Origin of the sequence: Reichenbachiella sp. (genome assembly GCF_039944555.1) — a bacterium.
In the GTDB taxonomy this organism is placed as follows: Bacteria; Bacteroidota; Bacteroidia; order Cytophagales; family Cyclobacteriaceae; genus Reichenbachiella.
The window spans coordinates 576,716-807,401 of record NZ_JBDUYN010000007.1 but is presented as its reverse complement, the minus strand read 5'-3'; the positions used below and the strand labels follow the sequence as shown (position 1 = coordinate 807,401).

The window sequence follows — 230,686 nt, the reverse complement described above, 5'->3', positions numbered from 1 at the left end:
TCGTGTGGCCATGCAATATCACAACAGGTTGACCACTAGGGCCGTTTTTAACCTCAATTTCTTTAAAATCACATTTTTCGCTCCAGCCGGTTCCCATGGCTTTCATGAAAGCTTCCTTGGCTGCAAATCGTGCTGCAAAGCTTTCTTCACTATGTTTCCTCGATCGACAATAGCTCATCTCTTCCTCGGTAAATACCAGGCTCACAAATGCTTCCTTGGTTAGTTTAGACGCGAGTCGCTCTATTTCGACAATATCTGTACCTATGCCATAAATATTCATGGAGCCAATTGTTGAACTTGACCAACAATAAATATAGAGTCCTCTTGGTATGCAATTTCTTTGGTCAATGATTTTCGGTAGGCGAGTAGTGCAGCTTTCGTTTGTCCCATGGCGACATAGTAATTACCTAGTAGTCGGTAGGTTTCATAATACTCGGGATTTGACGCCGCAAATGTTTGAAGTGTGACGTCGTCTATGATGAGCTCTTTTTCTGTGGCCTCAGCAAGTTGACGCTTAAGTTGTTTGAATTTTTCAAATGTTTTATAGTCTGGAGAACTAAAAAAAGCGTCCGGCGCAATGGTTAGCGAGTCAATTGAAGCTGAACCAGAGTGGTTCGGGCTCGCCCAACGATTAAAATCATCCAGATCATACGCGTCATAACCGTTGATTTGATAAGGGTAATTGGATACCCAAACTTGCTTTTCATAATTTTTGAAAATGACAGAATGATGGGCAATAAGCTGATTAATGAGTTCAGGATTGGACGTGCCGATATTTCGATCATTCAGAGCTTTCTGATCTCTGAGAATGCCGGCCATATCCTCAACCCCTGATAGCTCTCTACGACTTAGAAGTTGCTTGGTGCGCTCATATCGATCTGTGCTTTCAGAACTACTCATATGCTCCAAATTAATGGTTTCAGCATTTAATTTTGGGCTTTGACAGTGATTAGTAGCGATGAGTGTTGTGTCCGATGGCCAATATACGTCCATTTGGTTTGGGGTTTTTTCTATGATGGCCATTCGGCCATCTGCAGCAGACGAGATTGTAAATGACTCAGATACGAAGGAAGTATACTTTGCAGCAATGGAAATGGCTTCATCGATGCTCGCGGCATATTGCAAAATGTCCCGAGCAATAATGGATACTGGTGTGCCTGCTTGTTCAGGAATTTCAGATTTAAGGGAATTCAGCGTAATGCCCAGTCCCTTTTCGTTCATGCCAGAGACTACACCGCAAAAACCTCCCCAGCCGACCGACAGAAATTTGTAACCCTCGTCTGGGTTGATAAGCATAACGAGCTTATTTTTTGCGAACTCGTCGCCAACGTAGAAATCGAAATTTCGACCCAAAATCATGAAAGAGGAGTCACTTTTGGACCATTGCCCAACAGCAGTACAACCCACAAGTCTCATGTTTTGCACGGCATGTCCAATATCGTGAGCTGCGTGATAATTGATGAGTCGATTATATTTTGGACCGATATAATCATAATCGTCAGAAAAGAAGCGAGCGATTCCAGCGATTTCTTCACGGTATTCCTGCGGGATATGTTGATCCAGATCACGGTTAAACCAGGCTATACCTAAAGTGAGTAGTCTTCTGTAGAATGCATTTGGAATCTGCTTTTTTAATTCACCCACAAATGCCTCTTCCTGCTGAATGATCAACTCGCGATGGAGTTTGCCGATGATCTGTCCACGTTCCTGGGCGTTCCCCTCTATATAACTTTCCCAATTGCCTCCTTTATTTTTCCTTAGCCAATTGGGTCCCAGGCGGAAATAATTCTCTTCAACAACCACTCGTTCCTCAGTAGTAAGAGATTTTTCATCAATCAGAGGTGAATCATAGATCACACGAGCGTAAAACCATGCAATAAGCACGCTTAGGAGTATGAAAATGATAAGGGGTATGAGATATTTTAGTTTCAAAATGATTCTCGTCACAGTATCCTGCGAAATTGGAAGAAAATTTCGACTATCAATAATGGTTTACATAATTTTCCGGTCACTATAATATGATTAAGTCCTCACATACATTATTTAATGAAAAATATATTGATTTTGCTGATTACCCTACTTCCGTTGTCAGCATTGGCCCAATTTCCTACTGAGCAATATAAAACAGACACAGTCACTTGGTATGGAATCGATTATACTCAATGTTATATGGTCGGAGCCGAAGGATTTACAAATCGTAAAAGAATTGTACAGACCTATTTTGATGCGTGGAATGAGTTTGTAAACACTGAACCGCATAAGTATGATATTCCCAGATACTTAATAAAACCTGATATCATAATAGATTTAAGTCTTGTGCATGAGAAAAATGTGAAACTAAACCCGCACGGTATTGTCAAGTCTGATGTTCATAAACTGACACAGACTGATGTAACGGCGTTATTGGCTAAGTATGATTTCCATGAAGTGGGGCTAGGTGTAATGCTTTTTGCTGAATACTATTCAAAACACGATTTAGAGGCTTCGTATTTTTTTGTGGTATTTGATGCTCAGACAAAAAAAATAATAAGATCCAGACGGTATATTCAGGAGCCAGCTGGCTTTGGATTTAGAAACTTTTGGGCTAAAACGTTTTATGGCTCGCTGAAGTGGATGAACAAGGATATTCGTAAATGGCTTAGACAGCGTGGATAAAAATTCCGAGATGAAAAAGATTTTAGTGATAGGAGCGGGACCAGCTGGATGTGTTTCAGCTTGTTACCTGAAAAACAAAGGTTATGATGTCACAATCATAGAAAAATCAAAATTCCCTCGATTCGTCATCGGAGAAAGCCTGTTGCCCATCAGCATGGAGCATTTTGAGGAAGTAGGATTATTGCCCGTATTGGAATCTGCTGGTTTTGAAGTTAAATCCGGAGCCTTATTTATAAGAGGAAAAGAAGAAATCGATATTTCCTTCTCAGAATATTTTACTAAAGGCTGGACTTGGACCTGGCAGGTACCTAGAGATGAATTTGATCATATTTTGGCTCAAGAAGCTGAACGAAAGGGAGTTAAGATTCATTATGAAACTACCATTGAAGACTTAAGATTCCTGGATTCCGTAGTTAAAGGTACTTTTTGCAAAGGGGAGAATCATTTCACTGAAGACTATGAATACGTAATTGATTCCAGTGGAAATGCTGGTGTACTGTCCTCAATGCTTTCAATCAAAAAAGTTTCTTCTAAATCAGGACGAAGATCCTTATTTACACAAGTTAAGGAACTGAACCGTGACCAATTTCCTAGAGCAAACCGTATCACATTTGATGTGCTTGCCCAGGATTTGTGGTTCTGGGTCATTCCGTTTTCTAATGGCAATACCTCATTAGGTTTTGTTGGAGGTGAACAATGGTTTGAAGGTAGTACAGATCCTAATGAACAGTTTAGGGGCATGCTTCAGAAGTCTGAAAATTTCAAATCTCGCTTTGAGGAACTGGAATATTTATTTCCAGTACGTGGAGTGGAAGATTATACCTGTCAAGCGGAACAGCTTTTTGGAGACCGGTTTGTACTAGCCGGCAACACGACAGGATTTATTGATCCGGTCTTTTCTTCAGGAGTGGCAATGGCGACCTCGTCCGGACTCCTTGCAGCGAAGCTGATACATCGCACCCTCTCAGGAGAATCCGTAAATTGGGATCAAGAGTATACCGGTTATATGAAAGAGGCTGCAGGAGTGTTTGCTGCATTCGTGAATACATGGTATTCGGGCCACCTTCATGATGTTTTCTTCTATCCTAAAATTCAGATGCCAATAAAAAAGCAATTGACCTCTGTTCTTGCCGGATATGTGTGGGATAAGAAAAATCCGTTTGTAGTTAAAAAGGAAAAGCTGATCGAGACCTTGTCAAAAGTAATTGCATTGGATACTGAGACTGTAGAAGGGACTTCTTGAAGTAACTATCCATGCTTCTTCAATACCACCAAGGTATTGGAAGACTTTTTGGATTGTGAAATTACCTCGCAGGACATTCCATGTTCTTCAGCCCAGCGGAAGATAAATTCCAGATTAAAAAAATTGAGCTTACCAGATGTTTTATTGAATTTCAATATTCTGGTAGACCATTTCTCAGATTTCTCCGTCCAATCATGTTTTTCTTTATGGCCTGACATGCCATCACGAATCAAGAGAATACCCTTGTCCCGCAAGCCATTTAGGCAGTTTTGAAGAACAGTCAGCTGATTTTGATCTGATAGGTAATGAAGTACGTCAGCTAAGATAATGGCGTCTGCTTCTACCGGTTTGACGGTTGTAATGTCTTGAGACTCAAAGTGAATTCGTTCATTGTTCAAATAGCTATTAGCTGCCAGAGTAATTTTGTCCTCGTCGTAGTCAATACCAATTACTTCCCGTTCTGGGGCACGAAGAAGCAAAAAATGACTTAAATAGCCCATCCCGCAACCGAGATCATAAATTTTCTTAGTTCCTCTGCCTATCAGTTGATTGTATTGCTCATAGTTTTTGATTTCATACTTCCATTTGATCCTAAAATACCAATCTGAAACCGGCCCCTTATAGCGAAAACTACCAAGAATAGGGCTATAGGCATGCGCTGCCATGTCTGGCTCAGAGAGCCGATCCTGATAGGCCTGTTTATATGCCTTGGATACCAACTTGGTCATGCTTCGATAATCTTCACCATAACTGGTGTCATTCCATTTGATTCTGGGCAAGACTGTGAGATCGTTGAACCCGCTTTTTAAATAAAAGTCGTATTTGGGTAAGGTATATCCAAAACCATGCAGCATGATTGGTGTGATATCTACTTTAAGTTCTTTGGCCAGATAAAAGGCGCCTTTATGAAATCTACCAATCTTCCCTTCTTCAGTTCTGGTACCTTCTGGGAATATGCCAATAGAATAGCCCTGAGCCAAAAGCTCCTTTATCTTATCCTTATTTTTTTCCGCTCCCTCAAATGCAGGTAGAAAATCTGCATACCTAACGATTGGACCAAAAAGAGGAGAGTGATAGACCCAGTCATTGACCATCAGTACCAGTTTGGGATGCAATCTTAACAAAGTCAGAATATCTATAAATGTCGAATGATTTGCAATGAGTATAGAGGGCTTATCAAAATCAAGACGGTCTAAATGAAAATCTCTCATTTTGACCGTTACAATCGTAGCCAATTGAATTTGCGCAATTTTTTGTATGACAAGATGTGTCCAGTATTTTTTATTAGATGCAGCTACCATCGGTGTCCATCGAATCAGCGTACAGATCACAGTGCTAATCAGGCTGCCTATGGCAAACCCTGCGAAATTTGTTCCGCCAATTAGCATACCAAGTATGGTCATAGGTGGCTTGCCTTTTTCGATTCTGGCTGTTATGAAAAATCTAAAAAGCAGGGGTTGGATAAAAAATGAGACAAATACTATGATTATGATGCCGAGTACACTCAGGGTGGCAATGGAGCGTAAAGCGGGATGTTTGGCAAAAATCAGTACACCGGTACCTACGATTGTAGAGAGGGCCGACAGGAGAATACCTGCTTTGTAATGTCCAAGTACACGCTTTCCCGATTTGTACTTCTCTTGCAAACCGTCCGTAATAAAAATGCTAAAATCATCGCCTAATCCGAATATGAATGTGGCGATAATCACATTGATGAAGTTGAACTTAATATCAAGTAAGGAGGACAAGCCTAAAATCCATATCCAGCTAATGAGCATTGGAATAAACGAGATTAACGTCAGTTCAACACTGCCATATACTACGAACATGGCCACAAAAACGGCTAAACTGGCAAATAGCAATAGATAATTAAAATCTGCCTTTACCGATTTTATCAACTGACCAATGATGTTCTTTTCGTCCAGGACCTGAACTCCATTTATAGTGGCCAGCGCGGATTTCACTTCATTTAGTTGTTTTAAATCACAGACGATGCTTGTCATTAGACCTGTATCGTTATCATGCTGTAACCTCATTCTCTGTAGTGACTGGCTTTGTTCAACCAATGGACTCTTCGCCTGAGTCCGATGATCTTTTTCAAGCAAATTGAAAAAAGACCGAAAGGCTTGCTGGTTAAATCCGAGATCAGATCCTATGTTGGATAACCTGAATTTGGTTGTGTCTGAATGAATTCGCCAAAAGCTATTCCAAGCTTGAATCCTACTCTTTTGTTCTGATTCCGGAATTAGAAATGGCGCCAGAGAGAATTGCTGGTGGATCGACCCGATAGCCGCTAGACTGTCGAGGACCTTTTTTAAGTTAAAGTTTACACGAATAGTAATACTTTCACTTGTGTCACTGACCAAAATGCCAATTCTTTTCTCTCGGTCAGGATCAATATTTTGAATCAGCATTTCCCGCTCTTTCAACACCTTAGGGTGATGGTTAAGTTTCGAAAGATCGTCTTCAAATTTCACATCAAGTGCGAAATAAGAAAACAAAAGTGTCATTAAACTAATGAACCACAACATGGTGGAAGAGGTGCCGGAATCTTCGATTTTAATCGTATCCATCCATCGGTCAAGTCGACCGGTACGATCAAAATTAATTGAGGTTTGAAGGGGTCTAAGTAAATAGGGCAATGCAGTCAAGACGAAAAACAAGGTGCCGGACAAGCTGAGTGCCGTCAACAGACCAAAGTCATGTAGGGTTTGAGACTGGGCAAATAAAAGAGATAAAAATGCAAGTATAGTAGTAAATGCACTCGTGGATAGTGGAAGTAGTATTTGGTTGCGGGCTTCTAAGGCATCCTTGGTCTGTTTGAATTGGGAGAAGTAATGAAAGCTGTAATCGGCTACGATGCCAAAAACAACGGCACTAGCACCAAGAGCTAAGCCAGAAAGTTCGCCCTGAATTAAATAAATACAGCCAATAGCAAAAAGAACCCCGAAAATTCCAGGTATTAAAAACAACAAAAGTATTGAGAAGGCTCGGTAATAATAAATCAATAACCCAATAATAAAGAGTATGGCAATAGACAGCGTAATGGCGATGTCTTTTTTGATTTGACTGGCATTTGCCTCAGCAATAAGAAAAGTACCAAAGTAGGAAAGTGAATGTTTTGGATTTGCGAGATTCCATTTTTCTGAGACCAACCCGAGTTGGGCAGCCATTTTCGCATTCTGTTGGCTATCAGATATCGAGTGTTTTAGTTCGCCGTAAATGTAAAGCTGTTTTGCATCTCTGGATAAGAACAAACCTTGTGTATTAGCAAATTTTTGCTGCTCGATTTTACCACTTAGCTTCTCAAGTGCCATCGGTAAAAGATGCAAGGGATCTGCGATGAGCCATTTTTTTATGCCAAATCCCTCAGGAGAAACAAGTAGATGTTTATTTGAAATCAATGTTTGCTCGATCGCAGCTTCCGACAGGAGTTGCTCAATTTTCTGATAATCATTTTCCTCAAGATAAAGTGGTAGATTTTCATAGATATGGGTTGCCACATCTTCCGGGTCCAGATCACTTCGATATATGAGATTAACGATGGACTGATCAGTTTCTTCATTAAGAATTGCAATCAATGAGTCGGCATATAACTCAAGATCTTCGGGCGTGTCATTTGGTAGACAAGTGATGGCAAAAGCAATCGATTGTTTGTTGCTATTGATCCAGGAATTGACGTCAGTATTGTCAAGACTGCTCGGTAGCGTTTGATTCAGGTTTTCTCCTATTTTTATTTGAAATAAACTGAATACGCCACCACCAGTGAGAATCAGAACTAAAAGAATAAAAAGCGAACGAGCTATAAATTTCATCAATTAAACAGGTACAAGCAATATCTGAGGCAATATTAATCGATCTTCGTATATATCGATGGCATATCTCTCAATCTAAAATGAGATTATAATTAATTTTGAGAATGTGTCATAACTCGTTTACTTTGACACGTTTTTTTACTGCAGGATTTAACATTTCACTTTGAACATGCTTTCTCTTCCTCAAATCGAGGATATATTTTCATACCAATCGACTTACCAGCTTTCTAAAGAGCAAGAGGCGAGAGTCAAGCGATCCTTTGAATTTCTTATAGAGTTCTCACAAGGGAAAGTTATATACGGGATCAATACTGGGTTTGGCCCAATGGCGCAATATCGGATCAGTGATGAGGAGATGGAACAACTCCAGTACAACCTGATTCACAGTCACAGCAACGGCTCAGGAGAATATGTAGATCCGGTATACGTGAGGCTGGCAATGATCTGCCGGCTCAATACATTGGCTTTAGGATATTCGGGAGTTAGCCCGGAATATGTTCAGACCTTAAATGCCTTTATACAGAATGATATCATTCCTTGTGTGCCTGAACATGGTGGTGTCGGAGCAAGTGGAGATTTGATTCAGTTGGCGCATATGGCTCAGACCATTATTGGTTTTGGCAAGGTGCATTATCAGGGTGAAATTAGAGAAACGGCAGAAGTTCTCGAGGCCTTGAAAATCAAACCATCTCCTCTGAAACTAAGGGATGGGCTTGCTGCTATTAACGGGACTTCCTTTATGAGTGGAATTGCCGCCATTAATTTGGTGCTGTCTAGGCGTTTGATTAGTTGGGCTATTCATGTTTCCTCTATTATGAATGAACTCACGGCTTCCTATGATGATTCATTTTCAATCGAACTGAATCAGGCCAAAATGCACCCTGGACAAAGGCAGGTAGCCAGCCTGATGCGAGAGCTATTGGCCGATGGGAATGTCTTGAAGCAAAGAAATGAACACCTTTTCAATGGAGATCAGATCAAAGGTCAGGAGTATTTTTCCGAAAAGGTACAGGAATACTATTCTCTTAGATGTGTTCCACAGGTCATCGGTCCTGTACTTGATGGATGGAACCATGCCAAAGAAGTAGTCGAAAACGAAATCAACTCAGCCAATGATAATCCAATCATATGTGTAGATTCTCATAATGTTTACCACGGAGGAAACTTCCATGGAGATTATGTCGCGTATGAAATGGACAAGCTCAAAATTGGTGTAACCAAATTGACCATGCTGCTCGAACGTCAGTTGAACTTTTTGATGAATGCACGTTTGAACCAGATCTTCCCTCCATTCTTGAATACCCGCAAACTAGGGTTCAACTTTGGTTTGCAAGGCATGCAATTTACTGCCGTATCCACCACAGCAGAAAATCAGACCCTTTCCAATCCTATGTCGGTACATAGCATTCCAAATAATGGCGATAATCAAGATATAGTAAGTATGGGTACCAATGCCGCTCTTATGACTAAGAAGGTAATTGACAATGGCTTTGAGGTACTGGCCGTTCAGATGGTAGCCGTAGCACAAGCTTTAGATATTGGTGAAAAAGTTGATTCTATGTCCACCGCAACTCGTACTTTCCTCTCATTTGTGAGAAAAGAGGTTCCGATGCTCAATGACGATGTTTCCTTGAGTAAAGAATTGAAAGAGCTAAAAAATAAATTGATCCACAAAGAAAAGAAATTATTTTGAAAAAATGTGCGTTAGTTACCGGTGCCTCCCGTGGTTTGGGAAAAGCAGTGGCTATGAGTCTCGCAAAAGATTTGGAGTTGCACGTACTGATCAATTATGCCTCAAATAAAGGAGCAGCGGAAGATACCTTGTCGCAAATAGAGGCCAATGGAGGAACCGGAGAGTTGCTTCCTTTCGATGTCGCAAGTCATGAAGAGGTTCGGCAAGCCATAGAACAGTGGCTAAAGGATCATCCAGAGGACAGGCTTGAGGTCTTGGTAAACAATGCGGGAGTTACCAGAGACAATCTAATGGTATTTATGGAAGAAGAACAATTTGATGAAGTAATCAATACAAGTCTCAAAGGTATGTACAACGTCACCCGTCATGTAGTACAGCATATGGTGCGAAAAAGATACGGTCGAATTATCAATATGGCTTCCTTGTCTGGTTTGAAAGGTGTGCCTGGGCAGGTCAATTATTCGGCAGCCAAAGGAGGCATGATAGCCGCGACCAAGGCACTGGCTCAGGAGGTGGCCAAGAGAAAAATTACCGTAAATGCAGTAGCACCAGGATTTATCACCTCGGACATGACCAAAGACTTAGATGAAGATCAGTTGAAAAAATTCGTTCCAATGAATAGATTTGGAGAAGCAGAAGAAGTAGCTGACTTGGTTAGTTTTCTGGCATCGTCAAAGGCGGCCTATATCACAGGAGAGGTGATCAATATTAATGGCGGTTTGTATTCTTAAAGCAGAAAGTAATGAGAGTTGTAATCACAGGTATTGGCGGATATTCTTGCATCGGGAGTAATGTTGACGAGATTACTGCATCTCTCCGGGCAGGAAAAAGTGGTATAGGATTGGACCACGAAAGAAGAGCATTTGGTTATAGGTCCTGCCTGACAGGAATTATCCAAGAGCCGGATTTGAAGGCGCAAATCAAAAGAAGAGATCGTGTAGGCTTGTCAGAGGAGGCCAAATATGCCTATGTGGCTACTGTGGAAGCCATGGCCATGGCTGGAGTTGATGTCGACTTTTTTGAACAAAACAGGGCAGGAATTATCTATGGAAATGATTCTTCGGCTAAGGCCGTCACAGAAGCTGTAGATATTATTCGAGCCAAAAAAGACACCATGATGGTAGGGTCCGGATCTATTTTCCAATCCATGAACAGTACCGTCACCATGAATTTGGCCACCATACTTAAACTCACAGGGATCAACTATACAATCAGCGCTGCTTGCGCTTCAGGGTCACACGCAGTTGGTATGGGCTTTCATCTCATTAAATCCGGTTTGGAAGAAATGATCATTTGCGGAGGTGCGCAGGAAGTAAATCCCTATGCCTTTGGAAGTTTTGACGGTCTGGGCGTATTCTCAATGAAAGAGGACGCACCGGCGAAATCCTCTAGACCGTTTGATCGCGACCGCGATGGGTTGGTTACGAGCGGAGGAGGTGCTACGCTGATTTTAGAGACTTTGGAATCCGCGCAAAGGCGAGGAGCCAATATCTTGGCTGAAGTAGTAGGCTATGGATTTTCATCCAATGGCAATCACATTTCTAACCCAAGTACTGAGAGTCAAATAATCTCCATAAATAGAGCCTTAGAAATGGCCGAATTAAAGGCTTCACAAGTTGACTACGTAAATGCCCATGCGACTTCTACTCCAAAAGGAGATGAATTTGAAGCCAAGGCCATATATGAAATATTCGGCAGCAAGACGCCCGTGAGCTCGACTAAATCAATGACAGGACACGAATGCTGGATGGCGGGAGCCAGCGAACTGGTTTATAGCATTTTGATGATGCAGCAAGGTTTTATTGCACCCAATATCAATTTTGAAAATCCTGATCAGTTCTCCCAAAATCTTAATATTATTGCAGAATCATTGGAAACTGAATTGACAACAGTTTTGTCGAATTCGTTCGGTTTTGGTGGTACCAATTCATCAATAATATTAAAGAAATATGAATAAGCAGGAAGTTGTAGAGGTTGTGAATGGATTCCTGATTGAGGAGTTCGAGATAGACGAAGAAGTGCTACAGCCGGATGCCATACTCAGAGAGGCGTTGGATTTGGATAGTTTAGATTATGTCGATCTGGTGGTTGTCATCGAAGATAATTTTGGCTTCAAAGTAACTGGAGAAGATTTCGTTGATATCAAAACATTGGATGATTTTTATAATTTTATCTGCAGTAAGGCTCAGCCGGTCTGATGGCAACCTGGGACGGTAAAACAAAAGGCACGCTCCTGGGCTATCAAATATTTGTGTGGATGGTCCAGACGTTCGGCTTAAACATATCTTATCTTTTTCTAAAGACCGTAGCCTTTTACTATTATATTTTTGCACGTCGCAACAAACGGGTGCTCCAGTATTTTTATGAAACGAGATTGGGCAATTCCAGAACTGATGCCAATAAGCTCATTAAAAAAAACTTCTACTTACTGGCACAGAGCATTCTTGATAAAATAGCTTTTGCCACCGGTCAGGAAAAAAAATTTACTTTTTCTAACGAAGGCGAAGATCGACTTGTCGCATTAGCCAATGAGAAAAAAGGAGGAGTACTGGTTTCTGCACATTTTGGAAATTGGGACATTGCAGGTCAAATACTGAAAAATTGTGATGCGATAGTAAATGTCGTTATGTACGACAACGAGCATGAAGACATCAAAGAGTTTTTAGAAAAGAAAAGTGGAGTCAAATATCATGTCATCGCGCAAAAAGAAGACATGTCGCACCTATTTAAAATCTACCAGGCCGTAAAAAGAGGAGAGCTGATTTGTATGCATGGTGATCGATTTATAAACAAGGAGCAAACCATAAAGCTGGACTTTTTAGGTGCAAAGGCTTCGTTTCCATCTGGACCGTTCAAAATGATAAAAAAGCTCCGGGTACCTTACGCTTTTGTATTTGCCACCAAAACGGATGATAGACATTATCACTTCACCTCTACAGTTCCCAAACTTCCGGAAGAAGAACCGAATCAAATCGCGCAATCTTTCGCCAATGTCCTGGAAGAGAAAGTAAAGGTGAACCCAGAACAATGGTTTAATTATTACGATTTTCACAAGCACCCATGATAGACCAATTACTCGACCGGCCAATTACTGACTTTATTCCACAAAGGGAGCCTATGGTGATGATCGATAAAATCATCACCTGTGAAGGCAATACCATTACAACCAGTTTTCTGGTTAAGTCGGATAATCAATTTCTGTCGGGCAATAGATTCAGTGAGTCGGGAATGTTGGAAAACATTGCACAAACGGCTGCAGCAAAAGTTGGTTATGAATGCCTGAAAAACAACGAACCCGTGCCATTGGGCTTTATCGGGTCAATTAATAAAGTCGGTGTTGTAGATTATGCTCTTGTGGAACAGGTGATAACCACAGAAGTGATTATCCAGAGAGAAGTGCTCAACGTCACCATCATAAAAGGCACGTGCATGCTTGGGGATAAGGATCTTGCGACTTGCGAGATGAAAATTATTTTAGATTTGGGGTAATGAAGCAGTTCGTCGAAGATAGTGTAGAAGTAAGAGTGCGATTCTCTGAATCAGATGCCATGGGAGTGATCTGGCATGGTAATTACCTAAAGTTTTTTGAAGATGGTCGTGAAAAATTGGGTGAGCATTTTGGTATGTCTTATCTCGATATTTCAAAGGCTGGATATGTAGTCCCTATAGTGAATGTAGAAGTTAAGTATTTGGCGCCTGTGACCTTTGGTCAAAAAATTAAGGTAATTTGCCATTTGGTAGATGCTAAGGCGGCCAAAATCATTCATGAATATGAAATTTGGAATTTGGCAACCAACCAAATTAGCTGCAAAGGTCGCACCGAGCAGGTATTCCTAAACCAGGATACGAAGTCCTTGCAGCTCAACTATCCTGAATTTTACGAAAAATGGAAGAAGAATCTTCCATGGAAACAAAAGTGATTTATATAGGAGCCGAAAATATTGTATCGCCCTTAGGAAATACGACAGAGGACAATTTTGAAGAAATTCGAAAAGGCAAATCAGCTTTGTCCCTACACAGCGAAGATGGTTTTTCGTGCCCCTATGGAAAAATACTGAATTATGATTTACTCCCGGAGCTGACAAAATTGGAGTCACTGATGGTTCACTCCATACAATCGTCACTTGCTCAACTCAACCGTGATTTAGAGGACAGCCGAACGTTGCTTATACTAAGTACGACAAAGGGAGATATAGAACATCTTGCTAAAGGAGATGTGGAAAAATCAAAACCGACTCATCTTCTTGAGCAAGTGAAAAGTCATCTCGCACTCAAATGCAGCCATACCACTATCAGCAATGCCTGTATATCGGGTGTCCTAGCCTGTATTCATGGGCACGATTTAATCAAGCAGGGAGCCTACGATCATGTCGTCGTCGTTGGAGCAGATCTTGTTAGCGAATTCACCTATAGAGGGTTTGAATCATTTTTTGCCTTAAGCGAATTGCCATGTCGACCTTTTGATCAGGATAGAACTGGCCTTTCTCTTGGGGAAGGAGTGGCTACAGTAGTAATGTCCAAGGACAATAGAGTATATCTGAAAAAGCCGCTGGCATTTCTTGGAGGAGCAAGCGCAAACGATGCGAATCACATTTCTGGTCCATCCCGTGAGGGTGAAGGACTCTTCAGGGCGATCACTGAAGCCATGAAGCAAGCAGGAACTAAAAGTGATCAAATTGACTTTGTCAATGCGCATGGCACAGCAACCAGATACAACGATGATATGGAGTCCATCGCTTTTCATAGGGCAGGTCTGGAGTTGAAAGCTGTCAACAGTTTTAAAGGATATTACGGTCATACCTTAGGTGCTGCCGGAGTCTTAGAGCTTGTACTCTCCATGCAGAGCATGCAAAATGATACACTGATTAAAAGTTTGGGTTTTGAAAATGAAGGAACTGCAAAACCACTCAATGTGATAGCAGACAATGAAAGCAAGAAAATACGTACTGTACTCAAAACCGCTTCTGGCTTTGGTGGTTGCAATGCAGCTGCCATACTACAAAAGATATGACGAACTTCGAAATTACATATCAGTTATCTATTGACCCGAACGGTATCGTACGGAATGGCACGCCATACGACTTTAAGTTGAATCCCGATACTTATGCTTGGATGGCAGAATTGTATAGGCATTTAAAGATTGAGTACCCAAAATTTCACAAGATGGATCATTTGTGTAAGCTGGCGTTCTTGGGCGTCGAATTACTTAAAGAATCCGTTGATTGTACTTCGTTTGATAAGGACCGGGTAGCCTTGGTTTTTGAAAATAGTTATGCCAGTTTAGATACAGATCAAAAGCATCAGAAGAATGTACAATCTCAAAAGACAAGCCCCGCCGTTTTCGTATATACTTTGCCTAATATTTTGATGGGAGAAATCGCCATCCGTAACCAATGGTATGGAGAGAATTTATTTGTTTTGAATGATGAATTTGATGTGGAGGGATGGAAACAGACTGCAACGACTTTGCTCAAGGCAAATAAGGCAGATGTGATCATAGGCGGATGGGCGGAAGTGTTGGATCAGCACTTTGACCTACGTTTACATATGATTCAAAGAAGATAATTGACTAAAATGCAAATATGGAATTAATAGAAGAATTGAAGGAAAAGCTAATCGAACAGCTCAACCTGGAAGAAATGAAGCCTGCTGACATCGCCAACGATGCACCGTTATTTGGTGAAGGGTTGGGGTTAGATTCAATAGACGCCCTTGAGATTATTGTACTACTCGATAGCCACTATGGTATCAATGTTTCCAACCCGGAAGAAGGCAAAGAAATTTTTTATTCTGTTGAAACCTTAGCGAACTTTATCACAAAGCATCGGTCCTAATGAAGGTTTTCATCACAGCAACAGGTGTCAATTCTGCCATCGGCACTAATGTAAATGAGTGCCTGCTGGCTCTTACCCAAGAGCGATCCGGCCTGGGTAGCTGTGATATTTTCGACTATAAATCCTTACATGTAGGACGAGTCAATCAATCTAATGACGAGCTTCGTGAACGAATAGGGTTACCAAATGAAAACTGGCCTCGCACCGCATTATTAGGCTTACTGGCGGCGCAAGAGGCATTCAAAGGAAACTCAGATTCATCAGTTCGAAAAGGATTTATTAATGGTACCACTACCGGAGGAATGGACTTGACCGAACAGCACTATGGTCGACCAGAAGAGGCTAGGAAAGCTGACGGATGGAAAGTGGTTGCTACCCATGATTTGGGTGTTGTTACTGCATTAATCGCCCAACAATTGAGTTCATTCGACTATATAAACACCATTTCGACCGCGTGCTCTTCTTCTGCCAATAGCATTATGCTTGGTGCCAGAATGATCCGTAATGGGAGTTTAGATCAAGTGCTAGCGGGCGGATGTGATGCGTTGACTTCATTTACCATCAATGGTTTTAAATCACTTATGATATATGCCAACGATGTTTGTCGTCCATTTGATCAACATCGTCTCGGTCTTAATTTGGGCGAAGGAGCGGGTTATTTGTTGCTTGAGAATGAAAAAAGTTTGGCCTCTTCTGGCAATACGGCTCTTGCTGAGCTGACGGGGTGGGCCAATACCAATGATGCCTTTCATCAAACCGGTACATCTGAGGAGGGAACTGGTGCAAAATTGGCGATGATCAGGGCGCTTGAAAAAAGTGGACTGGCAGCCGAGAAAATAGATTATCTCAACGCACACGGTACCGCTACAAACAACAACGATAAATCTGAAATGGCTGCTATAGATGCTGTTTTTGATCATGTGGATTTTAGCTCTACCAAGGGGTTTACAGGTCATGCACTGGGCGCTTCAGGAGGAATTGAAGCTGTGTTCTCAATGCTCAGTCTGCAGTATCAGCAAGCTTGGGTCAACAAGAACCTCAATGAGTCTTTGAATGAAGGAAAAATCGATCCATTGGGAAGTGATTTACCGAAAAAAATAAATCACGTCATGTCCAATTCCTTTGGATTTGGTGGCAATAGCACATCCCTTATTTTTACAAAAAATTAACTTTGATGTACATTCAGGCAGCCAGTTCAATTACCACATTGGATACCTTTTCTACGACAGGGTTTTGGGAGCAATTACTTTCCAATGGCCATACCCAGGATAGCCTTTTAGAGCCTGAGTATAAACAATACATACCAGCAGGACTACTCAGGCGAACACCGAAAATCAACAGAATGGCTTTGGCGTGTCTTGAAAAATGCCTAAACACATATCCTGCAGTTCTGGATGGTATTGTGATCGGCACTGGATTGGGTTGTTTGCAAGACACTCAGAAATTTTTGGAACAAATCGCAACAGCCAGGGAAGGCCAGTTGCTTTCGCCCACCGCCTTTATTCAATCGGGTCATAACGCCATTGCGGGTCAAATAGCGCTCAATAAAAAAATCCATGATTACAACATGACTCATGTACAACGCGGACTATCCTTCGAATATGCCTTGAAGGATGCCCTGCTATGTCTGGAAGAAGGCCATCAGGAGATATTTGTGGGTGCCGTGGATGAAAAGACTGAGCTACTCAGTGAACTAGCAGCTAAATTTGGGATTGACGAACAAGAAGGAAGTCTTTCAGAAGGCGGGTCGTTTTTTATAGTGAATCAAAAGCCATCGGCAGTAAAGATTTTGGATGTGCAAATCTGTGGATCGGATTGGAAAGAGGCATTGGACCAAACCTTAAAGGAACTTGGGCTGGAGTCGAGAGATCTTGATCACGCTTTTGTAGGGTACAACGGGCATAAGGATGATAATGTCAATTTGGACTGTCCATCTGCCACATATACAGAAGTTTGCGGAAGATACTTCAGCAGTTCTGCATTCGGTTTGCACGCAGCTTACGACTTTTTGAGCACAAAGGCCGGTGCAAAGCATGCTTTGGTTGTCAACCGTGCTGATCAGAACCAAACGAGCTTGATGCTCTTGTGTCGTGAGTAAGTATCAAAAAACAAACTGGATTTTTGCCATTCTGGGCTTGTTTTGTACCTGGCAAATGTATTTCAATCTGATGTACGGCCTCTGGCTTTTAATTGGAGTAATCATAACATATGGAGTACTGATGTTTTGGTTTTCTATGAATATGCAGGCCAACTTTTTTGTAACCACAATTAGCCATTTGCCGGACGGTAAAGTGATGCTAACGTTTGATGATGGACCTCATCCGGTCCACACGCCTGAGATTCTTGATATTCTGAAAGAAGGAAATGCGAAAGCTCTGTTCTTTATAATCGGGAAAGAAGCAGAGAAATACCCGGAAATTGTACGTCGTATTCAAAACGAAGGTCACTTGATCGGAGGGCATAGCTATGAACATACCCTCACCTTTGGATTAAAAGGGTCATGTAGCGTGCATGAAGATATAATGAAAGGGCAAAATCTGCTGTCAGAATTGACCGGGCAAGAGGTGAAGTTCTTTAGGCCACCCTTTGGAGTTACCAATCCGCAGGTGGCAAATTGTGTGAAAAATGAAGAATTGCACACGATCGGCTGGAGTGTGAGATCCTTTGATACCGCCACAGTCGAAGCCGCTCGGATAATAAAAAGGGTAGGTGAAAGAGTCGAAGCCGGTAGCATTGTTTTGCTGCACGACAGGCTTTCTCAAACAGTAAAGGCCTTACCCGGAATATTGAAAGCTGTAACGAGAAAAAAATTGGCACTCGATGTGCAGTACTTAGAAGATTTAACAAAACAAATATGAGAAACAGCAGTTTCATTTTAACTCTTCTGATCGTAAGCATGAGTACGAATAAAGGTCTTGCACAGAACACTATTGACCGGGAATTTATTTCGGCGATCAAAGAAGCGAAGACCAGAATTCAATCCATCTCTTGTCAATTTGAGCAAACGGTGGTAATGAGCGTCTTGTCAGATAAGCAGAAGTCTTCAGGAAATTTTTACTTCAGAAGTCCGGCGCAATTAAAGTGGGAACAGTTAATCCCTGATAATTATACCCTGGTCATTAATGGTGATCAATCCTACAAGATGGATGGTGTAGAGAAGAAAAACTTACCTGCAGGGGCCGCGCAGCTCGTTGGTTTCAGGAGATTTATCATTGGGACCTTAGACGGTTCAATATTTGATTCCAATCATTTTGATACAGACATTGCAAAGGCCGAGTTGAATTGGGAGATCAGTATGCTGCCAGTGAAAAAAGTGCTATCCAAAAGATTCGATAAAATTCAGCTTACCTTTGATCAAAAGGAAATGCTGTTACAGCAAATGACCTTTTTTGAGCCGGGTGGTGACCAAAGAATCATCCGATTTGAAAATCACAAAATCAATACTTTGACTGACGATACAAATTTTCAGTAAGTTATGGACAAGGCAAATTTTAGTCGTTTGATAGCATTAAATAAGGCGGAATCAAACGAGGAGCAACATACTTTTAATATTAAAATCAATCCGGAGCACTCGATATTTGAGGGGCACTTTCCCGAGCGCGCGATTCTTCCCGGTGTGGTGATGGTAGAGATTTTCAAACGTGCGGTTGAAAGTGTTGTAGGGAAGCCTGTACGCATGCAAGAATCCAAAAGTCTTAAATTTTTGAAGATGGTTGAGCCCGCAGAAACAACCAAGTTGCAATTGTCGTTGAAGGTTGTCACAGATGGCAATGGTTTCAGTGCACGAGGCGAACTGCACAATGAAGCAGGTGTTTATTTTAAAGAAATGGCCTCTTTCGTTGAAGACTGAATCAAAAACATCTAATGATATGAGCTGCTGTGTTGTAGTTCCTACCTACAATAATGCGGCAACACTGACAATGGTTTTAAGAGGTGTTGAGGCTCATACGAAAGACATCATTGTTGTCAATGATGGTTCAACAGACCAGACCAATGAGGTGCTGAACGAGTTTGGTCATCTTGACCAAATTGGCTTTTCAGAAAATCAAGGCAAGGGACAAGCGCTCCGAAGTGCCTTTACCAGAGCCATCGAATTGGGATATAATTATGCGATCACCATTGACTCTGACGGTCAGCACAGCACAGATGATCTTCCTTTAATGTTCGAAGCCATCAGGTCAAACCCTGGGAAGTTGATCATGGGTTCCAGAACCATGAAAGCGGAGGGCATTCCAAAAAAGAGCAGCTTCGGTAATCAGTTTTCGAACTTTTGGTTTTGGGCAGAAACGGGCCTTCGACTTTCTGATACACAGACAGGTTTCAGGGCCTATCCATTGAATTCAATCAAAGGAATGAAATGGTTTACCAAGCGATTCGAGTTCGAAATAGAAGCCATCGTGAGGTTGGCCTGGCGCAATGTGAAGTTTGTGGAGCAGCCGATCTCAGTTGCCTATGAAGAAGATCGGGTGAGTCATTTTAGGCCATTTCAGGATTTTGCCCGCATCAGTGTTTTAAATACTGTTTTGTTCACCTCGGCATTGCTGTTTTTCTTACCCAGACTTTGGATATGGAATTTTTCTTTTTCCGGTTTTTGGCATCAAATCAAAAATGAATTTACCTCAGGAAGTCACAGCCCAATTAAGTTAGCCGCTTCGGTTGGCCTCGGATTGTTCTTCGGTATTTTCCCCATTTGGGGATTTCAAATGGCAGCAGCTTTTGCATTGGCGAGTATAATGAGGCTCAACCGCGTTGTGGTGCTATTGAGCTCAAACATCAGCATTCCACCATTTCTTCCATTTGTTATTTACTTCAGTTTTCAATTGGGTAGTGTATTTTTTACAAAACCAGTTGAATTTTTAAATCTTGACAGCATTGATTTATCCACCATTCATATTCATCTGAGTCAATATCTTGTAGGCGCCGTTTTACTGTCAATTTTAACTGGAGTATTCGGGTTTTTTGTGGTGCTTTCGACGCTTAAATTTTTCAACTTCAGGAAACGAAAAAGCCTGTAACTTAAAAGCTACTGGCATCTAATAAGATATTATTCAAAGTTTACTCTTCGGAGGAGGCCTTGAGTCTTTCCTTTGCTATCTTCTTTTTAGACTTACCGAGAGGCCCAAGGAAATGCTTGGGGTTTTCATCGAGATGGAGCAATAGACGATCCAGATCCTCAATGGTCTTGTAGAGATTGTTGTAAAGCGAATCCTCTTTTATCACCTTGCTCAAGGTACCATTGCCCTCATTGATGCTCTTAAGAAGTACGGTCAGTTCACTAAGCGTTTCATCCAACGAAACAACAGCACTGTCCAAAGGGAGTCCTTTGATCATATTCATCGTTGAGTCCGCATTTGCCAGAATTGGGTTTAGTTGATTGACTCTTTCCGTGATGGTTGGCAAGAGTGTATTCAAATTATCAAAGGTTTGCTTGATCTTCGGGTTGTTTTGTCGCACCAAGATGTTAACACTTTTCATCGTAATATTGGCGTTGTCAAGTGTTGTAAGTAGCCTTTCGCCTGCGCCTTCCATCCCAAGTAGAATTTCATTGATCCTTCTGATCGTCACGGTCAGGTTAGCTGTTATAGGCTGTGCACTTTCGAATAGGGCCTGCAAGCCTTTATCGATTTTCGAAATTAAGGTGTCTCCGGACTCAATAGGTCTTGATAAATCTCCAATGTTGAGAAGAATAGCTTTGCTTCCAAGGAAATCGCTATTCACCAATTCTGCCACTGTCGAATCACCTAGAACTACATTTTCATCTACGTCCAGTTCAACAATGATTTGATTATCTCTTTCCTGAAGTATACCGATGGTGCTCACACGCCCAACGGCATAACCATTCACTATCACAGGATTTGACACATTCAATCCATCAATATTTTGATAGAGGACATAGTACTTATTGGTGGGGGAGAAAAAAACTTTTCCCTTTAAGTAGTTAAATCCGAGATAGAGAATGGCTCCTGAAATGATGGCGAATAAGCCTACTTTTACTTCTTTACTCACGTTTAGGTATTAATTTTTAGATTCTATTTCGGTTTTATAATCTCTAACGGCTCGATATATTCCGGAGGCAATGTAAGTTTGTTGTAATTTATCATTTAATTCTTTTTCTTCCTTTAAATTACTCAAGTATCCCGTTTCTATTAATATACTTGGCATTGAGCAACTCCATAAAACATAGAAACCTGCTTGCTTGACTCCCCGACTTTTTCTTCCCACTCTATTTTGAAATTGTTCTTCCACTTTGCTTGCTAGTTGTATACTACGTTCTTGGAAAGCTGTTTGAGTAAGAGAAAAAAGTATGTAGGACTCCGGAGACTGAGGGTCAAATCCTTCATAGATTTCTTCGTAATTTTCCTCTAGTAGAATGACGGAATTTTCTCTTTTCGCAACCTCGAAGTTCTTTTCAGCAACATGCAAACCCATAACATAGGTCTCCGTACCATGTACTGAAGTACTCCAGGGTGCATTGTTGCAGTGAATGGAAATAAAGAGATCAGCATCATTTTTGTTTGCCAAATCGGATCGTTCAAATAACTGAGGGTAACTGTCATTTGTCCGAGTATATAAGACTTCTACATCTGGCATATACTTATTAATTATTTTACCGGTCTCCAGCGCTATATTCAAAGCAACGTCCTTTTCTCTAGAAAATGATCCAGAAGTGCCTGGATCTTTACCTCCATGACCGGCGTCAATTACGATTTTTTTTACTGCAACATCCTTTACTCCAGTGTTGTTAAAGGAGCTCAGAATCAATAAAATTGAAAAAAATGATGTCGCAAAAATATTTTTCATCCAGATACGCTAGTTTAAATTATAATGGCAATATTTTTGTACAAAAATGTAAATTTTTACTCGTAACTGAAAACCCCTGGTGCGCATAATCAAGTACGTAGTCATTTTAATTTTTCTCTTTTCTGCAAGGTTTTCAGCTTTTAGTCAAGTTTTACCACTAGATACTGCTCAAATACTTCAGCAGCTACCACAATTGATCGATTCTCTTGGTATTCGAGACTCCCTGGTGAACCATCCGGAGTATGTGCCAATTATTGTGGACTCAGCTCAACAGATTCTGGGTAAAAACCCTGATTTGCTGGATAGTCTTACAGAAACCATGCCAGCGACTAAACCTCGCAGACCAAAGGGTGATATAGAAACTACCATTGATTACAAGGCAAGAGATTCCATCTTTTTTGATCTCAATAATCAGATGATGTATTTGTATGGCGAATCAACAATTGATTATGGGGATATCAGCCTTTCGGCTGAGCGAATTTCCTTAGACTGGATTGAAAACTCGATTCAAGCCAATTATGTACTTGATTCTGCTGGGAAGAAGATAGGTAAGCCAGTATTTACTGAAAAAAGAGATGTATACGAGACTGACGACATAAAATATAACTTCAAGTCGAAAAGAGCTTTGATCAAGGGAGTAATTACCGAACAGGATGGTGCATTTATGCATGGAGAAAAGGTAAAAAAGAACGAAAAAAACGAAATGTTCATACGTGGAGCTAAGTATACTACCTGTGACCATGCTTATCCCCATTTCTATATCAAATCCTCCAAACTCAAAGTAATTCCCAACAATAAGGTGGTGTCTGGACCTTTCAACCTCTACTTTGGGGAGATACCAACGCCAATAGGGTTTCCGTTTGGCATGTTTCCTCAACCAAAAGAAAAGGCATCTGGTATTATATTCCCATCCTATGGAGAAGATCAGGCCAGGGGTTTTTTCCTACGAAACGGAGGGTACTATTTTGATATCAATGACTATGTAGATCTAAAACTGACAGGAGACATTTTTACCAACGGAAGTTATGGGTTGCAAAGTGTATCTACTTATCGAAAACGGTATGCTTTTTCAGGCAATTTCAACCTGAGATATAACAAAACTAACAGCACGCAATTCGAGGATGATTCCTTTTCGAAAGACTTTTGGCTCAACTGGTCACACAGCCCTCAGTCTGTAGGTACATCAAGGTTTTCTGCGTCGGTGTCGGCGGGTACTTCCACCTATACAGCAAATGCTAACAATGTAGGACAAGACTTTCAGCAAAGTGTGAATGCTCAATTCAACTCAAATATCTCTTATTCGAAAACCTTTCAGGGTACACCGTTCAACCTGAGCCTGAATGCCAGACATAGCCAGAATATCAGTACGGAAACCGTGAATGTTACGCTGCCCGAGTTGAGTTTCAACATGAATCGTATTTATCCTTTCAAGAATATTGGCAATCTCAAAAATGGAGTTTTAGGTAAACTTGGGTTCTCATATAATTTGGTTGCTAAAAATGAATTGTCTAATGCTGCCGTTACCAATCCTAGCTTTACAGTGGTCAATAGAAGCGCATTGGACGATAGCCTGATCGGTTTTAGTACAGACAATTTGTCTACGCTCTTTGATCGAGCCAAATTAGGTGCCCGACATACGATACCTATTGCCACATCATTCAATGTGCTTAAGTATCTTACGGTAAGTCCTAGTTTTAATTACACGGAAGTGTGGTACCCTAAGGAACTGGAATACACCTACGATGATCAACTCAATGGTGTAAGAGTTGATACGCTGAGGCAATTTTCTAGAGCAGGATGGTACAGCTCAGGGGCTTCGATGTCCACTCGCTTTTACGGCATGTACAATTTTGGCGGAGGTAAGGTCAAGGCGATACGACATGTGATTACACCTAGCATTGGCTTTAGTTACAGCCCAGACTTCGGAGACCCTTCTAAAGGTACCTATAGTGAGGTAGTTGTTGACGAGGCTGGAAATACGCAGTTGCTCTCCAAATATCAAGGCTTTGCTTATGGAGGGCCAACACTGGGCGAAAGTGCAAGTCTTTCATTTTCCATGAATCACAACATAGAAATGAAAGTCAAGGCAAAAAATGACTCAATTGAAGAGTACAAGAAGGTGAAAATATTTGACAACTTATCCATGTCTTCCGGTTACAATTTCTTAGCTGATTCATTCAATTTGAGTAATATCAACGTGAATGCCCGAACCAGTTTGTTCAATCGTATGGTGAGTCTGAATATGAGTGGGACCATAGATCCTTACGTGTACGTACTCGACAGTATTGGGTCAAATGATCAAGTGTATCAGCGAAGAATCAATCGACTAGCCTGGAACAATGGAGAGGGTTTGGGTAGGTTGACTCGTGGTAATATAGCCGTAGGCCTAAACCTTAAGCCCAAAGGAAGTCAGTCGAAAGACGGTGGTCAGAGCGGGGGTACGGGTATGAACCCCAATCATGTCAATAACTCCGATCCTGATAATCCGTTCCTTCCGGGATTGGAAGAGAACCAATTGGCTGGCAATGTCAATCAGTTTATCTCCAGAGATCCCAATCAATATGTACCGTTTGATGTGCCATGGGCGTTGAATGTGAATTACTCCTTCAATTACAGCAAGAACGGGTTCAACGATGCTGTTATCACGCAGACGCTAAATTTTAATGGAAATTTGAGTATTACCGACAAGACCCGAATTGGATTTAATTCCGGGTATGATCTTGAAAATAAGGAATTTACAGTTACCCGACTAAATGTAGGCCGAGATTTGCACTGTTGGACATTGAATTTTAATTGGGTTCCTTTCGGCCCACGCCAATCTTATTTTGTTGAAATACGTGTAAACTCTCAGTTACTTAAAGATTTGAAACTGGACAAAAAGAGCCGTTCTACTTACACCAGTTTTTAACCTTATCACTTTTTACAATTCCGTTATAGAGAACAGATATGAACTTGTCGTAGTTTGTATACTATTCGGGTTAGTTTTGCGTGCCTACTATGAACAACAAACACTCAATTTTTACGCTCCAGTTCGGTTTACTGTGCCTTAGTGGATTTCTTTTCTTTGGTAGTTTCAACATGATAGTACCGGAGTTGCCATCTTACCTGGATAGCCTCGGAGGAGGAGAGTACAAAGGATTAATTATTGCTTTATTTACCGTTACTGCAGGCTTGTCACGCCCGTTTAGCGGAAAACTAGCAGATAAAGTCGGTCGAATCCCGGTAATGGTCGTAGGTGCCTTAGTAAGTGGTATAGCCGCATTGATTTATCCTTTTGTGACTGGTATTATCGGTTTTTTTGCACTTCGCTTTTTTCATGGCTTTTCTACGGGTTTCAAGCCCACCGGTACATCAGCTTATGTAGCAGATATCGTTCCCGCTGCGCGTAGGGGAGAGGCCATGGGTATCCTGGGATTTTTTAGCAGTCTGGGTATGGCGGCGGGTCCGGCCATCGGATCATTTATCGCAGCTAATATGTCGCTGCAGGTGATGTTTTATAGTTCTTCCGGATTTGCCATAATGTCTGTAATGATACTCCTGGGAATGAAAGAATCTTTGAAGAATCGAGAAAAACTATCGGCCAGTCATTTTTATGTAAAGCCAAATGAAGTTTTCGAACCTAATGTGATCTCACCTTCACTGATGATGATGTTGTCTGTCTTTTCATTTGGTGCTATTCTTACCACCATTCCTGATTTGAGCGATCAACTGGAGTTTAGTAATCGTGGTATATTTTTTACCGTTTTCACTATTGCTTCTCTTTTGGTGAGAATTGTAGCAGGCAAGGCTTCAGATAAGTATGGGAGAATACCGGTATTGAAAATAGGAAGTATGATATTATTCGCAGCCATGCTGCTTCTAGCAAATACAGATAATCAGACCATGTTCATCATCAGTGGAGCAGCTTTCGGGTTTGGGGTCGGTATTTGTTCTCCAACGATTTTTGCATGGACCATTGATTTGAGCAACGAAGCTCATCGTGGCAGAGGAATTGCTACTATGTACATTGCTTTGGAAATTGGAATAGGCATGGGAGCCTTTTTAGCCGGTTGGATTTACAATAATGATCTGAACAACATCTCTTTGGTTTATTATATTTCTGCTGCTACAGTTTTGTTTGGTTTGGTCTATTTATATTCGAAACCAGTGAAAAAACTGGCCTTGGCCAGCAAAGTAGAATAATACTATGCAAGACGAGAAAACAGCTAAGATTTTGAAATTTGTATTTGTAGGGATCGCTATAGCGGAACTGATTAGCCATGCATTTGGCTGGACGTTTTTAAACGAGTTCACCAAGCCTTTGCTTATGCCGGTGTTATTGGTTTACCTGCGCAAGGGCATGAAAGTGCCGGTCAACCTATCATTTATTTTAGCGGTTTTTGCGTTGGTGTTTTCCTGGTTTGGAGATGTAGCACTGATGTATGTCTACAAAAGCGATATTTATTTTCTCATCGGCTTAGGTGGCTTTGCGGTAGCACAGGCCCTCTATTTCTTTTCTTTTAAGCATGCGAAAGACCAGGAAGGTGACGATAATTTCTCTCCATTCCAGCATGTGCTGAACGTGCTTCCGTTTGCAGTATTTGCCATTGGCCTGCTATGGACCCTTTGGCCAACTCTAGGAGATCTGAAGTTGCCAGTCACTGTGTATGCTTCTTTGATCTCAATGATGGCGCTAGGTGCCGTTTATAGAAATGGAAGAACCAACACAGAAAGCTTCAATCAGGTCGTTTTCGGAGCCATTCTTTTTATCCTTTCCGATTCACTGATTGCTATCAATAAGTTTTATGCACCTATGGAAAATGCTTCCATCTGGATCATGGGCACCTATATCCTTGCCCAGTGGAATATCATCAATGGGTTGCAGAAGCATTATAATCAGTAGTTCATCTTTTGCCTTTTATTGTGTCAACGTCCAGATATGGTACGTACCTCTGAACTTACTTAATATCTATTAAAGTATCGGTTTTACATTTCAGATTCAAGTGACTCTGATAAGGCATGTACTATATCTCTTGATTTGCTTCGTTATTCTGAAATGTATTTTTTAGTAACTCAAAAAAGCTCTTTTGTTTTTTATGTGCAATCAAGAAATAATTCCTTTCCGGATATAACACGGATTGCCATATGAGTTTCAGTGTTCCATTCTTAAGAAATTCTTTGGCATTTTCCAGTAAGGTGACACAAATCCCTTCTGTTTTGGTCAGTTCTTGAAGCATGAAGTATTCATTAGGAATGGTATAGTTAGTAAACACTTTAGGCCTTCTTTTATTGAAGCAGTGCAGCCAGAATAATTTTATGAATGGGTTTGTAGACATATGCGAGAACCAGATTTGTTGCTCTAACCAATGCTGAGTTTTGCGTAAATCTTCATTCTTTATGTGTTGATCGAGTTCAGTTGTATCGACATCGGGATGTCCAACAATTACCAACGGAGAACTTAACATCTTGTGCGAAAGTGTATCAAAGGTCTCTACTTCTTGATGAATGATTGCAGCGTCAATTTCTTGTTGATTCACAAGATCAAATAGTTCCTCATTTCTTTCTTCAAATCGAATACTTAAGTGTTTGAAGCTGGTAAGTTTGTTGGTAAGGAAACTGTTATACAAATGTTCACTAATTCCCAGGACATATAGTTTCTCTTCTTTTTTGACCCTCTGACTGTACATTGATTCCACTTCTTCCAAGGTGTCCAGGGATTCAATGATAAGGTTGTTTAGGAATTTGGCGTTCTCTGTAGCTTCTACCCCCTTGGACTTTCTTAAGAACAGTTTATGACCAACATAGGCCTCAAGCATACTCATTTGATTACTTACGGCTGGTTGACTCATAAACAACTCTTCTGCTGCTTTAGAGTAATTGCCATGCTTATAGACGGCTTTAAAGGTTCGATACCATTCGAGACTGACCATAGATATCAATTTATTTATATCATGAGGTAAAATAAGCTATTTCATTTGATATCACCAATTCCCTAATGTTGTGTTGTGAATTTTAAAATATAGTCAAATGAAAAGAATAGCATTAGTAACAGGAGCTAATAAGGGGCTAGGCCTCGAAACTGCTCGACAACTCGCAAAAGAAGGTACAACCGTATTGATGTCTTCCAGAAACAAGGAAAGAGGCACCGAGGCTTTTCAAAAATTAAAAGAGGAAGGACTGGATGTTGAAATTGTCCAACTTGAGGTAACCAATGAAGCTGAAGTAGACGCCCTGGTTAAGCATATTGATAGCACCTATGGTAAACTGGATGTATTGGTCAACAACGCGGGTATTATGCATGGAGGAGAACCTACAGGAGTAAACACCGCGGAAATTGTGAAAGCCGAAGTACTTAAAGAAACGTTTGATGTGAACTTCTTTAGTTTGGTCAGTCTTACACAAAAAATGTTGCCTCTACTCAAGAAAAGCGACTCAGGAAGGATTATCAATGTTTCTAGCATTTTAGGATCGAACACAGTACAAAGTGATGAAACCTCGCCTTGGAGTGGTATTAAACCTTTCGCTTACAACGCCTCCAAGACTGCACTAAATTCATTTACCGTACATCTGGCGGCAGCTTTGAAGGATACAAACATCAAAGTGAATTCGGCACATCCAGGGTGGGTGAAGACAGAATTAGGAGGAAAGAATGCTCCATTAGAAGCACCGGAAGGTGCAAAGACTTCGGTGAATTTATCGTACGCCGACTTCACAGGAAAATTTGTCCACAATGGAGAAGAAATAGCCTGGTAGAATTTTCAACGCCTTTAGCTAACCAGCTTATGGCCTTATTTAAAATAAACTAATTAGTAGTACAAAATTTATAGTTATGAAAAAAGTAATATTTCTATTCGCAGTAACGACACTTATTAATTTTCAAGTGGCGTTTGCAGAAAATATCTTAGTGGTCATGTCTGATGTTTCAGAAATGAAATTGAAAAATGGATACGACTACAAGACGGGTTTTTATTTGAACGAACTGATGGAACCAATCAAGATTTTTATGGACGCTGGCCATACACTGACTTTTGCTACACCTACTGGTTTGGCACCAACATTGGATCCTGTATCAGATACCCCGGATCATTTTCTGGATACGAGCCAAGAAACATATAACGTACACAAGGCTTTGTTTAATCGGTTGATGCTAACCGATAGAGAGCATAGCCCGGTAATAAGTTTTGCTCGTGTTGATCAAATGGGTATTGAAAATTTTGATGCTGTATTTGTGCCTGGTGGTCACGCTCCTTTAGGCGACTTAGTGTCAAATGAGTTATTAAGCAAGTTCTTGAATCATTTTCATTCCGAATCTAAGCCAACTGGCTTAGTATGTCATGGTCCGGTCGCGTTGCTATCTTCTTTACCAAATAGCAAGGAGTTTGAGGCTGAGATGAAAGCAGGGAAAAAAGCTAAGCCAACCAAAGGTTGGATTTATGAAGGTTATAAGATGACTGTATTCAGTAATTCTGAAGAAACTATTGCTACTAAGTATTATCTGGGTGGTGACGAGTTGTTCTACTGGCCAGAAAATGCAATTACTTATGCAGGAGGTGATTATTCGAAGGATGGAACAGATTGGGCTCCACATATAGTTGTAGATCGAGAACTAGTGACCGGTCAGAATAATAAATCGTCTGCTGGGGTTGGAAAAGCTGTAATCAAGCTTCTAAATTATTAAAACAAGTAATTGAAAGGGGTAATTCCCTTTGGATAGTCAAACCAGAATCCAGCATTATAATCTCGAACCAGAGAGCTGGATTCTGGTTTAAACTTTCAATCTCTTGTACAATGAAAGCAAATGCAATAGTCATTTTAATGCTTTTAACTTTGCTGCATGTGAGGGCTCAGCAGGCTAATCAATTTCATTCATGGTGGATTTTTTGTCGACTCCTTAGCATTTATTGATGGCCCTTTGATGTTTTTTGAGCACTCCTTATGTTTTCCTTACTACACCGATGAACTGTTCCGAGAATAAGATTGCGATTCCTAGATATCAGGTGATTCAGGAAGATGGTTCCCTGACGAATGCATTGTAAACGATCTCTTCCAATTGGGAATTGATGTCTTGATTGTGTGGTGAAAGCAGTATTTGTCGCAATTGAATAACAATGAGGTCATTGACCGGATCAATCCAAAACACTGTGCTAAATGCGCCTCCCCAACTGTAAGTTCCGTCCGGTCTATTGGGATGTCCTTCGGCCACATCAAAGCCAAATCCAAATCTGGCAGGACCCCAAGGGTAAGAGATGGTGTCGATTTGATCCTGATGCATGGACTGGGCGGTGGCTGGCTTTAAAATTTGCGCTTCTCCAAGCCTCCCGTCATTTAGCATGGCTTGACAAAATAGAAAATAGTCACGGGCGGTGCCGGTCATTCCACTGCCTCCAGAATGATAAGTTTTAGCTCCTTCAGTTGGATAATTTGGGATGTAAAAGGGCTTGTAATCAGGCATATTCATGAACTCACCGTCTGCGTTTGCGACAAATGCCTGAGTTAAATTACTCGACAGTGAATCATGGAAATAAAAATCAAAGGTTTCCATCCCGAGTGGCCGGGTAATATTTTCGCGGATATAATCGTCGAGTTCCATACCAGAGGCCACCTCGACAACTCTTCCCAATACATCAGTATTTAAGCCGTACATCCATTTCGCACCTGGCTCATGTATAAGTGGAAGATTGCCTATTTTCCCCATGGTTTGTTCGGTGGTCCAGGGTTGATGCGTGCTCAGGTCCGGAATGTCGTTTTTAGCCAGGATTGCACCATTGATTTTGGGGTCCATAAACCCATAAGGAACACCGGCAGTATGAGTAAGTAATTGCCTTACGGTTGGTACTGTATGGGATGGTGCGCTCGTCCATGTGGTATCTGCTGGATTAAACTCGGTGAGAATACTAGTTTCATTGAAGGAGGGGATGTACTTTCCAACGGGATCATCCAAGCTCATTTTTTCATTTTCTATCAACTGCATGGCCGCTACGGAGACCAATGGTTTGGTCATGGATGCCATCCGAAACAAGTGCTCTTTGCGGTAAGCTTCGGTTCTGGAAGAGTCGGACCATCCTACTTCAGATTCGTAGATGATTTTACCATCCTTAGCAACCAAGGTTACCGCTCCCGGATACTTTTTACCATCCACGAACTCCAATACCATACTTTCGATATTGGCCAGGCTATCTGCATACATGCCCACTTCTGCGGGGCTGGCAAACTTATATTTTTCGGGTTTGGTGTTTTCTGGTTCGGAGGTGCAAGACATTGCGAACAGCGCCAGTATGATGTTGTAATGTAATTTCATGGGCAGTCTCAGGGTGAATAGTTTCCTAAGATAGCCAATTTTATGAACTGGTGACTTTTGTTTGTTGCTGTGTCGGGCGAGAGTTTAATCTAAGGGCAAGAAGAAGTACACTTGTCGAATAGATTAGAGAGAATTGAATACTTGAAGTAGTCCTGTGTCTGTAGCAGTTATGGAATTGAAAGTCAATCTGAAAGTTTTTCGTATGAGTGCTCTCTTGCAATTAGGTCATTGATGTGTTCTAAATGATATGCACTATGTACGTGCTAGTAATTATCTATTATTCTCTGATCATGGTGTAAAGAGATGGGTTGGGTTTTAGACCCTCCACAGGCGGAACCCCGAGTTCCTTACTCATTTTCTCAGAGGCATCTAGAAAGGCTTGAGGAGTCTCCCATATAGCCACGTTTACCAACTGGAATCTAGCGTCATCTTTTAAGGACTGATGTAGTTTTGTAGAAACATATCCTTGTTGAACTTTTAGAAAATCACGACAAGCTTCCCAATATTTTATTGATTCTTCTAGCTTCCCAGCTGGTACTTCAAAAGAATTTATGAGTGTAGTATGCTCTAGTTTTATCGCTTCCATGGTTGATTTATTTTCGGTTTTCAAGTCAGTACTGTTTTTATTATTACAAGCTGTTGCTAATATGAAAGAAAAGACCATAAGGTTATTTCTTGAAATCATTGAGATGTTTTTCATATGAAAAAATATTTAGAGTTTGATAAGATTTTCTCAGTATTACATTTTAGACTATCGATACCCCCTTTTAGAGGACTTGCATTTCATTTTAAGTAATTCGCTTAATGACGTTCGTTTTGTGTTTAATATTAAACCTGACTACTCCTGCAATGTGCATGGCAGCAAGGAACATCATAAGGACCGATAAAGTATTATGAATTTTTAAAGGTACTATTTCACTTCTTGGTCGAATGAGTTCAGGTAGCATGGGAGTAGCTGTTGTCGCTTTGATATATCCCCCGGAAAGCAGACTAGCTAAACCTGAGACCCCAATAATCAACAGTAAAACATAAAAAGAGCGCTGTACCGTTATGGCAATAAGGTCGTTAAATTTTGACCCGGTACTTAAATGTTCCGGACGCTTAGTAGTAAAAAACAAAACACTCCTGATAATGGTTAGAATAAAGATCAATACCCCTAAAATCCCATGTATTATGATTAGCCACAGCTTCTCTTCCGGGTCCAATCCAGACATGTATTTACCGAGTGGGAATAAGACTAAAATTAAGATAACTGAAATCCAATGAATAGCTATTACGGCTTGGCTATACTTTTGTGATAAATCATTTTTTCTCATCGCGTTATGGATTATCTATATGCTGTATTTGTTATAACATATATTGATTATAACAATAATTGTCATGACAAATATATGAATAAAAAAACTATCTCTCCAAATTGGCTATAATTCTTTTTGCTATATCATTATATAATTCCACTTCTTTTGAATCAATATTTTTGGTAGCCTTACGAAGTACTTCTTTTGCCAATGGCTCAATTAGATCTCGACCTTTTCGACCTTGATCTGTGATATAGATTTTCCAGATTCTGCGATCGCTTGGATTTGCTCTTCTTTCTACGAAGCCCTTATCTTCAAGCTTATCAATCATGCGGGTAATATTAGCAGTGTCCTTAAATGAAATTTTGGCTAATTCATTTTGTGTAAGTCCTTGATGCTCATTTAATCTATTTAAGATAGCCCACTGTTCTGGGGTTATATTGATTTTATTCTTTTTTATGGCCTCTAGTATTTCTCTTTTCAATAAAAGGCCTACGATATGGTTTAGATATCCTGCTGATTGGTCTAGAAAGGACTTCATAAGTTTGCCATTATTTTATTGTTTGAAAATTAACCAAAGGTAATTAATCAATAGGTAGCAATGCGAAATTCACAATAATTGATGAGTCTTTAGTAGGAACAGAGGAGCGCCTGCACCTTCGGCTTATGAGCAAAAAAAAGCCTCAACTTTCGCTGAGGCTTTCAAATTATTTTAATTGCTGTTCAACTTTTATCAAGTTGCACAGAACTCTTTCAATCTTTGGTTCTTAGATGGCTCTCTCAATTTCTGAAGTGCCTTCTCTCTGATCTGTCTTACACGCTCTCTGGTCAACCCCATGATATCACCGATTTCTTCAAGGGTGAATGGGTTATCAGATCCGATACCGAAGCTCATTCTTACTACTTCTCTTTCTCTAGCAGTCAAAGTAGATAGCGCTCTAATGGTTTCTACTTTCAATGAATCATTGAAAACCATCTGACCATCTGTAGGAACTGTTGTTTTGTTTTCCAGTACATCCAAAAGCGAACCTGACTCATCCTCACCAAAAGGAGCGTCCATAGACATTTGCTTCACTTCAGCACCCAGAGTGTTTCTTACTTCACTAGGTTTCATGTCCAGGATTTCAGCCAATTCCTCTTCGGTCGGCTCTCTCTCGTACTTTTGCTCCAGTTCAGCGTAAGCTCTTCTGATTTGGTTAATCGCACCAGACTTGTTCATCGGCAATCTTACAATACGAGACTGCTCGGCCAATGCCTGCATAATCGACTGACGAATCCACCAAACGGCATAAGAGATAAACTTAAATCCTTTGGTTTCATCAAATTTCTTTGCAGCCTTGATCAGACCGAGGTTACCTTCATTGATCAAATCATTCAAAGGCAAACTTCTGTTTTGATACTGCTTAGCTACAGATACCACGAATCTCAAATTCGCTTTTACTAATTTTTCAAGTGCTAGATCATCTCCCTGTTTGATTCTTTGTGCTAACTCAACCTCCTCGTCGGGAGTAATCATCGGCACACTACTAACTTCGGTAAAATACTTTTCAAGGGTATGACTTTCACGTCTGTTAGTAATTGATTGTGTGATCTTAAGCTGTCTCATATGATATATTTTTCCTTTTTATTAGGGTTCATTACCTACTGGATGTAACGAACCCGCAAATTTAATATTTTATACGGTTTTATTCTAATAAGAGATTAACAATTCTCATATAAAAATCATTCCTTATGCATAAACTTTAATACCTACCTATGGGCGCTGATTGGAGTGGTTGGTTCTCAAAGTACAAAACATTGATGAAATATCCTACAGAAATTGGATTTTATAAGGATTATACTTGCTATTAGCCTAAAAAAATGGTAATATAAGAATTCGTCTTTTTTCAACCAATAAACCAAATCAACTATGGTAATGAACTTTAAGGGAGCCCGTGTAGAGCAAGATCAAGGAGTCAAATATGAGACCATTGCAGACTACATGGCGAAGGATTTGATCACTTTTAGCCCCGATCAGGAAATTGCAGAAGCCATTGATATCATGCTAAAGAAAAAAATATCAGGTGGTCCCGTACTTAATGAAAAGCGCGAACTAGTAGGTATGCTGTCTGAAAAGGATTGTTTGAAAGTGTTAGTCCAGTCTTCTTATCATAATATTCCAAGCGGAAAAGGTAAAGTCGAGGACTACATGTCGAGTAATGTAAAGACATTGGAAATGGACATGGATGTGGTGGCCTGCGCCAACGAGTTTTTAACTACTTACTTTAGAAGATTCCCAGTGACGGAGAACGGTATTCTTAAAGGACAAATTAGTAGAAGAGATATCATGCGCGCTGCACAAAAAATCAAAGCTACTACCTGGTAATTATTTTAACCTTCCTGGATTATCAGATAGGAAGGCTTTCCAACTCTTTGCAGATGTCTGTGGCTTGCCACCCTGATAGTGGTGGCACAAGGCTACGGCCAAAGCATCAGATGCGTCCAACAGTTTAGGTATTTCTTTTAACTTCAAGATTGATTGCAGCATGGCCGCTACCTGCTCTTTTGAAGCGTTGCCATTTCCCGTGACTGATTGCTTAACTTTTTTTGGTGCGTATTCAGTAATCGGAATCTCCCTGGTCAAGGCGGCGGCCATGGCCACACCCTGTGCCCGACCCAGCTTAAGCATGGATTGTACATTTTTTCCATAAAAAGGAGCTTCTAAGGCTACTTCATCCGGTTCGAACTCCTCGATGATATGTGAAACCCTTTCAAAGATTTTTTTTAGCTTCAGTTCGTGCGAGCTGTATTTGCTAAGATGGATTACGCCTAGTTGCAAAACAGATAGTTTGCTTCCCTCAACCAAAATAACCCCATAACCCATTACCGTAGTACCGGGGTCTAATCCTAAAATGATTTTTTCTTTAGTTTTATTCATGGAGTTCGATAGCATTGCAAGATAGAAATATTACCTTTTAAGAAACGGCAAGAATATTCGTTATTTATTTAACTATGATAAAATCGCTTACCAAAAGAATTGATACCAAATGGATAAAAATAGCCTGGTTGGCCTGGACATGGGTTTTGCCTGTGATCATTTTGAGCGCTGTTTTATTCAAGCTGATCAGCACTCCCGGAAAGCTGCATCTGTTCATAGGAGTGGAAGGGGTAGATTGGATTTGGCTCTTGATCTGCATGGCGCTACTTCCAATGAATATAGGCCTGGAGGCTTATAAATGGAAAGCTATACTGAAACCCATCCAGGCAAAATCTATTTGGAACAGTGCGAAAATCATTCTATCTGGCCGAAGTCTTAATGTCATTAGCCCGTTTGGCATTGGCGATATATTCGCAAAGTATATGGGAACTACTCCTGCTCAAAGAAAACAAACAGTAGGTGGAGTGATAATCGATAGATTTTCACAACTGGTACCCACTCTGACCATGGGGGTCGTTTCGGTCATTTATTTGATTGATAAAGGCTTCTCTATTCCGCTGGAACCACTTTTACTCGCCGCTGGCATCGCTGGAGCCTTAGTCGCCTTAACTCTCGCTTTAGTTTGGATATATAGAGAGAAGATCAAAGGTTATGTCTTGTTGGTTGGCTCAGGAAGCCCACTTTCATTTTTTCATATTTTTGGATCGGCATTTCTACGCTACGGCGTTTTTACGCTTCAGTTTCTGTGTGTTTTTTGGTGGTTGGGTAGTGAGTTGCCAATGGCCGTGTTGATTTTAGGAATTGGCTGGATTTTTTTAATCAAAACTGTAGTTCCCAATATGTCCGTACTTGGAGATTTGGTAAAAAGGGAGTTGTCTGCGGCGCTTTTCTTTAGTTTCTTCACCGATGACCTGGGAGCTGTTATGTTAGCCAGTTTCGTGGTTTGGATAGTAAATATTGTTATGCCCGCGGTAGCCGGCTTAGGTTTCGTTTCCGAAATGAAAAAAACGTTTTGATCTACCTGTCAGCTGCGATCGTTACAGTATTGTATGCGCTGTTTATATTGCTGCTACTATGGAATTGGTATAAAATTCCAGCTGTTAATAAAGAATTACAAGCAAATGATTTTGCCTCAGTGCTTGTACCGGTCAGAAATGAATCTGAAAGTATTGAAAACCTAATTCTTTCTATCCAAAGAGGAAATATCAAATCAGACAACTTCGAGCTTATTGTGATCGACGATCATTCTACAGATGGTACGATTGCAGTTGTCGAATCTTTACAAAGTCATTATGATAATCTCCTGTTGACTATACTTCCTGATGGACAAGAAGGAAAAAAAGCTGCAATAACCCATGGTGTACAGATGGCCAAAGGTGATCTGATTGTGTGCACGGATGGTGACAGCGAGGTACACCGGGATTGGCTAAATGTGCATAGGAACGCATTTGAGAAAGGTGCTAAGCTTTCATTTGGCCCGGTAAGGTTGATAAACCTTGGTAAATCAAGGTTTATTGATCTGCTAAATCTGGAGTTGGCTGGATTGGTATCAATGGGTGGAGCTACGCTGGCAGCAGGTCAGCCTACAATGATTAACGGCTGTAATTATTCTTTTTCTAAGGAGGTATTTGAAGAGGTGGAAGGTTTTAGAGGTAATGAAAAAATAGCTACGGGCGATGATGAGTTTTTGTTAAGAAAGATATTTAAGAAATACCCTAAGAATATAGACTTCTTAAAAACCAAAAAGGCTTTGGTGAATAGCCGGCCACCACAGAATTTTTTGGACTTCTATAATCAAAGAAGACGCTGGGCCTCCAAATGGCGCTTTCATAAAGATGTGTTCTCACGACTGATCCCGCTTTTTATCTTTCTAAGTTATGCCCTTTGGGGTTGGGTTTTCATCCAGTCCGTGGTGGATGGGACATTTTATGGGATTATGATTTTAGGTTTCAAGTGTCTGATTGATTATTGTTACCTATCAATTGCGAGTCAATTACAAATGCGCAAGGTTTCCTTGCTGAATTTAGGACTCCTTCAAATTATTTATCCTTTTTATGTTGTATTCTTTGGGGTAGCTTCTAATTTTGGGAAATACAGCTGGAGAGAAAGAGCCTACAAAATCTGACCTCACCTTTAAACTATCTGGCATGAGCGATCTCGAATTTGACATATTGGACGAATTGTATTTTTTGATTCACTTCGATGATCTTAGAGAAGCGCTTGGATTATCAGATGATGATTTGAAACCCATTTTATCAAAAATGGTAAGAAAGAAATGGCTGCGGTGTTATACTGAACCGGACATCGAATTGGACGCCGAAAGCATTGATATAGAAATTAATTTTAGGAAGTATTACTACCTCGCATCGAAAGAGGGGCTCAAAGCACACACCAGCTGAATGGGACAAACAAAGACCATAGAATCAAATCTGAAGGAACTAGAATTGAACGCTCTTCTGGAAGTAACTGAGGCGATCAATAACAATTTGCCTGAGGAGTCCTTGTATAAAATCTATCATTTCACCTTGTTGGCTAATCTTAAGGTAAAAAAGTTAGCCCTTTTTGTGATAACAGAGGAAGAGTGGAACTGTAAAGTATTCTTCGGTGTAGACGAAGAGGTGATTAAGAGTATTCCGGTTGATCAATTCGAAGGAGAAGAAAAGACCAAAACTTTGGGTGATACAGAGTGTGAGGAGTTTGATCATGTGATTCCAGTTATGCATAAAAGCCAGCTGCTTGCCTTGGTCTTTGTAGGAGATATCGCTGAGATAGAAGGTGGTATATCAGGAAAACCAGCGACTACATTTTTGGAGGCACTGACCAATATTATTTTGGTTGCCATTGAAAACAAGAAGCTTGCTCGTCAGCAATTGGAACAAGAGGCATTTAAAAAGGAATTGGAAATTGCAAAGCAGGTACAAAACTATTTGTTCCCGAAAAACTTACCAGCCTCAGACAATTTCGAAGTGTCGGCCTTCTATCAACCCCATCACAATGTGGGTGGGGACTACTATGATTACATAAAAATTGATGATGATAAGTTCCTGCTCTGCATAGCAGATGTCTCAGGAAAGGGTGTTCCGGCGGCTTTGATGATGTCGAATTTCCAGGCATCATTAAGAACTTTGGTTCGCCAAACTGTTGATTTAGAGACTATTGTTTCGGAGTTGAATTATCAAATTAAATTCAGTGGAAACGGAGAGATCTTCATCACTTTTTTCGCTGCCGTTTATAATACTAAAACCAAACGATTCAAATATGTCAACTGCGGCCATAATCCTCCATTTTTTCGGGCCAATGGTGGAAAAATTGTAGATCTGAGATTGGGAACTACCGTTCTTGGTATGTTTGCCCCTCTGCCTTTTATTGATATAGGAATATTAAACGATATCCATCAGTTTGATTTGTTTTGTTATACTGATGGATTGAATGAGGCGATTAATAGAGCTGAGGAAGAGTTTGGTGAGGAGAAGATTCAGGCCACGGTTCATAAATTCGCGGATTCGACTCCTAAAAAATTGAATGAAGCCATGATGGATTCAGTTGACCGTTTCAGGGAAGAACAGGAGTATCGCGACGACGTCACCATTCTTTCAGCTAAGTATAAATCATAAATCTTGGGTTTCTATTTTCATAGAATACCGTCCTTTATCAAGACCTCATTTTCTAATCATATTTGGGACAGGCCCTGTTCGGAAAAGAAAATTTATCTCACTTTCGACGATGGACCCACACCTGAAGGTGCTGATTTTATCCTTGATGTTCTAACCGAAAGGAAGGCACTGGCTACTTTTTTCTGCCTTGGAGAACAAGTAAGCAAATATCCCGAACTTGTTAAAAAAATCGATGAGCAGGGCCACCTTTTGGCCAATCATGGCTATAGACATCTCGATGGATGGACAGTTTCGAAAAAAGTATATTTAGACAATAAGAACAAAGGTGACTTGGAATTGAGTCAGGTGATTGAAGGGGAGCAAAGGCTATTCAGAGCTCCCTATGGCCATTTTAGAAAAGGAGAAAGTACGGTTATGTGGTCATTGATGAGTGGTGATTTTGACAATAACTTGTCAAAAGAAAAATGCTTGTCTCTTCTGACCTCAATGACACGATCAGGAGATATAATAGTTTTCCATGACAATAAGATTTCATTTGAGAAAATGAAATGGGTGCTGCCTCGATATTTGGAATACTGCGTTCGCAAAGGGTTTCAATTCGACTTGATAACCAGGAACAAATGATGATCTTTTTTGCAACCTTTATAGTTCTGGCCTGGCTTCTATCGCTGCTTGCCCTCGTTTTAATTAGACCTAAAACAAAGAGTAAATCTTTACCGAAGGAACTTCCATTTGTATCCATTCTTATTTCATTGAGAAATGAGGAAAACAATGTCCGGCTGCTTTATGAAAACCTCGTTCAACTGAGTTACTCCCAGTCTAACTTTGAAATTATTCTTGGCGATGATGATTCCTCAGACCAAACGCTCGAATTGCTGGAAAAATATAAGCCAGGCAATGCCTCGGTATATGCCTTCTCAGAAAGCGAAACAAGCAACCTGAATAAACAGAAGGTATTGTCTTCCTTAAGTAAAATGGCCAGGGGAGAATATTTGATTTTCACTGACGCGGATATGAAATTTTCACCCGATTGGATTCAGGGAATGTTGGCCCAATGCAGTCATGACAATGGGTTGATGGTCGGGCTGACTCGGGTTTCTGGAGAAAGGTGGTTGGATCGCATGCAAAACGTAGATTGGTTATTCAATGAGCAGATCATAGCCTGGTTTGCAAACATTGGTGTTGCTTTAACCGCTTGGGGAAACAATATGCTTATTTCTAAACATACATATGATCTCGTAGGGGGGCACGAAGGACTCAATGGGACTATCGTAGAGGATGTTGACCTACTTCGACGAGTACAAGAAAACAAAGGCCGTTTAATTGTAAATCAAGACCCTACAGCAGTTGGCACCACCCAGCCGATACATAATATTCGAGATCTTTTGCATCAACGAAAGAGGTGGATGAAAGGCTTGGTGGGGATAAATCCGATTTTCTGGATGGCTGCATTTATCAAAGCTTTATTTTGGCCATGTATTATTTATTTGTGCATACTCAATCCACTCTGGTTGTTGGGTATTGGTGTCACACTTATTGCTAAATTGGTTATAATTAAACGGGCCTTTATCACAACAAAGAATAATCATTCAATAGCTGATCTTCTCACATTCGAAATCTATGATTTCTTTTTTTATTTGATCACATTTGCGCACTACCTGCTTCCGGTTAAAGTAGTCTGGAAGGGTAGGGATTATTAGCGGCCTTTTGATGACAATTTTATTATGCAATTAGTTGAGACCCATGCGCACATATATCTGGACCAATTCGAAAAAGATCTTGATGAGGTAATCGAAAGATCTAAAGAGCTAGGGGTAGAAAAAATTTTTATGCCTAATATCGATAGCGAGTCCATTGATGCCATGCTCGAACTCGAACACCGTTATCCGGGATATTGTATCCCAATGATGGGTTTGCATCCCTGTTCAGTCAATAAGAATTTTGAAAAAGAACTCTATGTTGTTGAAGATTGGCTCAATAAGAGAGACTTTGTCGCAGTTGGCGAGATGGGAACGGATTTGTATTGGGATAAGACATTTTTTGAACAGCAAAAGGAGGCTTTTAATATTCAATCCAAATGGGCAATTGACAAAAATCTGCCAATAGTCATTCATTGTAGAGAGTCAATAGATGAAACCATTGAACTTGTTTCTGATTTGAAATCAGAGAATTTCCGTGGTATTTTTCATTGTTTTTCAGGTACCTTGGAGCAAGCTAGTCAAATCGTTGAATTAGGTTTTTTGCTAGGTATTGGGGGAGTAGCCACTTTTAAAAATGGCGGGCTAGAGCCAGTGCTTGAAGCAATAGGCTTGGATCATTTGGTATTGGAGACAGATAGTCCTTATCTTGCGCCAGTTCCACATCGAGGCAAAAGAAATGAACCCGCTTACCTTGATCTGGTAGCCCAAAAAATTGCTTCAGTTAAGCAAATAACCAAAAATGAGGTAGCTCAGGCTACAAGTGAAAACGCACAGCGCATTTTCAATTAAACAACACGAATGGCCCAAACTAGTAAATTTAAAATAGTCAATATTGCCACGACTTCTGAAGAATCCAAGTCGTCTATACTCCTCATTTACACCGGGGGTACCTTCGGAATGGTTTATGATGATGAGGGTTCATTGGCTCCTTTCAACTTTAGCCTCGTACTGGAGAAAATACCTGAATTACATAAGTTAGATTTGAAACTGACGGTGATATCCTTTCCAGAACCAGTGGATTCATCCAATATCAATGTTGAACAATGGAAGGACATGGCTTCCATATTAAAGGACAACTATCACCAGTATGATGGGTTTGTGATACTACACGGCACCGATACGATGGCATATTCTGCTTCTGCTATTAGTTTTATGCTGAAGGGAGTAAATAAGCCAATCATCTTCACTGGTGCACAAATTCCGATTGGTGCAACACGGTCAGATGCACGTGAAAACTTGATTACGGCATTAGAAATTGCCTCAGAACGTCATGGTGATCAGGCCATGGTAACAGAGGTTTGTTTGTATTTCAATTATTACCTTTTGAAAGGTAATCGGGCGCAAAAAATAAGGAGTAGCAACTTTGCCGCATTCGAGTCAGAGAATTATCCCTATCTTGCTGAGTCTGGAGTCGAAATCGTATATAACGAGTCTTTTTTGAAGAAATATAAAGATGAAGAACTGAAGTACAGTTCTGATTTGGACCCAAACGTTGCCATACTTAAAATATTTCCAAACATATCTCCAGCAGTGGTGAAAGGAATGCTTAATATCGAGGGATTGAAAGGAGTGATTTTGGAATCCTATGGCTCTGGCAACACAATGAACTATGACTGGTTCAATAACCTTTTGGAGGAGGCTGTCAATAAAGGAATAGTCATTTTAAATGTCTCACAGTGTATCGGTGGTAGTGTGATTCAAGGTAGATATGAGACGAGTAAGAAATTGACTGAAATTGGAGTGATTAGCGGACTTGATATTACAACCGAAGCTGCGGTTGCCAAAATGATGCATTTATTGGGTAGTGAAAAGTCAATTGATCAAGTGAAAAAGAAACTTAGTGTTCCAATTAGGGGCGAAATGACCATTTAATTGACGATGTCCAAAATAATATAGAACAATTTGCAAATAGTGTATTTTTATAATTTATTTGTCGCTTGGAGAAAACTAAAAAAGTTATAGAGAGGTGGCCGAGTGGCTTAAGGTGCTCGCTTGGAAAGCGAGTGTGTCTCAAAAGGACACCGGGGGTTCGAATCCCTTCCTCTCTGCACTGAATTAGTATTTAGATTGAAAAGAATAACTTTTAAACCTTTATTAAAGATTTACTAAAAATTAGACTATGAAAAGATTAGTAATTTTATTGATGTTGACTGGTGTGTTTACTATGAGCCACCTGCAGACAATGGCACAAGATGAAGCGGCTACTGAAGAAGTAGCATCTGATTCTACCGAAATGGCTGCTGACGATAGCACAGCCGTAGAGGAGTATGCAGAAGAAGAGTACGTAGAAGAAGAGTACGTAGAAGAAGAAGTAGCTGCAGCTGACTACGAAGAAGTAGCGGTAGACGAGCCGAGTTTTCATCAAGTCGTAAAAGATCAGTTCATCCAGGGTGGATGGCAGTTCATGGGCATCGTTTTGTTGTGTCTAATTTTAGGATTGGCTGTTGCTATCGAAAGAATCATTACTTTGAATCTTGCAACAACTAACACTAAGAAATTGTTAGAGCAAGTAGAAGGCGCATTGAATTCAGGTGGTGTTGAGGCTGCAAAAGATGTTTGCAGAAACACGCAAGGACCAGTCGCTTCCATTTTTGTTCAAGGTTTGATGAGAATGTCAGAAGGAGTTGAGATGGTTGAAAAATCTATCATTGCTTATGGTTCTGTAGAAATGGGCAAATTGGAAAAAGGAATGGTTTGGATTTCACTATTCATTTCATTGGCTCCAATGCTTGGTTTCATGGGTACTGTAATTGGTATGATTGATGCATTTGATGCAATTGCTGAAGCTGGTGACGTATCTCCTGCCTTGGTTGCTGGTGGTATTAAAGTGGCACTTTTGACTACTGTTGGTGGTTTGATCGTTGCTGTAATACTTCAGTTGTTCTACAACTACCTTGTTTCTAAAATTGATTCACTAGTTAACTCTATGGAGGATGCTTCTATTTCTTTAGTAGATATCTTGGTTAAGCATTCTGCTAAATAAGATTTTCACTTAAAAAGAAAGAGATATGGATTCTATAGATATAGCATTATATGTATCATATACATTGACGATCCTGGCAGGATTAGCTGCGATTGTCTTTCCGATAATAAATTCAGTGAGTGATCCAAAATCTTTGACTAAAGCGGGAGCCGGTGTTGGCGCTTTAGTTGTGGTTTTTATTCTCTCATGGGCAATTTCTGGTTCTGAGGTTACGGCGTCTGCTTTGGAAAATGGCATGGACGAAGGCCTTTCGAAATTCGTAGGAGGCCTTTTAACAATGATGTATATTTTGATCATTGGAGCCTTAGGTGGTATAGTTTATACAGAAGTTTCAAAAGCAGTAAAATAAGATTATGGCGAAAGGTAAAAATAGACCTGCGGCCGAGGTTAACTCGGGTTCGATGGCAGATATTGCCTTTCTTTTGTTGATTTTCTTCTTGGTCACTACCACGATAGCAAACGACAAAGGAATAGCAATGCTTTTGCCTCCGAAGCCGGATCCTAACGAGCCGCCACCAGAGGTAAAAACTAATGACAGAAACATCTTTAAAATATTGGCCAACTCGAATGACCAACTTTTGGTTGAAGACGAACCAATGAGAGATGTAACTAAGCTAAGACCAATGATCAAGGATTTTGTTTTGAACTTTGGTAAACCTTCAGCAGACGGTAGGTTATTATATAATCAACTTCCAGCAACGCTTAGAAGTCATGTAAATAGTAAAGGTAGAAGTGCTAGCTCATCCGATGAACCAGGTAAGGCCATTGTGTCTTTCAAGGCTGATAGAGGAACAAGCTATGAATTGTACGTAAGAGTGTTAGATGAAGTAAACGCGGCTTACAATGAGGTTTATGGTGAGCGAGTGGGTATTACTGCTGAAGAGTTTTTGCAATTGGATAAGAAGGATCCTGAGCAAAAAGAAATGTATCTCAAAGCAAGAGCTGGTATTCCTAGAGCGATATCCATTGCAGAACCAAACAAAATAGGAGGTTGATATGGCAAAGTTTAAGAAAAGTTCAGGAACCTCTCAGGAAATCCCAACGGCTGCATTACCAGATATTATCTTCATGTTGTTGTTCTTCTTTATGGTGACAACAGTATTGAGAGAGACGACTATCATGGTTGAGCAGAAACTTCCTAAATCTACTCAATTGAGTAAGTTGGAAAGAAAATCGTTGGTGAGCTATGTGTACATTGGAAAACCTAAAAGAACAGCAGTTTATGGTGTTCAACCTAAAATTCAAGTCAATGATGTATTTATTGAAGTGAAAGATGTGGTTAGGTTTGTAAACCAAGAGAAGGATAAATTGAGTGAAGTAGAAAGAGATCAGATCACAATGTCTATGAAAGTAGATATTGATGCCAAAATGGGTATAGTAACTGATGTTCAGCAAGAGTTTAAAGAAGCTAATGCAAGAAAAGTACTTTACAGTTCTTCTAAAAGGGTTGATTAATTACTAATCTTTAATAATATATAAAGGTCTCGATTTTTCGAGGCCTTTTTTTATGACTATGCAGCAAAACAAAAAAGTTCAAAATGCCTGGTGTCTCTACGATTGGGCTAATTCAGCGTATTTATTAGTCATCACCTCAACACTTTTTCCAATATATTTTAATGGTGTTACCCGAGGAGCTTTCCAATCGGAAACCGTTCGTTTCTTTGGAATCGAAATAATCAATTCAGTCCTCTATTCATATGCAGTTGCCACAGCCTTCTTAATCGTGGCCTTTATATCACCATGGCTTTCGGGAATGGCAGATTATGGAGGAAAGAAGAAATTATTTCTAAGGCTCTTCACCTATTTGGGTTCAGCATCTACGGCAGGTCTCTTTTGGTTTCATGGGGAGAATGTGGAATATGGAATTATTTGTTCTGTTTTAGCTGGAGTCGGCTACTCGGGAAGTCTTGTCTTTTACAATTCATACTTACCCGAAATTACTACAGAGGACAACTATGATAAATTGAGCGCTAAAGGTTACGCCTACGGTTATGTGGGTAGTGTACTCCTCCTATTAGTTAGTTTTGTTCTCATTCAATATCATCAGACACTTGGACTTAATGCAGAAACAGCAGCAGTCCGTCTCTCTTTTGTTTTAGTGGGCCTGTGGTGGTTTGGATTTGCTCAGTACAGTTTTTATTACCTTCCGGATAATAAGGATCGACAGAAAAAAAATGAAAGTTTGTTTTTGAAAGGTGTACTGGAGTTAAAGACAGTGTTCCACTCTCTTAGAGAATTGAAAATGATGAAAGCCTATCTCTTCGCATTTTTCTTTTATAGTGCAGGAGTTCAAACTGTTATGCATCTGGCTGCCATTTTTGGAGAGAAGGAGCTGAGGTTGGAGGCTTCGAAACTGATTATTACAGTTACCATTATTCAGCTGGTTGCTATTGCGGGTGCCTATCTTTTCGCTGCAATCTCAAAGCATTACAACAATGGAATTTCAATTTTGTCGATGCTGATTATTTGGATTGGTGTTTGCGGATATGCCTATACACTTCAAACAGAGTTTCAATTTTATGGACTGGCTGTAGTGGTAGGATTGGTTATGGGCGGAATCCAATCTATGTCTAGATCTACGTTTTCCAAACTAATACCTCAAAATTCAATTGATAACACTTCCTACTTTAGTTTTTATGACGTTGTGGAAAAGCTTTCAATTGTAGCGGGTACTTTCTCCTTTGGACTTATTGAGCAACTCACAGGTTCAATGAGAAACAGTACTATCGCCTTGATGTTGTTTTTTATAGTGGGTGTTGGCCTATTGTTGTATTCAAGAATTCATAAAGTTAATCAAACCTCATATGCTTAACTGAATCACCTGAATTGTACAATTCCAGAAGTGCATCAATCCCTATTTGGATGTGTTTGTCTACAAAGTTGCCTGTTACCTTTTTGTCTGAGGCATCTGTTTTGACACCAGCTGGTGTCATTGGGTTGTCGGACACCAGAAGAAGCGCCCCTCTGGGGATTTCATTAATAAAACCTACGGTAAATATTGTAGCGGTTTCCATGTCAATACCCATGGCACGAATTTGTCTTAAATACTTTTTGAATTTTCTATCGTGCTCCCAAACGCGACGGTTTGTGGTATAGACTGTTCCGGTCCAATAGTCTAGTTCGTGCTTTTTGATCATAGAGGATACCGCTCGCTGCAACCTAAAAGAAGGGAGTGCTGGTATTTCGATTGGAAGATAATCATTCGATGTACCCTCACCGCGTATAGCAGCGATTGGCAAGATTAAATCTCCTAGTTGTGTTTTTTTCTTTAGTCCGCCGCATTTACCAAGAAAGAGAACTGCTTTGGGATTGATTGCAGATAATAGATCCATGACCGTTGCCGCCATGGCACTGCCCATACCGAAATTGATAATAGTAATGTTGTCGGCCGTAGCAGACTGCATGGGTTTGTCTTTCCCTTCAACTGTTACGCTGAACTTTTCGGCAAAAATTTCCACATAATTGGCAAAATTGGTTAGCAGGATATATTCAGCAAAATCTTCCAACTCAACACCAGTATATCTCGGCAGCCAGTTATCTACAATTTCCTTTTTAGTTTTCATATTTGGTTATGCTTTTGGGTTTTATACGTATGTACCTATCGGGTATGGCCAGCTTCTTCTCATTTCGTAAATGACAAGGTAGGTTTAAAAGTAACTGAATTGTTGTAATATTGAAAAATAAATATCTGAACAATAATGGAAGAATTGAATCTTCCCAAGTTTCGATTCAAGGTGCGGGAAACGCAAAAAGGAAGAGATATTTGGGATGAGTTTAGAAAGAAATACGTGGCCCTTACACCTGAGGAATGGGTACGCCAACATTTTGTTAAATTTTTAAATGAAAACCTGAAATACCCAAAGTCTTTACTCAAAATGGAATTCGAAGTCAGGTATAATAGATTGAAGAAACGGCCGGATATTGTAGCTTACAACAGTCTTGGCGAGCCCTTTTTGATAGTAGAGTGTAAGGCGCCCGGAATTAGAATTTCGAACGACACTTTTCAGCAAGTCGCTGTGTATAATCAAACGCTGAGAGCTCGTTATCTGGTAGTTACCAACGGGCTGGAGCATTTTTGTTGTGAACAGAATTTAAAAACCGGAACCTTCCAATTTCTTGAGAAGATTCCGGTCTATAAGGACTAGATGTATTGGTCTAGTGGTGTAAATGGAAGATCAAAAGCATCAGATACAGCCTTATACACTACATCTCCTTTAATAACGTTTAATCCTAGTCTCAATTCATTATTCTCCTTGCAAGCAGTTTTCCAGCCCTTATTTGCCAGTTGAATGGCATAAGGCAAAGTAGCATTTGTAAGAGCTAACGTGGAGGTGTATGGCACAGCACCAGGCATGTTCGCAACGCTGTAGTGAACAACATCGTCGATGATGTAGGTGGGCTCTTGGTGTGTAGTAGGCTTGGTAGTCTCAAAACATCCTCCTTGATCTACAGCCACATCAACCAATACAGTTCCTGGCCTCATGTCTTTGAGCATATCACGCGTGATAAGCTTTGGTGCCTTGGCTCCCGGTATAAGGACAGCTCCAATGATAAGGTCATGATCCTTGATCATCTCTCTGATATTGTATTCACTTGACATTAATGTCTTAACATTGGCAGGCATGACATCATCAAGGTATCTCAATCTAGGCAGACTCAAGTCGAGTATAGTAACATCAGCACCCATGCCAGCTGCCATTTTAGCTGCTTCAGTTCCTACAATACCACCGCCGAGGATCATTACTTTGGCGGGACGAACACCTGGAACTCCGCCTAATAATATACCACGACCCTTTAATGGCTTTTCAAGATATTTAGCGCCCTGTTGAATGGACATTCTTCCCGCGACCTCTGACATTGGAACGAGTAAGGGGAGTGACCTATCAGCCTTTTCAACAGTTTCATAAGCCAGACATACCGCTTTGCTTTCTATCATGGCCTTAGTGAGTGGCTCGTGTGACGCAAAATGGAAATAAGTGAATACCAATTGATCTTCTTTAATCAACTTGTACTCAGCCTCAATTGGTTCCTTTACTTTAACGATCATTTCGGCTTTGCCGTAAACGTCTTCAATGGTGGGTAAGAGCTCGGCTCCTACACTTTTGTATTCATCATCGGCAAACCCGCTTCCCTCGCCGGCTGTTGCTTGTACGAATACTTGATGTCCGTGTCTTTTTAATTCTTTTACTCCTGAAGGTGTAAGAGCTACACGGTTTTCGTTGTTTTTGATTTCTTTGGGTACCCCGATAATCATGGCATAAATTGTTTAACTACAATAAAATATACAACAATAATTGTTACTAATAATTTACAAAACCTAATTGAGATTCGGAAGATAATTTCACAATCCTAGGAAGGTTTAAAAATATAAATTTCAAAAAACTAACATCATTTATGATTATATCTGAAAAATGAATGATAACCAAATAAAATTCTGTTTAACGTTTTTTTATTGTCTCAAATATAATATTATTTTGTAATCTTCATAAAAATATTTGAATGATGTGGTGGCTTTGTTAAATTTGTAGAGTTGGATTCTTTTATAATCGTCCTAAAAATCTTATCTTGAAATGGTGAAAGTCTCAGAAAAAACTACCGATACAATGTCCTCAAAAAAGGAAATCTTGAACGATTACAAGCTTGCCGTAGAAAGTAGGGAGAATAGCTACATTGGAAGAAAGGAGGTTTTTATGGGAAAGGCCAAATTCGGAATTTTTGGTGACGGAAAAGAGCTGCCTCAAATTGCAATGGCCAAGGTCTTCCGTAATGGAGACTTTCGATCAGGTTACTACCGTGATCAGACCTTTATGATGGCTATTGGAGAATTGACTTCACAACAATTCTTCGCTCAATTGTATGCGCACACATCTGTGGAGGATGAGCCGGCATCAGCAGGAAGAATGATGAATGGGCATTTCGGAACCAGATTGATTGATGACAATGGGGAGTGGAAGGACTTGACCAAAATGAAAAATTCCAGCTCGGATATCTCTAATACAGGTGGTCAAATGCCGAGACTTTTGGGATTGGCCTATGCATCCAAATTATACCGAAACAATCCGGCACTTAAGAAGTTTAAACAATTTTCAGTAAATGGAAATGAAGTTGCCTTTGGCACAATTGGAAATGCTTCAACCTCCGAAGGTCATTTCTTTGAAGCGATGAACGCAGCAGGCGTTTTACAAGTGCCTATGGTCATGGCAGTTTGGGATGATGAGTACGGAATATCTGTTCCGAAGGAATTCCACACTACTAAAGGAAGTATTTCAAAGGCCTTATCAGGACTTCAAAGAACGGCTGAAGAAAAGGGATTTGAAATATTAACCACGAGGGGCTGGGATTATGTTGATTTGTGTAAAACCTTTAAAAAAGCTGAACAAATTGCGAGAAATGAACATGTGCCTGTTTTGGTTCATGTGGAAGAAGTAACACAACCTCAAGGTCACTCTACATCAGGTTCACACGAACGTTACAAATCGAAGGAGCGTTTAGAATGGGAGGCGAAGTTCGATTGCCTCAAAAAGATGCGAGAATGGATTTTAGAAGAAAATTTGGCTACTAGCAAAGAACTTGACCTTATCGAAGATGAGGCAAAAAAAATAGCTAAAACCGCTAGAATCAATGCTTGGAAATCTTATACACAGGCTATTGAAACGGATACAGCCTCTTTGATCAGCATGATAGAGTCAGTAGGGGAGCAAAGTGCTGAAAAAACAAAGCTGCTGTCAATCGCAAAGAATTTAAAGGAGGGATTAAATATTAATAAACTGGAATTGACCAAAGGTGCGAAGAAGGCATTGAGGCTAACCAGACAAGAGCCTTCTCGTAGCCGTGATATGCTAGCTCACTGGCTTGGAAATAATAGTGAAAAGAGGCATGGAGAGTATTCCTCTCACCTCTATAGCGAATCTAAATTCTCATCGCTCAACATAGGAACGGAGCCTGCTAAGTATTCAGACCAATCCAAAATGGTTGATGGCAGGGAGGTTCTTCAGGCTTGTTTCAATGACGCCTTAAGTAGAAATCCTTTGGTATTTGCGTTGGGTGAAGATGTTGGGAAAATTGGCGATGTAAATCAAGGTTTTGCCGGTTTACAAGATAAGTATGGCGCCTTGCGGGTGACTGATACTGGAATAAGAGAAACTACAATTATTGGTCAGGGAATAGGTGCTGCTTTGAGAGGACTGAGGCCTATAGCCGAAATTCAGTACCTGGATTATTTATTGTACGCGGTTCAGACGTTATCTGATGATCTGGCAACTTTGCAATATAGAACTAAAGGGGGGCAAAAGGCACCACTGATTATACGTTCTCGTGGTCATAGATTAGAAGGTGTATGGCATTCTGGTTCTCCTATGGGTATGATCATCAATGCGCTTAGGGGTATTTATGTTCTCGTTCCAAGAAATATGACTCAGGCTACTGGTATGTACAATACCTTGCTTGAATCTGATGATGCTGCCTTGATGATAGAATGCCTAAACGGATACCGTTTAAAGGAAAGAATGCCTGATAATGTTGGTGAATTTAAGGTGCCGTTGGGAATTCCGGAAGTGATTCGAGAGGGAGGAGACGTTACGATCGTCACTTATGGGTCGATGTGTAGGATTGTGATGGATGCTGCGGTTGAACTGGCTGGTTATGGGATTGAAGTGGAAGTCATTGATGTTCAAACGTTGCTTCCTTTCGATAGACATCAAAGTATTATTTCTTCTATTAAGAAAACAAATCGTTTGATTGTGGCGGATGAGGATGTTCCCGGAGGCGCATCGGCATACATCTTACAAAAGCTAGTAGTGGAGCAAGAATGTTTTAGATACTTGGATAGTCAGCCAATTACCATTGCGGCTAATGAGCACCGCCCTGCTTATGGTTCTGATGGTGACTACTATTCGAAGCCAAGTGTTGAGACAGTTTTCGACAAGGTATATGAAATGATGAACGAAAGCGACCCAAGGACATTTCCTGAGATTTATTAACTCTAAGTAACTTACCTAATAAGCTGGTCTAGTGTGATATCTCCTGTTTCGGCGACATTACTTCCATGTAATCCTCGATCAATAATTTGGAATCTGATATTGAAAGTATCCTTCCGAAGTACCGTTCTGAATCCGGTGGATACCATTGAGTATCTTATGGTGCCTTCCAGTGGTCCAGAGCTGCTAACAGTTTCGAAGTCAAGAACCGGAAATCTTCCGTCAAAAGAGATGCCACATCCGTATTGACTGGTTAAGTATCTCCAGTCTATTTCCTCATATTCTTCTATACCTCGCTTTCTAAAAAACTTAATAATTATATTGCTCTTATAAGGGTTTCTTTGAATGTACACTGTATCTTTTTGAAATACTTCAAGATCGATGTCTCCAAAACTAACACCTGGCGGAATGTATCTGTCCTTTTCCTCATTGATATAGAGAGTGTCATAATCCCCGCAATCAAATGATGGTCTATTATCTGTTTCGCTAAACAATGATCTTGTAGGTTGAAAGGGATCTGGTACGAATAGATAGAATGGCAGTTCTACATCCTCTTGGCCAAATGTCACTATCCTATTGTTATTATCTACTACAAAATTGAAATCATGAAATGGAGGAAATGTCTCATCACCCTCAACCCCCAAATCGCCGTCACCATCCTGAAAATCAAAAGACAATATTAATGAATCAGGATTGCCATTCTCTAGCAGTTCAACGAACTGAATGTTGTTGAATTGAATTTCAGGAATAATTGGAAATGGGTCAGGTTCCTGACAAGAGAAGAAGATAGCTGGTGATGCTACGAGAATAGGTAAAAAACTATGTGACGAAATTTTATTCCAATATTTAGATATTCCCTTCATCCAATTAAAATTACATTTGCTAAAAATACTTATAATAATACAATTGAGCCTTCGCAACCCCTTACTATTTTTAACTTATGAAGCTTTTAAATAGTTTCAAAAAAAAATGTTTTGAAGTTAATTCAGCAACATTTGATGCATTGGCGTTGGAATTATTCCAACATCAGGCTAAGTCATGCCAATTATATCGAAAGTACATCAACCACCTGGGTATAGATGTTAAAGAAGTAACGGATATTTCTCAAATTCCTTGTCTTCCAATTGACTTTTTCAAGCATCATGAAGTGCAGACAGGAAGTTGGGAGCGGTGGGAGTATTTTCTTAGCAGCGGAACTACTTCGAACTCTCGAAGTAAGCACCTGATCGAAGATTCGATTTTTTATCTTAACAATTCCAAATTGATCTTTGAGAGATTATTTAGACCACTCAATGAGAATGTTTTTTTCGCACTTTTACCTTCCTATCAGGAGCAAGGAAATTCTTCGTTGGTGAAGATGGTTGATTTTTTTATTAAAGAATCTGGGTCAGTAGAGGCTGGTGGTTTTTATTTGAACAGACAGGAAGAACTAATTCATGCTATCAAAAAACAGCTTGAAGTTTCCAATAAATCAGTAATACTATTTAGTGTAGGGTATGCCTTACTTGATTTGTGTCAACATGTCGAAGACCTTGAGATTAAGCTGGACGGCCTAACCATAATTGAAACAGGAGGAATGAAGGGTAGGAGAAAAGATATGATAAAAAAGGAGTTTTATTCGATTTTGAAAAATAAACTAGGTGAGGTCATAATCCATTCTGAGTACGGCATGACAGAGCTCTTATCTCAGGCGTACTCATTCAACGAACGTACCTATAAACTTCCAAGTCAGATGAAGGTGTTAATTCGCGATCCTGAGGATCCATTCAACTACTTTTCTCATAACCGAGTAGGAGGGATAAATGTGATTGACCTAGCCAATGTTCACTCATGTGCCTTTATAGAAACACGAGATCTAGGCGCAATTCCAGCAGTTGGGGAGTTTGAAATATTGGGTCGACTGGATAATTCTGATATTAGGGGATGCAATTTGATGATAATTTAATCGTTCATCGAATAAGCCATCTATAATTTCAGAGAAAAACAATATTTCACGGAAAGTGTAATATTTTTTATATATTTATATTCTAAAATTGAAGCAGGTAATTGATAATAAGAAAAGATGAAAGTAAAAATACTTATAGTAGCCCTTGTAGTTTTTGCAATGAGTGCATGTACTCAAAGAACATGTCCTACTTATGCAAAAGCAGAGTTGAATTCGACAGAATTATCTAAGTAAAAAGTATTAAAATATTTTATGCGGATAACATTAATTTGAATCCGCATATTTTTTTACATCCATACTAGTAATAGTCCCATCACTCATGATGACTAGACGCTCGACCACGTTTCTTAACTCCCTTATGTTTCCGGTCCACTTGCCTTTTTGGAGCTGTTGAAGAGCTTCTTTCTCGATTTCTTTCTTGCTCGATCCGTAAGCACCTGCAATATCAGCTAAGAATTTATCTACTAGTAAAGGTATGTCCTCTGCTCTTTCGTTTAGTGGAGGAACTTTAATGACAATAACACTTAATCTGTGATACAAGTCTTCGCGAAATCTTTTGGCTTGTATCTCTTCCTTTAAGTTTTTATTAGTGGCTGCCAAAACGCGAACATTTACTTTTATTTCCTTTTCACCACCAACACGAGTGATTTTGTTTTCTTGTAATGCGCGAAGTACCTTGGCTTGAGCTGAAAGGCTCATATCGCCGATTTCATCAAGAAAAAGAGTGCCCATATCAGCCTGTTCAAATTTTCCAATTCGCTGCTTTACAGCTGATGTAAAGGATCCCTTTTCATGTCCGAATAATTCACTTTCTATCAATTCTGAAGGGATAGCGGCACAGTTGACTTCAATTAATGGTCTCTTATTTCTTGTGCTAAGTTTGTGTATGGCATTAGCTACCAGCTCTTTGCCACTGCCATTATCTCCTGTGATCAATACGCGAGCATCTGTTCCAGCTACTTTTTCAATAGTCGCTTTGACCTCTTGAATTGGTTTGGACTCACCGATGATTTCAAGTGATTTGGATACCTTCTTTTTTAGCACCTTGGTTTCCTGAATGAGGTTGGACTTATCCAGTGCATTTTTTATTGTTAGCAAAAGTCGATTGAGATCCGGCGGCTTCTGTATAAAGTCGTATGCACCTTTTTTTGTAGCTTCTACAGCCGTATCTATCGTGGCATGAGCCGAAATCATTATAAACTGTGGTGTGTGGTCGAGTTGCCCGGCGTTCTCGAGTACCTCCAGGCCATCCATTTCGGGCATTTTTACATCGCAGAGGACCACATCGAAGTCCTTTTCTTTCAATTTTTCAAGGCCAATTTTCCCATTTTCAGCCTCTTCAATTTCGTACTTTTCGTACTCAAGTATCTCGCGTAGTGTATGACGAATACTTTTTTCGTCATCAATAATTAAAATTTTTGTCATATTGATAATAAAAATATAGGCCTATAAGCCGGGTTCTGTACCCCGAACTATCGGGGTCCTTATCATTTATCTGGTCTTAACATCGCTGTTAAGATCTATCAATCTACCCATTCTGCATTCTGATGTTAATCTGAGATTAACGAACCAGATCGAAACGAGCCACTTCTTGCAGAACCTATTTGATCTTTCAACTCGTAAGGTTTACCATGCCTTTGATATCACTATCAAAGCGGTGAGCTCTTACCTCACCATTTCACCCTTACCCATTGGTTACCCAAAAGGCGGTTTTTTTTCTGTTGCACTTGCTTCTTTTGACTTTGCCAAAAGACTTCCCGTTAAGAAGTACGATGCTCTATGTTGCCCGGACTTTCCTTTCCAATTGCTATCGGAACGATAAGGCGGCCTATGCAGCAAAACTAATAAATATTGCAATAGAGATTTTTAAGAAAAGCTATTAAAAAATATCCTGTCCAGTGATATTCATTTCCCATTTATCTGCAAGTTGAGCAACTTCCTGAATCGATCGTTTTAGAAGTTCATCTGAAACAATATCTGCTGGAGAACGAGACTCTACTTTTAAAAAGCCATTGACAATGGTGAACTTGCTAAAGGTGGATTTGTGATTCTCTTCGAGTAGTTCTTTGAATTGAATGCTGTCCTCGGCAACACAGACCTTTGAAGATATTGATATGAGGTTATTCTCTGTATCAATTTCACCTACAACCGCTTGTTGTCTCTCCTCATCAAGGGGTACTACTATGACAAATCTTTGGTCATCATATTGTGAGAAATTGCCTTTTATTTCTTCGGCGTAAGACTTCATGAAATTGTTCAATTCCATTGATAAGTGTTTTTGGTAAGCTTATCTAAAAGTACACATAATAAAGGGTTAGAGAAAATTCGAATCAAGAATATTTTTAGATTTCTTCATTCTGAGAAACGTCTTCGTTTGCAGTTTTTCTTTGAGATACGTTCTTTTTTCTGTTGTCTGAAAGAATCTGGTTGAGCTGATCAAAGCTTTTGATATATTGTAGACTGAATCCTGTCTCAAAATTACTTTCTCCTAATTGTTGATCAATTGCATCAAGGTCAGATCGACTATACATTTTGACTCTAAATCTGCCATCTTCGGTAAGCAAATATTCCACTGTCCAGTCACCAATAATACTTGAAACATCTCCGTTTGTCTCCTGACTTGGGAGACCACCACCACGTGTTACCCTAAGTCGCCCATCCAGAAATGTATACGATAATCTAAGTTGAAACGTATTGAAGGCATCATCTGATAAGCCTGCAAGATCCACGTCCACTTCCAGGTTCTCATCCACTTGAGTGGCCCAATAGCTGAGTTGATTTGAAACAAATTCGCTTAAACTATTACTAATGGTCTGACCATTGACTTGGAAGCTGTTTTCTTGAGAGAATTTTCGAAGTACAATAAGACTAAATACTTGTCTATTCATTTCTTGTTCATTATTTCTGAGACTGGCTTTGAAGGCTGTTACCACTTCGTCCAAGGTTACTGAACTGTTTGGGAGCTGATTATTCTGAGGGTATTCTTCAATGTTGATTCCAAATTTGATTTCCGGAGTCAGCAAGTTGCCTTTTAGTTTTAGGTCTACAATGGATGGATATTTTTTTCTCGTTTCTGGAGAATTGATATCATCCGGATCCAGAAACTTAACCATTAATGGTGCCAGCGAAGCTAGTTGGCGATAAGATGCTGAAATATTCAAATTTGCTCCATAGGGATCACCATACCAGGAAATTGTACTTCCGTTTTTAATATCAAATTCCTTGTTGATGATATTATAGAGTGTAAAATTGTATCCGCCACGTTCAATGGTATAGTCACCGAACATTGTAAAATCTCCATCAGTATTGATTTGAAGTTCAATATTTCCGTTACCTCGCCCTCTAATAATATCACCGGCCTGTACATCAAAAATTAGTTCTACATAAGCCTCTGGAGTGAATTCTAAATCAAAATCCAGCTCGATACCTTTGATTTTTAGCTTTTCCTCATTGTGAACTTCTTCGATAATTTTTTGAACACTTTGCTCATCCTTTAGATCGACGAATTCTATATATTCCTTTTGCTCGATCCGAGAGTCGGAAGATTCGCTGAGTGGAATTGAAATACGGGTACCTTTCGCTGTTTGTGCCTCGGCAGTAATTTGAATATTATTTAGTGCACCAAGAAACTCAATCTTTCCTGTACCATAAGCTACACCATAGTAGGCGTCATTATCAGTAGCGGTGGTGTTTAATAGTTTAAAATTCTCGAACTGACCCTGAAAATCGAGGACAGGATTTTTAAACCCATCATGAAATATACCGCCATAGAGATGAGCTGTATTTTGTTCGTCATCTTTTAAGATCAGGTGCTGCGTACTAATCTCATTTTCTTCGAAGGTAAGATTGCCATTAAATTCGTACTTTGTATTCAGGTAGTTTACTAGAACTTTGCCATTGGTGATATTTCCTTTCCCCTTCAAAATTGGGTAGTTCACATTTCCTTGAATGGAAAATTGACCTGATGCGAAACCATCAAGCTCAGTAAAGTTTTTTCTTAAAAAAGGCTCTGCAATTTTAAGGTTGGCACTATCGAATTTTGCTTTTAGATCAAGTTGGTCAAATTCATTTTTAGGATAATAAAGACCTGTGATTTCAATTTTCTTTTTACTGTTTTGAACTAAATCGAGATTCAAGGCCAGTCTACTATTGGTATTGTCCCATTTAGAAATACCAAAAACATTTCCAATTAGAAAATCTTCGACTTTCAATGCACGTGTGACAAGATTACCCTCAATTAAGTCATCACCTTGTTGTCTCTTGATTTTAATTCGCCCATCGATTATGCCCTCAACTTTACGAGTAAGGAGAGACTGTGCGTTTTGAATGTTAAATTCCTTTAAATCTATATAGAGCATTTTTGATGGTGTTTCTGAATACATTCCGGAGATTTCCAAATTTTCAGAACCATTTGATGCCTTTACATTCGAAAATGCCCAATCTCCATTGGAATAAACAATTTTGTTGCCATCCTCCCAATCCCACTTCTTACCTAATATTTGGATGTTTGATTTGCCGAAATGGAGTTGTGTGGAATCATCAAAAAAGAGAACAGAGGTTTCTAGTGCTAGCCGATTCGAAAGTTTAGGTTGTTCAATGTTCAACGATACAGACATGCTATCTTCGAACCAGATAACATCAACATACGTTTTTTCTGTTTCATATTTCTCTGACCAGAATTGATGATTTGATGAAACCAGAGTGGATGCGAGTGTACTTTTATTGAAGTACTCCTTTGAAATATTAATGTCTAAATAGTTTTTGGTCCAAGTCACATTTGATACTTGCAAAGAGTCAATACCTCCATACAGGTTTAGTCTTGAAACGCTGTCCTGAATAAATGAGCCGTGGAGTTTTATCTCCTTTGACATGTTAAAAGACGGATAAAACGGTTGGATAAATTTGTTTAAATCCCAGAAATTTAAGTCAATCTTCACGTCATACTTTTCAAGGTCATTGTTTGATTTACTCAGATAATAGGCTTGTAAATTTTCTTTATCGTTTTGAATGTTGAGTTTTATTTCTTGATAAAATTCTTTGATCGTTCTAAGGAATACGCTGTTCCGAAATTTACCTGTCATTTTGGTGGATAACCCGTCAGTTTCAAGCTGAATGAGTCGAGTTTGGCCAATTAAAGATGATAAAAGCTTTATTGAATCTACTTCAAGTGCCTTTCCCTCATACCCAATATAATTATCATAAAGGGATACATAACCTATTAAATCATCGGTTCTAAGCCCCTTCATATTTACATCTAGACGACAGGCTACCTTAATATCACTTTTACTTAAACCTAGCGGTAGTAGATTAGCTGTGTTAAGTAATGCATTAATGTTGAATTTGTTTTTATTCTCGCTTAGGTCTATCTCGACTTTACCATCGAATTTTAGATTTGGATCATCTACCGCTAATTCTCCCCCAAAGAAACCCAACTTGAATTCGCCGTTGGTTGATAATTTGGTATATGTATAATTTTGTATCGAAAGAGAATCTACTTTTGCGTCAAGATTGAAATCAGCGTTGTCGATTCGAAGTCCATTCCCCTCTATCGTACCGGACAAAGTAATATGCTTTAATTTGTCCTGATTGTGAAATATGCTTCTAAGATCAAAGTGGTTTAGATTAAGGGCCCCAGTGTACCAAGCTTTATTATCTTCTTTTATTTTAAAATTAATATCAGTATTAATTTTACCTACGGACGAGACGATTTCACTATTGGCAACAAAGTCGGATAAGAACCCTAAAAAGTGGCCTTTAAAATTTGCCTTTCCAATATTTGAAACTTGTTGACGATATTTCTCGGAGATCAAGTCGGAAATATCTTCTGGGTCTACCACTGATTTTTTAATATCAAGACTTATGAAAGTTTCTTTGATAACGGGCAGACCAAACAATTCCACGTTCCCGGCCAAATAGGAACTCTTGCCCATTTTCATATCAAATCTCTTCAATTTCAGTCTTTTAACCGATCCTGATAATACTCCAGATAATGAGACCTTTTTGTCAACTTGTGCTAGTGATGCGTTAAAAAGAGACAGCTCTTTGGTGCTGATAAGTGAATGATCGAGATTGGCATAGAATGTAACACTATCTACAAAGTGTTTGAAGTTTGAAGGGTGATTATATTTAAACACTATAGAGTCAGTAATTAGGCTTTGATCGGTTTTTAGACCCAATTGAGAGAAAATCAAATTCTTTTTTGTGAAGGAAAAATTACTAACAAGGCTTTTAATATTGAGTTGGTTTTTAGGGTCAATGGACGTAAGATGGTCAATGCTCATTCCAATGCTATCATTGACAAATGCAAAATCTGAGACCGTAGCCTGAATCGAGTCAAAAACAAAATGCCGATAATCCTTGCCCTTATGGATAGAATCAAACGTCATGTCATTGTATGAGAAAAAACCATCATGCATAATGATTTGATCTATTGAGATTGACGTTTTTTTCTCTCTGTTTTTTCTGTTCTTTTGGAAGATGTCTTTCAAGTCTGTAAGGAACTTGGAAATATTTACTTCAGTGGAATCACTATCCTTTATTACGTGAACAAAAGGTCTATTAAGTTCTAGTTTATCAGCATTCAATTTTCGATTAACCAGAAAATCATAGAGTTTGAAATTGACCTTTACTTTTTCAACAAATATTAAGGTGCTGTCATTTTGATGATTGTAGAGTCTCAAATCTCTAACTATCATATGATCGAACCAGGTAAGGTTGGCATGTCCAATTTGAATATTAAATCCTGTATTTTCTGAAATCAGACTCGAAACTTTATTTAATATTTTAGTTTGTACTTTGGGGATTTGGAGAATGGAAAAGAATAAGATTCCAAGCGTGACCAATAGGACTGGCATCCATAAAAATAGCCTAGACAACCATCTTCTTAAATTTGATTCTTTTTGGGGATTTTCCTTCATCAAACAACTGCTCCACAAAAGTAATGATGATTATTTAAGTAATAATCATAGGTAATTACGGAACTTTGAATGATGGTACAAAAAATATGCCCAGTTTTGTGCTTTTGGTATTTTTGTGAGTTCAATCAAAATAGGTATTTAATGTGAAAAATGTAATTCTGGCTATAGAATCTTCCTGTGACGAGACTTCGGCATCTATTTGTATAGACGGCAAGGTGGTGAACAATGTCATTGCTACGCAGGAAATTCATAGTAAATATGGAGGAGTCGTACCTGAATTGGCTTCGCGTGCTCATCAGCAGGCAATTGCTCCTGTTGTGAAAGAAGCTATGGCTGATGCTGATATTGAAATGAGTGATTTGAGCGCCATAGGATTTACTCAGGGACCAGGACTTTTGGGTGCGCTTTTAGTGGGTGGAGCATTTGCAAAATCAATGGCTCTCGCATTAGACATTCCCTTGATAGGAGTACATCATATGAAGGCACATATTTTGGCACATTTTATTGAAGACCCCAAACCAAATTTCCCCTTTTTGTGCCTAACGGTAAGTGGAGGGCATACACAAATCGTTAGAGTTGACAATTTCCTTGATATGAAAGTACTCGGTCAGACAACAGATGATGCCGTTGGCGAGGCATTTGACAAGTGTGCTAAATTGATGGGATTGCCATATCCCGGAGGACCAATGATTGACAGATTGGCTGAAGATGGTGATGAAAATAGATTTACTTTCAATGAAACCAACATGGCGGGTTTGGACTATTCATTCAGTGGGATTAAAACCGGCTTTATGAATTTCCTGAATAAAGAAAGAATGAAAAACCCAGACTTCGTTGACGAGAATAAAAATGACATATCAGCAAGTATTCAGCGGCATCTGATAGATATGCTACTTGAGAAGTTAAGGATGGCTGCGGATCAACAAGGAATATCTCAAATTGCAATTGCCGGTGGGGTATCAGCAAACAGCGGACTTAGAGATAAGCTCAAAAGTCTTTCGATAGAAGAAGGTTGGGATATATTTATTCCTGCGTTCGAATATTGTACGGATAATGCAGGCATGATTGCAATAACAGCTTACTATCAGTGGTTGGCAGGAGATATGGCTGAAATGTCCGCGGCACCTATGCCTCGGATGAAATTTTGAGAATCGTTACTCATTTTCGAGCTCATAGTAGAATTATTAAAAATTTAAAATTTAATTTGGCAATATAACGATGAACAAAAGTAGATTTTCAAATCAGGTAAATATTCGCAACAAAAAGGCGAGCTATGAATTTGAGTTTATAGACAAGTATGTTGCTGGTTTGGTCTTAAAGGGAACAGAGATAAAATCTATAAAAGAAGGCAAGGCCAGTTTGCAAGAGGCTTATTGTTATATTTCAAAAGGTGAAATGTTTATAAAAAGTATGCACATTGCAGTGTACGAGCAGGGGACCTTCAATAATCATGAGCCTTTAAGAGAACGAAAACTACTATTGAATAGAACTGAGTTGGACAAGATTGAATCAAAAAGTCAGGAAAAAGGGCTGACTATTATCCCAACCCGCTTATTCATAAATGACCGAGGATATGCCAAATTAGAACTGGCGCTAGCTAAAGGAAAGAAAATCCATGACAAACGAGACAGCATCAAAGAGAAAGATGTAAAAAGAGAGCTAGAACGAAACAGATATTAGAATGAACGATGGGTCTAAGGGAATCTGCAGAATGAGTGTGGTTCCCATGAGAGCAACTTCAAAAAATGGCTCGGTGCTGTTGTCAGAGTTGTTGTTTGGAGAACACTATACTGTACTTGACGAAAAGAATGATAAAATACAAATTCAGTTGTATTTTGATGATTCTACCGGTTGGATTCGTAGTGATCAGCACACTCCAATCAGCGAAGAGTATTTTCAGCAAGTTAATCTTTCAGATTACAAAGTATGCATCGACCTGAGTGGAACAATCTATTTTCAAAAGAAGCATGTACATATTCTATTTGGAAGTGTTCTTCCTATTACCACCAATGAACTGTTTAAATTGGAAGAACAAGTGGCCTTCAACGGTGAGTCTAAAAGCCTGTCTCAGAAACGAGAATTCGAATACATGAGAGAATTGATGAAAAAATACCTGCATGCGCCATATTTATCAGGGGGTAAAACACCTTTTGGAGTGGATGAGGGTGGATTTATTCAGCAAGTATTTAAAGTATGTGGCTACAGATTATCGCGAACTATTGAAGGTCAAAAGAGTAGCGGCCATGAAATTTTGGACCTGGATGCCATTGCTCCAGGTGATCTAATTTTTCCTAAGTCTCATAAGGATAGTGGATTCATTTTTTTAGGCGGTGATGAGTATGCTGGAATTTATAATGGTAGTGTAGCAATTGTTGGATCCGATGAAATTGGAGAAAAAGAATTTATTGCACGCAGAGTACTGCTAAAAAACCTGATTATCGATTAGGGATAAATTGGATCTCATCGATTTCTTTTCACATTTAATTATTTATTGGCTATTTTCATTGCGTGGAATGATCAAAGTAACTGCCCATTCTACAAAAAATTGAATTATGTCAGGAAAAGTACTTGTGTTAAATCAGGATTATAGCCCTCTAGCAGTATGTACAGTACAACGCGCTTTTCTACTGGTATTTTTGGATAAGGCGGAGTTGCTAGAATCTGATGTGAATGCAAAATTAAGGACGGTTTCAAAAAGCTATCCGACCCCTGCTGTCATCAAAATAAAGGCTTACATTCACGTACCTTATCGTGGTGTAGTTCTCACAAGACAGAATATTTTCAAAAGAGATAATGGATGTTGTCAGTACTGTGGAGTTGATAGAGATCTAACTTTGGATCATCTTGTGCCCAGGTCAAAAGGGGGTAAGTCAACCTGGAACAATTTGGTGACGGCATGCAAGGCTTGCAACGCAAAAAAGGGAAATTATTCGCTGGAAGAAGCAGGTCTTGTCTTAAAGAGACCGCCTTTCAAACCGTCCTATATCATGTTTCTAAGAAATAATCTTGGCTCGATGAAAAAGGAATGGGTTCCCTATCTTAATACACCCGCTGTAGCTTAACTCAAGACGTTATTCGAATCTTAGCGAAATGCCTGTCTCATTTTAATCCCAAATTTCCTGTGATAAAATCTTGACATAAATTGATCTTTTATGGCAGTAAAAGAGCAATTTATGCAAAATACTAATTCTCTAAAGGCGCTATTCTGCTAGCATTTGAGCCATTGCCGATTCTACCTTTTCAGTAGACGGAATCATAGCGGCTTCCAAAGTAGAATTGAGTGGTATGGCCGGCATATTTTCCGAACCAATTGTTCTTACGGGGCCATCTAAATATTCAAAGCAGTTCTCTTGAATACGAGCTGCTAAACTCTGGGCAAAAGTATTGTTGACAGGTTCTTCTGTAACCACCAGGCATTTCCCGTGCTTCCTTACAGAGCTAAATACGGTAGCTGTATCGAGTGGATACAAGGTTCTGAGGTCAATTATTTCTACTTTTCCTTTAAACTTTTTGGATGCATTTAATGACCAATGTACGCCCATTCCATAGGTAATCACCGTCATGGTTTCCCCATTATCAAATGATTCAGTAGCTGTCTCCTGGGCAATTCTCGCTTTACCGAAAGGAATGATGTAATCTGAATCCGGTTCAACGGTCTTGGCTGCATCAGTGCCTTTCACTTTCGACCAGTAAAGACCTTTATGTTCGAAAATAACCACGGGGTTAGGGTCATAATAGGCGGCTTTCATCAACCCCTTCATATCAGCACCTGTACTAGGATAAGCAATCTTGATACCTCTTATGTTAGCAACTACTGATTCTACACTTGACGAGTGATAAGGTCCCCCGCTGCCATAGGCACCAATAGGAACCCTTAGTATCATGCTTACCGGATACTTACCATTGGTCAGGTAGCACGACCTACTTACTTCTGTGAAGAGCTGGTTTAGCCCTGGCCAGATGTAGTCAGCAAACTGCACTTCCACAATCGGTTTCAGGCCTACAGCGGACATACCTACTGTACTACCAACTATAAAGGCCTCTTGTATCGGTGTATTAAAGACTCTGTCCTTCCCAAATTTTTGGGCCAATGTTGCTGCTTCTCTGAATACCCCACCGAGACGGTGTCCTACGTCTTGCCCGTACAAAAGACACTCATCATGCTGTTCCATAAGTTCCTGGACGGCAAACAGTGCACTATCCACCATTACAGCTTTTTCCTTTCCTTTCGGTGCACGTTCTCCTTTCTCCTCTATAATTGGAGTAGGGGCAAAATCATGCGTAAACAGGTCCTGGGGACTTGGGTCTTCGGCTTTGAGTGCCTTGTCGTAATGATCATCAACAAGCAGACGAGCGTCCTCTTCTCTATTGTCGAGTTCTGATTTTTTGATTCCCAAATCCTCCAACTGTTTCCTAAAGAATGGATATGGGTCGTATTGCATATGCTCATCCAGGTCGTCTCGATACCATTCCTTTCGTACGCCCGAGGTATGATGATTGAGTAGAGGTACCTTGGCATGTACCAATACTGGCTTTCTTTCTTTCCTTACATACCGAATAGCGTCTTCCATGGTTTCATAGCACTTTAGAAAGTTTGTTCCATTCACTTTCATCGCCTTGATACCGGGAAACCCCTTGATGTATTCTGATGCATCTCCAGAGCGAATTTCACTTGCATGCGCCGAAATGTCCCATTCGTTGTCCTGTACCAAGTAAATGATGGGTAGTTGTTTCAATGCTGCCATTTGGAAGGCTTCGGAAACTTCTCCTTCAGTGATACAGGCATCTCCCAGCGAACAGACCACTACCGGAGCTTCCTTATGTTTTTCACCTATCTTTCTATGCTCTTTGTATTGGATGCCCATGGCGATGCCGGTGGTTGGAATCGCTTGCATGCCTGTAGCTGAGGATTGATGTGGGATTTTGGGTTTGTCTTCATCCTTAAGACTTGGGTGCGAATAATAAGTTCTTCCTCCTGAAAATGGGTCGTCCTTTTTGGCCATTAGCTGGAGCATCAAATCATATGGCGTACAGCCTATGGCTAATAAAGTGGCGTCGTCTCTATAATACGCGGACAAGTAATCCTGGGGTAACAACTGCATACCAGTAGCAATTTGTATGGCTTCGTGTCCTCTGGAGGTAGCATGCACATATTTAGACACAACTTTGAAAGTTTCCTCATATTTATCTGCTAGCGTCTTTGCAGTTGCCATGAGTTTGTAAGCTTTTAGGAGTTTTTGCTCACTAATGTTTGTTAGTTTATTATTTACTTTTTTCGTAGTCGCCATTATTGGGTATTTAATGTTTTTTATATCGACCGTCCTCTATTAGGACGAAGAGATTCAATTACTTGTTTTTAAATTTATTAATCGCGTTGCGAGTGAAATCTGACAACACAAGTTTTCCACTCATACCGGCACGTTCATCCAATAAGTTATCCCAGTGCTCGGTGCCTTCCCAGAATATCTTTTTCAGCAATTCCATAGCCTCGGGGTTAGAGGATGCGAGTTTATCCGTAAGCACCTGGATGGCCTCATCCATTTCTTCTACAGTTTCATACACTTCAGTGTAAAGTCCTTTTTCTTTGGCCCATTCTGCACTTTGCCATTCCGTGGCGTTTATGGCCATCTGCGACATTGCAGAAACACCAATTTTGCGCTCAACTGCTGGTCCAACTACAAATGGTCCAATTCCAATGGCCAATTCGCTCAACTTGACCGAAGCAAACTTGGTAGCCAGGCAATAGTCCACCGCACCAGCTAATCCTACACCGCCACCAACAGCTTTGCCTTGCACCCGACCGATTATTAATTTGGGACATTTTCTGGCTGCATTGATAACCTTTGCAAATCCGGAGAAGAATGTCTTGCCTGTTTCGAAATCCTCAATGGCTATCAATTCATCAAAGCTAGCACCGGCACAGAATGCACGATCACCTTCACTTTTAAGGACAACTACTTTCACTTCTTCATTGTTACCTGCACGGGTAATTGTTTCTGCCAATAGATTCAAAATTTCGCCGGGCAGGGAATTGCTTTGCGGATGAAAAAAGGTAATGGTTCCTATGCCTTTGTTGATATCGATATTTACGTTTCCGTTCATTTGTTTTTTTGTGTTAAGTCTGTGGTATTAGGTGTTTGGTTTTAGGCTTTGGTTTGAAGTTTGGATTTATTGTAGTTGATGAAGCCATTTAGAAGTTTTTTACATAATTCAATTTGAGCCTTCAAATTCACTTTATCATCTTCAGATATATAATTCAAATCTAAAGCGACAAACATTTGAGTTTCTAATTCGAATAAAGAACCTCGACTGATGTAGAAAAAATGAAGTTTATCTTTGGTTGTATTTCGTCCGCAACCTTCGGCAATATTGGAAGGTACTGAAACAGCAGCTCTTCTAATTTGATTTGTCAAACCGTATAATTCTTCTTTCGGGAATTCTTTTGATACCCCATAAATCTGTGATACAAGCTTTCTAGCTTCCATCCAAACTTCTAAATTCTCATACGTCAAAAAACCATTCATCATTTACCAAAAACTAAACACTTAAAACTGAAATCTCATTTAGGATTGATCTATTTTTCTAATCATGGTAAGAATAGTGGCGATGGCTATGGTTTCTCCTGTTTCGTCATAGACGTCTACCAAGAACTTCACAATTCCCTTAGCTATATCGTCTTTCTTTTCCTGATCTATTTTTTCTTTGACAGTCAAACGAACGCCAATGGTGGCACCCGCATAGACTGGCTTGGTAAATCTGCATTCTTCCAATCCATAGTTGAGAAGCACCGGGCCTTTCTTGGCTTGAACGAATAATCCGGCTGCGGCTGAAAGAATGAAGTAGCCATGCGCTACTCTTTGTTCAAAAATGGTACCGTCCAAGGAGGTTACATCAGTATGTGCATAAAAATGATCCCAGCTTACATTAGCGAAGTTGACAATATCTCCCTCGGTAACAGTCCGCTTTGCGGTTATGTAAGTTTCACCGACTTCTAGTTCCTCCCAGTGCTTGCTAAATGGGTGTGCAACATCTTCTTTATAGGCGCCACCATATTGGTAGACATTTGTAATCTCCGTGACAGTGGTAGGGTGGCCTTGCACTGCACATCGTTGCATATAATGCATCACCCCTCGTTTACCGCCCATTTCTTCTCCACCTCCAGCACGTCCGGGTCCACCATGGGTTAGCAATGGCATGGGCGATCCATGACCTGTGCTTTCTTTGGCAGAATCCTTGTTTAACGCCAATATTCTACCATGATAGGATGCGGCACCAAGAACATAGTGTTTGGCAATTTTGTCATCTGCGGTAACAATAGAAGAGCAAAGGGAGCCTAATCCTTTTTTGGAAATAGCAACTGCCTCGTCCAGATCTTTGTAAGGCAAGATAGTACTAACAGGTCCGAATGCTTCAACGGTATGTACTTCCTCGCTATTCATTGGGTCTTTGTTGAGCATCAAGGTAGGGGAGATGAAGGCCCCTTTGTTTTTGTCTGCTCCTACTACCTCAAAGTCGTCATTGCCATAGACTACTTCTGACGACTTTTTCAATTCTTCAATTTGTTTCCTAACGGTCTCGACTTGCGTTTGACTGATTAATGCTCCCATCCGTACTCCCTCGGCATCGGGGTCTCCAATTGTAGTTTGAGCCAGGGCTTTGCCTAGCGCTATTTGCACGTCTTCTACCAGCTTTTCAGGGACTATGATTCTCCTGATTGCTGTGCACTTCTGACCACATTTAACGGTAATTTCTTTTCTGACTTCTTTTATGAATAAATCAAACTCAGGGGTTCCAGGTGTAGCATCTTCACCAAGTACGGAAGAGTTGAGCGAATCGGCCTCCATGGTATATGGTACGGAATGCTCCACCAAATTTGGGTGTTGCTTAAGCATGCGACCTGTGGATGCTGAGCCTGTAAAGGTGACTACATCCTGCATACCTACGTGATCCAAAATACCTCTACCGGAACCAGCTATGAGTTGTAAAGCCCCATCAGGTAGAATCTTAGAATCAATAATTTCCTTGACCATCAATTCGGTTAAGAAACAGGTTTGTTCTGCTGGTTTTACTACTGCTGGCATTCCTGCGAGCCAGTTGACTGCCACTTTTTCGAGCATGCCCCAAATTGGAAAGTTGAAGGCATTGATGTGAACTGCCACTCCTTCTTTGGGCACCATAATGTGCTGACCAATAAAGCTGCCTCCTTTGGATAGGGGAGCGGTCTCACCGTCGATGTAATGGGCCTCATTGGGAAACTGTCTTCTGAGGCTGGCATAAGCAAAAAGATTACCGATACCACCTTCGATGTCAATCCATGAATCAACACGTGTCGCTCCAGTGGCCTTGCTCAGCTCATAAAACATCTCCTTTTTTGAATGGAGGTGCATGGCCAAAGCCTTGAGCATCAAACCTCTTTCCTGGAAGGTCATTTTACGAAGTGCTGGATTTCCTACCCTTCGGCCATATTCGAGTATGTCTTTAAAATCCAGGCCTTCTATAGAGTGAGTGAAAATAGGGTCGCCAGTAATGGCATGATGAAGTATCTGGCCATCGCCTGTTCCTGTGGTCCACTGTCCTTGGGTATAGTGTTGTATTTTTTGTGGGTTCATTGAGTTAATGATTCAGTTTTCAATGATTTAATGATTCAGTTTTCAATGATTTAACAATTTAATTTTCAATGAACTAGTGTTTGAGTCATCCCAACATCAATTGCATTAAAGTTTATCAAACCATTGATTCATTAAATCCTTATTTCATTGTTATTTTATTGTCTTCTTCCAGGTTTTAAAATTTACTATTTGTTCTGGTCGGTTTGCTTCAGGTTTAACCAGTGGTTCGCATTCGCGAAGCGTATCCATACATTCCTTGGGCAATTCCTGATAAAGTCTGGTACCATCTGTTTTCCAGGCAATCATTTCGTCAGATACCTCTTTAATAATTTTGGCAGGATTGCCTGCTACCAGGCTTCTCGCTGGAATTTGCATTTCTCCTTTTACAAAAGCGAGTGCCCCAACAATACATTCCCTTCCTATGACCACATTGTCCATCAAAACTGCATTCATTCCGATTAATGAGTTTTCACCGACCTCGGCACCATGAATGACGGCACCATGACCAATGTGTGCCCCTTTGCGAAGGTGAACAGTGGTGCCCGGGAACATGTGAATGGTGCAGTTCTCTTGTACGTTGCATCCGTCTTCGATTATGATCTTCCCCCAATCACCACGAATGGCTGCCGCGGGGCCGATGTACACATCTTTTCCAATGAATACATTGCCTGTCACAGATGCCTGTGGGTGCACAAATGCACTTGGGTCTATTACCGGTTTAAGTCCTTTAAATTCGTAGATCACTTCGTTTTAGTTTGCTGTCCATTATCCATCAATTGACTATCGACTTCTTTAGCAATTCATGTATTTCCAATTTCTTGTTTTACCCTCGGCAATCCATTCGATGGCCTGCGTCATTCTCTTATTTCTTGTTTCCTCTCGTTTCGCCTCCACCAACCATTCGATATAGTCTTTTCTTTGGGCATCGGTAAAGCTTTCAAATACATCCTTGGCTTTTTTGTTTTTATTCAAGGCTTCTATTAAGTAGTCCGGTGTTTCCAAGGTTTTTCTCTTCGGAAAATCAATTTTGATTCCTTGCTCATTTAATAAAACCGCTTGCTTTACATAGTCTTGAATCACCTTTACTTTCACTTCATCTATGGATTTGAAGTGGATCATGCGATTGCCCTTGTCCTCATCTTCGCTTTCAACAAATGCGTTATGTACATCTTCGATCAAAGCACCTTTAAAGAAGTTGAGGCCTACATGTGATTTGAAAGCCACGAACCAACAAACCAATCCCTCAAGGCTAAAGCAGGGAGCACGCCATTTCCAATCTTCTTGTATTCGATCATCAACGGCGTTGACAGTTTTTCGAATCAATTCGAGAACCGGTCTATGCTCACTTGATACAGTTGTCAAATAGGCATCAATTTTTTTACTTGCGTCAGGATTTACTGTTGGTTTTGCCATATTTATGTCCTTTCTAGTATAGCAGCGTAGCCTTGTCCCACTCCGATGCACATGGTTACGAGCGCATATCTTTTGTTGGTTAAATTCAATTCTAATGCCGCGGAATACGCAATTCTTGCACCGGTCATACCTAATGGATGGCCAATTGCAATAGCACCTCCATTTGGATTAATTCTAGGGTCATTATCCTCTAATCCCCATTCGCGAATGCAAGCCAGACTTTGAGCAGCAAATGCCTCGTTCAATTCGACTACATCCATATCAGCCATAGTCAAGCCTGCTTTTTCCAGTGCTTTGAGTGAGGCCTTGACAGGCCCAATACCCATAACCCTGGGCTCCACTCCGACTACCGCAGATGACACCACTCTGGCCATAGGCTTTAATTTGTGGTTTTTCACTGCATCTTCTGAGGCGATTAGTAAAGCGGCCGCCCCGTCATTTAAACCAGAAGCATTTCCTGCAGTTACCGAACCATCCTTTTTGAAGGCCGGACGTAGATTGGATAACGCTTCTAATGTCGTGTTACCTTTGATGAATTCGTCATTCGAAAATATAATCGGGTCCTTTTTCCTTTGAGGGATAGAAACCGAAACGATCTCTTTGGCCAAACGACCCGAAAGTTGGGCCTGATTTGCCTTTTGTTGCGAATGAAATGCAAATGCATCCTGGTCTTCACGGTTAATTTTGTGCTTTTCCACCAGATTCTCGGCAGTCATGCCCATAGAGTCTGTGCCGTACAATTCATCCATTTTAGGGTTAATAAATCTCCAACCAAAACTTGTATCGTACATTTTGGCATCTGTACCAAAAGGTTTAGCCGATTTTGATATCACCCAAGGGCCACGTGTCATGTTTTCAACACCGCCAGAAATGAATATTTCACCGTCACCTGCCTTGATTGCACGATTAGCATGGATGATGGAAGACAGTCCGGAAGAACAAAGCCTGTTCACAGTTTCTCCGGGCACTGAATAGGGGAGGCCTCCAAGTAACGCAGCCATGCGGGCTACGTTTCTATTGTCTTCACCTGCCTGATTGGCACATCCCAATATGCAATCATCAATAAGAGAAGGGTCTAATGACTCATTTCTCTGCATCAATTCTCTGATTACCGTGGCCGCCAAATCATCCGTTCTGACTTCTCCTAATGTTCCACCGAATCTTCCGATAGGGGTTCTTATTCCATCTATGATATAAGCTTCTTTCATTCAATTATATTCTGTTTTACAACGATGTTTTATGGTATTAAAAATTAGTCATTACTCGGGGTATTCCTATTTTGTTCTGGCCTTGCCGATTCACTCCACAAAGTGTCTTTTCTAAATACTGTTCCTTTAAAAAGCGCTACCACATCATTGTCCTGATTGGTAACTGTAATGGTATAAATTCCTAACCGATTGGAAAGATTATCTTCTTTTGCCACGGCAGTCAGCTGATCACCCTCTTTTACCGTTTTGGTATGAGAAATGGAGGTCTCTATGGATACTGCATGCCTGCCCTGTGAGTTTGACGCAAATGCAAATGCGCTATCAGCCAGAGAATAGGTAATTCCACCATGAGCAATACCAAACCCATTCAGCATGTTTCCATTCACTATCATGCTTATCTGTGCAAAACCCACATCAACCTTATCCAAAGTAATTCCGAGCCACTTACTGAAGGTGTCGTTGGAATACATTCGATTCACTATGTTTTCTGCTTCTGCCATTAATAGAATGTCTTTTTGTCTCGGACCATTCTTCTTAGCAATGGGCTGCACCTGTATCTATCTTCCAGGTATTCGTCATATAATTGATCCATTTGCTTCACGCAATTGTCAATTCCAATTTCATCTGCCCACATCAAAAGGCCCGCCGGATAATTTACACCTTTGGTCATGGCTAGATCAATATCTTCTTTGCTGGCAATGTTCCAGAAAAGTGCATCAGCAGCCTCATTGATAAGCATAACCAGTATTCGGTTGAATATTTCAGTTCCAAGTTTTTTGTCGAAGTTGGGTTCCGGTTTTGAGGCTCCTTCTGAATAATCGTAATAACCTTTGCCTGTTTTTCTACCCAAATATCCAGCTTCGGCTAATCGTTTTTGAGTAAATGAAGGTTTGTATCTGGGGTCGTAAAAGAACGATTTGAAGACGGTTTCTGTGACCGTATAGTTAATGTCATTGCCAATAAAATCCATGAGTGTAAATGGACCCATTCGGAAACCGCCAATCTCCGTCATGGCCCAGTCGATGGTGGCTACATCTGCAATTCCTTCTTCTAATATTCTCAATGCTTCTCCATAAAATGGTCTGGCTACCCGATTGACGATGAAACCCGGAGTATCCTTAGTAAGAACTGTGATCTTACCCCAACTGTCAATGGTTTTTCTGGCGTCAGAAAGGACATCGGGGTTGGTCTGGACTGCGGGGATGACTTCTACCAATGGCATTAACGGGGCAGGATTGAAAAAATGAATACCCAGTACTCTTTGTGCATGATCGCAAGCGCTGGCAATGGCAGATACGGACAATGAGGAAGTATTGGATGCTATTACACAACTTTTACTCACGACGGCCTCAAGTTCTCTGAATACTTGCTTTTTGATGTTCAAGTCTTCGATGATGGCCTCAATGATCAATTCACAAGGACTGAATTCTTCCAGATTGTTAGTGAATTTTATCCGATCTAAAACAGCCCCAGCCTCAGACTTAGTCAATTTGCCCTTCTCTACAAGTCTATTGAGGATTTTATTCAGGCTTTGTTGGGCCTTTTGCAACATGGGTTTGCTACTGTCGAGAAGTATTACTTCGTGACCTGCTGTAGCTGCCACTTGAGCTATGCCACTTCCCATTGATCCAGCACCTATTATTCCTACTACTTTCATTTTCCCTTAAACTCTGGTTTTCTTTTTTCCATAAATGCTTGCACACCTTCTTTATAATCGGCTGTTTTTCCAGCCATTGACTGATATTTTTCTTCCTGATCCAATTGATCGTTCAGATTATTGGTTATCCCGGCATTCAACAATTGTTTAGTATAGACCAAACCTTTTGTTGGCATTTTCGAAATGGTGCTAGCAATTTTCATAGAAGCTTCTTCAAACTCTTCAGTGTTGAATACCTTGTATAGCATACCTAGTTTTTCAGCATCCGAAGCTGAAACTTTATCTCCTAACATCATTAACGCGCTGGCCTTTTGAAATCCGATTAGCTTTGGCAAGAAGAAAGTACCGCCGCTGTCTGGGATCAACCCAATTTTGCTAAAGGCTTGAATGAATGAGGCCGATTCCACCGCTACAGTAATATCACAGGCCAAAGCGATATTGGCGCCAGCTCCAGCTGCTACTCCATTTACTGCACAAATCACCGGCTTTTCAATCTCTCGGATTCTTCTTACGATGGGGTTGTAATGCTCTGCCACTATCTTATCTATGAATGGAGCGTCAGAAGCTGTGACTTCTGCTAAGTCCTGACCAGCACAAAAGGCCTTACCATTTCCTGTGAGGTATATGGCTCTAACGTTTTCATCCTGAGCACATTGATCCAATAATTCCTGAAAGCCCAAGGACATTTCTCTGTTGAAACTGTTGAAAACTTCCGGTCGATTGAATCGGATGATAGCTATTCCATCATTGATTTCACACTGAAGAGTTTGGGTCATTGTTGTTTATTACTTTGGGTTTTAAATACATTTAAAATAATCGAACGGTTCCAGGCAGTCTTTGCACTTATAATGTGCTTTGCAGGCAGTGGATCCGAATTCACTAACCAATGCTGTGTTTTTTGAATGACATTTAGGGCATGGTACGGTTTCATCTTCCAGAAACAAAGCACGCTTAGATGTACTTCCTTGTGGAGGAGCAATGCCATATGCTCTTAGTTGTTCTCTTCCATGCGCTGTCAGCCAGTCTGTCGTCCATGCGGGTTGCAATACGGTTTTGACTTCAGCGTCCTTATAGCCCTCCTCGATTAAACAATTCTTGATATCCGATTCGATGGTATTCATCGCTGGACATCCTGAGTAAGTAGGGGTTATGGTTACAATTACGTGATCAGTAATTTCAACCTTTCTAACTACACCCATATCTACAACAGACAGTACAGGGATTTCCGGATCCATCACTGATCTTAATGAATCTAATATTTGATCGGTCGATATGGTTTTGGTACGGGTCATTTTACCATTCAGCGCCAGGGAAGGCCCTTTGTAGATGTTGCATTTCAGCCAAAATATATCCCAAATGCTCTGAGTGCATGCCGTTTTTTCCGCCAGTTTGATTCCAGCTAGAGCCGGGAATGCTCAAAGTAGCTTCTTGTAAATGAAAGGTTATTTCTTTCCTGACAGGTTCGGCAATTTTACCTAAATCAGCTCCGATACCTTGGGTTGACATGTTAGAGTCAAGTTCATCCGCAGTTATACATTCAAAGGCATAGGACCAGTAGTGATCTAGTGCTGCTTGCATTTTTTCATGACTTTCTTCTGTGCCATCTCCTAAACGCAGGATCCACTGGCCACTCCATCTTTTGTGATAAGTCACCTCTTTGATACTCTTTTGAGCAATAGAGGCAATGCTTTCATCTTTGCTAGCTGCGAGTTCATTCAATAAATGAAAATGAAAAACATCGAATAGATATTGTCTCAGGACGGTATATGCGAAGTCGTTATTGGGTTGTTCTACGAGTAGCAAATTTTTGTACTCTCTGTCACTTCTGAGAAAGGCCACTTCATCTTCAGATTTCTCATCTCCCGTTAAATCGGCAGCATACTGATAGTAGTTTCTAGCCTGGCCGATCAAATCAAGCGAAATGTTAGTCACGGCGATGTCCTGCTCAAGTACTGGCCCATGGCCGCACCATTCCGCCAATCGCTGACCAAGAATAAGGCAATTGTCTGCTAATCGCAGCACGTAGTTGTATATTTCTTTTTGTTCTGACATGCTACATGTTTTTTAGCTCATCTGGCAAGTTGTAAAAAGTAGGGTGGCGGTACACCTTGTTTTGAGCTGGTTCAAAAAGCTCTTCTCCCTGATCAGGATCAGAGGCAGTAATTTTACTTGATGGAACTGCCCAAATACTTACGCCTTCATTTCTTCTGGTATACACATCTCTGGCATTTTCAATTGCCATCTCAGCATCAGCAGCATGCAAACTGCCCACGTGTTTGTGATTGATGCCTGATTTACTTCTTATAAATATTTCCCAAAGGGGCCAATTTTTGTTGCTCATGATCTTTCTGGTTAATGTGCTATGCGGCTGATTTTTTCTTTCTTTTTTTAGCGTATGCCAACGCTGCTTCTCTTACCCACGCGCCTTCTTCATAGGCTTTCTTTCTAGTGGCCAATCTTTCTTTGTTGCATGGGCCATTACCTTTCACGACAGCCCAAAATTCTTCCCAATCGATAGGACCAAAATCATAATGGTCGGTTTTTTCATTCCATTTCAAATCCGGATCTGGGATAGAAATTCCCAGGATATCGGCTTGTGGAGCGGTAGCGTCTACGAACTTCTGACGCAGTTCGTCATTGGTAAAACGTTTGATCTTCCAACTCATTGATTGCGCTGTATGCGGCGAATCGGCATCATTGGGTCCAAACATCATAATGGAAGGCCACCACCATCGGTTTAAGGCGTCTTGTGCCATTTCTTTTTGTTCCGGCGTACCATTACATAGTTTAAGCATGATTTCGTAGCCTTGACGCTGATGAAAGCTCTCTTCCTTACAGACTCTGACCATAGCCCGAGCGTAGGGGCCATATGAACATCTGCAGAGCGGTACCTGATTCATAATCGCAGCACCATCAACCAACCAGCCAATAGCTCCCATATCCGCCCAGGTGAGTGTAGGGTAGTTGAATATGCTTGAGTATTTGGCTTTACCAGTATGTAACTGATCAATTAAATCATCACGTTCTACACCTAGTGTTTCACAGGCGCTATAAAGATAGAGACCATGTCCGGCTTCATCCTGAACCTTAGCCAGGGCGGCAACTTTTCGTCTTAGCGAAGGGGCGCGGGTTAGCCAATTGCCTTCTGGCAGCATGCCGACTATCTCTGAATGGGCATGTTGAGAAATCTGCCTGATTAATGTTTTGCGATAGTCTTCGGGCATCCAGTCCTTGGGCTCGATTTTTTCGTCAGCATCAATTTTGCGCTGAAATTCTTTTTCTAAATCTATCGTGTTCATGTTATGGGCCTTTCTATAAATTTACTTAATATCCTATCTATAGTCAATGTTCTAATTTTCGTCAAAACTCAATACCACCTTATCTGTTTTGGGGTGTGCCTGACAACTTAAGACATATCCTCGGTCTATTTCATCTTGTTCCAGTGCATAGTTAACTGCCATATCTACCTCACCCTCGATTAGCTTGGCTTTACATGTGCAACACACACCTCCTTTGCATGCATAGGGAAGGTCAGCACCTTTTTTAGCAGCGGCATCTAGTAATGAATCATTACTGTTGTAATCAAAATCCATTTTCACACCGTCGATCTGAATGGTGACTTTGCATTTTACTTTTTCGTAGGTCTCTTTCTTTTGTCCTGCAGCTGTTCCTAGTTTGCCGACAGGGCTGGTAAAAAGTTCGATATGTACTTTGGACTCATCAACTTTCAATTCTAACAAAGCGGCTTGTATACCAAGCATCATTGGTTCAGGGCCGCAAATAAAAAATTCATCAATTGAATCCAGATCAATAATTGATTTTGAGAAGGCTGTGACTTTTTCTTTGTCTACAAATCCTTCAAACAACGGAAATTCTGTATGTTCTTCACTAAATACATGAAAAATGTTGAGTCTCTCCATGTAAGTATTTTTGAGTCCCTCAATTTCTTCTTTGAATACAATCGAATCTGTTCCGCGATTGGCATAGATTAAAGTGAACTCACTTTGAGGTTCGGTATCCATTACGGACTTCAAAATAGAGATGATCGGAGTGATCCCACTGCCTCCGGCAAAACCTACATAAGTCTTAGTTTGCTCAGCGTTCAGTTCTGTATTGAAACTACCTGATGGGGGCATGACTTCAAGTTCTTCGCCCGCCTTTAGTTGCTCATTGGCATAGGTTGAAAAGGCACCACCTTCTACTTTTTTCACTGCCACTTTCAACCTACCTTCTTTAGGGCTGGTGCATATGGAGTAAGATCTTCGAACGTCCTCTCCGTTAATCATTTTCTTGAGTGTAACATGCTGTCCCTGCTTGTAGTTGAATAGGTCTTTATTTTCTTCAGGGATATCGAACTCCAGAGACACACAGTCATCTGTTTCTTTAATGAGTTTCGATATTTTTAAAGGGTAAAAATGATGCATCTTAATTTTGGATAATGTTGTTAGACTCAATGAAGGACTTAAAGTTGCCTTGCTCAATAAGTTCAAGAATATTTTCTGTCTCGGCCAACCGATCGAGAATGAGATCTTGTTGATTGCCAATCCTTACCGCTTCACTATATGGCGTGTTGGTGAATGAAACCATCGAATACTGGGGAATAAATTTTCCAGGAAAGGTTTCGTATAGTGCCCTTTCAATTTTCTTTCTTTTTAGAAACCATTCCTGACCTACTAAATCTCGCATTTCTATGAAATTTTTTAAGGCGAGATCTGCAATAGCATCAGCATCAGGCTTTCTGGTAGCTTGAAACTCGAGAAACAGTGAATTCCAGTCTTCTCCATGCTTTGTCATCAATTCATCTAAAATTGACACATCTTCGAATCCAGCATTCATACCCTGTCCATAGAACGGTACGATAGCATGTGAAGCGTCACCAATCAGTGCCACTTTATCTTCATAGGTCCAGGGAAAGCACCTTACAATGACCAAGGGCGAGGTTGGATTCTCATTGAACAATTCAATGAGGTTAGGAATCAGCTTGAGTGCATCCGGAAACTTATCCTCAAAGAACCTTCTAATTTCAGTCTCAGAATTGAGCTGTTCAAATGAGTTTCCTCCTTCGTAGGGTAGAAATAGCGTACATGTGAAGCTGCCATCAGGATTTGGTAAGGCAATCAACATGTGACTCCCTCTGGGCCAAATGTGTAGTGCGTGCTTATCCATTTGGAACTGACCATCATTCGAGTCAATACTTAATTCTTTATAGTCATGACTGATATATTCTTGCGAAAAATTGAAGTGCTTTAATTTTTGCATGACTGATCTTACGGCTGAAAAGGCGCCGTCAGTCCCAAAAATCAAATCAGTTGTAACCTCTTTATGATCTCCGTTTGAAATTTCAAAAGTGGCTGAAGGAGTGTCAAGATCAAGATCTAAACATTTATGATTAAAATGAAAATTGACATTGTCAAATTGATCCGCATGATCAATAAGGATTTGATTGAGTCCGGCTCTTGAAATTGAGTAGATGGCTTCGCCTTCTTTGCCATAAGGTTGGAAGGTTAGTGATTCGTTGATGCCGTGCATCATTCTACCATTCATAGCAATTGCTGCCTCACGCACCTTATCACCAGCACCTACCAGATCAAGTGCTTTCCATCCTCTGGTAGAGCAGGCCATATTAATAGATTTACCGGCAGAGATATCAGCTTTTCGGATGTCTGGGCGTCGCTCGAATATATCTACGCTATGACCACGCTTACCGAGTAATGCTGCAAGCAACGAACCCACCAACCCTGCGCCAACGATGGTAACTTTTTTACTCATGATTTCTGTATTCCATTCATTAGCAATCCGATAATCGTATTTTTCACAGACTCAACTTCCATATCTCTGTTGGCATGGTACCAGTGCTGAAGCCATCGGATGGAGGAGAGCATGGTATACAAAGCAATCTTGGGGTCCATGTCAACCAAAGTGCCATCAGAAATCCCTTGTTCTATTATTGTAATAAAATGATTTTCGTAGGTTCTTCTTTTTTCCAGAAACTCGCTCCGTTCTGGCTCAGTCAGGTGACGCCATTCATCATTCATCACGCTCGCCAAAGGAGAGCTCATGGCATTGATTTCTACATGCAGGAATAAGAGATCCTTGATTTTGTTTATTGATGAATCATCTGTAGAGATGATAATATTCATCTTGGTGGTATAGGTCTCGGCCAGCGAAAAACAAATTTTGGAAAGAATTTGTTCTTTCGAGGTTATGTGGTTGTACAGACTAGCTGCTTCCACACCTACTTTCGCGGCGATATCACGCATTGTAGTAGCTGAATACCCTTTTTCTCTAAAAAGGGTGGCAGCCTCCTCAATGATGATCTGCTTTTTACTCTTTTTTGCTTCAGTTTTTGCCATCTCCTTTCAAAACTAACAAATGTTAGTTAATATGAAAAAGAAATTGAAACTATAAGTTAAGAAGATTGTCGGTAATATGACTGTCGCCTACCAGTTCATCCTTTCTTTTAGGTTCATAATGTGTGCCAAATGATGGTTACAATGCCAGGCATACAAGGCGATGTTTTCAAAGAGTTTAATTTGACGACCATTTTGAGGATGTGTAAATGATATTTTCATCTGATCTTCTGTCAGATTGGTTAGCACATTAGTCCATTTTAGGTGAAGAGCCGTAAGGAGCAGCAGCGAGGATTCTATGGCATCATTTTTAGCATCAGGAAGCTCTGCCCATGCTTGCTCGTTGTAGGCTTTGATTGTGGGCTGGTTTTCTGTCAACGTCCATTTGAACCTAATGTAGCTGTTCATATGGCTATCAGCGATGTGATGAACAACCTGGCGAATTGTCCAGCCATCCGGCCGGTAGGACGTATTGAGTTGATCATCCGAAAGGTACTTAACTGTTTCCCTTAGTACTTGTGGAAAGTGGCAGATCGTGTGTATATTATTCTCTGCTTCTGAGGAGGAGAAGGAGGTTGGGAACTTGAATTTCCCAATAGGATATCTGAGGTTTTCTAAATCTTCCGTACTCATTTTTATTTATAAAGTAAATACAGAAGAGCTAGAAGTGCCTTTTTTGACGTTGAGAAGAACTAATAGATTAGATTAGTTTATTGCAAGGTCTAAAACAAATTGGATAATTTCATTGCGATTGACATGTCTCCGTCCACTTTGATTTTTCCCATCATAAAAGCTCCCATGGCATTCATATCACCACTCATGAGCTTATTGAAATTCGATAAGCTTACTCTTACGGTACAGTCGGCGTAGTCATCATTATTGGTGACTACGGTAGGAGAGGTGGTGTCGTCCAGGAAGATGACGCCTTCATCAAATTGAAATTTTATTCTAGAACCGATGGCGCCACTTTTTTTTGCGGCCAGATCCTGGACTTTTGCTGTTGTTCCTTCAAGTGTCATATTAAATGTTGTTTGCTGCTATTAGTTGAATTTCGAATAATTTTGGCCACCATTTGCCTGTTACATAATACTTACCAGATTGTGAGTTGTAGGCGATTCCGTTAAGTACGTCAATTCTCCTTTCGTATTTGGAGTAATCGAAAATACCGGTTAAATCAAGGATGCCCTTTACTTTACCAGACAATGGGTCAACGATATAGATCATTTCTGTTTGCCAGCGAACGGCAAAAATATCTCCATTGACGTACTCAAGTTCATTAAGAAAATCGATAGGGCCATTTTTATCATAAACTTCAATCTGCCTGTATTCACTGAAACTTTCCGGTTCCATAAATCTCAAAACATTCGTACCATCACTCATAATTAATGTATCGGCGTTGGATGTCATACCCCAACCTTCTGTGGGGTAAGAAAATTGTCCAATTTGCTTAAGGGTACTTTTATTAAAGATGAATCCAGTTCCTTGTTTCCATGAAAGCATGTAAAGCTTATCCTCAATCACTCCAATTCCTTCTCCAAAGTATTGTGCGGAAATGTCGACTGATTTAATCACTTCTCCCGTACTCATGTTTACCTTTCTTATGCTGGACTCTCCTTTGTTTCCGGTGCTCTCATAAAGTTCATTGTTGTTAATTAAAAGACCTTCGGTAAAGGCATCCGGGTCATGAACAAAAGTGTTAGTGATTCTGTAAGTGTATCTGTTTGGTTCTATTTCTGAAAGCAGCGTAACGGAGTGCCTCTTTTTTTCAACAGTACCATTACTTAAGTGCACTGAAATCAGCAAACTCTTTTTTCCGGGAGTTTCTTTTTTAGTTTCCCATTGATTGGCATTGTTTGAAACTATCAGACCGTTGTGCGAAAGACGGATCGAATCAATTAACAAGGAGTTATCATCTAGTGAGACCTTAAATTCAATGGTGTCGCCAATGGTGTAATTTGAGCCGTTTCTAGGGCTTTCTATTTTAGAATGGCTTTTTATCCTGGGACTTTTAGAATTATTTTTTTTCTGATTCGAGGAATCACATCCGGTTAGGATAATTAACACAATGGAGTAAATAAATATCAGATATTTTGATGAAATCATACTAGGCATTCTTAAGCACGGCAATTATATGATGATTGCTTTGTTTACAAAAATGAAACATGCATTATTAATATATGTTGCCATTGGATTTGTTAAATTTAGCTTAACCTATTGATTAATTAATTTCTAAACTTATTGAATATGAAACGTATTTTAGTTCCCGTAGATTTTTCAGAGGAATCTATGAATGCAATAAATGCCGCACATTCTCTTGCCGTAGATACAGATTCGGATGTACTTCTTCTTCACATTGTTGAGGATCCGAATATAGAGACGATGAAAGTATCAGGAGAAACTCACTACGACCCAATGGATAATATTTACGTCAAGTTGCTACTGGATAAAACCAGAGAGAAGCTAGAGGCCATCGTCAATGATCCGAAAATGCGTGATTTGACTATCAATTATAAGATTGAAATTGGCAATCCGTTTACCTCGATTGCTGAGAATATTGCAAGCCATGACGCAAGTCTGATATTTATGGGTAGCAAGGGAGCAACAGGACTCCAAGAGGTATTGGTAGGGTCGGTAGCAGACAAAACAGTCAGGTATGCCACCTGTCCTGTAATAGTTGTCAAGGGTGCATGTGAAATAAAAAATGTAAAGGACATCGTCTATGCTACGGATTTAAACGAAGATCATGAACAAATAATGGACGACTTAAAAGAAATGCAAAGTCATTTTGGCGCCAAATTGCATGTATTAAAGGTATTTGATTCTATGTGGACTACAGTTCCCGAAGTAAAGAAAAGAGCTGATGAATTTGTTAATTTCTTTGGGCTTACTGATTGCACGGTCGCAGTCAAATTGTCAAGTGATATGGCAGGTACCATTATGGATTATGCTGCGGAAATTGATGCAGGAATGATTGCCATTGGTACCCACGATAGACATGGTCTGCTACATCTAATAGCCAGCCATGTTTCCAAAAATGTTGTAAATCACGCGCATCGTCCCATATGGACGAAGGCAATCAGATAAATCATTTTCTTGGAAAAGTGATTCTCATCAACTTCGGAATAGTAAGTCCTTGATAGAGTACAGAGCAAACGACTACGGTGTAAGTCATGGTGATAATCACTTCCTTTCCTTCAAATTCTGGAAGGGACAAGGAAAGTGCTATTGGGATTCCGCCTCTTAGTCCTCCCCAGGCCAATACATGAATTGTGTTTTTCTCAAAGCTACGATACGTGCTCATGGCAGCTATTGGAATGCTCACACTGACGTACCTAGCGAACAGCACGATGTTGAATGCGAAGAAACCAGCGGCAAAATAATCTAACTTCCATGGGATAATGAGCATTTCCAAACCAATGAGTACGAAAAGCATAGCATTTAGAGTTTCTTCGATTAGGTGCCAGAATTTGAAGACGTAATCGCCTGCAGCACTTGTTACATGACCACTCTTACCCTCATTACCAATGACAAGTCCCATAATTACAACGGCCTGTTTGGCAGATACATGTGCAAATTCTGCCAGTTGCGTCCCAGCCATGACAAGAGCCAAAGTCATCAATACCTCAACTTCGACTTCATCATTATCTATGTATTTCAATAGCCTGTAGCCTAGGTAGCCCAAAAACAGTCCAATAACTATTCCGCCAGTAATATCTGTTCCAAATACCCAGACAATATCCACAACGCCAAGGAAGTGATCTTCTCCAGCATGCGCCAAATCTAAAAGAGTCAGTGCAATGACAACAGCAAAGCCGTCGTTGAAAAGTGATTCACCTGCAATTCTAGTTTCCAGATTTTTGGACAAGCTATATTTCCTGATGGTTGCAGTGACAGCAATAGGGTCTGTAGGAGAAATCAGCGCCCCAAATACAAGACAATACATATATTCGAGTTCGATGCCGATCCATTCCAGTAAATAATAAACTGCGGATCCTATGACGAAGGTTGAGATAAGTACTCCAAGTAGTGCCAAAATGAGTACTGGAGTACGCTCTTCAGCCAACTTTTTGAAGTCGATCTGCAGTGCTCCGGCAAAGAGCATAAAGCTCAGAACAAGCTGATAAAGGACTTCATGATAGTCATAATCAGCCAGAATTCTTTCAGTACCTAATTTAAACTCAGGTATGATCTGCTCAATTACCAATAGCGCAAAAGAGAGCCCTAAGGCTAAAATAAGCAAGCCTACAGAAGAGGGGAGTTTAAGATAGTAAGTATTGACGTAGATAAAGATGCCCGCTAAGCATATGAATAGGGCTAAAATATCTAAAATGTGCATGTTGTTGTATTAAAATGTCCTGATTTAAAGTGGTGGTCTTTACTTTTCAATACAATATTAATACAAATCCAAATGTATTTTCACCGCTATATTAACTAAAAAAATATAAAAAATTCAATATTTCGTATTAAAAATAGAGCATTGAGTTACCTATCATATTTGAAAAATGCAAATGTGAAAGGTGAATAATTTAGCACTTATAGCTTTTGTTTGAATAATTTTATGTCAAAAGTAAGATCTAATTATTCCTCTCTGCTTATTATTATCAAATGGATTTGCGAACTAAGATATTGACAGCGTTTGATTCGTTAGAAAACATGCGCAACGAATTGGAAAAACGCTTGGAATTATGTGAGGTTGATTGGCTTGCAATTCCAGAGAGTGAAAGTAAGTGGTCGGTGAATCAGGTTTTGACTCATTTATCAGATGCGGAGTATGGAACACTACGATACATCAAAAAGAAAATGCAGGGTATAGACTCACTTGGCAAAAGTGATCTCTTATCACGGATTAGGTCAAAGCTCTTGCATTGGTTACTAAGGTCTCCATATAGGTATAGCATGCCTAAACAATTACCTCAGCCATCTAATGAATTAACATTAGACGAACTCAAAGCACGATTCAATAAAAATAGAATTGAATTTCAAAAGTTACTTCAGACGTTTCCTGAGGAATCATTAGATATACTAATATTCAAACATCCCTTTGCGGGTAGACTTTCTTTGCATCAGACGATTCTCTTTATGGAAGATCATTATCTCCACCATCTAAAACAAATAGATAGGGTACTGAAGTCGGTTGAGAATAGGGGTAATTCGTAGGTTTGGTTCAATCAATGATTGTGTTCTTTTTTAAGGATTGTCTTATACCTATAATAACAAACACCTAAAATCGCAATTGAGAAAAATAACAGAATAGAAACCATAGCTAGTAATTTTTATTTGTATTCAATCCTTAAGATACAGATTATCTCATCTTTATCAAAATTTCTGGGAACCTCTTTGGACTTGTTATTTCTTAGATTGGATAGAATGAATACATTTGTGAAGTGAAGAACAATCTATGGTTCTTTTATAATCTACTTAACTATAAGCCATTTTCCCATGTCAATACAGTCAATAACCAACTCGCTTCTTGCCATTTCTTTTGTAATTATGTGCGCCTGCAGTTCAGAAAAAGAGGAACAAAAAGCATTATTTGATGAAGTAATGTTGTTGCATGACGAAGTAATGCCAAAGATGGGAAGCTTAAGGGCGTTGGCCGGTCAGCTTTCACAAAATGCAGATTCGCTGGCCCTGGATACGTTGTCAGACAATGGAACTCAAGTTAATGAAATGAGAGAATTGTCTAAAAAACTTAAGGATGCCAATGAAGGAATGATGGAATGGATGCGTCAGTTTGAACAAGCTGAAGAAGGGACTCCGCACGGAGAGGTTATACAATACCTAACAGAGCAGCGGCGACAAATTCAGAAGGTAAAAGAGGATATGATCAATTCAGAGGCGGAGGCAAAAAAATATTTATCAGAAGGTAACTAGTTGCAGTCCTTAAGTGCTTCTTCCACTTCTTGAATAGTCACCATCCCATATTCATTGCCCCAAGAATTGCTGATATAAGTCATGAGTTCAGCGATTTCCAATGGAGTTAATCGAGGGTTACTGGGCATTGTCCTATCATAATTTATTCCATTTATTTGAATGGGGCCTTCCAGTCCATGTTTGACTATACAGATAGCTGTTTGTTTCTTGATCTTTAGGAAATCAGTGGTAAGTGGAGGAATAAGCTTGCCCAATCCTGAACCATCGTTTTGATGGCAGTTCAGGCAGCGAGAAAAGTATAGCTGCTCTCCTTGAAACAAGTATTGATTGTATTTAATGGCTTCTTGTCCTGTGTATTGGTTTTTGTCCTGTTTGCAGCTCACAAGTAGACAACTCAAGCTTAAGATTGAAACAACCCGTATGATGATCATTTCTTGTTCGTCAATTCTTGCAGCAAAACATTAATATCCGAAAGGAGAATATCTACCTGCTCTTCTATTGTACCGTCATACACTCCTCGTATTCTTCTTTGATCATCAACCAATAAAAATGCTCCACTATGGATGTATCCTCCCGGAGCTTCAGAATCCTCTCCAGCAGTAACCATGTAGCTTTTTTCGCCTAGGTTGTAGATGGCGTCTTCATCGCCAGTTACAAAGTGCCATTTCGAACTTTTAACCCCCAATGCTTGGGCATATTCATGCAAGACTTGAACATTGTCATGTTTCGGGTCAATAGAATGAGAAAGGATTGCAACGTGCTGATTGTCCTCGAACTTTTCATAAATTCTCAGCATTTGTTTTTTCATTTTGGGGCAAATAGTAGGGCAGGAGGTGAAGAAAAAGTCTGATACATAAATTTGACCTTTGAATGTGTCATTGGTAATCAACACGCTATCCTGGTTGTAAAAGGCAAAATCAGCAATCATATGATCCAAAGTATCGATCACCATTCTGCCTTCGACTTCTTTCTCGACAATTTTTTTCCTTCCCATGACAGGAAGTTCATTCTTGCCATATGGTTGATTGCATGATATGGAAAAAAAAAAGAGGCAAACAACCGTGTAGGCTTGAATTGTAGTTTTAATCATTTCTAAATTTTTTATAAATCTTAATACCGAGCATCAAAAGAATACCAATTAGGATAAGTCCACCTACTCCCCAAACCCAACTGAGCGCACTTTTCAGAACTACTATAAACACAATGGCAAAAAGAAATAGTGTTGCCACCTCGTTCCAAATTCGAAGTTGAGTCGAGTTGTATCTAAAGGTCCCATTCTTCATCTGCAAATGTAATTGGTGACAAAGTAGATGATATAGAAAAAGGCCTACAACAAACATCAGTTTTAGATGAAACCACGCTTGAGTCCAGAAGCTACTTTCAATTGCCAACCAGGTTCCCACGATCATTGTTGTGATTGCTGACGGCCATGAAATAATATTCCATAGCCTTCTTTGCATGAGCAATAATTGCTCAAGAAGAACTGATCTGTCGGGTTCGCTTTTATGCTGGGCTTCGGTAGTGTATATAAACAGCCTAACCATATAGAATAACCCCGCGAACCAGGTGACTACAAAAATGATATGAATGGACTTCAGATATAAGTAAGTCATTGCCTTAGATATGCGGCAAATATAAATGCGCTATCCATAATCTCAACACCTTGTCAGGATTTATGAAAATTTCTCCCATACAAAGCAGTAGTGGTAATTGGCAACTTGGGTGTTAATGTTATTAGTTGGTCAAAATAATAATACCTCGAGGATATGAAGAACAATGGATCAGATATACTTTTAGAATACGGAGAGAGAATTCTTTCTTCCAGTCAAATCACTTACCGAAAGGATGATTATGTTTTTAAGGTAAACGAACCTTCAGATTTGATATACTTTATAGAGAAGGGAAGTGTGAAATTGGCCAAAGAAGACGAATCCGGAGATGAGGTGGTGAAATCAATTCTGAGCGAAGGAAGCATATTTGGAGAAATGGCTTTGGTCGAGGAGCAGAGGAGAACAGAATATGCCCGCGTGCTTTCTAATGATACGATGTTGAGGGTAATGGTAGTTCGAGAATTGCTGGATGCCGCAAAGACAAATCATTCCTTGTTTTCTCGTGTTCTTAGCCTGATGGGAAGAAGGATAGAAAAGCTTGATAAGCGTATTGAGTCTATTACATCCAAAGATTCTCGCACAAGGATAATAGAGTTTCTCAAAGAACTGGCGGCTGAAAGTGGTCAAAAAGTAGGCTTTGAAACCTTGATTCAGAATAATTTCACACACAAGGATATTGCAAACCTGACAGGCACGTCGAGACAAACCGTAACAACAACCTTGAATCAACTCAAGGAGAAGAATATCATAAACTTCGATAGAAGAAGAATATTAATCAGAGATGTGGATTTGCTGGTTTAGCAAACCTATTTCTTTTTAGTCTTCGTAGCTTTTTTAGTGGTTGTTTTTTTCTTCTTGGCAGGTGCGTTCTTCTCAATTATCGCTTGCACTTCATCTAAGCTTAATTCAGCTGCATCGACTGTTTTAGGAAGTTCGATTTTTACTCTTCCTTTTTTAATAACTGACCTTCCCCATCGCGCTTTTTCTACTACAATACCTTCATCTTCCCAGTTGTGGATGACTTTGTCAATTTCTTTTTGAATTTTTTCCTTTATGAGTTCAACTATGTCACCTTCCGTAAGGTGATCAAAGTCATATCTTTTGTTTACATTAATGAACATGTTGTTCCACTTAATAAAAGGTCCAAATCGCCCAACGCCTTTTTGAACCGGAAGCTCTTCATAAAAAGCAACAGGAGCATCTGCTTCTTGCTTTGCTTTTATCAATTCAATTGCACGATCCAAACTTAAAGTCATAGGATCTTCGTCTTTTCCTATAGAGATAAATTTATCGTCATGTTTGATATAAGGACCAAATCTTCCGATCGCTATACTAATAACCTTATCCTCGTATTCGCCAACATCACGTGGCAATTTGAATAATTCAAGCGCATCTTCTAAAGTGATGTTGTCCAAAAACTGACCCTTTCTAAGACTTGCGTATTTTGGTTTTTCGGCCTCTTCATCCTCACTGGTTTCACCCATTTGCACCATAGCACCAAATTTTCCCATTCGGGCAATGATGGGTTTTCCTGTTGCTGGATCATCGCCCAACTCACGTACTTTACCAATCTCAGATCTCTCTACTTGCTCTGTTGTTTCTACAGTCTTATGAAATCCTCCATAAAAGGATTCGATCATGGTATTCCATGTTTTTTGACCATGCGCTATTTCGTCAAACTCCTTTTCTACATTAGCCGTAAAGGAGTAGTCAATCACATTTGGAAAATAGTCTACAAGAAAATCGTTGACGATCATGGCGATGTTAGTAGGGAAAAGTTTGTTTTTTTCCGCACCGGTAATTTCTGTCATGCTATGGGTAGTCACCTGATCATTTTTGAGAATGATCTCAGCATATTTTCTTTCATGTCCGTCACGTGCTTCTTTTACGACATATTCTCTTTTTTGTATGGTTGAAATTGTCGGTGCATATGTAGAAGGCCTTCCAATCCCCATTTCTTCAAGCTTTTTCACCAGACTGGCTTCTGTATACCTGGCGGCGTGTCGACTGAAGCCTTCCCTGGCTTTCATTTCGCCAAGAGCTAATGCCTGACCAATTTCAATTGGGGGTAGCATACCTTTGCTTTCAGATTCTCCGTTTTCATCGTCTGTAGATTCTGTGTAGACCTTTAAGAATCCTTCAAACTTCACCACTTCACCAGTTGCTACCAGATTTTCTTTTCTTGTCGAGATGCCAATGGAAGCTACGGTTTTTTCAATTTCAGCTTCAGCCATTTGTGAGGCTATGGCGCGTTTCCAGATTAATTCATAAAGACGTACTTCGCTGTCGTCATTTCCCGCTGTTCTATGAGAGAAATTGGTCGGACGGATAGCCTCATGTGCTTCTTGGGCTGAGGCGTTCTTGGTTTTATACTTCCTTGTTTTTACGAAATTGTCACCATAGCTGCTGCTAATTTCATTTTTTGCGGCGGTTATTGCCTCGTCAGAAAGATTCAAGGAGTCGGTCCTCATATAAGAAATCTTTCCAGCTTCATATAATTTTTGTGCCACGCTCATAGTTCGGGCTACTGAAAACCCCAACTTCCTACTTGCTTCTTGTTGCAGAGTTGAAGTGGTGAATGGAGGAGCTGGAGATTTTTTGCCAGGTTTCTTCTCTAGATTCCGAATGTCATATGAAGCTCCAACACAATCTTTGATAAATGATTCTGCCTCTTCTTTAGTTTTAAACTTCGAAGGTAGTTCAGCGTTAAGTACTTTCCCTTTTTCCAAAGAAAACTCAGCCGTTATTTTGAAAGAAGAAACAGCTGTATGTCCGTCTATTTCCCTTTCTCTGTCAACAACTAATCGTACGGCCACGGATTGTACACGGCCGGCAGAAAGACCGGTTTTTATTTTTTTCCAAAGAATGGGGGAAAGTTCAAATCCCACTAATCGATCCAAAACTCTCCTTGCCTGTTGGGCATTGACTAAGTCTACATTTAAGGTACGTGGATTATTGATTGCCTTACTAATGGCATTTTTTGTGATTTCGTGGAATACAATCCTTTTTGTTTTGGATTTGTCCAATTTTAATGCTTCCTGTAAATGCCAGGAAATGGCTTCTCCTTCACGGTCATCATCACTTGCTAGGTAGATGGTCTCGGCGCCTTTAGCTAATTTCTTTAAATCTCGTATGACATCTTTTTTATCCTTTGAGATTTCATACGTCGGTTGGAACCCATTTTCTATGTCGATCGCATTGTTGCCTTTTTGCAAATCCCGTACATGACCGTAGCTAGATGCCACTTTGTAGTCCTTACCCAAATACCCCTCGATCGTTTTTGCCTTGGCGGGCGACTCTACAATAACCAAATTCTTAGACATAGAATTCTAAATTAATTCGTGAAAACGCCAAAGATGACTAAAAAAAATTGATTTTAGCAAATACGAAATTTAGATTTCTAAATAAATTGCTCAATTGTAAGAGGTATTACATCACATGAACAAAGAACTTTATCTTGTAAGGCACGCTGAAGCTGATTCAACAAATTTTGATATCAAGGATGTCGAAAGGCCACTAACTTCAGATGGTGAGATCGATGCGTCCAAATTGGGGAAGACAATGGCAGAATTGCTGGGAACGCCAGATTTGATCTTGTCGAGCACAGCTGTCAGAACGAGAACAACTACCGCATTGATCACAGAGCAAGTGGGTTATGACCCCGTGAATATTGATTTTCTGGATGATCTTTATGAGTCATCCACGCGAATCTTGCTTCGAGTGATTAATGAACTTGAAGAAAAAAATAATATCGTCGTCATTGTAGCCCATAATCCGGCAATAACCTATCTGGCAGAATATGTGAGCGGTGCCGTCATAGGCAACGTGTCGCCTGCTGGCTTGGTCCACCTAAAATTTAGTGGGGCATGGGCTGAAATCTCTCAGAATAACATGGACCTGGTAAAATACCACAAACCAATTCGTCCTGTTCAGAATAAATAATTATGTCCATAGCGTCGAATTATGATCCTAATGCCGTCGGCGTAAAAGGCTCCATATTCGGATTGCCTTTTGATGAGGAAGAGTCTAAGGTAGTAATACTACCGGTGCCTTGGGATGCGACTGTATCTTACTCTGCAGGTACCGCTGATGGTCCTCAAGCCATTTTGGATGCGAGTGCTCAGTTAGATTTAGAAGTAGTTGGAAAAAAAGCTCCCTGGAAGCGCGGCATTTGGATGGCTCCGATTGATCAGGGACTTCGAGCCAAAAGCAATCACCTAAGAAAGGATGTTGAATCTTATATTGAGAAGCTCGAACAGGGTAAAGAACATCCGGACAGTAACCAGATCATTGATCAGGTAAATGCCAGTACCAGTGAATTAAAAAACCGTATAGAGGCGCTAGTACAGTCTTATATAAAGATCGGTAAAACGATTGGTTTATTGGGCGGTGATCATAGCTGTCCGCTGGGCTATTTAGAAGCATTGGCACAACGGCATGATGATTTTGGTATATTGCAAATTGATGCACATATGGATCTGCGAGAGGCATATGAAGGGTTTGAACATTCCCATGCTTCAATCATGTATAATGCCCTTAAAATCTCTTCGATCTCCAAACTAATTCAGGTAGGTATCAGGGATTTCAGTGAGGCGGAGGTTGTTTTTGCCAGTACCGATGAGCGCATTGAAGTGTTTTATGATCAGGATTTAAAACAGCAACAATATATGGGGATACCCTGGAAGACATTATGTGATCAAATGATTTCAGCACTTCCACAAAAAGTATATATCAGCTTTGACATCGACGGGCTTAATCCTCATCTCTGCCCTGGCACAGGTACGCCGGTTCCAGGAGGTTTGGAATACAACGAAGCCATTTATTTAATCAATCAAATAAAGGACTCAGGCAGGCAAATTATTGGATTCGATCTTTGTGAAGTAGCACCTCAGACCAATGACAAAGAGTGGAATGCAAATGTAGGTGCAAGAGTTTTGTACGCACTTTGTGGTGTTGTTTAATTCTTAAAAACCTGTACCGGAGCCGTTTCAGAGATGAGATATTTTTTTTGATTACTGGTTAACTCACAAAGACTTCTTGTCCTTCGGACTTCTATCTTACGATACACTTTTTTGTTGAATAGGAACTTGCCGCCGGCTTCTACTTCTTTTAGTAATAGACCACTTTTGTTTTCGTCATGATTGCGCAAGGCAACAAACAGAGATTTATCTGATGTGCTTGTTGCCTTGGGATTTTTCATGTGTTGAGCCAATGGACTAAGCACATCCATGGGGAAAATGTCTTCTCTCAACATTGGCAACATCAATTTCTTAAATTCCAATTTCCATTCTTGTCCATGTGGTGACACATTTCGTTTATGTTTTTCAAAAGTAAAGAGGTGAGCGACTTCATGAATATATGTCACCAGAAAGGCAAATCGATTCAAATCATGATTCACTGATATCGTATGTGATTTTGTTGCAGGATCATACCGGTAGTCTCCATATTTAGATTGCCTCTTACGAGTAATTCTAAAATTAAATCCCAACTCACTCCACAGCGAGTAGCAATAATCCACTGCCTTTTCCGGAAGATGATTTTCAAATAATCGACGATGATTAGCCTTCGACAATCTTATTTCTGTCTAAAGTAAATTTTGATTGGGACACCGCGGAAATCAAAATGAGAACGCAATTTGTTAGTCAAAAAACGTTCGTAGGGCTCTTTGATGTATTGTGGCAAGTTGCAGAAGAAAGCAAAAGATGGCGTTCGTGTGGGCAGCTGGGTTACATATTTAATTTTGATATGCTTGCCTTTGAGTGCTGGAGGTGGATAGTGTTCAATCTCAGCAAGGATAGCATCGTTGAGCTCAGAGGTAGTGATCCTTCTGCTTCTATTCTCAAAGACTTCAATAGCCATTTCAATCGCTTGAAAAATTCTTTGTTTTTGTGTGACCGATGTGAAAATGATTGGTATGTAAGAAAGTGGGTTGCCTAGTTTCTCCAGAATCTCTTTTCTGAATTTATCAACAGTCTTGTTGTCTTTGTTTTCGATCAAGTCCCATTTGTTAACCATGATCATGATCCCCTTCTTGTACTTGTCCGCCAGGGCAATAATGCTCATGTCTTGAGCTTCGAAACCTCGTTCGGCATCGACCATTATCATACAGACATCGCTGTCCTGCAAGGATTGGATAGCTCGAAGCACAGAATAAAATTCAATGTCCTCTTTTACTTTAGCCTTTTTTCTGATTCCAGCCGTGTCTGTCAAAATGAAATCTTTCCCAAATAGCTTATATCTCGTATGTATTGCGTCTCTGGTGGTTCCGGCAATGTCGGTTACAATCGATCGATCCGTACCCAATAACACATTGAGAAAGGAAGACTTGCCTGCATTAGGTCTTCCCAAAATCGAAATTCTAGGAATGCCTTCTTCTGGATTCTCCAAATCACTATCCTCAAAATGTTCAACCACAGCATCCAATAAATCTCCGGTGCCTGAGCCGCTCGTTGACGCGATGACATGTATATCGCTTTCAAGTCCTAGTCCATAAAATTCGGCTGACATCAATGTTAAGTCCGGATTGTCAGCTTTGTTGGCAACGACAAACACAGGCTTCTTTAACTCGCGGAGTATGTTAGCAAAATCTTTATCCATATCCGTCAGGCCATCATGACAATCTACCATAAACAATATGACACTTGCCTCGTCCAAAGCAAGCTTTACCTGATCCCGAATAGCTTCCTCAAAGATGTCATCAGATCCCATCACATATCCACCAGTATCAATTACCGTGAAGTACTTCCCATTCCATTGGCCAAATCCATAATGGCGGTCACGGGTCACGCCGCTTTCGTCATCCATGATCGCTTTTTTTCTTTCCACTAATCGATTGAAAAGTGTTGATTTTCCTACATTAGGACGGCCTGTAATTGCTAATATATTCGACAAAGCGATTTGATTTTTTTGAAGGGGCAAATTTAGACATTATAAGCAACAAGAGGTAAGATTAAAGTTCAAAGTTGAGTACTCAAAATTCAAAATATCAAAGGTCCGTATAGTCAGTCTAAATTTTCATTTTATTGTCCTGATGCTTCCTATCCCCATTTCTCTTTCTAACAATTTTTATCGATTGAGTTAATATTTTAAAATAGCTGTTGATAATTCAACAGAACTCGATTTGAAAAGCCAAAGTCTTTATAGATTTGTCCTCTCGCAATTGTGAAAATTTATGTCAGAAGAAGAGGCAAAAAACGAAATAGCATCGCTCAGCAAGCAGATTAATCATCATAATCAGAGATATTATCAGGACAGTGTTTCTGAGATATCTGATTACGATTTTGATCAGCTATTGGAGCGCCTTATTCAAATTGAAAGTGATTTTCCAGGCCTAAAAAAGTCAGATTCTCCATCTCAACGTGTAGGAGGTGCAATTACAAAGAATTTTGAAACCGTTGTGCATAAATATCCCATGCTTTCTTTGGCCAATACCTATTCAGCCGAAGATCTGAGGGACTTTGATGGACGCGTATGTAAAGGTCTTGAAGACCAAAGTTATGCTTATTTCTGTGAGCTGAAATTTGATGGTGTGGCTATCAGCCTGACATACGACAATGGTCAACTGACACGTGCAGTAACCAGAGGTGATGGAACTAAAGGTGACAACATCACGGCAAACGCAAAAACTATCCGTTCCATACCTTTAAGTTTGAATGATAAGGATTGTCCAGAGAGTTTTGAGGTTCGTGGAGAGGTGTATATGCCCGATGCGGTTTTTGAAGATTTAAATAAACAAAAAATAGCTGATGGGGAAGAACCGCTTGCAAATCCGAGAAACACGGCCTCGGGGACACTAAAAATGCAGGATTCAAGTGTAGTAGCTTCTAGAAAACTAGATTGTTATTTATATAGCCTGATGACGAATCAGAATTTGGTCACCACTCATTCCGATGCTATTGCCGCACTAGAACGATGGGGGTTTAATGTTTCTCCGACTTATCAAAAGTGCAAGAATATTGATGAGGTTCTGAGTTATATAGAAGAGTGGGAAGAAAAAAGAAAAGAACTGTCTGTTGAGACAGATGGCATTGTTATCAAAGTAGATAGCCTCAAGCAGCAAAACGATTTGGGTTTTACAGCGAAAAGTCCTCGTTGGGCGATTGCTTATAAATACAAAGCTGAAAGTGCGGCTACCAGGTTAAACGGTGTGACCTATCAGGTCGGCCGTACGGGAGCAGTTACACCCGTAGCAGAGTTAGAACCTGTTTTGCTAGCTGGCACTACTGTGAAACGTGCATCGTTACACAATGCAAATGAGATTGAAAGACTTGGTGTCCGTATTGGAGACTTGGTACAGGTTGAAAAAGGAGGAGAGATAATTCCTAAAATCACTGGTGTTGAAATTGAATCACGGCCAGCAGACTCTTTGGCATTTCAATACATAGACAAGTGTCCGGAATGTGAAACCACCTTGGTGCGCTTCGAAGGAGAGGCCAATCATTACTGTCCAAACGTGGATGGATGCCCACCTCAGATCAAAGGAAGAATTGAGCACTTTATTCACCGTAAGGCGTTAGATATTGACTCGATGGGGGAGCAGACCATAAAAGTACTGCATGAAAAAGGGTTGCTTAATAATATTTCAGACTTATATGAATTGAGATATGAGGATATTATTGGTATTGAAGGCTTCCAGGACTTGAGTGTTCGAAATCTACTCAAAGGTATTGAAGCATCTAAACAGGCACCTTTTGAGCAGGTACTTTTTGGTATGGGTATTCGGTTTGTAGGTAAAACTGTAGCTGAAAAGTTGGCGATTCACTTCAAAAATATGGATTCGCTTATGACTGCGGATTTCGAATCGCTAATTGCAGTACCAGAGATCGGAGATCGAATTGCTGAGAGTCTTATACTATACTTTTCTAAAGCTGAAAACCAAGAATTGGTAGGCAAGCTTAAATCTGCTGGACTCAACTTTGAAGTAGATGAAAGTAAATACCAGACCAGTAGCGATGCCCTAGCAGGGAAAACATTTGTAATCTCTGGAGTGTTCGAAAAATACGGGCGAGATGAGTTGAAAAATATTATCAAAGACCATGGCGGTAAAGTTGTGAGTTCAATTTCAGCCAAACTTGATTATTTGGTTGCAGGAGATAAAATGGGACCAGCAAAATTGGAAAAGGCCGAAAAACTAAACCTTAATATCATTTCCGAATCACAATTTGAAGAAATGATTAAATGACCCAAGATGATAGGTAAATTTTTAGTGAAAATAAAAACGGCGCTTGCGCTAAAACGCAATGATGCTATACGTGTGTCTGATGCCTATAAAGAAGCCAAAAAAATTGGGCTACTTTATAGCTTGGATGATGGAAGATCTAGTGAAATGCTTGAAAATTTGATTAGCAAGTTTGAGTCAGATCGAAAGGTTGTTAGCACAATGACATTTGTTCCAGTGGCAGCCAAGCTAGAAAATCCAGGTTATGCCTATTTCAATGAAAAGGATTTAAATACAAAAGGTAATTGGTCAAAAGATACTGTTGAGCAGTTTAGGAAAGAACCGTTTGACTTTCTGGTGAGCCTCGACTGGAACCAAAACAAATACACCCAAAATATATTGGCAGGATCAAAGGCCAAATGCCGAGTAGGTAGATACGAAGAAGGAAAAAGTCAATATTTTGAATTGATGATTAGCCCAAGTGATGATAAGTATGAATCGTATTTAGGTGAGGTCTATCACTATTTAACAAATGTAAGAAATGGATAAATTTAAAGGGACAGGAGTGGCTTTGGTTACACCGTTTAACAATGATTTAAGTGTAGATTATGGATCACTTGAGGAGTTGATAAACCACGTAAGTGATGGTGGAATAGATTTCTTGGTGGTCATGGGTACAACAGCAGAATCTCCAACGCTATCAGGTGAAGAAAAATTGGAAATACTTCGGTTTGTGAAGTCAAAAAACAAAAAGAATTTGCCAGTTGTTTATGGATTAGGAGGTAATGATACACGAGGCCTGGTAGCCAAATTCAAAAGCTTTGAAGATGAAGTTGATGCTTTTTTAGTGGTTTGTCCTTATTACAACAAACCCTCTCAGCGTGGGTTGCAGTTGCACTATGAGGCCATAGCGGACGCTGCATCCAAACCAATCATTCTGTATAATGTGCCAAAGAGAACGGCATGCAATATGAATGCAAAGACTGTTGTCGCTCTTGCACAGCATCCAAATATCATCGGTATTAAAGAGGCCTCTGGGAATACGGTTATTCAGGCGGAAGAAATTGCTCGGAAAATGCCAGATGATTTTCTATTAACCTCAGGAGACGATGATTTGATCCTTCCCTTCATTAAGTGTGGTGGACACGGTGTAATTTCAGTGATTGCGAACGCATTACCAAATCAGACTTCTGACTTGGTTAACTCCGCTTTAAAGGGAGATTATACTCAGGCAAAAATAATAGCCAACGATATGGAAGAAATGCTAGGGTTGATATTTTCTGAAGGCAATCCGACCGGAATAAAGGCCTTACTGCAGCAAATCGGAATCGGAAATGGAAAGCTGAGGTTACCCTTGGTGGAGGCAACCAGGGAGCTGGGAAGTAGCATTCATGAGGAGTACAAATTATTGAGCACAAAAAAAGGAGTGATATAATCACTCCTTCTTGTGTCTTTTGGTAATCAGTGGATTAACCTTTGTTCTTGATATCTTGAACCTCGATTCTGATTTCTTGAGCAAGGTTTTTCAAGTCTTGCATTCCTTTTCTTACTCTAGTACCAGCAGCCTGGTTTTTTTTGTCGTAGAACTTTTCGAAATCTCCCTCTAAAGAAGCGATTAGGTCTCTTACTTCATTAAATCTTTTCATATTACTTTACTATTTAAGGTTATTGAATATTAAACAAGAGTTGGCAATTTATATTAAAAAACCATAAATCAATGCCGTAGGCCATGTTTTTTAATATTTTTTTATGCTATGCCAATTGTGCAATTTCTGCATCTCTATATACACCTGCATCAAGTTTTTGTTTGATGACTTCGAATACCTCAATGGTTTCTTTTACATCTTTCAAAGAATGAGCAGCTGTTGGAATGATTCGCAGCATAATAACGTCCTTAGGCACAACAGGATACACAATCATAGAACAGAAAATGCTATAGTTGTTTCTGAGGTCGGTAATCAGATTGGCAGCTTCTTTCCATCCACCATTTAGCAACACAGGAGTTACCGGTGATTGTGTTTTGCCAATATTAAATCCTTTGTCTTTCAGTCCTTGCTGAATAGCATTGACAATGGTCCAAAGGTTTTCTTTTAACTCAGGTCGGGTCTTTAGAAGTTCTAATCTTTTCAATCCTCCAATCACCAATGGCATTGGGAGTGACTTGGCAAAAATTTGCGATCTGACATTATATTTTAAATACTCGATCACGTTTTTGTCACCTGCCACGAAAGCGCCAATACTTGCCATTGATTTGGCGAAAGTAGAGAAGTAAAGATCGATCTGATCTTGAACACCCTGCTCTTCACCAGTTCCAGCGCCAGTTTCTCCCATGGTACCAAAACCATGAGCATCATCCACTAGCACCCTAAAGTCATATTTTTCTTTAAATGCGACAACTCCTTTTAAGTTGCCCATGCTGCCAGACATGCCAAACACACCTTCAGTGATTACAAGCACACCTCCACCATTTTCTTTGGCCAACTTATCAGCACGAATCAATTGCTTTTCAAAGCTGTCCATATCATTGTGCTGGAAAACAAATCTTTTACCAACATGTAGTCTAAGGCCGTCAATGATAGAAGCATGAGACTCCGCGTCATAAACCACAACATCCTTTCTGCCTACAACAGCATCGATGATAGACATAATACCTTGGTAGCCGTAATTGAGGAGCATGCAAGATTCTTTCATTACGAAATCACCCAACTCCTTTTCGAGCTTTTCATGATATTCTGTATTACCAGTCATCATTCTTGCTCCCATTGGGTAGGCTAGTCCCCAATCTTCGGTGGCCTTTGTATCAGCTTCCCTTACCTCTGGCATATTGCCTAATCCCAGATAGTTATTTAAACTCCACGTTAAGACCTCTTTGCCTCTAAATTTCATTCGAGGAGCTATAGGTCCTTCCAACTTAGGGAACATGTAGAAGTTAGTGTTATCCATGTCGGAGTGCTGACCTAGAGGACCTCTATCCTCATTAAATTTTTCAAATAAATCCATTAATTTGCTCTGATTTAATGCAACAATGCTGTTTTTAAAACGAGTGCAAAGTTAACATTTCTGCTAACATATACGCAATATTATTTGATATTCCAGATAGCAATTTCTTTGCCATATTTTGATCTATATTCGCTACCAGATAGAAATTTCGAACAATATTTTAACCCAATGAAGAATATTAAGAAGGTACTTATTGCCAATCGTGGCGAGATTGCTATTCGTGTCATTCGCTCTGCCAAAGAGATGGGAATAGCCACAGTGGCTGTTTTTAGTGAAGTTGATCGTTTAGCTCCACACGTCAAGCTTGCCGATGAAGCTGTATGTATAGGCCCCGCCGCATCAGCAGAATCTTATCTGTTGATGGACAATATTATTAAGGTTTGCAAAGACCTTAAGGTAGATGCAGTGCATCCGGGCTATGGTTTTCTTTCTGAAAATGCAGTTTTCGCAAGACGGTTACAAAATGCAAAGATCATTTTGATCGGACCGTCTCCGGAATCCATGGAGGTGATGGGGGACAAGCTTGCCGCCAAGAAGGCAGTTGCGACCTATAATATTCCAATGGTGCCGGGAATAAATGAAGCCATTGAAGACATTGACGTCGCTAGAAAAGTAGCTGAAGAAATTGGCTATCCTGTGTTGATTAAAGCAAGCGCAGGTGGTGGTGGTAAGGGTATGAGAGTAGTTGAAAGCCCTGAGGGTCTAGAGGAAGGAATGACCAGAGCAATTAGCGAAGCGAAGTCTGCGTTTGGTGATGGTTCTGTTTTTATTGAAAAATTCATCGGATCTCCGCGGCATATAGAAGTACAGGTCTTGGGCGACGAGCATGGTACTATTCTTCACTTATTTGAACGAGAATGTAGCATACAGCGACGTCATCAAAAGGTAATAGAAGAAGCACCATCTTCTATATTTAATGAAGAAAAAAGAAAGGCCATTGGAGAAACGGCCATTAATGTGGCCAGGGCGTGCAACTACGTAGGAGCTGGTACAGTGGAGTTTATTGTTGACGAAAATCATGATTTTTTCTTTCTGGAAATGAATACCAGGTTGCAAGTAGAACATTGTGTAACAGAAGAAATCACTGGTATTGATTTGGTCAAGGAGCAAATCAAAATTGCTCAGGGCGAAAAAATAGGTTTCAGCCAAGAAGATTTGAAGATCAATGGCCATGCCCTCGAAGTACGAATTTATGCGGAAAATCCAAAGAATAATTTCCTTCCTGATATTGGTAAACTAATCACCTATAAAAGACCTCAAGGGCCTGGTATTCGTGTAGATGATGGTTATGAAGAAGGAATGGAAATTCCAATCTATTACGATCCAATGATTGGTAAATTAATTACAAAAGGGAGTAACAGAAAAGAGGCCATTTCCCGAATGACAAGAGCTATCGACGAGTTTCAGATTAATGGTATCGAAACCACATTGTCTTTTTGCCGATTTGCTATCAATCATAAAGCTTTTATCAGCGGCAACTTCGATACCAAATTTGTTGAAAATCATTTCAAACCGGAATTGTTGGATGCAGGAACAATAGAAGAGGAGAAAATTGCCGCAGTTTTGGCGGTTCTGGCTCTGGACGAAACAAAATCAGCCAAGATCAGTTCCAACAAGAGTTCCAAGCAATGGAAAGCTAGAAATAGCTATAGATAACAACACCTAATTTGATAATAAGAACCTAATGGCTGAAATTAAACCGTTTCGAGCGTGGAGGTACAATGAAGTGCTAGGTGAAAATGTAGATGAACTGACCTCACCACTTTTCGACGTAGTATCAGAAAAGTATCGCAAGAAACTATATGAAAATAAATTCAATAGCATTCACATCTCTGTGCCGCAAGAAGGCCCTGATGGCGTATTATTGGACCAGCGGATCGCGAACTGGAAAAAGGACGGCGTTATCGTACAGGACAAAACGCCAGCTATTTACGTTTACTACCAATATTTCAAGCTTCCTGGGGACAATAAAGAACACTGTCGAAAGGGATTTATTTGTAACATCAGACTCTATAACTGGGAAGAAAAAGTTGTTTTGAGACATGAGGATACTATGCCTCACTCCGTGGATGATCGGAAAAAACTTTTGGAGCACACCCAATTGCATGTTAGTCCGACACATGGTTTGTATACTGATGAAAACAAAAATATTGATGTATATCTGGACGAAGCCATGGCCAATCCTATCTACGACTGTGAAGACTATCAGGGTGTTCGTGATGTACTAGGAGTGATTCATGATTATAAGGTCATTGGTGAGATCATTGATTTGCTTAAAGACAAGCAAGTTATTTTGGCAGACGGACACCATAGGTATCAAGGGGCACTGGCATATCTCGAAGAGCAAAGAGTTATAAACCCACATCATTCCAACGATGCACCTTATAATTTTCATACCATGTATCTAACCAATACTGAGTCAGATGACTTACGGATATTTCCAACTCATCGCTTGGTAAAGAAGATTAAAAAATTCAAAGAGGAAGAATTTTTGAACCAATTATCGGCGTATTTTCATATAAGATCGCTCGACAACGAAGAGGATATTAGGCAAGTGATTTCGGGTAAGAAATGGGCATTTGGGCTAATGATAGGTGAAGATGTCTACAAGATTCGGCTGAAGCAGGAGAAGTACTATGAACTGGACTGGGAGATACCGGAAGTACTAAAGCAGTTAGATATTACTATTCTTCATTATTTTATTATGGAGAAAGTATTAGGCATAAAAAAGGAAAAACAGCCGAGCTCGAAGAAAATTCAGTTTGAAAGAAGCATGTCTGCCTGTATCAAGAAGGTACTTGGTGGCAAAGCTCAGGTGGCTATACTTACTCAAGAAGTACAAATGAAAACTGTTAAGGAAGTCTGTTATACTGGGTATACCTTGCCCCAAAAATCAACCTATTTTTACCCAAAAGTGATTTGCGGTTACCTGTTTGGGTCAATAAAAGAGGAGGACAACAATGCAAAAATTGATCGTAGCTTCTAATTCGGCCAGGCGGCAGCAACTTATGCGAGATGCCGGCTTTCAATTTGATGTCCACGTCCTGGACGTAGACGAATCTCTCGATGAGACGATAGCTACAAATGATGCGGCAGAGTTTTTGGCAGAAAAGAAAAACAGAGCTTATCGATCTGTTTTTGCAAACGAAATCATCTTGACGTCGGATACAATTGTAATCGCCAATGACAATATATTAGGAAAGCCAAAAAATGAGGCAGAGGCATATCGAATGATTTCTTCCATGTCTGGTAAATCACATGAAGTGATATCGGGAGTTTGTATTTCCGGCCATGACCGTGAAATTAGTTTTAGTGACATCACCGTCGTGCAATTTGAAAACCTGACTGAAGAGGAGATTAGATATTATATAAAAAACTACCAGCCCTATGATAAAGCTGGTAGCTATGGTATTCAGGAGTGGTTAGGTATGATTGGCATCCAATCAATCCAAGGCTCCTTTTACAATGTCATGGGATTACCTATTCATAAGGTTTATCAAATACTGAGGTCTGATTTTGGTATTTCTCCACTTTAGAATCTAAACAATCGGTCGGCCTCTGCCCACGGAATTCTGGAAAGCATAAGGACCAGGGCAATGGTAAAGAAAATCAATTGTGCTTTGAATTTTGCTGCATCGGTCTCTGCTTTTTTAGCTTTTGCTTTCCCAATTGACGCAGCAGCAATGGCTAGTAGCATCACAAATACATGCTCAACCGCCCAATATCTAAGCGTAGCATTTTTCATGACAGATTCGGCTCCGCCAAAGGCTTGATAAGCGTATGGGCTTACAAAATATAATATCAGGCCCAGTACAAAAGTGAGATGTAGGCATCCCACAAAGGCCGCGGCCAGACCTTTTTCACCTTTACTATAAGGAATCGTTCCTCGAGAACCGATAAATGATTTATAGATATTGACCAGTGCCAGAATTAATATTATCCATCTGAGCCATGAGTGAGAATATAGAAGTATAGAATACATAAATTTTAATTTTTTATGAGAGGGCTAAGGTAATACAGTAAATAAAAAACCCTCGACGATTGTCGGGGGTTTCTTTATCGGTTTAGATAATTTATTATCTTTTGTTGATCTCTGAATACGCTCTTTCCTTTTCTCCCACGTACACTTGCCTTGGGCGGCCAATGGGTTCGTTATTTTCTCTCATTTCTTTCCATTGAGCAATCCAACCAGGCAATCTACCTAAAGCAAACATGACGGTAAACATTTCGGTGGGGATTCCCAAAGCTCTGTATATGATGCCAGAGTAGAAGTCTACATTAGGATAAAGGTTTCTTTCAACAAAATAAGGATCCTTAAGGGCTACTTCCTCAAGTCCTTTCGCAATGTCCAATACTGGGTCAACAACACCTAGTTTCTCCAGAACATCGTCTGCCGCTTTTTTAATGATTTTGGCTCTAGGATCAAAGTTTTTGTATACCCTATGACCAAATCCCATCAATCTGAATGGATCGTTCTTGTCCTTGGCTTTATTCATCCACTTTTCGGTATCACCACCGTCAGCCTTAATATTTTCCAACATTTCAATCACCGCTTGATTAGCGCCACCATGTAGTGGCCCCCATAGCGCATTGATGCCAGCTGAAAGAGAGGCATACAAACTAGCCTGGGAGGAGCCAACTATTCTTACGGTGGAAGTGGAACAGTTTTGCTCGTGGTCGGCATGAAGGATTAAAAGCGTATCAAGTGCCTTGGCCACCACTGGGTCAATTTCATAATTCTCGGTAGGCAAAGCAAACATCATTTTTAAGAAGTTGCTGCAATAATCTAAGCTATTATCAGGATAAACAACTGGTTGCCCTACTTCATTTTTGTAAGCCCATGCCGCGAATGTTGGCATTTTTGCCAATATCCTGATGATGCTCAAGTCTACCGCGTCAGCCGATCGGTTAGGATCTAATGACTCAGGATAGAACGCGGTCAACGAAGTAACCAAAGAAGATAATACCCCCATCGGATGGGCATTAGAAGGAAATCCTTCTAAAATTTTCTTTATATCCTCATGAACGAGTGTGTGATGAGTAATTCCGGTATTGAACTCCTGCTGCGTTTTAGCATCCGGTAGTTCACCATAAATCAACAAATACGCTACCTCCAGAAATGTAGATTTCTCGGCAAGTTCTTCTATTGAATACCCTCTGTACCTCAGTATGCCTTTTTCACCATCCAGGAATGTGATGGCGCTTCTAGTGGCTCCTGTGTTTTTATAGCCTGGATCAAGTGTAATTAGTCCACTTTGAGCCCTGAGTGCACCAATGTTGATGGCTGTTTCATTCTCGGTACCGGTGATTAACGGAAGTTCAATGCTTTTGTCTCCTACTTTTATTTCTGCGGTGTCTTCTGCCATTGATTTATTTTGATTAAGTGAAAGGACTACTAATTAAATTTTACGCGAAATTAATGAATTATTACCTTAATTTAAAGCCTAGTTATTGTTTAATATCAAGGGAAGGCCTTCGTCTCCGCCTCCTATAACTACTACTTTCGAATTTGGTGATTTTGATAGTTCAATTGTAGCTTCAATCCCTCTCATTTTTAGTAATTCATTCGTTAAGCTACTGTTAATAATTTTATTTGCAACGGCTTCTCCTTCGGCGGCAATTCGTTTTCTTTCCGCTTCACTCTTTTCTTTATCCAGTCTGAATTGATAAGCGAGTGCTTCTTGCTCTTGTTGCAATTTGTTTTCAATGGCTTGCTTGATTTGAGCTGGTAAATTGATAGCTCTGATCAATAAGGCTTTCATGATTACATTGTTGCCGTCTTGGCCTAGTACATCTGCTGTCTCGCTTTTGATTGCATCCTCTACCTCTGATCTTTTTGTGGAGTAGATCTCCTCAGCAGTATACCTACCCATTACCTGTCTTACAGATGATCTTACTTCGGGAATAACCAATCGACTGATATAATCTTGTTGAAATGTCTCTTGTATGTAGCCAATTCGCGATGGCATTGGAGTAAATCGTATGGATACATCTACACTTATTGAAAGTCCGTTTTTGTCCAATACGTCCATGCCTTCTTCAACTTTGTTTTCTGATACATCGAAAACATAAACATTGTTCCATGGCGCTTTCACATGAAAACCTGGCCCTATGATGTTTTGTTTGTCTAATCCTTCTCCAAACTTGTAGAACACAACTGCTCTTTCAGCAGGTCCTAACGTGTAAAATAGGCTTGAAGACAGGCCAATGACTACAAATAGACCAAATGCAATAATGACTAAAAAGGGTAAAAATTTTCTATTATCCATCTTGATAAGATTTTTGATTATTAAGGAGCCAAATGTACAATAAAGTATTGGTTAAATCCGGCCTATAGTGGGTTTGATTAGGTTTTTTGTTTTTTCTTCTTGGCGGCAGGAAATAGAATATTATTCAGGATTAGTCTGTAGCCCGGAGAATTTGGGTGCAGATTCAAATCTGTAGGTTCTTCATTGACTAAATGCTGATAATCTTCGGGATCGTGGCCACCGTAAAAGGTCCAGAATCCCTTACCAAAAACACCGTGTATATACTTCGCTTCACCAATCGATTTGGTTTCTCCTAGTAGTACTACGTCGGATTTAACCAAAACTTTTTTGAAGGCTGTAGTTTGTCCCATGAAGCCCTTTATGATGTGTTGGTGGTTTTGCGTGAGCATGGTTGGTATCGGATCCCATTTGGCCGAAAACTGAAATAAAGAAAAGTAGTCATTGTTTTCTGTTAAACCCCGTTGGTTCGGCTGCGTGTCAATATTTGAGAATTCGTAGATGTACGGGTTCCTTTCCAGCATGAAATCTTTAAACGCAAAAGTTTTACTGTAATCCAATTTGGATTGGGCTTGTGGATCAGCTGGATCTCCATCAAACATACTTTCACAAATGTCAACACCTTCTGCCGAAAGTGTGATATCATAAGTGTCGGTAGCTGAGCACATCGCAAATAAGAAACCACCGCTCGCAACATATGACTGAATTTTTTTTACTATCCCTAGTTTAAGGTGAGAGACTTTTGAGTATCCATGCTTCCGGGCCGATTCCTCATATTCTCGCTGTTGTTGTTGATACCATGGATAATGCTGATAGACTCTGAAGAATCTTCCATATTGTCCGGTAAAATCCTCGTGATGCAAATGCAGCCAGTCATACTTTGGTAACTCATCGTACATGAGTTCGTCATCGAACACGACATCATATGGTATTTCGGCGTAGGTGAGAACCAAAGTCACAGCATCGTCCCAAGGTTGCTTACTCTTGGGCGAATAGACAGCTATTTTTGGATATTTTTCCAGTTTCATGGCATCCATATTGGAAGAAGTGCTTGCGATTTCGCTAAGTATACCATTTGCTTGTGCATCAGATATTACTAAATAACTAACCCCTCGTATGATCAATTCATTCTCAAAGTTTTGATAGTACTTGAACATGAATGCTCCACCTTTATAGTTTAGAAGCCAATCAACTTCAATTTCATTTTGAAGTACCCAATAGGCAATGCCATAGGCTTTTAAGTGGTTAGCTTGAGTATTGTCCATGGGCAAGAGGATATGTGAACCTCTCAGGCCGAATGAAACAATAAAGAACAAAAAAATTAATCCCTTCCGCATATGCTTTGTATTTAGTTGCCAATTTACTAACTCCTGTTTTTTTTAACTGAAACTTTTAAATATTAGTTGCTTAGTTGTAATAAATTAGCCCCACGTACGTCTAAGTTTAGAAGAATCTATTCTATGAATCTAATCGAAAATATAAGAGAAGCTGTCAAGTCCATTTTGGCTAATAAACTTCGTACAATTCTTACAGCCGCTATTATCGCTATTGGTATTACCTCTTTGGTGGGAATACTAACGGCGATTGATGGTATTCAAAATTCTATTAACGATAGTTTTTCTAATCTAGGATCAAACACATTCGTTATCGAGGATATTGAAGAGGAACGGGGTAAAAAAGATGGGAAAGCACAGAAAAGTTACCCACCCCTTAGTTTTCAGCAGGTCTCTCAGTTCATTCGAAACTATAACGTTGGTGAGGTAACCGCTCTTTATACAACAGTTACTCGGTATTCAGAGGTGAAATATGGTTCTGAGGTGACAAATCCGAACGTATCAGTTATAGGCGGAGACCTTGACTACCTGTATGTTCAGGGTTATGATATCGAAGAAGGACGAAATATATCTGCATTCGAGCAGCAAAATGGCTCTAATGTTGTTCTTATTGGCCATGAGGTCTTGAATACTTTATTCAAGGAGAACGAACGCAAATTGAATCAGTCTATTTCCTTCCTTGGGACTAAATTTAAAGTAATCGGTGTTTTGGCAAAACAAGGAACCGAAGGTGGTAGAGCTGATCGCGCTGTTGTTGTGCCGCTTGATGTTGCACGTCGATTGGCGAAAAATCGTGCCTTGACCTATAAAATAGGAGTGTCTGTAAAAGACCCAACCAATATGGAACACCTAATGGGTGAGGCTACGGGTTTGATGAAAGCCATTAGGAAAGATGTCCCGGGAAGCGAAAACTCATTTGACATTCAAGAAAAGAAATCATTAGCCGAGCGGTTGGGTGAAATTACTGTCTACTTGCGCATTGGTGGATTTACTATAGGTTTTATTACGTTGTTGGGAGCTTCAATAGGCTTGATGAATATCATGCTTGTTTCGGTTACTGAGAGGACTCGTGAAATTGGTGTGCGCAAAGCTATGGGAGCCACTCCTAAACGTATCAGGCAGCAATTTCTTATTGAGTCAATAGTGATTACTCAAATCGGCGGATTTGGAGGCGTGGTTCTTGGGTTTATTATAGGCAATGTCATTTCAAACGTTTTAGCCGACACTTTTGTAGTTCCATGGCTTTGGATGTTACTTGGTTTTTTTGTTGGTATGGTGGTTGGGTTGTTGTCGGGCTACTTGCCAGCGTATAAGGCGTCAAAGCTAGATCCGATTATTTCCTTACGTTTCGAGTAAAATTGTATTATTTTGGGATTGAGTTTCGTTAAAAGTAAAAATATTGCGAGATTTACTTCAGTTCCCATAATATACAATGAAGCGAAATTTAATTTTTCTTATATTCTTAATCTCTCAGACAGCTTTTAGTCAAGAGCTATTACTGTCTGGTGTATACAAAGGGGAGGGGCTTTATATTCAGAACCCCTATAATGCAGATTCTGGTCAGTTTTGTGTGCAATCCATATACGTCAATGGTAAGAAAACAAGGACAAATTTGTCTTTGACGGCGGTGCGATTGGCATTCAGGGGTGTGGATTTGTATACGCCAGTTTCGGTGAAAATAGTACATGGCGATAGCTGCAAGCCTAGAATTGTAAATCCTGAAGCAGTGCTCTATCATAGCAATTTTAAGTTTGACAGCTTAGTATTGAATGATTCTATTATGCATTGGTATACCAAAGGAGATCGAAGGGATGGTAAGTTTGTAATAGAAAAATTAAGCGGTAATTATTGGGATATTGTTAAAACCATGCGAGCAAAAGGCCGGTTTGATGGCGCTCAATATGTATATTTTCCGGAGCATACTGAAGGAGGTAATAAATATAGAATCAAGTATGAGCTGCCAGAAGGCAGATACCTCTATTCCCTAGAGATGGAGCACTATCATTATCCTGAGGGAGTGACCTTTTCACCAAAAGTTGTTACTGACAAAATGATTTTTTCACGTGAGGCTTCCTATGAAATTTTCAGAGGAGATGAAATTATCCTCAAGGGAAAGGCTAAGGAAATCCCTTTAAGACGATTGGCTCCCGGAGATTACTCTATTGTAATCGAAGGTGAAGAAGATACATTCGTTAAGAAATAGAGTCTAATGATTTAATAACTTAATGAATTAGTTAGCTATCGAAACACTAAATCATTAGATCCTTTAATTATTGAATCATTCAGCCAATGAATCATTGGCCTTTTAATTAATAAGCGCTACTCCAAAGAAGTTACTCAGCACCACCATGATAAACAGGATGCCTAGTAAGGCTGGGCACAAGTATTTAACTGCAAAACTTATGAACAACTTTACTCTTGAGTTTTCATAACCTTCGTACCCAATAGCTAATTCCTCGTGTAAATTCTCTGCCTTCCATACATAACCAGCGAAGGTAACTATTAAGAATCCACCCAATAATAGCATGCAGTCTGCCAAGTGACCCAGGAAGTCCATAAAGGTAACTGAGCTATCGGCACCAATGTAAGTGACAAATGAGGTAAACATGGCACTATATCCATTGCCAACTAGTGAAGGAAGACCAGCTGAAAATATAATTGCAGCTGTAATGACCGTAGCTTTTGGGCGACTAATTTTGTATTCGTCTACAACGTAGGAAACAGGCACTTCCAGAAGTGAAACCGTAGAAGTCAAAGCGGCAAATGACAGTAACAAAAAGAAGAATGCGCCTAGTACTGTACCTAGACCAGCTCCTAATGATTCGAAAACGCTTGGTAAAGCCGCAAAAATCAAACCGGCACCACCCTGAATATTTGACATATCTCCACCGGTGCTATACGCCACTAAAGGAAAAAGCATTAAACCGGCCAGAAATGCAATACCTACATCAAATAAGGTAACTGAGACAGAAGAGGTAATGATATTTTCTTTTTTTGATAAATAACTTCCATAGGTGATAATGGTTCCCATACCTAGAGACAATGAGAAAAATGATTGCCTCAATGCGCCACCTATTGTCTTAAGGTTCAACTCCGAAAACTCAGGTACGAGATAGTATTTCACACCGGTCATAGCATTCGGTAGGGTCAATGAGTAAGCCAATAAAGCCAGAATCATTACAATTAGTGAGGGCATCAATATTTTAGCGCCCTTCTCAATTCCTGAAGACACTCCTCTGGATACCACATAGGCTGTGAAGACCATGAAAATCAATGCATATATACCTGTGGTACTTACATTTGAAACATAAGAGCCAAATTCTTTCCCAACACTGAAATTACCCTGTGCCATTTCGAAGAAATAGCCTAAAGCCCATCCCGCAACCACATTATAGAAGGAAAGAATAACAACGCCACCAATAATCCCCATCTTTCCAATGATATTCCATTTGTTATAGCCCAACGCATTGAAGGCGCCCACTGCATTTTTATTGGTCTTCCGACCAATGGCGATCTCGGTGACCATAACAGGAAAGCATAGCAAAAAACAGAAAATCAGATAAAGTACTACAAAAGCCGCACCACCTCCAGCTTCCACCTCGAATGGAAATTTCCAAATGTTGCCCAATCCTACAGCTGATCCTGCAGCGGCTAAAATAAATCCCAATCGATTGCTAAAGTTTCCTCTTCCTGCCATTTTCTGTTGTTTAATGAGTCATTGACGAAATCATAAAATGATTGCGTTCTGTGACCTGTTGTACGTTATGCGGTTACATCAAAACACGAATATAAGAGAGGAAATGGAATAACCCACATTTTTTTTAACAAAGGCGGATTTACGTGATCTGTGCCTTACACTTTGGCTGTTTGGCCTGAATACTTGAACATTTTCTTTTCCTTGATTAGATGGGTGACCTTGTATGGAACATATTCTTCCCATCCGGACTCACCTTTATTGATCATTTCAAGAACACGGTCTGATATGATATGAAGGTTCTCGGTTTTGGCATTGTCAATGTCCTGAATGAACTTATTGGTTATCAGGTGTTGATAAAGGTATTTAAGATTGTCAGCAGGTTTATAATTTTGGATGGTCTGTATTTCCTTATCACTTTCATTTTTGCTTGGATACACTAATACCTGCTGGTTTGCCGCAAACAATTTACCAAATGCTTCCATTATACCTCCTGGCAGGTCAGTGTAGTATTCTTCTTCGAACAATCTGGCGAGATTGTTGACGCCAAGAATAAATGCAATCTTTCCTTTTCTGGTTATTCTACCTAGATAGACAGCTAATTTATAGTGTTCGTGATAATTTGAAATCAACACGGTCTGACCCAGAGTGTTAAGTAAATCTACTCGATCGAGAAAGTCCTGCTCATCGATATTACCCTCCATGGTCAAATCTTTGAGTGTAATCTCTGCAATCACATCCAAAGGCTCGCCTAGCTGCTTTTTGAACTGACGTACACCTGCAATCATCATGTCAACATTCACATGGGTAATTGGTCTAAATCGGCCTCTCAGTACACAAATATTCTTTTTATATAGGAAAGATGAAGGCTGCTTGACTTTTCCGTTTTGATCGAAGATGGCAACCTTGGTTAAACCGTGCTTGACCAGCTTTAAACTCATTAAGCGATTGTCTATTTTTTCAAAAGCAGGCCCCTCAAGTCTGAACATGTCAATTTCGATTCTATCGCTGCTGAAGTTGTCTACGATTGATGTCATTAGCCGTTCAGGGTCATCGTGGTTATTGAAACAGCCATATATTAAATTGACGCCAATTTTGCCAAGTACTTCTTGTTGCCAAATCATATCAGGATCCTTCAATATCACATGTATGATGCAGTCGTTTGGCGGAGACAAGGGCGAGAGTTCAAATCTTACACCAATCCAACCGTGTCCTTGATTGGTTTTTTGATAGTTGATAGTCTCTACGGTGTTGGCAAAGGCAAAAAACTTGGTTTTTCCTGAGCGATGTGTGAGTCGTTTGGAAAGTAGAGCGTACTCCTTATCGAGCATTTTAAGTAGTTTCTCTTCACAAACGTACCTTTTTGTTTCGCCATAAATGGCATCCGAAAAATTCATGTCATAGGCAGACATGGTTTTGGCAATAGTTCCGGAGGCTCCTCCCGCTTTAAAAAAATTGGAAGCCACTTCCTGACCTGCACCAATTTCGGCAAGCGTTCCATAGATCGACTCATTTAGATTGAGCGAAAGTGCTTTTTCTTTCGTAGTGTGTACGCCTGCTTCCATATTTTCTTTGCTTCAACAAAATTATCCAGAAGGTAGTCTAATTGAAAGGTCGAACCCCTGCAATTTTGCTATTTTTGAATATTATTTCAAATAAATAATGCCTGGGGTCAATTTATTCGCCCTATTACCGTTAAAAATGTACAACTAACAATCAGCAATTGAATTTTTCCATACTACTTAGTGAAACCATTACATTAGATGAGCGAATCATTTGGGCTGGATTTATTTTTTTCGGACTCTTTCTGCTAGGAGTCGTTGCGGCCTATATTGACTCACTTAATTTATTTTATTACCGTAAGGTCAATTTTAGAATTGATGATATAGAAATTACTTACTGGTACAAATGGAAGCTATTTACAAGTAAGGGCTCACCGTTTTTCATTTGGCGAAAAATGAAAATGAAAAATCATGTAACTAATATGGAATCAGAGTATATTCTTGATCCGGTTAGCGAAAAAGGTCATATTCTCTATTTTTATTTCGATCACAACTATGAAACGCACACGGGCATGCTGTTCGATGCCATGGTCGTAAGGGATACTGATATCTCGATGGGGTTTGATGTGTACTCATTAGATTACCTAGGACGTCATTATGTGTATGAAAGGAGGGAGGAAGAAACCGAGTATTTAGGTATGATTGAAAGGGGACAATTCTACGAATCTGAGGGTATGTTTAGAAATGTAGAAAGCAGAGAATTGAATTATTAGGCTAGAAGCCGGCCTGAAGTCAGAAAATAATATAGTGCTTCCAACTCCAGACGCCGAATCTTTAGTTATTCGGCCTTTTTAGTTCACTTCGTAAGCCACAACCTTGTTCCCAAAAAAAGTAGGAACTAGTAATAGATTTTTTGCATTTACGTAACAGATATCTGCAGCATTTTCATTAATGGCTTTGGTATCCAGTAATTGTGTTCTGGTGCCAGAATTATGAACAAAATGAATTTCACCTGACCAACTAGAAACAAGATATCCTTCGGTAAGAGCAACTATTCCATCACCACCTTTGATGGAATCTGAAAGTGCCTCCTTCATTTGTGTATTGATGTCCACTCTGTAAAGGTCACCGCCTCCATAGGAAGCCACCATAATATGACTTCCTTGATGAAGCAATCCATTAGAGCCTTGAAGGGAACTATCACTAAGCCAAAGAGAAATTTCTCCATTTTTAATCTGATGGATGGTATTTTGATTTGAATCCGAAATGAAAACATCACCGTCACTTGAAGTAGCAATGTCATTCAGGAACTGTGCATCCGTTACAGGATACCTTTTTACAATAACACCACTTGGTATATCAATTTCCACTACCTCGTCGATATTGGTCACGAACAGACTGCTATCGACAATACCCATACCTTTCGGCGCAGAAATCTCAGTCACCCAGTTCAGATTAATAACCTCTCCATCTGTGGAAATAATCGAAATGAATCCATCACCATCTTTAGCAGTAGGTGGTACTCCATTGATGTTGGACACGTATAGAACGTCCCTGAGTTCGTCGTAAATAACAGATTCACAGGTTGTTAGTGTAGTGTCTGTTTCCCACGTCTTGACTAGCTTTGGAATTGACGCAGCTTCAGTGGATACAACTGCTTGCTCGTTTTGCTTTGTTGGTTGGCAAGCTATACCAAGTAATAAGGCAGAGGCCACGAGGATATTAGATTTCATAGAAGTTTAAATTATGGTTGTCTGAAACGAATTTAATAAAACTCGGGTACAAAAAAAGCGACTGGAAAAGCCGCTTAATTAAATCTTTAAGAAATTATGGAATTAGTCTGTCACCACAACTTTTTCCATTTTGTCTCCCTGTTCAATTTGTTCAATGATATCCAGGCCTTCCACCACTTTGCCAAAAACCGTATGATTTCTGTCCAGATGGGCGGTGTTTGTTCTGCTGTGACAGATAAAGAATTGAGACCCGCCAGTGTTTCTACCTGCATGAGCCATTGATAATACACCACGGTCATGAAATTGATTGTCGCCATCTAATTCACAATCGATACTATATCCTGGTCCTCCAGCACCTGTGCCATCAGGACATCCTCCCTGGATTACAAAATCAGGAATAACTCTATGGAAAGTTAACCCATTGTAAAAGCCTTTCTTAGCCAGGTCTGTAAAATTTTTAACTGTATTTGGAGCATCGTTTTCGAAAAACTCCAACTTCATAACACCCTTAGCGGTGTGGATTTCTGCGTTCATAGTTTCTAGTAATTAAATCAAAAAGGCAAATCTAAATTCTTTTGGGTAAATGCTGAGTTAAATTGTTAATTTCGAAAATTGGTCGAAATGATCCAAGCACAATGACCCCATTAAACAGTGACTTATGAGTAACAGCCTGAAAATAGATATGCATACGCATATTCTGCCGGAAAAATTACCCGATTTTGCCAAGAAATTCGGCTATGGAGACTTTATCCATTTGGTGCATAAGAGACCACATTATGCTGATATGATGAAGGGTGGAGAATTTTTCAGAGAGATTAACGAAAACTGTTGGAATCCAAAGGTTCGAATCGAAGAGTATGCTCAGTTCAATACCAACTATCAGGTTGTCTGTACCATTCCAGTCATGTTTAGTTATTGGGCGAAGGCCAACGATTGTCTGGAACTTTCTCGTTTTCTCAATGACCATGTTGCACAGTTAGTGTATGATTATCCGCAGCATTACCTTGGGTTGGGTACAATACCTATGCAGTCAGCTAAGCATGCTGTACAAGAGTTAGAACGACTAAAAAATGAATTGGACCTACCCGGTATTCAGATAGGATCCAATATTAATAATAAGAATTTAAGCGAACCGGAATTTCATCCGATCTGGGAAGCATGTGAAGCATTAGATCTCGCTGTTATGATTCATCCCTGGGAAATGATGGGACGTGAGCATATGTCAAAATACTGGCTGCCATGGCTTGTGGGGATGCCTGCTGAGACCTCGCGAGCGGCCTGCTCACTGATCTTTGGAGGTGTATTAGAGAAATTTCCCAAGTTAAGATTCAACTTTTCTCACGCAGGAGGTTCCTTATTAGCTACAATTGGCCGGGTAGAGCATGGTTTCAACTGTCGACCTGACTTGGTGGCTATAGACAACCCAATCAATCCGCGAGAATACCTGGGCGAGTTCTGGGTAGATTGCATCACACATGATCTGCCGTATCTGAAGTACATTATTGAAATGATAGGCTCAGAGAAAATCACCCTTGGTTCTGATTATCCATTTCCATTGGGAGATCTTGAAATTGGTAAATTCATAGAAGACAGCGATTTGTCTCAGACTGACAAGGACAATATTATGTATCAATCAACTCTTGACTGGCTGAAAATTGAAAAGAAGGATTTACTCTAAGCTCTAGTATTTGGTTCAGAGTAATTCTACAAACCGTTGAAGATAGGTAGGTATTGATTTTTATTACCGATAAAACTTCCGTGGAGGCACAATAAAAACAGAAAATTTGGTGTAGGTCGCGTCTTTGGATCTAATATCGATCAATGCATCCTTACTGCTATCTCCGGGATTAGCCAGGTGGTATTGGAGGTTTTTGGTGTAACCTATATCCAAGCCAAACCACAACCAGTCGTGTAACTCATGCTCCCAGGAAAGAGAGAATTGCAAATCTACTTTTCTGAGTGTCAAATCCCTCTGACTATCTTCCAGGGCGTTAGTGAGATTATATCGCCATCCGCGGATGTCTGCGCTTGCTGTTATAAAATTTCTCTCATTAGCCCTGTAGCGTATAGCCGCAGATTTCGGTAAGGTAAGGTCCAATGTCCAACGTGGAGTTAACTGCTTCTCATAGATGAAAAGCGGATAGAAGACCGTGCGTCCCATGACTTGATTGAGGACAAAACCGGTTCCAATTTGAGTCCTAGACGAACGTTGCCAGGTATAGGTGCTGCTGATGAAATATTTAGTCGTGTTCGCGTTCCACTTGATTTGATCGCTTTTTAATTCGGCACCACCAATCAACCTGAGTTGTTGGTTGTCTTTGATATCCCGCTGATAAAAGGTGCGTATCCCTGTACTTGTGAATTTTTTTGCGTTTAAATGAAGGTAGAGGTCATAGTCCGTGGGTTGGTCTTCCAGGTCGAGTGTGAACTGGTGCTGATAGTATTTGAGCTGGATGCCAAACATCCAATTTTCCTTGATCAGGAATGGTATACCTATTTTGGCTTTAATGAGCCGATCTCGTTCTACTTCATTATCGGCTGATCCGAAGCTCTCTGAAGAAGTAGAGGTATCATACTCTCTAAGGGTCTCCATACTAAACTCTGCTATCTTAGGACGATAGGGAGTAATGAGGTTATCAATCTCCTGAGCAAGGCTCGCCGATGACATCATTAATCCAAGCGCGAAATATAGAAATGTTTTCATTAACCGGTTCAATAGCAACTTGTAAAGTAACATTTTCTTTTTAGACCAGTCAGGGTATTTTCGATCAATGGACTGGAATGATCTACGAGTTAATGCCGATACTGAATGATGTGATGCCTGAATCACAAGTGGTGAGGTTATTTCTTTCTCATGATGCTGTGCTACTGGATAGCTTGCCTTATGGTTTAAGTTTCAAATTACAATGATATTTCATTGTTTTCAGCTATAATTATAATCGGTTACAGTATAATATTTTTCAATATTTGAATTATACCACTCATAATTTTGTTATGATGTTTATTGCAATAATTATGGACATTAATCCCCTCAACTATGAAACCAATATTTCTAACTATTTGCACATTGGCAGTCATGTCAATGGCGTGTTCTGATGAAGATGCGATTCCTGTGCCGTCAAATACGAATCCGGATTTTTTGAGCAATCTTGAACCTCATGAAGAAACTGTTGTTAACCTTACTCAGGCTGAGGCCCTTGATCTATGGGCAAACCAAGAGGCCAAATTAGTCTCTGTGATTAAGCCTGAGACGGCTATCAGAAGGTGGTGGAAAGCTTTTTCGTTGACCTTCGAACCAGATGGTGACTATGTATATGCAACGATCGAAGATGATATTATTCCTGCTGCAGGTTCCTGGGCATTTGCTCAGCCAAGTGGCGTAGATGTTGTTTTGTTCAACAAGGATGAAGAAAAGGGTGAGCTATTTGAAAGATTTGCTACCGTTACTTTCAAAACATCTGCCACCGGTCGAATGAGATTTGAAATGAAAATTAACATTAGAGAGTCCAGCCGATACTCACCGGCATTTGTGGGTGAATGGATTTATATTTTTCAATTATGACAACTCTTAAGATTAATGCTGACTTCATAAGATAAGGGGGCATGTTAATCAATAGGGCTTTTGCCCAATAAAGTTACCCGCAGGATTGTATTGACAAACCCAGATATCAAAGCCTTCGCATGTGGCCATTCCACAGCCTACTTCAGTCGTATTAGCCCATACGATTTGTGTATAGTGGCCACAAACTTCACCTTCCGCACAGGTATTATCTGCATAGGTATAATTCGCAATCTCACTTCCCCAGCTGTCTACTGCATCAATAGGTTCAAATGCACCTGCTGTGCCAATCCAGATGTTTTCTCCAAACTCACTGTCTGAATGCTTGAAGTCGCAACTACCTGCCAACTCATCCGCCCATTGCTGAGCCGATGTTTCAAGTTCGTCGGACCAAACCAAATTGCTTATGGATACTGCAGCGCGATAAGTATTGTGTGCGTCAACAAGTTCTTTTATCACGTTTTCATCTAAGCCTGAATCGTCTTCAACAACCGGGTCATCACTGTCAGAGCCACATGAAAAGATGAACAACGTAAATAAAATTGGAAAAATCAGTAATAAGTTTTTCATTTAATAGGGTTTGTACCTTTTGTAATATAGTAAAATCCAAATTTTATTTGGCGGACGACTCGATGGATCCAACGAACTGTCGGCCTTACTACTTCTGAATAAAGACTAAGTTTAATTCCTTGGAGAAGGTAGAAGAGGGTAGAAAGTGCAAAGCCCTTTTTAGTTAAGATGGTATTCCTTTACATTTGCGGAAGGTCTGATTCAAAATTTGAATTCTATTAAATCAATAGCAAAATATAGCGCTCTCGTTATTCTGTTTTTTACTCTAGCTGGAGTATCTCATGCACAGACCATTGATATCAAATTATTCGACAAGAGTAAAGGCAATACGCTTAGTGAAGTAGATAAAAACCTGGCAGAGTATAAAAAGATTCAGAAGGAAAATAAGGCCTTTTTAAAGGAGCAAAGAAAGAAGTACAAAGCACACAAGGATAGCCTGGATGCGCTAAAATCTGAGAGTATTAAAAGTGATTCCGTATCGAGAGCTGAAAAACTTCAAAAACAGTACTTTATTTATACCAACCAGTGGTATGATCAGCCCGAAATCATGTCCTGGGATTCTGCCAGGCAAGAGTCTCAAAGAGAATTGCTAGACTATTCGAAAGAACGATTGGAAGGCAATTACTACTACGACAAGTACATGGGGATGAACAACCAGATCACCGGCTATCATCGCGAACTGAAGGACTTTAAAGACAGCTTAAAGACAGTCGAAGATGACAAGGAGAAACGTGAGTATCTGGTGATACTAAAAAAGCAGGAACTGTCGGGTAAGTATGGAAAGGCCTTAAACGAAAGGGCTAAGAAAGAAGCCCAATCGCGAGCAAAAATCGATTTCCCTACCAATAACCCAGAATTGGAAAAGGTCTTACAATACCAGGATTTGGCTAAAGAAGCTATAAAACCAAACCAATCCAAGGCAAAGGGAGTGAACTACTTCGAAGGAAAAGAAGAAGTACTGGCTAAAGCAATGAACCAGAGTAACGAACTCAAACAAAAATACTCCAAGGTTGTCAATTCCAATGACCTAAGCACGGCCACTAAGAGAAAATCACTCGAAGGCACCAGTTTTTGGGGAAGATTGGTTTTTGGAGGAACCTTTCAGATTCATATCGATAAACAGTCTTCTATCGATCTGAACCCTGAACTTGCCTATAGAATAAATAAGAAATGGGACGTAGGTGTCGGGGGTAATTATCGTGTGAATGCAGCTGTTGAAGACTTGCTCGGAACCATTCAGGATCAAAAGATTTACGGTTATCGGATATTCACAGAATATCAATTGTATAAGTCCTTCTTTGGCCATGTAGAATTTGAATCATTGGCTGCCAGACCTACGGATGTGGATGGTGCTTCTGTCGAATGGAACAATAGTTTGCTGGCCGGTATTGAGCGTCGGTTCAAACTTGGAGACTCTGTTGAGGCTCAGATTTCTCTGCTTTACAACTTCATGCACAAAAGCAACCCTCTATACACCAGTCCCTGGAATATACGGTTTGGGTTTAACCTAAAAGGCAAGGACAAAAAGGCCGAATGATGCGTTGATCCCTTTTATAGGAAATATTGATTTTTAATGGTAGATTAATAGATGCTTTCTTCAACTCTTATTCAAAAATATACTCATCTTTTTAAGATTCTGGACTTTGATCACGACGGCTTAATTCTCAAGCAGGACTTTGAAAGTTTGGGCGAGAATGTTTCCATTTTCAGATGCCTCATGCCTCCACATGAAATTGAGGCTTTCATTACCAAAAGAGGGCAGGACTTTTGGGATCGCTTACAACAATTTCTGAGCAGGCAGCAACCATCCAGGTGTAATCTGGACAATTGGTTGAAATTTATGGAAGCAGTAACCGTCAATGAAGAATTTGGATCGTTTGAAGAGATTGCCAAACAAGCAGCGGAAGATATTTTCTTCATCTATGACAAAGACAAGAACAACTTCTTATCAAAGCAGGAATACATGTGCTTTTTTGTATCACTAAGAGTTGAAATCAAATTCATTGACATCTGCTTTAAGAAACTTGATCTGAATAATGATTTGCAATTGAGTAAAGAAGAGCTGAGTACCGCGATTCAAGAGTTTTTCTTAAGTGAAGACACCAAAAAACCTGGTAATCTGCTATTTGGGAATCCTGAGAACTATCAATTCGAAACCCGAAAATCGCTGTACAGCGATGTCTGATTAAGTACTACACTCCGCAAATTAAGGCCTGCAGTTGAATTTCTAGAGTTACAGACACCATCTATGTAAGATGGCTGACTGATGACATCCCATGCCTAATTCAATCTACAAGAGCAATTACTGAAGCTTTCATGATGTAGTCATTGATACCTCGCGAATAATTCACCCAACAAGGGTGAAATTAAATTATACGTTGCATTTGGTCGATGAATGTAACTGGTATGAATAATTATCAGTGATTTTGTCATTAATAGGGTCTGATTAATCAGCCCATCATAATTAATTACAAAATACTGATAAGCTATCGACGCACCTTATTCATTTGTACCCTGACGGCTAACTCTTGCGAAATTTCAATTATTGACTATGACTGATTTGAAATTTTCAATAGTGAATGCTAAACCTCAACTCATTAGATCTAAACAATAAATTACAATGATTAAACTTTTTAAGAAAAAGAAGAAGAAACTCCAAATCAAATTCGATAAAGACTTTAATTCTACAGTAGTAATCAAAGACCACACGATACTCTTTATCGGTTCAAAAGAAGCGTGTGAGGTATATATTGATAATCACAAAAATGAATAGTTTTAGAAAATTATCAACCTGTATCGAAATTCAAAATTATGATGCGTTTGGTCATCCTTCTCATTAAGAGTTCCTATTCATGAATCGTTAGTAATGGTATCTGGATTTGCATAGCTATTTTCTTAGTTATACTGCCGTGCAAGAGTCGATCCCAAAACCCGTGATGTCTGGGAAACATAGCGAGCATATCCAGTTTATGACTATCTATAAAGTCAAGGATGCCCTCCAAAGGTTCTGACTGGTTGATCCACGCATACGAAACATCTACACTTGAAAGTGAGTCAACCAACTTCATACGTTCGCGGGCTTTCTCTATTATGGATTCCTCATCAGTGTCTGTAGAAATATTGAAAATTTTAAGTTGTGCGCCGGTCATTTTGGCAAATAGGATCAAAATATCCAGCTTATCCATGTCTTTAATGCCATGTAAGTCAGCAGCAAATCCAATCTGCTTGATTTCAAACGCATCGACATTTTCGGGAATTACCAGTACGGGAACCTGAGCAAATCGGATCACATCTGAACTTACGCTTCCTACCAATTTCTCCAGTGTATCATGACTGCCCTTAGTGCCCATCACGATCAGGTCTATGCCATCTTTTTCAATGCAGGTGTAGATGGCATCTTTGGTAGGGGAGACAAACTTACGCGTAGAAAATCCTACACTCTTTAGACCGGGTACTTTGTCGGTGAGTGCATCGAATTGTTCTTCTATCTGATCCTCGTAATCCTGGAGTATGGGTTCTATAATGGTGTTTGCAGCTACTACATCAGCATGCGGATAAGCTGGCATGTGAAAGGCATTTACCACCTCGATACTCGCCAATTGCCCTTTGGCAATTTCAACGGCAATCTTAAGCGCGTTGACAGAGCATGGAGAAAAATCTACAGGTACTAATATTTTCTTGATTCTCATGACTGTTGGTTTTTGATAACAATTCAAACTTACCCTATGAACGGAAAAATTTCATTGATCTGTGTGGGGCGGAAAGATGATTTTAGTCATAAGCGCATGATCGGTAAATTTCTGAAATTAATTAGTCATCTTCAGGATCGCTTCCAATTGAGCACCATGATACATAGCGTGTCCGTAAACATGGATGAGAATCTTGGCGACATCGCAATTTTCACCTACCGAGGAAGTCAGGCCTTGCAAATCCACTTTTCTGTTTAAGGATACCTCTGACTGATTGACTTGTTTTATCAGTGCAATGGCTTCATCGAGTGATGATGAAATCTTTGAAAAAGAATGGACGGCCTTTTCAAATTCTTTATCCAGCGCTCTTGTTTTGTCAGGCTCTTTAAGATCCAAAAAACGATCAAGTTCAGCATTGCTCACCTTGTCAGGAATGAAGTAGAATTCTCTTAATCGGGTGTAATTATCTCTGTAACCAGGAACGTCAAGAATTCTCTGAAGCCAGAATTTCGTTGCTTCAGCTACGTGATAAAGAATCACTGAAGCGTTATTGCCATTTGGGAAAAGTGAATTTTTAAGTGGTATTTTTTGAGAGAGGTCTTGTATTCTTTTGAGTCTCTTCAGGAGTTGGTAGGTGTGTTCGGCCTGTATTTTCATATCCCGATCTGCTCGATTTTCTTAAGACAAAGGGTTTCTGTGAGCTGCCTGAGTTGTTGTATGCAGTCAGTCAATAGCAGGAGTTCTTCCTTGCTGATCCGGTACTCATCCATTTTGTAGCGGGCATCTATGTAGGCGCTGCGCAGTTTTTCAAACAATTGGATTTCCTCCTTCGTGCTTCGCGGAAACACATCAAACTGCCCGTCACAATTCCGCACCCTTAGGTCCAGACGCTCCAGATCGTGCTCCTTGGGCCGGTAGTCGGTATATACGAGTAGGATGGCTGTGTAGAAGCGCTCGGTGACCTGATGAAGCATGAAGGCCGCGTTTAAAAGACTTTCTCTCTTTAATGCATTGGTATAATCTATTAAAAACTCATTGGCACTGGTAAACCACTGGTCAAAATAGCCTTGTGCTTTTTGCTGAGCCTCGGCAGGGGAGAGCTTCTTGGGGTTTTGCAGTTGAAACCGACCGGAATCATACAGGAAGATGCCTTCTTTTTTGATGTCTGAAAGAAGTAGTTGCCCTCGGACAAGGACTGGTTGAGGTGCTTGATCGAATGGAAGATCAGGCTGACGGGGGTTTTTATCAGACTCCTTTCTATCAGCTTTTGCTTGAGTTCGGTTTCTATCTGGATGCTCTGTTTCAGGTCGTCGTGGGTGGTGACCACCAGTAGGTCGTAGTCGCTCTGGTATTCGTATGTGATTCCCTTTTCCACATATCGATCTTCGACGAAGGTACCTTTGGCGTAGCTGCCAAATAAGATTAGCATTTCTACCGCTTTATTTGTGGTCAGCAGATGGGTGATTTGGTCTAGCTCTTTTCGCTTGTGTTGCGGTAGGTTTTCCGGTAGTTTATTCACGACCACAAAGTAAGAAATATTTAGGATTTACGCTGTGGTCAGGGGCAGAAGAATGTGGAAGTTTGAGAAATGACATGGAGCCACATATTTCCATTCCGCTCAAATGTACCAGCTAAGCCTACCTTTTTGTTGCAAGTCCGTCTCCGTAGAATTTTTGGGATCGATTCGGATGCCGGATTGTTGCTCCGTCAGATTTTTAGAAGTGTTCAGAATCTGAATCGATACTCGGTCAGGTTTTTTGCTCCGAAGGAGCTTAATGGGGAAGGGGCATACTGATGACAGACAGGCATCCGCTCTTTCTTAGCAGATGTAGGGAAAAGGTACGGTAGGGAGGAGAAATTGAAATATTCAAATTTATTGATACATTTGAATATAACTGATGAGCTCGATATGAGCTATTTACTAAACTTAACCAACTAACCATGAAAAGTAAATTTTCGTCTTTTGTAATTTTATTTACACTCGTAGGTGCAAGTTGCACCAATACTTCTATAAGCGAGGTCATGTATCTTAATGCTGACTTTGAGAATCAAAATACCAGTACAAATCCGGTGGAGCTATTCGGCGATCCGGTAGGTGATATGATGGAGACGTCAAACGCTGATTTCACCATTGAATCCGGATCTGCTGTAAGTGGTGGACAGAATGGAGGTAAGGCTTTAATATTTGAGTTTCCATTTTCTTCTAATGTTACTCAACCGGCAAGCCATATAGACCTTGTCTTAAATGAGCTTGATGATGATGGCAAGGCTGTCATTGTAGAAATGAAATTGGCAAAGAATTTCTTTTCCAATCCTGGAGGAGTTATAAACCAATCAGCTAAGACCTCGATTATTCAATTTTTATTGAATAATGGAGATTTGATCACAGAAGTAAAATTAGATGGACTTAACGGAAATATTACGGCGTGGCCATCAAAACATCTTGGAAAACTGAATGAAGGGACGCTAAACAGTGTTGAGGCAACCGTACTTAGGTTGATCATTGATCATGAAAATGGAAACTTTAGAGCGGGTATTAACACTACTCCGTTTGGCTCTGCTCTGCCTTTTGCTTCAAGCCCTAACTGCGAGGGGCAGCCCACTTGGTGCTTTAAGTTTGATAGAATCAGATTCCTATATCATTCAGGGCTTGGCGTGGCCGGTAAATTAATTGTTGATGATGTCACAGTAAGATCTTTTCGTAGCAACTCGTCGCCATAAGTGATTGGGTCGTAACCTCAATAGCGCGCGTTTAGCTTTTTCAGCGTAACGCGTGCGATGTATCGGTGAGAGAGAATTTTTATCTTTCAGAATGCCTGAGAAGTATAAGTTTCGTGATCCAGAGGGAGCTGTTGGGTTTTGTGCCGACGGAATAAGTCACACGTTACGCTATCGCTAAACGCGCGCTAGTGGGGGATTTTGTTATACCAACGAAATTAACGAAATTCCAATTATACACATAAGCCAAACTAATGCAAGATAAAATAGGGGTTCTGAGGCAGACACATTTGACAATGTCAATAGTGTGCTTTACCACCATTGCTTTTAGTCTTAGTCCTATCGCCTCCGGTGATCGAGTATTAACAACTTTAAAAGAGATGCGAACCCTTTCTTTCTCATCTGATCTTATAGATTTTTATATAGACGTGAAAGGTTACTCAGACCTTGCAGGATTTTCAGACAATGATACTTTGCTTATTATCAGGCAAGAATTCTTTAGTGAGAATGATAATTTTTCATCAATGTTAGAAAAAATTGATGGCTCATTCTATTTTAGTGCATGCAAGTTAATAGATCGGGATTCAGAATACTTGAAAACCCATTGGTATAATAAAAAGGGGTATAGAGAAAAAATTAATCAATTTAAAGATACAATTGGTTGGGATGGGAGGATAGCCTTTTGTATCGAGCAAAAAGTCCCTGCTTTAATTCTAGAGAAGTTCTTAAAGGATAGTTGCAATGTTTCTGCTGCTCAGTTAGAATTAACACTATCAAAAGAGCAAAGGAGTATTGGTGACTTAACAGCTAATAGTATTATCACATATCTCGGCGATATTTCTACCGGAGAGAAAAACAGCATTCAGCTTTTTGGGATTAGCATTTCAAAGAAACTCTTAATTATTGGGGGTCCGCTAACACTGTTGATACTGGGGTTTTATTTTTATCAACATTTGAGAACCTTAGAATTAAAAGGAGAAACGGGCTTTGCGTTTATCCCGCTTTATAGAGACACTTCAAGTCTAATACTAACCTACTTTTTTCTTTATATTATTCCCATAGCGTCAACTATTCTTTCAATTAGAATGAATTTCAGATTCTTTTTTTATGAAGGAAATTCCACCCTTCTTTTATTGGTTGTTATAATTCTTGCTCAATTTATTTTGGCGATTGAGACCGACGAAGTGTTGAGACATAAGAGATCTCTGGCATAACCTTACATAAAAGATTCATTGAAATGTCAAAATGTATGTATTCTAATCACTCCCCAATAGCGCGCGTTTAGCTTTTTCAGCGTAACGCGTGCGATGTATCGGTGAGAGAGAATTTTTTTATGTTTCAGAATGCCTGAGAAGTATAAGTTTCGTGATCCAGAGGGAACTGTTGGAGTTTGTACCGATGGAATAAGTCACGCGCTACGCTATCGCTAAACGCGCCATCTGGGGAAGAACAAAAGCAATTCTATTCATACCTGACTACCCACTATTTTTTTTTGATTTTTTGCAACCATATATATAACCCTCCGTTATATATAACTGAGAGTAATAATTTAATACTCTATAGTTCATTGAAGTATTGTTAGTTTCAGACATAGACGATTGAGAGAAGAGACTATTTGGTTGAGAGGAAATACACTAAATCCTTTTTAGGATCGAGGTAAGGGCTCTCTATTTTTTTAAACAGTAGAAAATGATCATGGACATTGAAAAAAGAAAAGTCATTCATGATTATTCATCAGAATGTTTGCCGAAAGCAAGTTCAATTCGGCATCATCAATAACCTCTTAGTTTAAATTTGGAATGTAGATTGTGAAATGTGGCATACAACTTTTAGCCATTTTCAAATGGAAAACAAAAATTAGCCATTCATTATCTTCAATCCAATTGCTTCGGCCGAAAGCACCATTCACTTCGGCCACATTAAGTACAATTTAATTTTTCTCACACTGCTGCTGCTAGATTGGCCTTGTTTGGTTGATCTGGTTTTTTTGAAATGCTCTTGAAGGAGCACTTTTAATGTCAATCGACTATCTAACCAAGGGTTGGGTAGTTATTTGGGGTTTGGCTAAAGGCCAAATTTTTACAGAAAACGGTACATCATTTATAGATGATGGTTGTTGTTGGCTCAGGCCAATTATTTGTCTCTTGGTATTAAATCGTCTGAAATTATGAAAAAGAAGAAACAAGCAATATTGGAATTGAACAATGTGTTGTCCAAGTACGACAGCATTCTTAGCACGGATGAAAAGGAGGCTATTTTAGTCGCCAGAGGTCATCTGGAGAGGAAGAATTTTGGGTTGAAGGAGATGAATGAAATCGCTTTCACTTTGTTGAGAATATTAGCAAAATCCGAGGTTCTGGAGCAGGTTGCGAAGATTTTAGGTAATTAAAAAAATGGATGTAAGTAAAGCGGTAAAAAATCTTCGAAAGAAGAAGGGGTTAAACCAAGTGGAGTTAGCTGAAAAAGCCGGGCTCACTCAAGCCTATATTTCTAGGCTTGAAGCGGGCAAAGTAGAACCGACCTTGACAGCTTTAACTAAGATCTGTTCATCTTTAGGCACTTCACTTCGTTTTCTCTTTCTAGTGTCAATGGAGGATATGGATCTCAAAAGTGACAAAAAACAAATGTATGAAGATATAAAGCCGATTTTGGAGAAGCTTATTTCCTAGCGATTTTATTGTCTTCCTACATTAAGTGCTAATATCGTTATTATGAAATACCCAATCACCAATATAGTATTGCCAATCAAACCGATGCTTGATTTTTTCTTACCCTCTTTTCTTTCATAGAATGAGGCTGCTATGCCAGCAGTGTTAAGTCCAAAAGCAACATTTAAAGCCAATGCTGATAATGCCATTTGATTATGTCGAATTCCAAGAGTCTCCGAGAACGGAACAATAACAAAAGCAAGCGCAATAAAGCCAATGCTGATCAGCAGTAGTTTATTAGTTGTAAGAGACATTCGTATGACTATTTTTTCCATCCAAAATATCAATAACCACAGACATTTTATACTTAAATAATTCCAGCTTCGTAGAACATAGCCAGTAGTAATGGAATCGAGATTAACATCGAGATAATCAGAGGCTTCCATATCTTTTTCTTTTGATAATCCTTTTCCGACCCCAAATACTTACCAAAAAAATATTCGGCCAAAATAGCTCCTCCTATTAGATTCAACAAATATGAAATTGATGACTGAGGCCGTTCTGGGATATTAACAACATAAACTGTCAATGCTGTATAGACAATAGAAAGTCCAAGGACGATGTACGCCTCCTTATCCTTATTCAAGGATTTTAGGTTTCTATATAGAAGTACTCCTCCAAAAATTGTTGAAAAGAAGAATGAGAAGCCTTTTATAGCCGTTTTTGAGTAAACCATTGGTTTAACATCAACTGAGATGTTTCCATCTTCTGAAATCGAATTATTATTATCCATATTTTATCGCTTGGTGTCGAATTTAATAAGAAATTACCATGATGCCATCAAGTATCTTACAGTATGATAAAGCCCGAATAGCGCACATTTAACTATCGCTACACGCCATATAGGGCATGCACATCAAGCACGAAGGAGATAAGAGCTCAATCAAGCATTATTGAGGTAAAAAGGAATTGATTTCAGAAACCAGAAATTTAGAATTGTATGATACTAAAAGTTGGATTTGAGGTGTCGATCATAGCACCGCAGCATAACACCGGACATAAAAAAAGCAGTCACATTTCTGTAACTGCTTTCGATTAAGAGCCCCCAGTCGGATTCGAACGGGGACGCCCAGTCCAACGACCGGTCGTTGGTTATTGCTGATTAGACATAAAAAAAAGGCCTTGAATTTCTTCAAGACCTTTACAAGAGCCCCCAGTCGGATTCGAACCAACGACCTACTGATTACAAGTCAGTTGCTCTGGCCAACTGAGCTATGGAGGCTAATATTTTTAATCTCCTTCTCTTTTAAAGGAGTACTTAAGTCAGTTGCTCTGGTCGAAACGTCGAACCGCAACTAAGCTATGGAGGCAATAAATTCTTACAATTTGCTGACCCTTTTGGTCATTTGCGTGTGCAAAAGTAAAGCAGAATTTTTCACTTGCAAGCAACTCAAGAAATTAATTCTTAAGTTTTTTCTAAGCGATTGATTATCAATGTTCCGCGTAGGTAATCAACTTTAATTCTTCTTTGAGTTCCTCCAGTTCTTCTTCTGCCTTTCTGATCTTTTCTTCGAAATCTTTGAGCATGTCGCTGGCCGTTTTAGAATTGGCGAAGAAACCTAAATTGTTCTTCCAGGTAGATACATCCTTCTCCAGGTTTTGAATCTTTCTTTTGATCGAATGCTCCTTGCGCTGCAACTTATGGTCGCCATGAGGTCCTGATTTCATCTTGTTGATACGAACAAGCGATTTCAGTTCTGCCAATTCCTCTTCATCGAAGTCTTTGGCCTGTGCAATGATATTTTGCAAAGCCTCCTGATATCTGTTTTGGATGGACTTGATTGCTTTTTTGGGCACAAACCCAATAGCATTGAAAGCATCCTGCAAGTCGTAGACCTGCTGAGGATGTAAATCTTCGGCACCAATTAGAGCCTCAAGGGAAGCACAGATATCCTCCTTCTTCTTCAGGTTGCCATCGTAAGAAGACTCCATTTCTTTCGAATGGTCACGCTTCTTGTTGAAAAACTCATCGCAGGCTGCTTTGAATTTTTTATAGATCTTTTCACGCTCTTTGCCAGGAACAGGGCCAACTTCTTTCCATTCTCTTTGCAGCGCTTTGTAAGCATTGGCTGTTTCGTTCCAGTCTTCACTGCTTTGCAGCTCGATGGCTTTATCTACCAGTACTTGTTTGAGTTTAAGGTTCTCTTCACGCTGAGAATCCAGGGTTTTGAAGAATGCAGACTTGTTGTGAAAGAACGTTTTAAAATCGCCCCAAAACCTCTTGTTAACAGCTTTGGCCTGGTCTTTTGGCATGGCGCCAACCGATTCCCATTCCTTTTGAACAGCCAACAGCTCTTTGGTCTTACTGTTCCATTCACCAATGCTATCGGACGTGAATGAGGCGTAATCGGCAATTTTGTCTGCCAGTTTTATTTTCTTTTCATAATTCTCACCTAGCTCTTCTTTCAGGTGCGAGATATAGTCTTTGCGTTTGGCATAGACCACATCAGAGGCAGCCTTGAATCGCTGCCAAGTCTCTTCCTGCACTTCTTTGGGTACAGGGCCTATGTGCTTGTAATCCTCATGAAGTTCATTCAATCTTTTGATGGCCTCATTTAGATTTTCGAGTGCATCCAGTGCTTCAGCTTGTTTGCAAAGCTCTTGTTTGGCCTCTAGATTCTTTTTTCTATCGAGTTCCTTGAGCTCAAAGTAGATACTTCTGTGATCGTAGTAACGATCCATGAGCGCATTGTAATTGGCCCAAAGTGTTCGATTGTGCTGGTGGTGTACCGGACCAATCGCCTTCCATTCTTCCTGCAACTTTTTCAAAGCATTGATGCTGGAAGTATTTTCGTCGTCATCCACGAATACTCTGAGTCTTTCGAGCAACTCATTCTTCAGCTCAAGATTTCGCTCTTTCTGCTTTTCTTGCTCTTTGGCATTTTTTGATTTCTTTTCGCGTAGAATTTTAAAATACGCTTCAAACTTGATGGAGAACTCATCCAGCTTGTATTGGAAGTCGTCTTTAGAACCACCGTCAGCTATGAATTTCTCCAAAGCTTCAGCTCTTTCTTTTTGAAAGATCACATCATAACTCTTCTTGATGTTGCCAATATCGAATGTCTTTCTGAACCCATCTTCCTGATTGGAAAAATCGGCCAGGGCCATAGTCAGTTGTTCTTTGGTGTAGCTGGTATAGTCAATTTCCTCGCGTGGTTCTTCTTCCTTTTTCTCAGATTTTTCTTCTGAGGTACTGGCAGCTTCTTTTTTGGTTATTTCCTGAACCTCGGCTTCCGGTTCTTCAGCCGGTAGTTCAGTAGTCTCTGCAGCCGGTTCTTCTGCTTGGGTTGTTTCGTCATCAGTACCGACAGACGCTTCTTCCAAAGTTGAGGTATTTTCTTCCACCGCCTGAGGTTCTTCGGTTGTTGCCTCAGCCGCAGTTTCGACTTCTTCGGCTTCCTGTTCTTCAGCGGGAGCTTCAGTAGCTTCAGTTTCGACCTCTTCGCTTGCCAGTTCTTCAATGGAGGTCTCAATGGCCTCGGTGACGGGTACTTCTTCTGTCGTAGGCAAGGTGTCCTCTGCAGTCAAAGTCTCTTCCTGGTCGGCCTCAGTCTCTTTAGGAATTTCTTCAGAAACTTTCTCTTCCGGAATTGCGGCAGCTTCTGGTGTTACTTGGTTTTCGGTTGAATCGGAGGTGGAATCAAGTGTATTTTCATTCTCATTAGTTAATTCAGGGTTTTCCTGAACAGCCCCCGGATTCGTCGATTTTTCATCTGTTGATCCAGTCATCTCGTTCTCTTTAATCATAAATCTTTTTCTCTACACTATGCAATTTATGCATTTTTTGTGGCATTAGTTCATATTGGGATCACTAGGGTAGTTGGCGAACATTTTGAACTTACCGCCCAAACTTTCCAATACGTCTTTCCATAACAGCTTTTCGTCGACATCAAATACACGATTAGCCGATAGGCCCTTGCATACGATCCAAGACTTGGCAGCTAATTCTTCTTCCAACTGACCAGCAGCCCAGCCGGAATAACCAAGGAAAAACCTGAAGTCGTTTGGGTCGATTCGTTTTAAATCTATGAGAGATAACAATTCATCATAGTCACCCCCCCAATAGATACCGCCACCGACATCTCTTCCGGTACGTATCAGGTCGGGAGCACGATGTATAAAATGTAAGGTGTCTTGCTGCACCGGACCACCTATGAATAGCCTTTCTTTAAAATCCGAAACCTGTTCGATCACATCTTCGAAATAGGCAGATGAGGGTTTATTCAAAACATAGCCAAAAGTCCCGTTCTCGTCATGCTCGCAAAGCAACACCACGGTACGCTCGAAATTGGGATCGGGAAGATAGGGTTCTGAGATCAGGACGTCTCCTCGTTGGGGGTTGAATTTCTGTTTTGAATGAAAGTAATCCATAAGCTATTTGGGTTTAATGTAATCTTGGAGATAGCGGCATGGCTTCCATAATTTTGCCTTCTATCTCATTCATTTCTTTTAGTCTTTTATAAACATCATTTTCGTCAAAATAGATCAAGGCCATTTTTACGAATACTTCGCCATGTTTGGCTTCAGAGGCCCAAAGGTCTTGGTAAAACTCTTTGAGTTTGCCCTTTGGTAAACTTTCATAGACCAGCCTGAAACGCTCTGCTCCTCGATTTTCTACAACAGAGGCCAGTAGCAGCCTGTCCATAAACCTTTCTTCGCGTCCGCTTCTACAGCTTTGTATCAACTGTTTAACATATTTATCCTCTTGTATCTCATGGTTGAGTTGGATGCCTCTTTCTTGCATGATCTCGTAAACAGATCGGAAATGCTCCAATTCTTCTACGGCGGTATCGATCAATTCAGGTAGAATCTCCAGCCTGTCTGGAAATTTTGCCACAAAGCTCATGGCCATCGAAGAGGCTTTACGTTCGCAGTCGGCATGGTCTTGAAGGAAGGAATCGAAATTATTCATTACAGTATCGACCCATTCGGGTGAACTGTCGTAGCAAAGGGGTACTCGTAGCTGCATATTTTAAGATAATGAATTATGTAGTTATTTGGGTTTGAATCTGAGAATTATATATGCATAATTAATGATTTCGGTGATATTTGTAACACATACGAGAAATATTAACATTAAGGATGGCAAAAGAATTTTTACCCGGCATGAGAAAGGATTATGGAAAGGACTCACTGACCAAGGAGAGTGTGCATCCGGATCCCATGATGCAGTTTGAAGAGTGGTTCAAAGCTGCGATGAAGTCTGATGGGGATGAAGCCAATGTGTTGACTTTGTCTACGCTTGGTGAAGATCAGATTCCGGAAGGAAGGATTGTCCTGCTGAAGTTTTATGCCGAAGACGGATTTACGTTCTATACCAACTACAATAGCAATAAAGCGAGGCAGCTTGAAAAACATCCATATGCCTCCATGACCTTCCATTGGAAGTCTCAGGAGCGACAAGTAAGAATTAAAGGCAAGATCAGCAAAGTTGATCCCATCATTTCTGATGAGTACTTTAAAGAAAGACCCTATGGCAGTCGAATAGGAGCATGGGCTTCACCACAGAGTCAGGAAATTCCGAACCGAGAGTTTCTGGATGATCGAGTGGAAGAAATTCAGGACAAATTTGAAAATGAAAGTGAAATTCCCAGACCTGATTTTTGGGGTGGGTATTTGCTGGAGCCAGTCAGGCTGGAATTCTGGCAGGGTCGTCCCAGCCGATTGCATGATCGTATTATTTATGATTTGGTAGATGGCCAGTGGGTGACCAAAAGACTGGCACCTTAAGTTTCTGTTGTGTCCAATATTTACCTGGGGCGATACGCTTATCCACACACTTACCTTACCAAAGGTAATTATGGTACGCCGGATATTATTGTCGTGCTGCCTTGTCACAACGAACCGGATTTACTGACTTCACTAAATGCTTTGGAATTGTGCGATAGGCCTGAAGACCAGGTTGCTGTGATAGTTGTTATTAATGCTTCCGAAAAGAGCACTCCTGAAATCAAGGAGCACAATGAAAAGACCCTAGTCGATTGTCAATTTTGGTTAGGTCAGCAACCGAAAAAATATCAATACCATTTCATCCTGGAAAGTGAGTTGCCTAAGAAACATGCCGGGGTAGGGCTGGCGCGCAAGATCGGAATGGACGAAGCCGTGCGTATCTTTGAAGCGCAAGAGAAGGACGGAGTCATCTTGTGTTTCGATGCGGATAGCACTTGTGAAACTAATCTATTGATTGAAGTAGAGAAGATCTTTATGGATAATCCCAAAACTCCGGGCTGCTCAATCCACTTTGAGCATCCGCTCGAAGGAGACCTGGAGCCGGAGATTTATGAAGGCATTCTCAACTATGAACTTCATTTACGTTACTATGTAGATGGACTGAAGTATGCGGGCTTCCCTTACGCCTTTCAGACCATCGGGTCTAGCATGGCCGTGCGGTCTTCGGCTTATCAAAAGCAGGGTGGCATGAATCGTCGCAAAGCAGGAGAGGACTTCTACTTCCTGCACAAGATCATTCCTTTGGGAAATTTCAAAGAATTGAATACCACCAAAATCATCCCGTCACCCAGGAGATCAGATCGTGTTCCCTTCGGGACAGGTAGGGCAATAGGTGCCTGGTTAGATGAAGGTAAAGTTGAATGTCTAAGTTACAACCATCAGATTTATAAGGATTTAAAACAATTATTCAGTCTGGTAGGCGAAATGTACGAAACGGAGACTGCCGAAACGGTATGGAGCGATCTTCCTGTCACTATTCAGCAGTTCGTCCCACTGGAAGAGTTCATCGCTCAGATTTCCGAATTCAAGACTCAGGCGAATTCACTCACTATTTTTCGAAAACGATTCTACCAATGGTTCGATGGCTTCAAAGTGCTGAAATTTGTGCACTTCGCCCGGGACGAATTCTATCCAAATGTCCCGATAGCTGAAGGCGTGGATTGGTTATTTGAGACCATGGGTATGGATGCCAAAGATTGGGATTTGAGAAGGAAGTTGGTGGAGTTAAGGAGAGTGGATTGCTCTGATAACTAAAGAGCAATTATTATTTACCCGACATCTGAAATCTTTCTCCTCTCATTTAGGTTATATTTAGTATTCACATCCTTTCACCGTTATGAAGAATATAGTTGTCCTGATATTATTGCTGTCCTGCTTCAACATCTCTATTGCTCAGGAGATGGATTTTAAAACCATCAAACTATTGATTGCCAAAGAGGCCACGGTCGTAAAGGAAAATGATAATGTAGTGGAGTACAATTTTAAAGGGATGCCCTTGATACTGATCACGGATGAAAATGCCAATAGGATGAGAATCATGGCCGGTGTAGTTGAACAATCAGTACTCAAAGAAGAGGATTTAGTGACTTTGATGGAAGCCAACTTTGACCGAGCTTTGGATGCCAAATATGCCCTGGCCAACGGGATCTTGTGGTCGGTCTTCGCACATCCTCTGAAACAACTCGAAAATGATCAATTGATTGATGCTTTGTATCAAGTAAGGAATTTAGTAGCGACCTATGGCACCACCTACCAAAGTACCAATTTGCAATATGGGAAGTAGGTACCTAATGGGTACTATGACCTGTGATAGGGTTTGATATGAAGGTGTAGTTGCACCATAGGCATCCCTTCGGGACCAACTACACCTAGCTGGGTATTTTTATTCCTTTATTTCAATCATAGGATTTGGATCGGTTAGCTGAGGAATATCATTAGGCATCTGGGCATAACTCCCTTCTATGGATCCCATGCATTCCTTCCCAGTTATTTTATCGATGAAGTAACGTCCGAATGCCATTTCATTATCGATATGAATTTTATACATAGCCGAATCTTCAACAATACTATTGTTAAAACCTAGTCGCGGCACACCAAAGGCATTGATGACAAAATCAATTTTTACTTGTTCGTCCTTTGTAGGAATGTAAAATCGATCCATTCCCCAAGTATCAAATGGTGAAATATTCTGATTAGTAAGGTCAACTGCAAAATCAAAATTCAAATTTTCATCCTTTCTGTCCAAGGGTGTAAATTGGATCGTTCGTCTGAACTTTACCACTACTTTTTCGGTGTTTGCCCATGCAGTAATTTGATATTCCTTGGCATTAAAAACGAAATCAGGGTATTTGGTCTCCAGTAATTTATTAGCCCGTTCGATTAACGAGTCTTTTTGAAGGTCTTTAAGATTTGGAGTAGTGTTATCCATGTTTTGAGCCAATACAATTGAATCGATCATGAAGACAGCAATGACTAGTATAATCTTTTTCAACTGATGAGAAGATTTAAAAATGGTTAGTTGCTAATGTACTTTTTTTTGGGTGGATAATTCTTTACATGCCTTAATTAGAAGTCCCAGTCTCTTATGTAGGTTTGTCGCTCACTGTAAGTGAGCTCCAGAGGGGTATGATATGAAGTTGTAGTTGCACCATAGGCATCCCTTCGGGACTAACTACACCTGGTTGGGGAGAGCGTAGATTTAGAACGCCAACTTATTTAGTCGACACTAAAAGCTCTCTTACATCCACGTCGAGCGGTATTACTTTTTTTCTATTAAAATATTCCTTTAATTACTGGGAATAATTCAAAACTCAGTCAACCACTGCTCAAACCAACTCATGGGTAATCCACGTACTACGCTCTGGCTTACGCTATTTTGCGTATGCTTCTCTCTTACTGCTTTGGCTCAAGGGCCGAGCTACCAACCACCTGCAGAAAAAGAAAAAATTACAAGTACAGGTGCATGGTTTGGTTTCTATACCAAGTATCATTTTAACGATAAGTGGGCGTATTATGGCGAGTACCATATCCGCCGTAGAAATGGTTTCGACGATATGGCTCAAATCTATTTGCGATTCGGTGTCACCTATAGTCTGGCCAAATATGCAGATCTAACCGTTGGCGTGGTGAATCCTTACTATTGGGCACCAGATCAGGACGACCCAAACCTGGACAAAGTGGTTCCTCAGTTTAGGACCTGGGAGCAGCTGGTTTTTGGTACTCCTTTCGATCATATCAAAATGTATCATCAGATCAGATTGGAACAGAGGTACAAACGTGATTATGAAAAGGGATCTGATTTTAAACTCACGCACCGATTTAGATATAAACTAACCCTCTACGTGCCGCTCAATAAGCCGGCATTTGAGAATCACACCTTGTTTTTAAGTTTGTACAACGAAATCTTCATACAAGCTGGCAAGACAGTGGTTTACAATCACCTCGAGGACAATAGGGCGTTTGCCGGCTTAGGCTATAATCTCAGCGAGCAGGTTCAGGTTCAAGCCGGATACATGTACACCTTCAGACATTATAAGGAACCGCATACGTATGAGCATCGAAGTATCTTTCGTTTAAGTTTCTATCACCATTTAGATTTCCACTTAGACGAACACAGGGAGAAACGAGACATGCCGATTCATTGATTGTGGGTTAAGGCTAGTTGGAGAAAACACCAAAGTGGGGCAGGTGCATTTAAAATCAGATCCCTGTCAGGCTTACTCTTCATCAGACAGCTGAGGTTTCAAGACAGTCCATACTTATCCAGGCACAACCCTGACAGGGCTTAAAGGCTGTTTAAATTTTAAATGCGTTTGCCCTGCAAACAGGGGTGAATATTTATAGAATGACGATGACTTATGTATCTTCGCGCGCTTATAGATAGATCCGAATGCCATGAATATTTACGAACAGATTGTATCCGAAATTCGCTCGGCGACCCGTATCATTATTACTTCTCATAAATCGCCAGATGGAGATTCTATCGGTAGTTCGTTGGGATTGTTGAGATTTATCGAAAAGTTAGGACATTCGGCTGTGGTTTGTCACCCGGATGCTGCCCCTGATTTTTTAGAGTGGGTGGGTCTTAGCCCCATTTTATTAATGACGGATCAGCCAGAGGAAGTGACGGCAGCCTTTGAGCAGGCCGATCTAATTTTCTGTTTGGATTATAATGATACAGATCGTATCGGACCAGATATGCAAGCCTTGTTGGAGGCCGCCACTTGTAAGAAAGTGATGATCGATCACCATCTCAACCCGCAAGACTTTCCAACATTGAGCGTATCGGATACTTCGTCGTCATCTACAGCCCAACTCATCACAGAGCTAGTGGTTCAGTCTGGTTATGAGAAGTTGCTCGATCAACACATCGGCACGCCGCTATATCTTGGTATTTTGACTGATACCGGTAGCTTTCGATTCCCAGCGGTGCAACCGCGTACGCATGAATTATTAGCCAAACTACTGGCAGCTGGCGTTCAACATCACTTGATTCACGAAGTACTCAACGATACCAATACTGCCAGTCGCTTGCGTTTGCAGGGATTTGCCATGAGTGAAAAATTGGAGATTTTGGAGGATTATCAGGTGGCACTTATTTCCTTGACCAAGGAAGAACTGGCCAAGTACAATTATAAAAAAGGGGATACGGATAGTTTGGCCAATTTAGCCTTGTCTATCAAAGGGATGAAAGCCGCCATCATGCTTGCCGAACGAGATGGCATAGTTAAGATGTCCTTTCGATCTAAAGGTGATGAAAATCCGGTCAATACCTTAGCTTCTGATCACTTCAGTGGTGGTGGACATGCGAATGCTGCAGGGGGAATGAGCAATGAGTCTGTGGGGGATGCCTTAAAAAAAATTAAACAGGTGATACCAGATTATTTTTCAAAGGGATCTCAATCAGCGAGTCATCAAATTGATTTATAGGTTTCCGGAATGGGTTTAAAATTCTGCACTTTTGGTGTAGAGTAGTTTATTGTAAACCAATATTGACCGCATAATCAAAATAGGTCAATCACCTACTTCACCGCCAACACTCGAAATTCTACCCGACGATTTTTCGCACGCCCTTCTGCATGATGATTAGAGCTAATGGGTTCAACCTCGCCATATCCTTTGGCAACCAACCTCGTACTGTCAGCACCTTTGGAAACCAGAAAATCTACCACTGACTGCGCCCGCGCATTGGAGAGTGCCAAATTGTCGGAAAGAGAGCCGACATGATCTGTATGCGCTGCTATTTCTACAACCAGTGTTCGATTGTATTTCAGGAATTTGTAAACAGCAGCTAGTTCGTCATAGGATGATTTTTCCAGCTCACTGGAATTGGAAGGAAATAGCACCTCATCCAGGGTCAGCTTTGCCCCCGGTTGGATGAATTGTAACAAGACCTCATGATCAATTTTCTGGTAACTATTGACGTCGGACAAATCAAGGGTTTCTTTCAAAAACAAGTAATTCTTAGACAGGGCATAGACCGAGTACTTTTTGCCCAAATCTAGTGTAAGTGTGGTGTCACCAGGCGTTTTGCCTCTAAACAGTACTTTCTTCGAACCTATTTGCTTGATCATCAGACTGATTGGTATGGTTCGTTTGCTATCCTTGTCCTTGGGCTGGAAAATCACTTTTGGCTTCTCGGGAACCATATTCACATCGATCCAGTGTGTATCAATAGATACATCATTTACTCCAAGAGTTGCTAATTGATCTGCAAAACCTTCTTTGCTGATTGTGATCTGATATCTTTTGTTGTACTTCACATCAAACGAATTGCCTTCGGTGACTATCTCACTGCTATCTGCCAAATTCAGCACAGATATTTTATCAGGAGTTAATTTTTCCTGTGTTCTGACATTGGTTGCGTGAACAATTCCTTTTCCAGTGTAAGGGGTGAGTTGTATATCCTTATGAACGGGACAGTAGATTTTGGGCATGGAAATTACTAATTCTTCTTCTTTGGGATAGTAGCCTGCAGATACAACTTCCAGCTGGTAGGTGCCTTCCGGTAAAACGAGCGTAAATGACCCATCTGTATGATTGCTTGGAAGGTTTGCTATTAATTTGTTTTTTTCTTGATTGTAAACTTTCAGGTTAGCCGAAAGCGGTGTAGCTTTTAAGTTAGTAACCACTCCTTTTACGTTGATTACCTTCTTAGGTCGCAGATGTTCGGGTATGTAATAGGAATAAAGGTCATAATTTCCTGCCCCTTTGGTATTCAGATATATATTTTCTGCCACAGAAGACACAGAGGCGAAATAATCATGACTAGCCGTATTCGCATAATTCAACCAAAGAGGTTCCGTCCATTCGTTGTTTCCGAGGTGTCGAACTTGAAAAAGATCAAAGCTGCCCTCAAGCGTATTTTCTCGTATGGACGAAAAGATAAATGTCTCATTGTCAGGCATGATTTTAGGAAATTTCTCGCAACCCTGATTGATTTTCTCTGGAAGGGCATAGGGTTCTTGCCAGTTACCGTCAGCATCTTTGTGAGACACCATCAAGGTGTAGCAACTGGATTGTTTCTCCAGATTCTTATTAAGACGCATGAAATAAAGTGAATTACCATCAGAAGATATACTTGGAAACCCTTCATACTGCTTGCTGCTAATTGGTGCACCAATATTTTGTGGAGTGCCCCATAAGTCACCTTCTCTTTCAGAATAATAAATATCCTCGACACCAAGTCCACCATTATAAGAGGCGAAGAAGAAAATGAAATTTCCATCGTAGGAGAGACTGGGTCCCCCAATCAAATCCGTACTATCACCATAATCGTTGATTTTTCCTTGCAGCAATGTGGGTTCAGACCATTTGCCTTCTTCGTTTTTAATTGATTCATAGAGTTGATAATCTCCATTTCTGTTGGATTGAAATACCATTTTGGTGCCATCTGCACTAATAGATGGTGCGTATTCAATATATTCGGAATTCAAACTGGTCAGTGTGACTCTTTCAGTTTGTGCTCTGAGGTCGGTAATCAGGATAGTCAATAAGAGTATTAAGGCCGTTCTCATCATATCAGTGATCTTTCTGAAAGTAACTAACAGCCTATTTAGCATATTTATTATGCGTGCTATTCCTTTTTTGCTTCCAATTCTCCTCTGAGGTATTGATTATACTCATCGCAGGTGAGTTTTCCTGATAAACCAGAGTAGGGACAGGTTTGATAAACTGCGCCAAACTTACCCGGAGTGATTAAGACTCCAGTACCGTTGCAAAGTGGACAGTGCATGTAATCGCCGGGGCAGTCGAAATAACCTTGTGTAGTGAGCTGTTTCTGGGTTCTATCAATTTCTTCTTCCCGCTGCTTCCTGAAGGCTTCACCCGCCAATTCCAGATATTCGGTCACCTCATCATAGTATTGTCCGGTGGTACCCTTGAGTTCCATATACTTATTAAGCCAGTTGATCGCTTGTTTGTGTTTGCCAAGATGGTAAGAATTTCTGCCAAAGTAGTACGCCAGGTTACTAGGCAACTTGGTCATCTTACTAAGTGCATCTCTAAAAAATTGATCAGCCGCTTCATAGTAGCCTGCCTCCATGGCTTCTACACCCCGATCCATACTAGTGAGAGCTTCACGCTTAAGAATACCTTGAGCAGAGGACATTTGCCAGGCGACAGTTAAAAATAGGGTTATTACAAGTGACTTTGCTAAAGGCATAAGTGATATTCTAATGGTCGTTAATAAAACAAATTCCGTTCATCTACAGATTCTAAGAGTAGAAATGAATGACGTTAGGTTGTTCAGAAGTACCAATCGTCAGTCGGGCCAATGAGGACGACGTTATTGTTTATTAGGAGACTAATGTTTAATTCTACTAAAAGGTTGCAAAATAGAGCAACTGATCAAAAAACGATACGAAAATTGCAAAATATGATAGTGTTTTCTTGAATAATTGAAAATGTGACTTTTTTTTCAGCCATATGTTTTGATATTAAAAATTAGATGCCCACATTTGAAACGTTAAATAACACAATGAACAACACAAGAGCATTTTTCTGGAACTATTATTACTTTTATTTCTATGCGATAGCAAAGGGGTGGAAAGAATAGTTCTTTAGTGTTTTTGAAGAAATATAGCAAAGCCCCGAAATAATTCGGGGCTTTTTTTTTACCAAAAAACGAATAACATAAACTAATGGAAATAGGCATACAAGGGGTAGAGGGATCATTTCACAACGAGGCGGCCAGTTCATACTTTGCTGATCAATCGATAGCGATCCAACCTTTTCATGACTTCAGGTCATTGGCGAAATCTATAAATGCCAAACAAATGGACTATGGAGTAATGGCCATTGAAAATACAATAGCCGGAACTATCCTGCCCAATTATGCACTTATCAACGAATACGATCTCAAGATCACAGGAGAAATCTATACAAGGATAGAAATGAACTTGATCGCGCACAAAGGCAAAAAGGCCGAAGACCTTGATCAGGTTTATTCTCATCCAATGGCCTTGCTGCAGTGTGCGGACTACCTAGCTAACTATCCACAAATCAAACTGACCGAATATGACGACACGGCCGATAGTGTAAAACTGATACGAGACAATAAATTAGAAAGTGCCGGAGCAATTGCCAGTAAGAAAGCTGCGGAGATTTTTGGTATGGATATTTTGGAAAGCAACATTGAGACTAATAAGAAAAACTATACAAGGTTCCTTATTATGAAAAGCCGAAAGAATGGTCATGATCATATACCTCAGAAGGCGTCTCTAAGAATCATTACCAAGCACGACCCGGGAGCATTGGCTGATGTGCTGCTCATCTTTAAACTCAATGGCATTAACCTAACCAAGATTCAATCCATGCCCATTTTAGGAAAACCTTATCAATATGCCTTTAATATTGATGTAGTGTGGGAGGATTATGATAATTATAAAGATGCACTGAATGCCTTGAATACTAAGGCAGAATTGGTAAAGGTGCACGGAGAATATAAAAAAGGAAATATACCAGCGGTATGATAGAGGTAGCAAACAGAATTGCGGAAGTAAAAGAGTATTACTTCTCCAAAAAACTTGATGAGATCAGAGAGATGAATGCTCGCGGATGCGATGTTCTCAACCTGGGTATAGGAAGCCCTGATCTGCCACCAGCCAAGCAGGTGACAGATAGATTGGTGACAAGTGCCAGTCAATCAAATACACATGCTTATCAGTCCTATCGATCTATTCCTGAGTTAAGAAGTGCTATTTCGAAATTTTACGAAAGACACTTTGATGTGAGACTCAATAGTGATACAGAAATTTTGCCTTTGTTGGGTTCAAAGGAGGGCGTGATGTATATCTCAATGGCCTTTCTGAATCCAGGAGATACGGTGCTAATTCCAAATCCCGGTTACCCGGCTTACAAGACTGCAGCTGAAATGATGGGAGCAAAAGCTATTTCATTTGATTTAAAAGAGGAAAATAATTGGTTTCCGGATTTAGAAGGTATAGATGATGAAGTATTGGCTTCGGCCAAAATGATGTGGGTGAATTATCCCAATATGCCGACAGGACAAAAGGCATCAAGAGAGCTTTTTAGCAAGCTGGCAAGATTTGCACAGGATCATAACATTCTTGTTGTCAATGACAACCCATACAGCTTTATTCTCAATGAAAATCCAATGAGTTTGCTTTCAGCACAAGGAGCCATGGAAAACTGCCTGGAACTCAATTCCATGAGTAAAGCATTTAATATGGCAGGATGGAGAGTAGGTATGGTCTGCGGCAGAGAAGAATATGTAAATGCAATCCTACGAGTGAAATCTAATGTAGATTCAGGTATGTTCAAACCGGTGCAAGAGGCCTCAGTAGAAGCCCTCAGTCTACCGGCATCCTGGTTTGATGGAGTAAATGCTGAATACATGGAAAGAAGAAAGTTGGCAACGAAGATCTTGGATATTCTGGAGTGTAGCTATGATATCGGACAATCAGGCATGTTCATGTGGGCAAAAATACCGGAGGGAAGAAAGAGTGAAGAGTTTATAGAAGAAATTTTACAGGGAAGATTTGTGTTTGTTACACCCGGTACCATCTTCGGATCGAATGGTGAAGGGTATATCAGAATCTCACTTTGCTCAAATAAAGAAATGTTTAACACGGCTATCCAAAGGCTGGAAATGGTAAAAGCATGATTGTATCCATAATAGGACTGGGTTTAATAGGAGGTTCGGTTGCACTAAAGTTGAAAAAGAGTGGCTTTGCGGACCAAGTGATTGGAGTGGATGTCAACGATGAAAATGCTGATAAGGCCAAGGCACTTGGATTGGTAGATGATTGCCTGGTATTACCGCAAGCGCTGTCCATCGCTGACTTAGTGATTTTAGCTATTCCAGTAGACTCTATCCGGAAATTACTTCCAAGCATATTAGATAGAATAGATGAAAATACGACTGTAATTGATCTAGGCTCTACAAAATCCGGAATCTGTGGTGCGGTTTTGGGTCATCCTAAGCGCAAGAACTTTGTAGCCGCTCACCCTATAGCGGGTACGGAAAACTCAGGACCCGAAGCGGCCTTTGATTCTCTTTTTGATGGCAAAACTGGAATCATTTGTGATAAGGAAGAAAGCCAGGAATCTTCCTTTCAGTTGGCAAAGAATTGTTTGGAATCTTTGGGCATGCACGTGGTAGAGATGGACAGCAAATCTCATGATTTGCACATTGCCTATGTATCACACCTGTCTCACATCAGTTCGTTTGTTTTGGGACAAACCGTATTGGAAATTGAAAAGGACGAAGCTAGTATCTTTAATATGGCAGGTAGTGGATTTGAATCTACCGTGAGATTGGCGAAAAGTTCGCCCCAAATGTGGGCTCCAATATTTAAACAGAATAAAAAACACATCTCAGACTCTCTGGGAGCATACATAGAAAATTTACAGGCATTCAAGCAGATGGTCGATGGAGAGCAGGAAGATGCTATGATCCATTGTATGGATAATGCAAATGACATTCGACGCGTGTTGGATGGCATCAATGACAAATCGAATCAAACAGAAAAACTGAATCAAATTATTTAGAGTATATAAAGACATGGACGTAAAATTAACTTTATCCCCACTGGAAAATTGGATCGAAGGACTGGACCAACCACTAGTGATTTCTGGACCTTGTAGTGCAGAAAGTGAAGAGCAGGTGTTGGAAACTGCAAGACAACTAAAGGAGCATACCGACATCAAAGTGCTAAGAGCCGGAATCTGGAAGCCAAGAACTAGACCAGGCGCATTTGAGGGTATCGGTGTAGTTGGGCTTAAGTGGTTGAAGAAGGCAAAAGAAGAAACGGGTTTACTGACGGCAGTTGAAGTGGCCACGGCAGAACACGTAGAATTGGCATTGAAGTTTGGTGTAGATATCCTTTGGGTAGGAGCGAGAACTACTGTAAATCCGTTTGCCGTTCAGGAAGTAGCTGATGCCTTAAGAGGTTATGACGTTCCAGTATTGGTGAAGAACCCAATCAATCCTGATTTGCAGTTGTGGATTGGGGCTTTAGAAAGAATCAACCAGGCAGGCATCACTAAACTTGGCGGTATTCACAGAGGTTTCTCTCCAATGAGCGGTTCGCAATATAGAAACGATCCTTCATGGGAGATTCCTATTGAACTGAAAAGAATTATTCCAGCATTGCCAATCATTAGTGATCCAAGTCACATTGCAGGCAACAGAACCCTGATCGAGCCAATTTCACAAAAAGCGTTTGATATGCAAATGAATGGTATCATGATCGAGTCGCATATTGATCCGGATAATGCGCTAAGTGATGCCAAGCAGCAAATTACACCTAAGACCCTGGCTGGAATATTAGATCGATTGATCATCAGAGAGGCAGCCACTGAAAATGTTGATTTTGAATTGAGATTGAAAGAATTGAGATCTAAGATTGACAAAATCGACAATGAATTGTTGGAAGTCATGGGAGCAAGAATGCAAGTTGCTGAAGAAATTGCACTGCACAAGAAGGAGCACAACATTACGATTCTCCAGGTCAATAGATACGAAGAGATTATGAATGATAGAGTACAAAAAGGAAAGAACGTCTTGCTAAAAGAAGATTTTGTGAAGCATTTGTACGAGTTGATCCACAACAATTCAATTAAGCGACAGACTGAAATTATGAATACAGATAAGAAGACTGAGAAAGTTATCTAAGTCACATAGTTTCTTATCGAAAAATCAAGCCAACATTATCTGAAATTTACTCGGATGATGTTGGCTTATTTATTCCACTCATTTTAATACATTTGCGCAAATTCGATCGATTTCCTTATGTGGGGTGATACTCTGCCCGATTCGCTTTCGATTGATTTTATTCCTCATTTTTTTTGATGAAGTACCTCTAGATTCTTTGCTTGAATGAACCACAGTTTTTCGAGGATATTAGAAAGACTTGGAATGTGAAAAACTAAATCTTCCTTAAGAGTCAAGAAAAATTTCAACGATAGTTGTTGACAATACGGACTAAAGCCTATTTATAGATAAAGATTACAAGAAGCTATGAAAAAAATCATTTTTCTCCTCGCATTAAGTATTTTCAGTGTGGACGCATATTCTCAAAATAAGAGGAAATTCGGTCAGGTTACAAAAAATGAACTTGAAATGCAGTTTTATGATAAGGACTCCAGTGCGAATGCTGTGATCTTGTTTGATTATGGGCGATTCGATGGGCAGGACTTCAAATTCAAGAGGCATTTGGTGATTAAAATCTTAACAAAAGAGGGTACTTCTTGGGGGAATTGGACACTTAGAACCCCAAACAAAAGTAGCTTTAGAGCTAAAGTTTTTAACCTGGATAATGGAGAAGTTGTATCTGAGAAGGTTGGTAAGACGTCAATTTTCGAAGAAGAATTGGTTGATGGAATAACGCAGTATAAACTTTTTATACCAAATGTTAAGGTAGGTAGCGTCATCGATTTGGAATATAGTTTTGTGGGTCTTCCTTACGAATGGAGATTTCAAGACTTAATACCTGTAGCTTATAGTGAATTGAAAATTGAAAAAAACCAATACATTGTTTTTTCAAGAAGGCATTTTGGGTTTCACAGCATACAATCTGTGGGTACTGATCATTGGATAGCTAAAGATGTGCCCGGTTTTGGTAAGGAGCCTTTTTTAAATCATTACAGTAATTACCTAACTAAGATCGAATTTGAATTGCAGAGTATTGCGGTACCAGGTGTTTATTATAAAGATTATAATACTACCTGGCAACAGGTGAGTAAGGTACTTACTCAACATTCAAGATTTGGAGATGCTATCAAAGGTTGCCCATTCTTGAAAGAAAAGGCGAAAGAAATTGTTGCAGCGGAATTGGATGAAAAAGAGAAAATAGCAAGGGCCTATGCCTATATTCAGGACAATATGAGTTGGGATAAGAATAAAAATATATTTGTGTCTCTAGAATTCCGTGAAAATTTCCTGAAAAAGCATGTTGGTAATACGGCGGAAATCAATTTAGCACTCGTGAGTTTGTTAAAAAAGGTTGGACTTCAGGCTTGGCCAGTTGTATTGAGTACACGGGAAAACGGACTTGTTATGCCCTTTCAAGTTTCTTTGGATAAACTTAACTATGTCGTAGCTGCTGTTTATCAGGATGAGCAGCTGGTTCTATTGGATGCGACTTCAAAAAGACTAGCTCCTGGCATTCTTCCGGAAAGATGTTTGAATGGGCAAGGGTGGTTGGTCGATAATCACGACGGAAGATGGGTGGATCTAGTAGGAAATAATCTTTCTAAACAACAGAGTTTTATTCAAATTAGTGTTGATGAAAATTCGGAATGGGTTGCTCAATTGGGTAGAACCTTTTCTCAATATGAGTATTTAAGATGGGCAGAAATTCATGAGGAGTTTGATACAGAGGAGAAGTTTGTAAGAAACTTAGTTGATACCTATCCAAATCTTCAGGTAGAAGAGTATGAAGTGGCAAAAGACAGCAAGTCTAGCCTTTATTCTTCAGAAAAAATGAAGCTCAACTTAAATGACTACATCGATGATTTGGGAGATGAACTGATTCTGAACCCATTCATTTTAAATGAATTAAATACAAATCCGTTTAAAAGTGAAAATCGAAGATATCCGGTTGATTTAGGTAAGCCAATGGATTTGTCCTCTACGATAACTATAAAATTGCCAGAAAACTATCAAGTGAAAAGCCTTCCTGAATCGGCAAACATTTCGATGCCAGAAAAAAGTGCAGTATTTCTATACAGCTGTACTGCAGTTGGAAAAGACATTCGGATTCAGTTTAGATTACGAATTAACAAAACTGTGTTTCATGAAGGTGAGTACCTTACCCTCAGACAGTTCTATTCTATTATTGTAGACAAAATGAGTGAGTCTATTCAGATGACAAAAGATGTTTAATATGATGAAAAGACTATTTGCCGCGATTGTTCTGTATATCTCGATAGTGGTTTCGGGCCTATCTCAGGATGCCACTATCAACAATCATGAGATTTCTTATAAGATCAATTCCAACTATAAAATTCACAGTGAAGAGTTTTATAGTATTACTGTGCATAATAAAGATGGGTATGATCTGGCAGTTTATCAAGATTACTATGATAAATTCAAAAAAGTCACAGCCATAGAAATTTTGGTTTTTAATAATCAAGGCAAGAAGATAAAAAAGTTTAATAAAAATGATGTACTCGATATTGCATTGAATCAGTCATATGAAATAGATGATAGCCGTCTTTTGATCAAAGATCCAGAATATGGAGTATACCCTTTTAGGGTTGAAGTAAGAGTTTCTTCTACGCAAAAAGGTTTTATAGGTCTTCCTACTTGGATTCCTCGGTCAACATTCAATTTAGAGGTAATTAAGTCCTCGTTGGTAGTTGAAGCTCCGGCGGATTTTGTAATAAAGTCCCTTGTTGAAAATGAAGTAGAATTTAAAAAAGAGCAAATTTTACTTGAGAATAATCAGTTCTTGAAGTATACCTGGTCTGTAAGAGACTTACCGGCAATCGATAACGATATGGTGTACAAGGAGTTTATCAATAAACAGCCTAAAGTGAGGCTAACGCCTGAAAAATTTGCATACGACAAAAATGAAGGTAGTTTTTTGAGCTGGTCGACTTTTGGTGATTGGTTTTTGGATCTCAACCGCGGAAGAGATAGTTTGACAGTAGAAACAATCAGATTTCTTGATCAGCTAGAAAAAACCGATACAAGAAATGTAATTGGGCAAGTTTATCAATACATGCAGGATAGAACACGGTACATTTCGATCCAGCTCGGAATTGGTGGATTTCAATCAATACCTTCACATATCGTAGATCAGAAGGGCTATGGGGACTGTAAAGCACTAACTAACTACATGAAGTCCATGTTGGAATACCTGGACATAAATTCAAATTATATTTTGGTTAAGGCTGGTAGAGATGTTCCTGACGTAATTGAGGACTTTCCGAGCAATCAGTTTAACCATCTTTTTCTCGGTGTACCCATGACTGAAGACACGATTTTTCTTGAGTGCACAAGTCAAACTCAACCGTTTGATTATGTTGGGTCTTTTACAGATGATAGAAATGTGCTGTGGATAGAGAATGGAAGCAGTCAGATAATCCGTTCACCAATTTATGGAGAAGATTTTAATAGGCAACAAACGGTAAGCAAGGTTACGATTGATAAAAATGGAAATTCAGAGATGCAAAATAGTATTGAGCAGAGTGGTTTCTTTTATGAATCTTTTCAAAGGATATCTCAGTTAAGCGCGACTCAGCTTGAACAGTATAATTACAGTGTTTTCCCATACAAGGATTTTTCAATAGACAATTATGAGGTCATTGAGCCAAAGAATAGTGACCCTGTTTATACCGCACAATACAATTTATCTGTCAAAAATTTAGCAAGAAATGCTTCAAGCAAATTGCTCATTCCGATTAATGTCCTACAACCCGTGGATTCATATTTAGAGGTAAATAAATATGCCAAGTTTGCTGAAATCAGAAGATCGTTTTTAGTTGAGGATGAGGTTGAACTGTCTCTGCCTGATGGTGCTTATACGCAGATGACACCGGAAAATGTTGAAATATCTGGTGATTATGGTTCGTATAGTGTGACTCTAACTAAGAACGAGACAAGCATTTTAATAAAAAGGCGAATCAAAATATACAAAGGGAGATATGAAGACGAAGATTTTGCTGCATTCTATAATTTTTTCAAACGAATAAAATCGAATGATACCAAGAAGATCGTTGTCGAATCTAAAACATAGTGTTAGATACAGTCTTGTGATTAATAAATGAGATTGACGAAGCTAAAATGCCAAAGATTTTCTGATCGATCCTATGTCTGGTCGTCATAGTGGGACTACTCAATCACCAAGCGGAAAGTTTGCTTATCAATTCCTTCTGTGATCAACATTTGATATATGCCAGGTTTTAATTGTTCATCTAACCTAACACGAATATTGTTTTGACCAAGCCTGGGTTTAGATTCACTCAGTTGGACTAACTGACCCAGCAAATCATATACAGCTATCTGCAATTGGCCTCCGTCCATCGAACTGTACCATCTCAGGTTAATATTCTGACTACTAGTAGGATTCGGGTACAGAGAGGACTTAGCTATACTTGTTGGAATGTATTCGATTGCAATGGCATTGAAGATTTCACTGGTCCCGTCAAAATCCACTTGTTTTAACCTGTAATATGAAAGGCCGCTCAATGGCATCTCGTCTACAAAACTGTACTCCTCAATCTGGTTAGAGTTTCCAGTCCCACTGATTTTACCAATTAATTGATAGTGTTCCCCATCTGCTGATCTTTCTATTTCAAAATGATCATTGTTGATTTCTGAGGAGGTAGACCATTGAAGCTCGACAGTTTCAGCATTAGCCCTCCCTTCAAAAGACAATAGTTCAATGGGAAGAGAGGCTGATAGTGTAGATGCCAATACAACATCGCTGAAAGTATTGAAGTCAGCTGTGGAACGAATGACTCCACTAGTGGCATCACCACTCACTATAAAACCACCCAAATCCAGCCAATTGCCTGAACCATCGGATTTTGCTACCAATAATTCACTTTCGTCGATGGCTTTGTCATCAGATCCATATTCAATTCGAATTTCATTTCCTGAAGCAGCCGCAAGAACGCTATTGCTGGCAGTGACATTATAATATCTTATGAGAGAGACATGATCGATGGTTCCCAATGGAGTTCTGGGAGTTGGAGCGCCACTAAAGAGTTCTGCAGTGTAAGTGGTGGAGGTGGCAGCTGTCTGAGTCAGGTCCAATTCAATCGGTCTGTAATTCGTACCATCGCCTAAAGGAAACCCACGGGTGACAGGAGAGGTAGTTGCAATGGTTTGTGCCATTGGTCCAACTATATGACTTGAAGCACTACCAGTTGGATTTATGGTAGCCGACGTGCCATCGATTAACGTCAATAGATTAGCGGCAGAGGTATTTATATGACCACTTGTTAATGTCAGCGTTCCACTAATGTTGAGATCATCATTTAGTGTCAAATCACCACCACCAGTTTTAGTTAAATTGGTTGCAGATAAGGTATTGTTAAGTGCTTGTGCGCTGGCGCCGTCAAAGATAATCGTAGTTGGAGCTGTAAATGTTCCTGTATTATTGAAGTCTCCTGCAATATTCATAGAAGTTAAGGCAGACATGTTGAGTGTAGCTGCATTGTTGAAGTTTCCATTGATATCCACTGTCGTAATTCCCGATAAGTCTACCATACCACTGCTGGAGATGGTTAAATCTCCTGGTACATTGAGATTAGGCCCATCGTATTCGCCGCTAGTGATGATCAGGTTCGTAAAACTTACGGTCGCGGGGTCGTTGTCAAATGTGTTAGTAGCTGCTCCCTTATCAATTTCAAGAGTGCCGACGGTAAAAGTAGTAGCCTGTGTTTCGGGATCGGTGGCACTGGTATAAACCACTCTTCCTGATGCACCGGCAAATGTGCCATTTCTTACAAATGTACCTGCCAACCGAATAGTATTAGAGCCTATATCAAACGTGGTGGAAGCATCTACGGTAAATGTATTAGAAAAAGATTGTGTCCCACTAGCAACCGTTACCATGGTTGAAGCGGTGGAAATATTCGTGATGCCGAAGGTGTTGTTACCATCGATTTGCTGAGCCCCACCGCTGTTGAAAGTAGTGATACCTGGTTGTGATAGTAGGTTAGCGGCTGCTTTGTTATCCCAATTACCAGTTATATTAATGGCCTGAGAATTGGCATCGAAGATTCCGGATGAAGAGTTGAGGGTAAGATTGCTAACATTAAGTGTTCCGGCAAGGTCCTTTTCTCCAAAGTTATCCAGCACTAGGTTTCCAGCGACACCAAAAACAATATTTGATGATAAACTGGCTGTAGCTGTATTGGCCCATACGAATGTCCCATTGGCTACTTCCAAATTGCCTGTGGCGCTCAGGCCGCCTCTCACTTCGAGCTCATAGCTTCCTGTGTTTTCCAAGTCTACAGTGGTAATAGTCAAATCTCCATATACAATGGTATTGATACCAATTTCTTTGTCATGCGTATTTTGGGTTCCACCGATAATTATTAAGTTTTGATACTCATCGATAGCGGCAGGCAGGGTATAGGCTGCATTTCCTCCGTACTGTACAGTACCACCACCTGAAGCTAAAAAGGTAGAGCCGGCACCCGTATTTACATAAGTCTCTAATCCGGTGCTCTCTATTTGCAATATTCCTGTTCCTGTCAGATTGCCAAGGCTGTGTCCGGTAGTTGCTGCCAGGTTGAGCGTTCCGTTAACTTCAATGGACAGCGCGCTATTTGTATTGTTATCCATGGTCATAGTTTCTCCGGATAGAATCGTGACTGCATTAGCGGATGTTGGTACAAAGCCATCACTAGTCGAGCCGTCCGTACTTAATGACCAATCAGAGGCTGTATTCCAATCACCTGTACCAGAGGTGTAAGTGTACAGGTGCGGAAATATCAGGTCATTGTTGCCTGCAATCCATTCTAGATTTCCATTCGTGGAAATAGTAATGGTACCGTCCAATGCAGCAGAGGCTCCAAATTGATTAGCACCTGCATTGACATTGGCCTGTGAGGCCAAGGCCTCTGTCCATCCGGCACCGTTGCTATAAGCTGAAATGTAAGTGCCTTCATCACCTTGTACATCAGTATTTCCATATTGAAATAAAACATCGAAAACTACTGCGCCGGTCAGACCGGTCAGGTTAAAATCAAAATGTCTGTTTAAAGTAACAGCAGATCCACTGATTGATTCTGTGGTGGATGTTCCGTTGACTGACCTGATAGACAGTGTTCCCGCAGTGATATTTTCATTGGTAGCGTCTACGGTTACAGGTGTGTATTGATTTCCACTATTGTCTACACCAATAGGGAAAACCAAATCCCAATCCGCAGAAGCACTTGCATTTTTTACAATCAGCGGGTCACTTCCACCGCCGGATGTCCGAATCATTCTGGTCGCACTGAAATCAGAGGCACTGCTTCCTCCAGCACTTCCAGTAATTGAGCCAGTTGTTGATATCGTCAGATTACCAGATGATAACACAACGTTTCCTTCGTTTTGAAGAGCGAGTATTCCATCAATAGTAGTTGCAGCATTGAGCGTCAAGTCCTGGCCTGAAGCTTTTGCTACCGTGATGTTGTTGAAGTTAGTTGCGTTTCCACTGATGCTTTGAGCCGTCAACACATTATCAAACAACAAGGTATTGCCGGTAGTCGTGTAGGTGCCGGTATTGCTGAAGTTGCTATTCAGGCTGATCGTTGACGCAACAGCAATGGTACCTGCATTTGTCAAGTTTCCTTCCAAATCTAATGTAGTTGTGCTATTCAATACACCGGAAGCCGCGGTCGAGGTATTGCCAGTGACCGTCAACGGATCTGACCCCATATCCAAAGTTCCCGACGTAACAATCAAATCATTGTCTACAGAAATTCCTGTGATGTTAGAACCAAAATCAACGGTGCCGCTGGCTTTATTGACGGTCAGGTTGTAAAAATTTTCCGTTCCGGTTCCGTTGGTTAATTGAAGTGTCTGATTGTTAGTTCCGGTCAACGTGACGGTTCCGATTCCAGGTTCGAAGTCCGTATTTGTTCGATCATCCCTGGTCCAATTACCTTCTAGCGTTATATTGTAATTATTGGTCAGTAATTCGGAGCGATAATTGATGCTCAAATTTCCTAAGACTGTAATATCTCCAGTCATGCTCTTCTGAGCTGGGTTTCCACCCGTTCTTGTCAGTGTAAGATTTCCATAAGTCAATCCGCCTACAATAGTCTGTGCGCTAGCGTTTGAATATCTGTAGTCCACAGTACTGGCAGCATCGAGGGTGTAAGTACCAAAATTGTCTGGGAAGTTATTTGCTGACTCTACTCTCAATGTTGTACCCGACCCAAGTGTAAAGGTGCCTCCATTGTCGGCGTCACTAATAGTAAACGAGCCCATATCTACTCTTGATCCATTGAAAGTTGCATCGCCGTTAATGGTAGCATTAGTTGCAAGTGTGGTGGTATTGGCATTGGATATGATTAGATTGTTGTAGGTTGATTGCGCAGGAAGGGTATAAGCCCCACTTCCTCCGTAATTCACTGTTCCCCCTGCAGCTCCGATAAAGGTGCTGGATAGAGATCCAAATATGGGTGTAGTAGCTATGGTATTAAAGGCCAAGGTTCCCGTGCCATCAATGTTACCGATGGTTGTCAAATCTGCCACCTGTGAAGTAAGTGTGCCAGCAATTTCAATTGCAGTGGCATTTAGTCCTGTTGTCGTGGTAATGGTAACTGTATTTCCTCCACAAACCACTACTGGGTCATCAGAAGCTGGCTGGACTCCGGTTACCTCCGTTTGACCACCGCCGCAAGCATCGTTCGTCCATGGTGTAGTACCTGCAGTTGTATTGTTCCAGTCGCCATCTCTGAGGGTATAGAAAACTGTAATGGCAGGGAATGCGGCAGCCAGACCGCCCGTGAAATCACCTGAGACTACGTCACCGGACACACCCGGACTGGTAAATGTGATAACGCCTTCCGCACCTCCACCGTCGACTTCATCCAATACGGCATTTTGATTAACAATATCCCAAGAGAATGTTGGTGATGATGCATTGTAACTGCCAATAAAACCGACATCATTGCCACCCTCTGCTAAAGCGTCCAGGGCATAGGTGTAGATGTGTGTTGCTTCTTCATTGCCATCAAAACCACTTGCTCTGGTCTTCCAGTAATAGTCGAGAGCTGTCGAAGTTGGTTCTGCTAAAGGATGTTGAGCAGATATAGGAGTTACATTAATATTTCCGTTGGCTCCTCCACTGGTGGTAATATCTATCTGAGCAGGAGTGTAGTAGTCTGTTGCCGCTATGTTTGTCCCGAATGGATATAAATAACCTGAAGTTGTGCCTGTTGGATATTCTCTGGTGATTCCTTTGGCAGTAATTGTACCTGCCACACGAATCATGTTGGTGGCATCTGCAGTTGCTGCAAATGTGATGGCTCCGGCAGATTCTTCCTGGATGATTAGGCCATTTTCCCCAATATCAAAGATTACATCGTCATTCAGCGTGAGTGAGCCACCCGAAATAATGGTTACATCACCCGATGAAAGCGTGATATTTGCTGTGTTGTCAAGCGTGAGATCTTCAAAAGAGGCATTCCCGTTGATAGTGGTAGCCACCGCGTTTGCATTGGTCATTGTGACCATATTGGCCGACTGATTGAAGGAGCCTGTGGCATAAGTCCAGTCTCCTGAAATAGATAATGCCCCGCCAAGATCTACCGAACCGCTAGTACTGTTGATAACGATATCTCCAAGGGTTTCACCATTGCTATTCACGACTTGCGGGCTGGTTTGACCCGCCAAACCTGAGCCATTAAAGGTAGTGGTGCCATCAGAGCCATTATTATTAACACTAAATGAGCCGTCAGTGATTGTGAAGTTACCACCCACTTCCAGATTGGTTCCATTGTTATTAGAACCAGGCCCATTATCTACTCGATGAAGGTCAAATGAACCTTCTCCCGCGTTGGTATTGTCAATATTCAGCGTGAAGTCGTTTAACACTCGAATATCTAGTGCGTTATTGTCCCTCGCGTTACCAATGTCTCCAGCATAGTCCCCATCTCCAATCTGCAAATTCCAGAATGGAACGGCCGAGTAAATACCAATATCACTATTTAGGTTGGTATTATTAACGCTAAAGGCATCATGGGCATTTCTTAAAATATTTACTGTTCCACCGGTGACCGAGTAGGTTGATACGAGCGCAGATATGGATATGACCTTGCCATCACCGTTTTTTGGTCGAATAATTTCCAGAGTTCCGCCACTCATGGTAAAGGATGAGCTGGAATTGTTGATAGCAAAATCAGCATCATTAATGGCCCAGCCACCATTGGTTCGCAGCTGATTTGTTGTGGTATTTCGAGCCAAAGAAACGGTTCCGCTACTTAGGGTGAAATTCATGACTGCTGCAGTATTGGTGCCGATAGGTCTTACTGAGCCTCCTACATTCAATATACCCCCATCAACTATAATCTCGCTTGACGTACCGTCATATCTGATGCTGTTGTCTGTTGACTGGTCTGTTTGATTGCCCACATTCATAATTCCACTTGACACCTGCAAACCACCATAAAGTTGTAAGGTCCCGGCGCTTGCACTAGTCATTTGTACGGTCGGAGTTCCTAAGTTCAGATATAATTTTGAGGTAGCTGGAATAGTGAAATCACCATTTGTACTTAAAGTGAAAGTGCCGCCGGTCGAAATGGTAAATGTTCCATTTTGGAGTTCGACAGAAGTATTGATATCAGCTCCTGTATCAGTAATGGTTAACGTCGTAATATCAGCCTCCAAGATTGATGATTGGTCACTTCCCTTATTTACAATCAATCGATTGAAGTCAACCGAACCAGCACCTGTAATTTTCTCATTTGAGGCACCGTTAAAGGTAACATCCACGGTGCTTCCTCCAGTATTAAAATCTACCGTTCCTGTGCTGGTTAAGGTTCCTGATAATGAAAGTGTATGTGCAGCAGTTCCTGAATTCGTAACATTTAACCCACCTGCAACAGTAATGTCATTCCCAACCGTGATAGCTCTATTGTTGGTATTTTGAAATTGTAAGGTGTTGGAGGCAACGACGGAAAGATCATTACCAATCGTTAGGTTTCCATTGGTTGCGTCGCTGATAATAACAGAATTGGTATTTGGCCCGGAAAGCATAAAATCATTGTGAATGGTTATGTCAACATCGCCTAAAGTCTTGGTGGTACTACCTGTTGAGCTAGTAATCGTGAGGTTTCTATATGAAGAAACATTAGAGGGAAGGGTATAACTTCCGTCTCCTGAGTATTCAACTGTTCCACCTGTAGTGCTTAAAAAACTGCTCCAGTTACCTCCGTTCTCATTCGGAAATGTTGGGCTTGTTGCATCCTCAGAAATTATTCTTAGCAATCCTGCACCGCTAACAGTTCCTAATGTATGTCCGGAAGATGGGACACCTGAATCTTCATCTAAGATCAATGTTCCGGGCGCAGCAATATTTATCGAGCCAGCACTCATGCCGTTGTTGGCGATTCGAACGATGCGATTAATAATTACCGGAGAATTTGTACCTGGAGTTCTGTTGATGGGAGTAGTGCCTCCGTCTGTATTGGTCCAGTTGGAACCTGTATTCCAATCCACGGGTTCAGAAACATCCGACCTGGGATAGAAGGTAGTGATAACTCCGGAGAATTCATCTGATTCGCCAGCTGTAAGATGTCCTTCGAGATAGTCCACACCGGTCAGTGTAATGGTATTCGTTGTCGTGTTGACACCATCGGTGCCTGAGGCTGTGTCATCTGAATTTGCCCAATCGGGACTAGAAACATTGTATCGTGCACTGATATAATTTCCTTCCACACCCCTGACATCACTCTCATCATAGTTATAGGTATGATTGGCTGTAATGCCCGTAAAACTACCGTCGGTAGTCACGAGCCAGTGATAGTCTAAATCCAAAGTACCTGTGCCGTCTAACGAAAAAGGCGAACCGTTATTTACGGGTACAATGGTCAGATCGCCAAATCCTGTAGCCGCTGTCAAAGTGATGGTAGCCGGTGTATATAGCGTACTCGTTCCTATTGGGAAAGTTTTTGAATCAGTCGAAGAGCCATAAGTATGAACCATTCCACCGGCAGCGTTAGTACCATTAAAAGCGACATAACTTGTTGATGATCCGCCTGATATCGAAGCCCCGGATGCAATGGTGACTTTTCCACTCGTAACGTCCAGCAACCCATTGGTTAAAGTCAGTGTGCCTGTAATGGTCATATCTAAGTCTCCCGTCACATTATATGTAGGATCATCTATGGTAAGATTTGAAAATGTCGCGGTGGCACTTGAAGAAAGTGTGTGAGTAGAAGAACCGCCATTGATGCTGATATTACCGAGGCCCGTGTAGGCTGTATTTACAGCTACATTTCCAGATACACTATGGATGAATCCGGCATTGACATCCGTAAGATTTCCTTGCGTAATAGTTAAATCAACCAAAGACAGGGATGAATTAATCAAAGTTAAATTTTCATTTGCATCCAGATTAATAATCAGATTCTTCTGGCCACTACCTGACCATTCGGGATCAGTGGTATCATCTATACTTTTGGAAAGGCCGGTGTATTCAACTGTATATGGGTTAGCGCCTTGTATGGTTCCGGTAATTGTTCCGGCTGATCGAGATATTGTTGATCCCGAGGAGAGGGTCATATTAGTTCCCGTGGCCAATGTACCGCTGGTCAAGGTGACTGTTCCGTTAATAGTCTCAATACTATTTAATGTTTTGGTACCAGATCCGGAAACTGTCAAGTTCTCAAGTGCCGTACCATCAGGTATTTGGGCATTGGCAATCGTGGCCGTGCCATTGTAATCGATGGTGCTACCGGCTCCAACTGTGTATGTTGTATAAGGTGTCGTAGAACCTGGAAACTCTGAGTTCAATTTCAATGTGGCATTGGCTCCAATTGAGAAATTCGATCCGTCACCATCATCATTGAATATGTTGGAGCCTATGTCGAAGCTTCCGGCGGTAATGGTGATACTTTCTGAAGGCAGAACTCTTCCAGCTGTTTCTATTAGAACTTCCCGATTGACTCCGGAAGGGTTGTTGATTACAAAACTTCCATAAGACGTATGACCATTGGCCATATTGAGTCTGAATAGGTTGGAAGAACCTGATTTCGTTTCAATACCATCACCAAAATGCCAGGTGACATTTGAGAAATCGACGGGAACATCAAGCGTGGCGCTTCCTGTGATTTGACCGTTGCCGGTTCCGTTGCCATTGATATCCAAGGTTTCTGCGAGTCCAGCAGCGCTATGGGGGTTTAAGAAATATACGTCAGTAGCTGCAGTGGTCAAAACAATTCCTTCTTCTAAGATCAAATTATCTGAATCTTCATTGAGATTGACAGTGGATTGAGCGTTCATATTTAAGGTTCCCCCATTCAATAGAAGCCGCGAATTTTGATCCCGTAGGTATAACCGGCCATTGATAGTCACGATGCCACCGGAAATTTCAAATTCGTTGTAGCCGATCAAATCCCCGAATGCCGGAGTGGCATCTCCGTCACCTAGTAATACTGTACAATTGCCATCACCAATATTGACGGTTCCACCGCTGACCTCAAAAATCGAAGGGCCATCAGGGTCATTGGCATATATCACATCATTTGCTCCGTTGCTGGCTGCTAAGCCAATATTAGTTGTTCCCCCCGTGATTTGTACGCCGGCTCCTTCGCCGATAATCAGTGAAGCAGCAATATCTACGGCCCCACCATTGATTTGCAGGTGATAGTCTACATCGTAGCTAGGTCCGGCACTTTCTCCATCCTCCAAATCGTTGGTTATCCTGAATCGGCCAACATTGCCTCCGCCAATTTTTACGTCAGCATTGCTGCCTACAATGAATCGTGACTCTTCTCCTGCTATCTGAATTGCATCGATAGCTCGAGGGGTGCCTACCTGTGCTGCAAGATTTTGTGCAATATGAAAATTGGCTGTACCAGCTCCACCACCAATTTGAATCTGACCGTTGCCTCCATCTGCGTCCGTTACATCCAAGACGTCGATTAGGTCTCTATTGGTCGCCAGGTTGTTTGCATCAGTAATTCCTTCTAGTACCTGAAAAGTGCCTTCATCGAAATCGATTATAGCTCCATCATTGATGTTGATCAGGTCTTGTGTATTCGTGCCATTTACTCCGGTATAAGCAGGTAACAAGTAGAAATGACCATTGGTAATATTAAATTGACTACTTGGGTCCATGTCGAATGCCAATGCCGAAATGGCACCATTCATGGTAGAGCCTGCATTGAGTATCGAACCATCTGAAATGTTGGTAATTCCATTGTCGTCAATTCTAAGGATTGTATTGGTGAGATTATCAGCCGCACCAAATCTGGTACCTGTATTCAGGGTAGATGGACTTCCGCCAGCGCCATTTCCCTGAATATTTAGTGTTCCATCTATCTCTATATAGTTTCTTATATTGGCTATTGAGCTGTTTTGCAGAGTTAATGAACCTCTTACATTCAGATTATAACCCACATTCAATGTAGAGGTGTTGTTCAAATCTACATCAATGCCCAGCGCAAAGATTTGAGTTGACGCATTTTGATTGGTGTTGAAAGATAGAGTCGCTCCATTTACATTAAGGTCTTCTGCAAGAACAATAACTTCCCCAAAATTGAGGTGTCCACCGGTAAGAGAAATGGCATCTGCAGTCCTGAAGGTTGTACCTCCGGCGGCTGTGTTACCTACGCCTACTTGAAGTTCACCACCCGAAACATTTAAATTGAGCTCTGCGGCGGCATTTAAAGTGAAGTTATCCCCAATGGTTGTGGTGCCGTTTTGTTGATTGAAAGTGAAGTTAGTCCCATTGGCACTTAGTCCAAACCGGCCGTCCCCAACTGCAGCGTTGCCGAAATTTGCATTTCCGGTATTATTATCAATGGTGAGTGTACAGCCTGTCGCATCTACATATACGGCATTGACATTCGACACAATACTTGCACCGATGTTCACGGTCGCACCTCCGCTAATGGTAAATGCTGAATTAGCTCCATTGAACTCAAAAGCTCCTGAAACAGCTGGGCCAACCGTCAATGTGGAGCCATTGACTACTAATGTGGAATTGGTTTCGAGATCAATTGTATTATCGATTGTGATATTTCCAGCATCGAATGTTACTGTCCCGCCGTTATCAATATCCACATTCCAAAAGGTGTAGGTACCTGCACCACTTACATTGAAGGTATTTGCACGAAAATCAGTGTTTACAATTCTTGAAGAAGAACCGCCAACCAAATCTAAAGTCCCGGCGTTACTGAGTGTTCCTTCTAAATTAAGTTGATGTGTTCTGTTGGCACCTGTAGCATAACCGTCGTTGACTCCCAATGTTCCCGTTCCACTGATTGTGGTGGTTCCGGTAACAGTGAGAATGAAGACGCCATCGAGGTCTACATCATCAGCTGTTGCCGCAAAGGGAAATTCCAATGTACCGTTAATGGTAAGTGCAGCTATTGTTTCGTCATTATCTCCACCGCTTGGATGCAAAGCGTTGTAGGTTACTGTATGACCTGCGGCTATTATTACAGCGTCGGTAGAAGTTGGCACTACTCCACCACCCCATGTGGTTGTCTGATGCCATTTACCGGACCCATTAGAAGTAATTTGCGCCTGAATAGCTGTGCTAAGTGATAATAGCAGGATAATTAAAAGGCTAAACCTTTCCTTCATACAAGTAGAAATTATTGATTCAACCTCAAAGCCAGGTATAATTACAATCTGATCTGCGCTTTTAGAGCCTGGTTTTGTGGATGATGATTACAATTAAATACAAAGAAACGTTCACATAGTACCATATTCATCGGTAATGTCCTCTAAATACAAAAAACATGTATTTTCCTAACAGCAGTAGGTGATTCACCTAGGGCTGTGAATTCCTGGTATTTTTCATAGCATATTCAGGGCTTTACTTAGCCAGTAAAATTAGCTTCAAGTGGATAAGAGATCAGGTGAATTTTCAGTTATGATGGATGCCAAGTTGATGATTTGCAATTCGGTTTTTCTTGTTTTATTGATTTCATCTAACTTGCCGAATGTAGTTTTATCAAATTGAATTTTGGCCAAAGAAAGAAACATATTTGAAAGAGGATTCGACCTGGAGTCGTTCAAGCAATTTTTCGATGATCATTTCACCGAGATCAAAAACTTCATTTACTACAAAACCTCTGCCGTAGATATTTCTGAAGACCTGGCTCAAGAGTGCTTTTTAAAGGTTTGGGAAAGAAGGGAGAAAATTAACCCTGAAACTGCCAAAAACTATCTATACACGGTTGCCAAAAACCTAGCTGTTGATCATATCAAAAAGCAAAAGAGCTTTTTTACCTTTATAAATAAAAAACAGAAGACAGATGATGGTGAAACCCCATTATATGTGTTAGAAGAGAAAGAGTTCGATCAACAGCTGCAAAAAGCTATTGCTGATCTGACAGAAAAACAAAGAGTTGTCTTTTTGATGAATAGAATAGATGATCTGACTTACAAGGAGATTGCCGGTAGGTTGGGTTTGTCAGTGAAGGCGGTTGAAAAGCGGATGATGCAAGCACTGAAATTATTGAAGGAACAGATAGCACAAAAGATATGAGTGACCATGAGGAGAAAATACTGAGTGCGGCTAAAGGATGGGAAGTTCCTGAATCCAGAAGCAAAGAAGAGATTTGGGATGCCCTTGAAAAACAAATTCAAGAAAGTGACGACAGCAAAAACTTTTCACGGGTTTCGTTCAAATGGCTTGTGGCTGCTTCAATTGTTCTAATGGCCTTTGGTCTTGTGTTTCTTTTGTTTTTCCAGAGCACAACAGTTGAAACGGGAATAGCAGAGGTTCGTTCCGTTGAACTTCCCGATGGAAGCCGAGTAGTGCTCAATGCGAATAGCAGGTTGGGTTATGTGGCTTCTTCTTTTGAACGAAATAGGCAACTTGATTTTTCAGGAGAGGCCTATTTTGAGATTGAACCTGGAGCAGCATTTACCGTGTATTTAGATGGTGTGGAAGTGACAGTGCTTGGAACTACATTTAATATCTATGCGCGAAATGAGACAAAAGAAGTCAAGTGCATGACTGGCAAGGTGCAAGTATCTGATACAAATAGTTCGGTTATACTTGAATCAGGCTTATCTATATCGACAAGTAAGGGTAAACTAGAAGAGGTCGCTTCAAATTTTGAAATTTCAAATGCAATAAGTTGGCAAGAAGGTAAGTTTCTATTCACAAATGCTCCACTAAGTAGGGTAGTTAAAGAATTGGAAATCCAGTACGGTGTAACAGTACAAGCCGACGGACTGGAAGGACGTTATTATAGTGGGTATTTTGATAATACAAATCTCGAAAAGGCCGTGAAGAAGGTATTTTCTCCTATGGGCTATTCCTATGAGATCTCAGATAAGAAAATTCTAATCAAGTAATTTGAAATTCCATCTACTTATTATTTTTTCTCTGCTCATTGGGACGGGTGTATTTGCACAGAGCCAGACTGATAGTGTCAGCCTTGTTGAAGCGATAGAATTCCTTTCAAAAAAGCACAACATTAAGTTTGCCTTTGACCATTCAGCCCTCCAAAATGGCAGAGCCTTATGGCCTAATGATTCGCTTGATTTATCTAATGCTCTTGAGCATTTATTAGACAACCATGAATATCGATACGAAGTTCAGGACAGCGTAGTACTAATTATCCCGGACTTCGAAGAAGTGAAAAGGAACATGGCAGTCACTGGAATTGTGTTGGACAATGAAACCGGTGAACCGTTACCCAATGCGACAGTTTCACTACCTGGGTCGGGTAAATATACCATTACCAATAATGACGGTAAGTTCAGTTTCGTAAATGTTCCTTACGATACATCAGCCATCCTAGTGCAATACCTGGGATACAATCTCGAGCGGCTAAATATGAAAGATTATGCAGATCAAAATAAGTTAAATATTGAGATGAGTGCTTCGCCTGAAGTTTTGAAAGACGTTATGATAAGTGAACTTGGATATAAGGTGATAAGTGTCAATTCTGATCCATCTCACATTTCTCTGGATCTCAAGGAATTTAACAGTATTACAAATTTTGGAGAACCTGATGTTTTCAGATCTGTTCAGCTATTGCCTGGAGTGAGTGCTACCAATGAAACTTCTTCTGGATTGATTATAAGAGGAGGGTCACCAGAGCAAAATCTTGTCCTGTTTGATGGGTTTACAGTTTATCATCAGGATCACTTTTTTGGTATCTATAGCGCCTTCAATTCTAATGTGATAAAAGATGTGCAGTTGTATAAAAGCGGGTACGGGGCTCGCTGGGGTACTCGGGTATCCGGAGTGATGGATATTACGGGCAAAGCCGGTAATACACATAAGTTGTCAGGTAACCTGGGCGTGAATTTAATCAGTGCCAATGCGACGATTGAAGTCCCGGTGTCAAAAAAAACTTCAGTTTTGTTCGCGGCCAGGAGAGCATATACAGATATTATTCAAAGTAGCCTTTATGAGAAGCTATTTAATCACTTGCAGTCAAATGATTTGAAGGGTACGCTCATCCAGAGCGAAAACATTTCCAATGAGCCGGTAAAGTCAGATTTTTATTTCTATGATCTCAATGCCAAAGTAACCCACCAGGTGAGCGATCGAGATGTTGTCAGGGTGAGTTATTATCAAGGAAAGGATAATCTAAAACAAAGCAATTCATTTTTCTATGAAGCAGAAGATGCGGGTTTTTTTCTGTCAGAAAAAATTGATACTCGCGAACACACGAACTGGGGGAATAAAGGAGGTTCGGTCTCGTACAGTAGGCAGTGGCATGACCATTTCTATAGTAGGGCACTTTTTTCAGGTTCAACCTTCTTTAGAGATCAGGACTATCTTCAGGAATATGAATTTTATTACGACTCTCTTGGAACCGAGTTCAGCTCAGAATCTTCATTTCCCTTTCGCAATGAGAACCTTATCAATGAGTATAGTCTTGGATTAGATTTTGAATATAAAATCAATGATCATCACATCATTGATGGCGGGCTGTTTTCTGTTTTTAGCCAGGTAAGGTATCAGAATTTTTACGATTCCTCATTAGAGGATACAGATTTGGATATCGATGAGAGTGGTAATGTTAAAGGCATTTATGGACAGTATGCCTACCTCCCCAATTCGAAATTATCACTTACTGGTGGGTTCAGAGCTACCAACTATTCGCTATCCTCTGATTTGTATTTTGAACCAAGGTTGTCGATGGGTTATAAGTTGTTTCCGACATTTTCTTTAAAGGCCTCCATGGGTAAGTACTATCAGTTTATCGTCAACATAGCCAGCCAGGACCCCACACTCAACGGCGGAAATTTCTGGCTCATGGGCGGGGTCGATGAGATACCATTGCTCAAATCTTATCATTACGTCTTTGGATTTAATTTGAACCACCATCTTTTTGAGCTGGACGTAGAAGGTTTTTATAAAAGAACTGAAGGCTTAACCAATTACATTTTTGGAACGTCAACTTCTGGTGTAGATGATGTTGAATTGTTCTCGACCGGAAAAGGAAAAACTTACGGAATTGACTTTATGATCAAAAAGAGTACCGGACCTTACACCGGATGGGTGGCATATACACTTTCTAATAATCTTAACAAGTTTGCAGAAATCAATAACAATGATTGGTACTCAAGTGATTTTGACGAGCGGCACGAAATCAAATGGGTCAATCTATTAAAAAAAGGAAATTGGGAGTTTTCAATGACGTGGATTTATGGATCGGGCAGGCCTTATAGTGTTAATAGTCAATCTGATGCCGCGGCGGACTCTTCATATTTCGATTTTGCGGTCAACATAGATAATCCCAATACAAAAAGAATTCCGTCATATCATAAAATGGACATAGGTGTATCCTATCTTCAAAAACTTAAGATTGGAGAATTTCGGTACGGGCTCAATTTGCTCAATGTTTATAACAGGAGAAACATTAAGACAATTAGAGAGTACCCAATTTCAAATGTGGATGATTCCTCCGAAGGCTCGTCTTCTGTTACGCAAAACGTTGAACTGCTTGGATTTACTCCGAGTATTTTTATTAACTTTTCTTTTTAGATAACCTTCTTTAAATCAACTATTTACGATTTATTTTAATATTTATTTACCTCATCAGGTAGGGTAATTCTTCTTTGGTGAGTAGTTGTTAGTGTATTTCGAAAAAAGAAATCTTGACACTACGAAAAGAAGATATCGAATTAATCAATAAACTGTCTCATCAGGCATCTGCCGATGACTCAGGCAGTATCGATGATATTATTCAGTATAAGAGAATTCTTGAAGCAAGTTCGAATTGGAAGGTTGGTTCCAGACGTGATATCGATTTTTCAAATGTAGCAGAGCGCATTCAAAAATCGAATATCAACACACCAGCTAAATCTGAAAAACTTATTTGGCTCGCAGCTGCTTCTATTTCAGCACTAATTCTGATATGTACCTGGCTGCTTCATTTTAATCAAATGGAGGTGATAAATGTCCCGGTAGCTCAAATTAAAACCATATGGCTACCTGATAGCTCCAAAGTAGTACTAAATGCTAGTTCAGAGCTAAGCTACTCCAGAGACCAATGGAAAAATAAAAACCGAACCGTGACTTTGGCTGGAATAGCCTATTTCGAAGTAAAGAAAGGGTCCAGGTTTGTTGTTGAGACTGTTCATGGAGATGTAGCAGTGTTAGGCACAAGTTTTAATGTCAAAGCTGTAGGAACGAATTTCGTGGTTGAGTGCATCACAGGTAAGGTGGCGGTGAAAGGAATTGAGGAAATCGAAGCGATTGAACTTACTCCGGGATTGAAAATTGAAAAAGACGAGAAAAGTGATTCGTTGTTGCCGAGTTCATTCGATCCAAAGAGTGGCAAAGAGTGGGTGGATGGCACCTTCAATTTTAGAAATCAGCCTTTAGAGAAGGTTTGGGATGAATTCGAAAGACAGTTTGATGTAGAAATAAACTATGATAATGTAGAGCCGAGATTTTACACAGGTACTTTTCGCAATGAAGATATGACCCAGGCACTAATAACTATTTGCAAGCCAATGGGACTTAGATTTCAAATTGATGAAGATAAGAAAATATTAACAATAAATAATTAATCCTTTTTTAACCAAATAATAGATATCATGAAAAAGTTGTTTTTGATTTTAGGAATATTTGCAGCGATGCTCACGGCCATGACCTCCTGTCAGGATGATACAGTTGCACCAGGAAGTCAAACTTCTGGAAAAAAGGCTGAGTCCGTTAAAAATGCACTAAGAGCCATGTCCAACTCTCAGGCGTTGGAAAGGCTGGGATTCGGTTCATCGTCAGTTCTCAACAGTCAGGCAGGGCTATCTGCAGGGAGAACAAAAAGTGGAGCCAGAAAACTGACAACGGCACGAACTACTGGAGATTCCACAATCATTGATGGTGAAGTAGAATGGTCAACATGTGCAACAGAGACCTTTGTAGAGAATACTGATGGAAGCTATACATGGACACTGGACTATGGCGAAGATGGCTGTGAGGATGACGGCTACCTAATGAAGGGTAAACTTGTAGAAACTTTTGTGGAGGATGGAAATAAATTTTCAGGAACTATTGAATACTTCAATTTTGGGGACCAATATTTCAGCCAAAATGGAAAAGAGACATTTTCCGGAACCTGGGAAGAGTCTGGAAATGAGGAAGATTCTACAGATTGGTCATATTCAGGTACATATGAATATAGCGAGAACCTTGAGTACAAATATAAAGAGGACGAAGTAGAAGAGACTTATGCTGTCGTAGCTAGTGGTAAGCAATCCTATGATGAAAATGGGTTTACAGTCTCCGAGGAAGACTACACATATACTGCGGCTAATGGAGATTCATTTAGCGGCAACGTAGGTGCACCTTTGTTCTATTCATACAAATGTGAAGGTAATTCTGAAAATGATTGGATTTTCGCATATGTATCAGGTACCGAAAACTATAAATATAAGGAGGGCGACGAAAACGGAGAGTTTAGTATCAACTATGGAGATGGTGCATGCGATAATATTGTAACAATTACCGAAAATGGTGAGTCGTACGACATCGACTTGGGTAAAGAATGGGAAGATGAGTGGGAGGATTGTACGGACTGCGAGGAAGATGGTGAAACTACTGGTTGAAAGCAGGAAATAAAGAGAATATATTAGGTTTTAATAGATAGATTAGGGGTGCACATTGGTGCACCCTTTTTTTATTTCATCATTACAAAATAACCTAGAACTCAGCTTTGAATTAATGAAGTGTTGTTCTAGATTTGCACCTCGAAATTTAATAGCATAACAATGGCTGTAACAAGATTAAAAAGAAAAGGAAGAAGAAATAAAGTGGTTGCAAAAGGTAAAGTAGCTCGTATTCAGAGATTGAGTGCTACTCCTGTAATCAAGCAAGTAGATATAGAAGAGCTGAAAGCAGGGTTCAAATCTGGTGCCGCCAAAGCGACTAAAGCTGCAAAAGAAGAAGTAAAAACTGAGGCACCTGCTCCTGAAGCTGCAGTAGTGGAAGAGCCAGTAAAAAAGGCCGCTCCAAAGAAAAAGGCTGCACCTAAAAAAGATGCTGAAGCCAAAGAAGACAAGCCAGTAGCAAAGAAGGCAGCAGCTAAAAAACCAGCAGCAAAAAAAGCCGCTCCTAAAAAGGAAGACAAAGAAGGAAAATAATAAGCATCGAGCTTACACTCAAGAAAACCACGCTTTTATCAGCGTGGTTTTTTTATGCCCAGTTTTTGGAAGCATTGATTAAATTTAGCAGATGGACCAATCAATCTACTACCATACTTTTCAGGTCTCATCCAAAGACTGTACAAAGCATAAAACCATCAAGTTACCCAACTTGTTGGACCATATGCAGGAGGCTGCCTGGTCAAACGCCATTGCCTTGGGGTTTTCAACCATTGATCTAATGGAAAACAATATCACCTGGGTAATGAACCGAATGCGTACTGAAATCCATCGGCTGCCAAATCATAGAGAAGAAATAAGAGTTGAGACCTGGCCTGCAGCGATGGATAAATATTTTACCAAAAGGGACTTTAGAGTCTGGGGTGACCATGAGGAATTACTCGTAGAGGCGACTTCAAACTGGTTGGTCATGGATATAAGTACAAGAAAACTAATAGCTATTCCTGAGTATATCAAAGAGGCTAAATTTGTAGTGGATAGAAATAATGTTTATCCAATCTCAGGTAAGATAAATTACGATAGTAACCTCACGACACAATCTAGAAATATTAAAGTTTCCTGGTTTGATATAGATATTAATGATCATGTGAATAATATCAAATACTACCAATGGATATTGGACAGCCTTAGCGGAGATTACCTTGAAAACCACCGACTCAAAAAGATAGACATCACATTTAAGCATGAGGGGAAATATGGTGACGAATTTGAATCTAAATCATATCTGGATGAAGCGGAGAATTGCTGGTTTCATACATTGGATCATAAGCAATCCGGAGTTTCGCATATTGTTGCTAAAAGCTGGTTCGAGTAGATCAACTGCTGAATTAACCAAACCTTAACAAAATTTAACATCATCCATTTTCATCTGCTTGAAAAATTAGCATCCGATTTCTATTATTGCGGACTCAGTATAAATATGAAATTATTGAATTTAATCTGTTTTAGTACATGTCGATAGTAATAGAAAATCTGACCAAGAAGTACGGAGAACAAAAAGCGGTCAACAATATCTCGTTTGAAGTTAAAACGGGTGAAGTGGTAGGATTTCTTGGCCCCAATGGCGCAGGAAAGAGTACTACTATGAAGATGATTACTTGTTTTATGTCTCCAAGTTCAGGTGATGTGAGATTGGATCATAAATCCATCCTGGCTCATCCTGAAGAAGTAAAGAAAAAGATTGGCTATTTGCCTGAGAACAATCCACTCTATACGGATATGCCAATTGTAGAGTATTTGCGTTTTGTAGCAGAAATTCAGGGAGTAGAAAAATCAAAAATCTCTTCACGAATTGCTGAAATGATCGAAATGTGTGGACTTGATCTGGAAAAGCACAAGAAAATCAACGAACTGTCTAAAGGGTATAGGCAGAGGGTGGGATTGGCGCAAGCCATGATTCATGATCCGGAAGTATTGATCCTCGATGAGCCCACTACCGGACTTGATCCTAATCAGATCATTGAAATAAGAAAGTTGATCAAAAAACTGGGTAAGGAAAAAACTGTTATTCTGAGTTCCCACATCTTATCGGAGGTTGAGGCCACCTGTGATCGCATACTGATCATCAATAGAGGTAGAATTGTGGCCGACGGCTCTTCAGAGACACTTCGTAAGCAATCGCAAGGGCAGGAGTTATTGACTGTACAAATCGAGGCAGATAATTCGGAGGTTAATAAAGAGTTGTTGTCACTAGCAACCGTCGAAACAGTAACACCGGTTGACGGCAAGACTGGATTCTTTACGGTGCAAAGCAAGCCGGAAAAGGAATCAAGAAAGGCTATTTTTGATTTATGCGTAGGTAAGAAATGGTACCTCATGGAGTTGTCGGGTATTGAAACCCAGTTGGAAGATGTATTCAGAGATTTAACGAACTAAAAGGATAAGAGATGAACAAAATTTGGATTATCACCAGAAGAGAATTAGCCTCTTTCTTTGACTCATTGATTGCTTATGTAATCATTATCATGTTTTTGGGCTTCACAGGTTTTTTTACTTGGGTTACACCCAGTAGTAATATTTTCCTTATAGGACAGGCCAATCTGCAAGTATTTTTTCAAATAGGATTCTGGACGCTGTTTTTTTTCATACCGGCGCTCACCATGAAAATGTTGGCTGAAGAGACCAGGTCAGGAACTATTGAATTGTTAAACACCAAAGCAATTTCAGATTGGGAAATCGTAGCGGGTAAGTTTATGGCGTGCTTGCTGTTGGTTGTTATTGCACTTGCTTGTACTATCCCATACTATGTCACAGTGAGCCAGTTAGGATCAGTTGATCATGGCGCTATGATTGGAGGTTACTTAGGCTTAGTATTATTGTCAGCCGGTTATATTAGTCTCGGGCTTTTCGCCAGTTCAATTACGAACAATCAGATTGTTGCTTTTTTGATCGCCTTGCTAATTGGCATCTTTTTTCAGCTGCTCTTCGATATGTTGGGCTTTAGCCTGCGGGGAGGAATTGGTAATGTGCTCAACTATCTGAGCATGCGGACCCACTTTGATTCACTCTCAAGGGGAGTAATCGACAGCCGGGATTTGATCTATTTCTTCTCGGTAATTGGTGTAGGACTCACTTTTGCACAAGCCATGTTATCCAAAAGAAACTGGCAATCATAAACCTTAAGAAAGCATTACACAAAGTTTAAAGAACTAATAACATGAAGAAAAATACTGTAATAATCAGATTGATGGTGTTTGCGCTCATATTGGTAGTGGTAAACATGATTTCTTCTAAACTGTACTTCCGCCTGGATTATACAGAAGACCAACGATATACACTGAGTAAGGCGTCTAACGACATTCTAACGAGCCTCGATGATGTAATAACTGTCAAAGCCTATTTCTCAGAAGACTTGCCTACACAGCTTATAAGTAATCGACAGGACTTTGAGGATCTGTTGTTGGAGTATGAAAATAGAAGTGGAGGCAACATTGTCTACGAATTTATCAGTCCAAACGAAAGTGAAGAACTTGAAGCAGAAGCCCAGCAAAGCGGCATTCAGCCCATCATAATTAATGTATCTGAAAAGGATCAGGTTCAACAGCTAAAAGCCTATATGGGAGCCGTGCTCATGATGGGAGATCAGAAAGAGACAATTCCCGTGGTTCAGCCAGGTGTCGATATGGAATATGGGTTAACCACGTCAATTAAGAAACTGTCTGTGACTGATAAGCCCAAGGTAGCGTTGCTTCAGGGGCATGGAGAACCTTCCATTCAGGAAGTGGCTCAGCTCGCTCAGCAGTTGTCGGTACTTTATGATATTGAAACCATCGACCTGAAGGAGAAGACCGAGGTACCTTCTTACGTAAGAACTTTGGCCATCATCAACCCAAGCGATACCATATCTGCTCAGGAATTTTCTAAAATAGATGATTTTATGAGCAAGGGTGGAGCTGTGTTTGTCGCTTATTCAAATATGAACGGAGATTTGCAAAGCGGCCGGCTGAGCAAAGGAAATGATATTGGGCTAGAACCTTGGCTCAGAGGTAAGAATGTATCGATGGGTAGTCAATTTGTGATCGATGCTCAAAGTGGATCTGTACAGGTCCAGCAAAACAATGGTGTGTTTACCTATCGTTCGCAGGTTAAATTTCCATATTTCCCTATGGTAAACAATTTTTCCGAGCACCCAACCACCAATGGGTTGGAAACGCTCATGCTGCCGTTTGTAAGTGCAGTGAACTACGTCGGAAATGACACAACCGTGTCCTATACTCCTCTTATGTTGACTTCCGAAATGTCTGGATTGGCTCCAACTCCTTCTGGTATAGACATTCAAAAGAAATGGAGCCAGAATGATTTCCGTGAAGGTGTACAAACATTGGCAATGGCATTGGAAGGTACGTGGTCCGGTAATCAGCCTTCGAAACTTATTGTGATTGCTAACGGACAATTCATTATTAATGGCACCCCCCCTCAGCAGATCAGTGAGGATAACGTTAACTTCGCTTCCAATTCCATTGATTGGTTGTCGGACGATACCGGACTGATAGATTTGCGGACGAAAGGGATAACTAACCGTCCACTGGACTCTATAGAAGATGGTACAAGAGAGATGCTCAAGTATGGGAATGTTGTCATCCCGATTGTATTAGTATTTGTCTACGCTTTCATTCGCAGACAGCAATACATGAGCAAGAAACAACGATGGATGGAAGGAAATTATTAATCAGCTGAGAAATGAAAAAACTATCTAATATTAAATTAATCGGCGTTCTTGCGGCGCTTTTCGTGATCTATTTTGTAATAGACTTCAATGGAAGCAGAAAGAAAAGCAAATCACTGAGGACTGAACTAATCACTATTGATACCGCAAAAGTATCTAAAATCCTTGTTGAAGCACCTGGAGACAAGAACGTACAATTGGAAAAAATACAGGAAGAATGGGAGCTCTCTCTACCAAATGGAAAAAAAGTAGTGGCAAGCAATAGTGCGGTTGATAATGCTCTTTATGCCTTATTGAGTATCAAACCTTCCAGGATGGCTACTAAATCAGAAGCGAAATGGAAAGACTACCAGGTAGATTCTGCAGGTACAAGAGTGAAAGTATATGAAGGCAGAGACAATACATTAGATTTGGTCATTGGCAGATTTGGTATGGAAGGGCAAAGGGCTTATCATACTTTTGTGAGATTGTATGAGGACAAGGAAGTCTACGTAGCTAAAGATTTTATGGGATTCTCAGTTTCCTCAGACCCTTCGGCATATAGAGATCAGGTGATGGCTCGTATTAAGAAAGACTCTGTAGCTTCGGTTACTTTTAACTACCCTTCAGATTCTTCTTTCCGATTGGAAAGAACAGGGGATGTTTGGCAGGCTAATGGTCAACCAACCGATTCAACGGCTGTAGCCAAGTATTTAGGAGGTCTAAGTTATGTTTCAGGAAAAGAATTCATGGATGATGAGAGGCAATTGATCGTACCCGTTATGTCTGCGGTCATAGATTTGAATGATGGTCAAACCATTCTGTTTGATGGCTATCAACATGAAGGCGACTGGGTGTTTCATTCATCAGTAAATGAATCAGGCTATTTTAGGGATGAAGCTGTTCTAGACAAGGTGTTTATTGGTATGTCAGAGCTATTGTGAAATTTTGAAGTAAAAAATAAAAAGCGAGAATTGGCCTAATGCCAGTTCTCGCTTTTTATATTTTTAACCGCACGCATGATGTCTTTTTGGCTGATCTGACCTACTAACCTGCCAGCTTCATCCAAAACAGGAAACCTCCTTATTTTCTTTTCCAAAAACATGTTGGCTGCCTCAAAAATATTCATGCCTGGAAGAATGGTTACCACGTTTTTGGCCATGTGATCTTTGACCTTACCATCCATGACTGGAAGATTGTGATACTTCCCTTTGACAACCTCCTTTAGGCAATCACCTTCAGAAATAACCCCACAGAGTTCTTTCTGATCGTTAACAACAGGTGCACCAGATATTCGATGTTTTAGTAATTGATCCACCACATCCATGATGGACTGATCCGGATGAAATGTGATCAATCTGGTTGACATGTAGTCACCAACAGAAACCGGTTGAATTTCGAGCACATCCTCCTTTTCGATTTGAGCTCCTTTGTAATTCTTGACCATGGCTAGTATAATTTGGTAGATAGATAATATACTCATTTTTGAAGTGAATAGCAACACATTTCTCTACCGACTTAAACTGAAAAAGCGAAGCCATCGGATCATTAGGGAGATTTGTAAATGATCAAATGAACTTCGCCATCACCAAGATTATGCGTAACCACTTGGGCATGCCAAGTGGTTACTTTGATTTTAACTATTCACTACTCAATTGCTTATTCGTCTCTCAATACCTCAGAAGGATTTGATACGATTACCTTATAGAAATTACTCAATACTGTTAATGAAGATATTAAAAGGGCCAAAAAGCCGGCAGTGATATAAGGCATATAACCAATGTTGATTCGGTAAGCAAAGTCGTCCAGCCAACCTTCTACGAAATAGTAACTGATTGGAATGGCAGATGCAAAGGCGACCACGATCAAAATGAACTGTTCTTTGTAGCCTACATAGAAAAGTTTGAAGAACGTTGCGCCAAGCACTTTACGTATGCCAATTTCTTTCATTTTTTGCTGAGCAATAAAGGAGGCCAGTGCGAACAAACCAAGACAGGCAATGATCACCGTAAGCACGGCAAACGTCCCAAGAATCGACCCCATATTGTTTTCTTCCTGATACAGTTTCTTTAATTCACTGTCCAACATTTTATAAGTAAATGGAACATTGTTAACATTCTTTTTCCAGACTTCTTCTAAGTGGGCCAAAGTTGCCTGATCCGTATTATTGAGACGTATGGCCACGTGACGTGTAAAAAAGTTGCCGTTGTTTCTCTGTCTGTTTCTTCTCACATCCAAAGCGAATGGCCCAATTGGCGAATGCAAGGACTTATAATTGAAATCCTCAACTACTCCTACAATCTTCTCATTGCCATTTCGGGTAACCATTCGTTGACCTATAGCATCTTCGGGATTAGAGTACCCGAGCGTCTTGGCCATCGTCTTGTTGACAATGATGGAAAGAGAGTCTTCTCTTGCGTACTGGACAGAATAATCTCTGCCCGCTATGATTTTCATCCCCAAAGAGGAAACAAATTCCTCGTCCACTATTAGTGCAGGGTAGTAGTTCCATTCGCCAGCCGTCATTCCTTCATGATTGAATTCATGATTATTGTTGTTGACAGCAAGTATATCACTCATGACTGTTACATTTTCTACTGCAGAATTACTCATTAGCTGGGTACGGAAAGCATCATAGGTTTGACCCAGTCTTGTGTTGGCAACATCAAGTACCATGATCTTATCAGCGTCAAAACCATAATTTTTGTTGTTGAGCAAGGCAAGTTGGTTGTACGTGACGTACGTAAAAATGATAAGCACAATCGCTATGGTGAATTGAGCAATTACCAGAACTTTCCTCAACACCTTGCCGCTGCCTTGTGAAATCATTTTTCCTTTGAAAACAACCAATGGATCAAAAGAAGAGATAAAGAATGCGGGGTAAACGCCTGATAAAAAACCAATGAGGAATACTATACCTGTCATGGCCGCGATCATTTGCACGTTGAATAGTTCACCAATACCGATCTCTAAAGTAGGCTCCAGGTACGAAATGGAGGCAAATGATATTCCCAAAGCAATGAAATATGCAATAAATGCGATTATGATTGATTCAGCCAGGAACTGGATGATCAATTGACTTTTGGTAGCACCTGTCACTTTTCTTACGCCTATTTCTTTTCCTCTGAGGAGAGAATAGGAGGTAGATAAATTCACAAAATTCACCATTGCGATGATAAGAAGAAACACAGCGCATGAAGCAAATATGTATACGTATTTGATATCGCTATTGGGGGCCATTTCAAATTCCAAATGAGACTTGAGGTGCACATCTTCTATCGGAATCAAATAATGAGAAGTTCCTTCCTTCGATCTTGGGTCATAATATTTTTCAACAAAGCCCGGCAGCTTGGCCTCGAACATTGCGGGCGTTACATTTTCTTTAAGTGTTACATACGTCCAGGCTGGATTCCAAACCCAGTTGCGTTGTAAAAAAGGAAAGGGATCTACAGTGGCAAAAGAGTGGAGCATTTTGGTTTTGATGTGCGAAACAGAATTTTGCCTATACACACCAGTGATCTCAAAATCCGTTTGAAAACCAACTCTTGTAATCTTCTTTCCAATCGGATTTTCATCACCCCAGTATTTTTTGGCCAACTCTTCCGAGATTACAGTCATCCAGGGACCAGAAAGAACGGTTTCTTTATTGCCTTGTAGCAATTCGAAGTCCATCATGTCAAAGACAGAGGAGTCGGTGAAGTACACATACTTTTCATTGTACAACTCCTGATTTTCAAGTTGAATCGTCACAATCGGATTCTGAAAATCAAAGAACCTAACCATGTATTCGATATCGTCAGGAAATTCTTTAAGTAAGAACTTTCCCGTGTTAGGAGGGCAACTGGAAGAGTTCTCTGTGAAATTATCGCTTTTTATGATTTCGGCAATCCTGTACATGCGATCAGAATTCGGATGGCCGGCATCATAGCTCAATTCCTTTTTTATGTACAGCGTAATGAAAATGAACGCGGAAAGGCTAATGGCCAGTCCGAGAATATTTATAGATGAGATGAGTTTGTTTTTTGCAAGACTTCTGAGTGTAACTTTTATATAGTCGCTTAGCATGAGTGTTGAGTTTTTTGATTAACAGCTAATACGAGGATGTTTACCGGCTGTTATTAGTTTTACATGAATGGTGATTTTTAGTGACCCAAAAACCATTTACCTTAGTCCAATGAATAATTCACCTCTATCTCGATGGCATGATTTGGTCGTCGAGTTCGATAAGAAAAAACTCGAACATTTGATCGATGAGGAATGTGTGTTTTTCTCACCGATTGTTTTCACTCCACAGGAAGGGAAGAGACTGACTATCATGTACCTGACGGCAGCATATCAAATGTTTAGCGAAGCTGATGGATTCAAATACATTAAAGAAATTGTTCACGACAATAATGCCATGCTTGAATTCAATGCTATGATAGACAATATCCTCATTGATGGTGTTGATATTATCACCTGGAACAACGAGGGGAAAATCTCAGAATTCAAAGTGATGATTAGACCAATGAAGGCTGTAGATAAAATCAAGGAAAAGATGCTTGCCCAGTTGTCCGAAATGGGCACCTTTCAAAAGTTAAAATTAAAAGGAGGGATGATTTGGGATAGATTGAAGCCCTAGCTGCCCATTACGTTTAATATCGAAACATAAAAGTTTGAATCAATCTTAAATGATGTTGGGTTTTTAGCCGATGTGCTTTGCCAATTGGTGGTTGGTTCTATCCAGATCTCAGCCTCATTTAAAAATACCTTTAATGGAAGATCAAAGCCTTCTACGACACCAGACCAACGATATTGAACTTTGTCTTCCTGGATAATATATTCAAGAACTGGTAGGCTGTTATCTCTCAAGTATTGATCAAATACATATTGAAAATTACGTCCGGTTTTTTCACTGATATATTCTTCAATCTGTTTGGTCGTCACTGTTTGATGATAAAAGGTTTGGTTCAATCCACGAAGAACTCCTCGCCATTTTTCGTCATCATTAACGACCTGTCTTATCGTGTGAAGTAAATTGGCACCCTTAGGATACATGTCTCCCGAGCCGTGAGCGTTTACGTCATAGTCTGCTATAATATTCTCGGTATTGTCAATTCCTGTTCTTAATCCTCTAATGTATTCTGCTCCGGCATCCTTGCCATAAAAATACTCCGTAAACAATCCCTCGGAATAGGTAGTAAAACTTTCATGAAGCCACATGTCCGCCATATCCTTATAGGTAATGTTATTGGCAAACCATTCGTGCCCCGTTTCATGGATGATAATGTAATCCCACTTGAGTCCCCACCCTGTACCAGATAAATCCGTTCCTCTATAGCCATTTTGATATCCATTGCCATAGGTAACAGAGCTTTGATGCTCCATGCCGAGATAAGGGACTTCCACCAGTTTATAACCATCTTCATAAAAGGGGTAGGGGCCAAACCAGTGTTCCAAAGCTTCCATTGTTCGGGGAGCATCTTTGAATTGCTTCCTTGCCCTTTTTAGATTATCTCTCAGTACATAATAGTCCATGCTTAAGGAGCCTTTTTCTCCCGTATAGGATTCCTTGAAATGGACATAATCGCCTATGTTGATATTCACACCGTAGTTATTGATTGGATTGTTGACAAACCAATGAAAGGTCTTGGTTCCATCGTCGTTTTCATCTGTACCTCTATACCTACCGTTGGAAACATTCATCAAGTGCTCAGGTACCGTAATGCTCATGAGCATACTATCAACCTCATCGTACATGTGGTCTTTACACGGCCACCACAAGCTGGCTCCGTCACCCTGGCAGGAGGACGCAATGAAGTCTTTGCCATTTTTATCTTTTGTCCAAGTGATGCCGCCGTCCCAGGGAGCATTTTCTGCTTCTACAGGCTGTCCGCTATAGTTAAGCAATAGGCTATTTACTGCTCCAATTTCTTGTTTCTTCTTCAGTTTGATGAAATGTGCTGGACCTTCCTTAGTAATCTCTAAATTTTCTCCATTTTGACTGGCACTATGGAGTTGTAAGGGGGCTTGTAGATCGATTTGAATAATTTGATTTTCAGATAGAACTTTGTAGTCTACTCGGTTGCTTCCTACTAATGTTTTTGTGCTGGGATCTACACTAACACTTAGATGGTAATATGTTAAATCCCACCAGACTCGCTCTGGAGTGATCGAACCTCTTAGGCTATCTAGTCTGGTGTACTTCGTTTCATGCCTGATATCCTTTGCAGATTGAAGTATAATGAATGAAGAAAGTGTTGTGAACAGTATGATAGCCACTCGTTTCATAAAGTATCTGTTATTTGGGAATCAAAATTAGTTAGAAATATATGGAGGATGCTTAACGAATTCGTCAATAGTTTGAATTTGTCCTTTCTCAATTTGAAAGGAGGAATGAAAGGATAATTGGTTTCAACATTTACGAATAGGTCAACAATAAATTTTAATAACTTTGGTTGAAGATTTGAATTTAATCTTCAATGCCCGAGTCTTGCAGCTAATTTTCATTTTCTAAAATCTAATAACCTCTTATGCCAGCCATCAATATCAACGGTGCCGAAATTTATTACGAAATTCATGGAATGGGTCCAGAGACTATCTTATTTAGTCATGGTCTACTCATGAGTGGTAAGATGTTTAAGGCTCAGGTAGATTACTTCAAGGCCAGATATCGCTGTGTAATTTATGATCATCGTGGACAGGGTAGAAGCGAGGTGACAGAATTTGGTTATGATATGGATATGCTTACTGAAGATGCAAAAGGTCTTATTAAGGAGTTGAATCTGGGACCATGCCATATGGTTGGTTTATCTATGGGAGGGTTTGTTGCTATGCGATTGGCAGCTCGTCATCGAGAATTTTTAAAGTCCTTAATTCTTATTGAAACTTCGGCTGAGCTGGAACCCAATAAGTTGAAGTACAACATATTGAAGGCCATAGTTAGTTTATTCGGAGTTAAGGCTGTAGTCAACAGAGTGATGCCTATTATGTTTGGTCAAACATTTTTGAATGATTCCAATAGACAGGATGAAGTGGATACCTGGAGAGGAGAAATTTTGAAAAACGATAAGACAATTACCAAAGCTGTTTCAGGGGTGATAAACCGCAATGCGGTAAGTAAAGAATTAGATAATATTACGGTACCCACATTGGTAATTGCTGGTGAAGAAGATGTAGCTACCACTCTTGAGAAAGCTAAAAATATCAAACTAAAGATTCCACAGGCACATTTGGCTGTAATCAAGCGTGCGGGGCATTCATCCACCATTGAAGAACCCCGACAAGTCATTGAGGCAATCGAGGTCTTCTTGAACGGCGTTCATTAATTGTAGCGCCTTGCTGAGGAATGCTTTTTTTGGACAGAGTTCAAAAGAAAAGGGTGAACATCTTAAACCTCAGGCAGAAACTTACCCGAATGCCAGTCCCAACAAGGTATATCTTATTTCGACGGAGGTGTAATCATAATATGAGCAGCATGTGTACCTGGAAACATAAGCCAGGGACCTCCCGGAACCATAGGTTTTAGTGGCAATCCGCTAGATTCCTGAGTAGCCCATGGTGTATATACTACATATCGCAAGTTGGCATTCTCGACCAATCCAGTTTCACTGTTATATTTAGCCTCCTTACCATAAAGTACATGCAAAGTTGCAGGCTTCTCAGGCATCTTTAAAATTCCTGATTTGGCTTCAGCTTCACGAATTTCAGAAGTTTCACTCCTGGATTTACCTTCCGCCCTCAGAGATCTGCCTCTCGCCATAAAATCAGCAAGGCTAGTGTGATAGCAGGCCGCATTAAAACCAGATTTCGCAGGGTCGTCAGCAAGGCAGATGAGTTGGTTTGTACCTTTTCTTAATTCAATAAGCTGACCATTTTCATCATATCCAAGCACCGAGGCATTAGCTCTTTGTTCTTCGGGCCCAGCCTGTAAGGCAGCAGCAATTTGCTCTTCCTGGGATGTGACCTGGGCCTGCGAATAAGATGAATATATGAGAAGTAGGGTAAATAAATTTAGAGTTTTCATGGTTGTAATCGCTGTTTAAGTTACCGGAAATGTAGATAAATTTTTTTTGTCATTCTTATTATATTTTTTTGTATTAATCATTTAACCTACATACTTTACAGTATAATTTATTCTAATATAGTACAATGAAACAAGGTAAAATTAAGTTCTTCAACGAGTCTAAGGGATATGGGTTTGTTGTAGACGATGAAGATTCAAAAGAGTATTTCGTTCACATTTCTGGTCTGGTGGATCAGGTGAAAGAAGGAGATGCGGTGACGTTTGATTTAAAAGAAGGTAAAAAAGGTTTGAATGCGGTAGACGTAAAACAAGCCTAAATAATATCTAATTTTTATTAAAGGTAGGCGGCCATGCGAATTGCATGGCTTTTTTTGTGACTTCATGCCAATATTTTGTTCTTGTGTGTTTACTTTCGTGCAATGCCGAGAATATTTATCATTCGCAATTCCAATCAAATGCCCTGGGTAATCATCCCTGGATTGTAGCTTTGTCACGCAATACTCTCCTGATTGGCTTCAGGAATTCACTTTCATAACTTCGCTGTTGCTCAGTTATATGTCACCAGAATCGTGGCGCAGCGATCAAAATTAATCCTTGGAGAAAACATTGAATCATGAACGAAATCATCGTATTAGGCGGTGGTATGGTAGGTAGTGCCATGGCCATCGACTTAGCTCAAAATCATAAAGTCACTGTCGCGGACTTCAACCCATCCACACTAGATAACCTAAAATCTAAATCATCAGAGATCGAAATTATTCAGCTGGATGTAACTAATGAATCCGATCTGAAAAGTGCTATTTCACCATTCAGTTTAGTCGTATGCGCTGTTCCTGGTTTTTTGGGTTACCAAACGCTGAAATATATTATTGAAGCAAAGAAAAATGTAGTTGACATTTCCTTTTTTCCCGAAGACGCACTTACCCTTACTGAATTGGCTCAAGCTATGGAAGTAACCGCCATCGTTGATTGTGGAGTTGCTCCAGGCATGAGCAATCTCGTTTTAGGTTATCATAATGAAGCCATGAAAATTGAAGCCTTTGAGTGCCTTGTTGGTGGTTTGCCCAAGGTTAAAAAGTGGCCATTTGCTTATAAGGCACCTTTTTCCCCAGTGGATGTGATTGAAGAGTATACCCGCCCAGCGAGATATGTTGAAAATGGACATATAGTTACTAAACCAGCTCTTTCTGATGTAGCGCAGGAAGAATTTGATGGAGTAGGTACTTTAGAGTCTTTCAACTCAGATGGCCTTCGCTCCTTACTTTTTACCATGGGACATATCCCGAATATGATTGAAAAAACCCTGCGTTATCCAGGCCATGTTGAGTACATCCAAGTTTTGAAATCCAGCGGTTTTTTTGATAGCAACCCAATACAAATTGAAGACGAACAGTATGTTAGTCCGCTAGATTTTACTTCAAAAATTCTGTTCAATGAATGGAAGCTTGGTGAATCAGAAGAGGAGATTACCGTTATGCGAATCACAGTATCGGGAGTCAATGAATCAGGTAATAAAGAAACTATCGTTTATCATCTGCATGATGAGTTTGCTACAAAGACGCGAACCTCATCAATGGCGCGCACTACTGGCTATACGGCTACTGCCGCTGTCAATTTAATTTTAAATAAGATGTTTACAGAAAAGGGAGTCTTTCCTCCTGAACTGGTTAGCAATCATGATGGATGTTTCGAATTTATCCTAAGCTACCTAAACGACCGGGGGGTGGTTTACCGCAAGGAGACTTTTCTCGGATAATTCTGCATATACAGAGAATCTTATAGCCAATTAATAGGGTAGGGCTATTAATTGGCTAACTTTGCAGCTTATCATAAGACTTTCAGATTGAATACTTTTTCAGAACTCGGGCTTGAACCACGGTTGGTCGATGCTCTTAATGATTTAAGCATTGTTAAACCTACACAGATTCAGCAGGAGGCCATTCCGATACTTTTGGATTCGATGCAGGATTTTATTGGATTGGCTCAAACAGGGACTGGAAAGACAGCAGCGTTTGGATTACCACTACTTCAAGTAGTAGAAGAAGAGTCCAAAACCTGTCAGGCCATAATCTTGGCCCCTACACGTGAATTAGCGCAGCAAATTGCAGAAGGATTAAACACTTTTGCTAAATACAGGCCAAAGCTAAAAATCGAAGTAGTATTCGGAGGAGCAGCTATTACCAATCAGATCAAGGCTTTAAAGGCCAAACCTCAAATTATTGTTGCCACTCCAGGTCGTTTGGTCGATTTGATTCAACGCAAAGTAGTCAATCTGAATGCACTAAACTACGTGGTGCTTGATGAGGCGGATGAGATGTTGAATATGGGATTCAAGGAAGAGCTGAATAAAATTTTAGCTGATACCCCAGCTGATAAAACGACGTGGCTATTCTCAGCCACTATGCCTGCTGCTATCAAAAATATTGTAAACACCTACATGAACGATCCTAAAGAGGTATCGGTGAAAAGTGGGGTAGAGGTAAATAAAAACATCTCTCATCAGTATCTGGTGGTTAAAATGAGTGATAAGCTTGAGGCTATAAAGAGGGTACTGGACGTAAATCCGAACTTTTATGGTGTGATGTTTTGTAGAACCAAAATTGATACACAGAATTTGGCCGACGATATTGGACGTGCAGGCTACCGAGCTGAGGCGTTACATGGCGATTTGACTCAAAAACAGAGGGATTCGGTGATGCGTAAATTCAAAGACCGCACTTTATCCATGTTAGTAGCTACAGATGTAGCGGCAAGAGGAATCGACGTTAATGATGTTACACACGTTATTCATCATAGATTGCCGGATGAATTGGAGTTCTATACGCATAGAAGTGGTAGAACAGCAAGAGCTGGTAAAAAGGGTATCTCAATTGCTTTGGTCAGTAAAGGAGAGGTTCGAAGGATAGGAGAAATCGAAAGACGACTGAAGATAAAGTTTGAAAAAGAACTGATCCCTACCGCCGATGAAGTGATGTCTTCTCGGATGGATAATTCATTGAAGCTCATTGCTGACTATGAAATAAAAGGAGAACTCCCCGCAGATCTAAGACAGCAGGCTCAAGAAATGTTTGCTAATATTTCTAAGGAGAATTTGGTTGATAAGCTCTTAGCTAAAGAGTTGTCTAAAGTAAGTATTTCTAATAGCGGAGACCTTAATCAAACAGAAAATAGTAGATCTAAAGAGGGCAGAGATCGATCTGACAATTCCAGAAAACATGCACGTCTATTTATTAATCTGGGTAAGATCGATGATGTGTCCAATGCAGAATTGTTGCACATGATTTGCGATATATCTGGCGCAAAAAAATCACAGATCGGGAAAATTGAAATTCAGCAGAAGAGGGCCTACTTTGAAGTGGAAAAAGATGCTGTATCCGGTGTCATGGACAAATTCAAGGGATATGAATTTGAAGGTCGTGAAATTCGAGTCAATAAAGATGATTCACCTCCACGGTCTCCACGTTCCCAACAAAGGGGGTATCAGGATCGCAAGCGTCGAAGCTCTGGAGGAAGACCTTCAGGTGGTGGTTCAGGTAGATCTGGCAGTGGAGGACGGTCAGGCAGATCCGGAGGCGGACGTCGACGTTAGGAGCCCCAGGTACACAAAAAATTGATTATCTTGTTGCATACAACGGTTTAATTTGATGTAAATTGAATAATTGGAATATTCTCTTGAAATATTTCAATATTTATTTCAAATACTATTTGATAGGATGAGTTTAAACATGTATATTTAAACTCCGTCTGTATTATTTTATTAAAAATTGCTGAAGACTGTCTTCCAAATTTTAAAATAATGCAACCCAATACTCAAAAAGAGCCATCCCTCATCAATGAGGCTCAAACTACTGGCATTGACTCTATGCTGCAATATGCGATGGATTCGCGTGTTAGTAGCGTAAAGGATGCTATTGACCTAACCCTACAGGCTCAGGCTAAGTGTGAGGCACTTAAGTACGCCAAAGGTTTAGCCAAATGCTCTGCTCAACTTGGCCTTTTTTATATGATTATGGGAGATCATGAAACTGCTCTTGAGCACTCGCAGCTGGCACTCAAGTCTTTTACTGAACAAGGTGATAAACAAGGAATTGCAGAAGCACTTTACACTATTGGCAGTACAGAATACAAATCCACTAAATATCATCAAGGGTTGGAGCACCTATATGAGTGCCTCCGAATTCAAAAGGAGATTGAAGACATCAGGGGTCAATCTAAGTCACTGAAGGCCATTGGTTACATCTATGAAGCCTTTAATGAGTTGGACAAGGCGCTCGAGACCTATGAGAGGTGCAGAGAGCTAAGTCATCTCAATAATGATAAAAATGGAGAGTCAAATGCCTGTAATCCTCTTTCTGGTTTGTATCTAAAAAGGGGCGATTACAAAAATGCATTAGAGTCGATTAATACTAGTATTAGCCTGAAAAAGGAGACTGGAGACAAACGAGGTCTTGCATTTGCATGGTACGGAAAGGGGAAAATTCATCTTCATCTTAAGGAGTATAATGATGCTAGAGAATTTTTCTCAAGAGGCCTAAAAATTCATCGCGAGGTAGGTGATAAAATGGGTTGTGGCATGAGTTTAAATAAGTTAGGACAAATATGTTTTGAAACTAACGATTTTGAACAAGCCAAAAAGTACTTTAATGAAGCGATAGAGGTAGGAGAGACCATAGATAACCAACAGATAATATATAAAGCTTATTTCCAGCTATTCAATATTGCGATGACTGAAGGGGAAGAATCTCAGGCACTTGCTTATCATATCAAATACCATGATTATAAGGAGCGCATGATTAATTCTGAAACCAAAAGTAAAATTAAAAGTCTCGAATCCATGTGGAAAATGGAGTCTTTAGAATCGGAAGCAAGGATACAACGTGAAAATAATGTTGTAGTTAAGAAAAAGAATGAAGAACTAGATAAATTCTCGTCACGAGTCTCACATGATCTTAGAGGACCGATTTCATCACTTATGGGCTTGTATGAAGTGGTCAAATCTGAAGTTAATGATCCAGAGGCGCTTAAATATTTTGAGCTTTATCATCACAGGATCACAAGAATTAACCAGACCATCATTGATCTGTTGGAGTTGTCTAAAGTTAAAGACTGGCAGCTGTCCAAGACAGTAATAAATTTTGATGAAATGGTGGCTGATTGTATTGAATCGTTTAGTTACCTGCCAGGTTTCGACAAGATTAATTTTGAAATAGATTTAGATAAAGATCTAAAGATTCAATCAGATAGGAGCCTGATGAATACCATAATTCAGAATTTGATTGAAAACAGCATCAAATATTCACGCCAGAACATTGGTGATCCTTTTGTTAAAATACAGATAAAGCAAACGGCGGAAGATTATATGTGTGTTATTGTAGAGGACAATGGCATAGGCATAGACGAAAAATACCATAGTAAGGTATTTGAAATGTTTTATAGGGCAAATGACGAAGTGCAAGGTTCAGGCTTGGGTATGTTCATACTAAAGTCAGCTGTAGAGAAGCTAGAGGGAGAAGTTAGCTTGGTAAGTGAACCAAATAAGGGAACCAAGTTTGTTATATTACTACCAATCATTGAAAATATGAAAAAAGAATATCTAGGTATTTGATACCTAAATTAACAAATATGCGTTTTGTACGAAATTTATTAATATGAGTAAAAAAGTAGAGAAAATTGACAATCCTTTGGAGAACCTCGATGAGAACGAAATCACCAATGTAGATCCTACCAAAATTGGCGGACTTGATAGAAATGTGGCTGAAGAGTTCGATGAGAGTGTATTGGATTGGACGAAAAGCAGAGGAAAGAAGAAAAAGTAAGCTCTCTTTCGGACGCTTTTCAGGAGCAAATTTGATAAATGATAAACGGTATTAGGGCAGTTTGTTTATTGGCATTTCTTTTAATGCTATGTAATCTTCAGGTGTGTGGTCAGACTGAAGAAGATAGTTTATTGACTGAACTTGAGAAATCAAGTGATGATCGCGATAAAGTAGCAATTCTTTTAAGAACCTCTAACCTTGTAAACAAGGCTGATAAGTCGCTAGTTTATGCTAAGAGGGCACTGGCCATATCAAATAATCTTGATGATCCTTTACTCCAAGCTAAATGTGTCCAACAGTTGGGTCGCTGGCAAGCAAGTTTGCAGCAATTTGATTCGGCGAAAATAAACCTTACGGAGTCAATACGAATTTTTAAGAATTTGAATCAAGCCAAACTTGACGCAAAAAGCAAGTTTTACCTGGCTTCTCTATTTGAAAATCAACACCTACTTGATTCTGCCGAATTGTATTATAGAGAAGCCATTGAAATTTCAGACTCAAGTGGAGACAAGGTTGGTAATGCCATCTATAATCTTCATTTGGGCAACATGGAGAATGTTAGAGGGAATAATAAAGTGGCACTGACGTATTTGGAGCGTGCAAATGACTATTTTGATTCACATGAAAAAAGAGATAGCGCTTGGTTGAGCTTAAATAGTCTGGGCATCGTTTATGATGAAATGGGACTCTATGCCAAGGCCTTAGAGTATTACATAAAGGCCTATGAGATCATTGAAGAGTTTGATATTCAAAATGGTAGGATAATTCTTGCGAATAATTTAGGGACGATTTATCATGAATTAGGAAAGCTTAAGGAGGCGAAGGACTATTTCGCCAAGGGATTAGAAACAGCTAGAATCAACGATTTGAAAATAGAAGAGGCCATGCTGCTTAATAATATTTCAATTGTTTATACAGAGGAAGGGGATACGCTCAAGGCGTACAATCAGCTCAGAAGAGCTCATGAAATTCAAGCGGAGTCTAACCAGAAATGTGATTTAGCTTATACCTGTGAGGGACTGGGTGAAGTAATGGTATGGAAGAAAGATTATGATTCAGCTACTTATTACTATCAGGAGGCTTTGACTTGGGCCAAAAAGTGTGAGATATTAGGTAGCCAGACTAGTATTTATCGAAACATGGGCCTTCTTGCCCATAAAATGGGGAAACGAAAAGAGGCAGAGCGTCACTTACTTAAGTCTTTAGAGCTAGGAGGCAAGTCAAATTATGGGTTAGAAATGAAGGAAACGGCTAAGGAGTTGTTTAATTTTTATAACAAGACGAACGATTTGGAAAATGCTCTCAAATACCAGATCATGTTTAGTAATCTGAAAGATTCTCTTTTCAATGCTGAGTCCACAGAGCGAATCGCTCGAATGACGGCCGAATATGATTTTAGGAGGGAAATAGAATCACTTGAATATAAGAAGATGGCTGACGAAATGCGACTAAATGATGAATTAAGGCAAAAGGAGAGCTATCAGAACAGCATATTAGTAGTACTGGTACTGACCACTCTATTAGCTGCTACATTAGGCAGATCGTATTACTTGGTTCAGAATCATAATAAAAAGCTAACTGCACTTAACGAAGAAAAGAATACGCTGATGGGTGTTGTCGCGCATGATTTAAGGAGTCCTCTCAATAATATCAAAGGGCTCATGTCCTTGGTCAAAATGGAAAACTCTGCCTTGTCCCCGGAACAGAGTCATTATTTTCACTTGGTAGATGATACTATGGAACGAATGCGTGACATGATTGATCGCGTACTTGATGTGAGTGTGGTGGAAGATATGAAGGTTAATCTCAATTTGAAAAAGGTTGATTTGGGACAAACCATAAATTTTGTGGCGGGCAACTTTGAACTTTTGGCGAGTAAAAAATCAATCAGAATTCATAGTGAACTGGACATAAACAGGCATATTATTTTTGCAGATTACAACTACCTGTTGCAGGTTATAGAAAATTTACTGTCAAATGCTATTAAGTTTTCAGAACCTGGTAAAAGTATTTTCTTAAACATCTTTCAGGAGGACGGAAGTGAGACTATGATCGTTCGTGATGAAGGACCAGGTATTAGCGAAGAAGATCAGAAGCGCTTATTCAATAAATTTCAAAAATTAAGTGCAAAGCCAACAGACAACGAGAGATCCACAGGACTCGGCCTGTCAATTGTCAAAAAGTTTGTAGACGCCATGGAAGCTGAAATAAGTTGCGAAAGCGAATTGGGTAAAGGAACGAGCTTTATAGTAAGATTCAATACAGCAGTAGAGACTGAATTAGCTTAGCTAAAAGCCCCAATAAGTTAATTTTTGAGCAACTTGACTTGAAATTCCAATGCTTCAAGCTTGGCATCAAAAAATTGCGCTTCTTCATTACCGCTAAAGTTGGCTCCTATAAATTTCCTAGCTTTTTTCACATCATCTAACGCTTGGTCAAAATCATGCAATTCCAGATAATGGATTAGTGCGCTATAGTAATAATTATACACATGATTGAAATCAGAAGTTGTTGGAGGATTTTGCTGATAAACTCTCTCTGATTCTTCAAAATAGGATATAGCCTCAGAACTATTACCTTCCTTGTACTGCAGCAATCCAAGTAAATCGTTGATTTCATACGATTCTGCACTGAGTTCTTTCAAAATTAAAAGTTCATCGATAACCAAAAGGATAAGACTATCTGTCTTGGGGTCATTAGAGCCGCGATCTACTCTTAGAGAATCTGCAATGGTCTTACCGAACTGAAACGTAACATTGAGTAGTTGTCCCTTTGTGTCAGCAATTAATTCATTGCATTTTCCGTCATCAAACCGAATGGCTTGATCGAGGTCCTCAAAAGCGTTAATCAGGATATTCGGGTTGTCGGAAATAAAAGTAGAGTTTTTATTCTTCAACATGAGATCAAAATACTCAGCTACCGTCTTCGCTCGAAAATTATATGCCCTGGGTACATCTTTTCCTTTCATTAAATACTTGTCATCGAGAGCAGCAGTAAAGCTAGTTAGGGCTGTTTCATAGTCCTGTTTTTCATAGGCGTTCATTCCGTTTTCGAAATGATCATTTTGTGCAAGTAAAAGGTTAGTATGTGCTATTCCCCAAAAGGAAACTATTAAGCTGATTTTTATTAGAATTTTCATCCCTGGTTGATACGATTTTAAATTTATCTTGTTTTGTTATTGAATTATCTGGTTTCTATTAGAAATGCATATGGTCATTTGATTTACACCTATTTTTTTAATTTTGATTTTAGTAATTGAAGACGGTTCTCCTTCTTGGTTAGTTCCTTGATTCCATCCAGTTCGCCCTCATCATATTGTGATAACATGAGTTCTATGTAGGTGATACCTTCGTCTAAAATTTGATTGAGCGTATTTATGTCCTTTTGTTCATTAAATAAATACTCACAACTCATCATATAATTTAATACATGCAGAGAACTGGCTTCCTTTTTCTCCAGCGTTGAAAATAGCTCTCTTGCCATGTTGAATTTGCGCATGGCCACATCTTTTTCGTTGATATAATAATGTGCAATCCCTAATGCATCTTCCAGTTTCCAGTTTTCTCCGGAAATTTGCTCAAGGCGTTCAAATTCGTAAATGATGAAATGAGCTACCTCATTGATCTGTTCTTCTGAATTAACAGTGTTGAGAGTAGCAAGCGTATCCACAATTGAAGTAGCTGCTTTAATTGATATTTCAGCCAGTTTTTCGGCAGTTTTATTCATCAGCGACTTGGAGCTGCTATTTTGAAAATGCAAAGCATTAGACATCTCGTCAATTGCCAACTTAATGTTTCCATGATTATTTAGAATCTCACTAACCTGAAAACTTCCAAAACTCTTTTCTAAATGTGCAGTTCTAATGATGGCCAAATACGTATAGGCCATCGATAGTTCTTTTCCACTTATTTCGTACTTATCTAATGTCACCGCCTTAGTCAAATACGAAATGGCGTCTTGATATTGTTTGTCATCAAATGCCTTTGATCCGAGATCGTAATTGTTTTCCTGACCGAAAGATTGATGCGATATAAAAACTAACAGTGTGAGTAGTTTTACGTAATTGATAATGTGAGACATACCTTTTCTGATTCGTTGTGAATAGTAACGGAAAGGATGGTTGACATTCGCTGTTTATAATTTACTATAAAATTGCAAGTTGTCATATTCCGAAAGTCAGAAATTGATGAAAATGAGGAGTTTATTCACCGCTCTCATCTATTCGAGCCATGTATTGACGAAAACGATTCTCAATTTTATTTAATTTAAGAATGTCTGTCATTTGATTATCATCTAGTTCATTGATCAAAACAGAGGTATATGTGCTTCCTTCATTGGAAATTTGATAGGCTTCCTTCATGTTGTTTTTTTCTTTGAAAAAGTAATTGCCGCTCAATATGTAATTGCGTAGATGTAGTTGACTATTGGGTTGCACTTCTAATACGGCAAACTGTGCTCTGGCCTTTTTAAACTCATCCATGGCACTTTCCCTATCACCCAAATGATAGTGGGCTAGCCCTAGAATGTCGTGTAGTTGCCAGTCGTTTAACACCATTTGTGATAATTCGCCAAACTGGTTGATGGCAAAACTGGCTAAGTAATTTGAGCCCTCATTGGGGTTGTTTTCGTCAAAAGTCAATAGGGAGTCTCCTATCACCTGAAGAGATTTAGATGATATTTCAACAAGTGTGGCTTTTGAGTTTTTAATGATGTTTTTTGACGCATTATCCTGAAATTTAACAGCGCGAACCATTTCCTGAATGGTTAGTTGAATTTGCCCCTGATTTCGATTAATGCTATTAAAGTCGAACTGTTGGAGGTTTTTTTTCAGATATGCAGTACGGATAACAGCAAGATAGGCATAGGCCATCGACAGTTCTTTACCACTAATTTCAAATTTCTCATCCGCCACGACTTTAGTAAAACACACCATGGCCTCATGGTAGCGATTGGCTTGAATGGCGTCTAATCCTTTTTTATAATTTTGAGTTTGACCATATGTCGAAAGTTCACTCAGTATAACTAAGGCCAAGGTCAAAAATATGAAAGTGCTTTTTCTCATTGCTATGGTGTTTAATTAAATGAATCGTTGAACCACTGATTCATTTAAGGAGCAAAGTTTTGAATTATAATTGCGGATAACAATTAAATTGGATGTAAATGGCTGAAATTTACGGGTTTACACGTACCATTCGTAGGAGAATTTCCTAGGATATTAGACTAAATTTATTGAATTACTCTAATTTCAATACGCCTGTTTAGCTCTCTGCCGTCCTCTTCATCATCATTAGAAGCCAGTGGCCGAGTTTCTCCGTAGCCTTTCGCAATTAAACGATTGGCAGAGATGCCATTCGTTACAAGGTATGACCTTACACTTTCTGCTCTTGCCAATGAAACGCTCATATTCGTTTCATGGGAGCCAATGTTACAGGTGTGCCCACCAATTTCAACTACTAAATGGGTATTATTTTCCATTACAGTTTTTATCTTTTCCAATGCGGGGTAAGACTCGTTTTGAATTGTTGTTGCATGCAAATCAAAGTACATATTATTAACTATCGCCTTCTCACCTGATCGAAATTTGTTGCCTATCAGTTCTAACTTCTCATATTTTTCGGCAGAAGTACTTTGCCCTTGATAGAGGGTGGCGAAGTCAGTCTCAGGTGCAATTTCATCCGGTACCGAAACGTGAAAGTTCCTTTCAAAGGACTTTCTATGCTCGTCGTGAGAAGATTGAATCTGAGTGGTGGCGAGTCTTTGATTTTCCAGGAATACCTCGACAATAAAATTTTCTTCCTCAAAAATTTCAACTTGATAACTACCAAAATTATCTGTCATTACGTTGAAAACCTCGTCCTGATATTTGATTGGATGAAAGGATAATTTTGCCTGAGGTAAAATTTCACCCGTTTGCTGATCATACACCTTGCCTGAGGCTAATACCTTGCCTTGTTTATGAAAGTAGTAAATATCAAATTCTCCTTTGCCATGCAATCGGTTCGAACTAAAAAAACCGGAAATGTTATCCTCATTTAACTGAAAATTGATTTCGTCATCAATAGTGTTAATGGGAAACCCAACATTAATCGGACGGCTCCATTTACCGGTGGATGGGTCTAATTGAGATTTAAATACGTCATATCCGCCAATGGATTCAGGCCGGTCAGAGCTAAAATATAGCGTCCTGCCGTCATGCGAAAGAAAGGGATTGTCATCATTGTACCTGGAATTGATTGCTCCAGCTACCGGCATAGGAGCAGACCATGTGTTTGTACTTATGTCCAGAGTGGATTGGTAAATATCAAGATTATCATTATTACCTTTTCCGGCATAATATATTATGGTTTCAGAGTCATTGATAAAGAAGTGCGATCCAATGGTCTGAGAGTGAAGCGGGGCATTGAATTTCTGCAGATCGCTCCATCCCTGATACTTTGGCTCTGAGAAGTATAGATCTCCGCCATTTTCATTTTTGTATACAAACAGGCGACCATCGTTATTTACAATTTCAATTTTTGCGTTACTCTTTTCAAATGAACCTAAATTGGTGATAGATTTTGGGGCACTGAACTTATCATTCGCTTTGAAGCTATGAAATACCTTAAATTGACTCGAATCAGTACTTTGTGATCGGGACGAAACAAACAACAATTCGTTGTGACCTGAGTAGAAAGCTGGTGATATGTCCGAATATGCTGAGTTGATAGGTGCGGGTAGTTGTTCTATTTCGAACTCATTGGTGTTATTATGGAAGGCAACTGCTCTTTGGGCCTGATTGAGTAAATCCTCCGATTCTTTTTTTATTTCATGGGTTCGATATATGTCCATGTCCAAAAAAGCCTGAAAGTGTTTTTCAGCCAGTTCAAATTCATACCTGCTGTAATGTATTCGACCCAACCAGTAGTTATAGAATTTATCTGTTACTCCTTCGTTGGCTTCATATTCCTTTAGGGCAGTCATTTCGGTACCACGGCCAGATGAAAGGTGGAATGCGACAAAGGCGTGATATTGCACGTAATGGTTTTTGGGATAATCGTGCAGAAGTTGATTGTAGAGGTCAAGGGCCTTCGGAAAATCTTCTCGAAAGAAGTAGTAATCGGCCTGTTCTATTAACTTCTTTTTACTGAGCTTTTTATCATTGTCCTTGTTGCCTAAGGAGGGTAAGGCGTATAGGACCAATAAAATCAAAAAATACCTTTTCATACAATTGCAATTGTCATTGAAGCATACAAACCTATGTAAATTCAATAAGGTATGTATGCATAATAAAAGGGAACGGAAGGAATTAAGAAAATACAGTATGCAGTTTAAGAGAATTTCTTACTGCAGCGATATGGCCGGAAGGTGGTCTCGTAGGAAAAGTGGCAATAAAATCATTAAACACTGACTATCAGTGCAAAATACAGAATTGGTTAATCTAATTTAAAACTACAAATTCAGCCAATACGTGAGTTTAAGTACAAGTGCTCGATTCTTTTCTTGCAAACCGAACTCTTGATTCATATCCATTGTAGCATAGTTGTCTGTATAGACAATGAATAGATCGGAGGCGGGCTTAAATCGCCATTGTATACGCGTGTTGATATTGAAGTTTTCTGCTTGTGTATTGTATTGAAGAAAGGAGGTAAGAAACAGTTTTTTAGTCATTGTGAAATCTATTCTCGATCCTATCAGTATCAGGTCGGCGCTCGTATATGGTTCTGGCATCGAGAGCCTATTGTAGTTAAGGTTAATGTTGAAAGCAGCGAATGGCTGTATCCTGTAGCTGATATCTCCTCCAATTCTGTATCTGTTTCCATTAAAGTATTCACCAACCTGTCCAACAATAGAGTAAGTGAGTGTTCTTCTTTGATCGGAATCATATCTCATCCATAGTAAATGATAGGTGTAGTCGCTATCTGCTGGTAGTTCTTGTCCTTCGGTATTAGTGGGGTCAAAGGTGTCAAAAAGGTAAGTATATCTTCGTTTCAATGACGCCCTGAGCCGTGATGTGTTTTGGAATTGAATATTTTCATCTATGGCTACCAGTTGATCAGATTTTACAGTTTGATTGGTAGATTCCGTATCCCCCCACAAGGTCTCAAGAACTACTTGTATTTCATGAAAATTGACAGGGCCTCGTTTTGGGTAGAAGTTTCTAGCCAGGGTATTCTCAATTCTGAATAAGCCATTTCTTGGCACAAATCCTATTTCAGCATTAAAATTTTCACCTACTAAGGTGTGTGCCCATTCAAGTCTCCAGTTTCTGCCGCGATAGGCAAGCCAGGCCATATGAGCATATTCTTCAGAATCGCTGTCACTACTGTCCCAGGACCGCTGATACATGGCTTTGCCAATCCATTTATTGTCTGCCGAAGCCAGATTGTAATCAAAGCCAAGTACTCGGTTAAAATGGTCTGGGTCAAAATCTGGATTGTCGTTTTGGGCATCAAAACTTTGCTTATTGGAAAAGATAACTCCGGCATTAGAACGTGCAAAAACTTTTCGTTGCAGTGTAGCGACGGAATAGTTGAACCCAGGAAGATTAATGTCATTAATGCTTTCAGTTTGCATATTGAGCAAGCCCATTCGCCAATTATTGTCCAGTTTACCACTAAGTCTGGCACCATATAGAATTTTATTTGGTCTTGTTACATCATTGATCGTGTCATTGATAATTCCGATTCTGCGAGAAAAAAAGGTTCTTGCATAAAAAGGGTGGCCGAAATTGCCGAATAAGTCTGCATTCTCAAGAAAAAATTGCCGTCGTTCAGGAAAGAATAGTTCAAACCTATCCAGGTTGGTTACTTGTCGATCTACTTCCACCTGCGAAAAATCCGGATTTACTGTCAAATCAAGATTCAATCCCGACCCAATGGCGATTTTGGCATCTCCGCCAATGCTCATGTTTGAAGCTGGTTTGCTTTGTTCACCGTCTTCATAATCTCTGGTTACTTCAGCGGCGGTGTATGGAATAAGAGAAATATTAGACCCAGGTTTCTTTAGCGGTTGGTCCCATTGTAGTATGCCGGTAAAAGCCAGGGATTTTATATCATAGTTTCTTGGTACTTTTTGCCAGGTCGATCGTTCACCTGCTTCGCTGTCTAGTCTGTAAAAGTTTACATTCCACTGATCCTTACCTTCCTTGAAGCGGATTGATTTGAACGGTATAGCGCCTTCCGCTACCCAGTAGCCTGGATATTGTCTGGCTTCCGCATACCATTTATTGTCCCAGGACCATGAAGTGCCTCCGAAACCACCTGCAATGAGTCCCTCTCTCTGGACTCCAAAAGAATTTACACCAAAGTGAAAAGCATTGGTCTTATCTTGAAAAGTATCAAAAATTAATGATATGCCATCAATTTGGTTTCCTCTAAAATCACGTCTCAGAGAAGGAACTACGTAATCTCTGTCTTCAGCTTGATTGTACATCTTGGCCGAGAAGTACAAAAACTGGTCATCGTACATGAGCCTGATTTCAGTTCTTGAATTCGCTTTAGAACTGTCATTCGGAAAGTATTGGTTGAAGTCTCCGGCTACGTCAACTTGCTGCCAAATGGGTTCATCGAGTACGCCATCGACTCTGATTGTTGTGTTTATCTTTTCGATATTGTAGACCAGATCCTGGCCAAGACCTGATTGAGCGCTCGATCCCAAAAGAGCTAAAAAAAGTAGTTTTTTTATCAAGTTTATTCGTTTAATCGCATATGATACAAAGAAACTCAGAGTATCTGAATTTCATCGTAACAATCTGGTAAACGGTAATTCTACCTGTTTGAGTTCGGATATTCGATGATTAAATCTAATTCAAGACTGCAATATCATTCATGTACTCATCGAATGTGCACAGTCTGTCCACATAACCCTCTGGCTTTAATTCGATGACCCTGTTGGCTACAGTCTGCACAAACTCATGATCATGTGAGGTAAACATAACAGTACCAGGGAAATCCTTCAAGGCATTGTTGAAGGCTGTGATAGATTCAAGATCCAAATGGTTGGTAGGTTCATCCAATATTAGCAGATTACCACCTGCCAGCATCATTTTGGAAATCATGCATCGCACCTTTTCTCCTCCTGAAAGTACATCGCACATTTTGAACGTTTCTTCGCCTGAGAAAAGCATCTTGCCTAGAAAGCCACGAATATAAACTTCGTCTTTCTCACCATCAGAGTATTGTCTCAGCCAATCAATCAAGTTGAGTTTTTCTTTAAAGTACTCTTCGTTTTCGTTCGGTAAATATGCTTTAGTAATGGTCTGGCCAAATTTGTATTCACCACTATCTGCTGTCATTTCTTCATTCATGATTTTGAATAGGGCTGTGGTAGCCAAACTATCTTTGCTAAGGAAAGCAATTTTGTCACCTTTATTCACGAAAAAGTCCAGATTGCTGAAAAGAGGTTTGCCATCTACGGATTTTGAAAGGCCTTTTACCTCCAGAATCTGATCTCCCGCCTTTCTGTTTTGATTGAAAATAATAGCGGGGTACCTACGTGATGAAGGTTTGATATCCTCGATGTTAATCTTTTCCAGTAACTTTTTTCTTGAAGTTGCTTGTTTGGACTTAGCAGCATTAGCGCTAAATCTCGCTATAAACTCTTGAAGTTCCTTTTTCTTTTCTTCAGCTTTTTTATTTGCAGATGTCCTTTGGTTTAAAGCCAATTGGCTTGACTGATACCAAAAACTATAATTACCGGTGAAAACATTGATCGCACTGAAGTCAATATCTGCCGTATGAGTACAAACTGTATCCAGGAAGTGCCTATCGTGAGATACGACAATTACGGTATTTTTAAATTCCAACAGAAAGTCCTCCAACCAAGAAATAGTGGCAATATCCAAATCATTGGTAGGCTCATCCAGAATCAAAACATCCGGGTTGCCAAATAATGCCTGAGCTAAAAGTACCCGCACCTTTTGGTTACCGTTTAGGTCTTTCATCAAGCGGTAATGATCAGATTCTACAATGCCCAATCCACTAAGAAGAGCTGCTGCGTCTGGCTCAGCATTCCAACCGTCCATTTCAGCAAATCTCTCTTCAAGTTCAGAAGTTCTTATACCATCTGCTTCGGAGAAGTCGGCCTTAGCATATAGTGCATCCTTTTCCTGCATGATGGCCCACAATTCATGATGTCCTCGCATAACCGTATGTATGGCCGTTTCTTCATCATATTCAAAGTGATTCTGTTTCAATACAGCCATTCTTTTTCCCGGGTCAAGAACCACCTGACCAGAATTAGCAGCTATTTCTCCCGAGAGAATTTTCAAAAATGTGGACTTCCCGGCACCATTGGCACCAATCACACCATAGCAGTTGCCTTGCGTGAATTTGATGTTGACCTCGTCGAAAAGAATCCTCTTTCCGTACTGTAGCGAAATATTGTTTACTGAAATCATATCTGCAGAATTTTGAAGGCGCAAAGTTATGCCTTTTGTCAGCTAAAAGAAAAAATAGTTTTAATATTGGCTTGTATCAAACAGGATGATTCTAAAATGAAAGTAGCAGTGATCGGAGGAGGAGCAGCAGGTTTTTTTGCAGCTATTTCATGTAAGACACAGCATCCTGATGCTGCAGTATCCATATTTGAAAAAACAGCTAAGACCTTGACGAAAGTTAAAGTTTCTGGTGGAGGTCGCTGCAATGTGACCAATGCTTGTGAACCTCAATCAGAATTTCTTCGACATTACCCAAGAGGACAAAAACAGCTCAAAAAGACGTTTAATCATTTTAATCGCAAGGATACCATCGAATGGTTTGAAAAGAAAGGCGTTCTAATCAAAGCTGAGAGCGATGGGCGGATGTTTCCCAAGACAGATGACTCCCAAACCATTATTGATTGCTTGAGAAATGAAGTTAAAAATCGGGGTGCTTCCGTAGTTACCAAGGTAGCCATCATGGCACTCATTTCTGAACCCGAAGGTTTCAGTCTGACTTTTGACTCCGGTCAAACCCAGTTTTTTAATCATGTAATTGTTGCCACCGGAGGGAGCTCTAAAAGTGCTAGTTATGATTGGCTCAGGAAATTGGGTCACGCTATTGTAGAGCCAGTACCATCACTTTTTACCTTCAATATACAGGATGAACCTAGGCTCAAGGCACTGATGGGGTTGGCGGTTCCGTATGCGCTAGTAAAAATCCAAGGAACCAAGTTGGCCCAAGGAGGGCCAGTATTGATAACCCACTGGGGATTAAGTGGCCCTGCCGCACTAAAACTTTCTGCCTGGGGTGCGCGCCAATTGCACGAAATGAAATACGATTTCAATGTTCAGATTAATTGGGCCGGAACGATGAATGAAGAAATGCTGAGGACAGAAGTAACCAAGACTTCTGAGCAGCAGTCGAAAAAGAAGATCATCAACGCCAAACCATTTGAGTTGCCCAATAGGCTCTGGGAATATTTGCTGAGTAGAGTAGATTTGAAAAACGATACCATTTGGACGGAGGTGAAGAAAAAGGATAAAAATCGACTCATCAACGTTTTGCTCAACGATGAATATAAGGTTTTAGGAAAGACAACTTTCAAAGAGGAGTTTGTGACCTGCGGAGGAGTAGAACTTTCAGAGGTAGACTTTAATACAATGGAGAGTCGTAAAGTTCCGGGTATGTATTTTGCCGGAGAGGTACTTGATATTGACGGAGTCACCGGAGGGTTCAATTTTCAGGCCGCCTGGTCTACAGGTTTTGTTGCTGGCAAATTAGGGAAGTAGTTTTTGATTAAATTCTAATGTTTTAACCATCCGGACGAATTCGTCCTGAGGTTTAGCAGAGATTTCAATATTTTGATGAGTAACTGGATGAACAAACTTTAGCCGTACGGCATGAAGAAGCATGGTTCCCATGTTCCATCTCTCGAGAAATAGTTTATTTTGCTTGTTGCAACCGTGCGGACGGTCACCGATAATAGGATGCAGGATATGCGCGAAGTGTTTCCGCAGTTGATGCATCCGTCCGGTTATGGGTTTGGCTTCTATCCAGGAATAGCGGGAGGTCTCGTGCTTTCCTAATGGAACTGCAATTTCGGATTGATCCAGTCGTGTATAGAAAGTTTGTGCTTCTTGTGTTTTACCTCGGTCATTGGTCAGAGGATAATCAATGAGCCCGTGCGCGTCCGTGTAACCTCTCACTATGCTCCAGTAAGTCTTTTCTATCGAACCCTTTTCGAATACTTCACGAACGGCTGACAAGGCAGGCTTATTCAGCGCAAAAAGCAAAACGCCACTGGTTTTCCGATCTAATCTATGGGCAGGATAAACGTGTCTATCGAGTTGATTGCGCAATTGCTGCAACGCATATTCATCTGTATTTACAGCTATTGGCGAACGATGAACTAGGAGTCCATGAGGTTTATTTATCGCAACATAGTTCTCATCCTGAAAGACAATTTCGAGGTTCTTAGCAGTAATTGTTTCAGATGGAATTTTTGACATGAATACAAAAATAAGGCCTTTAATGATAGGCTACCAACGATTATTTATTAAACGAAGCACTTATTTATCTCCGGATGCAACCCTTTGATACCAGACGACTCTTTCTACTAAATTATAAACTCAAAATACAATCATATGAAACAGATACTAACACTTGTCGCCTTCTTGCTTTTAGGTTTTCAAGGAGTAGCACAAGAAAAAGAAACTCGAAACCTGGAGAAATTTACGGCAATTCAAGTCAGTGAGGCCATAGAATTGATCATAACCAAAGGAAGTAAAAATGAAGCTGTGGTCGAGGTAGACGATATCGATTTGGATGATGTGGTCACGGAGATTAGAGGATCAGAGTTAAAAATTGAGAGAAGAAATGACGGTAGAAACAACAACAATAATCGTGGAGAAGTGGTGGTTCGTTTGACCTACATGGAGTTAAGTGAATTGTCAGTCAATTCAGCTGCATCTGTTTTCTCCAAATCAGTTATTAAGGCTGATGATTTTGAAATTGATATCAGCAGTGCAGGTAGTGCCAGGCTAGAGCTGGATGTTACTGATCTTGAGGTTGATATAAGCAGTGCCGGCACGCTGGAGGTATCTGGCACTTGTGCTTCTATGGATTTAGATGCAAGTTCTGCCGGCAGATTCGATGGTTATGATTTGACCTGTGGAAACATTAAGGCCGACGTAAGTTCTGGGGGGTCTGGAGAAGTTTCAGTTAAAGATCGCTTGATCGTTGATGCAGGTTCAGGAGGGTCACTATACTACAAAGGCGATCCGAATAAAGTAATAGCCAATTCAAATCTGGGAGGCAGGGTAAAACGCAGGTAGCGTACCAAGAATTATTAGAAAATAGACGAAAGGGGGTGATTCTAAAGAATTACCCCCTTTTTATGTTATATATCTCATGGTAGGCTCGCCATACTTTATTCGAAATTTGATGCAAATTAGATTCCATGAAAAAAATATCAATATTGGCTATAGCCTTCTCCACATTCTTGATCAGCTGCGATAATCAGCTAGCCTCGGACCGTGATCCAATCGAAGATAAAGTCGATAGCCTGCTAGCCAAAATGACTCTGACTGAAAAAATTGGCCAAACAGCGCAGAGGGGAACATCAAGTAGAGTGAAAGGGCCGCTGTCTGAAGAACTCAAAACCGCTGTGAGAGAGGGACGCATCGGTTCTTTGATCAACGTCATGAACAAAAAATATGTCGACGAACTTCAGCGAATTGCGGTTGAAGAGAGTCCAAATGGCATACCATTAATTTTTGGCCGGGATGTTATTCATGGATTCAAAACCATATTTCCAATTCCATTGGGACAGGCAGCCACATGGAATCCTCAATTGGTGAGGGAGGGAGCACGGATCGCGGCTGTTGAGGCCAGTACCTTTGGCGTAAGATGGACATTTGCTCCCATGTTAGATATTGCGCGAGATCCCAGGTGGGGCCGAATTGCCGAATCACCAGGAGAAGACCCATATTTGGCTTCCATACTCTCAGAGGCTTATGTAAAAGGCTTTCAAGGTGACGACCTAGCGAATCCTAGTAGTATGATGGCTTGTGCCAAACATTTTGTCGGTTATGGGGCTGCTGAAGGTGGACGCGATTACAACACAGCGATTATCCATGAGCCATTGCTGAGAAATGTGTACTTACCACCGTTTCAAAAAGCGATTGATGCAGGAGTGCAAACTTTCATGTCCGGTTTTAATGAACTTAATGGTGTTCCAGTTTCGGGAAACCAATTTTTATTGGATCAAATACTCCGTCAAGAATGGAAATTCGATGGATTTGTGGTAAGTGATTGGAACTCAGTTACTGAAATGATTGCACATGGATATTGCCAGGATGAAAAAGAAGCTGCACTCAAAGCTGCAACAGCAGGCGTGGACATGGAGATGACCAGTCAGGCCTATGATAACTATTTGGGCGAGCTCATTGATAGTGGTGAGATAGATTTGGCTCAACTTGATCGCATGGTACGAGCCATCCTCAGAGTTAAATTCAGGATGGGACTTTTCGATCAGCCATACCGGATTGACAAACCTGAGGTTGTTCTGTCTGAGGAACATTTGGAAAAGGCCAAGAACTCAGCTGTTCAAAGCGTTGTTTTACTCAAGAATGACAATAAGATATTACCACTAGCATCCGAAAAGAAATTGGCGGTAATTGGGCCAATGGCAGATGCTCCATTGGATCAGCTTGGGACATGGGTATTTGATGGTAATCAAAAGGACTCAGTAACTCCTCTAACTGCCTTGAAGGAAAGCCTGGGGACCGAAAGTTTTAATTTTGTACCAGCTTTGGACTACAGTCGCGATCGATCTGAATTGCAGTTTCAAGCAGCTGTTGATGCGGCTCGGAAGAGTGATGTTATCCTGTTTTTTGGAGGGGAAGAAGCCATATTATCCGGTGAGGCCCACAGCAGAGCACATATCAATTTACCCGGAGCTCAAGAACGCTTAATAAAAGAACTGAAAAGAAAAACGAAGAAACCAATTGTTTTGGTGATTCAGGCAGGCAGGCCAATCACTCTTGAAAATATTATTAATGATGTCGATGCGATTGTGATGGCCTGGCATGCCGGAACCATGGCTGGCCCTGCTATTGTAGATATCATTTCTGGCAAAGCAAATCCTTCAGGAAGATTGCCCATCAGTTGGCCTAAATCTGTAGGACAAATTCCGATGTATTATAATTACAAAAACACAGGAAGACCCGCGTCTGCAAAGACCTTCGTAGGGATTGATGATATTCCAAGAGGAGCCTGGCAGAGTTCGTTAGGCAACGAATCGCATTATCTCGACGATGGATTTACACCTCAGTATCCTTTTGGTTATGGCCTGTCATATGCCAGTTTTTCTTATGATAATATGACGTTGTCTTCTGATACTTTATCTGAAGGAGCAGAGATGATAATTCGATTTGATATAACCAACACAAGTCATTTGGAAGGAGTGGAGACGGCGCAGATCTATGTTCAGGATAAGGTTGGTAGCATCACACGCCCAGTACGTGAGCTAAAAGGGTTTAAACGAGTGAACTTGAAGCCTCTGGAAAAGAAAACTGTTGAAATAATCATTCATACTGATGACCTAAGTTTCTACAATGGAAACAATCAGTTGGTACTGGAGCCAGGAGAATTCTCTGTGTTTGTTGGATCAAACGCTCAGGCAACAATGAGGAAAGATTTTTGGATTAGATGAAATTAACTTGAGTGATAGACTATGAAGCTTCCATCACTTCTTTTACTATTTGTTCCAGTTGTTCGGGACCTTCGAAGGGTTTTCGTACGTACTTCTTGACATCAATCTTTAGCTCATCCGTTTCATACTCAAGATGAGAGGATACTATTACGATTTTGGGCTTTTCTTCTAGCGTTGAAATAGTCTCATACCCGTCTAAATAGGGCATTTCTATGTCTAAAAATAGCACCTGAGGCTTTAACTTGGATACGCCTACCGCCCCATCAATTGCACTGCTGAAAGTTCCAACCAAATCAATGCAGTCAACCTTTTCTGCCAATTTTTTGAAAATCTCGAGATAAACTAAATCATCATCAATTGCAATGCATCTATATTTCTCCATGAATAATGTAGTGGTGTAGTGTTAATTAAAAACGCGAGCCAATCTTAACCAATTTATTTTACTAATCGAAATTTCGGCTCATAAATTCGATGTGTGTCTTGATATTCCTCAATACAATCTTGGTATGTTTAAAATTTAACAAAATCAAATATTTTTATGATGCCTTGCAATAATTGTCTAAATTGCCTTATCATTTAACAACAATGACACCCAATTTTTAGAATATTCATAATTTAATTGGGAATGAATTCAATATTAGAGGAAGTAAAGCAGAGACTGGGAAAGCCTTATGAGGATTTTGAGTTTTTATTAAGGAGTTTAAAGGAAGTATTAATAGAAAATGGCGAAGAATCTATCGCCAATGAAATTCCCTTTATCAACAAGTACCCGTTCGAAAATGGAGTCCAACTAACCGACAAGCACATTCAGATGTATTCGTTGGTTTTTCAGCTGGTGAATATGGCCGAGGTAAATGGAGCCGTCCAACATCGCCGCGCGGTTGAAAATGATCAGGAATTTTCATCAGTAAGAGGCCTTTTCGCGAACAATATCAAAGATTTGTTAGGCAATGGCGTAACGGAGGCGACCATTTTGGATAAAATGCCACAAATGCAGATCGAGCCAGTTTTGACGGCCCACCCAACCGAAGCAAAACGCGCCACTGTTCTTGATCATCATAGAGATTTGTACTTATTGCTTGTTAGCTTGGAGAATAAGATGTACTCTGACAAAGAGCTCCTGAATATCAAGCACAATATCAAATTGACTTTGTACCGGTTGTGGAAGACGGGAGAGATATACATGGAGAAACCGGATATTAGTTCGGAATTGAGAAATATTATTCATTATCTCGTCAATGTTTTCCCGGAGGTGATACCGGTATTAGATCGTAGATTAATTCAAGCCTGGAAGGCATGTGGTTTATCCAAACAAAAACTTCTTGATCATCACAGTTTTCCGAAGATCAGTTTTGGCAACTGGGTTGGGGGGGATAGAGATGGTCACCCACTAGTGACTGATACAGTTACCGCTGAGACACTTGAATTGCTTCGACTGAATGCCTTTGTGGTCATTCGGAGAAAGCTAATTGCACTTGTGAGACAATTGAGCTTTGCCTGTGAGTTGACCGAATGTAGTTCCGATTTGCAGGCTCGTATTGAGGAGATGCTTTTGGAGTTAGGCGATTTGGGTCAAGAAGCACTGGAAAGGAACAAAGGAGAGGTATTTCGACAGTTTACTAATTTGATCCTGGCGAAACTGCCTGTGGATACACAAAGAGGGCATGCAACAAAATTGTCCGAACATAAAGGTAGTTATGTCTATGCCCATGAGATGATTGAAGATTTGGACCTACTGAAGAGTAGTTTGCTCGATTATGGAGCTCAATCTATTGCTTATGATGATGTAAATATTGCCATTCGAAATGTTCAGACTTTTGGTTTTCATTTAGCGAAATTAGACATACGTCAAAACAGTGCCTTTCATGATAAAGCCATTGAACAATTGTTGGAAGCTGCTCAGTTTGAAGAATACAATTTCTCAGAATGGAGTGAGGAAAAGCGATTGGCTTTCTTGAATAAAGAATTGAAATCTAATCGACCATTTACTCATCAAAATGCGGAGTTGGGAGAAAATGCCAAAGCAGTTTTGTCTTGCTTTAGGGTGGTTGAGTCTCACGTGTCTAAATATGGTGGAGAAGGCATAGGTTCATTTATTGTAAGCATGACTCGATCCTTGTCTGATTTGCTTTCAGTTTACCTTTTGGCGAGGGAAGCCGGCTTAACTGTTCAGACTTCCGAAGGACTCATTTGCGAAATTCCAGTAGTTCCTTTGCTGGAAACTATTGAAGATCTTGAAAATGGCCCTGAGATTTTGGATGGGTTTCTCAAACATGACTTTACCCAACGTAGCCTTGAACATTTCCGGAGAGTAAGGAGCTATCGAAACTTGCGTCAGCAGGTCATGGTTGGATATAGTGACAGTAACAAGGATGGCGGAATTATTGCCAGTCAGTGGCATCTTTATAAAGCTCAATTTAAGCTGAGCGAAATTGGTGACGAATGTGGCGTGAAAATTACCTTCTTTCATGGTAAAGGCGGTTCAATTAGCAGAGGATCCGGTCCAACTCACTATTTCATTAAAGCTTTGCCCTTTGAGTCTATTCAGGGCAACGTACGTCTGACCGAGCAAGGAGAAACCATTGCCCAGAAATACGAAAACAAGGTTAATGCAGAATACAATTTAGAACTCCTTGTTGCCAATTCGTTATCCAAAACCATATTGGATGAACAAAACGAGCGTAAGTACCATCCACTCGCAGATGTGCTAGACCATCTGGCGATTCAAAGCAAGCTGCACTATGAGGCGCTTACACATCAGGATGGTTTCATTCAGTTCTTTAGACAGGCTACTCCTATAGATGCGATTGAAACCAGTAAGATAGGTTCTAGGCCCGCCAAGCGTACGGGAGCTAACTCCTTGGAAGATTTGCGTGCCATTCCATGGGTGTTTTCGTGGAGCCAATCTAGATTCCACATGACCAGTTGGTATGGTGTGGGCACGGCTCTTAACAAACTCAAGAACGAAAATCCTAAAGATTATGAACGATTCAAAGAGGCTACACAAACAGATCCTTTTATTAGATACGTATTGACTAATGTAGATACCAGCCTGGCGGCCACGGATGAATCTGTTATTACATCATATGCTCAGTTGGTAGAAAGTGACAAAGTCAAAACTGAATTTTTGAACTTGTTCCTTTCAGAACTTCAACTTACCAGGAAACTTCTGCTTGACTTGCTGGGAGAGGTCATAGAAAAGAGAAGAGAAAATCATTATTATTCAAATCATTTGAGAGCTCCATTGATGGCACACCTTCATGAAAAGCAAATCGATCTACTGAAGCATTGGAGGAGTAAAAAGTCGGAGGGAAAGAATGTAGACAAACTTCAACGAGAATTGATGTTGAGCATCAACGCGATCGCCAGTGCCATGCGTAATACAGGATAATCTGAATAGATATTATCTTGGTTTAGATAATACGAAGTTAAGGTTAGGTGGAAAAGGGGTGTTGGTGCTTTTTGGCAAGACGACTTACTCTAGCCAATTCGGCAAGAACAAATCAAATAAAAAAAGGGATCGAAAGATCCCTTTTTTTATTTCTTTTTTAAGAGAAGTTGGTAATGTAAGTTTTGCACTGATCTTCACCACCGATAAACATGATGCTATGACCTTTAAGAACCACCCAGGAGTTGTCCTCTTTGCTAAACTTTAGTTTTAGATGTTTGCCGGTGTCTTTGGTTCGGGAAAATAGTGCTTGTAACATGGGTAATTGGTTTAGATAATAGGGTAACTGTGAATTATTATAATTCAAATGTAAATAATCATATTCAAAAAAGAAAATAAAAAGTTAGAAAAGTACAATAAGCGACAATAATTGTCTGAATATTTCTCTTACTCATCGAAAAAGTACAATTACTGATCGAATACCATGTTTTTTTATATTGAAATAATTAAACTTTTTTGACTCCATAGCGCTTTTATACCTAATAGGAAGACCAAAATATATGGAACCAGATTTCTATTATATTTGTAAATTGAGAAAAGTGACTAAACAGTTGGGGAAGGAGTAATCGACATGAATGAAGAAATAGTTGATAATAAAATAGGAAAGTTTACAGATTGCCTGGAGGCCTTGATGATGAAAATGCAGGAGGCTGACAATACTTGTATTGAATTGTCTAAGGATATTAGTAAGCGTGATTTTACTGTACTCATTTATGTAGGAAAAAATAGTGATGTCATCATGCGTGATATTGCTACTTTTTTGGGAATTCCGGTAAGCACCACTACGGGAGTTATCGATAAACTGGTTGAAAAGGGCTATCTCAAACGCTATCATTCGAAAGAAGATAGAAGAACAATCAAGATCGGTTTAAGCAAGTTCGGACAAGATTCCTTCAATTTACTTCAGAGCACCTTACACCACATGGGAAGTGCCATGCTTGCCGGACTTTCGGAGAAAGAGCAGGCCGAATTAATCTTTCTTTTGGAGAAAGTGGCAGCCAACCTGGTGAACTACGTGCCCACCGCTAAATAATACTTCCAAAAATAAATACTACGAATTTCGTAATATTTTGAAACCAAAATATTCTGTTGTCGTTTCTGTCCTGAAATTATAACCATAATCGTTATAATCTAAAGTCGTAAACAAAATATAACTAAGAACCGATGACACAAGCACTAAAGGAAATGCAGGCGAATAGTCAGAAAAAGATTATAGCCTTTGCCGGATGGGTGATTAAATGGAGATGGCTGGTACTTATTGCAACGTTGGGAATTGCAATGGGATTCGGAAGCGGAGGACGCTTCCTGGGATTCAATGGAGACTATCATGTATTCTTCAGCGAAGACAACCCACAGCTATTGGCCTATGAAGCTCTTCAAAATAAGTACACGAAGGATGACAATGTTTTCATTGTTGTTGCCGCGAAGGATGGAAAAATATTTACCCAGGAAAACCTGACAGCAATCGAGAAGCTTACTGCAGACGCCTGGCAAACCCCTTATTCTACGAGAGTTGATGCTATTACTAATTTTCAACATACCAAGGCGGTAGCAGATGACCTATACGTTGATGATCTGGTTCGAAATGCGAACGAAAGATCAGATGCGGAACTGAAAGAAGCATTTGAAATTGCTATCAATCAACCTTTGCTAAAAGATCGCTTGGTGGATTCTAAGGGTTCGTTGACCGCTGTGAACATAACAGTAAAAATTCCAGGAGAACGCGTAGAAGAAGGTCCCGAAATATTAGCCTCTACTCGTGAATTGGTTGCCAATTTCGAAGCAGAAAACCCTGGCCTGAAGACTTATTCGTCTGGAATGGTCAATTTGAGCGGTGCATTTTTCGAGGCATCCATGAATGATATGGGCACCTTGATACCGTTGATGTTTTTGATTATTGTGATCACAATCGTGTTGACCACACGTACAGGAAGTGGCACTTTGGCTACTCTTTTTGTTATTATCATGTCTATTATGACTGCCATGGGATTTGCAGGATGGATTGGCATTCAGTTGACTCCACCATCAGCAGCCGCCATGACTATGATCATGACACTGGCAGTAGCAGATAGTATTCATTTGCTGATCACAATGGTACAGTCGATGAAAAAGGGGTTTTCCAAGAAAGAGGCTATCGTTGAATCTGTCAGAGTCAATTTTATGCCTGTGTTCATTACTAGCTTGACTACAGTTATTGGATTCTTGTCAATGAATTTCAGCGATTCACCACCATTCCATGATCTGGGAAATATGACTGCGGTTGGAATGACGGCAGCGTTTTTATTCTCAATTACCACACTGCCGGCTTTGATGGCCATATTGCCAGTCAAGTTTAAGCAAACCTCAGAAGGTAATGAGGCTCAGAATCCATTCTTTAGAAAACTAGCGGACTTTGTAGTTAGCAATGACAAAAAGGTACTGTGGGGTACTGTTGCTGCCTCGCTATTCATTTCGACTTTAATGATAAAGAACGAATTGAATGAGGAGTTTATTAAATACTTCGATAGTGACATCACATTCAGAACTGATACAGACTTCATTAGCGAAAATCTTACCGGTATATATACAGTAGAGTTTTCTATTGGTTCAGGAGAAGAGGGAGGTATTAATAACCCTGCCTATCTGGATAAGCTTGAGGAATTCGATGATTGGTTGAATACTCAGGATGAGGTCGTACATGTGAACTCTTTTTCAGAGATAGCGAAAAGAATAAATAAAAGTATGCATGGTGATAGTTTGGAATACTATCGTGTGCCAGACAACAGAGAACAAGCAGCTCAATTCTTGCTCTTATATGAAATGTCGTTGCCATTTGGACTGGATTTGAATAATCAAGTCAATGTAGACAAGTCTGAGACAAGATTTATAATCACCACGAAAAACGTATCATCCAATCAATTGATTGACTTCACTGAAAGGTCTCAGGATTGGTTGAAAAGTAACACTCCAGAAGCAATGCATGCTGTCGCAAGTAGTACCTCGCTGATGTTCTCACATTTGACAAGAAGACAGCTTAATAGTATGATGACAGGTAGTATTGGAGCCTTGATCCTAATTTCTTTCATACTGATGTTTGCCTTAAGAAGTTTCCGTCATGGTCTGCTTAGCCTAATTCCAAACCTGGTACCGATTGCAGTTGGATTCGGTCTATGGGGTATTACGGCCGGAATAATCAATACAGGTATTTCTGTGGTGTTCGGTATGACATTGGGAATCATTGTAGACGATACTGTACACTTTCTATCCAAATATTTAAGAGCGAAAAGAGAACACGGTATGTCATCTGAAAATGCGGTACGTTATGCATTTGATACGGTAGGTAAAGCACTTGTTGTGACTACTGTTGTTTTGATTGCAGGATTTCTCGTAATGGCTCAGTCCAGTTTTGGAATGAATGAAGGAATGGCCAAAGTGACTATGCTGATTATTTCCGTAGCCTTGATCCTGGATTTCTTAATGCTGCCCGCCATACTTCTAAACGTAGGAGACAAGTCGGCAACAAAGGAGAGTGAGAATCAAATTACAGAGAAAGGTGAAAGCCTGGTTACTGCATAAGAAAGATCAATTATTCAATCAACTTAAAATTAGAAATATGTATAGATTAAAAAGTTTAATAGCCGCACTGATTCTCCCGCTAGTTTTCGGGGCACCGATAAAAACTGCCGCACAAGATGCAGGGGCAAGAGGTCTTGAAATAGCCAAAGCAGCGGACGAATCCGATTTGGGTTTCGAGAGTTCTCAAGTGAATTTGAAAATGGTCCTAACCAATAAACACGGTCAGGAAAGTATGCGAGATATGAGCACGAATACGCTGGAGCTAACTGAGGATGGAGATAAGTCACTTATTGTTTTCAATAGCCCAAGAGATGTAAAAGGTACTGCCACGCTTACTTATACACATAAAGAGGGTTCAGATGATCAATGGCTTTACTTGCCTTCAATAAAAAGGGTGAAGAGAATCTCTTCTGACAATAAGTCGGGACCTTTTATGGGCAGTGAATTTGCCTACGAGGATTTGTCTTCTCAGGAAGTAGAAAAATATACTTACAAATTCATAAAAGATGATCAATTCAATGGCGTGGATACCTATTTGATCGAGAGAGACCCAGTAGACCCTAAGTCGGGCTATACGCGTCAGTTGGTTTGGTATAATAAATCTAACTACAGATTAGAAAAGGTTGAGTTTTATGATAGAAAAAATGTTCTACTCAAAACATTAACCTATTCTGGGTATAAGCAATACTTAGGAAAGCACTGGAGAGCGTCGGAGTTTCTAATGATTAATCATCAAACAGGTAAAAAAACTACATTGAAGTTTGAGGATTATGCTTTTAAAACAGGGCTGACAGCGGATAATTTTTCACAAAATAGTCTGATCAGAGCTGGTAGATGACAATGAAAGATAAGAGTAGTTTAGGTTGGTTTTTTACAATACAGCGAGTGTTTTTGCTCGCTGTATTTCTATTACCCTTGTGGCAGTCTCATGCTCAGTCTGATGATCTCTATACAGAGTTTTCTGGTAACGTAGGATTTGAGTACAGGTTCTTTACCAATGAAGGTTTATATACTGGGCAGAAGGATCATTTCCCGGCTTTGAGCATTCAACCGGAATACTATGTTGAATGGCAAGGCGGTAAACATATTCTGAATTTTACGGGATTCGGAAGAGTTGACTTTACGGATTCAGAAAGAAATCACTTAGATATTCGTGAGCTCTATTGGCAAACAGTCAATAACAGTTGGGAGTTTAGTTTTGGCCTGAAAAAGATCTATTGGGGCGTGACAGAAGGTGCCCATCTGGTGGATATTATCAATCAGACCGACAATCTTGAAACCTTCGATGGAGAGCAGAAGTTGGGCCAACTGATGGCTCACTTTTCGTATAATTCCAAAATTGGTACTTTCGATTTTTTTGCGCTGTCTTTTTTTAGAAAGCGAGAGTTTCCCGGGGTTGACGGAAGACTGCGAACGCCAGAACGCGTATCCAGTGATTTATTGACTTTCGAAAGCGATATGGAGCAGGCCAGACCTGAAGGGGCGTTCCGATGGTCACATTATTTTGGACCGGTGGATATCGGGTTGACTCATTTTTATGGTACAGGACGAGAACCCATAATCGTCATAAACAATGATGGTAGTTTTAATGGGATATACCCAATTATCAATCAAACCGGTTTAGACGTTCAAGCCACCACCGGCCCCATATTATGGAAATTTGAATCTATTATTCGTAGAAGTGAAATTCAGGACATGAAGGCCATGGATGTAGGTATTGAATATACATTTGGAAACATTGGCGGTAGTGGAATTGATCTGGGTGTGCTGGGAGAGTACCTCTATGATGATCGAGGCAATCGAGCCTTGAATAGTTTGCAAAGCGATGTATTTGTTGGGGGTAGATTAGCATTCAATGACACGCAAAGTACTGAATTTTTGTTCGGAACTATTCTTGATGTTGAGCACAGCACCAGGCTAATAAGTCTTGAGGGTAGTCGTAGACTAGGGGAGTCTTTTAAAGCCAATTTGGAAATGCGTTTGTTCCAAAACGTAAGCGATCAAGAGTTTATATATCTCTTTAGAGAAGATAGTTTTCTGAAGTTTGATTTAGGATGGTACTTTTAAAAGAGAATGACAACGTCTAATCGCGGTACTCCGCGATTAGACGTTGTCATTCTACAATGCAGTAGATTTTATTCATACTTCAAGTTATCTGCCGGATTAGAGGTGGCAGCTCTTAGTGCAAAGAATCCGGTTGAAAGAATCGTGATCATCATAGTGACCAACAGCACCCCGACAAAGATTAAATAGTTAATTTCTACGCTGTACTCAAAGTTCTGTAACCAGTTCTGCGCAAAATACCAGGCAATGGCAAACGCCGGGATTGCCCCAATACAAACCAATATTAGGAAGTCTTTGATCAATAGTCTGATCAGACCCGATACATTAGCGCCAAGTACCTTTCTAATACTGATTTCCTTAGTCCGTTGTTCGGCGGTGAAAGACGCCAAACCGAGCAAGCCCATACAGGAAATAATGATGGTCATAAGAGAAAAACCAAGGAAGAGATTTCCACGAAGTTGATCTGTCTCATACTGCTCTTGAAAGTCCTCATCGAGGAAGGTGTATTCAAGTGGCAGGTTTGGAAATACTTCTTGCCAGCTTTTCTTTATTGTAGCAATTGCCTCTTTAGGGTTTTCATCTAATTTGATCAAAGCATTGTTGTTATTCAAATTAGGAAAGAAAGCTAATGGGTCAATAGGGTTGTAAAGTGATTGCTGATGAAAGTCTTTGACTACACCAATGACCTTGAAAAACGTAGTAGTGTCTGGTCCTCCCATGATCTGAAAACGCTTTCCTAGTGGATTTGACCAATTGAATCTGGCTGCCATGGCTTGATTGACAATAACAGCTGAAGCAGTATCTGATGGAAATTCTCTGGAAAAGTTCCTCCCCTCAACAAACTCAATACTTAGTGTAGGAAAGTAGTCATAGTCTACCCCATAACTATTGATGCCCTTTTCATCAAAACCACCATTTTCCAGTTCGGTCCGCATTAGGTTTTTTCCAAATCCCTGCCCCGGTCTTGAGCCTGAAGTGGCTGCGCTTTTGACATTCGGGTCTTGTAATATCTTGTTTCTCAATACATCCCACTTGGTGCGTTGTTCTCTATTAGTGAAGGTAAACGTAACTACCTGTTCTTTGTCGAAACCTAAATTTTTGCTACTCACAAATTTCATCTGATCATAAATGACCGCAGTACCAATCAACATAAAAATGGAGATGGAGAATTGGATAACGACCAAGGTTTTGCGTAAGAAAGCATTACCCGAGCGCTTTGAATTCCCACCTTTTAATACCTCAACAGGCAAAAATGCAGACAGATAAAAGGCAGGATAACTACCTCCAAATATGCCTGCAATCAACAAGATAACTACCATAACTGTGATGAGCACCGGATGCATGAGCATGTCCATCTGCAATGAAATATCCAAAGCGTTGTTAATGATCGGTACAAACAGAAAAACGACAGCCAGGCTAAATAAAAATGAGCAGAGCGTAATTAACACCGATTCTGTTAAGAACTGACCTATCAAGAGATTTCTGCCAGCCCCCATTACTTTTCTGATACCCACTTCTGTAGCACGTTTTACAGACCTCGCTGTGGCAAGATTCATATAGTTGATACAGGCGATGAAAACCATAAACACACATACCGCTGAGAATATATAGATGTATGTAATATCCCCTAAAGGTTGTGGTTCGCCCTGAAAATCGGAAAAGAGGTGGATGTCCTTGATGTTGATCAACTCATATTGGATGTCAATGTTGAATTGAGCAAAGATGGGCGCCACATGCTCCTGAATGACCTCATCTAACTTCTCTTCGAATGAAGCAGGGTCGGCAGTAGGATTTAGAAGTACATAAGTGAAAATATTAAAGCCACCCCAATTCTCATTTCTCATATTTGGTCGGTTGTCCACCGAAATGAGCACATCTGCAATCAGATGTGAGTTTTTGGGCATATCCTTGTAAACACCTGTGACTTGGAACAAATCTCCACCATCTACTCTTAAGGATTGACCTATAGGGTTGGTGTCTTTGAAAATCTTGTCGGCGATGGTCTTATTTATTACGATAGACTTTGGTGCATCCAAAGCGGTCTCTTGATCTCCCAGTACAAAATCAAAACTAAACACCTCGAAGACTGTGGAATCTACGTTGTAAACGTCAGTTTCGAAATAGCTGATATCATCCAGCTCTAATTCCGTTCTTCCATTGTCGGCAAACCTGACATACTGATCAACTTCTGCAAATTCAGAAACCAATTTGGCTCCTAGCGGATTTTGTGTGACGGCCCACTTAAAAGCGTCATCGGTCTCCCTGATATCAGAGCTGATTCGATAGATTCGATCAGCTTTCTCATGATGTTTATCGAAGCTTAATTCATTATACAAGTAAAGTACAATTATTAGACTAGACGAAATGCCAATGGTAAGCCCGATGATGTTGAGCGCAGTATAGCCCTTCTGTCTAGCAAGATAACGAAGGGCTGTTTTGAGATAGTTTTTGATCATATGTTCGATCTTAATAGTTTCAGTTGGCTTTATGAGAGCCAATAAGAGTGCCAAGATCCTAATAATCAAAGAATCAGGTATTTACAACTTGATAGATGTCTTTTAAATGACCAAATTCGTTCAAGTATGGCACATATTGTGTTCGGTATTGATCACTTTTACCTAATTCCAAACAAAAAAACCAGGGCCGTAAAGGCCTGGTTCCAAATGTTTTTAGCTATAAGTCTGCTATTTACCCACTTTGCTGAGATTGGCCTGCGCTACTTCGAAACCAGGAGCCACATTAAGGGCTTCAAGAAATAGTTCTTTGGCTTGTTGATCTTCACCTTTCTCTTGTGCCAAAAGACCCTTCAGATTGAGAAGAGCAGCACGCATAGGAACTTCTTGCTGCGTTTGATCCAATTTGACAAATGCCATTTTCAATTCGTCTATGTCAGTTCTTTTAAGAAGAATTTCAGCAGAGGTGGAAGATTCAGTGAATCTCTTCAATTCATATTGCATGAAAGCTACCTGGTAGAGTGTGCGGCTGTCATTATTTTTTAAGAACAACTTCTCATAGTTGTCCAGGGCTTGGTCTTTTGCACCTAACTTGCTTAAAGCAATAGCGCCTAATTCAAGAGCCACCTGATTATCAGGATTGATTTTTAGATTCTCTTTAGCCACCAATGCAACAGAAGGCATTTGATTCAAATTGTAATAGAACAAGGTTAATGAATCCAAAACAGCCGATTGGTTGTTACTGAAAAACAGGATGTTGTACAAGGCCATTCTGGCTACTGCAGGATCATTGAACTGATTGGCCAATTGATAAATAGCTATGTTTTTTCGAACATCGACGTCTATAAACGATAATGAGTCCTGGTCTTGTCCAATCAACAGGTTGTTTAGACCGAATGCTGTGAAAATAAGTAATGTAAGTATTGTCTTCTTCATAGTTGTTTCTTGAAAGCGTGCAAGCTAGTGGCTTATAGTTAAATATCCAATCCCTTTGCTTTCGCAATTTCTTGCATTAGACCTTCTGCTTGTACTCGGTCATTGTCAATTTTACCTTCCAGAATGGCCTCACGAATTTCATTTTTTATATCGCCCACTATTTTTGATGGAGGTAACTTATACTTCTTCATTATTTCTTCGCCTGTAATCGGCGGTTGAAAATTACGGAGTTTGTCTCTTTCCTCAAGTTCAATTAATTTCTTTTTTACTTGCTTGAAATTGGTGAGGTACCGTTTTACCTTCATTGGGTTTTTAGTGGTAATGTCAGCATTGCATAGTGTCATCAAATCTTCTATGTCATTCCCCGCTTCAAAAAGTAAACGCCTGATGGCGGAATCGGTAATTTCATCTTTCACAAGTGCAATTGGACGCAAATGTAGCCTGACCAATTTCTGGACATATTTCATTTTATCGTTCATTGGTAATTTCAATCGCTTGAAAATACCTGGTACCATTCGGGCACCTTTGTCTTCATGTCCATGAAAGGTCCAACCTGCTTTTTTGTGAAATCTCTTGGTAGGAGGTTTGGCAATATCGTGCAAGATGGCCGCCCATCTTAGGTACAAGTAGTTAGTGTTTGCAGAGATATTATCGAGGACCTGGAGCGTATGATAAAAATTGTCCTTATGTGATTTGCCTTCTCTTGTCTCTACGCCATGCAGGGCAATCATTTCAGGAAAAATGTGATGCAATAGCCTACTTTGGAATAAAAGTTTGAAACCATAACTTGGTGTCGGAGATAGAATTATCTTATTCAATTCATCAATAATACGCTCCTTAGATACTATTTTTATTCTGTCGGCTTGGTTGACAATGGCATCGAATGTGTTGGCTTCAATATCAAAATTTAACTGGCTGGCAAATCTAATCGCGCGCATCATACGCAAAGGGTCATCAGAGAAGGTGATGGCTGGATCAAGTGGTGTTCGAATGATTTTTTTTCTCAAATCCTCTAACCCGTTAAAGGGGTCAACCAGCTCACCATACGCTTTATTGTCTAGTTTTATTGCTAATGCATTGATGGTGAAATCTCTTCGATTCTGATCGTCTTCCAACGTTCCGTCTTCGACAATGGGTTTTCTTGAATCTCGACGGTAGGACTCTTTCCTCGCGCCTACGAATTCAAGTTCGTGATCTTGATGCCGAACCATAGCAGTTCCAAAGTTTTTAAAAACCGACATGTTCTTACTGTTCAGATCCTGGGCAACTTTTTTGGCGAGGTGAATACCACTACCAACACAAACAAAATCTATATCTTTGGATGGTCTTTTGAGAATGATGTCCCTTACGAATCCTCCGATCACGTAAGCATCAAGGTTGATTTTACTGGCACAGGAGGCCACAGAAGAAAATATATCCTCGGGTACGAGATGTGATTTTAGATTCAATGATTTAAGCTTTGCTTCAAAATTAATTTTAATTTGTTAATAATGAGGTCATACGATTTGTCAATCTTGAATTAATTTCGAATCTGCAAAATACAGTCCTAAATAGATAGCAGCGATGATTAGAATTTACCTTGTAGTACTATTAACTTTTATCACATATTTGTCTTCAGCGCAGAGTTTGCAAAAACCGAAACTGGTTGTTGGCGTAGTGGTGGATCAAATGAGATATGAGTATCTTCATCGATTTAGTAATCACTACGTAGACGGTGGTTTTAAACGGCTAATGAGCGATGGATTTGTCTTTAAGAATGCGCACTTCAACTACATTCCAACATACACGGGACCTGGACACGCTTCAGTATATACAGGTACAACACCGAGGGTCCATGGAATTATTGCGAATGACTGGTATGACAAATTTGAAAAAAGGGAAAGATATTGTGTCGAAGATAGAGAGGTCAGTGGAGTAGGGGGCAGCGGAGAAGTTGGTCAGCGATCACCTAAAAATTTAATGGCAAGCACTATTACTGATGAACTTCGACTATTCTATCAGAACAGGTCAAAGGTAATTAGTGTATCAATTAAGGATCGTGGAGCCATCTTACCCGGCGGACATCAGTCAAGTGGTACATATTGGTATAATGAAGAATCCGGTGACTTTATTACAAGTACCTTTTATAGAGCCCAACTCCCTAAATGGCTTCTTGAATTCAATAAAAAGCAATTGCCCAAAACTTATATGAAGAAAGGCTGGAATACACTCCACCCGATTGAGAGCTACGTTGAAAGTGCGAGAGATGATCGACCTTATGAGGTCAAAGAACTGGGAGGGTTACCGACTGTTTTTCCTTATGATTTTAAAAAGGTAGATAAATCTGCTAATCTCAATAAGTTGATTAAGACCACTCCGCATGGTAATACACTTACTGTTGATTTGGCACTTGCTGCCCTTGAAGGTGAGGAATTGGGACAAGATGAAATTACAGATTTTCTTGCAGTGAGCTTTTCATCTCCCGACTATGTCGGACATGCCTTCGGGCCATATTCAAAGGAAATACAGGATACCTACATCAGACTGGATTTGGAGCTGGCGAGGTTAATAAGCACGTTAGATAAAAATGTAGGCAAGGACAATTGGACGATGTTTTTGACGGCGGATCATGCGGTGGCAGCTATACCTGCGTACCTTAATGAACTGGGTCAAAGTACCGATTATGTGAAATCGTCTGACCACAAAAAACTTATACTTTGGGAGATGGAAAATAAGTTTGGTACATCTGACCTGATTGAGAATGTAAGCAATCATCAAATATTTCTCAATAAAAAGGTGATGGAAGAAAAGCAATTAGATATTGCCGAAGTTAAGGAATATTTGATTCCTAAAATGAATGAACTTACAGGATTCAATGCAGTGTTCGATGCAAATAACATTTCAAATTATGGAGGAAATGATCTTGATGTAAAACTTATAGCAGCAGGATTGAATGCCCATATGTCAGGCGATATTGTTTATACACATCAAGCCGGCTGGTTAACAGAATGGCATTTGAAAAACGGAGGGACTACACATGGATCTGGCTATTCCTACGATACGCATGTACCCATGATCTTTTATGGCTTGGGTATTAAAAAAGGAAGCACAGTGAACTATCATCCGATTACGGATATTGCACCAACCATTTCTACCCTGCTTGATATAAAGTTGCCCTCGGGATGTACGGGTCAGCCGGCTACAGAATTGCTTGACTGATTTCTTTGATAGAAGTATTCCATTAGCCTGATATTCCAAAGTATCAAAAGCATACCGTAAAATATGTCCTCGACGGGGATGGTACCAATCCTGAGGCCTATATTTTCAAGGTCGTTGTACCAAACCACTTCGCTTTCAATAAAAGAGCCGGTGAGAATCCCATTGGTAAGAGCAAATGGTAGTAGCAATACCAAATAACTTAAATAGAATGAGGTTAAATTAACCTTTCGTACCCACTGAAGATAAATAAGGGATAAGACGAGCAAAAGGAATGTACTTGTGGTATAAAATTTACCGAAATTAAAAACTAAAACCACGGCTGAGCCAAGCACGAGTATTATCGTAACCCACTTACCAGAATTTTTGGGCATGGGATTGAGATCTAGTTTATTAAAACAATGGTAGGTAAAAACACAGGCATAAGGTATGCATACAAAGAATAATACCTCCTCCAAAGGAAGATTGAAAACAGATACTCCAATGAGATAATCTGGATTAAAGCCCCAAACTCCTATCCGGGTGAAGTACTCGTCCCAAATTAAGAATACTGCCCCTACGATAAGTAGGCTGGGGATGAAGTTAGGCCACTGTTTATCAAATCTTAATTTGGGATGCAAACTGAAAACAAGTGGTACAAGTATGGTAGAGATATCGATAAAAAGATAGGTGTAGGACTTCATTTTAACCCTCGTATTCCTTTAAAAATTTCTTAGGAACTACGAGCATGCCAAAACATTCACCATCTTCTTTACCCAAATGTTTATGATGTACTTTATGCGCTTTGCGGATGGCCTTTAGATATGGATGGTTAGACCGGGTCAGCCACTTCATTCTTTGATGAATAAATATGTCATGAATGGAGAAGTACAAAAAACCATATAGCGTAATACCAGCCCCAATCCAAAGTCTGGTATCAGCGATGGGATTGTCTTTACCCAGGTAGATAAGGAGAATACCTGGAATGGCAAACAGCAGGAAGAAAAAATCATTGTCTTCAAAAAAACCTTTTGAAGTTTTTACATGGTGGTCCTTGTGCAAAAACCATAGGAACCCATGCATGACATACTTATGAGTAAACCATGCAACAAACTCCATGAATGCGGCAGTAAGAAGCAAGACAATGATATTCTTGACCCAGATCATAAATTGTAGTTGTTTATTACTTTTTCATAAATTTTTCTAAACCAAAAGGTGTAATTCTCTGGTTTTACTTTCACATCCTGAATTAAGTTTTCTACGGTTAAGTACTTATAATTTATGGCTTCATCTGTATTAAGAACTGGCATTATATCACTATTTCCAACGAACACATGGTCTAATTCATGCTCAATCAAACCATTCTCAAATTCTGCTTCATACGTGAAGGTAAAAAGGAAACTCAAATCCGTTTTCATACCAAGTTCTTCGGTCAGTCGACGATTGGCTGCATCAATGGTTGGTTCTTCCGGTCGAGGATGACTGCAACAAGCATTGGTCCAAAGCCCTCCGGAATGGTATTTATGCATGGCTCTCTGTTGAAGTAACATTTCACCTTTGGAATTGAAAATAAAGATCGAAAACGCACGATGAAGCTGCCCCGATTGATGGGCTGCCATTTTTTCTGAAGTCCCTATTACGTTATCATCTTTGTCTACTAGAACCACCTCTTCCATTAATTATCTATTTCTATTATTTAAGTAATTGTAAATTAAATGATATGTAGAAGAATCATTAATTGCAGGTAGATTCACTTGCATATACTCTTCATCTTCCTTCATATTTTCATTATAACCAAGGAAACCAGGCACCCTATCTTGTATCGTATGACGAAGATATCTTAATTCAATATTTTTTGGCTGAATTTGAATTAAACTGTCAAGCAGCCTTTTTCCAGTATTGAATTCTGCAAATTTCCGATAAGGATTAAATGCGTTTTTGGCCTCTAGAAAATGAATCATAGTACAATAACCTCGTGACACTACGGCATTTGGATTTTTAAGTGTTGCACAAGATTCTGCCAGATCTTCAATTCGAGATTTGTCAAGTGCAGCCGATAGATACTGTTCTCTAAGTGCTTCGACTTCGTTGGCAGGGGGAAACCCCATTGATAATATGAGAAGGTATGCGATCACTATATAAGATTTAACTTGTATCGGATGATAGAATCAAACATTAACCCAAATTTAGAATAATTCGGAATTCTTATGCGCTCGTGCATGACCCTACCTGGACTCAGTCGTACGATCTTCTTGAACAAGGACCTATAATAAATGTAGGCAAGATACACGCCCAACTTTGCACATTTGGGTAAGTTTTTGATTCCTACCAGGGCTGCTTCAAAATCTTCATTGATTCCTTTTTCAATTTGTTCTTTATCTTCAATTGAAAATTCGGAGAGATTGATTTCAGGAAAATAGCTCCTTCCTAGCTCTTGATAATCAGCTTTTAGATCTCTTAAAAAGTTAACCTTCTGAAACGCAGAGCCTAACTTCTTCGCTGGTTCTTTCAGATTTTCATAGAGCTCTCTATCATTATTCGTGAATACTCTAAGGCACATCAGCCCTACGACTTCTGCTGACCCGAGCACGTAAGATTCAAATGAATTGTTGTCATGGACATCTTTAGTCAAGTCCATTTCCATGCTTTTCAGAAAAGTGTCAATCAATTCCCATTCAATCTGATAAGCATTTACAGTCTGCTGAAATGCATTTAATATAGGATTGATACTGATTTTGTTTTTTATAGCGTCTATAGTTTCGTCTCTGATATCCCTGAGCATACTTTCTTGATCAAAACCATGAAACGAATCGACTATTTCGTCTGCCAGTCTCACAAAACCATATATAGAGTAGATATCGTTATGGATTTTAGTGTCTAGAAAGTAGATCCCAAGTGAAAAGCTCGTACTATACTTTCTAGTAATCAACTTGCTGGAAGCTATTGCTACTTCATCATAAATATGTTTCATAAGACTTGTTATTAAAGTATGACATAAGTTGAGCAGCAGCTACCTGACCGGATATTATGGCTGGAGGCACTCCAGGACCTGGTACAGTTAATTGGCCGCAATAGAATAGATTTTTTATTTTCTTGTTTCTCATTTTGGGTCGCATAAATGCTGTCTGTTTGAGAGTATTGGCAAGGCCGTATGCATTGCCCTTGTAAGAATTATAATCTTCTTTGAAATCTTTAATGCAGTAAGATTTCTTGTACGTAACTCTGTGTTTAATTTGATCGCCGGTAATTGATTCTAACCTTTCCATGATCTTAACATAATACTGATCTCGCAATTCCTCATTGTCGTCAAGACCAGGGGCTAAAGGCATAAGAAGAAAAAGATTTTCATCAGATTCTGGCGCGACCGAAACGTCCGTTTTAGACGGACAGCAGACATAGAATAAAGGCTTATCCGGCCATTTTGGCTCGCTGTATATTTGTTCTGCATGCTGGTCAAATGCCTCATCGAAAAACAGATTGTGGTGGATTAGATTGTTCACCTTTCCTTTCACGCCCAAATAGAAAATTAGAGCAGAAGGAGAGAGTACCCTTTCATCCCAGTATTTTTCACTGTAGTTCTCGTTTCCGTTTTTGAGAATATTTTTATCAAAATGATGATAATCGATTGAAGAAATCAATCCATCCGTCTCAAATCCCTTTACTGCATCGATCAGTCCTTCGTTTAGTTCAACATTGTCAACTGAATGGCCAAATCGAAATTGGACACCGAGGTCAACACACAAATCGTACATGGCGGTTGCCAATTTGTTGAATCCTCCCATAGGGTAGTAAGTGCCTTGGGCGAAGCAACTGTGGTTCATAAGGCTATACAAGGAGGGAGTGGATTTGGCTGTACCACCGAGAAATAAAATCGGAAACTCCATGAGTGCCAATAATCTTGGGTCTTTGAAATAGCTTCTTATATAAGAATGAAACGATTCCCAAACTCCCAACCGAAGCATTTTTATTAGTAATGGCACCGAAAAGAATTCAAATATCGAATCAGAACGTTTATAAACTAAATCATTGACCCCAACATCATATTTGATTTTAGAGTCTCTCAGTATTTTGTCAAGTTTTTTACCAGCTCCAGGCTCAATTGATTCAAAAAGATCTTTCTGTTCTTCTACTTTGGCCGGGATGTCAAAATAATCTGATGTAGAAAAAAATACCCTAAATCCGGGGTCCAGTTGTTTGAGATTATAAAAGTCACTCACGGAATGGTCGAACTTGCGAAAGAATTTTTCCATGACATCAGGCATCCAATACCAGCTGGGTCCCATATCGAATTTGAAACCATTGGCTTCCAATGTCCTGCATCGACCCCCAGCAGAATCCTGGCTATCTAGTACTTGTACCGCAGTACCATGTTTGGCCAGTGTAGCTGCAGCAGCTAAGCCGCTTATTCCAGCTCCTAGGACGGTTGATCTTTTCATATTTAAAGCTAGCAATGTTTAAGAATAATAAAAAAAAGTTAGACAAAATTTATTTGATTTACTCATATTTTTTGAAAATTGACCGTGACCCACAGATTCAAATGCATGGAAACTTGTGCTTCGATCATGTAATTCGATTTTTAAATTGTGTTGCTTGCTTATGGGATGTGCGTTATCTTAGTGCCCTTTTCAACCCGCATTTGGCTATAATACCATATGAAACTCATTAGATTCATTTTTGCTTTTGGACTCACGATCACATTCTTCTTCTATTTCAATTTTAAACAAGGGAAAATTCCACCTCTTGGTAGTTTTCTAAGCCCTTTTACTGGCTTTTGGCAAAATGGTGAAATTGAAGACCTGAGCCTTCCCTCAGTTTTGGAATCTGAACAATTGACTGCTCCTGTCATCATCAAATTTGATGAAAAGCTAATCCCGCATGTTTTTGCTAAAAATGATTACGATTTATATTTCGCTCAGGGTTATGTGACTGCATTTCATCGGTTATGGCAAATGGAATTTCAAGTATTGGCCGCCGCTGGCCGAACAGCCGAAATTGTAGGGGAAAGCCAGTTGAAATTTGACCGGATACAACGAAGAAAGGGATTGACCTATGGAGCTAAGAGATCTCTCGAAGTGGCTGAGAAGGACCCTGAAGTTCTGAATATGATTCAGGCCTATACAGACGGAATAAATTATTGGATAGATCAGTTGGACTATAAAGATTATCCAATAGAATATAAGCTACTTGATTATGCACCTGAACAATGGAGCAATTTGAAGGCAATGTTGCTACTGAAAAACATGGCTGATATGCTCTCGCGCGGAGAAAATGATTTTGAAAATACTAACGCGCTCAAAATCTTTGGATTGGAAGATTTTAACAAGCTATTCCCTGAAACCTATGCTGTCATAGATCCAGTAATCCCTAAAGGGACAACCTGGAATTTTGAATCGGAGTTTATTAAGAAACCTGATTTAGAATTTCCACAAATATTTACCGAAGAGACCATTGATAAGCCTGACCCTAGAAATGGCTCTAACAACTTTGCTGTATCAGGAAAAAGGACGGCAAACGGAAAAGTGCTTTTGGCAAATGAACCTGACTTAAGTCTGAATCTTCCTTCGATTTGGTATGTCATTCAACTCAATGCACCTGGCATAAATACTATGGGGGCCTCTTTACCTGGAGCTCCTAATGTAATTATTGGTTTCAACGATTCAATTGCCTGGGGTCTAACAAATGCCAAGCGTGATGTCGTAGATTGGTACAACATTCAATTTAGAAATGAGAAGCGCGAAGAATACCAATATGATGACAAGTGGCTCAAAACGGAAAAAATCATTGAGACTTTTGAAGTAAGAGATGCAGATAATTATTATGACACTATTGTCTACACCCACTATGGGCCGGTTGCCTATGATAGAAACCTTTTTGGTGAAAACAACAGAGTCAATATGGCTATGAAATGGACCGCTCATGAGGGATCGAGGGAGTTGAAAACACTCTATGAGGTAAACAGAGCTCAGAATTATGATGACTTTATTGATGCATTCAAATATTACACGGGCCCGCCTCAAAATTTTGCCTTTGCAAGCGCTGCCGGAGACATTGCCATTACGGTGCAAGGTAAATTTCCTGTCAAATGGGAGGGGCAGGGAAAATTTTTACTGGATGGAAGAGATTCCCGACAAGAATGGCAGTCGATCATTCCCCACGAGCATAACGCTACTGTAAAAAACCCTGAGCGAGGATTTATAAGTTCTGCCAACCAACATCCGGTAGATTCTACCTATCCCTATTATGTCTATGATTACAAATATGAATTTTATAGGAATCGACGAATAAACGAGCGACTAAAACTATTGAATCAGGCCACCGTCAAAGAAATGATACGGCTGCAAAATGACAACTATAATTATCGTGCTTCCGAAAGTTTGCCTATGATGTTAGACAGTCTGGATACAGCAAAATTTAGCCCTGATATGCAGCAAGCATACCATTTACTGAAACAATGGGATTATTTTGCAGAACCCGAGTGGATAGCTCCCACAATCTATAAAGTCTGGTGGGATGAGTTGTATAAATTAATTTGGGATGAATTTGATAATCAGTCCCTGGCGCTCAACAAGCCAAACGTTTTTAACACTATATACCTGATGACTAATGATTCAACCAACAAATTTTTTGATATCAGGTCAACCAGCCAGCAAGAATCAATAAGAGACCTAATTAATATTTCCTATAAAAAGGCATTTGACCATCTTGAAAAATGGAAAATTGAAAATGAAACGGATTATGTCTGGTATATGTACAAAAACACCAGAATTAAACACTTACTAGGCCTGGAACCGTTCTCCTTTGATAAGGTTAAAATCGGTGGATACAACAGTATTGTAAATGCTGCAAGTGGTAGGCATGGCCCAAGTTGGCGAATGGTGGTCGAGCTAGGGGATAATAGTGTTCAAGCTTGGGGCGTTTATCCTGGTAGCCAAACTGGTAATCCTGGCAACCCGACCTATGGCCATATGATCGAGGATTGGGCGACAGGTAACTACACTCAACTTTTGTTTCTTCAATCCTCCAACGAGGAAAATGAAAGACTCATTTTTACACAAACGCTTCAACCAGAGAACTGATGATATTTTTATTTAGACTCATACTTATTTCTGTATTCTCATATGCAATTGCGCTATTTGCTCCTTGGTGGTCAGCAATACTATGTGCAGCAACAATTGCTTTCTTTCTACCCGGAAACAACTTCAATGCCTTTTTAAGCGGCTTTATGGGAGTCGGCTTGGTTTGGATGGTAATGTCATGGAAGGTTGATGTTGAGACAGGGTCGATAATGTCTTTAAAGATAGTGAACTTGCTTCCGGTTGATGATGGAAACATGTTGATTATCATAGCTGCAATTATTGGTGGTTTTTCAGGAGCTTTGGGGGCTTTTACTGGTAATAGTTTCCGACAGCTGTTTATTAAGAAAAAGGAGAAAAGTTTTTACAGCTGAATAAATATTTACACTACTCCTTCGGATTCACTCAGGAGTAGTGTAAATATTGGTTTTAGCCATCTTTTCTTACCTTTCCACTGCTGCTGGTATTTACATATACCTTGTCTGGGTCACCCCTGTAGTAAACTTTTCCACTACTGCTTGCCTGCCCTTCCAGGATTCCATGAACGGTCACTTCAGCCTTGCCCGAACTGCTTACCCTAACGTCAACTTCTTCACTGTCCAAGTCAAAGGCAGATAAATCGCCAGAACTACTGATCTCCAAGTCCTGAAATTTGGCTTTTCCTGAAAGCTCAACATCAGCACTACTTGATATTCTGACATCTAACTTTCTTACATTAATTGTTAGCATAGCGCGTCCGGAACTGCTAGCCTTAATTTCAAAGTCTTCCGTTGCTATAACATCACTGCCAGATATGGAGGCCGATGAGCTTACAGATACGGCTTCTAGTTCTTTTGTATAGGTAAGGTCTATATCTACATTTTTAGAAAAGTAATTTCCCCTTTTCATTCTAATGTAAAGAGTGGACCCCTCTACTTCAGTTTCTACACGATCCGCATCTACACCACGGGTTTCGACAACTGCTTTATTAGTATTTCCTTTTTTCAATCGGACATTGATCGATTCTGAAACGCGGATCTCGTCAAATTCACTAAGATTTCTCGTATCACTTGTTTGGGCTTGTGCAAGAACGATGCTGGCAAGTACCACTCCAACACAGGTTATGATTTTTTTCATCAGATTAAATTTTTAATTTCTAAGTTAAAGACTTGTGGCTGAGTCAATGGTTGCAAGAAATCAATAAAATATGCAGCTTCCTTTGACAGTTTGAAATTGCTGAACTAATTTTATAAGATCAGATTATTAAATTTCTTATTAATCTATAAAGACGCTTCATTGAGAAAAAGGTAGATGACAGTTTACCTTGGGAAAGCCCCTGGTGGGGCTTTCTTTTTTTAGTAGTTTTGCGTTTTATTTTCTACACATGAAAAAAGTCGCATTTTACACATTGGGTTGTAAGCTCAACTTTTCTGAGACTTCTACCATTTCAAGACTATTTGAAGAGGAAGGATACCAGAAAGTCGCTTTTGAGGATCAACCTGATATTTTTGTAATCAACACCTGTTCAGTCACTGAAAATGCTGATAAAAAATGCCGTCAAATAGTAAAGAGCGCAAAAAAAGTATCTCCCGATTCATTCGTGGTCATTATTGGCTGTTTTGCCCAACTGAAACCTAAAGAAATTTCTGAAATCCCTGGAGTTGATGCGGTATTGGGTGCTGCAGAGAAATTTAAGTTGCTTAAACATCTTAAGGATTTTGAAAGACAAAAGGAGACCATTATTTGCGCTTCTGAAATTTCCAATGCTACTGAATTCAATAACGCGTATTCAATTGCCGATCGTACAAGAACATTTCTGAAAGTTCAGGATGGTTGTAACTACGGATGTGCCTTTTGCACAATTCCTCTAGCAAGAGGAAAAAGCAGAAGTGATAGTATAGCAAACATTCTAAAATCTGCCCGTGAAATTGGACAGACAGAAGTGAAGGAAGTGGTGCTGACGGGTGTGAATATAGGCGATTTTGGGGTGCAACAGGGCAGAAGGAAGGAGCGGTTCCTCGAGCTCGTCAAAGAATTGGATCAGGTGGAAGGTATTGATCGATACCGTATTTCATCAATTGAGCCCAATTTGCTTAACAATCAAATTATTGAGTTTGTTGCCCAAAGTAAAAAGTTTGTTCCTCATTTTCATATACCTCTACAGTCGGGTAGCAATAAGATTTTGAAATTGATGAATCGACGCTATCTAAGAGAACTATATGTAGAACGTGTGGCTAAAATTAAAGAGACCATGCCGAATGCATGCATCGGAGTTGATGTAATTACAGGATTTCCAGGAGAGACGCACGATGACTTTCTAGATACCTACAACTTTATCAATGAGCTTGATGTATCCTACCTCCATGTTTTCACCTACTCAGAACGGGCTAATACACAAGCTGTTGAGATGGAAGGCGTAGTGTCAAAAAAGGAAAGAAATGAGCGATCTAATATGTTGCGTATCCTTTCTGAGAAGAAGAAGCGTTCATTTTATGAATCTCAAAAAGACCATGAATGTACGGTGTTATTAGAAAATGATGTGAAAGATGGGTTTATGTATGGTTTTACCGAGAATTACTTGAGAGTAAAATTTCCATACAGTGAAGAATTGGTAAATCAAACAAAAACCGTAAGGATGGAGGCTGTGAGCGAAGATGGTTCCATGCTTGTGAGTGAGGCCATTGGAGTCTAAACCAATTAAAGCGGCATGACCAGGAAATCAAATTTGAGCTTGTCCCACGCAAATTCAACAGTACCTGATTCGTCAATGTCAAAAGTCATCCTTTCAATAGATTCATTGTCCGTAATTGGCTCCACCTCAAAGCGTAGAACATCCAAAGACTTGTCGTAGTCATATGCACCCCAAACTTCGTATTTGGTATTTAATACAACTGTCCATTTGTCCTTGGTAGGAATAGTATACAGCGCATAATTGCCGGCAAGTAGAGTATCTCCATTCACCAAAATATCGCCTGTTGCAGAAAGGACAGTAGCCTCATTGGCTCCTGTTCTCCAAATCTTATCGTAGGGAACCAGGTCACCCCAAATTGTACGCTGCTTTACTGCAGGCTGACTGTATGTAATAAACACGTCTGTGTCCCCAAGAGAAATAATGGTTCTAGCAGGAGGAGAGGGCCTTGAGGCACATTTTTTTTGATAAGACTCAAATTCTTTCAAATCTGAGGATATAAATTTTGAGGGATATTCAGGCCGATAACATCCGCTCAATGCAAGAGGAGTCAGAATAACGATGAGTTTCCACCAATTGCTCATATTCATTTTAGATAACCTTTCTTTCAACTCGCCAAATTAATATTTTCTTGAGTCATGTGTACGTGTTGGTCATAAATATGTTTAAGCATTTTTTTTAATTATTAATTATGACTGATAATCGCACAATAGTTGTCTCAAAATCGGTCATTTCTAATATTGTAATTAATTTGTAACTATCAGGTAGTCAGTGGTATAAACTGTTAGGTATATTTTTTGTTAACAAATATTAACTATATCACATAAAACTTGAAATTATGAGTATAATCGGAATTGAAATCCCAAGACTTGAAGAGGATCAGGACATTAGTGTAGAGGTAAAAATCAACGGGATAAAAAAACAGTACAATTACAGAGTTGAGATTTTCTATTGGGAAGAATGCCCTTTTCCTACCGAAGACAGAGTAGAATGTATAAAGAACCTGGTATCAAGCTATGATAAAAAATGGGATCTTGCACATATCGGACTCCCAACCGATGAATACATTCCAATTACATTCAGAAAAAAAAGGGATTAGACCTATCAACTTTGTTTTGAAATCTATATTATTGTTATAGATTCAACTGGCTGTGCCACAAATATGAGTACATAACCTCAACTATATAACCACGTTAGCGCGTGGTTTTTTTGTGTCAGTTTATCCTGATATCCAGCCGCTTATCAGAATCAAATGCTCCTTCGTGAAGGAATGGTTATTTTAGTTTAAAAAACTATCATCACCATGTGCAAATTCATCTCTGGCCTAGGCCTATTGCTTTTATCTTTCCTATGTTCTGCACAGAACATTGACATGTCACTCATGAAAGGTATGAAAATGAGAAGTATCGGACCCGCCGGTATGAGTGGTCGTGTTACAGCAATTGACGCTGTTCAAGACAATCCAGACATAATCTATGTAGGCACTGCCTCAGGCGGACTATGGAAGTCTGAGGGAGGAGGGGTGTCTTGGAAACCAATATTCGAAAAAGAAAAAGTGTCGTCCATTGGTGCTTTGGCCATTGATCAGTCCAATCCTGATATCATCTGGGTTGGAACCGGCGAGGGCAATCCTCGAAACAGCGCAACAAGCGGCGCCGGTGTTTACAAGAGTCTGGACGCGGGTGCTACCTGGCAGTTTATGGGTTTGGAAGGTACTAGAAATATCCATAGGGTTATTCTTGACCCTAGAAATTCAAATGTGGTTTATATTGGCGCTCAAGGCTCTGCCTGGGGCGAATCTGCAGATCGCGGTGTTTATAAATCTACTGACGGAGGTAAAACCTGGACCAAGATTTTGTACACAAATTCAAAAACGGGAATAGGTGAATTGATCATGGACCCAAATAATTCAAATAAGTTATTTGCGGCCATGTGGGAATTCAGGCGCTGGCCCTGGTTTTTCAAATCCGGAGGCGAAGGGTCTGCATTGCATGTAACCTACGATGGAGGAGAAACTTGGAAGAAACTAACCGAAGAAGACGGGTTGCCAAAGGGAGAATTGGGCAGAATGGGGCTAGCTATTTCTAAAAGTAACTCAAAGGTGGTTTATGCCTTGATTGAATCTAAGAAGAATGCACTTTACAAATCTACGGATGGAGGTAAGAAATGGAATAAGGTACAGGACAAAAATATTGGTGGCCGACCATTTTACTATGCCGAGATAGCTGCAGATCCACTGAACGAAAACAGGCTCTATAACATTTATTCAGAGGTGGGATTGAGCGAAGATGGCGGTAAGACCTTCTCAACACTTTTGGGTTGGAGTCCTACTAGAGTGCATGGCGACTACCACGCCATTTGGATACATCCTACTGACCCATCATTGGTAATTATTGGTAATGACGGTGGATTGGCAATTTCACGAGATAGAGCGAAGACCTTTAGATTCGTTGAGAATCTGCCTGTGGGCCAATTTTATCATATCGAAGCAGATAATCAAATACCCTATAATATCTATGGTGGTATGCAGGACAATGGTTCTTGGATTGGCCCGTCCAATTCATTAAGAAATGGTGGAATCAGAAATAGTTATTGGGATGAAATTGCTTTTGGTGATGGATTTGATGTAGTACCTGATCGTTCTGATTCCAGATATGCCTTTGGCATGTGGCAAGGCGGCAATGTTTTGTATATTGATTTGGAAACCGGTGAATCCCAATATATCAAACCAGTCCATCCTGATGGGAAAAGACTGCGTTTCAATTGGAATGCAGCTATAGCGCAAAGTCCAACTAACCCTGATGTTATCTATTTTGGTAGCCAGTTCGTACACAAGAGTTTAGACAAGGGCCAGAATTGGGAGATTATTTCTCCTGATCTTACGACCAATGACACGACCAAACAAAACAGCAACAAAAGCGGTGGCTTGACAATGGACGCCTCTGGTGCGGA

The 230,686-nt window shown here is 40.1% G+C and carries 206 protein-coding genes, 2 tRNA genes and 1 other RNA gene (2 of these 209 cut by a window edge); 113 read left to right on the top strand and 96 right to left on the bottom strand.

The features are described from left to right. Nucleotides 1-280 carry the 5' portion of a holo-ACP synthase gene (acpS, locus tag ABJD64_RS12040; protein WP_348179071.1) on the bottom strand. The gene continues 95 nt to the left of window position 1, outside the view, so the window shows 280 of its 375 coding nt (coding positions 1-280); it begins with the start codon at nucleotides 278-280; its stop codon lies beyond the left edge, outside the window. Then, nucleotides 277-1,947, bottom strand: coding sequence for a C45 family peptidase (locus ABJD64_RS12035; RefSeq protein WP_348179069.1), 1,671 nt, complete (start codon nucleotides 1,945-1,947; stop codon nucleotides 277-279). The genes acpS and ABJD64_RS12035 overlap by 4 nt, the downstream gene beginning before the upstream one ends. A gap of 99 nt (nucleotides 1,948-2,046) precedes the next feature. Between ABJD64_RS12035 and ABJD64_RS12030 the strand changes: the two genes are divergently transcribed. Both ABJD64_RS12030 and ABJD64_RS12025 read left to right on the top strand, forming a co-directional pair. Beyond that, nucleotides 2,047-2,655: a hypothetical protein gene (locus ABJD64_RS12030; RefSeq protein WP_348179067.1), complete on the top strand. Its 609-nt coding sequence runs from the start codon at nucleotides 2,047-2,049 to the stop codon at nucleotides 2,653-2,655. Between the two features lie 10 nt (nucleotides 2,656-2,665). Next, nucleotides 2,666-3,898, top strand: coding sequence for an NAD(P)/FAD-dependent oxidoreductase (locus tag ABJD64_RS12025; RefSeq protein ID WP_348179065.1), 1,233 nt, complete (start codon nucleotides 2,666-2,668; stop codon nucleotides 3,896-3,898). A 5-nt stretch (nucleotides 3,899-3,903) separates the two neighbouring features. Here ABJD64_RS12025 and ABJD64_RS12020 read toward each other — a convergent pair whose 3' ends face one another. Next, nucleotides 3,904-7,713: a 1-acyl-sn-glycerol-3-phosphate acyltransferase gene (locus ABJD64_RS12020; RefSeq protein WP_348179063.1), complete on the bottom strand. Its 3,810-nt coding sequence runs from the start codon at nucleotides 7,711-7,713 to the stop codon at nucleotides 3,904-3,906. Between the two features lie 169 nt (nucleotides 7,714-7,882). On the opposite strand from ABJD64_RS12020, the gene ABJD64_RS12015 reads away from it, so the two are divergent. The 16 genes from ABJD64_RS12015 to ABJD64_RS11940 are packed head-to-tail and all read left to right on the top strand — an operon-like array spanning nucleotide 7,883 to nucleotide 20,255. Beyond that, nucleotides 7,883-9,406 (top strand): aromatic amino acid ammonia-lyase, encoded by a 1,524-nt coding sequence (locus ABJD64_RS12015; RefSeq protein ID WP_348179061.1) that lies wholly within the window; start codon nucleotides 7,883-7,885, stop codon nucleotides 9,404-9,406. Continuing rightward, complete coding sequence (gene fabG, locus ABJD64_RS12010) at nucleotides 9,403-10,137, top strand: 3-oxoacyl-ACP reductase FabG (RefSeq protein ID WP_348179059.1); 735 nt, start codon at nucleotides 9,403-9,405, stop codon at nucleotides 10,135-10,137. Before ABJD64_RS12015 ends, fabG begins: the two co-directional genes overlap by 4 nt. A gap of 11 nt (nucleotides 10,138-10,148) precedes the next feature. Continuing rightward, nucleotides 10,149-11,363 (top strand): beta-ketoacyl-[acyl-carrier-protein] synthase family protein, encoded by a 1,215-nt coding sequence (locus ABJD64_RS12005; RefSeq protein ID WP_348179057.1) that lies wholly within the window; start codon nucleotides 10,149-10,151, stop codon nucleotides 11,361-11,363. Beyond that, complete coding sequence (locus tag ABJD64_RS12000) at nucleotides 11,356-11,604, top strand: phosphopantetheine-binding protein (protein ID WP_348179055.1); 249 nt, start codon at nucleotides 11,356-11,358, stop codon at nucleotides 11,602-11,604. The genes ABJD64_RS12005 and ABJD64_RS12000 overlap by 8 nt, the downstream gene beginning before the upstream one ends. Further along, entirely contained in the window at nucleotides 11,604-12,470 is an 867-nt protein-coding gene (locus tag ABJD64_RS11995; RefSeq protein WP_348179053.1) for a lysophospholipid acyltransferase family protein, read from the top strand. The genes ABJD64_RS12000 and ABJD64_RS11995 overlap by 1 nt, the downstream gene beginning before the upstream one ends. Then, nucleotides 12,467-12,895: a 3-hydroxyacyl-ACP dehydratase gene (locus ABJD64_RS11990; protein ID WP_348179051.1), complete on the top strand. Its 429-nt coding sequence runs from the start codon at nucleotides 12,467-12,469 to the stop codon at nucleotides 12,893-12,895. The genes ABJD64_RS11995 and ABJD64_RS11990 overlap by 4 nt, the downstream gene beginning before the upstream one ends. Then, nucleotides 12,895-13,326: an acyl-CoA thioesterase gene (locus ABJD64_RS11985; protein ID WP_348179048.1), complete on the top strand. Its 432-nt coding sequence runs from the start codon at nucleotides 12,895-12,897 to the stop codon at nucleotides 13,324-13,326. Before ABJD64_RS11990 ends, ABJD64_RS11985 begins: the two co-directional genes overlap by 1 nt. Beyond that, nucleotides 13,293-14,417, top strand: a complete 1,125-nt coding sequence (locus tag ABJD64_RS11980; RefSeq protein WP_348179046.1) for a beta-ketoacyl synthase N-terminal-like domain-containing protein — start codon at nucleotides 13,293-13,295, stop codon at nucleotides 14,415-14,417. Before ABJD64_RS11985 ends, ABJD64_RS11980 begins: the two co-directional genes overlap by 34 nt. Then, the gene (locus ABJD64_RS11975) at nucleotides 14,414-14,971 is read left to right on the top strand and encodes a hypothetical protein (protein ID WP_348179044.1); all 558 of its coding nucleotides are present in this window, start codon (nucleotides 14,414-14,416) and stop codon (nucleotides 14,969-14,971) included. The genes ABJD64_RS11980 and ABJD64_RS11975 overlap by 4 nt, the downstream gene beginning before the upstream one ends. A 17-nt stretch (nucleotides 14,972-14,988) precedes the next feature. Continuing rightward, nucleotides 14,989-15,240 (top strand): phosphopantetheine-binding protein, encoded by a 252-nt coding sequence (locus ABJD64_RS11970; RefSeq protein ID WP_348179042.1) that lies wholly within the window; start codon nucleotides 14,989-14,991, stop codon nucleotides 15,238-15,240. Continuing rightward, complete coding sequence (locus ABJD64_RS11965) at nucleotides 15,240-16,409, top strand: beta-ketoacyl-[acyl-carrier-protein] synthase family protein (RefSeq protein ID WP_348179040.1); 1,170 nt, start codon at nucleotides 15,240-15,242, stop codon at nucleotides 16,407-16,409. The genes ABJD64_RS11970 and ABJD64_RS11965 overlap by 1 nt, the downstream gene beginning before the upstream one ends. Before the next feature lie 5 nt (nucleotides 16,410-16,414). Further along, nucleotides 16,415-17,338 carry a beta-ketoacyl synthase chain length factor gene (locus ABJD64_RS11960; RefSeq protein ID WP_348179038.1) on the top strand — a complete coding sequence of 308 codons (924 nt, stop codon included), beginning with the start codon at nucleotides 16,415-16,417 and terminating at the stop codon, nucleotides 17,336-17,338. Further along, nucleotides 17,331-18,098: a polysaccharide deacetylase family protein gene (locus tag ABJD64_RS11955; protein WP_348179035.1), complete on the top strand. Its 768-nt coding sequence runs from the start codon at nucleotides 17,331-17,333 to the stop codon at nucleotides 18,096-18,098. The genes ABJD64_RS11960 and ABJD64_RS11955 overlap by 8 nt, the downstream gene beginning before the upstream one ends. A 38-nt stretch (nucleotides 18,099-18,136) precedes the next feature. Beyond that, on the top strand, nucleotides 18,137-18,712 hold the full coding sequence (locus tag ABJD64_RS11950; RefSeq protein ID WP_348179033.1) for an outer membrane lipoprotein carrier protein LolA: 576 nt from the start codon (nucleotides 18,137-18,139) through the stop codon (nucleotides 18,710-18,712). 3 nt (nucleotides 18,713-18,715) lie between these two features. Next, on the top strand, nucleotides 18,716-19,090 hold the full coding sequence (locus ABJD64_RS11945) for a hypothetical protein (RefSeq protein WP_348179031.1): 375 nt from the start codon (nucleotides 18,716-18,718) through the stop codon (nucleotides 19,088-19,090). Nucleotides 19,091-19,109: 19 nt separating this feature from the next. After that, nucleotides 19,110-20,255 carry a DUF2062 domain-containing protein gene (locus ABJD64_RS11940; protein WP_348179029.1) on the top strand — a complete coding sequence of 382 codons (1,146 nt, stop codon included), beginning with the start codon at nucleotides 19,110-19,112 and terminating at the stop codon, nucleotides 20,253-20,255. Between the two features lie 40 nt (nucleotides 20,256-20,295). Here the strand turns inward: ABJD64_RS11940 and ABJD64_RS11935 are convergent, their stop codons facing one another. Beyond that, the gene (locus ABJD64_RS11935) at nucleotides 20,296-21,246 is read right to left on the bottom strand and encodes an MlaD family protein (RefSeq protein ID WP_348179027.1); all 951 of its coding nucleotides are present in this window, start codon (nucleotides 21,244-21,246) and stop codon (nucleotides 20,296-20,298) included. A gap of 9 nt (nucleotides 21,247-21,255) precedes the next feature. Continuing rightward, nucleotides 21,256-22,041 (bottom strand): N-acetylmuramoyl-L-alanine amidase, encoded by a 786-nt coding sequence (locus tag ABJD64_RS11930; RefSeq protein ID WP_348179025.1) that lies wholly within the window; start codon nucleotides 22,039-22,041, stop codon nucleotides 21,256-21,258. Between the two features lie 79 nt (nucleotides 22,042-22,120). Here ABJD64_RS11930 and ABJD64_RS11925 point away from each other — a divergent pair, with 79 nt between their 5' ends. The 3 genes from ABJD64_RS11925 to ABJD64_RS11915 all read left to right on the top strand — a co-directional run bounded on the left by ABJD64_RS11925 (nucleotide 22,121) and on the right by ABJD64_RS11915 (nucleotide 26,923). Next, nucleotides 22,121-24,949, top strand: coding sequence for a putative LPS assembly protein LptD (locus tag ABJD64_RS11925; protein WP_348179023.1), 2,829 nt, complete (start codon nucleotides 22,121-22,123; stop codon nucleotides 24,947-24,949). Nucleotides 24,950-25,038: 89 nt separating this feature from the next. After that, complete coding sequence (locus ABJD64_RS11920; protein ID WP_348179021.1) at nucleotides 25,039-26,223, top strand: MFS transporter; 1,185 nt, start codon at nucleotides 25,039-25,041, stop codon at nucleotides 26,221-26,223. Between the two features lie 4 nt (nucleotides 26,224-26,227). Beyond that, nucleotides 26,228-26,923, top strand: coding sequence for a lysoplasmalogenase (locus ABJD64_RS11915; protein ID WP_348179019.1), 696 nt, complete (start codon nucleotides 26,228-26,230; stop codon nucleotides 26,921-26,923). A 121-nt stretch (nucleotides 26,924-27,044) separates the two neighbouring features. Here the strand turns inward: ABJD64_RS11915 and ABJD64_RS11910 are convergent, their stop codons facing one another. Next, on the bottom strand, nucleotides 27,045-27,950 hold the full coding sequence (locus tag ABJD64_RS11910) for a LysR family transcriptional regulator (protein WP_348179017.1): 906 nt from the start codon (nucleotides 27,948-27,950) through the stop codon (nucleotides 27,045-27,047). 97 nt (nucleotides 27,951-28,047) lie between these two features. Here ABJD64_RS11910 and ABJD64_RS11905 point away from each other — a divergent pair, with 97 nt between their 5' ends. Both ABJD64_RS11905 and ABJD64_RS11900 read left to right on the top strand, forming a co-directional pair. Beyond that, nucleotides 28,048-28,773, top strand: coding sequence for an SDR family oxidoreductase (locus ABJD64_RS11905; RefSeq protein WP_348179015.1), 726 nt, complete (start codon nucleotides 28,048-28,050; stop codon nucleotides 28,771-28,773). A 76-nt stretch (nucleotides 28,774-28,849) separates the two neighbouring features. After that, entirely contained in the window at nucleotides 28,850-29,698 is an 849-nt protein-coding gene (locus ABJD64_RS11900) for a type 1 glutamine amidotransferase domain-containing protein (RefSeq protein ID WP_348179013.1), read from the top strand. A gap of 324 nt (nucleotides 29,699-30,022) precedes the next feature. Here ABJD64_RS11900 and ABJD64_RS11895 read toward each other — a convergent pair whose 3' ends face one another. From ABJD64_RS11895 to ABJD64_RS11875, 5 genes are all read right to left on the bottom strand, one after another. Beyond that, complete coding sequence (locus ABJD64_RS11895; protein WP_348179011.1) at nucleotides 30,023-31,318, bottom strand: serine hydrolase domain-containing protein; 1,296 nt, start codon at nucleotides 31,316-31,318, stop codon at nucleotides 30,023-30,025. Nucleotides 31,319-31,595: 277 nt separating this feature from the next. Further along, nucleotides 31,596-32,018, bottom strand: coding sequence for an antibiotic biosynthesis monooxygenase family protein (locus ABJD64_RS11890; RefSeq protein WP_348179009.1), 423 nt, complete (start codon nucleotides 32,016-32,018; stop codon nucleotides 31,596-31,598). 88 nt (nucleotides 32,019-32,106) lie between these two features. Beyond that, complete coding sequence (locus tag ABJD64_RS11885) at nucleotides 32,107-32,634, bottom strand: cytochrome b/b6 domain-containing protein (RefSeq protein ID WP_348179007.1); 528 nt, start codon at nucleotides 32,632-32,634, stop codon at nucleotides 32,107-32,109. 88 nt (nucleotides 32,635-32,722) lie between these two features. Next, nucleotides 32,723-33,157 carry a MarR family transcriptional regulator gene (locus ABJD64_RS11880; protein WP_348179005.1) on the bottom strand — a complete coding sequence of 145 codons (435 nt, stop codon included), beginning with the start codon at nucleotides 33,155-33,157 and terminating at the stop codon, nucleotides 32,723-32,725. A gap of 192 nt (nucleotides 33,158-33,349) precedes the next feature. Next, nucleotides 33,350-34,222 carry an RNA polymerase sigma factor RpoD/SigA gene (locus ABJD64_RS11875; protein ID WP_348179003.1) on the bottom strand — a complete coding sequence of 291 codons (873 nt, stop codon included), beginning with the start codon at nucleotides 34,220-34,222 and terminating at the stop codon, nucleotides 33,350-33,352. A gap of 309 nt (nucleotides 34,223-34,531) precedes the next feature. Between ABJD64_RS11875 and ABJD64_RS11870 the strand changes: the two genes are divergently transcribed. Continuing rightward, a complete protein-coding gene (locus ABJD64_RS11870; RefSeq protein WP_348179001.1) occupies nucleotides 34,532-34,981 on the top strand; it encodes a CBS domain-containing protein in 450 nt (149 codons plus the stop codon). Here the strand turns inward: ABJD64_RS11870 and ruvC are convergent, their stop codons facing one another. Continuing rightward, complete coding sequence (gene ruvC, locus ABJD64_RS11865; protein WP_348178999.1) at nucleotides 34,982-35,533, bottom strand: crossover junction endodeoxyribonuclease RuvC; 552 nt, start codon at nucleotides 35,531-35,533, stop codon at nucleotides 34,982-34,984. Nucleotides 35,534-35,607: 74 nt separating this feature from the next. On the opposite strand from ruvC, the gene ABJD64_RS11860 reads away from it, so the two are divergent. From ABJD64_RS11860 to ABJD64_RS11795, 14 genes are all read left to right on the top strand, one after another. Continuing rightward, nucleotides 35,608-36,549 carry a lysylphosphatidylglycerol synthase domain-containing protein gene (locus ABJD64_RS11860; protein WP_348178997.1) on the top strand — a complete coding sequence of 314 codons (942 nt, stop codon included), beginning with the start codon at nucleotides 35,608-35,610 and terminating at the stop codon, nucleotides 36,547-36,549. Continuing rightward, nucleotides 36,546-37,658, top strand: a complete 1,113-nt coding sequence (locus ABJD64_RS11855; RefSeq protein WP_348178995.1) for a glycosyltransferase — start codon at nucleotides 36,546-36,548, stop codon at nucleotides 37,656-37,658. Before ABJD64_RS11860 ends, ABJD64_RS11855 begins: the two co-directional genes overlap by 4 nt. Before the next feature lie 22 nt (nucleotides 37,659-37,680). Continuing rightward, on the top strand, nucleotides 37,681-37,932 hold the full coding sequence (locus ABJD64_RS11850; protein ID WP_348178993.1) for a hypothetical protein: 252 nt from the start codon (nucleotides 37,681-37,683) through the stop codon (nucleotides 37,930-37,932). Further along, a complete protein-coding gene (locus ABJD64_RS11845) occupies nucleotides 37,933-39,147 on the top strand; it encodes a PP2C family protein-serine/threonine phosphatase (protein ID WP_348178991.1) in 1,215 nt (404 codons plus the stop codon). A 3-nt stretch (nucleotides 39,148-39,150) separates the two neighbouring features. After that, nucleotides 39,151-39,771: a polysaccharide deacetylase family protein gene (locus ABJD64_RS11840; protein WP_348178989.1), complete on the top strand. Its 621-nt coding sequence runs from the start codon at nucleotides 39,151-39,153 to the stop codon at nucleotides 39,769-39,771. Beyond that, nucleotides 39,768-40,847, top strand: coding sequence for a glycosyltransferase (locus tag ABJD64_RS11835; protein ID WP_348178987.1), 1,080 nt, complete (start codon nucleotides 39,768-39,770; stop codon nucleotides 40,845-40,847). Before ABJD64_RS11840 ends, ABJD64_RS11835 begins: the two co-directional genes overlap by 4 nt. A gap of 24 nt (nucleotides 40,848-40,871) precedes the next feature. After that, a complete protein-coding gene (locus tag ABJD64_RS11830) occupies nucleotides 40,872-41,636 on the top strand; it encodes a TatD family hydrolase (protein ID WP_348178985.1) in 765 nt (254 codons plus the stop codon). Nucleotides 41,637-41,645: 9 nt separating this feature from the next. Further along, nucleotides 41,646-42,719 carry an asparaginase gene (locus ABJD64_RS11825; protein WP_348178983.1) on the top strand — a complete coding sequence of 358 codons (1,074 nt, stop codon included), beginning with the start codon at nucleotides 41,646-41,648 and terminating at the stop codon, nucleotides 42,717-42,719. A gap of 88 nt (nucleotides 42,720-42,807) precedes the next feature. Continuing rightward, nucleotides 42,808-42,895: transfer RNA gene (locus tag ABJD64_RS11820), tRNA-Ser, on the top strand. Between the two features lie 71 nt (nucleotides 42,896-42,966). Then, nucleotides 42,967-43,830, top strand: a complete 864-nt coding sequence (locus ABJD64_RS11815) for a MotA/TolQ/ExbB proton channel family protein (protein WP_348178981.1) — start codon at nucleotides 42,967-42,969, stop codon at nucleotides 43,828-43,830. A gap of 25 nt (nucleotides 43,831-43,855) precedes the next feature. Continuing rightward, on the top strand, nucleotides 43,856-44,179 hold the full coding sequence (locus tag ABJD64_RS11810) for a hypothetical protein (protein ID WP_348178979.1): 324 nt from the start codon (nucleotides 43,856-43,858) through the stop codon (nucleotides 44,177-44,179). A gap of 4 nt (nucleotides 44,180-44,183) precedes the next feature. Then, the gene (locus tag ABJD64_RS11805; protein ID WP_348178977.1) at nucleotides 44,184-44,825 is read left to right on the top strand and encodes a biopolymer transporter ExbD; all 642 of its coding nucleotides are present in this window, start codon (nucleotides 44,184-44,186) and stop codon (nucleotides 44,823-44,825) included. Between the two features lies 1 nt (nucleotide 44,826). After that, nucleotides 44,827-45,285, top strand: coding sequence for a biopolymer transporter ExbD (locus ABJD64_RS11800; protein ID WP_318171456.1), 459 nt, complete (start codon nucleotides 44,827-44,829; stop codon nucleotides 45,283-45,285). A 58-nt stretch (nucleotides 45,286-45,343) separates the two neighbouring features. Continuing rightward, a complete protein-coding gene (locus ABJD64_RS11795) occupies nucleotides 45,344-46,642 on the top strand; it encodes an MFS transporter (RefSeq protein ID WP_348178974.1) in 1,299 nt (432 codons plus the stop codon). Here ABJD64_RS11795 and ABJD64_RS11790 read toward each other — a convergent pair. Then, the gene (locus tag ABJD64_RS11790; RefSeq protein WP_348178972.1) at nucleotides 46,620-47,393 is read right to left on the bottom strand and encodes an AMP nucleosidase; all 774 of its coding nucleotides are present in this window, start codon (nucleotides 47,391-47,393) and stop codon (nucleotides 46,620-46,622) included. The two genes, ABJD64_RS11795 and ABJD64_RS11790, sit on opposite strands and share 23 nt — an antisense overlap. A 135-nt stretch (nucleotides 47,394-47,528) precedes the next feature. Between ABJD64_RS11790 and ABJD64_RS11785 the strand changes: the two genes are divergently transcribed. Further along, nucleotides 47,529-47,975 carry a type I restriction enzyme HsdR N-terminal domain-containing protein gene (locus ABJD64_RS11785; RefSeq protein WP_348178970.1) on the top strand — a complete coding sequence of 149 codons (447 nt, stop codon included), beginning with the start codon at nucleotides 47,529-47,531 and terminating at the stop codon, nucleotides 47,973-47,975. On the opposite strand, the gene ald is transcribed toward ABJD64_RS11785, so the two are convergent. Continuing rightward, nucleotides 47,972-49,084: an alanine dehydrogenase gene (gene ald / locus ABJD64_RS11780; protein WP_348178968.1), complete on the bottom strand. Its 1,113-nt coding sequence runs from the start codon at nucleotides 49,082-49,084 to the stop codon at nucleotides 47,972-47,974. The two genes, ABJD64_RS11785 and ald, sit on opposite strands and share 4 nt — an antisense overlap. A gap of 349 nt (nucleotides 49,085-49,433) precedes the next feature. On the opposite strand from ald, the gene ABJD64_RS11775 reads away from it, so the two are divergent. Then, nucleotides 49,434-51,809 carry a thiamine pyrophosphate-dependent enzyme gene (locus ABJD64_RS11775; RefSeq protein WP_348178966.1) on the top strand — a complete coding sequence of 792 codons (2,376 nt, stop codon included), beginning with the start codon at nucleotides 49,434-49,436 and terminating at the stop codon, nucleotides 51,807-51,809. An 11-nt stretch (nucleotides 51,810-51,820) separates the two neighbouring features. Here the strand turns inward: ABJD64_RS11775 and ABJD64_RS11770 are convergent, their stop codons facing one another. Further along, a complete protein-coding gene (locus ABJD64_RS11770) occupies nucleotides 51,821-52,669 on the bottom strand; it encodes a hypothetical protein (RefSeq protein WP_348178964.1) in 849 nt (282 codons plus the stop codon). Between the two features lie 77 nt (nucleotides 52,670-52,746). On the opposite strand from ABJD64_RS11770, the gene ABJD64_RS11765 reads away from it, so the two are divergent. Then, nucleotides 52,747-53,751 carry an acyl transferase gene (locus ABJD64_RS11765; protein ID WP_348178962.1) on the top strand — a complete coding sequence of 335 codons (1,005 nt, stop codon included), beginning with the start codon at nucleotides 52,747-52,749 and terminating at the stop codon, nucleotides 53,749-53,751. Nucleotides 53,752-54,015: 264 nt separating this feature from the next. Here ABJD64_RS11765 and ABJD64_RS11760 read toward each other — a convergent pair whose 3' ends face one another. The 4 genes from ABJD64_RS11760 to ABJD64_RS11745 form a co-directional block, all read right to left on the bottom strand. Beyond that, nucleotides 54,016-55,176, bottom strand: a complete 1,161-nt coding sequence (locus ABJD64_RS11760; protein WP_348178960.1) for a sigma-54 dependent transcriptional regulator — start codon at nucleotides 55,174-55,176, stop codon at nucleotides 54,016-54,018. A gap of 8 nt (nucleotides 55,177-55,184) precedes the next feature. Next, an RNA gene (gene rnpB, locus ABJD64_RS11755) (RNase P RNA component class A) lies at nucleotides 55,185-55,586 on the bottom strand. A gap of 44 nt (nucleotides 55,587-55,630) precedes the next feature. After that, on the bottom strand, nucleotides 55,631-56,017 hold the full coding sequence (locus ABJD64_RS11750; protein WP_348178958.1) for a hypothetical protein: 387 nt from the start codon (nucleotides 56,015-56,017) through the stop codon (nucleotides 55,631-55,633). A 76-nt stretch (nucleotides 56,018-56,093) separates the two neighbouring features. After that, nucleotides 56,094-60,668, bottom strand: coding sequence for a translocation/assembly module TamB domain-containing protein (locus tag ABJD64_RS11745; RefSeq protein WP_348178956.1), 4,575 nt, complete (start codon nucleotides 60,666-60,668; stop codon nucleotides 56,094-56,096). Between the two features lie 143 nt (nucleotides 60,669-60,811). On the opposite strand from ABJD64_RS11745, the gene tsaD reads away from it, so the two are divergent. From tsaD to ABJD64_RS11725, 4 genes are all read left to right on the top strand, one after another. After that, nucleotides 60,812-61,816, top strand: a complete 1,005-nt coding sequence (tsaD, locus tag ABJD64_RS11740; protein ID WP_348178954.1) for a tRNA (adenosine(37)-N6)-threonylcarbamoyltransferase complex transferase subunit TsaD — start codon at nucleotides 60,812-60,814, stop codon at nucleotides 61,814-61,816. A gap of 70 nt (nucleotides 61,817-61,886) precedes the next feature. Further along, nucleotides 61,887-62,348 carry an SsrA-binding protein SmpB gene (gene smpB, locus ABJD64_RS11735; RefSeq protein ID WP_348178952.1) on the top strand — a complete coding sequence of 154 codons (462 nt, stop codon included), beginning with the start codon at nucleotides 61,887-61,889 and terminating at the stop codon, nucleotides 62,346-62,348. 1 nt (nucleotide 62,349) lies between these two features. After that, a complete protein-coding gene (locus ABJD64_RS11730; RefSeq protein ID WP_348178950.1) occupies nucleotides 62,350-63,114 on the top strand; it encodes an NlpC/P60 family protein in 765 nt (254 codons plus the stop codon). Between the two features lie 106 nt (nucleotides 63,115-63,220). Continuing rightward, on the top strand, nucleotides 63,221-63,730 hold the full coding sequence (locus ABJD64_RS11725) for an HNH endonuclease (protein ID WP_348178948.1): 510 nt from the start codon (nucleotides 63,221-63,223) through the stop codon (nucleotides 63,728-63,730). 138 nt (nucleotides 63,731-63,868) lie between these two features. Here the strand turns inward: ABJD64_RS11725 and ABJD64_RS11720 are convergent, their stop codons facing one another. From ABJD64_RS11720 to ABJD64_RS11625, 20 genes are all read right to left on the bottom strand, one after another. Beyond that, on the bottom strand, nucleotides 63,869-65,956 hold the full coding sequence (locus ABJD64_RS11720; RefSeq protein ID WP_348178946.1) for a thiamine pyrophosphate-dependent enzyme: 2,088 nt from the start codon (nucleotides 65,954-65,956) through the stop codon (nucleotides 63,869-63,871). Nucleotides 65,957-66,014: 58 nt separating this feature from the next. Continuing rightward, entirely contained in the window at nucleotides 66,015-66,770 is a 756-nt protein-coding gene (locus ABJD64_RS11715) for an enoyl-CoA hydratase/isomerase family protein (RefSeq protein ID WP_348178944.1), read from the bottom strand. Nucleotides 66,771-66,811: 41 nt separating this feature from the next. Further along, nucleotides 66,812-67,195: a four helix bundle protein gene (locus ABJD64_RS11710; protein WP_348178942.1), complete on the bottom strand. Its 384-nt coding sequence runs from the start codon at nucleotides 67,193-67,195 to the stop codon at nucleotides 66,812-66,814. Nucleotides 67,196-67,231: 36 nt separating this feature from the next. Next, entirely contained in the window at nucleotides 67,232-69,277 is a 2,046-nt protein-coding gene (gene paaZ / locus ABJD64_RS11705) for a phenylacetic acid degradation bifunctional protein PaaZ (RefSeq protein WP_348178940.1), read from the bottom strand. A gap of 150 nt (nucleotides 69,278-69,427) precedes the next feature. Beyond that, nucleotides 69,428-70,021 (bottom strand): transferase hexapeptide repeat family protein, encoded by a 594-nt coding sequence (locus tag ABJD64_RS11700; RefSeq protein WP_348178938.1) that lies wholly within the window; start codon nucleotides 70,019-70,021, stop codon nucleotides 69,428-69,430. Nucleotides 70,022-70,069: 48 nt separating this feature from the next. Next, a complete protein-coding gene (locus ABJD64_RS11695) occupies nucleotides 70,070-70,690 on the bottom strand; it encodes a YdeI/OmpD-associated family protein (RefSeq protein WP_348178936.1) in 621 nt (206 codons plus the stop codon). A gap of 2 nt (nucleotides 70,691-70,692) precedes the next feature. Continuing rightward, complete coding sequence (gene pcaF / locus ABJD64_RS11690; RefSeq protein ID WP_348178934.1) at nucleotides 70,693-71,898, bottom strand: 3-oxoadipyl-CoA thiolase; 1,206 nt, start codon at nucleotides 71,896-71,898, stop codon at nucleotides 70,693-70,695. 44 nt (nucleotides 71,899-71,942) lie between these two features. Beyond that, nucleotides 71,943-72,398, bottom strand: coding sequence for a hydroxyphenylacetyl-CoA thioesterase PaaI (gene paaI / locus ABJD64_RS11685; protein WP_348178932.1), 456 nt, complete (start codon nucleotides 72,396-72,398; stop codon nucleotides 71,943-71,945). Further along, entirely contained in the window at nucleotides 72,398-73,555 is a 1,158-nt protein-coding gene (locus ABJD64_RS11680) for a 3-hydroxyacyl-CoA dehydrogenase NAD-binding domain-containing protein (RefSeq protein ID WP_348178930.1), read from the bottom strand. Before ABJD64_RS11680 ends, paaI begins: the two co-directional genes overlap by 1 nt. Further along, entirely contained in the window at nucleotides 73,552-74,331 is a 780-nt protein-coding gene (locus ABJD64_RS11675) for an enoyl-CoA hydratase-related protein (RefSeq protein WP_348178928.1), read from the bottom strand. The genes ABJD64_RS11680 and ABJD64_RS11675 overlap by 4 nt, the downstream gene beginning before the upstream one ends. A 21-nt stretch (nucleotides 74,332-74,352) precedes the next feature. Then, nucleotides 74,353-74,847, bottom strand: coding sequence for a 1,2-phenylacetyl-CoA epoxidase subunit PaaD (paaD, locus tag ABJD64_RS11670; RefSeq protein WP_348178926.1), 495 nt, complete (start codon nucleotides 74,845-74,847; stop codon nucleotides 74,353-74,355). 1 nt (nucleotide 74,848) lies between these two features. Beyond that, the gene (paaC, locus tag ABJD64_RS11665; protein ID WP_348178924.1) at nucleotides 74,849-75,607 is read right to left on the bottom strand and encodes a 1,2-phenylacetyl-CoA epoxidase subunit PaaC; all 759 of its coding nucleotides are present in this window, start codon (nucleotides 75,605-75,607) and stop codon (nucleotides 74,849-74,851) included. Between the two features lies 1 nt (nucleotide 75,608). Continuing rightward, nucleotides 75,609-75,896: a 1,2-phenylacetyl-CoA epoxidase subunit PaaB gene (paaB, locus tag ABJD64_RS11660; RefSeq protein WP_348178922.1), complete on the bottom strand. Its 288-nt coding sequence runs from the start codon at nucleotides 75,894-75,896 to the stop codon at nucleotides 75,609-75,611. A 19-nt stretch (nucleotides 75,897-75,915) separates the two neighbouring features. After that, nucleotides 75,916-76,854, bottom strand: a complete 939-nt coding sequence (paaA, locus tag ABJD64_RS11655; RefSeq protein ID WP_348178920.1) for a 1,2-phenylacetyl-CoA epoxidase subunit PaaA — start codon at nucleotides 76,852-76,854, stop codon at nucleotides 75,916-75,918. A 51-nt stretch (nucleotides 76,855-76,905) separates the two neighbouring features. Next, nucleotides 76,906-77,979 carry a 1,2-phenylacetyl-CoA epoxidase subunit PaaE gene (gene paaE / locus ABJD64_RS11650; RefSeq protein ID WP_348178918.1) on the bottom strand — a complete coding sequence of 358 codons (1,074 nt, stop codon included), beginning with the start codon at nucleotides 77,977-77,979 and terminating at the stop codon, nucleotides 76,906-76,908. A gap of 1 nt (nucleotide 77,980) precedes the next feature. Continuing rightward, nucleotides 77,981-79,324 (bottom strand): NAD(P)/FAD-dependent oxidoreductase, encoded by a 1,344-nt coding sequence (locus ABJD64_RS11645; RefSeq protein WP_348178916.1) that lies wholly within the window; start codon nucleotides 79,322-79,324, stop codon nucleotides 77,981-77,983. Next, nucleotides 79,321-79,908, bottom strand: a complete 588-nt coding sequence (locus ABJD64_RS11640) for a TetR/AcrR family transcriptional regulator (protein WP_348178914.1) — start codon at nucleotides 79,906-79,908, stop codon at nucleotides 79,321-79,323. Before ABJD64_RS11640 ends, ABJD64_RS11645 begins: the two co-directional genes overlap by 4 nt. An 87-nt stretch (nucleotides 79,909-79,995) precedes the next feature. Further along, nucleotides 79,996-80,538: a YfiT family bacillithiol transferase gene (locus ABJD64_RS11635; protein ID WP_348178912.1), complete on the bottom strand. Its 543-nt coding sequence runs from the start codon at nucleotides 80,536-80,538 to the stop codon at nucleotides 79,996-79,998. A gap of 89 nt (nucleotides 80,539-80,627) precedes the next feature. Further along, nucleotides 80,628-80,924 (bottom strand): SCP2 sterol-binding domain-containing protein, encoded by a 297-nt coding sequence (locus tag ABJD64_RS11630; RefSeq protein WP_348178910.1) that lies wholly within the window; start codon nucleotides 80,922-80,924, stop codon nucleotides 80,628-80,630. A 1-nt stretch (nucleotide 80,925) separates the two neighbouring features. Beyond that, nucleotides 80,926-82,008, bottom strand: a complete 1,083-nt coding sequence (locus tag ABJD64_RS11625; RefSeq protein WP_348178908.1) for a glutaminyl-peptide cyclotransferase — start codon at nucleotides 82,006-82,008, stop codon at nucleotides 80,926-80,928. 141 nt (nucleotides 82,009-82,149) lie between these two features. On the opposite strand from ABJD64_RS11625, the gene ABJD64_RS11620 reads away from it, so the two are divergent. After that, nucleotides 82,150-82,989 carry a universal stress protein gene (locus ABJD64_RS11620; RefSeq protein ID WP_348178906.1) on the top strand — a complete coding sequence of 280 codons (840 nt, stop codon included), beginning with the start codon at nucleotides 82,150-82,152 and terminating at the stop codon, nucleotides 82,987-82,989. A 1-nt stretch (nucleotide 82,990) separates the two neighbouring features. Here the strand turns inward: ABJD64_RS11620 and ABJD64_RS11615 are convergent, their stop codons facing one another. After that, the gene (locus ABJD64_RS11615) at nucleotides 82,991-84,241 is read right to left on the bottom strand and encodes a sodium:proton antiporter (RefSeq protein ID WP_348178904.1); all 1,251 of its coding nucleotides are present in this window, start codon (nucleotides 84,239-84,241) and stop codon (nucleotides 82,991-82,993) included. Nucleotides 84,242-84,510: 269 nt separating this feature from the next. On the opposite strand from ABJD64_RS11615, the gene ABJD64_RS11610 reads away from it, so the two are divergent. Both ABJD64_RS11610 and ABJD64_RS11605 read left to right on the top strand, forming a co-directional pair. Beyond that, a complete protein-coding gene (locus ABJD64_RS11610; protein ID WP_348178902.1) occupies nucleotides 84,511-85,062 on the top strand; it encodes a DinB family protein in 552 nt (183 codons plus the stop codon). Between the two features lie 282 nt (nucleotides 85,063-85,344). Then, the gene (locus tag ABJD64_RS11605) at nucleotides 85,345-85,779 is read left to right on the top strand and encodes a hypothetical protein (protein WP_348178900.1); all 435 of its coding nucleotides are present in this window, start codon (nucleotides 85,345-85,347) and stop codon (nucleotides 85,777-85,779) included. On the opposite strand, the gene ABJD64_RS11600 is transcribed toward ABJD64_RS11605, so the two are convergent. The 3 genes from ABJD64_RS11600 to ABJD64_RS11590 are packed head-to-tail and all read right to left on the bottom strand — an operon-like array spanning nucleotide 85,776 to nucleotide 87,392. Next, a complete protein-coding gene (locus ABJD64_RS11600) occupies nucleotides 85,776-86,162 on the bottom strand; it encodes a cytochrome c (protein ID WP_348178898.1) in 387 nt (128 codons plus the stop codon). The two genes, ABJD64_RS11605 and ABJD64_RS11600, sit on opposite strands and share 4 nt — an antisense overlap. A gap of 44 nt (nucleotides 86,163-86,206) precedes the next feature. After that, nucleotides 86,207-86,869: an SCO family protein gene (locus ABJD64_RS11595; RefSeq protein ID WP_348178896.1), complete on the bottom strand. Its 663-nt coding sequence runs from the start codon at nucleotides 86,867-86,869 to the stop codon at nucleotides 86,207-86,209. Then, nucleotides 86,862-87,392: a CopD family protein gene (locus ABJD64_RS11590; RefSeq protein ID WP_348178894.1), complete on the bottom strand. Its 531-nt coding sequence runs from the start codon at nucleotides 87,390-87,392 to the stop codon at nucleotides 86,862-86,864. The genes ABJD64_RS11595 and ABJD64_RS11590 overlap by 8 nt, the downstream gene beginning before the upstream one ends. Before the next feature lie 153 nt (nucleotides 87,393-87,545). Between ABJD64_RS11590 and ABJD64_RS11585 the strand changes: the two genes are divergently transcribed. Continuing rightward, entirely contained in the window at nucleotides 87,546-88,190 is a 645-nt protein-coding gene (locus ABJD64_RS11585) for a Crp/Fnr family transcriptional regulator (RefSeq protein WP_348178892.1), read from the top strand. Between the two features lie 5 nt (nucleotides 88,191-88,195). On the opposite strand, the gene topA is transcribed toward ABJD64_RS11585, so the two are convergent. Continuing rightward, on the bottom strand, nucleotides 88,196-90,712 hold the full coding sequence (topA, locus tag ABJD64_RS11580; RefSeq protein WP_348178890.1) for a type I DNA topoisomerase: 2,517 nt from the start codon (nucleotides 90,710-90,712) through the stop codon (nucleotides 88,196-88,198). Between the two features lie 115 nt (nucleotides 90,713-90,827). Here topA and ABJD64_RS11575 point away from each other — a divergent pair, with 115 nt between their 5' ends. Continuing rightward, nucleotides 90,828-91,331 (top strand): histidine phosphatase family protein, encoded by a 504-nt coding sequence (locus ABJD64_RS11575; protein ID WP_348178888.1) that lies wholly within the window; start codon nucleotides 90,828-90,830, stop codon nucleotides 91,329-91,331. A gap of 2 nt (nucleotides 91,332-91,333) precedes the next feature. Next, on the top strand, nucleotides 91,334-92,350 hold the full coding sequence (locus ABJD64_RS11570; RefSeq protein ID WP_348178886.1) for an agmatinase family protein: 1,017 nt from the start codon (nucleotides 91,334-91,336) through the stop codon (nucleotides 92,348-92,350). On the opposite strand, the gene ABJD64_RS11565 is transcribed toward ABJD64_RS11570, so the two are convergent. After that, nucleotides 92,347-92,961, bottom strand: coding sequence for a SprT-like domain-containing protein (locus ABJD64_RS11565; RefSeq protein WP_348178884.1), 615 nt, complete (start codon nucleotides 92,959-92,961; stop codon nucleotides 92,347-92,349). The two genes, ABJD64_RS11570 and ABJD64_RS11565, sit on opposite strands and share 4 nt — an antisense overlap. 2 nt (nucleotides 92,962-92,963) lie before the next feature. After that, the gene (gene der, locus ABJD64_RS11560) at nucleotides 92,964-94,280 is read right to left on the bottom strand and encodes a ribosome biogenesis GTPase Der (protein WP_348178882.1); all 1,317 of its coding nucleotides are present in this window, start codon (nucleotides 94,278-94,280) and stop codon (nucleotides 92,964-92,966) included. 280 nt (nucleotides 94,281-94,560) lie between these two features. Between der and ligA the strand changes: the two genes are divergently transcribed. Genes ligA through dapA form a run of 3 tightly spaced genes read left to right on the top strand, consistent with a single transcriptional unit; the run spans nucleotide 94,561 to nucleotide 97,981 of the window. Further along, nucleotides 94,561-96,570 (top strand): NAD-dependent DNA ligase LigA, encoded by a 2,010-nt coding sequence (gene ligA / locus ABJD64_RS11555; protein ID WP_348178880.1) that lies wholly within the window; start codon nucleotides 94,561-94,563, stop codon nucleotides 96,568-96,570. A gap of 6 nt (nucleotides 96,571-96,576) precedes the next feature. Continuing rightward, nucleotides 96,577-97,095, top strand: a complete 519-nt coding sequence (locus tag ABJD64_RS11550; RefSeq protein WP_348178878.1) for a hypothetical protein — start codon at nucleotides 96,577-96,579, stop codon at nucleotides 97,093-97,095. Continuing rightward, entirely contained in the window at nucleotides 97,088-97,981 is an 894-nt protein-coding gene (dapA, locus tag ABJD64_RS11545) for a 4-hydroxy-tetrahydrodipicolinate synthase (protein WP_348178876.1), read from the top strand. The genes ABJD64_RS11550 and dapA overlap by 8 nt, the downstream gene beginning before the upstream one ends. A gap of 34 nt (nucleotides 97,982-98,015) precedes the next feature. Here the strand turns inward: dapA and ABJD64_RS11540 are convergent, their stop codons facing one another. Both ABJD64_RS11540 and ABJD64_RS11535 read right to left on the bottom strand, forming a co-directional pair. Continuing rightward, nucleotides 98,016-98,192 carry a histone H1 gene (locus tag ABJD64_RS11540; RefSeq protein ID WP_348178874.1) on the bottom strand — a complete coding sequence of 59 codons (177 nt, stop codon included), beginning with the start codon at nucleotides 98,190-98,192 and terminating at the stop codon, nucleotides 98,016-98,018. 106 nt (nucleotides 98,193-98,298) lie between these two features. Continuing rightward, nucleotides 98,299-99,546 (bottom strand): aminotransferase class I/II-fold pyridoxal phosphate-dependent enzyme, encoded by a 1,248-nt coding sequence (locus ABJD64_RS11535; RefSeq protein ID WP_348178872.1) that lies wholly within the window; start codon nucleotides 99,544-99,546, stop codon nucleotides 98,299-98,301. A gap of 168 nt (nucleotides 99,547-99,714) precedes the next feature. Between ABJD64_RS11535 and ABJD64_RS11530 the strand changes: the two genes are divergently transcribed. Genes ABJD64_RS11530 through ABJD64_RS11520 form a run of 3 tightly spaced genes read left to right on the top strand, consistent with a single transcriptional unit; the run spans nucleotide 99,715 to nucleotide 103,082 of the window. Further along, nucleotides 99,715-101,202 carry an acetyl-CoA carboxylase biotin carboxylase subunit gene (locus tag ABJD64_RS11530; protein WP_348178870.1) on the top strand — a complete coding sequence of 496 codons (1,488 nt, stop codon included), beginning with the start codon at nucleotides 99,715-99,717 and terminating at the stop codon, nucleotides 101,200-101,202. Between the two features lie 28 nt (nucleotides 101,203-101,230). Beyond that, nucleotides 101,231-102,532, top strand: a complete 1,302-nt coding sequence (locus ABJD64_RS11525) for a DUF1015 domain-containing protein (RefSeq protein WP_348178868.1) — start codon at nucleotides 101,231-101,233, stop codon at nucleotides 102,530-102,532. Continuing rightward, the gene (locus ABJD64_RS11520) at nucleotides 102,507-103,082 is read left to right on the top strand and encodes a Maf family nucleotide pyrophosphatase (protein WP_348178866.1); all 576 of its coding nucleotides are present in this window, start codon (nucleotides 102,507-102,509) and stop codon (nucleotides 103,080-103,082) included. Before ABJD64_RS11525 ends, ABJD64_RS11520 begins: the two co-directional genes overlap by 26 nt. Here the strand turns inward: ABJD64_RS11520 and ABJD64_RS11515 are convergent. The 4 genes from ABJD64_RS11515 to ABJD64_RS11500 all read right to left on the bottom strand — a co-directional run bounded on the left by ABJD64_RS11515 (nucleotide 103,079) and on the right by ABJD64_RS11500 (nucleotide 107,149). Continuing rightward, a complete protein-coding gene (locus ABJD64_RS11515; RefSeq protein ID WP_348178864.1) occupies nucleotides 103,079-103,528 on the bottom strand; it encodes a hypothetical protein in 450 nt (149 codons plus the stop codon). The two genes, ABJD64_RS11520 and ABJD64_RS11515, sit on opposite strands and share 4 nt — an antisense overlap. Before the next feature lie 94 nt (nucleotides 103,529-103,622). Beyond that, on the bottom strand, nucleotides 103,623-104,912 hold the full coding sequence (locus ABJD64_RS11510) for a citrate synthase (protein WP_348178862.1): 1,290 nt from the start codon (nucleotides 104,910-104,912) through the stop codon (nucleotides 103,623-103,625). Between the two features lie 78 nt (nucleotides 104,913-104,990). After that, nucleotides 104,991-105,815 carry a prohibitin family protein gene (locus tag ABJD64_RS11505; protein ID WP_348178859.1) on the bottom strand — a complete coding sequence of 275 codons (825 nt, stop codon included), beginning with the start codon at nucleotides 105,813-105,815 and terminating at the stop codon, nucleotides 104,991-104,993. Nucleotides 105,816-105,892: 77 nt separating this feature from the next. Beyond that, nucleotides 105,893-107,149 carry an asparagine synthetase B gene (locus ABJD64_RS11500; protein WP_348178857.1) on the bottom strand — a complete coding sequence of 419 codons (1,257 nt, stop codon included), beginning with the start codon at nucleotides 107,147-107,149 and terminating at the stop codon, nucleotides 105,893-105,895. 123 nt (nucleotides 107,150-107,272) lie between these two features. Between ABJD64_RS11500 and ABJD64_RS11495 the strand changes: the two genes are divergently transcribed. Next, entirely contained in the window at nucleotides 107,273-108,502 is a 1,230-nt protein-coding gene (locus tag ABJD64_RS11495; protein ID WP_348178855.1) for an ABC transporter permease, read from the top strand. 76 nt (nucleotides 108,503-108,578) lie between these two features. Further along, nucleotides 108,579-109,349 (top strand): hypothetical protein, encoded by a 771-nt coding sequence (locus tag ABJD64_RS11490; RefSeq protein WP_348178853.1) that lies wholly within the window; start codon nucleotides 108,579-108,581, stop codon nucleotides 109,347-109,349. A gap of 102 nt (nucleotides 109,350-109,451) precedes the next feature. On the opposite strand, the gene ABJD64_RS11485 is transcribed toward ABJD64_RS11490, so the two are convergent. After that, nucleotides 109,452-110,843, bottom strand: coding sequence for a sodium-dependent transporter (locus ABJD64_RS11485; protein WP_348178851.1), 1,392 nt, complete (start codon nucleotides 110,841-110,843; stop codon nucleotides 109,452-109,454). A gap of 155 nt (nucleotides 110,844-110,998) precedes the next feature. Beyond that, nucleotides 110,999-112,405: a TonB-dependent receptor gene (locus ABJD64_RS11480; protein ID WP_348178849.1), complete on the bottom strand. Its 1,407-nt coding sequence runs from the start codon at nucleotides 112,403-112,405 to the stop codon at nucleotides 110,999-111,001. Between the two features lie 158 nt (nucleotides 112,406-112,563). Here ABJD64_RS11480 and ABJD64_RS11475 point away from each other — a divergent pair, with 158 nt between their 5' ends. After that, nucleotides 112,564-113,115: a hypothetical protein gene (locus ABJD64_RS11475; RefSeq protein ID WP_348178847.1), complete on the top strand. Its 552-nt coding sequence runs from the start codon at nucleotides 112,564-112,566 to the stop codon at nucleotides 113,113-113,115. A 78-nt stretch (nucleotides 113,116-113,193) separates the two neighbouring features. Here ABJD64_RS11475 and ABJD64_RS11470 read toward each other — a convergent pair whose 3' ends face one another. Next, nucleotides 113,194-114,075, bottom strand: a complete 882-nt coding sequence (locus tag ABJD64_RS11470; RefSeq protein WP_348178845.1) for an ATP-binding protein — start codon at nucleotides 114,073-114,075, stop codon at nucleotides 113,194-113,196. A gap of 102 nt (nucleotides 114,076-114,177) precedes the next feature. Continuing rightward, on the bottom strand, nucleotides 114,178-114,609 hold the full coding sequence (locus tag ABJD64_RS11465; protein ID WP_348178843.1) for a peptidylprolyl isomerase: 432 nt from the start codon (nucleotides 114,607-114,609) through the stop codon (nucleotides 114,178-114,180). Nucleotides 114,610-114,733: 124 nt separating this feature from the next. On the opposite strand from ABJD64_RS11465, the gene ABJD64_RS11460 reads away from it, so the two are divergent. Next, on the top strand, nucleotides 114,734-115,753 hold the full coding sequence (locus tag ABJD64_RS11460; RefSeq protein ID WP_348178841.1) for an amidohydrolase family protein: 1,020 nt from the start codon (nucleotides 114,734-114,736) through the stop codon (nucleotides 115,751-115,753). Nucleotides 115,754-115,816: 63 nt separating this feature from the next. On the opposite strand, the gene ABJD64_RS11455 is transcribed toward ABJD64_RS11460, so the two are convergent. Beyond that, entirely contained in the window at nucleotides 115,817-116,779 is a 963-nt protein-coding gene (locus ABJD64_RS11455; RefSeq protein WP_348178839.1) for a DUF6268 family outer membrane beta-barrel protein, read from the bottom strand. A gap of 333 nt (nucleotides 116,780-117,112) precedes the next feature. Between ABJD64_RS11455 and ABJD64_RS11450 the strand changes: the two genes are divergently transcribed. Continuing rightward, the gene (locus ABJD64_RS11450; protein ID WP_348178837.1) at nucleotides 117,113-117,637 is read left to right on the top strand and encodes a hypothetical protein; all 525 of its coding nucleotides are present in this window, start codon (nucleotides 117,113-117,115) and stop codon (nucleotides 117,635-117,637) included. A 48-nt stretch (nucleotides 117,638-117,685) separates the two neighbouring features. Here ABJD64_RS11450 and ABJD64_RS11445 read toward each other — a convergent pair whose 3' ends face one another. After that, nucleotides 117,686-118,204, bottom strand: a complete 519-nt coding sequence (locus ABJD64_RS11445; protein ID WP_348178835.1) for a CAP domain-containing protein — start codon at nucleotides 118,202-118,204, stop codon at nucleotides 117,686-117,688. Nucleotides 118,205-118,412: 208 nt separating this feature from the next. Between ABJD64_RS11445 and ABJD64_RS11440 the strand changes: the two genes are divergently transcribed. The 3 genes from ABJD64_RS11440 to ABJD64_RS11430 all read left to right on the top strand — a co-directional run bounded on the left by ABJD64_RS11440 (nucleotide 118,413) and on the right by ABJD64_RS11430 (nucleotide 120,977). Beyond that, nucleotides 118,413-119,741 (top strand): hypothetical protein, encoded by a 1,329-nt coding sequence (locus ABJD64_RS11440; RefSeq protein ID WP_348178833.1) that lies wholly within the window; start codon nucleotides 118,413-118,415, stop codon nucleotides 119,739-119,741. A gap of 51 nt (nucleotides 119,742-119,792) precedes the next feature. After that, a complete protein-coding gene (locus tag ABJD64_RS11435) occupies nucleotides 119,793-120,389 on the top strand; it encodes an EF-hand domain-containing protein (RefSeq protein ID WP_348178831.1) in 597 nt (198 codons plus the stop codon). A 435-nt stretch (nucleotides 120,390-120,824) separates the two neighbouring features. Then, nucleotides 120,825-120,977, top strand: a complete 153-nt coding sequence (locus ABJD64_RS11430) for a hypothetical protein (RefSeq protein ID WP_348178829.1) — start codon at nucleotides 120,825-120,827, stop codon at nucleotides 120,975-120,977. 73 nt (nucleotides 120,978-121,050) lie between these two features. Here ABJD64_RS11430 and ABJD64_RS11425 read toward each other — a convergent pair whose 3' ends face one another. The 4 genes from ABJD64_RS11425 to ABJD64_RS11410 all read right to left on the bottom strand — a co-directional run bounded on the left by ABJD64_RS11425 (nucleotide 121,051) and on the right by ABJD64_RS11410 (nucleotide 123,412). After that, entirely contained in the window at nucleotides 121,051-121,893 is an 843-nt protein-coding gene (locus ABJD64_RS11425; RefSeq protein WP_348178827.1) for a universal stress protein, read from the bottom strand. A 117-nt stretch (nucleotides 121,894-122,010) separates the two neighbouring features. After that, the gene (locus ABJD64_RS11420) at nucleotides 122,011-122,550 is read right to left on the bottom strand and encodes a hypothetical protein (RefSeq protein ID WP_348178825.1); all 540 of its coding nucleotides are present in this window, start codon (nucleotides 122,548-122,550) and stop codon (nucleotides 122,011-122,013) included. Further along, nucleotides 122,547-122,918: a HEPN domain-containing protein gene (locus ABJD64_RS11415; protein WP_348179490.1), complete on the bottom strand. Its 372-nt coding sequence runs from the start codon at nucleotides 122,916-122,918 to the stop codon at nucleotides 122,547-122,549. The genes ABJD64_RS11420 and ABJD64_RS11415 overlap by 4 nt, the downstream gene beginning before the upstream one ends. After that, on the bottom strand, nucleotides 122,918-123,412 hold the full coding sequence (locus tag ABJD64_RS11410; protein ID WP_348178823.1) for a nucleotidyltransferase domain-containing protein: 495 nt from the start codon (nucleotides 123,410-123,412) through the stop codon (nucleotides 122,918-122,920). Before ABJD64_RS11410 ends, ABJD64_RS11415 begins: the two co-directional genes overlap by 1 nt. Nucleotides 123,413-123,834: 422 nt before the next feature. Here ABJD64_RS11410 and ABJD64_RS11405 point away from each other — a divergent pair, with 422 nt between their 5' ends. The 4 genes from ABJD64_RS11405 to ABJD64_RS11390 all read left to right on the top strand — a co-directional run bounded on the left by ABJD64_RS11405 (nucleotide 123,835) and on the right by ABJD64_RS11390 (nucleotide 127,280). Beyond that, nucleotides 123,835-124,614 (top strand): hypothetical protein, encoded by a 780-nt coding sequence (locus ABJD64_RS11405; protein WP_348178821.1) that lies wholly within the window; start codon nucleotides 123,835-123,837, stop codon nucleotides 124,612-124,614. 251 nt (nucleotides 124,615-124,865) lie between these two features. After that, entirely contained in the window at nucleotides 124,866-125,825 is a 960-nt protein-coding gene (locus ABJD64_RS11400; protein ID WP_348178819.1) for a hypothetical protein, read from the top strand. 953 nt (nucleotides 125,826-126,778) lie between these two features. Continuing rightward, nucleotides 126,779-127,000: a hypothetical protein gene (locus ABJD64_RS11395; RefSeq protein WP_348178817.1), complete on the top strand. Its 222-nt coding sequence runs from the start codon at nucleotides 126,779-126,781 to the stop codon at nucleotides 126,998-127,000. Between the two features lie 4 nt (nucleotides 127,001-127,004). Further along, nucleotides 127,005-127,280, top strand: a complete 276-nt coding sequence (locus tag ABJD64_RS11390) for a helix-turn-helix transcriptional regulator (RefSeq protein WP_348178815.1) — start codon at nucleotides 127,005-127,007, stop codon at nucleotides 127,278-127,280. A gap of 5 nt (nucleotides 127,281-127,285) precedes the next feature. On the opposite strand, the gene ABJD64_RS11385 is transcribed toward ABJD64_RS11390, so the two are convergent. From ABJD64_RS11385 to ABJD64_RS11360, 6 genes are all read right to left on the bottom strand, one after another. Continuing rightward, the gene (locus ABJD64_RS11385; protein WP_348195107.1) at nucleotides 127,286-127,594 is read right to left on the bottom strand and encodes a hypothetical protein; all 309 of its coding nucleotides are present in this window, start codon (nucleotides 127,592-127,594) and stop codon (nucleotides 127,286-127,288) included. A 32-nt stretch (nucleotides 127,595-127,626) separates the two neighbouring features. Further along, a complete protein-coding gene (locus tag ABJD64_RS11380) occupies nucleotides 127,627-128,052 on the bottom strand; it encodes a hypothetical protein (protein ID WP_348178810.1) in 426 nt (141 codons plus the stop codon). Nucleotides 128,053-128,467: 415 nt separating this feature from the next. Beyond that, a tRNA-Thr gene (locus tag ABJD64_RS11375) sits at nucleotides 128,468-128,541 on the bottom strand. Nucleotides 128,542-128,750: 209 nt separating this feature from the next. Then, nucleotides 128,751-131,066, bottom strand: a complete 2,316-nt coding sequence (locus tag ABJD64_RS11370; RefSeq protein WP_348178808.1) for a DUF349 domain-containing protein — start codon at nucleotides 131,064-131,066, stop codon at nucleotides 128,751-128,753. Nucleotides 131,067-131,111: 45 nt separating this feature from the next. Beyond that, on the bottom strand, nucleotides 131,112-131,690 hold the full coding sequence (locus ABJD64_RS11365) for a YqgE/AlgH family protein (RefSeq protein WP_348178806.1): 579 nt from the start codon (nucleotides 131,688-131,690) through the stop codon (nucleotides 131,112-131,114). Nucleotides 131,691-131,703: 13 nt separating this feature from the next. Continuing rightward, nucleotides 131,704-132,288, bottom strand: a complete 585-nt coding sequence (locus tag ABJD64_RS11360) for a tRNA-(ms[2]io[6]A)-hydroxylase (protein WP_348178804.1) — start codon at nucleotides 132,286-132,288, stop codon at nucleotides 131,704-131,706. Nucleotides 132,289-132,401: 113 nt separating this feature from the next. Here ABJD64_RS11360 and pdxH point away from each other — a divergent pair, with 113 nt between their 5' ends. The 3 genes from pdxH to ABJD64_RS11345 all read left to right on the top strand — a co-directional run bounded on the left by pdxH (nucleotide 132,402) and on the right by ABJD64_RS11345 (nucleotide 134,832). Continuing rightward, the gene (gene pdxH / locus ABJD64_RS11355) at nucleotides 132,402-133,049 is read left to right on the top strand and encodes a pyridoxamine 5'-phosphate oxidase (protein ID WP_348178802.1); all 648 of its coding nucleotides are present in this window, start codon (nucleotides 132,402-132,404) and stop codon (nucleotides 133,047-133,049) included. A 9-nt stretch (nucleotides 133,050-133,058) separates the two neighbouring features. Next, nucleotides 133,059-134,303, top strand: coding sequence for a family 2 glycosyl transferase (locus ABJD64_RS11350; protein WP_348178800.1), 1,245 nt, complete (start codon nucleotides 133,059-133,061; stop codon nucleotides 134,301-134,303). Between the two features lie 82 nt (nucleotides 134,304-134,385). Next, on the top strand, nucleotides 134,386-134,832 hold the full coding sequence (locus ABJD64_RS11345; RefSeq protein ID WP_348178798.1) for a hypothetical protein: 447 nt from the start codon (nucleotides 134,386-134,388) through the stop codon (nucleotides 134,830-134,832). Nucleotides 134,833-134,931: 99 nt separating this feature from the next. Here ABJD64_RS11345 and ABJD64_RS11340 read toward each other — a convergent pair whose 3' ends face one another. Next, complete coding sequence (locus ABJD64_RS11340; protein WP_348178796.1) at nucleotides 134,932-135,540, bottom strand: hypothetical protein; 609 nt, start codon at nucleotides 135,538-135,540, stop codon at nucleotides 134,932-134,934. Nucleotides 135,541-135,886: 346 nt separating this feature from the next. On the opposite strand from ABJD64_RS11340, the gene ABJD64_RS11335 reads away from it, so the two are divergent. Beyond that, nucleotides 135,887-136,693 (top strand): DUF2490 domain-containing protein, encoded by an 807-nt coding sequence (locus ABJD64_RS11335; RefSeq protein WP_348178794.1) that lies wholly within the window; start codon nucleotides 135,887-135,889, stop codon nucleotides 136,691-136,693. Between the two features lie 250 nt (nucleotides 136,694-136,943). Then, nucleotides 136,944-137,978, top strand: coding sequence for a DHH family phosphoesterase (locus ABJD64_RS11330; RefSeq protein ID WP_348178792.1), 1,035 nt, complete (start codon nucleotides 136,944-136,946; stop codon nucleotides 137,976-137,978). Between the two features lie 92 nt (nucleotides 137,979-138,070). Here ABJD64_RS11330 and ABJD64_RS11325 read toward each other — a convergent pair whose 3' ends face one another. Together ABJD64_RS11325 and ABJD64_RS11320 are read right to left on the bottom strand one after the other, a co-directional pair. Beyond that, the gene (locus tag ABJD64_RS11325) at nucleotides 138,071-140,110 is read right to left on the bottom strand and encodes an OmpA family protein (RefSeq protein ID WP_348178791.1); all 2,040 of its coding nucleotides are present in this window, start codon (nucleotides 140,108-140,110) and stop codon (nucleotides 138,071-138,073) included. Between the two features lie 14 nt (nucleotides 140,111-140,124). Next, the gene (locus ABJD64_RS11320) at nucleotides 140,125-140,712 is read right to left on the bottom strand and encodes a hypothetical protein (protein WP_348178789.1); all 588 of its coding nucleotides are present in this window, start codon (nucleotides 140,710-140,712) and stop codon (nucleotides 140,125-140,127) included. Between the two features lie 478 nt (nucleotides 140,713-141,190). Here ABJD64_RS11320 and ABJD64_RS11315 point away from each other — a divergent pair, with 478 nt between their 5' ends. From ABJD64_RS11315 to ABJD64_RS11290, 6 genes are all read left to right on the top strand, one after another. Continuing rightward, a complete protein-coding gene (locus tag ABJD64_RS11315; RefSeq protein WP_348178787.1) occupies nucleotides 141,191-142,021 on the top strand; it encodes a prephenate dehydratase in 831 nt (276 codons plus the stop codon). After that, entirely contained in the window at nucleotides 142,018-143,175 is a 1,158-nt protein-coding gene (locus tag ABJD64_RS11310) for an aminotransferase class I/II-fold pyridoxal phosphate-dependent enzyme (RefSeq protein ID WP_348178785.1), read from the top strand. The genes ABJD64_RS11315 and ABJD64_RS11310 overlap by 4 nt, the downstream gene beginning before the upstream one ends. Further along, nucleotides 143,172-144,062, top strand: coding sequence for a prephenate dehydrogenase (locus ABJD64_RS11305; protein ID WP_348178783.1), 891 nt, complete (start codon nucleotides 143,172-143,174; stop codon nucleotides 144,060-144,062). The genes ABJD64_RS11310 and ABJD64_RS11305 overlap by 4 nt, the downstream gene beginning before the upstream one ends. A gap of 13 nt (nucleotides 144,063-144,075) precedes the next feature. Continuing rightward, entirely contained in the window at nucleotides 144,076-145,188 is a 1,113-nt protein-coding gene (locus ABJD64_RS11300; protein ID WP_348178781.1) for a chorismate mutase, read from the top strand. 345 nt (nucleotides 145,189-145,533) lie between these two features. Further along, nucleotides 145,534-147,399: a transglutaminase domain-containing protein gene (locus ABJD64_RS11295; protein ID WP_348178779.1), complete on the top strand. Its 1,866-nt coding sequence runs from the start codon at nucleotides 145,534-145,536 to the stop codon at nucleotides 147,397-147,399. Between the two features lies 1 nt (nucleotide 147,400). Then, nucleotides 147,401-149,257 (top strand): DUF3858 domain-containing protein, encoded by a 1,857-nt coding sequence (locus tag ABJD64_RS11290; protein ID WP_348178777.1) that lies wholly within the window; start codon nucleotides 147,401-147,403, stop codon nucleotides 149,255-149,257. 95 nt (nucleotides 149,258-149,352) lie between these two features. On the opposite strand, the gene ABJD64_RS11285 is transcribed toward ABJD64_RS11290, so the two are convergent. Next, nucleotides 149,353-160,782, bottom strand: coding sequence for a T9SS type A sorting domain-containing protein (locus tag ABJD64_RS11285; protein ID WP_348178775.1), 11,430 nt, complete (start codon nucleotides 160,780-160,782; stop codon nucleotides 149,353-149,355). A 385-nt stretch (nucleotides 160,783-161,167) separates the two neighbouring features. On the opposite strand from ABJD64_RS11285, the gene ABJD64_RS11280 reads away from it, so the two are divergent. From ABJD64_RS11280 to ABJD64_RS11230, 11 genes are all read left to right on the top strand, one after another. Then, complete coding sequence (locus ABJD64_RS11280) at nucleotides 161,168-161,692, top strand: sigma-70 family RNA polymerase sigma factor (RefSeq protein ID WP_348178773.1); 525 nt, start codon at nucleotides 161,168-161,170, stop codon at nucleotides 161,690-161,692. Then, nucleotides 161,689-162,510: a FecR domain-containing protein gene (locus ABJD64_RS11275; RefSeq protein ID WP_348178771.1), complete on the top strand. Its 822-nt coding sequence runs from the start codon at nucleotides 161,689-161,691 to the stop codon at nucleotides 162,508-162,510. Before ABJD64_RS11280 ends, ABJD64_RS11275 begins: the two co-directional genes overlap by 4 nt. A gap of 1 nt (nucleotide 162,511) precedes the next feature. After that, nucleotides 162,512-165,160 (top strand): TonB-dependent receptor, encoded by a 2,649-nt coding sequence (locus ABJD64_RS11270; RefSeq protein WP_348178769.1) that lies wholly within the window; start codon nucleotides 162,512-162,514, stop codon nucleotides 165,158-165,160. A gap of 113 nt (nucleotides 165,161-165,273) precedes the next feature. Then, nucleotides 165,274-166,191, top strand: a complete 918-nt coding sequence (locus ABJD64_RS11265; protein WP_348178767.1) for a FecR family protein — start codon at nucleotides 165,274-165,276, stop codon at nucleotides 166,189-166,191. 27 nt (nucleotides 166,192-166,218) lie between these two features. Continuing rightward, nucleotides 166,219-167,229: a hypothetical protein gene (locus ABJD64_RS11260; protein ID WP_348178765.1), complete on the top strand. Its 1,011-nt coding sequence runs from the start codon at nucleotides 166,219-166,221 to the stop codon at nucleotides 167,227-167,229. A 162-nt stretch (nucleotides 167,230-167,391) separates the two neighbouring features. Then, nucleotides 167,392-167,763 carry a hypothetical protein gene (locus ABJD64_RS11255; RefSeq protein WP_348178763.1) on the top strand — a complete coding sequence of 124 codons (372 nt, stop codon included), beginning with the start codon at nucleotides 167,392-167,394 and terminating at the stop codon, nucleotides 167,761-167,763. A gap of 91 nt (nucleotides 167,764-167,854) precedes the next feature. Then, nucleotides 167,855-168,598 (top strand): acyl-ACP thioesterase domain-containing protein, encoded by a 744-nt coding sequence (locus ABJD64_RS11250; RefSeq protein ID WP_348178761.1) that lies wholly within the window; start codon nucleotides 167,855-167,857, stop codon nucleotides 168,596-168,598. Nucleotides 168,599-168,735: 137 nt separating this feature from the next. Continuing rightward, a complete protein-coding gene (locus ABJD64_RS11245; protein WP_348178759.1) occupies nucleotides 168,736-169,659 on the top strand; it encodes an ATP-binding cassette domain-containing protein in 924 nt (307 codons plus the stop codon). An 11-nt stretch (nucleotides 169,660-169,670) separates the two neighbouring features. Then, on the top strand, nucleotides 169,671-170,399 hold the full coding sequence (locus ABJD64_RS11240) for an ABC transporter permease (protein ID WP_348178757.1): 729 nt from the start codon (nucleotides 169,671-169,673) through the stop codon (nucleotides 170,397-170,399). 41 nt (nucleotides 170,400-170,440) lie between these two features. Beyond that, entirely contained in the window at nucleotides 170,441-171,952 is a 1,512-nt protein-coding gene (locus ABJD64_RS11235; protein ID WP_348178755.1) for a Gldg family protein, read from the top strand. Nucleotides 171,953-171,963: 11 nt separating this feature from the next. Next, on the top strand, nucleotides 171,964-172,872 hold the full coding sequence (locus ABJD64_RS11230) for a DUF4340 domain-containing protein (RefSeq protein WP_348178753.1): 909 nt from the start codon (nucleotides 171,964-171,966) through the stop codon (nucleotides 172,870-172,872). A gap of 35 nt (nucleotides 172,873-172,907) precedes the next feature. On the opposite strand, the gene ABJD64_RS11225 is transcribed toward ABJD64_RS11230, so the two are convergent. Together ABJD64_RS11225 and ABJD64_RS11220 are read right to left on the bottom strand one after the other, a co-directional pair. Then, nucleotides 172,908-173,411 carry a CBS domain-containing protein gene (locus ABJD64_RS11225; RefSeq protein ID WP_348178751.1) on the bottom strand — a complete coding sequence of 168 codons (504 nt, stop codon included), beginning with the start codon at nucleotides 173,409-173,411 and terminating at the stop codon, nucleotides 172,908-172,910. Nucleotides 173,412-173,587: 176 nt separating this feature from the next. Continuing rightward, nucleotides 173,588-175,993, bottom strand: coding sequence for an ABC transporter permease (locus tag ABJD64_RS11220; protein ID WP_348178749.1), 2,406 nt, complete (start codon nucleotides 175,991-175,993; stop codon nucleotides 173,588-173,590). A gap of 109 nt (nucleotides 175,994-176,102) precedes the next feature. On the opposite strand from ABJD64_RS11220, the gene ABJD64_RS11215 reads away from it, so the two are divergent. Next, nucleotides 176,103-176,549, top strand: coding sequence for a nuclear transport factor 2 family protein (locus ABJD64_RS11215; protein ID WP_348178747.1), 447 nt, complete (start codon nucleotides 176,103-176,105; stop codon nucleotides 176,547-176,549). Here the strand turns inward: ABJD64_RS11215 and ABJD64_RS11210 are convergent. Continuing rightward, nucleotides 176,546-178,198: a M1 family metallopeptidase gene (locus ABJD64_RS11210; RefSeq protein ID WP_348178745.1), complete on the bottom strand. Its 1,653-nt coding sequence runs from the start codon at nucleotides 178,196-178,198 to the stop codon at nucleotides 176,546-176,548. The genes ABJD64_RS11215 and ABJD64_RS11210 overlap by 4 nt on opposite strands. A gap of 242 nt (nucleotides 178,199-178,440) precedes the next feature. Between ABJD64_RS11210 and ABJD64_RS11205 the strand changes: the two genes are divergently transcribed. Beyond that, the gene (locus ABJD64_RS11205; protein WP_348178743.1) at nucleotides 178,441-179,235 is read left to right on the top strand and encodes an alpha/beta hydrolase; all 795 of its coding nucleotides are present in this window, start codon (nucleotides 178,441-178,443) and stop codon (nucleotides 179,233-179,235) included. A 113-nt stretch (nucleotides 179,236-179,348) separates the two neighbouring features. On the opposite strand, the gene ABJD64_RS11200 is transcribed toward ABJD64_RS11205, so the two are convergent. Continuing rightward, nucleotides 179,349-179,933: a hypothetical protein gene (locus tag ABJD64_RS11200; protein WP_348178741.1), complete on the bottom strand. Its 585-nt coding sequence runs from the start codon at nucleotides 179,931-179,933 to the stop codon at nucleotides 179,349-179,351. Nucleotides 179,934-180,058: 125 nt separating this feature from the next. On the opposite strand from ABJD64_RS11200, the gene ABJD64_RS11195 reads away from it, so the two are divergent. From ABJD64_RS11195 to ABJD64_RS11170, 6 genes are all read left to right on the top strand, one after another. Further along, complete coding sequence (locus tag ABJD64_RS11195) at nucleotides 180,059-180,250, top strand: cold shock domain-containing protein (RefSeq protein ID WP_263049967.1); 192 nt, start codon at nucleotides 180,059-180,061, stop codon at nucleotides 180,248-180,250. A gap of 296 nt (nucleotides 180,251-180,546) precedes the next feature. Beyond that, complete coding sequence (locus tag ABJD64_RS11190) at nucleotides 180,547-181,689, top strand: saccharopine dehydrogenase C-terminal domain-containing protein (protein WP_348178739.1); 1,143 nt, start codon at nucleotides 180,547-180,549, stop codon at nucleotides 181,687-181,689. 87 nt (nucleotides 181,690-181,776) lie between these two features. Continuing rightward, nucleotides 181,777-183,522: a DEAD/DEAH box helicase gene (locus tag ABJD64_RS11185; RefSeq protein ID WP_348178737.1), complete on the top strand. Its 1,746-nt coding sequence runs from the start codon at nucleotides 181,777-181,779 to the stop codon at nucleotides 183,520-183,522. 207 nt (nucleotides 183,523-183,729) lie between these two features. Continuing rightward, the gene (locus ABJD64_RS11180) at nucleotides 183,730-185,538 is read left to right on the top strand and encodes a tetratricopeptide repeat-containing sensor histidine kinase (RefSeq protein ID WP_348178735.1); all 1,809 of its coding nucleotides are present in this window, start codon (nucleotides 183,730-183,732) and stop codon (nucleotides 185,536-185,538) included. A 43-nt stretch (nucleotides 185,539-185,581) separates the two neighbouring features. Beyond that, nucleotides 185,582-185,749, top strand: a complete 168-nt coding sequence (locus tag ABJD64_RS11175) for a hypothetical protein (RefSeq protein WP_348178734.1) — start codon at nucleotides 185,582-185,584, stop codon at nucleotides 185,747-185,749. A gap of 38 nt (nucleotides 185,750-185,787) precedes the next feature. Further along, a complete protein-coding gene (locus tag ABJD64_RS11170; protein WP_348178732.1) occupies nucleotides 185,788-188,037 on the top strand; it encodes a tetratricopeptide repeat-containing sensor histidine kinase in 2,250 nt (749 codons plus the stop codon). A gap of 17 nt (nucleotides 188,038-188,054) precedes the next feature. Here ABJD64_RS11170 and ABJD64_RS11165 read toward each other — a convergent pair whose 3' ends face one another. The 6 genes from ABJD64_RS11165 to ABJD64_RS11140 form a co-directional block, all read right to left on the bottom strand. Beyond that, on the bottom strand, nucleotides 188,055-188,888 hold the full coding sequence (locus ABJD64_RS11165) for a hypothetical protein (RefSeq protein WP_348178730.1): 834 nt from the start codon (nucleotides 188,886-188,888) through the stop codon (nucleotides 188,055-188,057). An 89-nt stretch (nucleotides 188,889-188,977) separates the two neighbouring features. Continuing rightward, nucleotides 188,978-189,829, bottom strand: a complete 852-nt coding sequence (locus ABJD64_RS11160; protein WP_348178728.1) for a hypothetical protein — start codon at nucleotides 189,827-189,829, stop codon at nucleotides 188,978-188,980. 121 nt (nucleotides 189,830-189,950) lie between these two features. Beyond that, a complete protein-coding gene (locus ABJD64_RS11155; protein WP_348178726.1) occupies nucleotides 189,951-190,811 on the bottom strand; it encodes a hypothetical protein in 861 nt (286 codons plus the stop codon). A gap of 164 nt (nucleotides 190,812-190,975) precedes the next feature. Next, complete coding sequence (locus ABJD64_RS11150) at nucleotides 190,976-192,952, bottom strand: OmpA family protein (protein ID WP_348178724.1); 1,977 nt, start codon at nucleotides 192,950-192,952, stop codon at nucleotides 190,976-190,978. A gap of 225 nt (nucleotides 192,953-193,177) precedes the next feature. Beyond that, nucleotides 193,178-195,415, bottom strand: a complete 2,238-nt coding sequence (locus tag ABJD64_RS11145; protein ID WP_348178722.1) for a DUF5916 domain-containing protein — start codon at nucleotides 195,413-195,415, stop codon at nucleotides 193,178-193,180. A 115-nt stretch (nucleotides 195,416-195,530) separates the two neighbouring features. Further along, nucleotides 195,531-197,126 (bottom strand): ATP-binding cassette domain-containing protein, encoded by a 1,596-nt coding sequence (locus ABJD64_RS11140; RefSeq protein ID WP_348178720.1) that lies wholly within the window; start codon nucleotides 197,124-197,126, stop codon nucleotides 195,531-195,533. Nucleotides 197,127-197,222: 96 nt separating this feature from the next. Here ABJD64_RS11140 and ABJD64_RS11135 point away from each other — a divergent pair, with 96 nt between their 5' ends. Beyond that, complete coding sequence (locus ABJD64_RS11135; protein WP_348178718.1) at nucleotides 197,223-198,437, top strand: NAD(P)/FAD-dependent oxidoreductase; 1,215 nt, start codon at nucleotides 197,223-197,225, stop codon at nucleotides 198,435-198,437. On the opposite strand, the gene ABJD64_RS11130 is transcribed toward ABJD64_RS11135, so the two are convergent. Beyond that, the gene (locus ABJD64_RS11130; RefSeq protein WP_348178716.1) at nucleotides 198,426-199,157 is read right to left on the bottom strand and encodes a pseudouridine synthase; all 732 of its coding nucleotides are present in this window, start codon (nucleotides 199,155-199,157) and stop codon (nucleotides 198,426-198,428) included. The genes ABJD64_RS11135 and ABJD64_RS11130 overlap by 12 nt on opposite strands. A gap of 135 nt (nucleotides 199,158-199,292) precedes the next feature. On the opposite strand from ABJD64_RS11130, the gene ABJD64_RS11125 reads away from it, so the two are divergent. Together ABJD64_RS11125 and bglX are read left to right on the top strand one after the other, a co-directional pair. Next, nucleotides 199,293-199,982, top strand: a complete 690-nt coding sequence (locus ABJD64_RS11125) for a head GIN domain-containing protein (RefSeq protein WP_348178714.1) — start codon at nucleotides 199,293-199,295, stop codon at nucleotides 199,980-199,982. A gap of 125 nt (nucleotides 199,983-200,107) precedes the next feature. Beyond that, a complete protein-coding gene (gene bglX / locus ABJD64_RS11120; RefSeq protein ID WP_348178712.1) occupies nucleotides 200,108-202,363 on the top strand; it encodes a beta-glucosidase BglX in 2,256 nt (751 codons plus the stop codon). Nucleotides 202,364-202,382: 19 nt separating this feature from the next. Here bglX and ABJD64_RS11115 read toward each other — a convergent pair whose 3' ends face one another. Further along, entirely contained in the window at nucleotides 202,383-202,745 is a 363-nt protein-coding gene (locus ABJD64_RS11115) for a response regulator (RefSeq protein ID WP_348178710.1), read from the bottom strand. Between the two features lie 243 nt (nucleotides 202,746-202,988). Between ABJD64_RS11115 and ABJD64_RS11110 the strand changes: the two genes are divergently transcribed. Then, nucleotides 202,989-205,754: a phosphoenolpyruvate carboxylase gene (locus ABJD64_RS11110; protein ID WP_348178708.1), complete on the top strand. Its 2,766-nt coding sequence runs from the start codon at nucleotides 202,989-202,991 to the stop codon at nucleotides 205,752-205,754. A gap of 157 nt (nucleotides 205,755-205,911) precedes the next feature. Here ABJD64_RS11110 and ABJD64_RS11105 read toward each other — a convergent pair whose 3' ends face one another. Then, a complete protein-coding gene (locus tag ABJD64_RS11105) occupies nucleotides 205,912-206,070 on the bottom strand; it encodes a hypothetical protein (RefSeq protein ID WP_348178706.1) in 159 nt (52 codons plus the stop codon). A 312-nt stretch (nucleotides 206,071-206,382) separates the two neighbouring features. Between ABJD64_RS11105 and ABJD64_RS11100 the strand changes: the two genes are divergently transcribed. From ABJD64_RS11100 to ABJD64_RS11085, 4 genes are all read left to right on the top strand, one after another. Next, on the top strand, nucleotides 206,383-206,844 hold the full coding sequence (locus tag ABJD64_RS11100) for a MarR family transcriptional regulator (RefSeq protein ID WP_348178704.1): 462 nt from the start codon (nucleotides 206,383-206,385) through the stop codon (nucleotides 206,842-206,844). Between the two features lie 131 nt (nucleotides 206,845-206,975). Then, entirely contained in the window at nucleotides 206,976-209,366 is a 2,391-nt protein-coding gene (locus ABJD64_RS11095; RefSeq protein WP_348178702.1) for an efflux RND transporter permease subunit, read from the top strand. Nucleotides 209,367-209,403: 37 nt separating this feature from the next. Continuing rightward, nucleotides 209,404-210,204, top strand: a complete 801-nt coding sequence (locus tag ABJD64_RS11090; protein WP_348178699.1) for an outer membrane lipoprotein-sorting protein — start codon at nucleotides 209,404-209,406, stop codon at nucleotides 210,202-210,204. A 2-nt stretch (nucleotides 210,205-210,206) separates the two neighbouring features. Further along, nucleotides 210,207-211,433 (top strand): hypothetical protein, encoded by a 1,227-nt coding sequence (locus ABJD64_RS11085; RefSeq protein WP_348178697.1) that lies wholly within the window; start codon nucleotides 210,207-210,209, stop codon nucleotides 211,431-211,433. 68 nt (nucleotides 211,434-211,501) lie between these two features. On the opposite strand, the gene ABJD64_RS11080 is transcribed toward ABJD64_RS11085, so the two are convergent. The 3 genes from ABJD64_RS11080 to ABJD64_RS11070 form a co-directional block, all read right to left on the bottom strand. After that, nucleotides 211,502-213,886: an ABC transporter permease gene (locus tag ABJD64_RS11080; RefSeq protein ID WP_348178695.1), complete on the bottom strand. Its 2,385-nt coding sequence runs from the start codon at nucleotides 213,884-213,886 to the stop codon at nucleotides 211,502-211,504. Between the two features lie 228 nt (nucleotides 213,887-214,114). After that, on the bottom strand, nucleotides 214,115-214,819 hold the full coding sequence (locus ABJD64_RS11075) for a hypothetical protein (protein WP_348178693.1): 705 nt from the start codon (nucleotides 214,817-214,819) through the stop codon (nucleotides 214,115-214,117). Between the two features lie 38 nt (nucleotides 214,820-214,857). Further along, nucleotides 214,858-216,267 carry an HD domain-containing protein gene (locus tag ABJD64_RS11070; protein WP_348178691.1) on the bottom strand — a complete coding sequence of 470 codons (1,410 nt, stop codon included), beginning with the start codon at nucleotides 216,265-216,267 and terminating at the stop codon, nucleotides 214,858-214,860. A gap of 115 nt (nucleotides 216,268-216,382) precedes the next feature. Here ABJD64_RS11070 and pafA point away from each other — a divergent pair, with 115 nt between their 5' ends. Next, nucleotides 216,383-218,017, top strand: coding sequence for an alkaline phosphatase PafA (gene pafA, locus ABJD64_RS11065; RefSeq protein WP_348178689.1), 1,635 nt, complete (start codon nucleotides 216,383-216,385; stop codon nucleotides 218,015-218,017). On the opposite strand, the gene ABJD64_RS11060 is transcribed toward pafA, so the two are convergent. The 6 genes from ABJD64_RS11060 to crtI are packed head-to-tail and all read right to left on the bottom strand — an operon-like array spanning nucleotide 217,990 to nucleotide 222,429. Next, nucleotides 217,990-218,697, bottom strand: a complete 708-nt coding sequence (locus tag ABJD64_RS11060; protein WP_348178687.1) for a lycopene cyclase domain-containing protein — start codon at nucleotides 218,695-218,697, stop codon at nucleotides 217,990-217,992. The two genes, pafA and ABJD64_RS11060, sit on opposite strands and share 28 nt — an antisense overlap. A gap of 1 nt (nucleotide 218,698) precedes the next feature. Beyond that, nucleotides 218,699-219,160, bottom strand: coding sequence for a carotene hydroxylase (locus tag ABJD64_RS11055; RefSeq protein ID WP_348178685.1), 462 nt, complete (start codon nucleotides 219,158-219,160; stop codon nucleotides 218,699-218,701). Beyond that, nucleotides 219,157-219,669, bottom strand: coding sequence for an isopentenyl-diphosphate Delta-isomerase (idi, locus tag ABJD64_RS11050; protein ID WP_348178683.1), 513 nt, complete (start codon nucleotides 219,667-219,669; stop codon nucleotides 219,157-219,159). Before idi ends, ABJD64_RS11055 begins: the two co-directional genes overlap by 4 nt. 3 nt (nucleotides 219,670-219,672) lie before the next feature. Beyond that, complete coding sequence (locus tag ABJD64_RS11045) at nucleotides 219,673-220,128, bottom strand: hypothetical protein (RefSeq protein ID WP_348178681.1); 456 nt, start codon at nucleotides 220,126-220,128, stop codon at nucleotides 219,673-219,675. Continuing rightward, nucleotides 220,128-220,964: a phytoene/squalene synthase family protein gene (locus ABJD64_RS11040; RefSeq protein WP_348178679.1), complete on the bottom strand. Its 837-nt coding sequence runs from the start codon at nucleotides 220,962-220,964 to the stop codon at nucleotides 220,128-220,130. The genes ABJD64_RS11045 and ABJD64_RS11040 overlap by 1 nt, the downstream gene beginning before the upstream one ends. Beyond that, a complete protein-coding gene (gene crtI / locus ABJD64_RS11035; RefSeq protein ID WP_348178677.1) occupies nucleotides 220,948-222,429 on the bottom strand; it encodes a phytoene desaturase family protein in 1,482 nt (493 codons plus the stop codon). Before crtI ends, ABJD64_RS11040 begins: the two co-directional genes overlap by 17 nt. 216 nt (nucleotides 222,430-222,645) lie before the next feature. Between crtI and ABJD64_RS11030 the strand changes: the two genes are divergently transcribed. Beyond that, a complete protein-coding gene (locus ABJD64_RS11030) occupies nucleotides 222,646-225,069 on the top strand; it encodes a penicillin acylase family protein (RefSeq protein WP_348178675.1) in 2,424 nt (807 codons plus the stop codon). Beyond that, nucleotides 225,069-225,440 (top strand): hypothetical protein, encoded by a 372-nt coding sequence (locus tag ABJD64_RS11025; RefSeq protein ID WP_348178673.1) that lies wholly within the window; start codon nucleotides 225,069-225,071, stop codon nucleotides 225,438-225,440. The genes ABJD64_RS11030 and ABJD64_RS11025 overlap by 1 nt, the downstream gene beginning before the upstream one ends. Nucleotides 225,441-225,495: 55 nt before the next feature. On the opposite strand, the gene ABJD64_RS11020 is transcribed toward ABJD64_RS11025, so the two are convergent. Next, a complete protein-coding gene (locus ABJD64_RS11020) occupies nucleotides 225,496-226,182 on the bottom strand; it encodes a head GIN domain-containing protein (RefSeq protein ID WP_348178671.1) in 687 nt (228 codons plus the stop codon). A gap of 247 nt (nucleotides 226,183-226,429) precedes the next feature. Between ABJD64_RS11020 and mtaB the strand changes: the two genes are divergently transcribed. Then, the gene (gene mtaB / locus ABJD64_RS11015) at nucleotides 226,430-227,737 is read left to right on the top strand and encodes a tRNA (N(6)-L-threonylcarbamoyladenosine(37)-C(2))-methylthiotransferase MtaB (protein ID WP_348178669.1); all 1,308 of its coding nucleotides are present in this window, start codon (nucleotides 226,430-226,432) and stop codon (nucleotides 227,735-227,737) included. A gap of 5 nt (nucleotides 227,738-227,742) precedes the next feature. Here mtaB and ABJD64_RS11010 read toward each other — a convergent pair whose 3' ends face one another. After that, nucleotides 227,743-228,318, bottom strand: a complete 576-nt coding sequence (locus ABJD64_RS11010) for a DUF2911 domain-containing protein (protein WP_348178667.1) — start codon at nucleotides 228,316-228,318, stop codon at nucleotides 227,743-227,745. 254 nt (nucleotides 228,319-228,572) lie between these two features. Here ABJD64_RS11010 and ABJD64_RS11005 point away from each other — a divergent pair, with 254 nt between their 5' ends. Together ABJD64_RS11005 and ABJD64_RS11000 are read left to right on the top strand one after the other, a co-directional pair. Then, nucleotides 228,573-228,833: a hypothetical protein gene (locus tag ABJD64_RS11005; RefSeq protein WP_348178665.1), complete on the top strand. Its 261-nt coding sequence runs from the start codon at nucleotides 228,573-228,575 to the stop codon at nucleotides 228,831-228,833. 297 nt (nucleotides 228,834-229,130) lie between these two features. Continuing rightward, on the top strand, nucleotides 229,131-230,686 hold the 5' portion of the coding sequence (locus tag ABJD64_RS11000; protein WP_348195102.1) for a hypothetical protein. The gene runs 1,483 nt beyond the window's last position; only the first 1,556 of its 3,039 coding nucleotides appear in the window; it begins with the start codon at nucleotides 229,131-229,133; the stop codon falls past the right edge of the window.

Bases quoted from the DNA above. Each gene is read 5' to 3' on its own strand.
- ABJD64_RS12015 (WP_348179061.1), top strand. From the start codon at position 7,883: ATGCTTTCTCTTCCTCAAATCGAGGATATATTTTCATACCAATCGACT.
- smpB (WP_348178952.1), top strand. From the start codon at position 61,887: ATGAACAAAAGTAGATTTTCAAATCAGGTAAATATTCGCAACAAAAAG.
- ABJD64_RS11695 (WP_348178936.1), bottom strand. From the start codon at position 70,690: ATGGCAAAACCAACAGTAAATCCTGACGCAAGTAAAAAAATTGATGCC.
- ABJD64_RS11450 (WP_348178837.1), top strand. From the start codon at position 117,113: ATGAAACCAATATTTCTAACTATTTGCACATTGGCAGTCATGTCAATG.
- ABJD64_RS11835 (WP_348178987.1), top strand. From the start codon at position 39,768: ATGATGATCTTTTTTGCAACCTTTATAGTTCTGGCCTGGCTTCTATCG.
- ABJD64_RS11915 (WP_348179019.1), top strand. From the start codon at position 26,228: ATGCAAGACGAGAAAACAGCTAAGATTTTGAAATTTGTATTTGTAGGG.
- ABJD64_RS11510 (WP_348178862.1), bottom strand. From the start codon at position 104,912: ATGGCAGAAGACACCGCAGAAATAAAAGTAGGAGACAAAAGCATTGAA.
- ABJD64_RS11550 (WP_348178878.1), top strand. From the start codon at position 96,577: ATGATAGGTAAATTTTTAGTGAAAATAAAAACGGCGCTTGCGCTAAAA.
- ABJD64_RS11330 (WP_348178792.1), top strand. From the start codon at position 136,944: ATGAATATTTACGAACAGATTGTATCCGAAATTCGCTCGGCGACCCGT.
- ABJD64_RS11605 (WP_348178900.1), top strand. From the start codon at position 85,345: ATGTCAATACAGTCAATAACCAACTCGCTTCTTGCCATTTCTTTTGTA.
- ABJD64_RS11490 (WP_348178853.1), top strand. From the start codon at position 108,579: ATGAAGCGAAATTTAATTTTTCTTATATTCTTAATCTCTCAGACAGCT.
- ABJD64_RS11805 (WP_348178977.1), top strand. From the start codon at position 44,184: ATGGCGAAAGGTAAAAATAGACCTGCGGCCGAGGTTAACTCGGGTTCG.
- ald (WP_348178968.1), bottom strand. From the start codon at position 49,084: ATGATTATCGGGGTACCCAAAGAAATCAAAAACAACGAAAACCGTGTA.
- ABJD64_RS11250 (WP_348178761.1), top strand. From the start codon at position 167,855: ATGGACCAATCAATCTACTACCATACTTTTCAGGTCTCATCCAAAGAC.
- ABJD64_RS11880 (WP_348179005.1), bottom strand. From the start codon at position 33,157: ATGAAGTCCTTTCTAGACCAATCAGCAGGATATCTAAACCATATCGTA.
- ABJD64_RS11750 (WP_348178958.1), bottom strand. From the start codon at position 56,017: ATGGAATTGAACAATTTCATGAAGTCTTACGCCGAAGAAATAAAAGGC.
- ABJD64_RS11930 (WP_348179025.1), bottom strand. From the start codon at position 22,041: ATGAAAAATATTTTTGCGACATCATTTTTTTCAATTTTATTGATTCTG.
- ABJD64_RS11910 (WP_348179017.1), bottom strand. From the start codon at position 27,950: ATGGTCAGTCTCGAATGGTATCGAACCTTTAAAGCCGTCTATAAGCAT.
- ABJD64_RS11025 (WP_348178673.1), top strand. From the start codon at position 225,069: ATGATATTTTTATTTAGACTCATACTTATTTCTGTATTCTCATATGCA.
- ABJD64_RS11675 (WP_348178928.1), bottom strand. From the start codon at position 74,331: ATGACCCAAACTCTTCAGTGTGAAATCAATGATGGAATAGCTATCATC.
- ABJD64_RS11205 (WP_348178743.1), top strand. From the start codon at position 178,441: ATGCCAGCCATCAATATCAACGGTGCCGAAATTTATTACGAAATTCAT.
- ABJD64_RS11640 (WP_348178914.1), bottom strand. From the start codon at position 79,908: ATGGCAAAAACTGAAGCAAAAAAGAGTAAAAAGCAGATCATCATTGAG.
- mtaB (WP_348178669.1), top strand. From the start codon at position 226,430: ATGAAAAAAGTCGCATTTTACACATTGGGTTGTAAGCTCAACTTTTCT.
- ABJD64_RS11520 (WP_348178866.1), top strand. From the start codon at position 102,507: ATGCAAAAATTGATCGTAGCTTCTAATTCGGCCAGGCGGCAGCAACTT.
- ABJD64_RS11965 (WP_348179040.1), top strand. From the start codon at position 15,240: ATGAAGGTTTTCATCACAGCAACAGGTGTCAATTCTGCCATCGGCACT.
- paaI (WP_348178932.1), bottom strand. From the start codon at position 72,398: ATGGCAGAAGCAGAAAACATAGTGAATCGAATGTATTCCAACGACACC.
- ABJD64_RS11200 (WP_348178741.1), bottom strand. From the start codon at position 179,933: ATGAAAACTCTAAATTTATTTACCCTACTTCTCATATATTCATCTTAT.
- ABJD64_RS11295 (WP_348178779.1), top strand. From the start codon at position 145,534: ATGAAAAAAATCATTTTTCTCCTCGCATTAAGTATTTTCAGTGTGGAC.
- ABJD64_RS11885 (WP_348179007.1), bottom strand. From the start codon at position 32,634: ATGAGAAAAAATGATTTATCACAAAAGTATAGCCAAGCCGTAATAGCT.
- ABJD64_RS11150 (WP_348178724.1), bottom strand. From the start codon at position 192,952: ATGAAAAGGTATTTTTTGATTTTATTGGTCCTATACGCCTTACCCTCC.
- ABJD64_RS11680 (WP_348178930.1), bottom strand. From the start codon at position 73,555: ATGAAAGTAGTAGGAATAATAGGTGCTGGATCAATGGGAAGTGGCATA.
- ABJD64_RS11720 (WP_348178946.1), bottom strand. From the start codon at position 65,956: ATGGCGACTACGAAAAAAGTAAATAATAAACTAACAAACATTAGTGAG.
- ABJD64_RS11160 (WP_348178728.1), bottom strand. From the start codon at position 189,829: ATGTCTCACATTATCAATTACGTAAAACTACTCACACTGTTAGTTTTT.
- ABJD64_RS11380 (WP_348178810.1), bottom strand. From the start codon at position 128,052: ATGGATAATAATAATTCGATTTCAGAAGATGGAAACATCTCAGTTGAT.
- ABJD64_RS11425 (WP_348178827.1), bottom strand. From the start codon at position 121,893: ATGAGAATCAAGAAAATATTAGTACCTGTAGATTTTTCTCCATGCTCT.
- ABJD64_RS11040 (WP_348178679.1), bottom strand. From the start codon at position 220,964: ATGAAACATATTTATGATGAAGTAGCAATAGCTTCCAGCAAGTTGATT.
- ABJD64_RS11100 (WP_348178704.1), top strand. From the start codon at position 206,383: ATGAATGAAGAAATAGTTGATAATAAAATAGGAAAGTTTACAGATTGC.
- ABJD64_RS11455 (WP_348178839.1), bottom strand. From the start codon at position 116,779: ATGAAAACATTTCTATATTTCGCGCTTGGATTAATGATGTCATCGGCG.
- ABJD64_RS11530 (WP_348178870.1), top strand. From the start codon at position 99,715: ATGAAGAATATTAAGAAGGTACTTATTGCCAATCGTGGCGAGATTGCT.
- dapA (WP_348178876.1), top strand. From the start codon at position 97,088: ATGGATAAATTTAAAGGGACAGGAGTGGCTTTGGTTACACCGTTTAAC.
- ABJD64_RS11630 (WP_348178910.1), bottom strand. From the start codon at position 80,924: ATGACACTTGAAGGAACAACAGCAAAAGTCCAGGATCTGGCCGCAAAA.
- ABJD64_RS11970 (WP_348179042.1), top strand. From the start codon at position 14,989: ATGGAATTAATAGAAGAATTGAAGGAAAAGCTAATCGAACAGCTCAAC.
- crtI (WP_348178677.1), bottom strand. From the start codon at position 222,429: ATGAAAAGATCAACCGTCCTAGGAGCTGGAATAAGCGGCTTAGCTGCT.
- ABJD64_RS11620 (WP_348178906.1), top strand. From the start codon at position 82,150: ATGAAACGTATTTTAGTTCCCGTAGATTTTTCAGAGGAATCTATGAAT.
- ABJD64_RS11030 (WP_348178675.1), top strand. From the start codon at position 222,646: ATGAAACTCATTAGATTCATTTTTGCTTTTGGACTCACGATCACATTC.
- ABJD64_RS11945 (WP_348179031.1), top strand. From the start codon at position 18,716: ATGGACAAGGCAAATTTTAGTCGTTTGATAGCATTAAATAAGGCGGAA.
- ABJD64_RS11505 (WP_348178859.1), bottom strand. From the start codon at position 105,815: ATGGATAATAGAAAATTTTTACCCTTTTTAGTCATTATTGCATTTGGT.
- ABJD64_RS11610 (WP_348178902.1), top strand. From the start codon at position 84,511: ATGGATTTGCGAACTAAGATATTGACAGCGTTTGATTCGTTAGAAAAC.
- ABJD64_RS11645 (WP_348178916.1), bottom strand. From the start codon at position 79,324: ATGAGTAAAAAAGTTACCATCGTTGGCGCAGGGTTGGTGGGTTCGTTG.
- ABJD64_RS11770 (WP_348178964.1), bottom strand. From the start codon at position 52,669: ATGAAGGGAATATCTAAATATTGGAATAAAATTTCGTCACATAGTTTT.
- ABJD64_RS11055 (WP_348178685.1), bottom strand. From the start codon at position 219,160: ATGATCTGGGTCAAGAATATCATTGTCTTGCTTCTTACTGCCGCATTC.
- ABJD64_RS11395 (WP_348178817.1), top strand. From the start codon at position 126,779: ATGAAAAAGAAGAAACAAGCAATATTGGAATTGAACAATGTGTTGTCC.
- ABJD64_RS11335 (WP_348178794.1), top strand. From the start codon at position 135,887: ATGGGTAATCCACGTACTACGCTCTGGCTTACGCTATTTTGCGTATGC.
- ABJD64_RS12030 (WP_348179067.1), top strand. From the start codon at position 2,047: ATGAAAAATATATTGATTTTGCTGATTACCCTACTTCCGTTGTCAGCA.
- ABJD64_RS11095 (WP_348178702.1), top strand. From the start codon at position 206,976: ATGACACAAGCACTAAAGGAAATGCAGGCGAATAGTCAGAAAAAGATT.
- ABJD64_RS11290 (WP_348178777.1), top strand. From the start codon at position 147,401: ATGATGAAAAGACTATTTGCCGCGATTGTTCTGTATATCTCGATAGTG.
- ABJD64_RS12005 (WP_348179057.1), top strand. From the start codon at position 10,149: ATGAGAGTTGTAATCACAGGTATTGGCGGATATTCTTGCATCGGGAGT.
- ABJD64_RS11795 (WP_348178974.1), top strand. From the start codon at position 45,344: ATGCAGCAAAACAAAAAAGTTCAAAATGCCTGGTGTCTCTACGATTGG.
- ABJD64_RS11485 (WP_348178851.1), bottom strand. From the start codon at position 110,843: ATGGCAGGAAGAGGAAACTTTAGCAATCGATTGGGATTTATTTTAGCC.
- paaD (WP_348178926.1), bottom strand. From the start codon at position 74,847: ATGACCCGTACCAAAACCATATCGACCGATCAAATATTAGATTCATTA.
- ABJD64_RS11790 (WP_348178972.1), bottom strand. From the start codon at position 47,393: ATGAAAACTAAAAAGGAAATTGTAGATAACTGGCTGCCGAGATATACT.
- ABJD64_RS11115 (WP_348178710.1), bottom strand. From the start codon at position 202,745: ATGGAGAAATATAGATGCATTGCAATTGATGATGATTTAGTTTATCTC.
- ABJD64_RS11980 (WP_348179046.1), top strand. From the start codon at position 13,293: ATGGAAGAAGAATCTTCCATGGAAACAAAAGTGATTTATATAGGAGCC.
- ABJD64_RS11745 (WP_348178956.1), bottom strand. From the start codon at position 60,668: ATGAAGGAAAATCCCCAAAAAGAATCAAATTTAAGAAGATGGTTGTCT.
- ABJD64_RS11570 (WP_348178886.1), top strand. From the start codon at position 91,334: ATGTCCATAGCGTCGAATTATGATCCTAATGCCGTCGGCGTAAAAGGC.
- ABJD64_RS11500 (WP_348178857.1), bottom strand. From the start codon at position 107,149: ATGCGGAAGGGATTAATTTTTTTGTTCTTTATTGTTTCATTCGGCCTG.
- ABJD64_RS11240 (WP_348178757.1), top strand. From the start codon at position 169,671: ATGAACAAAATTTGGATTATCACCAGAAGAGAATTAGCCTCTTTCTTT.
- ABJD64_RS11950 (WP_348179033.1), top strand. From the start codon at position 18,137: ATGAGTACGAATAAAGGTCTTGCACAGAACACTATTGACCGGGAATTT.
- ABJD64_RS11785 (WP_348178970.1), top strand. From the start codon at position 47,529: ATGGAAGAATTGAATCTTCCCAAGTTTCGATTCAAGGTGCGGGAAACG.
- ABJD64_RS11155 (WP_348178726.1), bottom strand. From the start codon at position 190,811: ATGAGAAAAAGCACTTTCATATTTTTGACCTTGGCCTTAGTTATACTG.
- ABJD64_RS11575 (WP_348178888.1), top strand. From the start codon at position 90,828: ATGAACAAAGAACTTTATCTTGTAAGGCACGCTGAAGCTGATTCAACA.
- ABJD64_RS11225 (WP_348178751.1), bottom strand. From the start codon at position 173,411: ATGAGTATATTATCTATCTACCAAATTATACTAGCCATGGTCAAGAAT.
- ABJD64_RS11850 (WP_348178993.1), top strand. From the start codon at position 37,681: ATGAGCGATCTCGAATTTGACATATTGGACGAATTGTATTTTTTGATT.
- ABJD64_RS11390 (WP_348178815.1), top strand. From the start codon at position 127,005: ATGGATGTAAGTAAAGCGGTAAAAAATCTTCGAAAGAAGAAGGGGTTA.
- ABJD64_RS11400 (WP_348178819.1), top strand. From the start codon at position 124,866: ATGCAAGATAAAATAGGGGTTCTGAGGCAGACACATTTGACAATGTCA.
- ABJD64_RS11190 (WP_348178739.1), top strand. From the start codon at position 180,547: ATGAACGAAATCATCGTATTAGGCGGTGGTATGGTAGGTAGTGCCATG.
- ABJD64_RS11845 (WP_348178991.1), top strand. From the start codon at position 37,933: ATGGGACAAACAAAGACCATAGAATCAAATCTGAAGGAACTAGAATTG.
- ABJD64_RS11405 (WP_348178821.1), top strand. From the start codon at position 123,835: ATGAAAAGTAAATTTTCGTCTTTTGTAATTTTATTTACACTCGTAGGT.
- ABJD64_RS11470 (WP_348178845.1), bottom strand. From the start codon at position 114,075: ATGAAATCTAATATCCTCGTGGCCTCTGCCTTATTACTTGGTATAGCT.
- paaC (WP_348178924.1), bottom strand. From the start codon at position 75,607: ATGTCAGAACAAAAAGAAATATACAACTACGTGCTGCGATTAGCAGAC.
- ABJD64_RS11430 (WP_348178829.1), top strand. From the start codon at position 120,825: ATGATTAAACTTTTTAAGAAAAAGAAGAAGAAACTCCAAATCAAATTC.
- ABJD64_RS11435 (WP_348178831.1), top strand. From the start codon at position 119,793: ATGCTTTCTTCAACTCTTATTCAAAAATATACTCATCTTTTTAAGATT.
- ABJD64_RS11140 (WP_348178720.1), bottom strand. From the start codon at position 197,126: ATGATTTCAGTAAACAATATTTCGCTACAGTACGGAAAGAGGATTCTT.
- ABJD64_RS11920 (WP_348179021.1), top strand. From the start codon at position 25,039: ATGAACAACAAACACTCAATTTTTACGCTCCAGTTCGGTTTACTGTGC.
- ABJD64_RS11615 (WP_348178904.1), bottom strand. From the start codon at position 84,241: ATGCACATTTTAGATATTTTAGCCCTATTCATATGCTTAGCGGGCATC.
- ABJD64_RS11595 (WP_348178896.1), bottom strand. From the start codon at position 86,869: ATGATTAAAACTACAATTCAAGCCTACACGGTTGTTTGCCTCTTTTTT.
- ABJD64_RS11300 (WP_348178781.1), top strand. From the start codon at position 144,076: ATGGACGTAAAATTAACTTTATCCCCACTGGAAAATTGGATCGAAGGA.
- ABJD64_RS11020 (WP_348178671.1), bottom strand. From the start codon at position 226,182: ATGAAAAAAATCATAACCTGTGTTGGAGTGGTACTTGCCAGCATCGTT.
- ABJD64_RS11725 (WP_348178948.1), top strand. From the start codon at position 63,221: ATGTCAGGAAAAGTACTTGTGTTAAATCAGGATTATAGCCCTCTAGCA.
- pcaF (WP_348178934.1), bottom strand. From the start codon at position 71,898: ATGAAAGAAGCTTATATCATAGATGGAATAAGAACCCCTATCGGAAGA.
- ABJD64_RS11985 (WP_348179048.1), top strand. From the start codon at position 12,895: ATGAAGCAGTTCGTCGAAGATAGTGTAGAAGTAAGAGTGCGATTCTCT.
- ABJD64_RS11710 (WP_348178942.1), bottom strand. From the start codon at position 67,195: ATGATGAATGGTTTTTTGACGTATGAGAATTTAGAAGTTTGGATGGAA.
- ABJD64_RS11870 (WP_348179001.1), top strand. From the start codon at position 34,532: ATGAACTTTAAGGGAGCCCGTGTAGAGCAAGATCAAGGAGTCAAATAT.
- ABJD64_RS11585 (WP_348178892.1), top strand. From the start codon at position 87,546: ATGAAGAACAATGGATCAGATATACTTTTAGAATACGGAGAGAGAATT.
- ABJD64_RS12025 (WP_348179065.1), top strand. From the start codon at position 2,666: ATGAAAAAGATTTTAGTGATAGGAGCGGGACCAGCTGGATGTGTTTCA.
- ABJD64_RS11215 (WP_348178747.1), top strand. From the start codon at position 176,103: ATGAATAATTCACCTCTATCTCGATGGCATGATTTGGTCGTCGAGTTC.
- ligA (WP_348178880.1), top strand. From the start codon at position 94,561: ATGTCAGAAGAAGAGGCAAAAAACGAAATAGCATCGCTCAGCAAGCAG.
- ABJD64_RS11715 (WP_348178944.1), bottom strand. From the start codon at position 66,770: ATGAACGGAAACGTAAATATCGATATCAACAAAGGCATAGGAACCATT.
- ABJD64_RS11940 (WP_348179029.1), top strand. From the start codon at position 19,110: ATGAGCTGCTGTGTTGTAGTTCCTACCTACAATAATGCGGCAACACTG.
- ABJD64_RS11085 (WP_348178697.1), top strand. From the start codon at position 210,207: ATGAAAGATAAGAGTAGTTTAGGTTGGTTTTTTACAATACAGCGAGTG.
- ABJD64_RS11365 (WP_348178806.1), bottom strand. From the start codon at position 131,690: ATGGATTACTTTCATTCAAAACAGAAATTCAACCCCCAACGAGGAGAC.
- ABJD64_RS11220 (WP_348178749.1), bottom strand. From the start codon at position 175,993: ATGCTAAGCGACTATATAAAAGTTACACTCAGAAGTCTTGCAAAAAAC.
- ABJD64_RS11210 (WP_348178745.1), bottom strand. From the start codon at position 178,198: ATGAAACGAGTGGCTATCATACTGTTCACAACACTTTCTTCATTCATT.
- ABJD64_RS11960 (WP_348179038.1), top strand. From the start codon at position 16,415: ATGTACATTCAGGCAGCCAGTTCAATTACCACATTGGATACCTTTTCT.
- ABJD64_RS11975 (WP_348179044.1), top strand. From the start codon at position 14,414: ATGACGAACTTCGAAATTACATATCAGTTATCTATTGACCCGAACGGT.
- ABJD64_RS11635 (WP_348178912.1), bottom strand. From the start codon at position 80,538: ATGAGTACGGAAGATTTAGAAAACCTCAGATATCCTATTGGGAAATTC.
- ABJD64_RS11905 (WP_348179015.1), top strand. From the start codon at position 28,048: ATGAAAAGAATAGCATTAGTAACAGGAGCTAATAAGGGGCTAGGCCTC.
- ABJD64_RS11900 (WP_348179013.1), top strand. From the start codon at position 28,850: ATGAAAAAAGTAATATTTCTATTCGCAGTAACGACACTTATTAATTTT.
- ABJD64_RS11625 (WP_348178908.1), bottom strand. From the start codon at position 82,008: ATGATTTCATCAAAATATCTGATATTTATTTACTCCATTGTGTTAATT.
- ABJD64_RS11465 (WP_348178843.1), bottom strand. From the start codon at position 114,609: ATGAACGCAGAAATCCACACCGCTAAGGGTGTTATGAAGTTGGAGTTT.
- ABJD64_RS11540 (WP_348178874.1), bottom strand. From the start codon at position 98,192: ATGAAAAGATTTAATGAAGTAAGAGACCTAATCGCTTCTTTAGAGGGA.
- ABJD64_RS11165 (WP_348178730.1), bottom strand. From the start codon at position 188,888: ATGAAAATTCTAATAAAAATCAGCTTAATAGTTTCCTTTTGGGGAATA.
- topA (WP_348178890.1), bottom strand. From the start codon at position 90,712: ATGTCTAAGAATTTGGTTATTGTAGAGTCGCCCGCCAAGGCAAAAACG.
- ABJD64_RS11825 (WP_348178983.1), top strand. From the start codon at position 41,646: ATGGCCCAAACTAGTAAATTTAAAATAGTCAATATTGCCACGACTTCT.
- ABJD64_RS11230 (WP_348178753.1), top strand. From the start codon at position 171,964: ATGAAAAAACTATCTAATATTAAATTAATCGGCGTTCTTGCGGCGCTT.
- ABJD64_RS11060 (WP_348178687.1), bottom strand. From the start codon at position 218,697: ATGAAGTCCTACACCTATCTTTTTATCGATATCTCTACCATACTTGTA.
- ABJD64_RS11810 (WP_348178979.1), top strand. From the start codon at position 43,856: ATGGATTCTATAGATATAGCATTATATGTATCATATACATTGACGATC.
- ABJD64_RS11090 (WP_348178699.1), top strand. From the start codon at position 209,404: ATGTATAGATTAAAAAGTTTAATAGCCGCACTGATTCTCCCGCTAGTT.
- ABJD64_RS11990 (WP_348179051.1), top strand. From the start codon at position 12,467: ATGATAGACCAATTACTCGACCGGCCAATTACTGACTTTATTCCACAA.
- ABJD64_RS11010 (WP_348178667.1), bottom strand. From the start codon at position 228,318: ATGAGCAATTGGTGGAAACTCATCGTTATTCTGACTCCTCTTGCATTG.
- paaE (WP_348178918.1), bottom strand. From the start codon at position 77,979: ATGCATCATTTTTACCCTTTAAAAATATCGAAACTCATTAAAGAAACA.
- ABJD64_RS11170 (WP_348178732.1), top strand. From the start codon at position 185,788: ATGATAAACGGTATTAGGGCAGTTTGTTTATTGGCATTTCTTTTAATG.
- ABJD64_RS11815 (WP_348178981.1), top strand. From the start codon at position 42,967: ATGAAAAGATTAGTAATTTTATTGATGTTGACTGGTGTGTTTACTATG.
- idi (WP_348178683.1), bottom strand. From the start codon at position 219,669: ATGGAAGAGGTGGTTCTAGTAGACAAAGATGATAACGTAATAGGGACT.
- ABJD64_RS11760 (WP_348178960.1), bottom strand. From the start codon at position 55,176: ATGACAAAAATTTTAATTATTGATGACGAAAAAAGTATTCGTCATACA.
- pdxH (WP_348178802.1), top strand. From the start codon at position 132,402: ATGGCAAAAGAATTTTTACCCGGCATGAGAAAGGATTATGGAAAGGAC.
- ABJD64_RS12020 (WP_348179063.1), bottom strand. From the start codon at position 7,713: ATGAAATTTATAGCTCGTTCGCTTTTTATTCTTTTAGTTCTGATTCTC.
- ABJD64_RS11180 (WP_348178735.1), top strand. From the start codon at position 183,730: ATGCAACCCAATACTCAAAAAGAGCCATCCCTCATCAATGAGGCTCAA.
- ABJD64_RS11590 (WP_348178894.1), bottom strand. From the start codon at position 87,392: ATGACTTACTTATATCTGAAGTCCATTCATATCATTTTTGTAGTCACC.
- ABJD64_RS11535 (WP_348178872.1), bottom strand. From the start codon at position 99,546: ATGGATTTATTTGAAAAATTTAATGAGGATAGAGGTCCTCTAGGTCAG.
- ABJD64_RS11360 (WP_348178804.1), bottom strand. From the start codon at position 132,288: ATGCAGCTACGAGTACCCCTTTGCTACGACAGTTCACCCGAATGGGTC.
- ABJD64_RS11895 (WP_348179011.1), bottom strand. From the start codon at position 31,318: ATGAAATTACATTACAACATCATACTGGCGCTGTTCGCAATGTCTTGC.
- bglX (WP_348178712.1), top strand. From the start codon at position 200,108: ATGAAAAAAATATCAATATTGGCTATAGCCTTCTCCACATTCTTGATC.
- ABJD64_RS11860 (WP_348178997.1), top strand. From the start codon at position 35,608: ATGATAAAATCGCTTACCAAAAGAATTGATACCAAATGGATAAAAATA.
- ABJD64_RS11260 (WP_348178765.1), top strand. From the start codon at position 166,219: ATGAAAAAGTTGTTTTTGATTTTAGGAATATTTGCAGCGATGCTCACG.
- ABJD64_RS11525 (WP_348178868.1), top strand. From the start codon at position 101,231: ATGGCTGAAATTAAACCGTTTCGAGCGTGGAGGTACAATGAAGTGCTA.
- ABJD64_RS11995 (WP_348179053.1), top strand. From the start codon at position 11,604: ATGGCAACCTGGGACGGTAAAACAAAAGGCACGCTCCTGGGCTATCAA.
- ABJD64_RS11800 (WP_318171456.1), top strand. From the start codon at position 44,827: ATGGCAAAGTTTAAGAAAAGTTCAGGAACCTCTCAGGAAATCCCAACG.
- ABJD64_RS11345 (WP_348178798.1), top strand. From the start codon at position 134,386: ATGAAGAATATAGTTGTCCTGATATTATTGCTGTCCTGCTTCAACATC.
- ABJD64_RS11495 (WP_348178855.1), top strand. From the start codon at position 107,273: ATGAATCTAATCGAAAATATAAGAGAAGCTGTCAAGTCCATTTTGGCT.
- ABJD64_RS11730 (WP_348178950.1), top strand. From the start codon at position 62,350: ATGAACGATGGGTCTAAGGGAATCTGCAGAATGAGTGTGGTTCCCATG.
- ABJD64_RS11765 (WP_348178962.1), top strand. From the start codon at position 52,747: ATGAAGCTTTTAAATAGTTTCAAAAAAAAATGTTTTGAAGTTAATTCA.
- ABJD64_RS11255 (WP_348178763.1), top strand. From the start codon at position 167,392: ATGGCTGTAACAAGATTAAAAAGAAAAGGAAGAAGAAATAAAGTGGTT.
- ABJD64_RS11325 (WP_348178791.1), bottom strand. From the start codon at position 140,110: ATGCTAAATAGGCTGTTAGTTACTTTCAGAAAGATCACTGATATGATG.
- ABJD64_RS11125 (WP_348178714.1), top strand. From the start codon at position 199,293: ATGAAACAGATACTAACACTTGTCGCCTTCTTGCTTTTAGGTTTTCAA.
- ABJD64_RS11245 (WP_348178759.1), top strand. From the start codon at position 168,736: ATGTCGATAGTAATAGAAAATCTGACCAAGAAGTACGGAGAACAAAAA.
- ABJD64_RS11275 (WP_348178771.1), top strand. From the start codon at position 161,689: ATGAGTGACCATGAGGAGAAAATACTGAGTGCGGCTAAAGGATGGGAA.
- ABJD64_RS11830 (WP_348178985.1), top strand. From the start codon at position 40,872: ATGCAATTAGTTGAGACCCATGCGCACATATATCTGGACCAATTCGAA.
- paaA (WP_348178920.1), bottom strand. From the start codon at position 76,854: ATGAACACGATAGATTTAGAAAAAGAATTTCAGCGCAAAATTGATGCT.
- ABJD64_RS11195 (WP_263049967.1), top strand. From the start codon at position 180,059: ATGAAACAAGGTAAAATTAAGTTCTTCAACGAGTCTAAGGGATATGGG.
- ABJD64_RS11110 (WP_348178708.1), top strand. From the start codon at position 202,989: ATGAATTCAATATTAGAGGAAGTAAAGCAGAGACTGGGAAAGCCTTAT.
- ABJD64_RS11315 (WP_348178787.1), top strand. From the start codon at position 141,191: ATGGAAATAGGCATACAAGGGGTAGAGGGATCATTTCACAACGAGGCG.
- ABJD64_RS11310 (WP_348178785.1), top strand. From the start codon at position 142,018: ATGATAGAGGTAGCAAACAGAATTGCGGAAGTAAAAGAGTATTACTTC.
- ABJD64_RS11075 (WP_348178693.1), bottom strand. From the start codon at position 214,819: ATGAAGAAGACAATACTTACATTACTTATTTTCACAGCATTCGGTCTA.
- ABJD64_RS11005 (WP_348178665.1), top strand. From the start codon at position 228,573: ATGAGTATAATCGGAATTGAAATCCCAAGACTTGAAGAGGATCAGGAC.
- ABJD64_RS11105 (WP_348178706.1), bottom strand. From the start codon at position 206,070: ATGTTACAAGCACTATTTTCCCGAACCAAAGACACCGGCAAACATCTA.
- ABJD64_RS11235 (WP_348178755.1), top strand. From the start codon at position 170,441: ATGAAGAAAAATACTGTAATAATCAGATTGATGGTGTTTGCGCTCATA.
- ABJD64_RS11775 (WP_348178966.1), top strand. From the start codon at position 49,434: ATGTCCTCAAAAAAGGAAATCTTGAACGATTACAAGCTTGCCGTAGAA.
- ABJD64_RS11480 (WP_348178849.1), bottom strand. From the start codon at position 112,405: ATGGAAGCAGGCGTACACACTACGAAAGAAAAAGCACTTTCGCTCAAT.
- ABJD64_RS11445 (WP_348178835.1), bottom strand. From the start codon at position 118,204: ATGAAAAACTTATTACTGATTTTTCCAATTTTATTTACGTTGTTCATC.
- ABJD64_RS11305 (WP_348178783.1), top strand. From the start codon at position 143,172: ATGATTGTATCCATAATAGGACTGGGTTTAATAGGAGGTTCGGTTGCA.
- ABJD64_RS11175 (WP_348178734.1), top strand. From the start codon at position 185,582: ATGAGTAAAAAAGTAGAGAAAATTGACAATCCTTTGGAGAACCTCGAT.
- ABJD64_RS11285 (WP_348178775.1), bottom strand. From the start codon at position 160,782: ATGAAGGAAAGGTTTAGCCTTTTAATTATCCTGCTATTATCACTTAGC.
- ABJD64_RS11370 (WP_348178808.1), bottom strand. From the start codon at position 131,066: ATGATTAAAGAGAACGAGATGACTGGATCAACAGATGAAAAATCGACG.
- ABJD64_RS11080 (WP_348178695.1), bottom strand. From the start codon at position 213,886: ATGATCAAAAACTATCTCAAAACAGCCCTTCGTTATCTTGCTAGACAG.
- ABJD64_RS11890 (WP_348179009.1), bottom strand. From the start codon at position 32,018: ATGAAAAACATCTCAATGATTTCAAGAAATAACCTTATGGTCTTTTCT.
- ABJD64_RS11320 (WP_348178789.1), bottom strand. From the start codon at position 140,712: ATGCCTTTAGCAAAGTCACTTGTAATAACCCTATTTTTAACTGTCGCC.
- ruvC (WP_348178999.1), bottom strand. From the start codon at position 35,533: ATGAATAAAACTAAAGAAAAAATCATTTTAGGATTAGACCCCGGTACT.
- ABJD64_RS11875 (WP_348179003.1), bottom strand. From the start codon at position 34,222: ATGAGACAGCTTAAGATCACACAATCAATTACTAACAGACGTGAAAGT.
- paaZ (WP_348178940.1), bottom strand. From the start codon at position 69,277: ATGAACCCACAAAAAATACAACACTATACCCAAGGACAGTGGACCACA.
- ABJD64_RS12000 (WP_348179055.1), top strand. From the start codon at position 11,356: ATGAATAAGCAGGAAGTTGTAGAGGTTGTGAATGGATTCCTGATTGAG.
- ABJD64_RS11135 (WP_348178718.1), top strand. From the start codon at position 197,223: ATGAAAGTAGCAGTGATCGGAGGAGGAGCAGCAGGTTTTTTTGCAGCT.
- ABJD64_RS11420 (WP_348178825.1), bottom strand. From the start codon at position 122,550: ATGAAAATACAGGCCGAACACACCTACCAACTCCTGAAGAGACTCAAA.
- paaB (WP_348178922.1), bottom strand. From the start codon at position 75,896: ATGAGCAACAAAAATTGGCCCCTTTGGGAAATATTTATAAGAAGTAAA.
- pafA (WP_348178689.1), top strand. From the start codon at position 216,383: ATGATTAGAATTTACCTTGTAGTACTATTAACTTTTATCACATATTTG.
- ABJD64_RS11130 (WP_348178716.1), bottom strand. From the start codon at position 199,157: ATGTCAAAAATTCCATCTGAAACAATTACTGCTAAGAACCTCGAAATT.
- ABJD64_RS11385 (WP_348195107.1), bottom strand. From the start codon at position 127,594: ATGGAAAAAATAGTCATACGAATGTCTCTTACAACTAATAAACTACTG.
- ABJD64_RS11460 (WP_348178841.1), top strand. From the start codon at position 114,734: ATGAGTAACAGCCTGAAAATAGATATGCATACGCATATTCTGCCGGAA.
- ABJD64_RS11515 (WP_348178864.1), bottom strand. From the start codon at position 103,528: ATGTATTCTATACTTCTATATTCTCACTCATGGCTCAGATGGATAATA.